Genomic DNA, 225,479 nt, shown 5'->3' with positions numbered 1-225,479 from the left:
CGGCATGCTGCTCCTGGCCCATCATCCCCACGGCGGTGAACACCTGCAGGATCTGCTTGCCGGGCAGATCCTCTGGGTGGGGCCAACGGCGCTTTGGGCGATGGCGCTGGTGAGCATGCTGGTACTGATCCTGTGGTGGCGCCTGCCGCAGCTGCGCGAGGGCTTCGGCTTCTATGCCCTGTTTGCGCTCGCGGTGACCGCATCCGTTCAGCTGGTGGGCGTCTTCCTGGTATTCGCCAGCCTGATCGTGCCCGCGCTGGCCACCGCGGGCATGCAGCGGCGACGGCTCGCCGCTGCCTGGGGCATCGGCCTCGCCGGCTACGTCGTGGGGCTATTCGGCTCCTCGGTGTTCGATCTGCCCGCCGGCCCCGCAGTGGTCTGGGCGATGGCCGCCTGCGCGCTCGCGAAAGCGACCGTGGGCCGCCGCTGACCGACGATCGTTCATGACAAAAAAGTTTTAGTGGAGAACCCAGATATGAATATGACCAACGCTCTGCTGCTGTTTGCAGCCTGCACAAGCTTGGCGCCGACCGCGATGGCGGCCACTGGCCATGCCCATGAGCACGGGGTGGCGAGCCTCAACGTTGCTCGCAGCGGCGGCTCGCTCCTGATCGAGCTTGACGGCCCCCTGGATAATTTCGTCGGATTCGAGCATGCGCCACGCAATGCCGAACAGAAACGGAGGCTTGCCGATGCGCTTGCGATCCTGCGCGAGCCTGCCCGCGTGGTGAACCTGCCGGCTGCTGCCGCGTGCCGGCTTGTCGATGCGGCGGTCGCCGAGCCTTTCGCGGAGAAACCGGGGGCTGCTCACGATGCCGGGGACGAAAACCATGCCGACCTCGAGGCAAACTGGCATTTTGAGTGTGCGAATGCCGCTGCGCTGGACGGCTTCGAGGTGACGCTGTTCAAACACTTCCCGCGGCTTGGCAAGCTGCGTGTCCAGGTGGCAGGCGACGGCGGCCAATCCGCGCAGACCTTGCGGCCCGCATCGGCTCAGGTCGGGTTCTAGATGGAACGGGTTGCCACCACGCCGGGCCGCGCGCTCGAACTTCGCGGGCTGCGCTTCGCCTGGCCTGGTCAGGCCCCCTGCATCGACATTCCCGGCTTCCCGGTCGCCGCGGGCGAGCGATGTTTCCTCCACGGCCCCAGCGGCAGCGGCAAGACCACCCTGCTTTCGATCGTTGGCGGGGTGTTGTCGCCCCGCGAAGGTCGCGTGTGCGTACTCGGCGAGGACCTTGCGCAGCTGAGCGCCCGCGCGCGCGACCGTTTCCGCGCCGACCACATCGGCTTCGTGTTCCAGCTCTTCAATCTGATTCCCTATCTCTCGATGCAGGACAACATTCTGCTGGCGTGCCGGTTTTCCGCTGCGCGGCGAAAGCGGATCGCCGCCGCGGGGAGCACGCCGCTTGCCGAGGCGAGACGCCTGGCGGCGAGGCTGGATCTGCCCGCAAACCTGCTCGCACGCCCGGCCATGACGCTCTCGGTGGGGCAGCAGCAGCGTGTGGCGGCTGCGCGCGCGCTGATCGGCCGGCCGGGACTGATCATTGCCGACGAGCCGACCTCGGCGCTCGATGCCGATCGCCAGACGCGTTTTCTCGACCTGCTTCTGAGTGAGTGCGACGCGGCGGGCGCTACGCTGCTGTTCGTGAGTCATGATCGGCGCCTGAGCGCGCATTTCGACCGGGTGGTGGATCTCTCCGCGCTCAATCAGGCGGCGAAGGAGGTGGCGTCATGATCCGTCTTCTTCCCCTGGCACTGGCGAGCCTGTGGAACCGGCGTCTCACCGCCGGGCTAACGGTGATCGTGGTCGCGCTCTCGGTCTCGCTGCTGCTGGGCGTCGAACGACTGCGCAACGATGCCCGCGAAAGCTTCGCCAGCACCGTATCGCGCACCGATCTGATCGTCGGCGCGCGCAGTGGCCCGGTGCAACTGCTGCTCTACAGCGTGTTTCACATTGGCGATGCGACCAACGAAGTGTCCTGGCCCGCGGTACAACGCATCGCCGCACGGCAAGAGGTGGCATGGGTGGTTCCCCTCTCGCTGGGCGATTCCCATCGCGGCTTCCGCGTGGTCGGGACCACTCCGGATTTCTTCCGGCACTACCGCTACGGCGACGGTCGTCGGATCGGTTTCGCGGCGGGCCGCCCGTTCGCGGACGTCTTCGAGGCGGTCGTCGGGGCCGAGGTGGCGGCGCGGCTGGGCTATCGGGAGGGTGCGCGGATCACGCTCGCGCACGGCAGCGGCGAACATGTCGCCGAGCATGGTGACAAGCCCTTTTCCGTGGTCGGTGTGCTGGCGCCAACCGGCACTCCGGTGGACCGCAGCGTTCTCGTGAGCCTCGAGAGCATCGAGGCCATTCATCTGGACTGGCAGGGCGGGGCGCCGATCCCCGGGCTGAAGATCGCTCCCGAAATGGTGAGGAAATTCGATCTCGCGCCCAAGCGGGTGACCGCGGCGCTGGTGGGGCTTGAAAACCGTGCGATGGTTTTTCGCCTCCAGCGGGCGATCAACGAGGACACCCGCGAGCCGCTGCTGGCGATCCTTCCCGGTGTTACCCTCGATCAGCTGTGGGATGTGGTCGGCATTGGCGCGCGGGTCTTGCTGGCCGTGTCGGCGCTGGTGGTGGCGGTCGGGCTGGCAGGCCTTGTCGCGGTGATGGTGGCAAGCCTCGGCGAGCGCCGCCGCGAACTTGCCATCCTGCGCGCGCTTGGCGCCGGGCCGCGCGATGTGTTTTTTCTGGTGGCGGCGGAGAGTGTGCTGCTCACCCTGGCCGGATGCGTGCTCGGTGTGGCGCTGGTGCAGGTGCTGGTGTTCTCGATGGCCGCGTGGCTGCAGGCGAACTACGGGCTGGCGGTGTCGCCGGGCTGGCCGGTGGGGCGGGAGTGGATGTTGCTGGGGGCGGTGATGCTGGCCGGCCTGCTGGCAAGCCTGGTACCAGCGCTGCGAGCCTATCGGCAGTCGCTGGCGGACGGGATGATGGTGAGGATGTGAGCGATATGAATATCAAGGGATTCGCCGCTGCGGCGCTGTGTGCCGCCGCGCTGGTGGCTTGTGGTGCGGAGGTGCCGCAGGCCAGCGCGGCGGGGAGCGGGTACAAGGTCGGCGATCGACTCGCCAGGCCGGCCGTGCCCGCGCCGCCCGCCAGCGACGACTACCGCGAGATCTCCTGGGACGACCTGATGCCCGCGGACTGGGATCCGATGGCCCTGCTCGACAAGCTCGACAAGCTCGACATGAACAGCATGGAGGACGCCGACCCGCGTGCCATGGAGGCCCTGGCTGCGATCCGCAAGGCCTGGGACGAGGCCCCGGTGGTGCCCGCCCTGATGAGTCAGCGCATCCGTATCCCGGGTTTCCTGGTGCGCCTCGAGGGGGACCAGGAGGGCATTACCGAATTCCTGTTGGTGCCGTATTTTGGCGCCTGCGTGCATGTGCCACCGCCACCCTCCAACCAGGTGATCCATGTCGTTGCCGCCAAGCCGGTGCCGGCCGATCAGAACATGCAGGCGGTGTGGGTTTCCGGCGTGATGAGCGTGGCGGCCGCGGCCACCGACATGGGCAACGCGGGCTACCGCATCGAGGCGCAGAAGGTGGCGCCCTACGCGGAGGAGTTACCGGCGCGCTGAAGGGCGATACGGCGCGGCCAGCGACGGTTGGGCATCAAACCGGCACAAGGTGCCTCCTCGATTGTCTGCGATGACGACCGGCGGTCAAGGTGCGGACCGACCGCCTCTGGCTGTCGATGGTGTGGTGTTTCATCGATTGACCGGTCGCGCTGACGACAGGTATCCACGATTCGACGCACGACGCTTGCCGATTACGCCAAATGCAACTATTTCATGCCGAATCCCACGTCGGGGATTGCCGCGGCTGGTCGGTGCTGCTAATTTCTATACAAGTCAAGTAGCTTTCACCGGACTAGGAACGTCGCCATGAAGTCAGCCGCTCTGTCCTTGCTGGTACTCTCATTGACAGCGTGCATGAGTGGACCGCCGGAACGCAGTCAGGTCTCGCTGCAAGAAGCACGATCTTATGGTCCGCTGTTCGACCCGGTTTCGGGGCTCAGCTATCAATTGGCGGTTCCGTGCCCGCTGTGCGGCCGGCAGGTGTCCGCGCCGCAACTTGCCGCGACCGCACCTCCAAGCGCAGTCGCTTCGATCGATCCGGCCGCCACCGTCGTGGCCCTGCTTGAAGCGTCGGTGCCGGCCGCAGCCGTTGCCTCCGCCGAACTGGAGCTGCCACCGAAGCTTGCCGACCCGATTTCCAAGGTCGCGGTGTCGCCGTCCGAGGAAGGGCGTTCGACACCTGTGGCGCTCAAGCTTGACGTGGAGCTTGCCTCGATAGCACGCATGGTTCCCTTTGCGCTCGGCAAGAGCACGCTAGGGCCGATGGGACGCAGGGCGGTTGCCGAACTGGTGCCGATTGCCAACATGTCCCATGCGGTGGTCGTTCGCGGTCGCGTTGACAGTACCGGCAGTGACGAGCTCAATGCCCGCCTCGCCAAGGCCCGGGCTGATACCGTGGCCAGCGCTTTTGCCGACGCCGGGATCGGACAGGAAAAGATCAGCACCAGCTATTGCCTCAATTGCTTCATCGCTGGCAACGAAAGTGCGGCTGGGCGCCAGCTGAACCGTCGTGTCGACGTGGACCTGCGCTTGCCGAAGGCACAATTGGCTTTGGTGCCGCCCGCCGTCTATGCGGGCGACCTTCCACCGTTGATTCTTGCCAGAACGCTCGAAATTCCAAGCAGACGCTGAGCGCCGAAGTTGCTTCGAGGTGACGCTCCCGCGCCTGCGGGCCGCGTACGGAAGGTCGTGAGCGGCAGGGCCGGAGGAAGCCGTCGCGTGGGCGTGTATCACCCGTAGCCGTGACGTGAGTCACGCGAGAGCCCCGGATTGAATGGGTTCCCGGCGTATTGTTGGCTATACATAAGACATAAAAGGGTTTTTAGAGAAGAATTGAGGAGGAGGCCGAATGTCCAGACGCGACGTCGTTCTGGTCGACCCGTCGGGAGAGCTTGCGGGCCGGCTGGAGGGCGGTGGCTTCGATGGCTGGCTCTTTCATCGGGTGGATTCGGCCCTTGCTACCCACGAGGTGCTGGAAACGCATCGATGCTTGGTCGGAATCGTTGTCTTCGACAACCCTGAGGGTTCCTTGGCTACCGAGCTGGCAAAGCTGATTGACAGCAGCGCCTGTGAGTGGGTGGCCCTCGTTGCACAGGGCCTACTCGAGCACCCCCGGATCGCGCCACAAGTACTCGAGCATTTCCACGACTTCCACACCCTGCCGCTCGACCCTGCACGCCTCAGGATGACGCTTGGTCATGCCCATGGCAAGGCCCAGATGCGCCAGCAACTGCTCGATGCGGCGCCCGGAGAGTCGGCAACCTTCGGCATGACCGGCACCAGCGCCGCCATGCAGACACTGTATCGCCAGCTTGCCAAGATCGTCAGGGCCGACGTGCCGGTACTGTTGCGGGGCGAGTCGGGCGTTGGCAAGGAACTTGTGGCGCGGGCCATTCATCGCTACTCGAAGCGTGCCGCCGGGCCGTTTCTGGCGATGAATTGTGCGGCCGTCCCGGCAACCCTGATCCAGTCTGAGCTGTTTGGACACGAAAAAGGCGCGTTCACCGGTGCTCACCAGCGACGAATCGGCAATATCGAAGCCTCGAGCTCGGGGGTGCTTTTCCTAGACGAGATCGGGGATCTTTCAACCAATCTGCAGGCCAACTTGTTGCGCTTCCTGCAGGAGATGACGATAGTGCGCGTCGGGGCGAGCACTCATGTTCCCGTCGATACCAGGGTTGTTGCAGCAACCCATGTGGATCTGGAAGCAGCCGTGGCGGCGGGGCACTTCAGGGCGGATCTCTTCTATCGCCTCAATGTAGTGAATATTCGCGTACCCGCCCTTCGCGAGCGGATCGAGGATGTGCGCGCTCTGGCGCGGAGCGCCTTCCGTGCAAACCTGCAGAAAAAAGGCAGGCAGCTTCGCGACTTCGGCGAAGAGGCCTTGCTGGCAATGGAGGCCTACCAATGGCCCGGCAATGTCCGCGAGCTCATCAACAGGGTGCGCCGGGCAATGATCATGGCCGAGGGCGAACTGATTACACCGCAGGACTTGGGATTGCAAGGTGGCAGCGTCAGCCCGGTGATCGACACGCTCGAGACCGAGCGTTCTCGGTTCGACCGCGAGATCATCCTGCGCAGCTTGCATATGAGCGGCTCGAACGTGTCCGAGGCCGCGCGCCGCCTCGGCGTTTCAAGAGGAACCCTTTATCGTCTGATGGCACGCCTCGACATCCATGCCTCGTAGGGAGCCTTGGCCGTGCCGAATGCAAAGTGGTCTTTTCAGGGAGAAAGATTCATGAGTAATCCGATGCCACGCACGCCACGTACGGCGATCTGTCTGGCGGTGTGCGCAGGCCTTGCCGGATCGGTATGGGCTGCCGACGTCGCCGCACCGGAGACGCCGACTCTCGAGCAACTTCAAAAACTCATCGTGGAGCAGACAGCCAGGCTAGAAGCCTTGAGAAAGTCGATGCAGGTCGAAGAGGCCAAGCTCGCCGAAATCCGCCGGGCAGTCGAGGTCGAGCGTCTGGAGGCGACCCGCGGAGCTGGTCCCGCGGAGCCGTCGGCGACCCAGCCGCCGGTGCAGGTGGCCCAGGAGTCCTCGCAGCCCGTGGGGCAGCGTCCGCCCGAGGCAAAGCGCGAGGATGCGGCACCAGTGGCGCAGATCTTCGACCAGCCGGGGGTTCTCACACCACCTGGCAGGGTTATCCTCGAGCCCTCCCTGCAATATTCCTACGCCTCGACGAACCGCGTCGCGCTGGTCGGCTACACAATCATCCCGGCGATCACCATAGGCCTGATCGACGTGCGTGAAGTCAAGCGCAATACGTGGACGGCGGCGCTTACGGCGCGCACCGGATTGACTAACCGCATGGAGTTCGAGGCAAAGATTCCCTATGTCTATCGCAGTGACGATTCGATCGGACGGCCTCTGGCAACTCCCTCGAGCAACGAGGAGGTGTTCAACGCGACCGGGCGCAAGATCGGCGACGTCGAGCTTACTGGTCGCTATCAGCTCAATGACGGCGGGCCCAACGAGCCCTACTACATTGCGTCATTGAGGTTCAAGATGCGGACCGGATCCGATCAGTTCGATTTCCCTTCTGTCTATGTTCCGAATTCCGGCTACCTTCCCAAAGGCCTTCCCACTGGATCGGGATTCTATTCGCTGCAGCCCGGGGTGACCTTCCTTTTCCCGTCGGATCCGGTCGTGTTCTTTGGCGGAATCAACTACCAGTACAGTTTCGGCCGAAGCAACTTGTCGTTGAGAGAGGAAGACCTGAGCACCGGGAGCGTGACTGTCCGGAACGTCGATTCGGTACGGCCTGGTGGTGTGCTGGGATTCAACTTCGGGATGGGTCTCGCACTGAATGACAAGTCTTCCTTTAGCGTAGGTTACGATCATGCGTCTGTGGGACGGACCCAGCTCACCGTCGATGGAGTCAAGCAATCCGGCGGCGTAAGGGTTCAACTCGGAACCTTGATGTTCGGCTATGCCTATCGGCTTTCGCCGACCAGGTCGCTCAATGTGTCGCTGGGCGTGGGCGTAACGCGCGACACGCCCGACGTGAATCTGACCGTGCGCATGCCGTTCACTCTATAATCGCGAACATCCCGGGCTGTTCGCGGGAAAACCCTGCGGCTGGCCCGGGTCGCTGGGAAAGCGACCGGGTTTGATTCGGTCAGCGGCGCAGGGAGTTGATCAGGCCTTCACGAATCGAACTCCCCAGATTCATCGAGCGCATTATCTCCAGGCTGTTTGCGGAGGCGTTGATCTCGGTGAGGACCTGGATGCGCTGGTCGTCGAGGCTGTTTTGCACGACTGTCGCGACCGGAGAATTCGCGCTGTTCCCTGGTGTGCTGCTGCCAACGATGTTGCCGCCACCATTCTGAATGACCAGCACCGGATTGAAGCTGTTGTTATTGAGGAGCGGCGAAACTGTTCCCGCCTGATTGGCTACGACCGTGTTGGGAGCGGCTTGTGATGCGGCAGGCTCTGTGCTGCTGCCGGCCGCGGGTGCTACTGCGGCCGCCGGATTTGCCACGGCAGCGGCCACCGGGGTGGAAGAGGGCGTCGAAGCAGGCGCGCTTGTAGCAACGACCGGAACCGGCTTGACGACTCCTGTGTATGCGGCCGGTAGCGGCGGCGCCGTATCGCCGGCGCCAGCCTGTGTTGCCGGGGTGGTCGATGGCGGGTTTGTCACCGGGATGCCGACACCGATCACCGGGACGGCCGCGCCGAGTCCGGTCGGGGCGGCGGGTTCGCTGCTCAATGCTGGCTGAACGGTCCCCGCAACCGGGCTGGATGGCGTCACCTTGGACGTATCTGGCATTTGGCTGGCAACGACTTGAAGCGGAGCCGGTGGCATGGAGGCGACCTCTGCGGCCGGCGTTTCGGCCGGTATCGCAACGGTGGCGCGAATGCCGGCCGCTGCGAGTTGCTGGGCAATTCGCGACTGGATCTCGGCGGTCATGGCGGCCGGATTCATCGTTGTTCGCATTGCCTCCATCTGTGAGGCGACCGACGAGCGCAACTGGTCGATAGTCAGCACGGTGCGTGCGACGAGTTCGCCGTTTACGAAGACTGCCTGATCGAAGCCGAACGAGAGCTTGAGTTGCAGATCGGGCAAGTCGAATCCGCCTCTGACCTGGTCGAGTTGTGCGGCGCTCATCACCTGCCAACCGGCGGCGCGGTCGAAACCTTCCAGCGTATCGGTCTTGACCAAGCCCTGGGCCAACGAACCGGTGTCGTTCGCAGCCATCGCGGGCACCAGCGCCCATGCAGACGCAATGGCGAAGGCCAGATAGCGTCGTTGTGCTGCCTTGATCATTGACATGACATCCTCCCGGGAAACCCCGGAATGCGGACCGGAGACCGCGTATTGCGAACGCCCGTGCCAGCAGGCCATCGGACTTAAGACTGAGCTACTGCACTGGTGGGCGCTTGGTTCGTTTCCGACCGGCAGTTTCGTGGTGCGACGCAGTATCTCAAACCCCGGCGGAACTCATGCTCGCGCTCCAACTTCTCGCGCCGCGAATCCTCAAGGCCGACATGCTCCTAAAAGTCCCCACCATTGCGCATGAAGCGGACCATGTCGATCGATCCGCGCAGCCCCGCCTCGAGCGGTGCCCGCGGAACCACCTTCCAGTCGACCGGGCGATTGAAGTGGGCGATGTTCTGATGACTTCTTACCACGAACAGGATCTTTTCGGACCAGATGGCCTCGAAGTCGTGGCGCGACATTGCTCGGGTCCCGAACGCCGGATCACCCAGTACTACCCGGCCGTCCTTGACTCCCTTGACCACCACGAAGTGGTTGTAGCCTTTCTCGTTGACCAGCGCGATGGCCGGAATCTTCGCCTTTACCAGCGCATCCAGCGGCGCTTCGAAGCCGTCGGCCTGAAAGCCCCGTGCGGCCAGAAAATTTTTCATGTCAAGTAGCGAGAATCCCTCGCGTCGGATCTTGGCTTGGTCTCCGTGCTGGAACATCGCGGCAAAGACCGCCTGCTCATTGACCGGGAAGTCGTAGTGATGAGTGAGCAGCGTGGCAAGCGCCGCCGAGCCGCAGCTGAAGTCGAACTGCTGCTGCAGGGTGGTCAGGTTCCGCGCCTCCTTCAGACTGGTGACCGGCACCCGGTACGGACCCACCACGTCCGGTGAGAACCTGAGTTCGGCCCCACCGGACACGCCTGTGATCGTTAGTGCGACCGCGGCAAGGGCGACTCTTGTGCTGCGCATCTTCTCCCCCCACTACTGTAGTTGCAGGTTGACGATGGTGGCGTTCTGGATGAGTACGTTGTTGCCGGTGTTCTGTACCACAGTGGTAAAGCCGGCGTTGCCGGTCAGTGATCCGTCGGCAACGAAGTTGCTGCCGGTCACCAGGTCCGATGCATGATTGCCGCCGACCACGCCGTCAAGCTGCATGTCATTCATTTTTTCTCCACCGCGTTTCTCGTCCAGTTTCGCGGCCGAAACCTGCATGCCGTCGAATCCGGCGAGCGCCGGCGCAGGCGATTTCGCTTCTTCCCAGGACAACGGGCTGTCGTCTTCGGCCGAGGCGCTGCCGCCAACCACCGAAAGCGCAATGATTGTGGATGCAACAAGCAGGCGTTTCAGCGAATGAACCTTGTTCATGGCCTTGCCTCCTATTAGGGGTTTCTGGCCGGCTGCGGACGAATCCGCAGCCGGCCCGGGCCGGTCAAACCGGCTTAGTGGCCAACATTGAGGGTGGCCTGCACGTTCACCCCTTGCTGCACCAGCGAGGACATCGCGGAGTTCTGACTCGACACCATGATGCCCGCACCGTTGGTGAAGCTGCCGGTGATGTTGTTGGACATGTTGAAGGTGCCTGCATTGAGGCTCAGCATGCCGCCTGCGCCGCCTGCGCCGCCTGCGCCGCCGACTGCGCCGTTGCCGACTCCGCCAACGCCCTGACCACCGTCACCGCCTTCGCCGGTGCCACCCTGGCCACCCGCTCCGCCGGCCGCGCCGACCGCGCCGACTGCGCCATTGCCCGCCGTGGCGCCGCCGTTGCTGGCCATGGTCGAGCTGCCACCGTTGGTGGCACCACCATTGCTGGCTGCGCCGCCATTGCCGCCGTTGCCTGCGGTGTTGGTTGCAGTCCCGCCGGCACCGCCGTCACCGGTGGTGTTCTGCGCCAAGCCGCCGGCTCCGCCATTGCCCGCTGCTGCGTTGCCGGTGCCACCGTTGCCGGTTGCACCCGCGCCGCCCTGGGCCATCGCGCCGGAACTGGTGGCATTGCCGCCCGCGCCGCCAGCCGCCGCAGCCGCCGCACCGCCGTTGCCGCTGGTGCCGCCCGCGCCGTTGCCGGCCATATTGGTGCCGGTTGCACCGCCAGCGCCAGCAGCGCCCGCTGCACCAAGGCCCGCGGTGTTGGTGGCCGAGCCTCCGCCCGCACCGCCTGCGCCTGCCGCGCCGCTCCCGCCGGTACCGGTGCCCGCGCCCGCAGTCGCGGTCGAGGCGGTGCCGTTGGCACTGCCGCCACTGGCGCTCGCCCCGCCGCTCGTTGCCATGCCGCCGGTTCCATCCGCGCTGCCGCCCGCTCCGGCGGTGCTGGTTCCGGTGGCCATGCCGCTGGAGCCGCCATTGCCCGTAGTGGTGCCGGTGTTGCCGCCGCCGCCATTGCCGCCGGTGGCGCCGTCACCGGTGGCCGCGCCGCCGTTGCCCTGCGAAGCGGTGCTGCCTCCTTCGCCGCTCGCGCCTCCCGAAGTCGGCCCGGCCATGGCAGTGCTGGTGCCGCCCGCTCCGCCATCGTTGCCGCTGTTGCCGCCGTAGGCCTTGTCATAGGCCTTGCCCGAACCGCCGTCGGCCGACGCGCCAGATGCCGCCCAGCCACCGGAGCCATAGCCCTTGCCGCCGTTGCCGCCGTCGCCGCCATTGCCGCCGTTGCCGCCGCTGGCATCCGCGGTCGAGCCGCCATATCCGCCATTTCCGCCGCTGCCGCCATTGCCGCCGGTGGCATTGCCGGTGTTACCTCCAGCCCCGCCGGTGGCGTAGCCGGTGTTGCCACCGTTGCCACCGCCGCCGTAGCCGCCGTTGCCGCCGGAAGCCATACCGCCAGCGCCGCCGTTGGCATTGCCGCCGTTGCCGCCGGAGCCTTCGCCGCCGGAACCGTTACCGCCCTGGCCCATGCCGCCCATGCCGCCCAAGGCGGTTGCTTCGCCGGAGTTCCCGCCGTTGGCGCCGGTGGCGCCCTTGGCAGCGCCGCCGCTGCCGCCGTTGCCGGCAACGGCATCGCCGTTGCTGGCATTGCCGTTGCTCGCGGCGCCCGCATTGGCACTGCCATTGGCGGCACTGCCGCCGTAGCCGCCGTTGCCACCATTGCCACCATTGCCGCCATTACCCGCGTTGCCGCCGCTGCCGCCTGAACCGTCGCCACCCTGGCCGGCGCCACCGTAACCACCGCCACCGGCGCCTCCGTTGCCACCCATGGCGCCATTGCTGTTACCGCTGTTGGTCACCATGTTGCCGATGCCGTGGATCTGGTTGTCGGTGACGGTGCCGGAGAGCTTGCTGATCGCCATTGCCTTCGAGGTGTTGAAAGCATCGGAGAAGCTGCTGGAGGCGCTGCCGCCATTGTTGGCCGCGGCGTTGCCGTAGTCCTGCGCCTTGGCCCAGCCGGCGTTGTCGCGGTTGTTGCCGGCGCTCTTGTTATTGCCGACATCGTTCTTGGTGGTGTTGTTGGAGTCCACCGTGGCGCTCGAGTACTCGTTGGCATTGGGCCCGTCGCCTTGGGTGTTCTCTGCGGTTGCGCTCTGGGTCACCGAATCGTTACCCGCACCGCGTCCGGCATCGGAACCATTGACCACCGGGTTGGCGTAGGCCGATGCCGACATGCCGAAGGCAAGGGCCAGCGCGGATGAGATCAAAGTGAGTTTCATGACTTGTCTCCTTTTCGCCGATCAGTGGCCGACGTTGAGATTGGCTTGCACATTCACGCTCTGCTGCACCAGCGAGGACATGCCCGAGTTCTGGCTTGAGACGATGATCCCGGCGCCATTGGTGAAGCTGTTGGCGATGCTGTTGGACATGTTGAAGTTGCCCGCGTCGAGCGCAATCGCGCCGCCCGCACCGCCGGCCGCGCCTGCACCGCCGATTGCACCATTGCCGACTGCCGCAACACCCTGGCCACCGTTGCCACCCTGACCGGTGCCACCTTGGCCACCTTGACCGCCTTGGGCGCCGGTTGCACCGGCTGCACCTGCACCGCCCGAGGCGCTGCCATTGGTGGCCTGAGTGCTGGCGCTGCCGTTGCTGGCGCTGCCATTCGTGGCCATGCCGCCATCCCCGGCTGCACCGCCGGTGTTGGTTGCAGTGCCACCCGCACCGCCATTGCCTGTGGTGTTGGTCGCCATGCCGCCCGCGCCGCCGTTGCCGACCGCGCCATTGCCGGTGCCGCCGTTGCCGACGGCACCTGCGCCGCCGGTGCCGGTCGCGCCTGCACTCGATGCGACGCCGCCACCCGCGCCGGCTGCCGCCGCTGCGGTACCGCCTGCGCCGCTGCTGCCGGCTGCGCCTGCACCGCCTGCATTGGCGGCTGCGGCACCTGCTGCCCCAACTGCGCCGCCTGCGCCGTTACCTGCGGTATTGCTTGCTGCCGCACCTGCCGCGCCCGCTGCGCCGCTGGCACCGGAGCCGCCGTTGCCACTTCCTGCGCCACCCGAGGCCATCGAACTGGTGGAATCTGCTGCGCCGCCGTTGCCGCTGGCTGCGCCCGAGCTACCCGCGCCCGCGGTGCCTGCCGCCGCACCGCCTGCGCCGCTGCTGCTGTCGGCCGCTACGTTAGCGCCGTTACCACCATTGCCGGTGGTGTTGCCGGTGTTGTTGCCACCGCCATTGCCGCCAGTGCCGCCATCGCTTCCGGTTCCGCCGTTGCCTTGCGGGCCGGTCATGCCGCCTGCGCCGCTGGCGCCACCGGTGGATGCGCCGGCATCGGCCGTCGAGGCACCGCCTGCGCCGCCATCGTTCGAGGACCGTCCGCCCGAAGCGAAGGAGCTGCCGCCGGCATAGCCGCCATCAGCATGCGCGAAGGATTTGCCGTCGCCGCCATAGCCCTTGCCCATGGCGCCGTTGCCACCGTTGCCACCAGCGCCGCCACTGCCGGCCACGGCACTGCCGGTGGTGCCACCGCTGCCGCCACTGCCGCCATTGCCGCCGCTGCCACCGGTCGCGTCGGCGGTGGTGCCGCCCGACCCGCCACTCGCGTTACCCGATGCACCGCCGTTGCCCGAGCCCCCGGCGCCGCCCGCTCCGGCGATCGCCTCGCCGCCATTGCCGCCGCTGCCCGTGCCGCCTGCACCGCCATAACCCACGCCGCCGGTGCCCTGACCGCCGGTACCGCTGCCGCCATTGCCGCCGGTGGCACTGGCATATCCGCTGTTACCACCATTGGCGCCGACGGCGTCTTTGGCCTTGCCACCATCGCCGCCGTTTCCTGCCGCGGCGCTGCCATTGGTGGCGCTGCCGTTTGTTACGGCGCCTGCAGTGGCACTGCCGTTGGAACCGGTGCCGCCGCCGCCGCCGGCGCCGCCCGAACCACCGGCACCGGCATGGCCGCCATCGCCGCCGCTGCCGCCGCTGCCGTTGCCCCCGGCAGCGTTTCCGCCGGTACCGTTGCCGCCTGCGCCGCCCGAACCGCCACTGGCGCCGTCGGCGTTGCCTGTGTTGGATACGGCGTTTCCGATACCCCAGATCTGGTTATTGGTTACCGAGCCCTCGAGCTTGCTTACGGCCACCGCCTTGTTTTCGTTGAAGGCATTGCTGAAGCTGCTGCTTGCCGAACCGCCGTTGTTGGCGGCGGCGTTGCCATAATCGGTCGCCTTGGCCCAGCCTTCGTTGTCACGGTTGTCGCCGCTGCTCTTGTTGTTGCCGACGTCGGTCTTGGCGCGGTTGTCGGAGCCGACCTTGACCGATGAATATTCGTTTGCGTTCGGTCCGTTCCCTTGGCTCGATGTCGCCGTTGCCGTCTGGTCGACGGTGTCGTTGCCGGCGCCTTGTCCGGCATGCTCGCCATTGACCACCGGGTTTGCAAAGGCAGCGCCGGACATGCCGAAGGCCACCGCCAGTGCTGTCGAGATAAGCGTGAGTCTCATCGTTGTCTCCCATTAACGTGAGCTCCGACGAAGGTCGGCTCTCCGCTCACTCTTAGCGCAAGTTGCAGGCCAGCCCCGTGATGAATAGGTAAGTGGTTGAATTAAAAAGTGAAAAAATGTTTCATTATTTGTTGCTGGCCGCCGTTGCGGATCGAAGTGATCCAGAAGTTGAACACTTCGCAGGCGCAGCATTATTTGATTGCAATGCAACATTTGATTAAAAAATTACTAAAAATCATAGAGATAGAGCCTCGATGCGGGTCCGGATGGGAGGTGTTCGAGAAATGACACACTTTTTGGGTGGGCCTGGATTGCGCATCGGCGACGCCTCGCGGTCGCCTGATTTGTCGACCAAGTTATTGAACTTGAACGAATTTTAAGGTTCTTCGAGACGCCGGCGGGGCTGGTGGGGGGCGAGATGTAAATTCGCGTAGTCGACATGCCAACGGCGAGCGCAAGCGATGAAGCCACGCCTTGTTATTGCCAGGCCCCGCGCGTGCCAGCTTCAAGGGGGTATGCAGGCTCGCCGCTGGCGATATCGATTCTTGCACTGACGGTGAGTATCGCGTCATCCGCGCAGCGAGACCAGGCTGCCGCGCGTGGCGCGGCCGGTGGCTCCCGAGTCCCATGCACCGGAATGGTGCGTGGCGGTGTCGGCCATTTGGTTTACGGTACGGCATTCAGTTCGCAAAACCAACGCGGTAGCCGGCTGTTCGAAGCGCAGCCAGTTCGCAGGGCGGCAAGCCCGGCACGGGCCGACGCGGGTCGTGCGGTTGCTTCGGTGTGTTGGTGAAGGTTTCGCAGTAGCGTCGATTGTGCGCTGCCGGGGGCGGGAACGCTAATTGCTTGATCACAGCTCCAATGCGAGCCCAACCTCCAATTCGAGCACCCCGGCAGCTATGAATGCGCCGCGCCCGTTCGAGCAGCCTGCGCCGCCCGCCACCCAGCGGGTGGTCAAGGTGCGCCGCGACTACAACACCTGGGTCGCCCGCGAGACGCTGGAAGACTATGCGCTGCGCTTCACGCCGCGCAGCTTCCGCAAGTGGTCGGAGTTGCGGGTGGCCAACACCGCCTTTGGCGCGGCGTCCTTTTTGGTGCTCGAGGCGGTGGGGGCGACGCTGCTGGTGGACTACGGCTTCATCAATGCCTTCTGGGCGATCCTGGCCACTGGCCTGATCATCTTCCTGGCGGGCCTGCCAGTGAGCCTGTATGCGGCGCGCTACGGGGTGGACATGGACTTGCTGACCCGCGGTGCGGGTTTCGGCTACATCGGCTCGACGCTTACTTCGCTGATCTACGCGAGCTTCACCTTCATCTTTTTCGCGCTCGAGGCCGCCATCATGGCCTACGCGCTCGATCTCGCCTTCGACATCCCGCCGGCCTGGGGCTACCTCATCTGCGCGCTGGTGGTGATTCCGCTGGTGATGCACGGGGTCACCGCGATCAGCCGCCTGCAGACGCTCACCCAGCCGCTGTGGCTGGTGATGCTGGTGGTGCCCTACATCTACGTATTGCGCGAGAACCCCGACGTGCTCGCGGGATTGATGGCCTACGGCGGCCAGGATGGCCGCGGCACGCAGTTCGACCTCAACCTCTTCGGCGCGGCGGTCACCGTTGGCGTGGCGCTGATCACCCAGATGGGCGAGCAGGCCGACTACCTGCGCTTCATGCCGGAGCGCACCCGCGCGCGCCGCGGGCGGTGGCTCGCCGGGGTGCTCATCGGCGGACCTGGCTGGGTGGTGCCCGGGGTGCTCAAGATGCTCGGCGGGGCGCTGCTCGCGTGGCTGGCGATTCGCAACTCGGTGCCGGTGGATCGCGCGGTCGATCCCAACCAGATGTATCTGGTCGCGTGGGAGTACGTGTTTCCGAACCTCGGCTGGGCGATCGCCGCCACGGCGCTGTTCGTGCTTGTCTCGCAGCTCAAGATCAACGTCACCAACGCCTATGCCGGCTCGCTGGCGTGGTCGAACTTTTTCGCGCGGCTCACCCACAGCCATCCGGGGCGGGTGGTGTGGGTGGTGTTCAATACCCTGATCGCGCTGATGCTGATGGAACTCGATGTGTTCCAGGCGCTCGGCAAGGTCTTGGGGCTCTACTCGAACATCGCGATCTCCTGGATGATGGCGGTGGTCGCCGACCTGGTGATCAACAAGCCGCTGGGCCTGTCGCCGCCCGGTATCGAATTCAAGCGCGCCCACCTCTACGACATCAATCCGGTCGGGGTGGGGGCAATGGGCATCGCCTCGGCGCTTTCGGTGGCGGCCTATTTCGGTGCCTTCGGCGTGGCGGCGCAGTCGTTCTCGGCGCTGATCGCGCTGCTCACCGCCTTCGTGGTCTCGCCGTTGATCGCCTGGGCGACCCGCGGGCGCTACTACATCGCGCGTCAGTCCGAGCCCGGGGCGGGGGTGCAGCGCTGCGTGATCTGCGAGCGCAGCTACGAAGCCGACGACATGGCGCGCTGCCCGGCCTACCAGGGCAGCATCTGTTCGCTGTGCTGCTCGCTCGATGCGCGCTGCAATGACCTGTGCAAGCCCGAAGCAAGTCTTTCGGCACAGTGGAGCCGGGCGATGCAGTACCTGCTGCCGCGCCGGGCATGGCCATTCATCGATTCGGGGCTGGGGCACTACCTGTTGCTGATGGCCGTGGTGCTGCCCTTCCTGGCACTGTTGCTGGGTCTTTTCTACTATCACCAGTTCAGGGTCTTCGGCGATGCCGCGGTGGCGCTCACGCCGGCACTCAAGCTCAGCTTCCTGAAGGCCTACGCCGTGCTCACCTTGCTTGCGGGGGTGGTGGTGTGGTGGATGGTGCTGACCCACAAGAGTCGCCAGGTTGCCCAACAGGAATCGAACCGCCAGACCCACCTGCTGATGCGCGAGATCGCCTCGCACAAACGCACCGACGAGCAGTTGCAGAAGGCCAAGCAGACCGCCGAGCTCGCCAACCAGGCGAAGAGTCGCTATATCACCGCGATCAGTCACGAACTGCGCACGCCGCTCAATTCCATCCTCGGCTATGCGCAGATCCTCGATGGCGATGCCTCCATCCCCGTGCATCGGCGGCAGGCGATCAATGTCATCCGGCGCAGCGGCGACCACTTGCTGTCGCTCATCGAGGGCACGCTCGACATCGCGCGCATCGAGGGCGGAAAGCTGACCCTCGAGGTCCGGCCGCTCGACTTCGTGGACTTCCTGCAGCAGGTCGTCGGCATGATCGAGCCGCAGGCGCGGGCGCGGGGCCTGGTGTTCGAATTCCGCCCCGAGGGCGAGCTGCCGGCGGTGGTGCGCGTCGACGAGAAGCGGCTGCGCCAGGTGCTGATCAATGTGTTGGGCAATGCGGTCAAGTTTACCCAGAGCGGGTCGGTGACGATGCGGGTGCGCCATGCTCGCGAGATGGCGACCTTCGAGATCGAGGACACCGGCCCGGGCATCACCGAAGCCGAGATGCAGCGCATCTTCGAGCCCTTCGCGCGCGGCTCCGCCGCCCAGCATGCGGCCGGCGCGGGCCTGGGCCTGACCATCAGCCGGATGTTCGTCGATGTGATGGGCGGACAGCTCGAGGTCGATAGCACGCCAGGCACGGGCTCGATCTTTCGCATTCGCCTGTTCCTGCCGCACCTGCACTCGGCCGAGGCTGCGCGCGTCCTGCCCAGGGTGGAGCGCATCGCTTACCGGGGGCCGCGGCGACGCATCCTGGTGGTGGATAACGAGCGGGTGGATCGCGAGCTGCTGGTCAACGTGCTGGTGCCGCTGGGCTTCGAGGTGGGGGAGGCCGAATCCGGCCAGCAATGCCTCGGGATGGTGGCCGATTTTCGACCGGAGGTGATCTTCATGGACCTCGCCATGCCGGGCATCGACGGATGGGAGACGATACGGCGCATTCGCCGCGACGGCCTTTGCCATGCGCATGTCGCGGTGATCTCGGCCAATGCCTTCGACAAGGGGCTGGACAACGACGTGGCTTTGCCGGCCGAGGATTTCATCCTCAAGCCGGTCAAGGTGAGCGCGCTGCTCGACTGGCTCGGCCAGCGCCTGTCACTCGAGTGGGTGATTCGCGGCGCGGCCTCGGCGAGCCCTGCCGACGTCCCGGCCGCGAGGCAGGCGCCGGCGGCGTTGTGCTACCCGGCGCAGGCCGAGCTCGAGGCGCTTGCCGCGCTGGTCGACACCGGCTATGTGCGCGGCATCCAGAAACGGCTCGACGAGATCGAGGCGCGGGATCCGGACAGTACGGACTTCGTGGCGATGGTTCGCGACCTGGCCAGCGGCTTTCAGCTGGATGCGATCAAGAGCCTCATCGAACGAGGACGCGATGACTGAACGAATGCTTCCGGAGGCCGACGTGGTGCTGATCGTCGACGATGTGCCGGACAACCTCGCGGTGCTGCACGACGCTCTCGATGAATCGGGTTTCACCGTGCTCGTCGCCACCAATGGGGAGAGTGCGCTGGCGCGGGCGAGGCAGAGCCTGCCCGACGTGATCCTGCTAGACGCGGTGATGCCCGGCATGGACGGATTCGAAGTCGCTCGCCGGCTCAAGGCCGACTATACGACACAGCAGATTCCGATCCTCTTCATGACCGGGCTGACCGAGACCGAGCATGTGGTGAACGCCTTCGAGTCGGGTGGTGCCGACTATGTGACCAAGCCCATTCGCCCCCGCGAGGTACTCGCCCGCATCAACGCCCATCTGCACAGCGCACGCCTGACCAAGCAGGCGCGCAGCGCGCTCGACGCCTTTGGCCAGGCCACGCTGGCGATGCGCATTTCCGACGGTCGCCTGATGTGGCAGACGCCGCTGGCGAGGAAACTGCTCGAGGAGTTCGCTGGCACGCAGGACGACATCGCGCCACGTGGCCTGCGCAACTGGATCGAGGGCGCCGCGGCAGCCCGCGCAGACGGTCGCGACAGCTTGCCGCTGTCGCTCACCCGCGGTGCGCGGCGGCTCATCGTCACGCTGCACAACCGCACTCCCGAGGGCGAGTGGCTGATCGGCATGCGCGAGGAATCGGACGAGGCGGCGATCGAGGCGCTGGGACATGCCTTCCAGCTCACCGGGCGCGAGGCGGAGGTGCTCTACTGGGTGATCAAGGGCAAGACCAACAAGGACATCGGCGAAATCCTCGGGACCAGCCCGCGCACGGTGCATAAGCATCTTGAACACGTCTTCGAGAAGCTCGGCGTGGAAACCCGTACCGCCGCGGCGGCGCTGGCGATGAACAAGGTGAGGGTGGGCGGCGCGTCCTCGGGCGGCGCCTGACGCGCGCGGCTAGCGCTCAGGCGGTCTCGAGCTGTGCGGGGCGGTTCATGGCCCCGGTCTCGCGCAGGAGGCCGAACAGGTCGCGCGGGTCCTCGAGTTCCGGGATCAACTCGATGTCGCGGCCGATCCGCGCGCTGCGCGCGCGCTGATAGAGGTAACGTAAGGTCGAGAAATCCTCGAGCGCGAAGCCGACCGAATCGAACACCGTGATCTCGTCGGCCGAGCCGCGGCCCTGCGCCTTGCCCGCTAGCACCTCCCACAACTCGGTCACCGCAAAGCCTGGTTGCATCTGCTGGATCTCGCCCTCGATGCGGCTTTGCGCCTCGTATTCGACCACTACGCGTGCGCGCTCGAGAATCGCCGCCGCGAGTTCGGTCTTGCCGGGGCAGTCTCCGCCAACTGCGTTGAGGTGCATGCCCGGCTCGATCATGTCGGCACGGACGATCGTCGCGCGCGCCTTGTCGGCGGTGATCGTGGTCACGATGTCGGCGCCGCGGACCGCCTCCTCGACGCTGCCGGCCGCGCTGATCCGGAGCCCCTCGACCGACGCGAGGTTGCGCCGCAGCTTGGCGGTGGCCGCCGGGTCGATATCGAAGGCCCGGACTTCCCGGATGCCCAGCAGACCGAGGAAGGCCATGATCTGGAATTCGCTCTGGCAGCCATTGCCGATCACCGCCATGCAGCGCGATCCGGTACGGGCCATGGCCTGCGCCGCGAGCGCCGAAGTGGCGGCGGTGCGCAGCGCGGTGGCAAGCGTCAGATCCGAGAGCAGCAGCGGATAGCCGGTGGCAACCTCGGCGAGTACGCCAAAGGCCATCACCGTGAGTTTGCCGTGACGCTGGTTGCCGGGGTGGCCGTTTACATACTTGAAGCCGTACAACGTCTTGTCCGAAGCCGGCATGAGCTCGATCACGCCGACTTTCGAGTGGCTTGCCAGTCGCGGGCTCTTGTCGAAATCGGACCAGCGCAGAAAGTCGTCACGGATGAATCCGGCCAGCTCCCCCAGGCAGCGTTCGATGCCGCGAGCCTGGATCAACCGGCGGACATCCTGGACGTCGAGGTAGCGGGTCATGGCTGTACTCCTTGTCGGCAGGCTTCCGTCGTTGATCATTGTCGCGAGACGGAGGTTTAGCGAATAGACCGAAACTGGTATAAAAAGTGGTATTCGTTGCGCACTTTGATAGATATGACTGACGATCTGTACAGAATTGACGATACCGATCGGGAATTGATCGCCTTGTTGCGCGATAACGCCCGCCTGCCGCTGTCGGCCATCGCGAAGCGACTGCGGGTGTCGCGCGGGACTGTCCAGAATCGGCTTGCCAAGCTTGAAGACAGCGGCCTGATCGTCGGTTACACGGTGCGGCTCAAGCCAACCGCCGAACCACACCGGATCCGTGCCTGGATGGGGATTGCGGTTGCCGGCAACACCACAGATGGGGTGCTGCGCGCCTTGCGCGGGGAGCCGTGCGTGCAGACGCTGCATTCCACCAACGGGCGCTGGGATTTCGTTGCCGAGATCCGTGCCGACAGTCTGGAAGCCTTTGATCGAGCGCTTGGGCGGATCCGCGCGATCGACGGCATCGCTGCGAGCGAAACCAGCATCCTGTTGTCCACCCACAAACTCTGAGTTTGTTGCGTTGCACAAATAGATCTTGCGATCAAGTGATTTCCGTGTATATTTTAATTGTGCAGCGCACAATTTCGGCGCTGGAAAACCACGAGTCACCGACTCCGGGAGATCGCCATGTACAGCCCTGAAAAACTCACCGCCAGCAGTCTCAAGTCGGTTGAAACCCTGTATCAGCTCGCCGGCTTCTCGTTCGATGCGGCGGAGCGGCTCGCTACGCTTTCTCTCGACACCGTGCGCAATGGCATCGACGACGGCGTGATAGGCCTGAAAGCCTTCGCTGCGGTGAAGGAACCACGTGAGGCGCTCGTGCTGACGGTCGGAATGATCGAACCGACCCTGTTGTCCGGCCTCAGCTACATACGGGGGTGCTACGGCATTCTGACGGGCTGGGGGGCATCGATGAGCGCATTGATGGAAGAGCAGGCGAGCGCGCTCGAGGGTGAAATCAGTACTGCTCTCGAGATCTTCAGCCGGGGTTTGCCGCACGGTGGTGAATTCGTCTCCAGTACGGTCAAGGCGGCCTTGTCGCATGCCAGCACCGCGGTCGGCGAGGCAGGCAGGGCCACGCGCGAAGTACTCAGCGTCGCGGAGGCAAACGCGATCCGCAATGCCGATGCGGCGGTCAAACTGGTCTCCAGCGCCGCGCGCAAGGCGGCATGAAGGTCGTGCCCGAACACGGGGCACGGCGCTTCGACGTCACTGCGTATCGCTGACCGGGCCCGCGAAAGCGGGAACACGTCCCCGAAAGCGCCGGTTCGGCCATCAGGCGGGGCGCTCGTGGGATAATCCGGCGCTTCGCCCGCCGGGCGATTCAGCCGGATGGTTCATCCGCAGTGACTGACGCAAATCCCCGACTCTTTGCCCATCCTTCCTTCGTCGCCTACTGGTTTGCACGGATCAGCAGTGCGAGTGCCTACCAGATGCTTACCGTGGCGGTCGCCTGGCAGGTCTACGATCTGACGCGCAGCGCCTTTGCGCTCGGACTTGTCGGGCTGGTGCAGTTCCTCCCCAAACTGGTGCTGATGCCGGTGGCTGGCGAGCTCGCCGACCGCTTCGAGCGGCGGCGCGTGGTGGCCGCGGCGCAGGCGCTGCAGTTCCTTACCCTGCTGTTGCTCGCGCTTGGCACGGCCTTCGACTTCCTGTCCTTGCCGCTCATTTACGTGCTGCTTGCCGCAAACGGCGTCGGCCGGACCTTCGAGATGCCGGCGATGCAGGCGCTGCTGCCCTCGCTGGTGCCGAACCCGTTGCTGGCGCCCGCAGTGGCGATGAGCGCCTCGGCCTTCCAGGTTGCGACCATCGCCGCACCCGCCGTCGCCGGTTTCATCTATGCGCTTGGGGCCGCAGTGGTCCACGGTATCGCCACGCTGCTCTTCGCCGCGTCGATCGCGCTCATCGTCAGTGCGCGGCCGATGCGTGCCCAGGGCTACGCCACTGCCGGCCAGTCCGGCTGGCAGAACTTTCTCGAGGGGCTGCGTTTCATCCGTGCCCAGCCGGCGGTGCTGGGGGCGATATCGCTGGACATGATGGCGGTCCTGCTCGGCGGCGCAACTGCCTTGCTGCCGATCATCGCCAGCGAAGTCCTGCATACCGGTGCGTGGGGGCTCGGCCTGCTGCGCTCGGCTCCCGCGGTGGGGGCGCTCGGCATGTCGTTGTGGCTCGCGCGGCGACCCCTCGAGCGTCGCGTCGGTCCGCTGATGTTTGGAGCCGTGGCGCTGTTCGGGCTGGCCACCATCGTCTTCGGACTGTCCTCCAACCTGTGGCTGTCGATGGGCTCGCTGGTGGTGCTCGGTGCTGCCGACATGGTCAGCATGGTGTTTCGCGGGGCTTACGTACAACTCGCGACGCCGGACGCGATGCGCGGCCGGGTCGGTGCCGTCAATGGCTTGTTCATCGGCGCCTCCAACCAGCTCGGCGAGTTCGAGTCGGGCGTCACCGCGGCGTGGTTCGGCGCGGTGCCGGCGATCGTCATCGGCGGTGTCGGTACATTGCTGGTGGTCGCGCTGTGGTCGCGCTGGTTTCCGGAACTTGCGCGGCTCGATCGGCTCCCCGACGGCATTTCATGAATCCGCCGCATCGCGGCATCCAGGACTTGAAGACGATGAACATCACCACTCCGGCTCTGTTGTTCCCCGCCATTTCCCTGCTCCTGCTGGCGTACTCGAATCGCTTCCTGTCGCTCGCCCAGGTCATCCGGCAACTGCACGCCTCGCCGGAGCGCGGGCTGACACTGGTCGATCGGCAGATACCGGGACTCAAGCAGCGCATCGTCATGATCAAGTACATGCAGGGTTTCGGCGTGCTGAGCTTTCTGCTGTGCGCGCTGTCGATGCTCTCGCTGTTTCTTGGCTACGAGGTGGCAGGCAAGCTGCTGTTCGGCGCCAGCATCGTGATTCTCGCCATTTCTCTGGTGCTCTCGCTGATCGAGGTGCTGCTGTCCACCAATGCGCTGGAGATCGTCGTCGAGGACCTGCAACGCCCGAGCGACCGGCGTATCGTCAGCGACGAGGACGACGAGCCTGCCGACGGGCGCATCTGAGAACGCCGGCCGACAGGCGGCGCATCTTACTTGCCGGGGTTCTCGTCCGGATTGTTGCCGATGTTCGCCAAAGCGTCGTCGACTGCCTCGTCGAGCAGTTCGCCGCCAACATAACCCGCGGCGCCGCCGGCAATCGCCGCGACCGGATGCATGGTGAGTGCGCCGGCGAGTACGAAGCCGCCGACGGCGCCGATCGCGCCCAGCGCGCTGAGGCCGCCCGCAACAATGGTCGCATCGTGTTCCGAGATGGTTTTCATTTTCGTGCTCCTTGTTGGTGTGGCGATCAGTTGACGGCCGGGATCTTTCCCGGACCGATGAAGGGTTCGGTGCCGGTCGGCACCCAGTGTCCGCCGATGGCCACGTAAAGGCCGCCGTAGTGCTTGTTGAGGTCGGTGAAGGTGCCGCCGTTCAGGTCGGTATAGGTGTCGCCAACGGTCAGGGCGCCGCCGCCGATGCGGCTGATCTCACTGGATTCGAGGGTGTGCATGATGTGCCTCCTGTGCTCGCGTGCTGGATTCGCTGCGTCGCGATGTGCGATGCAGTGCCGGTTGGAATGGCGCTGGGCCATGCGCTTGCCGTGGTTCCGAATTTGACGCAACAGGCTGCGGGAGGCAGTGAAACGGATCACCCGGGTCGAGTGGAGGATGCCCGCCGATCGATCCCGCTAAGTGGATGCGGTGAGACAGGTGCTGAAGTATTGCCACGCCAGGCGCAGCGCATCCGGTCCGCGGGGGTCGGAGAACGCCTGGCTGGCGATGCCGCCGCTCCAGGCATGGCCCAGGCCGCGAATCCGCAGCAGCCGCGCAAGCGGCTTGCCGTCGAGCTTCCAATCGACCCGGACGCATGGATAGCGGCTGCCGCGGGCCAGCTCGGTGGTGGATGAGCTGATCGTGCCATGCCCGGTGGCGAGGGTGAGCCACAGTCCGACGCTCGCATCCCCATTGGGTGGGGCGACCACCAGGTCGGCGTCGCCGTGAAGGACCAGCAGCGGAGGGAGGTGCTGGTTGCCGAGGCGCTCCGCCAGCTCCTCGACGTCCGGCAGACGTCGCCCGCGCAAGGTCTGGCCGGCCTGCAGCAGGGTGCCGGCACTGTTGGGGGCTGCCCCCGAGTGGCTGGCGACTGCAACGAAGGCCTGTGGGTAGCGCAGCGCGAGCGTGAGCGACATGGCCCCGCCGGCGGAGATTCCCATCGCGAAACATTGCCCGGCGCGCACCGGCTGGGTCGTGCACACGTGGTCGAGAATCGACTTGAGGATGGCGGTTTCGAGATTGACCAGGGCGTCGGCGCCGAACCAGTTCCAGCAGCGCTGCGGGTTTGCCTCCTGGGCCTGTTCGGGCAGCAGCAGGGCGACCTGCTTGGACCGTCCGAAGGATGCCGCGCGGGTCGATGCGGCAAAGCCCGCCGCGTCCTGGCTGCACCCGTGGAGCAGCATGATGAGCGGGACCGGGCGCCGCGCCGACGCGCCGGGCGGCAGATACAGCCAGTAGCGTCGCATCGCCATCGGCCCCAGGCCCCAGCGACCCTCCAGCCATTTGCCGCCGCGCGGGCCAGCCTGCGGTTTCGGGCCCGGAGTGATGACGCCGGAGAGCGCATGCCGTGCCGCCTTGCCGCTGCTTTTCGCCTGCTTGGCGGCGATCTTGCCGACCGTCTTGCCGAGCCGGGTGCCCGCGCGGGTGGTGCTGCGCGAGAGTGCGAAGAGGGCGCCCAGCCAGTCCTGTTTGCGGCGCTTCATGGCGGTGTCCCCGCCGACGCTTCGGCGGCGCGATGGGCCAGGGTGTCGACGCTGTGCATTTCAGGCTTCCTTGAGGGCGGCGCCGCTATCGTCTGCCGCAACCGCCGTGGCGAGTTCCTGCTCGAGCAGGGCGGCCAGCTCCTCGTGGGCCTCGCGGGCGGACTGGATCAGCTGGCTTTCGTCGTGGTAAAGCGCCTGTTCGCGCTTTAGGAGCGCTTCGTCATGGGCAGCGAAGCGATCGACGATCTGGCGCGCCACGGCCGGCGGTTTGCCGAGCGCCTCGAAAGTCATGCGGGCCATCACCAGGCTCGATTTGAAGGCCTCGCGCATCTGCAACTGGATACCGAGATCCATGAGGCGATAGGCATGGAAGCGGTCCCGTGCGCGTGCCACGATCTGCACCTGCGGAAAGTGTTTGCGGACCATCTCGGCACAGCGCAGCGAGGCTTCGATGTCGTCGATCGCGAGCACCAGGATCTTTGCTTCGCCGACCCGGGCAGCATCGAGTACCTCGAGGTGGGCCGCGTTGCCGTAGTAGGCTTCGATGCCGAAGCGCCGCACCATGTCGACCTCCTCGCGGTTCTTGTCGAGGGCGGTGAAGCTCACGCCGCGCAGCCGCAGTACCCGGCCGATGATCTGGCCGATCCGGCCGAAGCCGGCGATGACCACCGGATTGGCTTCGTGGGGCATTTCGTCGGCTTGCGGCTCGGGCTCCTCGGCCGCCTGTTTGGCATCGTAGCGGTCGCTGAGGATGAACAGCACCGGGGCGATCGCCATCGACAGGGCTACGGCAAGTGTCAGCTGTTCGACCAGCTCGGCCGGCATGATGGCGGATTCACGCGCCGCGCCGAACAGCACGAAGGCGAACTCCCCGCACTGCGCCAGTGCCAGGGCCTGCATGCGCGACACCTTCGCTGCTCCGCCGACGAGCCGGCGCAGTCCATAAAGGCCGAAGCCCTTGATTGCCAGCAGCCCGATCGTGAAGCCGATGACGTTGATCGGGTGCTGCACGATCATGCCGAGGTTGATGCCCATGCCGACGGCGATGAAGAAGAAACCCATCAGCAGCCCCTGGAAAGGCGCGATGGAGGCTTCGAGTTCGTGCCGGAAATCGGAATCCGAGAGCAGCACACCGGCGACGAAGGCGCCGAGCGACATCGACAGGCCGCTCGCCTGCAGCAGCAGGGCCAGACCGAGCGCGGTGGCCAGTGCGGCGGCGGTGAACATCTCGCGGCTGTCGATACGGCTCACGTGGCGGAAGACCCGGTCGAGGATCGGCCGCCCGACCGCGATCACCACGCCCAGTACCACCAGTCCGACGATCGGCGAAACCGCACCTTTGGCCTTTTCTGCGCCGAGCAGCGGCAGCAGCGCCAGCAGCGGGATCACCATGAGGTCCTGGAAGAGCAGGATTGCGAAGGTCTCGCGGCCGTAGCGGCTGTGAAGTTCGCGCCGCTCGGCGAGGGTCGGCAGCACGAACGCGGTCGACGACAGCGCCAGCGCAAGGCCGGCGAGAATCGCTTCGGGCCATGCGAGGCCGAGCAGACGGGCGATGCCGATGAGCAGCGCGCCGACACCGAAGAACTGCAGCCCGCCAAGGCCGAAGACCGGCTTGCGCAGTGCCCACAGACGCGATGGCTGCAGCTCGAGGCCGATGATGAAGAGCAGTAGCACCACGCCGAGCTCGGCAGTGTGCAGCAGGTTTTCGGGATCATGCACGACACCGGCGCCCCATGGGCCGATCAGTACGCCGGCGGCGAGATAGCCGAGCACCGTACCGAGACCGGCCCGTTTGAAAAAGGGCACTAGGAGCACGGCAACGGCGAGGAGGGCGGCAAAGGTTGCGACTGATTGCATGACGTTCGTGGTGTATGGACGTACGGGTGGATGGCCCGGCAGGATTACCGCATTCAGGCGGTTTTCCGGTGCCGGCCGGTTTGGCGGGTGTGTCTTTCGAGCGTTTCGCGCAGGATCTGGAGGGTGATCGGTTTCTCGATGAAATCGTCCATGCCGGCCTCGATGCAGCAAGCCCGGTTCCTCTCGAAAACCTCGGCGGTCACTGCGATCACGGGAATCCGGGGGCGGCCTTCGGCCTGTTCCCGCTGGCGGACCCGTCGGGTCGCCTGGAGCCCATCCATCACCGGCATGTGGCAATCCATGAGGACGAGCGAGGGGGGCGGTTCCGCTGTTTCGAGCTGCTCCAGTGCCTCGGCACCGTTTGCCGCGGAAATCACGGGGTAACCGATCTTCTTCAGCATCTGTTCAAGAAGCGAGCGGTTCACCGCATCGTCCTCGACGACGAGGATCGGATATTCGCTGCCGGCCGGTAATCCGGTCGGTGCATCACTCGCGCCCGATTCGGCCGTATCTTTGAGCGCGACCGCACCGATCGTGAACCAGAAGCGTGATCCTTCCGCCTCACGGCTATCGACACCGGCTTCTCCACCCATGAGTTCGGCGAGCTTGCGCACGATGGACAGTCCCAGTCCGGTGCCACCGAAACGACGCGTGGCGGACGCGTCCACCTGCGAGAAGGGTTTGAAAAGGGCGGCCTGGTGGGCGTGCGAGATGCCGATGCCGGTGTCGATGACTTCGAAGTACAGACCCGGTTCTCCGCTCGGCAGGCTGCGCTCGCCCCCGCTGATGCTGATCGATCCTTCGTCGGTAAACTTGATGGCGTTGCTGATGAGGTTGGAGAGGATCTGGCGCAGCCGGATCGCGTCGCCACGATAGCGGCGCTGCGAGGGTCCCGCCCAGTGCTGCCGGAAAGCGACGCCCTTCTCATGCGCGCTGTGGGAGAAGAGGTTGCCGACTTCGCTCAGGATGCGCTCGGGATCGATGACTCCGTCGACCAGTTCAAGGCCGCCGGCCTCGACCTTGGCGAGATCCAGAATGTCGTTCAGCAGGGTGAGCAGGGTGGTCCCGGCATCCAGGATCGTGCGCGCATATGCCTGGTTCTCGGCCTCGCTGTTGCCTTCCATCAGTTGCAACTGCGCCATCCCCAGGATCGCGTTCATCGGCGTGCGCAGCTCGTGCGACATGGTTGCGAGGAACTGGCTCTTGGCGAGGTTCGCGGCCTCGGCGACTTCCTTGGCTTCGCGCAGCGCGGCTTCGTGCTCCTTGGTCTCGGAAACGTCGATGAAGGTGCCGATATAGTTGCTCACCATACCCCTGCGATCGCGCACGGTACCGATCGCAAAGCGGCTGCAGTAGCGGGATCCGTCCTTTCGTCTGGCGGTGAGTTCGCCGCGCCACTCACCATTTGTTGCGATCTCTTCCCGTACCGCATCGCAGAACATTTCCTGGTCCGCTTCGGTAACGAGCATGCACGGTGATTTCCCGAGAACCTCCGCTTCGGTGTAGCCCGTGATCGAGGAGAAGGCATTGTTGATCCGTATGATGTCCTGTGCCGGATCGGTGATGAAAATGCCGTCGTACGACGACTCGAAAACCCGCGCGGCCAGCTCGTTCGCCTGACGGGCACGCTCCTGTTCCACATGGCGGCGCTGGTTGTAGCGACGCAGCAATACCGCTATCAGTCCGATCAGCAGCAGCGAAAGCCCCGCCGCGATCACGAGGTTGTGGACTTCGGAGCGCCAGCCCGCGAGCGCCTCGCGGTGGGGCACCTCGACTTCGATCACCAGCGGATAGCGCCGCGACGCCCGGTAGGCGAGGATCCGCGGATCCTCGCCGTCCTGATCCTCGATCACCCCGATCTCCTTGTCCGGAAGGAGGCGGCGGAAGACCTTCTGCGTTGCAGCACTGGAGCCCGGCATGTGCTCGTGTGGCCGGGTGGACAGGAGCAGGGTGCCGTCATAGCGATAGAGTTCGACGACATACTCGGGGCTGCCGACAATGCTGCTCAGGAAGCCGGAGAAAAAGTCGGGATTGATCGTTGCCACGCCGATCGCATGGCCATCATGCAGTTGCCCCTCGAGCCCCATGGTGAAGAAATAGGCGCTTCGACCGACATCGAGGCCGTTCGCCACGGGCTCGCCACTGCTCAGATCGCGGCCGCGCCACGGGCGGGAAAAAGCAATCGCCGACCCAGTGGCGGGAGGCGAGATCTCGTCGATCGCAGTCGGTGCGAGCCTGGTGCCGATGGCATCGGCGGAAGAGTCGGCCTCGATGTGACCGGCCGCCGAGACGATCGACAGCGATCGCACCGCGGGAAGGCCCGCCAGATCCTTGGACAGCAGGGCGCTGAACGCGGCGCCATCGGCGCCATCGGCGGCGCGCCAGTCGTCCAGTCGGGCGTCCAGAAGGTGTTCGACCGCCTGGAGAGTCCGGGTGATCTCGTGTTCGCCGATGCGGGCCAGCCCTTCGGCCACGATGCGGTGGTTGGCGAGATTCTCCGTGCGCAGCCGGTTGGCATGGTAGACGGTGGCGAGGACGATGATCGTGGCGCAGGCCAGCAACACCAGGCTCAGGGCCCGGGCCAGCGGCGCGGCACCGGACTCGGCGGGGTCCGGGTGCGCGTCGTCGGTTTGCGCGTTGGTGCTCGTCATGTGCCTTACCTGGGGCCGTTGATCACGATCGGATCGAGGCCATAGCGTGCCGCGATGGAACGCAGCGTGCCGTCGGACAGGGTCTGCTCGAGGAAGCGGTCGAGCCGCGCCCGCCAGGCGGGGTCGCCCTTGGCCAGCGCATATCCGTAATCGACCGGGAAATAGGCCGTGGGCGGCGCGATGATCCGCACCCAGTCGTGGTTGTCGACCATTTTGCGGGTGAACGGAAAATCGGACATGAAGACGTCGATGCGGCCGGCTTCGAGTTCGCCTTCGCGGCTCGCCGGCGCGCGCACCACCACGAGTTCGGCTCGCTGCAGACGCTGGCGCATCAATGCTTCATGAAAGGTGCCGGCACTGACCCCGACGCGCACGCCCTGCTGGTCGATATCCTCCCAGCGCCTGATCCTCGGGCTATGGCGGGTGGTGACCGCGAATACGTCGGAGCGCAGGTATGGCATCGAGAACGCCAGCCGCTCGGCGCGCTCTGCGGTGATGCCGACGGCCATCATCGCGACGTCGCAGCGGTAGTTCTCGAGGTCGTCGATGACGCGCGCAAAATTGCTGTCCACCAGCCTGAGCTGTACCCCGAGTTCGCGGGCCAGCACGCCGGCCATGTCGGCATCGAGCCCGGTGACGGTGCCGGAGCGCGGGTTCCGGAAGCTGATGCCGAAGTACTCCGGCCAGATGCAGACATCGAGACGGCCGGAGTCGACAATCTTTTCGAGTCGAGGTGCGGCCGCGGCCGAAGGCCATGCAGCGCCTGCCAGAGCCAGGGCAAGCGTGACGGAAAACAGTAACTGTCGCATGAGCACCGGAAGCGCCCTCGTGGTGGACGATGCCCCGATCCTAGGGGCTTCTCCCGACATTTACAAACCGTTGTCGGGTGCGCGTTCCGGATTCGCCGGCCGGCGGCGCCCGATCCTGATCCTGGCCTACGCAATCTTGCGTATTCCGACCCTACCCAAGACTCCCTACTCTGTGGTCGTGCACTGCAACACGATGGCCCGGCGGGTGCCGGCGTGCATCCAACAGCCAATTGATCACCAAAGGGGAGTTACTCATGCAATCTCGTCGCAGCTTCATCAAGGCCCTGACGCTGTCCGCTTCCATCGCCGCCATCGGCCTGCCGATGGGCGCCAGCGCCGCCGACACCATCAAGGTCGGCATCCTGCATTCGCTGTCCGGCACCATGGCGATCTCCGAGACCGCGCTCAAGAACGTCGCGCTGATGACCATCGAGGAAATCAATGCCAAGGGCGGCGTGATGGGCAAGATGCTCGAGCCGGTGGTGGTCGACCCGGCCTCCAACTGGCCGCTGTTCGCCGAGAAGGCCCGCCAGCTGATCAGCCAGGACAAGGTCGCGGTGACCTTCGGCTGCTGGACCTCGGTGTCGCGCAAGTCGGTGAACCCGGTCTTCAAAGAACTCAACGGCCTGCTCTTCTACCCGGTGCAGTACGAGGGTGAGGAACTCGAGAAGAACGTCTTCTACACCGGCGCGGCGCCCAACCAGCAGGCGATCCCGGCCGTCGAGTACCTGATGAGCGCCGAGGGCGGCAGCGCCAAGCGCTTCGTGCTGCTCGGTACCGACTACGTCTATCCGCGCACCACCAACAAGATCCTGCGCGCCTTCCTGCACTCCAAAGGAGTCAAGGACGAGGACATCATGGAGGAATACACCCCCTTCGGGCACTCCGACTACCAGACCATCATCGCCAACATCAAGAAATTCGCTTCCGCCGGCAAGAAGACCGCGGTGGTGTCCACCATCAACGGCGACTCCAACGTGCCCTTCTACAAGGAGCTCGGCAATGCCGGCCTGAAGGCGACCGATGTGCCGGTGGTGGCCTTCTCGGTGGGTGAGGAAGAACTGCGCGGCGTCGATACCAAGCCGCTGCTCGGCCACCTCGCGGCGTGGAACTACTTCATGACGATCAAGAACCCGGTGAACGCCGCCTTCATCAAGAAGTACCAGGACTGGGCTAAGAAGAACAACGTGCCCAACGCCGATACCGTGGTCACCAACGACCCGATGGAAGCGACCTACGTCGGCATCCACATGTGGGCGCAGGCGGTCGAGAAGGCCAAGTCCACCGACACCGACAAGGTCATCGCGGCGATGGGCGGGCAGACCTTCAAGGCGCCGTCGGGCTTCACCCTGACCATGGACAAGACCAACCACCACCTGCACAAGCCGGTCTATATCGGCGAAGTGAAGGCCGACGGTCAGTTCAACGTGGTGTGGAAGACCAAGGAGCCGATTCGTGCCCAGCCGTGGAGTCCGTTCATCGCGGGCAACGAATCCAAGCAGGGTCTGTAAGTGCGATCAGGACGCCGCCACGCCTCCGCTGCGGCGTCTCTTTCGGGGCCGGCCCGGCCGGCCCCGGTTATTTTATGGAAACGAACATGCGCAGCCTGATCTCCGGTGCCTTGCTGAGTCTCTGCTTCCTGTTCGGATCGGCCCATGCGGCGCTCGATCCGGCAGTGCTGCAGGGATTCGCCTCCGATGACTTCGGTGAGCGGCTTGCCGTCATCGGCAAGCTTGGACAGATCGGCGACGACGATGCGCGCCGTGTGCTCGAGGCGCTCGAGAACGACAGCCTCGCCATCGGTGGTGGCAAGGTGCTCATCTACGATGGTGAAAAAGCCATCGACGCGGCGAGCGGTGTCGCCCTCGATGCGGTGCCCGACGATATTGAAACGCTGACGGTCAACAACCGCATGCGCACCGCCATCGAGGCGGCCAAGGCCGGCATGGCCCTGTTCTCGGCCGATACCGCGGTGCGGCTTGCTGCCGCGACCCGGCTGCGCGACAGCGTGAATCCGGTGACCCTGCCGCTCCTCGAAAAAGCGCTCTCGGGTGAACGGGACGGTGCCGTGCGCAAGGTGCTCGCCCTCGCCGTGGCGCGCGGCAACCTCGGCTCCGACGATGTCGCCAAGCGGCTCGCCGCTGCGACGACACTGGCAGATTCCGGCGATCCCGCGGTGCTCGCCCTGCTCGAACCGCGCCTCGATGGCACCTCCGAGCCCGACGCCACAGTGCGAGCCGCGGTCTCCGACGCGATCAAGTCGATCGAGAGGCGCCTGGCCATTGCCGATGCGATCGGCACGGTGTTCACCGGCCTCTCGCTGGGCTCGATCCTGCTGCTCGCCGCGCTCGGCCTGGCCATTACCTACGGGGTCATGGGCGTCATCAACATGGCCCACGGCGAGTTGCTGATGGTCGGCGCCTATGCCACCTACGTGATCCAGGGCCTGTTCCAGAAATACCTGCCGGGCATGGTCGATGGCTACCTGCTGGCGGCGATCCCGGTGTCCTTCATCGTTGCGGCTCTGGTCGGCGTGCTCATGGAGCGCACCGTCATCCGCTTCCTCTACGGTCGCCCGCTGGAGAGCCTGCTCGCTACCTGGGGCCTCTCGCTGGTGCTGATCCAGGCCGCCCGCACCATCTTCGGCCCGCAGAACGTGCAGGTGGATAACCCGAGCTGGATGAGCGGCGGTATCGCGCTGCTGGGTGACACCGTGCTGCCCTGGAACCGCATCGTCATCATCGGCTTCGCCGCCTTCGTGCTGGTACTGATCTGGCTGCTGATGCAGAAGACCCGCCTCGGCATGTTCGTGCGCGCCGTCACACAGAACCGCTCGATGGCGGGCTGCGTGGGTGTGCCGACCGCACGCGTCGACACCATGGCCTTCGCGCTCGGCGCCGGTGTGGCGGGGCTGGGCGGTTGTGCCCTCAGCCAGATCGCCAACGTCGGTCCGGCGATGGGGCAGGGCTACATCGTCGATGCCTTCATGGTGGTTGTGGTCGGCGGGGTCGGCCAGCTTGCCGGCGCGGTATGGGCGGCCATGGGGCTGGGCCTGATCGCCAAGTTCCTCGAGGGCTGGACCGGTGCCGTGGTGGCCAAGATCGCGGTGCTGGTGTTCATCATCATCTTCATCCAGAAGCGCCCGCAGGGTCTGTTCGCCCTCAAGGGACGTTTCGTCGAATCATGACCCCGGATCGATCGCCGGCCTGCTGCGCGCCGCGGGGCCGGCGCTGCGATGCTCGCCGTACGACTCGTACGGCGGCACTTCCCACCCCGACCGCGCGGCGCTCGCGACGGCCGGCGCTCGATTCGACGCACGATTGAATACGGAAAACGACATGAGAACCCCACTTACAATCCGCTTCCTCACCTCGATGCCGCGATCCGGCTGGCTGGCGCTGGCGATCTTTGCCCTGGTGGCCTGGGTTGCGGTACCGATGGCGCACCTGATGCTGCCCGAGTCGAGCCCGTTCTTCGTCTCGGCCTACACCGTCACGCTGATGGGCAAGATCCTCTGCTACGCGGTGGTGGCGGTGGCGATGGATCTGATCTGGGGCTACGCGGGCATCCTCTCGCTCGGTCACGGGCTGTTCTTCGCGCTCGGCGGCTACGCCTTCGGCATGTACCTGATGCGCCAGATCGGCACCGACGGCAGCTACGGGGTGAATCTGCCCGATTTCATGGTGTTCCTCGACTGGAAGGAGCTGCCCTGGTTCTGGGTGGGCTCGGACAGCTTCATCTGGGCGCTGGTGCTGGTGGTGGCGGTGCCGGGCTTGCTGGCCTTCATCTTCGGCTACTTCGCCTTCCGCTCGCGCATCAAGGGGGTGTATTTCTCGATCATCACCCAGGCGCTCACCTATGCCGCGATGCTGCTGTTCTTCCGCAACGAGACCGGCTTTGGCGGCAACAACGGCTTTACCGACTTCAAGCGCATCCTCGGCTACGACATCACCTCCGCTGAGATGCGCCTGATCCTGTTCGGCCTGTCGGCAGCGCTGCTGATGTTCGTGCTGCTGCTGGGGCGCTATCTGGTTACCTCGAAGTTCGGCCGGGTGCTGGCGGCGATCCGCGATGCCGAGAGCCGGGTCATGTTTATCGGCTACCAGCCGCTCTGGTACAAGCTCTTCATCTGGACGCTGTCGGCGGTGCTGTGCGCGCTGGCGGGGGCGCTCTACGTGCCGCAGGTGGGCATCATCAATCCCTCGGAGATGAGCGCCGCCAACTCGATCGAGATCGCGATCTGGGTCGCAGTCGGTGGCCGGGGCACCTTGATCGGGCCGGTGATCGGGGCCTTCATCGTCAACCTCGCCAAGAGCTACTTTACCGTCGAGTTTCCCGAGTACTGGTTGTTCTTCCTCGGCTTCCTGTTCATCGGCGTGACCCTGTTCCTGCCCGACGGCGTGGTCGGCCTGTGGCGCAAGCTGTTCCACAAGGAGATCGGCCGGGCGGAGGATGTCAGCGCGCCGACACCGCCACCAAAGAGCAGCCCGCCGCCAGAACCAGCCGTTCAGTCCGCCTCGATCGATGCCAAGGGAGCCGCAGCATGAGTACCGTACTCGACCCCCAGGCCGTTCGCCCCGAAGGCCTCAATGCGCCCGAGAACTGGGAAGGGCCGGCCTCCGATGGTCACGTCGTCAAGGCCGGCGAGCTGGATCTCTCGCACAAGGTCATTCTCTATCTGGACGACATCTCGGTCAGCTTCGACGGCTTCAAGGCGCTCAACAAGCTCAACCTCGCGATCGACGTCGGCGAGCTGCGTTGCATCATCGGCCCCAACGGCGCCGGCAAGACCACCATGATGGACGTCATTACCGGCAAGACGCGGCCGGACTCGGGCAAGGCCTTCTTCGGCCAGACCATCGACCTGACCCGCATGACCGAGCCGGAGATCGCCCACGCAGGTATCGGGCGCAAGTTCCAGAAGCCGACCATCTTCGAGCACCACACCGCCTTCGAGAATCTCGAGCTGGCGATGAAGATGGACAAGCGGGTGTGGAAGAGCCTCTTTGCGGCGCTGTCGGACGACGAGTACGACCGCGTCTCCAGCGTGCTCAAGCAGATCCGCCTCGACCACGAGGCCGAGCGCCCGGCGGGCCTGCTCTCGCACGGACAGAAACAGTGGCTGGAGATCGGCATGTTGCTGATGCAGGAGCCGCGCCTGCTGCTGCTCGACGAGCCGGTAGCCGGCATGACCGACGACGAAACCGAACGCACCGCGGAGCTCTTCGTCAGCCTCGCCGGCAAGCACTCGCTGGTGGTGGTGGAGCACGACATGAGCTTCGTCGAGGCGCTGGGCGGCATGGTGACGGTGCTGCACGAAGGCTCGGTGCTGGCCGAGGGCGACCTCGCCACGGTGCAGAACGACCAACGTGTGATCGAAGTGTATCTGGGCCGCTGAGCGGAGTAATGGAGCGACACGCAATGCTAGAAGTCAAGGACCTCAACCAGTACTACGGCGGCAGCCACATCCTGCGCAACCTCAGCTTCGAGGTGCCGATGGGCAAGGTCACCACCCTGCTCGGACGCAACGGGGTCGGCAAGACAACGCTGCTCAAGACCCTCATGGGCCTGGTGCCCGCCGCCCGGGGTAGCATCCGTTTCGGCGAAGGCGGCGAGGCGCAGGACATCACCCGCGCCAAGTCCTTCGAGCGGGTGCGTGCAGGCATCGGCTATGTGCCGCAGGGCCGCGAGATCTTTCCGCGGCTGACGGTCGAGGAGAACCTGCAGATGGGCCTCGCCAGCAAGCCGGCCTCGACGCCGATGCCGCAGCGCATCTTCGAGATGTTTCCGGTGCTCAGGCAGATGCTCGGCCGCCGTGGCGGCGACCTGTCCGGCGGCCAGCAGCAGCAGCTCGCGATCGGCCGGGCGCTCGCCATGGGCCCAAAGCTGCTGATCCTCGACGAGCCCACCGAGGGTATCCAGCCGTCCATCATTAAGGACATCGAGCGTGCCATCCGCGCCCTTGCCGCGACCGGCGAGATGGCCATTCTGCTGGTCGAGCAGTACTACGACTTTGCGGAGTCGCTGGCCGATCACTATCTGCTCATGGAGCGGGGCGAGATCATCATGCGCGGCGAAGGCAAGGACATGCCGGCGCACGGCGTGAGGGAAGCGCTGGCAGTGTGATGCCCGGGCAGCGACCCGCCGGGTCGAAGCGGCGGCGGTCAGCCGTGGAGGTAGGCAAGCAGGTCGTGCCAGTCTCGCTCGCTCATCGACCAGCGCGGCATTGCCTCGTCAAGCGGTTTTCCCGCCGGGTCGACGCCCTCGAACACGGCCCTGCGCAGCGTGTCGTCGGAGTAGACGTCGTGATCCCCGTGATCGTCACCGTCGCTGTCATGACTGGCCGTGTGCCCGTCGAACAAGGCGTCACGGGTGAGCGGCGGGGCGGTCTCCCAGAACCGGGGCATCATCCGCCCGCCCTGACGGTCTGGCCCGTGGCAGTTCGCGCAGCTGGCCCCCATCATGGTCGTGTGCAGGTCCCCGCCCTGGAATGTGATGGGGTCGCCGGAGGCGCTGGTGCCGGTGAAGTAGATACGCTCGCCGTTGCTTGCAAAGCTGGCCGGGAGCCTCGCCTGACCCATCATGTGCCCCGGTCCGAAATCGCACCCGCCGGCAAGCGTGGCAAGGAGCAGGACTGTGCCCACGGGCAGGATTCCGGATAGTCCGTTCTTTGTCATGGAAACCTCGATTCAAGCCCGGATCCGCCACGGTGATGATGACTGCCCTGATGTCCGGATAGGATTGGACAGGTCATGTCATGGCGCGGACCGGTGTACCCGCTTGCGCGAGAGTGTGGTCGGGCCCCTTGTCGGGGCGAGGAAATTCGATCCGGAAGCTGGTCCAGCCGTCGACTGACCGAACCGAGAGCTTTCCACCATGGAGTTCGGCAATCGAGCGCGTGATGGAAAGCCCCAGTCCGGAACCTTCGCCGTGGCGATTTCGCTCGCCGCTGCCTCGGTGGAAGCGCTCGAAAATGCGTGTCAGCTGGTCCGCCGGAATCTCGCTCCCCGGATTACCGACCGACAGGCTGACCGCGCCCGACTCGGAGCGATCGATCGATAGTTCGATCACCCCGCCGGCCTGCGTGTGGCGCAGTGCATTCGACAGCAGGTTCGACACCGCACGGCGCAGCATCAAGCGATCGCCCGTCACCGTGGCCGCGCCCGACAGCGAGATCCGCACGCCGTTCTCGTCCGCCAGGGCATCGTAGAAATCCATCAGGGCGCGGACCTCATCCTCGAGTGCCACCACCTCGACCGGCCGCGGAAGCCGCCCGTTCTCGGCATGCGCAAGGAAAAGCATGTCGCTGACCATGCGCGCAATGCGTTCGTACTCTTCGAGGTTGGAGGCGAGAATTTCGCGGTAGTCTTCGGCGCTGCGGCTGCGCGAGAGCGCGACCTGGGTCTGGGTCATGAGGTTCGAGACCGGTGTGCGAAGTTCATGCGCGATGTCCGCCGAGAACGCCGCGAGTCGCTGAAATGCCAGTTCCAGTCGATGGAGCATGCCGTTGAAGGCTCGTACCAGTTCGAGCACCTCCGCGGGCGCGTCGCCTTCGGCCAGGCGCTGGCCGAGCTGTTCTGCGGACAGGTTTTGCGCGGTTGCGGTCATGGCGCGTAGTGGTGCCAGCCCCTTGTGCGCTGCAAACCAGCCGATCAGCGCGGCAACAATCACGGCAAACCCGATGCCTATCCACAAGCGGTGCTTCAGTTGCTGGAGAAAGACCATGTGGTGGGAAGTGTCCAGCCCGATCAGAATCCGCAGCTCGGCCGGGGGGGCTTGCGACAGGGGCAGCTTGAGCACCGCCTCGCGGCCGATGTACTGATGGCCGTCCTTGTGCCAGATGGTATCTCCGTCGGGAAGCCGCTGGCCGGCAAGCTGCGCGGCCGGAAAATACCCGGGGCGACCCGAGTAGATTTCGCGTCCCGCGCTGTCGCGCACCAGCACGCCCATGCCGTCGTGCCCGACGAAGGCATCGGCCAATCGACCTGGCAGTGTTTCAAGCCCGTCGACGGAAGTCGTGCGCCTGACGAGGTTATGAATCAGGTTCAGCTTGCCGGAAAGCTCATGGTGGTCGAGCTGAAGGAAATGGTGCTCGATGGCCCGACTCATGACGGCCCCGGCAAGGACCAGGAATACCGCGGTCAAAAGGGCGAACAGCGTGGCCAGGCGCACGGTGAGCGAGACATTGCCGCGCAATTCAGTGCTCCTCGCGAATCTCGAGCACGTAGCCCATGCCGCGCACCGTGTGGATGAGCTTCGGTTCGAACGGGTCGTCGACCTTTGCACGCAGGCGCCGCACCGCGACCTCGATGACGTTGGTATCGCTGTCGAAATTCATGTCCCATACCTGCGAGGCAATCAGGGAGCGTGGCAGTACCTCTCCCTGGCGTCGCAACAGCAGCTCCAGCAGGCCGAACTCCTTCGCCGTCAGGTCGATGCGCCGACCCGCGCGGCTCACTCTGCGACGCAGAAGGTCTAGCTCGAGATCGGCGATGCCAAGCACGGTCGGTTCGGTGCCACTACGGCCGCGTCTGAGCAGCGTCCGCACGCGGGCAAGCAATTCGGCGAATGCAAAGGGCTTGACCAGATAGTCGTCGGCACCGAGCTCAAGGCCCTTGACCCGATCCTCGACCTGGTCGCGGGCGGTCAGGAACAGCACCGGTATGTCCGTGCCGCCGCGCCGCACGGTCTCGAGGATCTGCCAGCCATCGAGGCCCGGCAGCATCACGTCCAGTATCAAGAGGTCGTAGCCTCCGGTCAGTGCCAGATGCAGGCCGTCGATTCCGGTGCGGGCGAGGTCGGTGTTGTAGCCCGCTTCGCCGAGCCCCTGGCGGAGGTAATCGCCGGTCTTGGCCTCATCCTCGACAATCAGGACCTTCATCGCGGTATGTCCTTTTCCATGGTCGGAGAGTGTGCCAGCACCGGACCGGCCGCGGTCAGGATTACAAACATGTAATGCCTGCGTCACCTTCAGGTACACGGCTCTTGCGCAGACTGCCGGCTCATCGGGCGCGGTCGACCATCTCGACCGGATGCCCGTCTGGACACCCGAGGAGATGCAATGAATCGACTTTCAGGTCTTGCCGGCTCGACGGCAGGCGTCTCGCGACGACGTTTCGTACAAGGTCTTGCCGCGGGCGGCGTGCTCGCCGGGCTGCCCGGCCTGGTCCGGGCCGCCGCGCGTGAAGTGGCGATGGCGGGATCGGGCGCAGCGCCGGTTCTTTCCGGATCGAGCATCGACCTGGTCGTCGCCGAATCGCCGGTCAACTTTACCGGCTCGCCACGCATGGCAACCACCATAAACGGTTCGATTCCCGGTCCCACGCTGCGCTTGCGCGAGGGTGATACGGTGACCATCCGGGTCACCAATAAGCTGCCCGAAGCGACCTCGATACACTGGCACGGGATGATCCTGCCCTACCAGATGGATGGCGTGCCCGGCATCAGCTTTCGAGGGATCGCACCGGGTGAGACCTTCACCTATCGCTTTCGCATCGAACAGAGCGGCACCTACTGGTATCACTCTCACTCGGGCATGCAGGAGCTCACCGGCATGTATGGTGCGATCATCGTCGAGCCGCGCGACGGGGAGCGGATTCGCGCCGACAGGGAACATGTGGTGCTGCTTTCGGACTGGACCGATGAAGATCCGATGCGGGTCTTCGCCAAGCTCAAGAGCCAGAGCGACTATTACAACTATCACCAGCCCACCGCGATGGATTTTTTCCGCGACGCTTCCAGCGGAGGTCTCGAGGCCGCGCTCGACAAGCGCAGGATGTGGAACGAGATGCGCATGAGTCCGACGGATCTCGCGGATCTGTCGGCGGCGACCCTGACCTTCCTGATGAACGGAACCACGCCGGCCGGCAACTGGACCGCGCAGTTCCGCCCGGGCGAGCGGCTCCGGCTACGCTTCATCAATGGCGCCGGCAACAGCTTCTACGACGTACGGATCCCGGGTTTGAAGATGACCGTGGTGCAGTCGGATGGCGTCGATGTCGAGCCGGTGACGGTGGACGAGTTCCGCTTCGGCCCCGGTGAAACATACGACGTCCTCGTTGAACCGAAGGATGAGGCCCATACCGTCTTCGCGCAGTCGATGGATCGCAGTGGCTATGCACGTGGCACGCTGGCGGCTCGCCCCGGACTGGAAGCGCCGGTTCCGCAACTCGACAAGGCGGAATGGCTGACCATGGCCGACATGATGGGTGCGATGGGGCCGGCGGGCGGCATGCGCCACGCGACGGGCCAGGTCGTGGCACCGATGGATCACGCCGGCATGGCGATGCAGCGCGACATGGCGGGCATGGGTCATGGCGGCATGGCAATGGATCACGGCCAGCACGCGATGCCTGCCAACGCGCTCGCCCGCCCGGGCAGGACGGTGCGGCACGCGCGCTCGGAGTACGGTCCGAGCACCGACATGCGGGTGGACATGGCGCGCACCAATCTCGATGACCCGGGTATCGGCCTGCGTGGCAATGGTCGCAAGGTGCTTACCCTGGCGGACCTGTCCACGATCGGCGGGCCGATGGATCCGCGCGGCGCCGAGCGCGAGATCGAGCTGCACCTGACCGGAAACATGGAACGCTACACGTGGTCTTTCGACGGCCTCGAGTTCGGGCAGTCCACCCCGGTGCATCTGCGTTACGGCGAGCGGGTGCGGGTGATCCTGCATAACGACACGATGATGACGCATCCCATGCATCTGCACGGCATGTGGAGCGAGCTCGAAACCGCCGAGGGCCAGTTCCAGACCCGCCGCCACACCATCCCGGTCCAGCCTGCGCAGCGCATCAGCTTTCTGGTCACCGCGGATGCGCTCGGTCGCTGGGCCTGGCACTGTCATCTGATGTTCCACATGGACGCGGGCATGTTCCGTGAAGTGGTGGTGGCATGAAACGCCGACTCGAAAGGACTCCCGCGATGCGTCGCCCTGGTTCGCCTGCGTTCATGCTCGCTCTCGCCCTGTCGGGCGCCTCTGCCGCCTGGGCCGCGGGCATGCCCATGGCCGACCTGGACCACGATGATCATGCCGGGCAGCACGGTTCTGCCGCTGCTATTCCGGCTGCGCCGATGCCGGGAATGAACCACGCAGCCATGCAGCACGACGCGGCGATGCACGCGCCCGGCGGTGACGACATGATGGCCGGCATGGACCATGGTGAGATGGACATGCAGGGCGGCGTGGCACCTGCCGACGCGCGCGACCCCCATGCCTATGCTGCAGGGTTCACGTTGGACCAGGGCAAGTTCGCGCTGCCAGGGCAGCGGCAGCTGCGTCTCGCCGATGAACATGCTTTCGGCGGCCTGCTGCTCGAGCGGCTGGAGCGTGTGCATACCCGTGACGGCAATGCCACCGCCTACGATGCCCAAGCCTGGTTCGGCCGCGACTACAACCGCCTGGTGATCAAGGCAGAGGGCGACTATGCCCGGGACACCCTCCGGGAAGCCCGCACCGAACTGCTGTGGGGTCACGCGATCGCCAGCTACTGGGACACCCAGCTCGGGGTGCGGGTGGATTCCGGTGAAGGGCCTGACCGCAGTTGGCTGGCCTTCGGGGTGCAGGGCCTGTCGCCCTACTGGTTCGAGGTCGATGCGACCGCTTACCTGGGTGACGGCGGGCGCAGCGCCCTGCGCCTCGGTGCGGAGTACGAATTGTTGTTGACCCAGCGCCTGGTGCTCCAGCCGCGAGCGGAAATCAACCTTTACGGCAGACGTGACGAGCCCCGCGGCCTCGGCAGCGGCCTCACCGACGCTGTTGCCGGTGTGCGCCTGCGTTATGAGATCAGCCGCCAGTTTGCCCCTTATGTCGGCATCGAACGGACCGGAAGGTTTGGCGAAACGGCTGACCTGGCCCGTACCGGGGGCGAGCAGTCCAGCGAAACGCGTTGGGTCGCGGGCCTGCGCTTCTGGTTCTGAGTTCGCCCTGATGGGCCTGTTGCTTCAAACATCGAGAATGGAACATGAAAAAGAGAATTGCAGTTCTTCTGGTGGGCGCGGTTTCCGGATTGGCGCTCGCGGGCGGCGATCATGACGGCGCGCACGCCATGCCGGCCCATGAAATAGGAGGCATGCAGTCCGATTCGCACGCCAGCGCTGTCGGCAGGGCCGGAAATCCGGCCGAGGTCTCCCGCACCATCGAGGTCATCATGGACGACTCGATGCATTTCGTGCCCAATGACATCACCGTGAAGGCTGGCGAAACCATCCGCTTCTTCACCAGGAACAACGGAACCGGGCCTCACGAGATGGTCATCGGATCGATGGGCCAACTCAAGGAGCACGCCGAGATGATGCGCAGCATGCCCGGGATGCAGCACACCGAGCCGAACATGGTCACGCTCAAGGCGGGGCAGCGCGGAGGAATTGTCTGGAAATTCGAACAGCCGGGTACGGTCGACTTTGCCTGCCTGGTTCCCGGGCACATGGAGGCTGGCATGATCGGCAAGGTGACGGTGACCGAGTGATCGGGCCTGCGCCACAGCGTGCCTGCAAGGTTGATCGTGGCCACCTTCGCGACCCGCGCCCCACGGACGGGATTTTGAATGGAGGCGCCATGAACTGGCTCAGAAAACTGCTCCGCAACCTAAGCGGCTGGATGCAGGCGAATGAAAGAGCACATGCCCGCAAGAGGCCGTCCGCATGTTGTTCGGCGCCGCCGCCTGGCGCCGGGCGACCCCGCAAATAAGTTCGCACGGAGACTCGAATGATCAAGACCACCGGCCTACTGTTCTTGCTCGCGGTGCTGTTTGCGAGCGGTGCAATGGCCCAGGGGATGCAGGTACCCAAACCCTCGGCCGGCCTGATGCCGAATCCGGTTGTCGGCCAGGCATTGTTTGCGAAAAACTGCGCCTCTTGCCACGGCGCCGATCTGGCAGGCAGTGACGAGGGGCCGCCGCTGCTGCACAGGATCTATGAGCCCTCTCACCATTCGGACATGGCCTTTCAGATGGCGGTCAGGAATGGTTCGCGCGCCCACCACTGGAACTTCGGCGACATGAAGCCGGTTGCCGGCCTGACGCCGGACGACGTTGCGCACATCACCGCATACGTGCGGATGCAGCAGCGCAAGGCAGGAATAAGGTAGCGGTGTTCGTGCGCCGCCGAGTCCGGCATCTCGAATCCGGGGTGGCCCGCGCACCGCGAATCGGCGCCAACAGGCCGGAGCCGCGTGTCAATGCGTATGTCGATGATGGATGTCCGGAAAGTGCGGATGCTTGTGCACGACGGCGAGGTGTTCGTGCCAATGATCGTGAGGTTCCGTCCCGTCCCACTCGAACGGATGCGGATGCTGGTGGTGATCGTCGTGCACGTGCGGGTGACGATGTTGGAGCGGTGCATGCACATGCCGGTGTTCGTGCCGCTCGGTCAGATGCAGCCAGACGCCCAGGGCCATCAGGCTGGCTGCCAGCCAGAACGCCGGATCAGTCGACTCATCTAGCAGGACCAACGCGACTACTGTCCCAATGAACGGCGCAGTCGAGAAGTAGGCGCCGGTTCGGGCAGTGCCCAGGCCGCGCAAGGCCAGGACGAACATGACGAGGCTGATGCCATAGCCGAGCAATCCGACCGTCATCGTGGCCACTACGATCGCGGTGCCCGGCATCGTCGCGCCGAGCGCCAGTGCGAACGCGCTATTCACCGCCCCGGCGACCATTCCCTTGCTGCCGGCAACAAACAGGGCGTCCGAGCCCGAGACCTTGCGGGTGAGGTTGTTGTCGATCGCCCAGCACAGACAGGCGAGCGCGATGGCAAGCGGGCCGACCCACCCGGTCGCGCTTTCTCCGCCCTCCGGCCACGCGAGCACAACGCCTCCCGCGACGATGGCGAGCATCCCGGCGACCACACGACGTCCCGCGTTTTCCCTGAACACGAGCCAGGCAACAAGCGCGGTCAGCACAGCCTCCAGATTCAACAACAGCGAAGCAGTCGATCCGCTCGTGGTGGTCAGGCCGAACAGCAGCGCAATCGGACCCAGCACCCCGCCAAACAGGATGGCACCCAATAACCAGGGCCATTCCGCGCGCACGAGGCCGCTCGGGGTCCAGCCCCGGTCCCGAATGGCACGAACAAGCATGAGCCCGACGCCACTGCCCAGATACAACAGGCCGGCAAGCAGAACCGGAGAAACCTCACCGGCAAGCAGTTTTGCAAATGGTGTACTGGCGCCAAACAGCGCCGCGGCCAACAAGGCGCTCAAGACACTTCGATTCATCGTTCGGGCGTTCCGGTCCGGCCTGAAACCATATTGCTGCCGTCCTGCATGGTGTCTATTCCGAGTTGAGGTGCCGGTGTTGCACCGTTACGTTGAATCAGATCCCCACGCGCCGCAGACCTAGCGAATTGCTGATTACCGACTCCGACGAACGGCTCATTGCGGCGGCAGCGACCATGGGCGCGATATGCATGCCGAGCGCCGGATACAGTACGCCGGCCGCGATCGGAGCGCCAGCGGCTGGTAGCCCAACGCCAAAACGGGTTCTGGCCGAGGCTGCGCATGGTGGTGACGAAGAGCGTGCCTGCGCAAAAATGCCCGAAAGATCGCCCATGACCAAGAGGAAGCCGGCACTCGCGATCGCCGCGTCGGCGCGGATCGTGTCGATACCGAGGCGCGCGGCACCAACGCGTGCGGTGGGTTCGTTGCCGTTGGTGCCCATGACGACGCGCAGGCCTTGCCGGTAATGGTCTCGAACGAGGGCGCCAGACTTAAGGCCGCGCTCCGGGGCGTCAGGTTCCGAGGACGTTGATCCCCAGCAGCACGATCACCAGCACGCCGAGCAGCAGCGACATGCCCTTCCAGAACAGGACCGGATTGCGTTCGATCAGCGCCGGGCCGCGTTGTCCGGTCAAGGCGAGATTGGGATGCCGGAGGTCGTGGGAGAACTCGGATAGCTCGGCGTAGCGCTTGAACGGATCGGGATGCACTGCCTTGGCCAGCGCCGCATCCACCCAGGCCGGAATCTCGCGATGTTCGTCGAGCACCGAAGCGTAGTGCAGCTTCTTCTGGGCCGCCCGGGTGCGCGACTTGGCCACTTGGGCGCCGTACGGCAGGCGGCCCGAGAGCATCTGGTAAGCGATGACGCCGAGAGAGAAGAGATCCGAGTTGGGGGAGCCGGCTTCGCCGAGGAAATATTCCGGCGCGGTGTACTGGGCGGTGCCGAGGATCTCGGGCGCGCGCTCGGCGGGATCCGCTTCGGCCAGTCCGGCCACGCGGGTCGAGCCGAAGTCGATGATCTTCGCGGTGCCCGAGCCGTCGATCATGACATTGTTCGGTCGCAGGTCCTGGTGCAGCATCTCCATGCGGTGGAAGGCAAGCAGGCCGCGGGCGATCTGCTCGACGATGCCGCGCACCGTTTCGAGCCCGGGGGCGGGGTTGTCGCGCATCCACTGCGCCAGGGTCTGGCCTTCGATGTACTCGGTGACCACGTAAAGGTAATTGCGTGTCCGCGTCGGTGGGCGGGGCTTGAGCACATGGGCGCTGTTGATGCGCCGCGCGATCCATTCCTCGAGCATGAAGCGCTCGAGATAGGCGGGGTCGCCGCGCAGGTCGATCGAAGGTACCTTGATCGCCACCAGATCGCCGCCGTCGCCATCTTCGGCGAGATAGATGTGACTGCGGCTGCTGCCATGCAGTGCGCGAATGATGCGGTAACCGTCGAAGAGCATGCGTGGCTCGAGGATCGGAGCCGGTGGCAGTGCGGCCAGCTGCTGTTGCAGCTCGCTGCTCGCCTGCTGTGGCAGTGTGTCGATCCGCGCGATCTGGATCGTCAGGTTATCCTTGCTGCCCCGGGCGAAGGCTTCTTCCGCGATCAGCTGCGCGGCGGTATCGAGCTGGTCGGCGTGACGCGCAATGGTTTCGATGATGAATGCGGGCGTGGCAGATTCGTAGACGCCGTCGGTGGCGAGGACGAAGGCGTCGCCTTCCCTGAGCGGGACCGACTGGTAGTCGATGTCGACCTGCTCGCTCATACCGAGTGCCCGCGATAGGTAGCTCTGCCCTTCGGAGACGATCATGCGGTGATCGTTGGTGAGCTGTTCGAGGGCGCCGTCGCGCAGGCGGTAGATGCGGCTATCGCCGACGTGGACGATGTGCGCGGTGGTGGCCTTCAGGATCAGCGCACTGAAGGTGCACACGTAGCCGCGATCGCGGTCGTGACGGTGGGGGCCGCGTCGCGTCTGGGCATCGAGCCACGAATTGATGGCGCCGAGCACGCGCTCGGCCGACGTCCTGACCGACCACGCGTCGGAGGTGCACAAGTAATCGTCGAGAAAACTCTTGACCGCCGATTCGCTGGCGATGTGCGAGACCTCGCTGCTGCTGATCCCGTCGGCCAGCGCGATCGCGATGCCCTTTGTGCTCAGCAGCGGTTCGTCCGGGATGCACAGGCCGTGGAAATCCTGGTTGATTTCCTTGCGGCCGCGGTCGGAATACTGGCCTGTGGAAAGCGAGAGTCTGCTTGACATCCGGAAGATGCGAAGGCCCTTTCGGGCCTTCGCGCAGCCTTGTCAGGCGGGCTTGCGCTTCGGTGCGGTGCGCACGTGGGTGGAGTAGAGGGTCAGACCGACGAAGGTCAGACCGCCGACGAGGTTGCCGAGCACGGTCGGGATCTCGTTCCACACCATGTAGTCGTAGATGGAGAAGTTGCCGCCGAGCATCAGGCCCGAGGGGAACAGGAACATGTTCACGATGGAGTGCTCGAAGCCCATGTAGAAGAACAGCATGATGGGCATCCACATCCCGATGACCTTGCCCGAGACGCTGGTGGACATCATTGCGGCGACGACGCCGGTGGAGACCATCCAGTTGCACAGCACGCCGCGGATGAACAGGGTCAGCATGCCGGCTGCGCCGTGCTCCGCATAGCCCACGGTGCGCCCCTCGCCGATGTGGCCGATGGCCTTGCCGACGGCGTTTGGCTCGGTGCTGAAGCCAAAGGTGAAGATGATCGCCATGAACACGGCTACCGTGAAGGCGCCGGCGAAGTTGCCGACGAACACCAGGCTCCAGTTGCGCATCACGCCACCCGGGGTGACGCCCGGGCGCTTGTCGAGGAGTGCCAGCGGGGCGAGCGTGAACACGCCGGTGAGCAGGTCGAAGCCCAGCAGGTAGAGGAGGCAGAAGCCGACCGGGAAGAGGATCGCGCCGGCCAGGGGCTGCCCGGTCTGGACGTTGATGGTGACCGCGAAGGCGGCCGCGAGGGCGAGGATCGCTCCGGCCATGTAGGCACGGATGACGGTGTCGCGGGTGGACATGAATATCTTGGATTCACCGGCGTCCACCATCTTGGTGACGAACTCGGTAGGTGCGAGGTAGGCCATGGTCGGTTCTCTCGAAAAGTAAGGGCCGAAAAACAAAAACGGCGCACATCCCGCGACCCGCGTTTGCGGAGCTCAGAGATGGACGCCGTTGTCCAGGTGATACTTTCGGGGAGCGGTTTCGTTCCGCTCCGAAATTCAGGCCGCCGTTAGCCTTGCCTGATCCTAAGCAAATTTGATGCCAGATCAAACGATTGCACTTTGGCACGAATTCCGGATGGTGGGAGGTGGTTTGTGCGCCGACGTGGTGCGCTGCAGCAGAGAAATGATCATTCTTGGTGCGAACCGCTGCGCGGATCCATGAAATCGGGTAGCGCGAGGGTCGCCTCCGCGACATCCGCCATGCGTCGATTCTGGGTCATCGAGGCATTGCGCAAGGCTTTGTAGGCTTTTTCCTCGGAGACCCCGAGCCGATTCATCAGCACACCCTTGGCGCGTTCGATGAGTTTGCGCTCGTCGAGTGCCCGGCGCGCCGCCTGCAGTTCGGACTCGACGCGCGCGAGCCGTACCGACTGGGCCTGCAGTACGTCGATGATGGATTGCTCCATGCTTTCCGGCATGCGGTGCTGGGGACCGTGAGAAAGGCTCATTGCCATGTCGATCGGACGTCCGGGGTCGAAGAAGCGGTCCACCCTGTCGGCGCTGGCCGGGGGGTGGCGGACGAGCCGTTCGAGCAGTCCTTCTGCGTCCGCCAGATCCCGTTCCGCCTCGGCGATGAGCCGGCGGCAACTTTGCTGCAGGGCCGCCACCATGGTGCATTGCAGGGACCACAGCCCGCCGAGGCGCTCGCTGCACACTTCGAACCACTGGTCGCTGAACTCCGTATTCAGCGAGTCGTCGGGACGGGTGCTGCAGAGGATGCGCCGAAACCGTTCCAGGCGGGCGATACACGGACTCGCCTCCAGTTCGCGCCAACTCTCGAGGACGCGCCTTTCGGCGAAATCGGTGAATAGCTGGAAGTTCCGCTCCTGGGCGTCGATCAGATGCATGAGCCGTTGTTGATGGCCCGCATCGCTGCGGCCGGAAGCGAAGGACAGCGCGCCGACGGCCCGCTCCTGGCCGGCCAGCTCCTTGCCATTGAGGAGGTTGAAGAGCGCCACCAGCGAGCGTGAGACCTCGGGTGTGATGGCGGTGTCGGCGATCTCGAAGATCACCGACAACAACCCCGCGATCAGTCGGCTGATCGAACGGACCGCCTCGTCCCCCGACAGGCGACGGGTTGCGATGCGTTCGCGCAGGGCGGGCAGGTCATCAATGCCGAGCAGCACCCAGGCGACCAGAGAGTAGATGCGGGCGCTGGCGGATGTGTCGGCAACCACCCGCTCATCGAATTCCTTGCGCAGCAGTTGTTCCAGCCGTCCGGATTCCTCGGCAAGATCACGGCGGATGTCCGCGAAGCGTTCTCCTCTCGAGGCGAGGAAGATGCTGCTCGCGCCACGTTCGTTCTGCAGCGCATGCACCACGCTGCCGATTGTGGCAACCAGCGATGAGCGGGATTCGAGCGTGCGGAGGGCCTCTATTTCACGCTGTCTGGAGAGCAGCAGGAGCTTGGCTGCGGATACGTGCATCGGTTTACTTTGAAAAGAGGTGCATTTGATCATGCATGAACCGTGCCGCCGGGCACGCTGACCCACGGCGAGCCGCGCAATGGCGCTGTCGGCCCGAGCCGGTTACCCGATCCGGCGGCCGGATACCTCGGACGTGTTCCGCGGCCGTGCTTCATGGTGGCGGGCCTCGTCGTGCCGGTTCCGGGTAAGGTTGCTCCTCCATCGGCGAGCGGAGCGATCGTCGCGGCAACGAGCCCGCAAGTCGATGGTCTGTCCGAAGCCCCGTGAATGCCCGCCCGATCGCGGTACGTTCTGACCGGGCAATCGCATTCGAGGCGCCACCGGCACATCGCGGAGGATTCCCGCCCCGACGAAGGCGCGGTGGCGATCCGTCAGCAGGTCACGGGACCGAAATCCAGCCCTCGAGCGCCTGGTGAGCGGCCTCGTCGAGCGTTTTCGGGCCGAAGGGGTCCCCGTAGTGGCGATCCTGCATGTCTTCGAGCATCTGCCCGAGGAGCCCGAGACGATTGGAGTAGTCCCAGATTCCGCCGCCCACCTGCCGGGCGGCGTGGAGATCAAGTTCACGTGGCTTCAAAGCGGTGTTGCAGTTCATTCCGTTGCGCATGTTCGTGCTCCTCGTGGTGTTGCGGAGCCGGAATCGGCCTCGCAGAAGAAGCCTAGGTGGTTGGCAGACGAAAAGGGATGAACCGTTGCCAGGCGCGAGGTGATTCAAGTCACCGGGATACTTCGGTGTATGCAGGTGTGGCGGGTCGGGTCATCGGCACGGTGCCGATGGCGGCGACTCATCTCGGGCTTGCTCCGGCCCCGTGACAGGCATCGGAGGGGGCAACGCAGTCGATGGTTGGCGGTGCGCTCGAAGTCCCTGCCCGGGGCGGATGCGGGATCGCCGATCGACCCATGGCACATCCGCCTCGTCGCTTCCGCAAAACCGGTGCGGATATTGCTTCTGGAGGTGGGGCTCGGTCGCGTCAGGCCGTTCATCTCGATTCGAGGCAGCTTTCGGGGGGCAGACTTTGGCTGTAGGACGTGATGCAATCGATGGGCACTTGCTGCGGGTACTCCATCATCTACTCGTGGAAGGCAGCGTGTCGCGAGCGGCACGACGACTTAACCAGTCGCAACCGGCCGTCAGTTCGGCCCTGCGCAGGCTGCGAGAGATCACCGGAGATCAGCTGCTGGTGCGCGGACGGGGCGGGATGACACCGACCGAGCGGGGGGCGGCGCTACTGGAGCCGGTGAAACTGGCACTCGAACAGCTCGAGGTGATCGTCACACCGCCCGCGCAGTTCGAGGCAAACGTCTGCAAGCGCGAATTCAACATTGGCTCGCCCGACTATCTGGATGCCCGCTCGGTCGGGGAAGTGCTGGCGAGGATGCAGGCCGGGGCGCCGTCGGCACAGGTCAATCTGCACTCTATGGGGGCATCCGCATCCTATGCCGGTGCGCTCGAATCGGGTGAAATGGACGTCGTGATCGGCAATTGGCCGAATCCGCCGGACTCGTTGCGGACGACGGCGCTGTTTCAGGACCACATGGTGTTGTTGATGCGCAAGACACATCCACTTGCGGAACAGGTGCTCGATGCGGATGCGTACCTCAATGCAGCACACCTGGCGCCGACCCCCTATTCCGTCGGACAGCGAGGGGTGGTGGACATGTACCTGGCGCGCGAGCGCATGCGGCGCAACGTTGTGGCCCACGTGCCGTATTTCAACATGGCGCCCTACCTGTTGCTGGGCACCGACATGGTCTTTACCGCACCGGCGCGTTTCGCCGAGCACTACGCGAGTTTCCTGCCGCTGGTGATTCGTCCGGTTCCGCTCGACATCCCGCCAATTCCGTACTACCTGCTGTGGCACGACCGCACCCATCATTCGGCCGAATGCCGATGGTTCCGCGAGCAGATCGTCGCCGTGCTGCGCCGCTCCGGGCCTATGCACTGAGCCCCGACCCGCGCTGCCACCGGCGGCGTGCGGTGCGTTCGTGGATGCGATAGGAGACGATGAGGCCCAGCTGCCGCAGATTCTCTGCAAACTCGATCTCGGCCGGGTTGCGAACGCGCCGCGCGAGCATGCGTATAACCTGACCGCGCCCAAGCGGCTGCAAGGCGATCAGGCACGGAAAGCCGAAGCGGCGGCGGTAGCGGGTGCTGAGCAGCAGTAATCGTTCGCGTTCGGCCCGCGGACCGCTCAACAGACCGGCGGCGCGCTGCTCGTGCAGACAGGCGAGGGACAAATGGCCCTCGACGCCAAGGGCATCGCCAAGGTCGCCATGCGCCGCCATGAGCTGCCGCTTTTCCACCTCGGTGGCGAATTGAAGCTCCTCCATGAGTTGTCCGTAAAGATCGGCCAAGTCATCGAAAGGGCGTTTCTCCCAGGCTCGCTCGACAAGCTGCGGCGCGTATTCCAGCACGCCTGCCAGGGCTTCGACGAAGGCACGGCAAGGCAGGGCCGAGAGACCCGCCGGGTCGAGCGGGACGTCGACCAGCCCCGGAGTGGGCATGGATCCCGTGCCGGGCATCGTGCGGCCCGTCTGCTCTGCGGTAGCGGCAAGCTCGGGCGGGGGCTTGAAGGTCTGGGGCATCGGATCATCCGCTAGGTCGACGCTTGACTACTGGCAAGTGGCGTGCCATGCGAAAACGGCCTTATGGGGCCGGGGCGGGCCGTCTTTCCGGGTCGTCGCGCACCGTTACGGTGCTCCGTGCAGGAAGATGACGCAACTGCATGAATTGAAAGGATGTTGCGGTGCGCAATTTGTGTGCGCCCAACTCTGTGTTGCCCCATGGCCGTGCTTCCCGGGCGGGCCTGTAGGTTGCGATATTTTCTTTAAAAAACAGGTGATTGAAAGAGACCTCATATATCAAAAGGGTGATGAGCACTATTCGTCAAAATTGTCGCGACTCCTGATAGCTTGAAAAAAGAGCGCGGCGTTGTGCCGCGTCGAACAGAACCTCTCTCGCAAAGGAGTCTTGCCCGATGAAACCCTCCGCTTCGCGTCTTGCCTCCGCGGCCGTCTTAGGTTGCATTCTTGCCGCGCCGCCGGCCGTCCACGCCGCCAACTGGAGCGATACGTCGGTCTTCTACCGCACCGGAAACAATTTCCGGGAACCGGCGAACTCGAAGAACGTCTCCAAGGACATCTTTGGTTTCACCCATGTGAGCGGCTACGACTACGGGCAGAACTTCCTCAACGTCGACATCCTCACGTCGGACCGTAGCGATCCGGCCAGAGGCGGCTCGCAGGGTGCGCAGGAAATCTACGTGGTCTATGCCCACCAGCTGTATCTGGGCAAGGTCTTCAAGAAGGACATGTCCTTCGGTCCGGTCAAGGAGGTGGCGCTGACGACCGGTTTCGACTGGAACACGAAGGACACCGCGTTCGCGCCGAAGGTGCGCAAGGTGCTCATTGGTCCGACGCTCAAGTTCAATGTCCCCAAGGGGTTTCTCGATGTGAGCCTGCTGTACTACAAGGAGAAAAACAACAACGGTATCGTCGGCAAGTCGGTTGATTTCGATTCGACCTACCGGATTGCCCTGGCATGGGGTGTGCCGTTCCAGCTCGGCCCGCTGCCGCTGTCCTTCGAGGGTTTTCTGAATCATACCGGCGAGAAGGGCAAGGACGGCTTCGGCGACAAGACCGGTCCTGAGACGTGGACCGACATCTTTGTCATGGCGGATGTCGGCCAGATGGTCATGGGCAAACCGAATACCCTGCGCGCGGGTGTCGGTTACGAGTACATCAAGAACAAGTTTGGCGCGACCAGCGACATCGCCGGCTCGAAGACTTCCACGCCCATGCTCAAGGTGCAGTGGCATTTCTAGGCACGGCCAGCGGAGCCTCTTCGCGCTTGGGCCGAACGACGGTCGCAGTAATGGCGCGATGGCCCTGCCGGGACTGAATGAGGGGCGGCCGGGCCGCCCCTCGCGCACTGGGGCGGCGCGCTACGTGCGGCGGCGCGCCGCCAATCCGATGAGGCCGAGACCCGCGAGCATCAGCGCATAGGTTTCGGGTTCGGGTACCGGATTGGCGAGGCTGATCTTCAGGAACTCGGTATTGTCGGAGGCGAACGAACGCCCGCCTCCGCCAGGGAAGTTGTTGTCGTTCACGATGACGATCGTGTTCGAGTCGAGAATCAGCACGTCCTCGATGGTCACGTACGGAAAGGTGAAGACCGTGCTGCCGTCACCGTTGAGGTCGTCCGGGTCAGCGATGTTCATGAGGTCGACCACCTCGGTCTTGCTCGCGAAGCCGCGGGCGTCCACATCGGCGATGTCGACCAGAAACACCTTCTTGAATGGTGTGCCGGCGGTGGCGGTGGCGCCGTTACGCTCGATGACCAGAAAACGCTGATCATCGATCGCGGTCATGTCGCCGATGGCGGTGCCGTCGGCCTCGAGCTGATACATGAAGCTCGCCCCTGTGTACGATTCGGTATCGATGTCGAACTCGTTGATGCGCAGGGATTTTTCCGGGTCACCGGCAACCGTCTTTTCCAGCAGGGTGTAGAGCCTGTCGCCGCGCGCGTTGATGGCGAGGCCTTCGAAGCCGCCCGAACCGCCAAGGTTGGCGGTGGCGCTGCCGGTCACGACCTCCTTGTGCTGTGGCGCAAATACGTCCGGCAGCGAGATTTCCGGACGCAGTACGGTGCCTTGACTATCGGTCTTGACGAGGTAGGGGCCGAACTCGTCGCCGAACCAGTAGTGGCCGTTTTTGTCGCGGCGCACGCCTTCGACGTCGAAGTCGGCCCCGGTCAGCAGGCGCCCGCTCTTGAGGCCCGCGTCAACCGCCGGATTGCCGACCTTATCGTAATAGGTGTCGTAATCGGCCTGAATGCTGATTCCCAACTGCCGGTTGGCGTCGTTGAGGCCGAGGCGGGTACTGGCGTCGAAGGCAGCGGTAGCCGCGCCGGTGTTCCAGTTGGCTGCAGAGACCGTGCCGCTGCCTCCGCCTGCGGTGCGGTAGTCAACCTGGACCGCGTACATGCGAAGCACGTTGTCTGCCGAATTTCCCTGCGAGCCGAAGCCGTTATCGACCAGCATCCGATAGCTGCCGCTCGCGCCAGCGAGGATTCCGGAGAATCCCTGTACCGACTGCAGATCGATGTAGGGCGGGGTGTTCTCCGGGCTGGCCGGGTTGGTGAAGGCAAATTGGCCCGAGGTCGGGCCATCGGAGAAGGTCGCGGCGGGCAGCATGGCCCAGCCGACGAGGGTGTTGGTGGGTGGGACTGCGGCTGCGAAGGCTGGTGTGCCGAGGGCGCAGCCGATCGCGAGGGCCAGGGCGCTGTGGCGGGGCATGGTGAGGCTCCGGGGTTGGTGGCAGGGGAAATCTCAGGTGCGCTTTCGGGTGGCGAACAGCCCGGTGAGGCCAAGGCCGGCGAGCAGCATCGCCCAACTGGCAGGTTCAGGCACCGGCGTGACCTCGAAAGCCATGAACAAGGTGCTCTGGGCAGTGCTGAAATTATTATCGGCGGCGAGTACCAGGGTGCGATTGCCGTTGGCGAGTGTGTGCCCCCAGGTGAGCGCCTCCATGTTGTCAATGGTCACGCCCTGATAGCTGATCGGGAGTTCGAGCAGGAGTTCGCGGCTCATCGGCGTGAAGCTGGCGCCAGCAAGGCTTGCGAAGCTGGATATGTCGGTGGTGTCGGGCGCGATGCTGGTCAGAACCAGCCGGATGGTGTTGCCCACGCCAAAGGCGAAGGCCCGTTCGACTGCAATGAACTGGGTATCGGAGACCGCGAGCAACTCGGGCAGGCCGTTGTCGGGGCCGAACGGGGCGCCCGCCGCGGCGTCGACCGGAATCGGTGGCAGTTGGTAGGCGTACTGGGCGGTGGCGGTGCCGCTCACCGGATCGATGCTGGTGACGCGCACGGTGCTGCCGGCTCCGAGGGTGGTGATGTCGCCGTCCTGAATCAGCGCGTCTTCATTGGCTGCGTAAAGCGTTCCATTCGGGGTAACCGCAAGTGCCTCGAAGAGCTTGTTGCTGCGTCCTCCGGTGGTGCTGTTGTCGACGTAGTCGTACATCGAGGGTGTCGCGAATTCGCGAACGAAGCGGCCGTCAACGGTCATTTCGCGCACGAAGGGTTGGTAGCGGCTGGCAGCCGAGGTGCTCCAGTTGCCCTCGGACGACCAGTAAAGATTGCCGTTCGGCGCGACGCGGATGCTTTCCGGGTCGACGGTGCGGCTGGACGCCGGGAAGGCGCTGCCGTCGGGACGCTGCATGTTGATCTGACGGTTGATCGCGACACCGTGAAAGCCCGTCGCGTCGTAGTCCAGCGACAGATCGTAGAACCGCGGCGTGCCGCGCTCGCCACCACGGTCATCGGAAATGGCCCAGAAATTACCATCGGCCGCGCGGTCGAGGCCCGAGATGCCGCCGAACTCGACGCCGTCGAAGAGCGTGCCGGTGGCGATGCTGTGCTCACCGATCAGGCGCAGCGAAAAGTCGGCAGCCTGGGCTGCGCTCGTACAGGCGGCAATTGCCGTGGCAAGAATCAGTCGGTTCATGTTTTCCCTTTGCGTTGCTGGTCTGCCCTGCGTCATACGGCATCGCAGGCCGTTTGCCGGCGCGCCGAGAGCCTTACTGTGCGCGGTCGATGTTATGTTTTCGTGATCACCCGATGCGGTAGCCTGGCAGGCGACTTTGCCGGGCCGGCTTCGTGATCCGGGTCTTCGGGCGCCGTGCCCGGGGGACCGTGACGGCGCACCGGCAAAACGGAGATTCGTATGCTTCACGATGGGGCGCAATTACCTCTCCGGACCTTTTTTGCACCAATGCGGTGCGCCGAAATTGCACCGCCCCGTTGTGGTGCGTGGCGCGGACTCAATCTTCGTTTCCCGTGAGCGTCTGGGTCGGAATCGCCTTTGCTGGCGCGGTGATTTCCGAGATCGTCAGGCTGGCCCGGTTGTTGCAGAGCCCGGGGCATGAATGCTCCTTTCGATTCTTGCGTCATCACGCCGGCAGGCAGTGCCGCCGGGCCATGGCGGGCACGCCTCCAGCTCGGATTCGAGCGGCGTGGCGAACGCACGGTGTTGGCGGAACGCAGCCACATTGGACCGCTTCGCCTTCAGAAAGCGCTTTACCCGGAGGGCGAACGGATTTGCCACGGCATCGTGCTGCACCCGCCTGCGGGTATTGCCGGGGGCGATGAGCTCTCGATCGACGTAACCGTCGGCGCCGGCGCGCATGCCTTGCTGACGACGCCGGGGGCGGGCAAGTGGTACCGCAGTGCTGGGGCGGAAGGGCGTTTGCGGCAATGCATCGAGATCGCGCCGGGTGCGCTGTGCGAGTGGGTGCCGCAGGAATCCATCGTCTTCGATTGTGCACTTGGGCGGTTGGAGACCCGAGTCGAGCTGCAGGGTGATGCGGCCTTCGTTGGCATGGAGATGGTGCGCTTCGGGCGCTCCGCCTCGGGCGAACGCTTCACCGCAGGGGACTTTCGTTCGGCCATCCGGATTTCGCGCGACGGCCGGCCGGTATGGCTGGAGCGCAGCCGGATCGATGGCGGGGGGCGGCTCCTCGAGGCCGGCGTCGGGTTGGCGGGCTGGCCGGTGAGCGGGACCCTGATCGTAGCGACGCCCGTGGTGGAAGACGAAGTCCTCGAAGCCTGGCGTGGTGTCGCTCCGATCGAGGGAGATGGCGCGGTCACCCGGCTGCCTGGCGTGCTGCTGGCGCGTTTTCGCGGCAGCTCCTGCGAGGCGGGGCGCGAATGGTTCGTGAAGTTGTGGTCCGCGATCAGACCCCGCGTGGCGGGTGTCCCGGTAACGGTGCCACGGATCTGGAATACCTGAGAGGTGTGTGAATGGAACTGACTCCGCGGGAGAAGGACAAGCTGCTGATCTTTACCGCCGGCCTGGTGGCCGAGCGGCGCAAGGCGCGAGGCCTGAAGTTGAATTACCCGGAAGCGGTGGCGTATATCTCGGCCGCGATCCTCGAGGGCGCCCGCGATGGCCGGACGGTCGCCGAATTGATGAGTTATGGCACCACGCTGCTGGGTCGGGAGGAGGTCATGGAGGGCGTGCCCGAGATGATTCCCGAGATCCAGGTCGAGGCCACCTTCCCGGATGGCACCAAGCTGGTCACGGTCCATCAGCCGATTGTCTGAAACAGGGGAAGGTGATGAATCTGGAGGAGCTGGAGGCCGCGCGGGTTGCCGCGAGGCTCAAGACATGCCTGCGGGCGACCTTGAACCAGACAATAGATCTGGTGCTGCTGTTCAACGATCCCGAGTACGCGATTCGCCGCCTCAACGAGATCGAACAGGCGACGACCGACGAGAAGCTGCTCGATCTGGTCGCGGACGTGCGTGCCCGGCTGCTGCCGCAGACCGTCGAGCCCGACGAACCCAAATATGACTACCGTCCGCACGGCAGGCGCGGTTGATGAAACACGAAACGTGGGAGTAATGACGATGATTCCCGGAGAAATGCAGGTACGGCAGGGCGAGATCGAACTGAACCCGGGGCGTGCCACCCTGACAGTGGCGGTGACCAATACCGGCGACCGCCCTGTACAGGTCGGTTCGCACTACCATTTTGCGGAGACCAATCCGGCGCTCGATTTCGACCGCGTGGCGACAAGAGGCTTCCGGCTGAACATCGCTGCCGGTACCGCGGTGCGTTTCGAGCCCGGCCAGACCAGGACCGTGGAGCTGGTGGCCCTGGCCGGCGAGCGAAAGGTGTTCGGTTTCAACGCTCAGGTCATGGGGGCGCTGTGATGGTCGCAAAGATTTCCCGGCAGGCCTATGCGGAAATGTTCGGACCGACGGTGGGTGACCGCCTGCGGCTGGCTGACACCGAGTTGTGGATCGAGGTCGAGAAGGACTTCACCCTCTATGGCGAGGAGGTGAAGTTCGGTGGCGGCAAGGTGATCCGCGACGGCATGGGCCAGAGCCAGCGCCTCGCCGCCGAGGTGGCCGATACGGTAATCACCAACGCCCTGATCATTGACCACTGGGGCATCGTCAAGGCCGACATCGGCATCAAGCACGGGCGCATCGCCGGCATCGGCAAGGCCGGCAATCCGGACATCCAGCCCGGCGTGCAGATCGTCATCGGGCCGGGCACCGAGGTGATCGCCGGCGAGGGCATGATCGTCACCGCGGGCGGCATCGACAGCCACATCCACTTCATCTGCCCGCAGCAGATCGAAGAGGCCTTGATGAGCGGCGTGACCACCATGCTCGGTGGCGGCACCGGTCCGGCCACCGGCACCTACGCCACCACCTGCACGCCCGGCCCATGGCATATCCGCAAGATGCTGCAGGCCTCCGAAGCGTTTCCGATGAATCTCGGCTATCTCGGCAAGGGCAACGCAAGTCTGCCGGGCGCGCTCGCCGAACAGATCGAGGCGGGCGCCATCGGCCTCAAGCTGCACGAGGACTGGGGCACGACGCCAGCGGCCATCGACAATTGCCTGACGGTTGCTGAACAAATGGACGTCCAGGTGGCGATCCACACCGACACGCTCAACGAGTCGGGTTTTGTCGAACACACTGCGGCGGCCTTCAAGGACCGCGCAATCCATACCTTCCACACCGAGGGTGCGGGGGGCGGGCACGCGCCCGACATCATCAAGCTTGCCGGGCTGGCCAACGTGCTGCCGAGTTCCACCAATCCGACCCGGCCCTACACGGTCAACACCATCGACGAGCACCTCGACATGCTGATGGTGTGCCACCACCTCGATCCTTCGATCGCCGAGGATGTGGCCTTTGCCGAGTCGCGCATCCGCCGCGAAACCATTGCCGCGGAGGACATCCTGCACGACCTCGGCGCCTTCTCGATGATGAGCTCCGATTCGCAGGCGATGGGGCGCGTCGGCGAAGTCGTCATCCGCACCTGGCAGACTGCCCACAAGATGAAGGTGCAGCGTGGCAGCCTCACCGAAGACCCGGCAGGCAACGACAATTTCCGCATCAAGCGCTATGTCGCCAAATACACCATCAATCCCGCGATCACGCACGGCATCGCGCACGAGGTGGGCTCGATCGAGGTCGGCAAGCTGGCAGACCTGGTGCTGTGGAAGCCGGCCTTCTTCGGGGTCAAGCCGAGCCTCATCGTCAAGGGCGGCATGATCGCCGCCGCGGCAATGGGCGACCCCAATGCCTCGATCCCGACGCCGCAACCGGTGCATTACCGGCCGATGTTCGGCAGTTTCGGTGGAGGCCTGCGCACCGCGGTCACCTTCGTGTCGCAGGCCGCGCTTGCCAATGGGTCGCTCGGCAGTCTCGGCCTCGCCAAGCCGCTGGTCGCGGTCAAGAACGTGCGAGGCGTGCGCAAGACCGACATGGTGCATAACGGCTGGCTGCCGACCCTCGAGGTCGACCCGGAAACCTACGAGGTCAGGGCCGACGGAGAGCTGCTTACCTGCCAGCCGGCCAGCGAGTTGCCGATGGCGCAGCGCTATTTTCTGTTCTGAGGCGCGTCATGCTGTTGATCGAATCCATTCACACTGGTTCTGAACCGGCCACCGAGCGGCTTTCGCTACCCTTCGAGTACCGCTGCAAGAGCCGTCTGCGCGCAAAGCTGACCAGCGGCGAGGAGGTCGGGCTGTTTCTCGAGCGGGGCACGATCCTGCGCGGCGGAGACCGGCTCGCTGCACGTGACGGCCGCATCGTCGCCGTCGAGGCCGCGCCCGAGGACCTCGCCGAGGTGCGCTGCGCGGACGCAAATCATCTTGCTCGCGCGGCCTATCACCTCGGCAACCGTCATGTCGCGGTGGAAGTCGGCGAGGGCTGGCTGCGCCTGCAGCGCGACCACGTCCTTGAAGGCATGCTGCTTGGCCTGGGCTGCGAGGTGGTGCCGGTGGAGGCGCCTTTCGAGCCGGAGGCCGGTGCCTATGCGCCGGGCCATCAACACCCCGGCGACGGCAGCGGCGCGCGAATCCACATGATGGCGGGGGCCTGATGCTCGCGCTGGTGCGACTGCTGCAGCTCGCCAGCCCGGCCTTGCCGGTGGGCGCCTATACCTATTCGCAGGGGCTCGAGTGGTTGGTCGAATCCGGCGAGATCAAGACCGAAGCGGATGTGGCGGAGTGGATCGGCGATCTGCTCGAGTTCGGTGTCGGCAGTTTCGAGGCGCCCTTGCTCGCGGCGCTGATCGGTGCCTGGCAACGTGACGACACCATAGAACTCGCGCGGCTCAACGACGATTTTCTGGCCAGCCGCGAAACCGCCGAGTTGCGTGCAGAGACTGTGCAGATGGGTTATTCACTGGTGCGCCTGCTGTCCGATCTGCCGGGTTTCGCTGAATTGGCTGCCGGGCGGGAGCGGCTGCTCGCAATCGACGAACCGGCCTTTCCCACGGCCTGGGCCGCCGCCGCGGCCGCCTGGCGGATTCCAGGGGAGATGGCCGTGCCGGCCTACCTCTGGGCCTGGCTCGAGAACCAGGTGATGGCCGCAGTCAAGACCGTGCCGCTGGGCCAGTCCGCCGGGCAGCGGCTGCTCGCGGCGCTCGGCAGCCGGGTGCCCGCGGTCACCGAACGCGCGCTTGCCTTGCCCGAAGCGGACTGGCACAACTTCACGCCGGGGCTTGCGCTGGCCTGCAGCCGGCACGAGACCCAATACACCCGGCTGTTCCGCTCGTGAGCGGCGAACAGCCCTGACAAGGAGTTTCTCATGACCCAATCCCAGGCCTTGCGCGTCGGTATCGGCGGACCGGTCGGTTCGGGCAAGACCGCGCTCACGCTGGCGCTGTGTCTCGCCTTGCGCGAGAGATACAACATCGCGGTGGTGACCAACGACATCTACACTGCCGAAGACGCCCAGTTTCTGGTGCGCAACGAGGCCCTCGCACCGGACCGCATCATCGGCGTGGAAACCGGCGGCTGTCCGCACACCGCGATCCGCGAGGATGCCTCGATCAACCTCGAGGCGGTCGATCGGCTGAACCGCCGCTTCCCCGGGCTGGAGATCATCTTCGTCGAGTCCGGTGGCGACAACCTGGCGGCGACCTTTTCGCCCGAGCTTTCGGATCTGACGATCTACGTGATCGACGTTTCGGCCGGCGACAAGATTCCTCGCAAGGGCGGCCCGGGAATCACCAAGAGTGACTTGCTGGTCATCAACAAGATCGACCTGGCGCCGCTGGTCGGTGCGAGTCTCGAGGTGATGGATCGCGATGCCAGGAAGATGCGTGGAGAGCGGCCGTTCATCTTCAGCAATCAGAAGACCGGTCAGGGACTCGCCGAAATCATCGAGTTCATAGAGCGGCAGGGCTTGCTTGGGCCAGCTTCGAAACAGGGCGACGCGCGGGCCCTGGCGGGTTGAGCCGCTTCGCGCCGGAAAGTTGCCCGACCGCCGGGTGCAGTACACCGAAACATCGTTAAAGGAGATTTCCATGTCCATTGCTCGTACCTTCACTGCATTGACGCTGTTCCTCGCGGCGGGCTCCGCCATGGCCCACGGCGGCCATGGTGGTGGTTTTGCCGCAGGGGTGGTGCACCCGTTCAGCGGGCTCGATCACATGCTTGCCATGCTTGCCGTCGGCCTCTACGCGGGGCGCCAGGAGGGGGCGCTGCGTTGGGCCCTGCCCGCGGGCTTTGTCGGAGCGATGCTGCTTGGCGCGATGCTCGGCGCGCATGGTCACTCGTTACCCGCGATAGAGGGCGGGGTGGCTGCATCGCTGTTGATCCTCGGCGTGATGATCGCCTTCGTGGTGCGGTTGCCACTTGCCGCGGCGCTTGCGCTCATCGGGACCATGGCGGTGTTTCACGGGCTGGCGCATCAGGCGGAAATGGGAGCGGGCTCGCTGGCGAGCTATGCCGCCGGCTTCGCGATCGCGACTGCGGCACTCCACCTCGCCGGCATCGTGTTGGCGCGCTGGATGCCGCAGAGCCCCACTGCCCAGATTCTCAAACGTGCGCTGGGGGGCGGCATTGCAGCCACGGGTCTGGTTCTGCTCGGGAACTGAGCAGGGATCACGAAGGAAGCGGCCGCCGCGAGGGCGGCCTTTTTCTTGGCGCTTGTCGCCTGCCTCGTTCGGTACGGGTGGTCGCTGCTAGACTGCGGCCGACGCCACTCCCGAGGAGGCTCCCGTGCCAAACCGTCTCGCCACCGAAACGTCGCCTTACCTGTTGCAGCATGCCGCCAATCCGGTCGATTGGTGGCCTTGGTGTGACGAGGCGAGACAGCTGGCGCGCGAGACGAACAGACCGATCCTGCTTTCCATCGGCTATTCGGCCTGTCATTGGTGCCATGTCATGGCCCATGAGTCGTTCGAGGATCCGGATACGGCGGCCGTCATGAACCGGCTGTTCGTCAATATCAAGGTCGATCGCGAGGAGCGTCCCGACCTCGACCAGATATACCAGAGTGCTCATCAGATGCTGGCGCGGCGTGGTGGAGGTTGGCCGCTCACCATGTTTCTGACGCCGGATGGCACGCCTTTCTTCGGGGGGACCTATTTCCCGCGCGAGGCACGTTACGGATTGCCTTCCTTCGTCAGCCTGCTGGAGCGGGTCGCCGGTGCATTTGCCGAGCAACGTGGTGCGATAGAAGAACAGAATGCCGCGATGCGCGCGGCGCTCGAGCGCAGTGCCCGCGTCAGCATGGCGGACTCGACCAGTTTGGGCGCCGCGCCGGTGGACGCCTTGCGCGATTTGCTCGAAAGCAGCTTCGATCGACGATTCGGCGGCTTCGGTGGCGCGCCCAAGTTCCCGCATCCTGCCGATATCGAGTTCCTGCTGCGGCGTTTCGCGGCGAGTGGCGACGTCGCCGCTCGGGACATGGCGCTGCTGACGCTGAGTCGCATGTGCAATGGCGGCATCTACGATCATCTCGGAGGGGGCTTCAGTCGCTACAGCGTGGATGAGCGCTGGAACATTCCCCATTTCGAGAAGATGCTTTATGACAACGGTCCGCTGCTGGCGCTCTATGCGGATGCATGGGTGCTGACGGGCGAGGCCGATTTCCATCGCGTGGCCGTCGAAACCGCAGCCTGGGCAATGCGCGAGATGCAGTCGCCCGAGGGGGGCTATTACGCCTCTTTCGATGCTGACTCTGAAGGCGAGGAGGGGCGCTTCTACGTGTGGCAGCGGGACCAGATCGAAGCGCTTCTGGACGACCGTACATGGCGACTCGTGGCGGCATACTACGGCCTCGAGCAGGCGCCGAATTTCGAGGATCGGCACTGGCACCTCCACGTTGCCCGGCCGCTCGCAGAAGTGAGTGCCGAACAAGGTTTGGCGCGGGACGAGGCATGTGCAATGCTCGACGAGGCGCGACGACGCTTGTTCGAGTCACGCGGAACCCGTATTCCTCCCGGCCGCGACGACAAGGTGCTGACCAGCTGGAACGCTCTCATGATACGAGGCATGGCCCGCGCGGCAAGGCTGCTCGGGCAGCCGGAGCTGATCGCATCAGCGGCCAGGGCAGTGGATTTCATCCGTGCCAGTCTGTGGCGGAATCGAAGCTTGCTCGCCAGCTGGAAGGATGGTCGCGCCCGGTTCAACGCCTATCTCGATGACTATGCCTTCCTGCTCGACGCCTTGCTCGAGATGATGCAGACCCGATTCCGCCCGGAGGATCTGAGGTTTGCCGAGGATCTGGCCGAGGCGCTGCTCGATCGATTCGAGGACACGCGGGACGGCGGTTTTTTCTTTACCAGCCACGACCACGAGGCGCTGTTGCAGCGGCCCAAGCCGGTTCATGACAGTGCCATGCCGTCGGGCAACGGTATCGCGGCCTTCGCGCTGCAGCGGCTGGGGCATATGACCGGTGAATCCCGCCATCGTGAGGCTGCCGAACGTGGCTTGCGGGCCTTCTTTGCCGGGATGCAGTCGCAACCCGGAGGGCAGGCCTCGATGGTCACCGCGCTTGAGGAGTGGCTGACCCCGCCGACAATCGTCATCATTCGCGGTCCTGCAGAAGGCGTGCACCATTGGCATCGACGCTTGGCTGGTGACTATCGGCCCGCCACCATGGTCCTTGCCATTCCAAACGGGATCGAAGGCCTGCCGTCCTTGCTTGCGAAAGCGGATTCAACCGAGGTCAACGCATGGGTCTGTTCAGGCGTTACATGCCTGCCGCCGATCGATTCGCTCGAAGCGCTGGACCAGGCGCTCGGCCCGATAGGCAAACCCCCCGGGTTGAGTTAGTATCAGCCCGGTTTCGTGACCATGTGGAGAGGTGAATAATATGAAATTGCTCGTTGCCGCTGTTGCCGCCGCTGGAATCCTGGGCGCCGCGCCCGCTTTTGCAGATGCCGGCATGGATCTGGCGAAAGCCAAGAACTGCCTGGCCTGCCATGCAGTGGACAAGAAGCTGGTTGGCCCGTCCTACAAGGACGTGGCTGCCAAATACAAGGGTGACAAGACTGCAGCAGCAATGCTCGCAGCCAAGATCCAGAAAGGGGGCGTAGGTACCTGGGGCCAGATCCCGATGCCGCCCAACCCGCAGGTCAGCGCTGCCGAGGCGACCACGCTGGTGGAGTGGATCCTGGCTCACTGAGCGCAAGACTCGTTTCAGTAGCGCCCGAAAAAGCCAGCCGCAAGGCTGGCTTTTTGACGTCTGCCGCAGCCGTTTCCTTGCTCTGTCGTTCGATCGTGAGGCAGGCATCGCTATCGATGTCCAGTGCGAAGCGGGTGCGCATGGATGCACATGCACCGGTGCGTTGCCAGAGCGCGCCGTGGTTGCCGAGGCTGCGGGCGATCTCGTAGCCACGCTGCTTCAGCCAGCTCGGATCGACGTGTCGAGCGACGAGGTATTTCGCCTCGTTTGCCCGCGAGCGGTACATGAGTAGCAGATGTGTCATGACTGTCGGAGTCTCGATTGCGCGAGCAAGATCGTCGCATCGATAGATGACAGGCATGTGGCCGGACGCCGGAACTCAGGCAGGCAGGCCGGAAGGAATTTCCAGAAAGAGTGACTCCGCTTCCTCGGCGGGAACGGGCTTGCTGAACAGGTAACCCTGCAGGGTGTCGCAGCCGAGCGAACGGAGGTGTTCGATCTGGCCTTGATGCTCGACCCCTTCCGCCACCACCTGCAGGCCAAAGCCGCGTGCGATGCCGGTTATCGCGGCGATGATGGGGCTGCTCTTGCCATTCAGGTCACGGACGAAACCACGGTCGATCTTCAGGCTGCTGACCGGAAACTTCTGCAAGTATGCAAGCGCCGAATAACCGGTACCGAAATCGTCGATCGCGACCCCGACGCCCGCCTCACGCAACGCCTGCACCTTGCCTCGCACACTGCCTGCATCCTGCATCATCAGGCTTTCGGTAATCTCGAGATCGAGACTGGCCGCATCGAGCCGGTGGTGCGCGATGCTCCGTCTCACTGTTTCCACGATTTCGCCATGCTCGAAATCCCGAGGAGACAGGTTGACCGACATTCGCAACTCGCTGAAGCCGATGTCCCGCCAGTCACGCAATTGTGCACAGGCAGCGTCGATCACCCAGTTGCTGATACCGCTGATGAGACCCGCTTCTTCGGCAAGCGGGATGAATGTGTCTGGGCCGAGCAGTCCGTGTGCCGGATGGCGCCAGCGCAGCAGGGCCTCGGTGCCGACCACGCGACGTTTCGCGATGCTGACCTGGGCTTGATAGAACAGTTCGAGCTCTCCGCGGTCGATGGCCTTGCGCAGATCGTTCTCGAGCGAGATCCGTTCGCGATAGTTGTGGTTGAGAGACGAATCGAAAAAACAGAAGCCATTCTTTCCTGAACGCTTTGCCTGATACATGGCAATGTCGGCGTGCTGGGTCAGCATGTCGGCGCTCTCGCCATCCTTCTGGAACATTGCGATGCCGATGCTCACCGTGGCGCTGAACTCCCCGTGCTGCAGTCGAAACGGTGCCCGCAGCGCGTCCAGGATTTTCTGGCATATGGCCTGTACGTCTTCCGGATGGGTGATATCGGGCAGCAATGCGAGGAATTCGTCGCCGCCGACACGGGCCAGCGTGTCGCCACGCCTGAGAGTCTGTCGCAGCCGATTTGCGATCGATCTGAGTAGCTGATCGCCCTGGCTGTGTCCGTAGGTGTCGTTGACCAGTTTGAAACGGTCCACGTCGATGAACAGGACCGCGAGCGAGCCTTTGCGGCGATCGGTCTGGGCAATCGCGAGATCCAGCCGGTCGCGAAACAGGGCGCGATTCGGAAGCCGGGTCAACTGATCATGATAGGCCTGGAAGGCGATGATTTCCTCGGCCCGCTTGCGATCGGAAATGTCGCGCGCGACGCCGTAGGTACCCATGAAGCGGGCTCCGTTACGTTCATCGCCGCGACCGTACATCGGTTCGGTGTTGAGCGAAACGGTCGGTGGGCCCGAGCCGACCTTGCGGCTGGCAAGCCGCAGTTCCAGGCTGTGGGCGGTGCGCGCCGGCTGCAGCGGATTTTCGAAGAGCTGAACGATTCTCGCGGTGTCCTCGGCGGACACGATCGACGAGAAGGCTTCGCCTTCCAGATCGGCCCGGGCAAAGCCCAGCAGCCCTTCTATCCGCGGGTTCACGTAGGTGAAACGGCCTGCGGGATCAAGCGTGAAGATGAGATCGGGCGAGCTTTCGACAAGGTAACGGTGAAGTCGCTCGGACTCCTGCAGGCGCTGGCCCATTTCACGATTGCTGCGTTGAAGCCGGGTCTTGAGCAGGGCGTTGTCGACGGCGCGGTTCAGCTGACTCAAGCGGTAGGGTTTGCGGACGAAATCGTCCGCTCCACGGCGGAGCGCTCCAATCGCTGCGTCGATCGCGTCTTCGCCACTCAGCATGACGACCAGTTCGCCGCGCTCGTGTTCCGATAACCAGTCGAGTACCGCGAGGCCATCGCCATCGGGAAGACGGTAGTCGAGCAGGATCAGGTCATAGGATTGAGCGGCGAGCATGCGCAGTGTGCCCTCGACGCTGTCCGTCTCCTCGACGGCTCTGTCCGGTGCCGCAAGCAGGCGCAGCAAGGTTCTGCGCATCGGCTCATCGTCGTCGACGACGAGGATGCGCTGTGTCCTGCTCCCCACTTCCAGTGGAAGCGCCATGTTGGCCAGAAATGGCGCATCGCCGGGAGTCACCATATAACGTTTGGCTGAAACAGAATGTTTCGAAGGCCTTGATCATGCATTAATTATGCACAGGAATAAAGAGTTGTATCGCTGTGCCGGCACCGGGGTTGCTACGACAAAGGATATATCCGCCGATCTGCTTCAGGATATCCCTCACGATGGACAGGCCGATGCCTTCGTGGCTGCCACCCTTGTCCGTTCCCGCGTCGGAAAACAGCGCCTTCAATCTGTCGGCCGGCATGCCCGGGCCGTTGTCGATGATGCGCATCTCGACGCAGCTCTTGCCTTCGACGTTGAGCGGTCCCGCAGTACTGACGAACACCTTGTTGCCCGGACTCAGGGCTTCCGAGGCGTTTTTCAACAGGTTCAGAACGACCTGATTGAGTGCGGATGGCAGGATCGCTACCCGGGGTAGCCTGCTGGCGGTGCGCAGTTCGAAGTGCACGCCCTTGGCCCTGAAGAGTGCGTCCTCGCAAATGCTTCCAAGCGTTCTGAGCGTTTCATTTGCATCGCAGAATCCCGGCTCCGTCGAGGTCTCATCCATCTTGTTGAGCCCTTTGAGCATCTGGCCGATCCGTTCGATCTCGCTGCCAACGACATTCAGGTCGTTGTCGAGCTGTTGGTCAGATGGGTAACGCAGACGAAGCAGATCGAGGTGGCTGCGGATGATCGTCAGTGGATTATTGACCTCGTGCCGGACTCGACGCAGGTGCGTGTTCAGGCGTTGAAGGGCTGTTTCCTGCAGGGCCAACCGCTCCGCCGCAAGCCGTCTGTTACGCAGAATTTCGCCCACTGCGGCGGCAACCAATTCGATCAAGAGTTGGTCGCGCCGGGGATCGTCGTCATGGTGGTCGGGTTCGAACAGTGCCACGCCGCGACGCCCTTCGCTTTGCCACGGCAAGCCCACGAAACCCGTGCCGCCGAGCCAGCGATCGAGCTCCCAGTCGATTGTGCTCAGGCCCGGCCCGTTGCGCGTGGCGTGGTAACGGCTAGGCATGTGAGTGCGAAGTGCAAGCGCGAGACAGCTCGTTTCGTCATCAAGGCGCAGCTCGATACCCTCCAGCCACTGCGCGTCGAGCTCGCCCGTGAGTAGCGGGACCAGTCTGTTCCGCTCCTGCTCGAGAATCAGTTTCGGCCCGCTCCTGGCGCAGATCAGGCGGCTGGCGGCGGCAAGCCGCGTGGCGGCCTGGCTGTCCCCCAGGCTGCCGAACGCCGCTCTGATGCAGGCCCGGGTAGCGGCGTCGACCCATGGGTCGTCTATGGATGTGCCTTGCAAGTCAGTCGTGTCGAGAACTGGAGGTGTTTCGCCCTCGGCGTCGGAAGCTTGCATTGCGTCTTCGGCCAGATACGCGACATCGGCGCGAAGAGCGAGAAGCGTGCTTTCGGGCAGGCGCGCAATTCTGCTGAGCGTCTCAAGACGCTGCTGAGGATCGTCCCTGGTGAGCTGAAGCGCAACCCAAAGGAGGCGCACGAGCGTATGGGAATGTTCCACATGTTCCTCGAGTGCTCCCTGAAGCTGGATCGCGTCAAGCACGGGTGGGGACGGGTGGGCCCTGGCCGCCAGTCGCGCACTGAGCATCGCCTGTTGGGCAAGTTCTTGCGCCTCCGGGCCTGGAGATCTTCCCTGCAGGGTCGCCAGTTTGTGCCAGAGGCCGGCAAGGTAGGCGTCCTGCGGTGAGCGATAACGGGCTTCGATCGCCATGTGCATGGCCAACTCCGCCACCAGCAGGCTGTGACCGATGTGATGGGTCGATCGCTTCTCGGTTTTCCCGCCGCGATCGAGCAGCAGCCATGCACGCAACACTTCTGCGCCAAGGTGAGCGAGCCGTTCTTCGAGAAGACTCCGGAGGTCGCGATTCAGCTGCTTGCGATCAAGTGGCAGGCTGCTGAGAAGCCGCCAGCTGATCAGCGGTTCGCGTGCACACAGTTCGGCGATCTCCGACCAGGCGACGGGCTCCACCGCAAGCTGTCGGAGCAGTGAGGTGGATGTGTCGTTTCGTAGAGAGGGGAAGGCAGGCGCCGGGCTGGCGCCCCCGGCGATTGCCATAGGAAAACCGAATCAAGGGACGGCCCGATTGTGCCAGCGTGGCCGGCGGATGGCCGTGACGCAACTGACAATTCCTCCATTACCGAGGGCTGATGAGGCGCCCGTGGGTTCAGGAAAGATCCAGGCTGTCAGCAAAACTGAGCGCGGTGAGCATTGCTTCATTGACTTCGCCGAGCGGAATCTTCAGTTCCTCCGCTTGGCGGGCCAGCGCGCTCGCATCGAAGGATTCAACGCTGCGGGCCAGATTGAGAAAGGGGGCATACACGCCCTCGCCCCGTAGCAGCGCGTCCGAAACGGCCGCTGGCAGGTGCATTTCCTCGAGGATCGTCGGCATATCGCTTCCGAGAAGCGTATCGAGAAGCGAGAACGCGCCGGTAATGAACAGGTTGTCACTGTCGGCCTTGCTGAAGAACTGCTTGCCGGCAAGGTCCATGAAGTGGCCGCGCGCTATTGCAGTCTGCATCAGCGCAGCTGCCGAGGGGTCGCGGCTCGATGTGACGAGGAGCAGGGACAGCCATTTGTGCAGTTTGTTGAAGCCTAGAATGCTCACCGCGTGGCGGAAGGACTGGATCTCGCACATCAACCCGAAACCGACCGAGTTGATGTGCCTTAGAAGTTTGTAGGACAGGGCTACGTCTTGTTTGAGCACCGCTTCGATGTCCCGGATCTCGGCGTTCTGGCGCACCAGGTTCATCAGCCGGACGATCTGCCCATGCGATGGTGCCAGCTCCTTGCGTGTGGAATTGGCGCGTAGAAAGAACCAGCCCGAAGCCCCGTCGTAGCCACGGCCGATGGCGGTTTCGAACGCGTCTGGATCGGGAAGCCCCCAGGCTAACGACAGGCTCGCGTCCGAATCCGGAGCAGGGTGTTTGCGCGCGTCGGTCAGGACGAAGCGCCAGTCGATACCTTCTCCGAGCGTTGTCCCCGGCGAATGCCAGGCCAGGCACATGCTTACCTCAGCCTCGCGCAGGCCCTTCATCAACGCCTGGGTCATCGGGTGAGCAAGCGTTTGCGCGGGAATCTCGATCATCGCGTTTTCCGGTATCTGCCATTCAAGCAGGTCCGGTGTCGGCACGAGCCGACCGAGGCTCAGAAAAACCGTGTAACGGCGAGGCCAATGGTCGGTACAGCCAGCGAGCGTTTCAACCGCGGCCTTGATGCTTGGCGCGTGGACCACGAGACGATTGGCTGTAATCGCCCTGTTCTTGTTGAGAACCGGCTCTCGGGTAAGTTGTACGGCTGAACTGGGCTGGCTCATGGGCGTTCGTCAAATTGTGGCGTCGGCTGCGTAGGTGAACGCGTCGGCAAAGAACTCTTCCCGAGGCAGAGCACATTTCTCAAAGAAATCAGCTTGTGCCGCCTCGATCATCGCCGGTGCGCCACAGGCATAAACCTGATGTGCCGACAGATCGGGAAGGTCGGCCATGACTGCTTCGTGCACCAATCCGGTCCGTCCCTTCCAACCAAGGTCTGCAGGCATATCGGACAATACCGGCACATACTTGAATCCGGGCAGCATCTGTTCCCACTTGGCGGCGAGGTCGTCAAGATAGAGCCCTTCCAGGTTACGTGCTCCCCAGTAGAGAATCATCGACCGCTTGAGGCCGGCTTTCAGCACATGCTCGACGATACTCTTGATTGGCGCGAATCCGGTACCGCCCGCGAGCAGTACGATCGGTTTCGTCGACTCCTCACGGAGGAAGAAGCTGCCCAGCGGCCCTTCGAAACGCAGGATGTCCTTTTCTTTCATCTGTTCGAAGACCTGCCCGGTGAACGTGCCGCCCTCTATCCTGCGCACATGCAGTTCAAGATGCGTGGCGGCTTCCGGCGCGTTGGCAATCGAGAAACTGCGGCGGCGATTGCCAGGCAACAGAAAGTCGATGTATTGCCCGGCGCGAAAGCGGAACTGTTCGCTGGCCGGCAGCTTGAGTTCGAGGATCATGACATCGCTGGCCACCTTTTCGAGTCTCTGCACCCTGCAGGGAAGCTTCTTGACCGGGATGTCGCTGCTGTGCGTGATCTGCTTGCTTTCCAGCACGAGGTCCGAGCGCGGTTTGGCGCAGCAGAACAATGCCAGGCCGGCCTTTTTGTCGGTATCCGTAAGCGTCGTCGGAGATACCTTGCCGTAATCCACAGAGCCTTCCAGAATGCGCCCCTTGCAAGAGCCACAGGCGCCGTCGCGGCAGCCGTAGGGAAGCAGAAAGCCGGCGTCGAGGGCTGCTTGCAGAATGGTGGTATCTTCGGCCGCGTCAAACTGCTGGCCACCGGGTTGGATCGAGACTCGAAAAGGCATGACGCTCCTGCGTGAGAAAATTTGCCAATGAAACGTATTCTGATTGTCGGCAGCGGAGATGTCGCGCGTCGCGCACTGCCATGGCTCACTGCACGGTTTCGTGTGTTCGCCGTCGTTCGCCGAGAGGACGAGCGCGCATCGCTCAGGCGTCTGGGTGCCGTTCCTTTGCTGGCTGATCTCGACCAGCCGGCGACCCTGCGCCGCCTGGCCGGGATAGCGGACTTCGTGCTGCACTTTGCGCCGCCGCCCGCAAAAGGAGACGATGATCCCCGAACTCGCCGTATTCTGGCCGTGCTGCAGCGCGGCCAGAGTGTAGCACAAGGGCTGGTTTACATAAGCACGACAGGGGTTTACGGTGATTGCGAGGGCGCTATGGTGAGCGAAACGCGTCCGCTGTCGGCACGCACAGGGAGGGCCGTCCGACGGGTTGCCGCCGAGGCGCGGCTGCGCCGTTTCGGGCGGCACAATGGTTGCAGGGTCGTGCTCCTGAGGGCACCCGGCATCTACGCGCCCGAGCGGCTATCACTCGGGCGTCTGCTACGCGGTGATCCGGTGCTGCAGGAAGACGATGATGTTTTCACCAATCACATCCATGCCGATGATCTCGCCCGTGTCGCATGTTTCGCGATTTTCCGTGGCAGGCACAATCGCGCCTACAACGTCTGCGACAATAGCCATCTGAAGATGGGTGATTATTTCGATCTGATGGCGCGGATCTTCGGTCTGGCACCTCCGCCTCGTGTCAGCCGTGCCGAGGCGCAGTCCGCGCTTTCTTCGGCGACGCTGTCCTTCATGTCGGAGTCGCGTCGCCTGGTGAATCGCCGGATGCATGACGAATTGCGTGTCAACCTGCGCTATCCGGATGTGCGCGAGGGCCTGATGGCTGCCCGCGCAACTATCAAGCTTGTCGAAGAGGAATAGAAAATGCTGGTGCTCAAGGCCCTGCACATTGGATTCGTGGTGGCCTGGTTTGCGGGTCTGTTCTATCTGCCGCGGATCTACGTCAATCTTGCGATGGTGCCGGAAGGCAGCATCGCCGAACGAGAACGGCTGCTGTTGATGGCGGGCAAGCTGTACCGTTTCATGACGCCGCTAGGGATTCTCGCCGTCGCGCTCGGGCTCTGGCTCTGGTTTGCGTACGGTTTTGCGGGAGGTTGGTTGCACGCAAAGACTACCCTCGTGATCCTGTTGATCGCCTACCATCTCTATTGTGGCCGCCTCCTTCGCTGTTTCGAGGCAGGGGAGATGGTGCGCGGTCACGTCTGGTTCCGCTTCTTCAACGAGATCCCGGTGCTCGTCATGTTCGCGGTGATCTTCCTCGTCGTCCTGAAACCCTTCTAAGCACCGTTAAACCCGCCTGGCGTCAAAATGACTGAAACCTTCTTCTCCCCGTGTCCCCGTGGCCTCGAAGCCCTGCTGGTTGACGAGCTCGCCGGATTGGGGGCCAGCCATGCCAGGCAACTTCCGGGGGGCGTGCTGTTCGAGGGGGATTGGGCGCTGTGTATGCGTGTTAACCTCGAGAGCCGCCTTGCCACGCGGGTGCTTTGGCAGATCGCCCGGGGGCGCTATCGTGTGGAAGAGGATATCTACCGTCTGGCCTATGGCGTGACCTGGGCAAAGTGGTTTACGTCGGATGAGACGATGCGGGTATTCGTGAATGCCCAGAAGTCGCCGCTCAGAAGTCTCGAGTTCATTACCTTGCGGATCAAGGATGCTGTATGTGATCACTTTCGCACCGTTACTGGACGTCGGCCGAGCGTCGACACCGCCGACCCCGACGTGCGGGTCCACGCGTTTCTGACCTTCGATACGGTTACGCTTTATCTCGATACCTCCGGGGAGCCCCTGTACAAACGCGGCTTCAAGCGTGCCCGGGTGGAGGCGCCGCTCAAGGAGAACCTGGCCGCGGGCATCCTGCGGTTGACCGGCTGGCAACCTGACGAAGCACTGGTCGATCCAATGTGCGGCAGTGGCACCTTCCTCTTGGAGGCGGCGCAGATTGCGCTCGACATCGCGCCCGGACTGGGGCGCGAGTTTGCGTTCGAAAGGCTGAAGCATGTCGACCTGGACCTCTGGCGCCAGCTGCGTGCGGACGCGCAGGCGCGCCAGAAGCCATTGCGGCCTCTGGCGATAAGCGGTTCGGATGTGCTCGAAGACCAGGTCGTGCGTGCCCGCCAGAATCTTGCGGCAGCCGGGTTTTCCGGCTGCGTCCAGGTATCTCGCAGTGACGTGCTCGAACTTTCTCCACCTGCGGATTCGGGTGTGATGGTGACCAATCCGCCCTACGGCGTGCGGATTGGCGAGGCGGAGGCACTTGCCAGCTTCTATCCATTGCTGGGAGACGCGCTCAAGAAGAACTGGGCCGGATGGCGTTGTTACTTCTTCAGTGGCGATACCATGCTGCCGCGCCTGATCAAGCTGAAGGCCTCGCGTCGCACACCGCTGTTCAATGGCGCCCTGGAATGCCGCCTTTACGAGTACCGCATGATTGCCGGCAGCGCGCGTCGCTCGTCGGTTTCTCAAGCTTGAGCATGCATGCTCTCTTGCCTCAAACGATATCGAGGTGCTGAATCCCCGACAGCAGGTCGGTTTCGCCTTTCTTGCTGTTGAGTTTGATCTGCAGGCGCAGGTCGTTCACGGAGTCGGCATTGCGCAACGCGTCTTCGTAGCTGATCAGATCAGCCTCGTAGAGGTCGAAAAGCGCCTGGTCAAAAGTCTGCATGCCGAGCTCGCGCGATCGCTTCATGGTTTCCTTGATCTCGGAAATCTCGCCCTTGAATATCAGATCTGCAATGAGCGGCGAATTGAGCATGACTTCGACCGCTGGGACCCGGCCCTTGCGGCCGACCATTGGCAGCAGACGCTGCGAAATCATTGCCCGCAGGTTGAGGGAGAGGTCCATCAGCAATTGCTGTCGGCGCTCTTCCGGGAAAAAGTTGATGATCCGGTCAATCGCCTGGTTGGCACTGTTGGCGTGCAGCGTAGCGAGGCAGAGGTGGCCTGTTTCGGCAAAAGCGACCGCATAGTCCATTGTCTCGCGGTCGCGGATTTCTCCCATGAGGATCACATCGGGAGCCTGACGCAGGGTATTCTTGAGCGCAGCTTCCCAGTCATCGGTGTCGATGCCGATCTCCCGCTGGGTGACGATGCAGTTCTTGTGCGAGTGGACGTATTCGATCGGGTCTTCGACCGTGATGATGTGGCCGTAGCTGTGTTCGTTGCGGAAGTCCACCAGGGCGGCGAGCGATGTGGTCTTGCCGGTGCCCGTTCCACCGACGAAAATCACCAGACCGCGCTTGGACATCCCGATGTCGCGCAGCACGGCCGGCATTCCTAGTTCGTCCAGGGTCGGGATCTTGGTTGCAATGGTGCGCAGCACCAGCCCGACGCGACTTTGCTGCACGAACGCGTTGGCGCGAAAGCGACCGATGCCTGCCGGCGAGATCGCAAAGTTGCATTCCTTGGTGGACTCGAACTCCGCAGCCTGGCGGTCATTCATGATGGCCCGAGCAAGTTCCGTCGTGTGCTGCGCGCTGAGGATCTGGTTCGACTGCGGAACGATCTTGCCGTCGATCTTGATTGCAGGCGGGAAACCTGACGTGATGAAGAGGTCGGAACCGTTCTTCTGGATCATCAGCCGCAGCAGATCCTGCATGAATTTTAGAGCCTGATCGCGTTCCATTCCTTACTCCGTTTGCCCGGGCACCGCCCTGGCGGCTATGTGTCTGGCGTGGCGGCTTTCAGCCAATGAAGTTGTCCTTGTTCTGCGCCCGGATCTTCGCCTCCGCCGGTGCGACCATGTTGCGACGGACCAGATCCGCGAGACACTGATCGAGCGTCTGCATGCCGACGGACTGACCGGTCTGGATTGCGGAATACATCTGCGCAATCTTGTTCTCGCGTATCAGGTTGCGGATCGCAGGCGTGCCGATCATGATTTCGTGCGCAGCGACGCGACCCTGACCATCCTTTGTTTTCAGCAGGGTTTGCGAGATGACCGCACGCAACGACTCTGAAAGCATCGAGCGCACCATGTCTTTTTCTGCTGCCGGGAAGACGTCGACGATACGATCGATCGTCTTTGCGGCCGACGAGGTGTGCAGTGTGCCGAACACGAGGTGCCCGGTTTCAGCAGCGGTCAGGGCCAATCGGATGGTTTCCAGATCGCGCATTTCCCCGACCAGAATCACGTCCGGATCCTCGCGCAACGCCGAGCGGAGCGCATTGCTGAATGAAAGTGTCTGCGGGCCGACCTCGCGCTGGTTGATCAGGCAGCGTTTCGCTTCATGGACAAATTCGATCGGATCCTCGACGGTAAGGATGTGACCATAGTGATTCTCGTTCACGTAGTCGACAATCGCGGCCAGCGTGGTCGACTTGCCCGAGCCCGTCGGGCCGGTCACGAGGACGATGCCACGAGGTTGTTCGGCGATCTCCTTGAAGATCTTTGGCGCATTGAGGTCTTCAAGAGAAAGGACCTTTGACGGAATCGTCCGGAAGACCGCACCTGCGCCGCGGTTTTGATTGAATGCATTGACACGGAAGCGCGCCAGATTGGGAACCGCGAACGAAAAATCGCATTCGAGGTGCTCTTCGTAATGCTTGCGCTGACCGTCGTTCATGATGTCGTACACCATGGCGTGTACGTCCTTGTGCTCCATCGGTGGCAAATTGATCCGCCGGACGTCGCCATGTACCCGGATCATCGGAGGCAGACCCGCTGACAGGTGCAGATCGGAGGCCTTGTTCTTGACGGAAAACGCGAGCAGTTCTGTGATATCCATGGTCGGCTGGTCTTGTACACGGGCGGGAAAGATCATTATCGACCGGGTGATATACTTTTTAAGGCCCGACCGGTTTTATTCTTCACAATATGACAAGAATCGCTGAAAACTTGCAAGCCGTGAGGGCGCGTATCGCTGCAGCTGCCCTAGCTGCGGGACGAAACCCGGAAGAAGTCGCATTGCTCGCGGTGAGCAAGACCTGGCCGGCAGAGGATGTTGCCGATGCGGCACGTTGCGGGCAACGCGCGTTTGGTGAGAACTACGTGCAGGAGGGCGTCGACAAGATTGTGCAGCTCTCCGGGTTGGGGCTCGAGTGGCATTTCATCGGTCCATTGCAGAGCAACAAGACGAGGCTGGTTGCTGAGCATTTCGATTGGGTTCATTCGATCGATCGCGCGAAGATCGCCGAACGGTTGTCAGCGCAACGACCCGGGAGCATGGAGCCGCTGAACGTCTGCCTGCAGGTCAATGTGAGCGGGGAAGGCAGCAAGAGTGGCGTGCGGCCCGAGGCGCTTCCGGCATTGGCCGACATGGTGAGCGCTCTGCCGGGCCTGCGGTTACGTGGATTGATGTGCATTCCGGAGGCGACCCATGATCAACGGTTGTTGCGAAGCCGTTTTGCAACGTTGCGTGAACTCCGTGGAGATTTGCGGGCTCGCGGGCTCGTCGCCGAGACGTTGTCGATGGGGATGTCTCACGATGTGGAGGAGGCGATTGCCGAGGGCGCCACAATCGTGCGGGTTGGCTCAGCGATTTTCGGGGAGCGCAGCGCGCCGACGTGAAGCGGGTGATGGGAAATGCGCGTCTCTCCAGCGGCGCGTATCTCCCATTCCCTGTGCTGGACGATGAAATGAAGATCAGTTTTCTGGGGGGCGGCAACATGGCCGCCGCGCTTGTCAGCGGCATGATCGCGAAAGGGTTTGCCGCCGACCAGATATCCGTAATCGAGTTGTCGAACGAGAACCGGGAACGCCTTTCGCTGTGCCATGGCGTGCGCGCGGTCGCAGCCCCCGACAAGCCCGCTCTTGAATGCGACATTTTCGTGCTAGCCGTCAAGCCGCAGCAGATGAGGGCGGCGCTGGCACCGCTGGCAGGGCAACTCGGCAATGCGCTGGTGGTGAGTATCGCGGCGGGTCTGCGGGTAGCCGACTTGTCGCGATGGCTCGGTGGACACCGACGCATCGTGCGCTGCATGCCAAACACACCCGCGCTGATAGGTGCGGGCATCACTGGCCTGTTTGCGGATCCCTCCGTCGACGCGGCCGGTCGTCAAGCGGCCGAAGCGGTGCTTGGTGCCGTTGGGTCGACCTTCTGGGTCGACGATGAGTCCAGGATCGACTGCGTCACGGCGCTGTCGGGGAGTGGTCCGGCGTACGTGTTCCATTTCATCGAAGCGATCGAGGCCGCTGGTGTCGCCCAGGGTTTCGATACCGTCGAGGCCCGGCGTATCGCGATCGACACCGTGCTCGGCGCTGCCAAACTGGCGGCCGCCAGTGACGAGACCCCTGCAACGCTTCGGGAGCGCGTGACTTCAAAGGGGGGCACGACCGAAGCTGCGCTCAAGGTGTTCTTCGCGCACGATCTGGTCGGTACGGTCGGCGAGGCCGTGGATGCCGCGGCCCGCCGTGGGCGGGAACTTGGCGATATGCTGAGCCAGGACTGACCGGAGCCCATTCGATGCTGACCAGCCTGCTACTCCTGATCCTGAATGCCGCAGCGAGCTTCCTTACCCTGATGTTGCTCGCACGATTCTTCATGCAATGGCAGCGCGTTTCGTTCAGGAATCAATTGGGCCAATTCATTCTGGCCACTACCGATTGGTTGGTCCTGCCGCTTCGTCGGGTCGTTCCAGGCCTGTTCGGCCTCGATATCGCCAGCCTGCTGCCGGCATGGGCGGTACAAACGCTGATGGTTTTCATCGAGTTCGCGCTGCGCGGGATCGATCTGGGCGGCAATCCGCTTGGTGCATTGCTCGGCGTGTGGGGAATAGGGTTGGTCGAGCTGATGAGAATGATGGTCTACCTGCTGATGGGGGTGGTCCTTGCGTCGGCGATTCTTTCGTGGGTGAATCCCTATGCTCCGATGGCCCCGATCATCAATGCGCTGGCCGAACCTTTCCTGAGACCGATCCGGCAGGTGGTTCCAATGATCGCGAACGTTGATTTGTCCCCTCTGGTGCTGCTGTTGGTGCTGCAGGTCGTATTGGTATTGCTCGGCAGTCTTCAAGGGGCTTTCTTGCCGCTGCTGGTGCGTTGAGCGCGGTCATGGGCGACTGGCTCGTGCAACGAACCGATACGGAGTGGGTTCTGAGCCTATACATACAGCCGAATGCCAAAAAGACGGAATTTTGTGGCCTTCATGGCGGCGCCATGAAGGTCCGGTTGGCCGCGCCGCCGGTCGATGGAAAGGCAAACTCGGCGCTGCTCTTCTTCATCGCACGCTTTTGCGGCGTAGGCAGGAACCGGGTCGAGTTGATCTCCGGGGAAACGAGTCGTTCAAAGCGAGTGGCTCTTCGCGAACCTGGTGCCGAAGCCTTGAGGCGCCTGCAAGTCCTCCCGGGATAGGCCTGTCGGGTTTCTGCTTCGCGATCAGCGGCCTCTGGGCAAAAAAAGACCCGAGCCCTGGGGCCCGGGTGCAATCCACACCAAAGGAGGAGGGTGGAGGAGACGATTTGGAAGATACGCTTGTGTCGAATGCGCCGCAATAGCCTTCTCAAGCTATTTTCTGAGAAACAAACGGTTGTTTTAACATAAGTGTTTGAAAAAAAATAAAATAATTATGTTTTTTTCAGTTCAATGGAATTTGTGCATAGCACAATACAAATAATTTATGGATTTTGGCCGATCTTGCACGGCCCGGAGCCAGGTCCGTCCGAGTAGGGCGGCGCGCGAACGAGGGATGGCTGTACTCAGGATGGATTGAGCCCAAGGAAATGGGCAAAAAAAGACCCGAGCCCTAGGGCTCGGGTTCAATCCACACCAAAGGAGGAGGGTGGAGGAGACAGGTCCAACTATACAGAGCGCTCTGCTGCGTTGCAACATATATGTGTGTTACTTTCCGTTAAACGAACGATTGAAATCATTTAAATTATTGATTTTTATCAATAAAAAAGCGCTTTTCTGGGTTAATTTAATTTGTGCATGGCAGCATTTGTGGGGTTTATGCAGTTGCCGATGCAACAATCTTCCTCTTGCGAGCTGGCCACGGCGGGGCGTCGTCGCCCAACGCCCGGGCGATGGTCGAGACGCGACGGGAAGGGGTAGCTGGCCGCTGCTGCTGTCGTCGGCAAGGGATGCCTGAAAGCAGGGTGGCCGAGCGGGTTGGAAAGCCTGTCAGCGGCTGAAGAAGTAGGCGCCAACACCCACGAGTGCGACCATCGCCCAGCCGAGACGGTCGACATAGCGGTACAGCACGGCCTCCATTTTTGCGCCGCCACGCTTCATGAGTGCCGCAACAAGAAAGAATCGTGCGCCACGGCCGACGAACGATGCAAGGGTGAATGGCATCACCGGCATGGCCAGTGTTCCGGCTGCGATGGTGAATACCTTGTAGGGGATGGGGGAGAAGCCAGCCACGAAGATGGCCCATACGCCCCATCTGTGAAACCACTCGGTTGCGGCCTGGTAGCTCGCCCAGTAGCTGGAATCGCGCAGCATTGGTTCGATGGCCTCGAAAGCGAAGCTGCCGATTGCGTAACCGAACAGGCCGCCAACGACCGAGGCAATGGTCGTCATCGTTGCCAGACGATAGGCGCGTGCCGGTGAAGCCAGGCTCATTGGCGCAAGCATCACGTCCGGCGGGATCGGGAAGAACGATGACTCGGCAAAGCTCAGCGCGCACAGATACCGTGACGCTTTCGGATGCCGTGACCAGCGCAGAACGCGCTGGTAGAGCGGGGAAAAGATCTTCATGGAATGCTTTTATATGCCCGGGATGGCCGGCCCGGATCCGACTGTGTTTCCGGCCGGCCGTTCGGGTGTCAACTCGCTTCGAACATCACTTGCCCTTCGACCAGCGTGTAGCGGACCTCGCCCGGCAGCTCGAGTCCAAGGAAGGGTGTGTTCTTGCCCTGGCTACGCAATCTGGAGCGCGAAACAGGGGTGTAAGTGTCGGCGTCGAAGATGCAGACATCGGCCCGTGCGTTGACTGACAGATGACCACCCTTCTGGCTGCCGATGATTCGTGCCGCGTCCGAGGTAACCCTTGCGAGTGCGGTGACCAGCGGCGTACGTGTTTCCTGGGCCCATTTGATCGTGAGCGGCAACAGCAATTCCAGGCCCGTGGCACCTGGTTCGGCCTCGGCGAACGGGCACTGCTTGGCGTCGTCGTCAACCGGCGTGTGATTTGAGCACAGCGCGTTGATCTCTCCGTCGGCAAGGCCCTGTCGCAAGGCTTCCCTGTCCCGCTGCGTGCGCAGCGGCGGTGTGAGGTTGCAGTTCGGGTTGAAATAGCCGATATCCATTTCCGACAGGTGCAGGTGATTCACCGAAACGTCGCAGGTGATGTCCACTCCCTCCTTTCTGGCCCACTTGATCATCTTGAGGCCCTCGGCACTGGATAGACGCGTCACATGAAGCCTGGCGCCGGTAATGCGAGCCAGCTCGATATGAGTGTACAACCCGATGGTTTCAGCCGCCGTTGGTATGCCCGCCAGCCCGAGGCGCGCGGCGATTTCGCCGTCGTGGGCTACGCCGCCACGCGCAAGAAATGGTGCCACCGGTTGCATCCAGACCCGGAATCCGAAGGTCGCTGCGTACTGCATCGCACGCATCAGCACGATGTTGTCGATGATCGGCGTGTTTGCCTGGCTGAACGCCACGCAGCCGGCTTCGACGAGCTCTGCCATCTCGGAGAGTCGCTCGCCCTTGAGGCCGACCGTCAGCGCTCCGACCGGATAGACGTGGGCGCGATTCAGCTTCTTGGCGCGGTAACAGAGCATCTCCACCAGGCCGGGTTCGTCCAGAACAGGGTCGGTGTCGGGTGGGATCGCAAGGCTCGTCACCCCACCAGCCATGGCCGCTTCCATCTCCGATTCGAGCGTCGCGCGATATTCGAAGCCCGGCTCTCTGAGCCGTGCGGCGAGGTCCACCAGACCTGGGCAGACGATGAGGTTGGTGGCGTCGATCGTGCGGTCCGCGGAAAACCCGCTGGGGGCCGTTCCGACACCCACGATGAGGCCGTCGGCAATATATAGATCCCTTGTCGCGTCGAGCTGGTTCGCCGGATCGATGAGCCGGCCATTGGCAATGCGAATTCTCATTTCAGCTTCCTGCGAGCATGCTCATCACGGCCATGCGGACCGCGATACCAAAGGTCACCTGGGGCAGGATCACGGCCTGGCCACCATCCGCAACCGCCGAGTCGATTTCGACGCCACGATTCATCGGGCCCGGATGCATCACGATCGCGTCCGGTCTGGCTCGCGCCAGCTTCTCCATGGTCAGCCCCCAGACCTTGAAGAATTCCTGCGGGCTCGGAAGCAATGCGCCGTTCATGCGTTCGTTCTGGAGACGCAGCATCATCACCACGTCTACATCCTTCAGCCCTTCGTGCATGTCGTTGAAGACACGCACGCCCATGCGTTCGACGTCGGTGGGCAGCAGCGTACGCGGTGCGATGACCCTGACTTCCGGCACACCCAGCGTCGTCAGCGCCGCGATCTGCGAGCGAGCCACGCGCGAGTGAAGAACGTCGCCAACAATCGCGACCGTCAGATTGTGAAAATCCTTTTTGTAGTGCCTGATGGTGAACATATCCAGCAGGCCCTGGGTGGGGTGGGCATGGCGACCATCCCCCGCATTCACCACGCGGATATGGTGGCGGCCGGTATTGTGCAGGTGCTCGGCAATCAGGTACGGGGCGCCACTGGATTCATGGCGTACCACGAACATGTCGGCCTGCATTGCGCAGAGGTTGTCCACCGTATCGAGGAGGGTCTCGCCCTTCTTGGTCGATGAGGTTGCAACGTTGAGGTTGATGACGTCTGCGGACAGGCGCTTCGCAGCGATCTCGAAGGTCGTGCGGGTGCGCGTGGAGTTTTCGAAGAAGACGTTGAACACGCTCTTGCCGCGTAGCAGCGGAAGCTTCTTGACCTCACGTTCAGCGACTTCCGTAAAGGGTTCGGCGGTATCGAGTATCGCGGTGAGCACGCTCTTCGGAAGACCGTCGAGCGATAACAGATGCTGCAGTTCGCCGTGTTCGTTGAGTTGAGGATTACGCATTGATCAGCCCCAGCTCGAGTTTGCCGGATGGGTTGCGCTCGAGCTGAAGGCTCTGGTCGGCAGCAAGCGGTTCGGCAAGTGTATGGGCGCAGTAGCGGGCAGCGATCGGTAACTCGCGGCCGCCGCGGTCGACCAGCACGGCGAGATCCACGCGTGACGGTCGTCCATAGTCGAACAGCTCGTTCAGCGCGGCGCGAGTGGTACGTCCGGTATAGAGGACGTCGTCCACGATTACGATAGGCGTGCCGTCGACGTCGAAGGGAATGCCGGAACGCTGTGGTTGGGGGTGGAGTCCCTTGGAGCCATAATCGTCGCGATAGAAGGACACGTCGATGCACCCCAGCGGTTGGGTGAGGCCCAGTGCCTTGTGAAGGCGTTCGGCCAGCCACACGCCACCGGTGTGTATGCCGACCAGTGCCGTATCGGCGGTCATGTTGGGGCGCATCTGCTCCACTAGAGCATGGAGCATGGACTCTGCGTCAGGAAGTTGCATTGTGCGTGACGTCCAGAAAGTGTTGCAGGATGACTTGCGCGGCAACCGCGTCGAGTACGGGTTTGCGATTCTGCCAGCTTTTCCGGCCAGCGCTTCGAAGTTCGGTTTCGGCCTGGGCGGAGCTGAATCCTTCGTCGATGAGCGCGACCGGGATATTGAAACGGCCATGCAACTGATTGGCAAAGCGTCGACAGCGGCGCGCGGTCGCGTGCTCGACCCCGTCAACGCTTGCCGGTAGCCCGACCACCAGTCCGACCGCCTGCCATTCGGCAATCAGTCGGCCAATATGCTCGAAGCGGGCCGCGTTTGCCTCCGTCGAGATCGTTTCGAGCGGGTGCGCCTTGCGGGTTTCGAGTTCTCCGGTTGCGACACCTATGCGGGCCAGTCCGAAATCGAAGCCAAGCAGGGTACCGCGCCCGTCGGGAAAGAAAAGCGCGGTGCCGACGATCTCCGGCTCAGGCATGACCGGCAACGTCCGAGAGCCGTGCATAGTCGATGCCGAGCAGCTGCATGGTGGCGGCAAAACGCTCCTCGGGCGGTGTTTCGAAAATGATTGCCATGTCTGCCGGAACCGTCAGCCAGGCATTCTCGGCGAGCTCCTGCTCGAGCTGCCCCGCTGACCATCCCGCGTAGCCGAGGGCGACGAGCACTTCGTGTGGCTCACCGGCGCTGCCAAGTGCCTGGAGGATGTCTTTGGAGCTGGTCATTGCCACTTCATCGGCTACCTTGAGGCTGGAATGCCAGTCTCCCGCGGGGCGATGCAGTACGAAACCGCGGTCGGTCTGTACCGGGCCGCCGAAGAATACCGGCAGACCTGCAATGTCAGCCGCGTCGAGCGGAAGATCGATGCGCTCGAAGAGTGTTGCCAGTGTCATGTCGATCGGCCGGTTGATGATGATGCCGAGTGCGCCCTGTTCGTTGTGTTCCGCGATGTAGGTGACGGTGCGGGCGAAGTTTGGGTCGGCCATGGCAGGCATGGCGAGCAGGAAGTGATGGGTGAGATTGCTGGTCGGGCTGATCATGGCACTCATTTTACGCCAAGGTCCGCCAAAAGATGCGGGCCGGAGCCGACTCGCGGGCGCTGCGTATCGGAAGGTCCGGCACGGCACGAAAATTCGGATCGCTATCGCGCATTCAGGGTAGGTTGGGGCGATGGGCGTGGCATGAGGTGTGGCTTGCAGTGTCGTCTCCCTTGGGGTGCCCTGGAGCGGAACGCGCTGCCGCTGGCGTATGCTTTGCCTGCTCCGATGCGCCCCGCAGTCGTATCGGGATGACTTTTGCCGGGAGGTAATGAACTTGATCCGTAGCGAATCCGCGCTGGTGTGGTTCCGGCGCGACTTGCGCGTCGATGACCACGCCGCACTCAGCCATGCCCTTCGCGACTATCGCAAGGTTTACTGTCTGTTCGTCTTCGATACCGAAATACTCGAGGCTCTGCCGCGACGCGACGATCGGCGTGTCGAGTTCATCCGCGAGAGCCTTGTCGAGCTCGATCGTGGCCTGGATGAACTCTCTCGCGGCGCCGGGGGAGCCGGCAGCGGATTGACGGTGCTTCACGGCGCGGCCCGTGATCTGGTTGCCGCGACTGCATTCGAGCTGGAGGTGGATGCGGTGCTGTGCAACCGGGACTATGAGCCGTCGGCAATCGAGCGCGACGCAGACGTCGCGGAGAGGTTGCGGACACGAGGCGTCCGCTTTATTCAGTTCAAGGATCAGGTGATCTTCGAGAAGAGCGAGGTGCTTACCCAGAGCGGCACGCCCTTCACCGTGTTCACGCCCTACAAGCGAGCATGGCTCAAGGCGCTCGAAACGCAGCCTCCAACGCCATTTCCGGTGGCACCACGTGCCGCCGCGCTGGCACCAGGGGCAGGCGGTGGCGTGCCTGCGCTGCAGGCGCTCGGCTTCGAACCGACCAATCTGAGCGAACTCGCACTGCCCTGCGGCATGTCGGGGGGGCGGCGCCTGCTCGAGGATTTTCGCGGGCGTATCGATCATTACAAGGTTGCACGGGATTTTCCTGCTCGCAAGGGCGTGTCCTACCTGTCGACACATCTGCGCTTCGGCACGATTTCGATCCGCAGGCTGGTCAGTGAGGCGCTCGGTGCGGGTAGTGAGGGCGGGGATACGTGGCTGTCGGAGCTGATCTGGCGGGATTTCTACGAACAGATCCTGTGGCACCATCCACACGTGGTCGAGCGCAGCTTCCGGTCGGCATTCGACCGCGTCGAGTGGGTGACCGACCCGGCCGGATTCGCCGCCTGGTGCGAGGCGCGGACCGGTTATCCGATCGTCGATGCGGCGATGCGCCAGATCAACCAGACGGGCTACATGCACAACCGCCTGCGCATGATCGTCGCCTCGTTCCTTACCAAGGACCTTGGCATCCACTGGCGGTCCGGAGAGCGCTACTTCGCGGAGCATCTGAACGATTTCGACCTCGCGGCCAATAACGGCGGCTGGCAGTGGGCCGCATCGACCGGTTGCGACGCCCAGCCGTGGTTCCGCATCTTCAATCCGGTGACCCAGTCCGAGCGATTCGACCCGCGGGGGGGATTCATCCGGCGCTACCTGCCCGAACTTGCCAACGTACCCGACCGCTTCATTCACGCGCCATGGACCATGTCGCCGGTGGACCAGAGCGCCGCCCGATGTCGCATCGGCAGTGATTATCCCCTGCCGATCGTCGATCATGCGGAGGCGAGGAAGCGAACGCTGGAGCGCTTCGAGGTGGTTCGCGCGGATGGGCAGGACGCGGTCTGAGTCTTCGATGGGCGCCGGGCCTATACTGGGCGCTTCAAGTTGCCGGACCTTCGCCATGCCAGTCGATTTCCCCCTTCACTCCGAGACGCTTGCAATTCATGGTGATGCCGGTGTCGAGGATCTTGCCGATATTGCGCCCGCGATCCACCCAAGCTCCACTTTCCGGGCGAGATCTGCGAGCGAGTTTGCGGAAATCGCGACCGGTGACCGGCCGATGCGCTTTTACACGCGCTATGGCAACCCGACCGTTGCGCGGGCCGAGCGCGTGATTGCCGGGCTCGAGGGAAAGGCCGCGGCGCTGTTGCTCGCCTCGGGCATGGGTGCGATTTCGACCACGGTACTGGCCAACGTGTCGGCGGGCGATCACATCGTGGCCCAGAGCGCCCATTACATGGGCACCACGCGTCTGCTGGCGGATCTGTTGCCACGTTTCGGTGTGTCGGTCACGCAGGTCGATCAGACCGATCCTGCAGCCTTCGAAGCGGCATTGCGACCGGAAACCCGTCTCATGATCGTCGAGAGCCCGTCGAATCCGACACTTGCGATTACCGATCTGGCTGCCGTCGCCGCAACCGCCCGGGCGCGCGGCATCACGACCGTGGCCGACAACACCTTCGCCTCGCCGATCAACCAGCGACCGGGCGACCACGGCATCGATCTGGTGGTGCATTCCGCAACCAAATACCTCGGCGGCCACAGTGATCTCGTCGCCGGTGTGGTCTGCGGGGACGAGGCGGCGGTGCAGAAGGTGTGGGAGCACGCCATCGTGCTCGGCGCAAGCAGCAATGCGTTTGATGCCTGGCTGCTGTTGCGTGGGCTGCGCACCCTGCCGTTGCGGGTGGCGCGCCAGTGCGAGAGCGCATTGACGCTTGCCCGCGCGCTCCAGGCGCATCCGGCGGTGGCACGGGTTCACTACCCGGGCCTCGAGTGCCATCCGCAACATGCCCTTGCCCGTCGACAGATGAAGGGTTTCGGCGGGGTGCTGAGCATCGAGCTGGCCGGTGGCTACGATGCCGCGAAATCCCTGGTCGGGCGCTTGCAGCTGGTGGCGAACGCGGTGAGTCTCGGTGGTGTCGAGACGCTTGCCGTTCATGCCGCCTCGGTCTGGGAAGGCTCTCTCAGCATCGCCCAGATCGAGGCTGCCGGCGTGTCGACGGCGCTTGTAAGGATTGCCGTAGGGCTAGAACATCCGGAGGATCTGGTGCGTGATTTCGAACAGGCCCTGGCTGTTTGAATCGGATCGGGCCGTTACGCTCAGCCGTGTGACGGTAGCGGCGCGTAGCCGCGGATCAGCGCCAGCAGTTCCTCTTCCTGGTAGGGTTTGCCGAGATAGTGGTCGACGCCGATCTCGCTCGCATATTGCCGATGCTTGTCGGCCAGACGCGAGGTGATCATGATGATCGGCAGCCTCGCGAGCCGCTCGTCGGCACGGATGTTGCGCGCCAAGTCGAAGCCGTCCATGCGCGGCATCTCGATATCCGAGAGGACCACATCGGGCACCGCTTCGAGCAGGCGCTCCAGTGCATCGACGCCATCCTTGGCGGTCACCACCCGGTAGCCTTCCCGTTCGAGCAGGCGGCCGGTGATCTTGCGTACCGTGAGTGAGTCGTCCACCACCATGACCGTCGGTTGATGTTCCGGAGCGACCGCGACCGCGGGAAGCTCGGGGCCGTCGTCTGCGGCTTCGATGTCGCTGCGACTGGCCAGCGCGACCGGGTTGAGGATGAGGACGATCTCGCCATCGCCCAAAACCGTGGCGCCCGAAATCCCGACGATGCGGGCAATGTGCGGCCCCGCGTTCTTGATCACGACCTCCTGGTTGCCCCGCAGTGCGTCGACGTGCAGCGCAAGCGTCTGGGCGCCGGCACGCAGCAGCAGAACCCAGTTGAACTTGTGTATTTCGGGGCGGGTTTCCCGGTCGCCCAGCAGGCGGGGCAGATAGCGATAGCTGTAGCGTTCGCCGAGCCAGTCGGTGTGACCGGTGCTGCGCAGCGCCTCGAGCCCTTCTGGGCGAAGCTCCTGTACCTGGGCCACCATGCTTGACGGAATCGCGTAGCTGCGGCCAGCCGCTCGTACGAGCAAGGCCTGGGTGACGGCCAGGTTTACCGGCAGGTAGATGCGGAAGCGGGTGCCGCTGCCGGGCGTCGTGATGACGTCGATGCGGCCGCCCACGGCTGCGGTTTCGCTCTTCACGACATCCATGCCGACGCCTCGCCCGGAAACTGCAGACAGCGTGTGGGCAGTCGAGAACCCCGGCAGGAAGATCAGGCCGGTGAGACGTTTTTCGTCCACCATGTCGTCGGCCGAAATCAGGCCGCTTTCGAGCGCCCGTTCGCGGATCCGCTCGAGATTCAGCCCCGCGCCATCGTCGGCCAACTCGACCACGATCTCGTTGCCTTCCTGGGCAAGATTCATTGCGATCTGGCCGATCTCGGCCTTGCCGGCGCGGCGGCGCTGCTCTCCGGTCTCGATGCCGTGGGCGATGGCATTGCGCAAGAGGTGTTCGAGTGGTGCGGTCATGCGTTCGAGCACGCTGCGGTCGACCTCGATATTCCCGCTGCGGATGTCGAGCGTTGCCCGTTTGCCAAGATCCTTTGCGCTCTGGCGGACCACGCGGTGCAGGCGTTCGGCAATGCTGTCGAATGGCACCATACGGATTCGCATGAGGCCTTGTTGCAGATCGCGATTAAGGCGCGACTGGGCGTTCATCGCCGCTTCCGAGCCTTCAAGGTTGCGCAGCAGATTGTGCTGTACCGTGGTGACGTCGTTCACGCTCTCCGCCATCATCCGGGTCAGCTCCTGCAGCCGGGTGTAGCGGTCCATCTCGAGCGGATCGAAATCGCCATCACGCCCGCCGGACAGCGAGATGCGCGATTGCATCTGGCTTTCTGCCTGTATCTCGACTTCGCGCAACTGGTTGCGTAGCCGGATGACGTTTTCGGTGAGGTCCAGCAGCGATCGGCGCACCGTGCGCATTTCGCCTTCGATGCGGGTCCGGGCGATACCGATTTCTCCCGCCTGGTTGACGAACTGGTCGAGCAGTTCGGCGCGCACGCGCAGCGTGCCGCCCGTGCTCGCGATCGTCTCGTTGTCAGCGGCCTCGCCCATCGGCGCGGCCGCTGTGGCGGTTTCGTCACTTGCTTCGGCCGCCTCCGCGGTACCGCCGCCGGAAAGCAGATCCAGGCTGCGGGAAACCGCGTCGATTGTTTCTTCGAGCTCGTCGATGAAGGTTCCGTCGACCTGCGTCCGGTTCGTTTCCAGCCTGGTTTCGATGGCATGTACCGCCTCACCGAGGGTCATCGCGCCAGCCATGCGTGCGCTGCCCTTGAGCGTATGCAGCAGGCGCGCCAGATCGGTGTGGTGGGTGTCGTCGGCCGGCTCGCTGCGCCACTCGCGCAGACAACCGTACAGCTGGGTCAGCAGTTCGCTGCCTTCCTCAAGGAAAATCGGCAGCAGCTGGTCGTCGAGTTCGTCGTGAAGCACGGGGCTTGCCGGTGCGGGCTTGTCGATGGCCGTCTGGGTCGAACTGTCGGTAGCCATCGACGGTGGCACGAGCGCTTCGTGGTCTTCGTCGGGCAGGGTGGGCTCGCCGTACACCGGCAGGCGCTGCAGGGTGTCGAGCTGCTCTGCCAGCTCCGGGACCGGCAACGGCATGACCAGCTCGGCCACTTCGGCAAGCATCGCGTCGAGCGTGGTCGTGGCGCGGTACATGAGCTCGGCCTGTTCGCCGGTCGGCGGGCACTCGGCGTCTCGAAGCCTGAGCTGGGCCTGCTCGAGCGACTTGGCGAGCGTCTGCAAGGCATTGATCCGGGCAGTACCGGAAATTCCCGACAGGGTATGCGCTGCGCGGATGGACGGCTCGGCCGGGAGCAGCACCGGATTGGTCCGGAGTCTGTCGATCTCGACGCGCAGGGTACCCAGGTGCTGACGTGCTTCGGCAAGATAGAGATCCAGCAGGGGCCTCGACAGCGTCTGGTCGCCAAGCTGAACGGTATCGGGATCGGGGCGTGGTTCGGGTTCGGCTGGCGGTGCTTCGCCGGGCAGCTCCATTTCGACCGCCGTCGCCGCGGCGGCGCCATCCGAGGGCATGTCCTGATCGCCGTTGTCCGGCGGGCTGACGGGGGCTTCGTCGAGATCGAAAATCTCCAGTATCTCAACTTCGGCATCCATCGGCGCTTGCGTTTCGGCGGGAGGGGCGAAGTCGAGGTCGAGATCGAAGCGTTCGTCCTCGTTTCCGAAGGCGTCCAGGTCGAAACTGTCGACAGGAGGGGGCGGCGCGAACGCGTCACCCGCGTCGGTCGGGGCCGGCTCGGTCGCCTGCGCCTCCGGCGCAACGTCGACTTCCTCCAGGTCGGCGATGTCCTCCGTCCATTGGCTCCGCTCGAGGTCGACGAAATCGATATCGGTCTCGATCGAGGCGGCGTCGGAAGTTCCTTCTTCTGCGCGATCCTCGTCGGCAGCCGAGAGCGCGCGAGCGGAAAACTCGAGATCGGTCTCGACCAGGGCATCGTCAAGCTCACCGCCGTCGCCCACCTCGGCCTCTTGCTGCGGGCTGGATTCGTGCGGGGTCTGGAGCGGACTCTCGCTGTCCCGCAGGCGGCTTGCTTCCTCAAGCAGCGCGGCTGCGTTCATTTCCAGCGGTCCGCCGGATTCGAGCTGCGAAACCCAGGCCGTGAACAGTCCGTGGGCATCCCCGATGAGCTTGTGGAGCGCTTCGGTAGGTTCCCATTCCATCTGCAGCCAGCGGTTCAGGGTCTGCTCGAGACCCCATGCGGCATCGCCCAGCGCGAGGAGACCGACCATCCGGCCGCTGCCCTTGAGGGTATGAAAGCCGCGGCGGATGGTGGTGAGCGTCTCGCTGTTGGCTGGATTTCCCCGGGAAAGTTCGAGATGTCGAGCGATGCTGTCGAGAACCTCGTGGCTCTCTTCGATGAAGATATCGAGCAATTCCGAGTCGATCTCGGAATCGCTCGCGGTGAGCAAGTCTTCGGATGGCGGAGCCTGAAGCGGCGCAGCGGTGGGTGGCGGCGAGACGGCTTCCGCCGCCACCGATTCCATCGGTTCCGGTTCGGCGTGATCGTCGGTGAAGTCGTCGGGGGGGATCGTGATCCCGGGCGGTTCGGGTTGGGGGAGGGAGGCCGGCGCTTCGGCGATTTCGACAGCCTCTCCAGCGACAGGCAGGGCCTCGCGGGGGGCGGCCGTATCGTCGATGTCTGCCGCCGGCTGATCGGGATTCAGCAGTCGGTCGAGGTCAGCTTGGCCGCGTTGCAGTTCGCCAATGAAGAAACCCAGCGCCGACAGATGGTGGGCGAGGTATTCGTAGTCGTCCGTCTCGCTTTCGGTTGCGCCCTCGGCGAGGACCGCAATGCGTCCCGCGCAGTCTTTCACGACTTCGACGGCACGGCTCTCGCCGAGCAGGTTGAGCGCACCCTCGATCTGCTTGAGTGGGGTCTGCAGTGCCGGTAGCGCCCCACGCCGCTCGGGACGGCGGAAGAAGTCGTCGAGGGTCTGCTCGACCTGGGCCAGATTGACCTGCATCTCGCGCGAGAGCTGGCTGAGCGCCATGCGCTCCTGGGCCTGCAGCACCGCATCGGGAAGATCGCCTGTTGCCAGGTCCTGTACGTCGGTCTGGCCGGTGAGCGCTTCGAGCCGGGCTTCGCACTGTGCGACCTGCGATGCAAAGGCAGTATCGGGCACGCGCCCGGTATCGAGAGCCGTTTCGGCGAGCATGATCGCCGACGCCACCTCGAGCGCGAGCGCTTCGTCGAAGCGCAGCGGGTCCTGCCGCAACCACGACACCACCTCCGACAGCTTTCCCAAGAGTCGCCGGAATGCGGGGCGTCCCAGTGCTCCGCCGGCTTCGATGGTTCGCGCGAGCTCTTCCTCGAACTGCGGCAGGGCTACTGCGAGTCCGCCTGCAAAGCGGTCCCAGGTGTCGCGGGCCTCGGCGAACCGGGTACGCAACTGGGCCAGCAGCGGGCCGAGCGGTTGTTCGCAGAGGGCGGAGCCGGCCTCGGGGATCAGCTGGTCGAGTCGATAGAGCGTGCGGACCTGCGCGCCCGCGGCGCTGACCACGGGCGAAACCGCAAGCCTGTAGAGGACTTCGCGGTGGAACTGCAAGGGGGCGCTGACAGGCCCCGTGGCCATCTTGCGCAAATGTGCGTCGACCCGGCTGCAAATCTGCCGCGCTGCAGGGTCTCCGCGCAGCGCGCCTTCGGCCATGCTGTCGAACAGAGCGTGGACGCTCCACCAGAATGCACGGTTCGAAGGCAGTGCCTCGAGATTCTCGATCGCACTGGCGACGTCCGCCATCGCATGCGGGCCGTCAGCGGAATCGGCGTGCTTGATCAGTGAGAGCAGGCCCGCCTGGTAACGCGCCCGCAGGTGTTTGAGCTGCTGGCGCAGCTGGTCCGCCGCGTCGGCGGGTAGCGGCGCATCACGGCGCGGCAGGCGGGCGCCGAGATCGGGAAAGAAAAGCTCTGCCGCTGCAGGTTCGGTCACTCCTCGGGCAGTCGCAATCTCGCGCAGCAGCGGTAGCAGGCGCAGGGCCCGGTCGGGCACGCCGTGACTGAGTTCATCAAGGTAGTTGCCAAGTGCGGCGACACAGCGCAGGCACAGCGCGCTGATTTCTGGCGAATAGGGTCTTTCTTCGCGGGCGAGCTCTGCCAGCAGGCGGTCGAGGCCGTCGCTGAAGACAGTGAGGCCTTCAAGGCCGACGATGGCCAGTGCACCACGCACCTGGTGCAGATGGGTCTGCGCAAACTGCAGGCGCGCGCCGCGGTCCGGCGCGTCGACTGCTGCCTTGAGGGCCTCTTCGGCGCGTTCGAGGGCGAGGTCGATCTCGCCCTTCACCCATGCCAGCGGGCCGCTGTCCAGGTCGCTCGGAGAAGTCATCGTGCTGCCTCGTCGATTGGGTTACACCTTGAAGCCGGAAACCGAGCCCTTGAGCTCGATCGCGAGGTCTGCGAGCTGACCGATCGAAACCGCGGTCTGCTGGGTACCGATGGTGGTCTGCTCGGTGACGGCGAGAATTTCCTGCATCGTGCCGGCGACCTTGCCGGCGCTGCTTGCCTGGATCTGAGTGTCGGAAGAGATCTGTTCGATCAGGCGTGCCGCTTCGGTGGACACGTTGCCGATCTCGGTCAGCGCCTGACCCGCCGCGTCGGAAAGCTTTGCGCCTTCGACCACGTCACGGGTTGCGACTTCCATGGCCGCAACTGCATCGTGGGTGTCCGTCTGGATGGTCTTGACGATCGCTGCGATCTGCTTGGTCGCCTCGCCAGAGCGCTCGGCCAGTCGTTGCACTTCTTCGGCAACCACTGTGAAACCGCGTCCGGCCTCACCTGCAGATGCGGCCTGAATGGCGGCATTCAGTGCCAGCACGTTGGTCTGTTCGGTAATGTCGGAAATCAGTTCGACGATTTCGCCGATTTCCTGTGATGATTCGCCCAGGCGCTTGATGCGCTTCGAGGTTTCCTGGATCTTCTCGCGGATGTCGTTCATGCCGTGGATCGTGTTTTCGACCGCCGAGGCCCCCTTTCGCGCTGCGTCGAGCGAACGGCGGGCCACCTGGGCGGACTCGCGCGCGCGCTTCGAGGCTTCCGACATCGAAGACGCCATCTGCTTGACCGTGTCTCCGACGCTACGGATCTCGCCGGACTGTCGTTCGGCTGCCTCGAGCAGTTGCCGCGAGGTGCGCTGGGCCGATTCGGTGGCGCTGGTCACGCGGGTGGCGGCATCGTTGATCCGCCGCACCAGCACCGACAGCTCCTCGATCGTGTAATTGACCGAATCCGCAATCGCGCCGGTGATGTCTTCGGTCACGGTGGCACGGATGGTGAGATCGCCGTCGGCCAGATCGCCCATCTCGTTCATGAGCCTGAGAATGGCCTGCTGGGTGTGGTTCCGTTCGTGCTCGGCGCTGGCGCGCTGCTGCTCTGCCTCGCGGCGGCGCAGGGCAATGTCGTCGCGATAGATCTTGGCGATCAGCGTGAGCAGCACCAGCCCGGCCGCGCCACAAGCGATCAACAGCAGGGAGTAGAGATTGAAGCCGGTGGTCTTGGCACTGTAGCCATCGGCCAGTTGCTCCGTCTGGGCAAGCAGTTTGCCGGAGTCCTGGAATATCCGGCTCCCGGCGAGTTTCGCCTGGACCACCAGCTGGATGTTGCCGAGGATGCCGCCGATGGCGCCGAGGCTGTCCTGGCCGGCCTTGTCGAGTTCGGCAAGTTTGTCGCGGCTTTCCGTGTCGAGGCCCGACTGCTTGAGCTGGCCGAGCAGCTCTCGAAGGGTGTTGGTGTCCTTGCCGAGGACGAAGGCGACTTCCGGATCGACCGCACTGGCTATCTGCAGGGCACTGGCGTTCTTGGCGATGCGTTGGGTAAGGGTGACGACACGGTTGGCGGTGGCGACCTCGCGCGCACTCGCGCCGGCCTGCAGGCGAAGCGCGGCGAACTGTTCGGCAAGGGCCAGCAGCTGCGGATTGGCGTCGTTGATGAGCTTGACCGAGTCAGTCAGCGCAACGAGGTTCTTCTGCTGCGCGATCAGTTGCTGGGCGTTCTTGTCGGTGTTGTTCCATTCGGCAGCCAGAGCTTCGAGCTGTGGCGCCATCGCGGCAGGGCTTGCCGGGACGTTGCGTCCGTCAACCGTGCCGCCGGTATTCAGAGCCGAATAGAACCGTGCGAATGCGTCGCGGCTGCGGGAGAGTTCGCCGAACGCCTCGCTGTTGCCCTGCAGCGATTGTTGTGCCGCTTTGGCGATTTGCTGTGAAAGGGTGCGCATCTGCCCCGCCGCGTACACGTAGGTGGTGCCGTTCTGGGCGCCACGGATCTGCAGGACGAGCAGAACGAGAAAGGCAAGCAGGACCAGACCGAAGGCAGTGCCGAGCGTGCGCAGCTGATCGGAAACCGACTTGCCCGGAAGTGAGGGCGCCTTTGGCGGTGCGGCGCCGGAACCGGTGGCAAGCGAGGGTGCATCGTCCATGATCGTCGTGTCCCCGGAGGACAGCAGGGTGTTGTCGGGTTTCTGGAAGGGAAGCTTGAGGGCCATGTCAGCGGCTCCGTGCGGACGGCATCGTCGAGTGAGCCGTGTGGAGGGTAATCATGCGAGGCTTGCCTCCAGGAAACGCGGGCTGGCAAGCAGGGCGGGAATCCGAAGGCGGACCCAGGCGCGCCCCTGGGTATCGCGGACGCGTTCGCCGGACCATGGCCGCTCTGCGTCAATGCCCTGTTCAGGATCCGTTTCGAAATCTTCCTGGGCGCGCAACCCCGCTGCGCGGGAGACGAGAATTGCGCAGTTCAGGTTGTGGCGTGCGCCGATCAGCACCAGTCTGGCATTGCCGGCGGGCAGAATCGGGTCGCCGCCGTTGAACAGCGAAAAATCCACCACGCTGTAGAGCGTGCCCCGCACGTTGGCAAGGCCGCGCATCCAGGGGTGGCAGAGCGGGACTGGCGACAGGGGCGGCGGCGGCAGGATTTCGCCCGCTTCGTTCAGTGCAATCAGCCAGTTCTCACCGCCGGCCTGCAGGCCGAGCAGATCCTTGCGGGTGGTGCTGGCGGATTCGGCCAGGCGCCTGGCCAGCGATTCCTGGAATTCCCTGAGGCTCGTGCGTCTGGACATTGGCGGTCTATCCGATGGCGCGGATGCGCTCGAGCAGTGCCTGATGGTCGACCGGCTTGGTCAGGTAGTCGAGTGCGCCCTGGCGCATGCCCCAGATCTTGTCGGTTTCCTGAGACTTGCTGGTGCACATGATGATCGGGATGCTGCAGGTCGTGGCATCACGGGCAATCGTGCGGGTCGCCTGGTAGCCGTTCATGCCGGGCATCACGACGTCCATCAGGATCAGGTCGGGCCGCTCGCTCTTGCTCTTGGCAATGGCATCCTCACCGCTTTCCGCGGTGACGACCTGATAGCCGTTCCTGGTCAGGACTTCCTGCATGGAATAGCGCTCGGTGGGCGAGTCGTCCACCACGAGGATCTTGTTGATCGTCATCTCTTCTACCCGGCTTGCTACTGGTTCGATTTGTTGCTGTGTTGCGGCGCGTGGGCAGCAACGGCCTTGAGGAGGCTATCCTTGGTAAAGGGCTTGGTGAGGTATTCGTCGGACCCGACCATGCGGCCTCGGGCGCGGTCGAACAGCCCGTCCTTGGATGACAGCATGATCACCGGCGTACTGCGCAGCTGCTGGTTCTTCTTGATCAGCGCGCAGGTCTGGTAGCCGTCGAGACGCGGCATCATGATGTCGACGAAAATGACATCCGGCTTGTGGTCGGTGATTTTCGCCAGTGCGTCGAAACCATCTTCGGCCAGCAATACCTGACAACCGACCTGGGCGAGAAATATCTCCGCACTGCGTCGAATGGTGTTGCTGTCGTCGATCACCATTATCTTGAGGCCGTTCAGATTCACCCTTTGCTCCTCGGATTCACGCAGCCGTCCGGCACACCGGGCCAGTAATCCTGCATGCGAAACAGAAATTACGGTACGGATCGTGCGGACTTTAATCGCATCGTGGCGGTGCCGCAGCCGCCAGGGCGTCGCGCGTCAGATTTCGACCATTTCGAAGTCGTCCTTGCGGGCGCCGCATTCGGGGCAGGTCCAGTTTGGCGGTATATCCACCCAGAGCGTACCTGCGGCGATACCTTCCTCGGGAATGCCTGCGGCCTCATCGTAGATGAAACCGCAGATGAGGCACATGTAGGTCTTGTAGTCGGGGGCTGACATTGGAATTGTCTGAATTATTTGAATTACAGATAAAATCCGGCGCATCTTACCCCATTTCTTCACCCGTTCCGGCCTGCCAGGCCGCGCCGTTGCGCGATATCCGCCCTATTCGATGCCAATCAAAAATCCAGCAGTACCCGCCGTAATCGTTTTCGACGCATCCGACCCGACCGGCGCCGGCGGGGTGCAGGGCGCGCTGCTCACGCTTTCGGCGCTGGGTTGCCTGCCGCTCACGGTGATTACCGCGATCGGCTCCGGCGATACCCGCAGCGCCGAACCTGCGCATCCTCTCGAAACGGAATGGGTCGTCGAACAGGCGCAGGCAATCCTCGAGGACATCCCCGTGTCGGCGATCCTCATCGGTAACCCGGGCTGTCTCGATACGCTCGCGGCGATTGCCGAGATCGTGGCTGACTATGATCTGCCGCTCATCTTCGTGCCGATGATGGCGCAGGACGGGGTGGATGCCGACGATGCCGAGGACCTGTTGGCGGTCAGCCTCGAACTGCTCCTGCCGCAGACTACCGTGACCGTGGTCGATGGCCCTGGCGCGGTGCGACTCGCCACGGTCGGCAGCGACGACGAGGATGCATTGCCGTCCGAAATCGACGCCGGACGCCACCTGCTCGAGTGCGGCTCGGCCCATGTGTTGATCGCCGACGGGCGCGACAGCGCCTTGCAGACGGTCGATACCCTGGTGAGCGCCACCGGAATCGTCCGTACCGAAGCGCGCCCTTCGCCCTCGCGCCACCTCGGCAGCCTTGCGACCCTGGGCTCGGCGGTGCTTGCCGGGCTGGCTCGCGGCCTGGAGGTGGTCGACGCGGTGCGGGTGGCGCGTAGCTACCTTGCCGCCGCGCTCGAGGCGGGCGTGACGCCGGGCATGGGCGCGGGCATTCCGGATCGTCTCGCCCTGCTGCGCGCCGAGCGTGGTCATGAATAGGCTGCGCGGGCTTTACCTGGTAACGCCGGACTGGACGGACACCCGCGCCCTGGCTGACGCTGTCGAGCCGCTGCTCGATGCTGGCGTGACGATGCTGCAGTATCGCAACAAGCTTGCCGATGCCGGCCTGCGTCGCGAGCAGGCGGCCATGTTGGCGCGACTTTGCGAGCGGGCGGACGTGCCGCTGATCATCAATGACGACCCGCGGCTCGCCGCCGACGTGGCCGCGGCGGGTGTCCATGTCGGCCGCGACGACGGCGATCTCGCTGCCGCACGCGAGATCGTCGGCGCCAGTGCCATCGTCGGTGTCACTTGTTATGACGACTTCGGGCGTGCCGCGGCCCTGAGCGCGGCGGGGGCCGATTATGTGGCCTTCGGTGCGATGTTCGCGTCGCCGACCAAACCGCAGGCGGTGAGCGCGCCGATCGAACTGCTGAGTCGGGCCCGCGACGAACTGGCCGTGCCGGTGGCGGCCATCGGCGGGATTACCGCCGAGAATGCGCCGTTGCTCATCGACGCCGGCGCCGACCTGCTGGCGGTCATCAGTGACGTGTTCGCCGCTGTCGATCCATGCGCTCGCGTGGCGCAGTACCGCTCTGCATTTGCGCAGGCTAACTGAAACCGGAACCTGTTCCGCGGGCCCGGGATCGGGGCTGCAGGTAGGCTATTCCGCGATACGAGGAATTCAACATGAGTCGCAATCAGGAACTGTTCGAGCGTGCCCAGCGCGCCATCCCGGGTGGGGTCAATTCACCGGTCCGGGCCTTTCGCTCGGTCGGCGGCACGCCCCGCTTCATCGAGCGCGCCGAAGGCTGCAGGGTGTGGGATGCCGATGGGCAGGCCTACATTGATTACGTCGGATCGTGGGGGCCGGCGATCGCCGGCCATGCGCACCCGGCAGTGATCAAGGCGGTGCAGAACGCTGCGGTCAAGGGACTGTCTTTCGGTGCACCGACAGCGGCTGAAGTCGAGATGGCCGAACTCCTCTGCGAGATGTTGCCCAGCCTCGACATGGTGCGGCTGGTGAGCTCAGGCACCGAGGCGACCATGAGTGCGATCCGGCTGGCCCGAGGATTCACCGGGCGCGACGCGATCATCAAGTTCGAGGGCTGTTATCACGGCCATGCCGACAGCCTGCTGGTCAAGGCGGGCTCGGGGCTGCTGACCTTCGGCAACCCGTCGTCCGGCGGTGTGCCGGCCGATTTTGCCAAGCACACGCTGGTGCTCGATTACAACAATGTGGCCGGGCTGGAGGAGGTCTTCGCCGCGCGCGGTAGCGAGATCGCCGCGGTGATCGTCGAGCCGGTCGCCGGCAACATGAACCTGATCAAGCCCACGGCCGAATTCCTGCACGCGCTGCGCAGGTTGTGCACCGCGCATGGCACGGTGCTGATTTTCGACGAGGTGATGACCGGTTTCCGCGTCGGTCCGCAGGGGGTTCAGGGCCTGTTCGGGATCACCCCTGACCTCACCACCCTGGGCAAGGTGATCGGTGGCGGCATGCCGGTCGGGGCTTTCGGTGGGCGGCGTGACATCATGGAAAAGATCGCGCCGCTCGGCTCGGTCTATCAGGCCGGCACCCTGTCGGGCAGCCCGGTGGCGGTCGCGGCGGGCTTGGCATCGCTGCGCCTCACCCGCGAGCCCGGCTTCTACGAAACCCTGAGCGCCCGTACCACCGAGCTGGTGGACGGCCTGCTGGCCGCGGCAAGACGTCATGGCGTGACGTTCTCGGCCCAATCGGTCGGCGGCATGTTCGGGATCTATTTTTCCGAACAGTGTCCGGACAGCTTTGCCAGCGTCACCGCAGGCAACACCGACGCCTTCAACCGCTTCTTCCATGCGATGCTCGAAGCAGGTCACTATTTCGCGCCCTCGGCCTTCGAGGCCGGCTTCGTGTCGGTGGCTCATACCGCTTCGGACATCGCCGAGACGGTTGCCGAGGCGGACGCCGTGTTCGCAGCGATGAAGGCTTAAGCGGCGCTGCGGCCGCTGGCTGAGTGGTACAAGGAAGCGCGATGAAAGCACCTGGCAAGGTATCGGCAGAGCGGATCGAACTGCTCAGTCGTAACCAGCGTCGCCTGGTGATGCTCGGCTCGCGCCTCTTTCCGGACTGGATGGCGAAGCAGGCCGAAGCGGTACTGACCCGACCGCGACGCCGGCGTGGTCGGGCCGGCGAAGTGCTCGACGCGCTGGCGCGGCGCCGCGACCTCGCACTCGGCGACGCGCGTCTGGCGACGTGGTCGCTGGGCGATGCGAATGCGCCACGGGTGGTGCTCACGCATGGCTGGGGCGGATACGGCGCACAGCTGCTGCCGTTTGCGCGCGCTTTGCTGGCGCAGGGGTATGGGGTGGATGTATTTGATCACCTTGGCCATGGTGAGAGCGATGGCCGCGGTGGCGCCTTGCCCGACTTCATTGCCGGCCTCGGCGCCGTGATCGCCGCCGGGCCGCAGCCGTTTGCGATCGTTGCCCATTCAATGGGCGGCGCTGCGGCGTTGCAGGCGGTGCGCAACGGCAGCCCGTGTTCGGCACTGGTGGTGATTGGTGCGCCGGCGTCCTTCGATATCCATCTCAAGACCCTGTCGCGGCGTGTCGGTCTGGGGCGCAGCGCGCAGCGCAGCCTGCGCAAACGGCTCGAGCGCCGCTACGTGCCGGTGGCCGAGCTGGATCGCCTCGATCTATTCCCGGTCGAGCGGACACGGGCGATGTTCGTCCACGACCGCGATGACCGGGAGGTGGCCTTCGCGCATGTCGAAACCCTGCATCGCGCATGGCGGGGCAGTCGCATGCTCGCCACCGAGGGGCTTGGGCATCACCGCATCCTGCGCGATCCCGGGGTTGTCGAAGCGGTCGCCGCATTCATTGCCGGAACCTGAACCGGTTCAGAGCAGGAACAGCGTCGCCAGGCCGAGGAAGATGAAGAAGCCGCCGGAGTCGGTGCAGGCGGTGATCAGTACGCTCGAGCCAAGCGCCGGGTCGCGGCCGAAGCGCTGCATCGCCATCGGGATGGTCACGCCCATGGCCGCAGCCAGCAGCAGGTTGAGGGTGGTGGCGGCCGTCATCACCAGGCCCAGCGTCCACGCGCCGTAGAGCCACCACGCCAGCAGCCCCAGCAGACTGCCCCAGACCACGCCGTTGAACAGCGCCACGCCGAGTTCCTTCTTGAGCAGGCGCCGTGCGCTGTCGGAGCTGACCTGTCCCATCGCCATCGCGCGCACGATCATGGTGATCGTCTGGTTGCCCGAATTGCCGCCGATGCCGGCGACGATCGGCATCAGCGCGGCCAGCGCCACGAGTTTTTCGATCGAGCCCTCGAACAGGCCGATGACACGAGAGGCGACGAAGGCGGTGACCAGATTGATGGCCAGCCATGCCCAGCGGTTCTTCACCGAATCGAACACCGGCGCAAAGATGTCTTCCTCTTCCTTCAGGCCCGCCTGGCTCAACAGCTCGGCCTCGGATTCCTCGCGGATGTAGTCCACCACGTCGGCCACGGTGACCCGGCCCATCAGCCGGTTGTCGGAGGTGACGACCGGGGCCGAGATGAGGTCGTAGCGCTCGAAGGCGCCGGCCGCGTCCTCGGCCTTGTCCTCGGGATGAAGTCGCACCGCGTCGGTCACCATCACCGCCGACACTTCGACCTCGGGGTCGCTGACCAGCAAGCGGTTGACTGGCAGCACGCCGCGCAGGCGCTCTTCGCGGTCGACCACGAAGAGCTTGTCGGTGTGATCCGGCAGGGCTTCGAAGCGTCGCAGATAGCGCAGCACCACCTCGAGCGTCACGTCCTCGCGCACCGAAACCAGCTCGAAATCCATGAGCGCGCCGACCGAGTCCTCTGGATAGGACATCGCCGCGCGAAGTTGCGCCCGCTCTTCGAGGTCGAGGGAGAGATAGACATCCTCCATCACCTCTTCGGGCAGATCCGGCGCGAGGTCGGCTAGTTCGTCGGCGTCGAGCTGTTCGGCGGCGGCTTTGAGCTCTTCCGGCGCCATTGTCTCGATCAGGGTTTCCCTGACCGCGTCCGAAACCTCGAGCAGGATGTCGCCGTCGCGCTCGGCCTTGACCAGATCCCAGACGAAGAGCCGCTCGTCGAGCGGCAAGGCCTCGAGCAGGTAGGCGATGTCGGCCGGGTGGAGCTTGTCGAGGTGGCGCGTCAGCTCGGAGATGTGCTGTTTGTGGACCAGGTTCTCGACCAGGTCATGGCGCGGCATGTCCTGACGGTGCACCACTTCCTCAACCAGTTTGTGACGCGCGAGCAGTTGCTGCACTTCCTGAACGTAGTGCTGGATCTTCTCGCGGGAGGAGGGCTGATCCGTACTCGGCATGGGCTCACTGGGCGGGGATGGCGCGCGGCCGGCCGGCTACGCGAAGCTCGCAATTCTAAGCTCTTTTGGTTTCATTCGTGCCATTCCATCGGGTTTGCGGCGGGTGGTGCCCGCGCGATCGCACGGTCGGCACGGAATGGGGATCAAGCCAGGCTTCAGGGTACCTCGGAGTAGATCATGCGGCGCTGCACGCTGGCGGCGTGCGCGGCCAGCCGCGGGCCGAACTGCTTCTCGTAGCGTCGTGGATTCGGCAGCATCACGGCCATGCGCGCGGCCTGTGCGGGGCCGAGGCTTGCTGCGGAGATTCCGTAGTAGCGTCGCGCGGCGGCTTCCGCACCGAAGATTCCGTTGCCCCATTCGACGACATTGAGATAGACCTCGAGAATCCGCCGCTTGCTCCAGGTCTTCTCGATCATCAATGTGATGATCGCCTCCTGCGCCTTGCGCAGATAGCTGCGCGAGGGCGACAGGAAAAGGTTTTTCGCGAGTTGTTGACTGATCGTCGAGCCGCCGGCCACCGCATGGCCTTTCTTCTGGTTTTTTTCGATGGCTTTCTGGATACCTTCCCAGTCGAAGCCCTCGTGGTCGAGAAAGCGGTCGTCCTCGGCGGCCACCACGGCACGCTTCAGATGGATCGAGATCCGTTCGTAGGGGACCCACTGGTGGCGCAGGCTGGCATCCGGATTCTTTTCCTCGAGCTCCTCGAGGCGGATCGACATGAAGCTGGTCGAAGACGGGTCGTAACGGCTCCACCACAGCACCTGCGCGAAGATCAGCAACTGCAGAGTGAGGGCCGCCAGCGCCGCGATCGCCAGTCCCTGGAGCAGCCAGCCGGACAGCCGCTTCATCCGGCCGTCAGTTCCGCACGCAGCAGCGTCAGCACCGGCGCCGTATCCGGTCGTATCCGGCGCCACAGCGCAAAGCTCTCCGCCGCCTGTTCGACCAGCATGCCGAGACCGTCGGCAAACCGTCCCGCGCCGTCCTTGCGGGCGGCTGCGAGAAAAGGTGTGTCACCGCGGCCGTACATCATGTCGTAGGCAAGCGCGCCCGGCGCATGGAGCCCTGCGGGGATGGCGGGTGCTTCGTCGGCCAGACTGGCTGCGGTGGCATTGATCACCACGTCGAATTGCCGCCCGGCCAGCGCGGCGAAGCTGCCCGCGTCAAGGCGGGTGTTGCCCGCCGCAGGCGAAAACTGCACGAGCAGATCGTTGGCACGACTCTCGGTACGATTGGCGACGAACAGGCCAGCCGGTTTCCTGCCGAGCAGCGGCAGGATCACCCCGCGTGCAGCGCCACCGGCTCCGAGCAGCAGGATCCGGCGCCCCTCCAGCGGTACGCCGAGATTGACGGTGATGTCCTGCACCAGACCCGCGCCGTCGGTGTTGTCCCCGAAGCAGCGGCCATCGGGGCCGAAGACCAGTGTATTCACCGCCCCTGCGGCACGTGCGCGTACCGAAAGATCATCCGTGAATGCATGGGCGTCGAGCTTGAACGGCACCGTCACGTTCATGCCGAGGCCGCCCGCTTCGCGAAACGCCGCTGCGGCAGCCGCAAAACCGTCGACCGGGGCAAGGATTGCCTCGTAGCTCATCCGCTGGCCGGTCTGGTGCGCGAATTCGGCATGAATCCGCGGCGACTTGCTGTGGGCGATGGGGTTTCCGATGACGGCGTAGCGGTCCATGGCGATGGTCCTTTCGATCGGCCTTATTGTGCTTCCACCCGGTCGGCGCTGGTGAAGTTCCAGGTACGGGTGATCTCGATGATGTCGGTGTCCTTGCGGATGTCGGGCGGAAAGGCGGCAAACGGGGCCGCGAGGCGAACGATGCGCTGCGCCGCTTCGTCCAGCACCTTGTGGCCGCTCGATCGATGCACTTCGATCGAGTCCACACTGCCATCGGCCTTGATCACCACCGACAGCAGCAGGCTCCCGTAGACCCGTCCGCGCGCGGCGTCGGGGTAGTTGAGGGTGCCGACCCGCTCGATCTTCTGGCGCCAGTCCTCCACGTACTGCGCAAAGCGGTACTCGCGGGTGCGGGCGCCGATGAACTTGCGTCGCGGCCGTTTCGCGTATTCGACCATGTCCTTGTCGATCTGTGCCTCGAGCCGCGCGATGGCCGCCGCGCTGTCGAGCATGTCGAGTCCCGACACCGGTTTGGGGGTCTCGGGCTGTTCCTGTTTCTGTTCGTCCACCGCGACCGGCATCTTGCTCTTGATACGGGTGAGCATCTCGCGCTGGGCGGCCTCGAGTTGTTGTACCCGGCGTTGTGCCTCCAGCAGCGCATCACCCTCCCGCCGCCGGTCCTGCGCAGGCAGCGGCGTCTTGGCACGGATATCCTTGTCGGTGTTGCCGCCGCCGTCGAGGTTGGCCTGGGCCAGCGCCTCGGCCTTTTCCGGCGCACGGGCGTGACGTGCATTGACGAGGATGACCTCGAGACCGCGGTCCTTCTGTCTGGCCAGTTTTTCGGGCAGCCGGAAATGGATCGACAGGAGCACGCCGTGGATCACCAGCGAGGCGAGCATCGCCCACAGGATCAGGTGCTCGCGCGGGCCACGTGAGGGCGCCGCGAGCGGCGGGTTGCTCATGGCCGCGGCGGCCTTGCGGAGCTTGGCGCGGGAGACCATCGGATCAGCTTTCCATCTCCTGGGCGAGTTCTTCGGGCGTGGGCTCCGAGAGCGTCGCCACGAAACGGGCGCTGACCTCGATGTCCATCAGGTCGGAGTCCTCGACCACGAGCTTGACCCTGCTGCCGGGCAGTTGCATCGGCATCGACGGCACCTTGAAGACGAAAGGCGCGTCCTCGAGACGAACCACGTTGTCGCGCAGCACCCGCCCCGCGATCGATTCGAAGTTGTTCTGCCGCAACCAGCGCACGCACCAGTAGCGCTCCATCTGGCGCTGGAATTCGGCGTAGGCCGCATAGGTGATGTCGAAGTCGCGGATGGTGGACATGAGGTCGGTCGAGCGCGGCGCAAACGGCGCTTCCTCGTCGCGCAGTGCCGCGATCAGTTGCCACTGGTTGACCAGGTCGACATAGCGGCGCAGCGGCGAGCTCGACCAGGCATAGCAATCGACTCCGAGGCCGTCGTGCGGGGAGGCGACGGTGGTCATGCGCACCTTGCCGCCGCTCTGCGCGCGGTAGATGCCGGGAATTTCGTGGTCGCCGAGCAGCTTGCCCCAGGTGCTGTTGGCGAGAATCATGAATTCGGCCACCAGCTTGTCGAGTGGCGAGCCACGCTTGCGCTGGGTGATCGTGACCATTCCCGGCCCGTCGCTGCTGTCGCTGCTCCAGTCCACGTAGAAGCTGAAATCGATCTGCTGGGGCTGGGTCGAGGCCTTGCCGCGCCCGGCCTCGAGCACGCTGGCGAGGTCCCACAGCAGGGTGAGTTCGCGCTTCCACTCGAAGTCCGGCCCGCCGTTCATGAGGGTGTCCTCGTTGAACACCGGCTCGATGTCGTGATGGCGCAGGTTGGCGACGATCGGCACGATCTCGAGCCGGCTTTCGTGGCCGAGGATCGCCAGCGCGGGGCTCACATCCAGATAGAGCGAGATCGCCGGGCATTCGCGGCCGGCGGCGAGGGTGAACTGCTGAACCACCTCTTCCGGCAGCATGGTGATCTTGCGGCCCGGCATATAGACCGTGGACAGCCGGCTGCGGGCGATCTCGTCGAGACTCGAGCCGCGGGCAAAGCCCAGGCCGGGGGCCGCGATATGGATGCCGATCCGCCATCCGCCGCCTTCGCGCGGGGTCACCGAGAAGGCGTCGTCGATCTCGGTGGTGGTGGCGTCGTCAATCGAGAAGGCGGCGACATCGGCGCGGGGCAGGCCGGTTGGCATGAGCGCCGGCTCGAAAGCCGGAAAGTCGGTGCCGTCGGGGAAATGCTCGAACAGGAAGCGACCGTAGTAGAAGTCGTGGCTGGAAGCCAGTGCGCCGCAGCGCAGCAGCAGGCGCGCGGCGGACAGGCCGGCGTCCACCGAGGCCGCTTCGAGCGCCTTGACCTCCAGGCGGTTGCGATCGGGGCGATAGAGGATCTGGCTGAGCATCGGCCGGAACTCTTCCGGCAGGCGGTCGGCGAGCAGCTCTTCGCGCATGCGCTCGACCGATTCCGCCTGCTGGCGTTTCTTCTCCAGCCCGGCCAGCGCGGCCTGCAGGATGTCCGGCGGGGCCTTGCGGAAGCGGCCGCGGCCCTTGCGGTGAAAGTAGATCGGCGCGGCATGCAGGCGCAGCAGGATGGCGCTGGATTCAACCGCGTTGGGCGGATGGCCGTAGTACTCCTGTGCGAGCTCACCGAAGCCGAACTCGTCCTCGCTGCTTACTTCCCACAGGAATTCGACGTCCAGCCCCTCGCTTTCGGCCTCGGCACGGTCCAGCAGGGTCGACGCCGCAGGCTCCGTGAAGCGCATCAGCACGTGGTTGCCCTTGAGCTTTACACGCTTGCCGTGGGTGGTTTCCACCTGCAGGGAGCTATCGTTGTCGACGAGGATGGTGCCCGCCTTGAAGGCGCCGTCCTCTTCAAAAAGTACGAACATCTGGACCGCCGGGAAATTTCCAACCGCGCATTTTACTGGATCGCGGGCGCTTCAGTCCGATTGACTTGCCCGCCGCGCCGGACGGCGCTCAGCGCCTTGCCGACGCCACCAGCACCAGGCTGTCGGTGTGAAAGCCGTCGGCGCTGCGACAGGCTTCGAGTTCGCCTGCCACCTCGCTGGCCAGTCGCTGCCGCAATGCGTCGTCGAGCCGCCCGATCGCCTCGGCCGCACCGCCTGCCAGCGCGAGGAAGGCCTGCCAATACGCCTCGTGGCTGGGGAAATGGCAGTGCAGCCGGTGCTCTGCGATGCTCACCCCGCCGAAGCCGGCCTGGCGCAGCAGCAACTCGAGCGGTCCGGCGTGACCGAAGCGGAATACCGACGGACGCTCGACCTTCGGCTTCGGCAGGATGCGGGCGATGCAATCCTGGGCGTGGCTGATCAACGGCACCGCCTCGCGCGGACCCCACACCGACAGGACCAGCCGGCCGCCTGGTCGCAGCACCCGCCGGATCTCGGCGAGGGCGCGCTCCGGATGCGGGAACATGAACAGCCCGAGGCCGAGCAGCACGGCGTCGAAGTGGTCGTCGGCAAAGGGCAGGTGTTCCGCGTCGGCCGCGGCGAAGAGCAGGTTGGCGAGGCCGTCGGCCGTGGCGCGGCGCTGCCCGACTGCCAGCATTGCTTCGGCGATGTCGCTCGCTACCAGGCGCCCGTCATCGCCCACCTGCACGGCGGCATCGCGCGCCAGCAGACCCGGACCGCTGGCGAGATCGAGGACCCGTTCGCCGCACTGCAAGGCGGCATCGTCCAGCAGCGCACGCTGCAGGTCGACGCGCAGCGTAGCGCCTTCGTCGTAGTGCTCGGCGATGCGGTTGAAGCCGGCGCGCTCCTGCGCCTTGAAGCGACGGGCGTCGAAACCGGCTGTGCTCATGAGCGGACCCCGGCGAATTCGATGACCTGTTCGAGGTAGTCGTCCCAGCGGGTAAAGCTGTGGTCGCCGCCTTCAAGTACGGTCTGCCGGGCGCCCGCGTATTTTTCCACCGCGTGGCGGTAATCCAGCACCTCGTCGCCGGTCTCGACCATCAGCCAGTAGCGCTCCGGACGGGAGATCCGCTTGACCTCGATGGCCCGGAATTCGTCGAGGTGCGCCGGTGTGAGCACGAATGATTCGCCGTTGTACATGTTGGTCTGCTCGCCGAGATAGGGCTCGAGCGACACATAGGACAGCACGCTGGGGTTCACCAGCACGGCCTTGAGGTCGTATTTTTCGGCCAGCCAGGTGGCGTAGTAGCCGCCGAGCGAGCTGCCGATGAGCGTCGGTGGCGTGTCGCAGCGGGCGATCCGCTCTTCGATGATGGTCATCGACCCGAATGCCGAGACCGGCAGCTGCTCGCACCAGAACTGGCTGCCCAGCCCCCGCTCTTCCATGAACTGGCGCAGGCGGCTGGCCTTGTGGGAGGCGGGGGCTGAGCGGAAGCCGTGGAGGTAGAGGATCATGGAATGGGGTCGATGCAGGAAAACCCCGATTCTAGTCAGGCTTTGCCGGTGGCGGGGAAATCACTCGCCGTTCCAGCTCACCCAGCCCATCTGCCAGGACAGCAGCACGAAAAGCCCGAAGGCGATGCGATACCAGGCGAACGGTGCAAAACTGTGGCCCGAGACGAAGCGGATGAAGGCCTTGACTGCGACCATCGCGGCGATGAACGAGAACACGAATCCCACCGCGAACACTGGCAGATCATCCATCTTCAGCAGCGCCCAGTTCTTATAGACGTCATAGGCGGTCGCCGCGAGCATCGTCGGGATTGCGAGGAAGAAGGAAAATTCGGTGGCGGCCTTGCGCGAAAGCCCGAAGAGCAGCCCCCCCATGATGGTCGCACCGGAGCGGGATACGCCCGGGAACATGGCCAGCGATTGTGCGAATCCGACCTTGAGCGCTTCCTTCCAGCCCATCTCGTCCACCGTTTCCAGGCGCGGGTGATAGGCCCGCCTTTCGATGTAGAGGATAAGGAACCCCCCGACCACCAGCGCTCCCGCGACGGTGAGCGGGTTGAACAGGTAGCCCTTGATGATCTTGTAGAACATCAGCCCCAGCACTGCCGCCGGCAGGAAGGCAACGATCAGGTTGAAGCTGAAGCGCTGCGCATTGCGATCACTGCCGAGCCCGCCCACCACCTCGGCGATCTTCGCCCGGTAATCCCAGCAAACGGCAAGGATGGCCGCCAGCTGGATGACGATCTTGAAGACCTTGCTGTGGTCGTCCGTGTAGTTGAGCAGATCGCCGAAGATGATGAGGTGGCCAGTCGAAGAGACGGGCAGGAATTCCGTCAGGCCTTCGATGATGCCGAGCACTGCAGCCTTGACGAGGAGGGTGGCGTCCATGGGGGAGGGGGTTCCAGACGATCGAGTCGCCGATTATAGCGAGCACGAATGTTGCGCCGCATTAAATGTCGCACGGGATACTCAAGAACCCGATCGATCAGTCGATAAGCATACAGGCCATTCGCGGGGTGGTAGCAGACAGGAATGCTCAAGAAGATTTCCATAGACCGGTTGCGCCCGGGTATGTACGTGCACGAGCTCTGCGCCGACTGGATGTCCCATCCGTTCTGGCGCAATCAGTTCTTGGTCAAGACCCGGGAGGATGTGCAGCGTGTCCGTGAGGCGGGCATCCGGGAACTCTACATCGACACCGGCAGGGGGCTGGATGACGCCGTGGCGCGCACCGCCGAGGAGGTGCGGGTAGAGGTCGAGCACGAGATGCTGGCCGCGGTGACGGCGGAGCCTGTGCCGCTGCAGAAGGCCAGTCTGGAGGAAGAGCTCGGGCGGGCCCGTTCGGTTCACGCCCAGGCGCACAAGGTGGTGCGCGGCATGATGCAGGACGTTCGGCTGGGGCGCGCCATCACGCTCGACAACGTCGAACCGGTGATCGAGGCCGTGACCGGCTCGATCCTGCGCAACGGCAGTGCCTTGCTGGGCCTGATCGGCATCAAGAACAAGGATGACTACACTTTTCTGCATTCGGTCAGCGTCTGCACCCTCATGATTGCCTTCGGGCGCACGCTCGGGCTGGAGGGGGAGGCGCTGCGTCAGGCGGGAATCGGCGGGCTCCTTCACGACGTCGGCAAGATGAAGGTACCCGATGCGGTGCTCAACAAACCGGGCCGTCTGACCGAAGCGGAGTTCGAGCTGATCAAGCGCCATCCGGCCGACGGACATGCAATCCTGCTTGAAAGCTCGGGCGTCGGGGCAGTACCGCTCGATATCACGCTGCATCACCACGAGCGTATCGATGGCAGCGGCTACCCGGACAAACTCTTGGGCGATGAGATCAGCACGATGGCGCGAATGGCCGCGATCGTGGACGTCTACGATGCGATCACCGCAGATCGCTGTTACCACAAGGGCATGGCCCCGACCGAGGCCCTGCGCAAGATGTGGGAATGGAGCAGTGCGCATTTCGATCAGCGCTTGCTGCAGGCCTTCATGCGTTGCATCGGCATCTATCCGATCGGCAGTCTCGTGTTGCTCGAGTCCGGACGCCTCGGGGTGGTGATCGAGCAGAACGAGAAAAGCGTGCTCACGCCGGTCGTTCGGGTCTTCTTCAATACCCGCAGCAACGGTTACATCGCCCCGGAAAACATCGATCTGTCCCGGCCGCCCGGTGCGGGCGACCGGATCATGTCCGGTGAATCGCCCGAGAAGTGGCGGGTCGACCCCTTGAAATTCATGCCGGTGGCAGCGTGAACGTGTCCGTCGAGAAGGGCCTTGCCGTTCAGGGACCGGTGTCGCGCTCCAGCCGGGCGAGGTAGCGCATCGCCTGGTGGCGCGAATCGCCGCACATCTCGGCGCTCGGCGCGAGGCTCGCACACACCGCGGGGCGCTCGGGGCGACCGAACAGGCGGCAGCGATCGCCCTGGTCGAGCTGAATGCAGCGCACGCCAGCCGGCTTGCCCTCGGGCATGCCGGGGATCGGGCTGGATATTGATGGGGCAATGCAGCAGGCAGCGCAGCCGGGTCGGCAGTTCATGGCGCCAATGTTACCCCGCCGCAGGTGGTATGGCGGGTTTCGGCGCCTCGCTCGACGCGCGTCGTTTGCTACGACCGCCATACATGGAAAGATCGGCATGGTGGAGCAGCGCGTCGGCGGTGTCGGCATCGTCGGGGTAGATCGCCAGTCCGATACTGAATTGCTGCCCGAGGGTGCAAACCCCGAGATCGAAGGGTTCCGTCAGGCCGGAGTGCAGACGCTCCAGCGCGGTGCGGATCTCGGTCGCATCGCGCGCGGGGCCGATCAGTGCAACGAATTCGTCGCCGCCGATCCGCGCAAAGGTGTCGCCGGTACGCAGGCTCGTTCCCGCTCGCCGGGCGACCGCCTGCAGCAGCGCATCCCCTGCCGCATGGCCGTAGGTGTCGTTGACCGCCTTGAAATGGTCCAGATCGACCAAGGCCACACCGAGCGGATCGCCAGAGCGCTTGGCGCGCGCAAGCGCCCGCTGGAGCCGTTCCTCGAGCGCCCGACGATTCGGCAGCCCGGTAAGGGCGTCGAGCTTGGCCATCTTCTCGAGTCTTTCCTGCTGCTGGTGCCGGGTGGTCACGTCGAGCAGTGTGAGCAGGTCGAGCGGACCGCAGGCGCCATCTATTCTGCCGGGCACGAGTTCGGCATGGAATTCGCTCCCGTCGCTGCGTATGCCGTGCCAGCAGTCGTCCTGCGGGCTGAGCAACTCGTTGATGCGTCTCCCGGTGAGTGCATCCGCGCTTTGTCCCAGCAACCGGGCCGCGGCGGTGTTGGCGCGCTGGATGCGCTTTTCCGCGTCGAGCAGTACCACCCCGGCGCCGATCTCCTCGAGCATGCTGTTGAGTTCGCGCTGATGGTCGAGCAGAGCGCAGTAGCGATTGTGGAGCATGCGCAGGATTGCGAGGAAATTGAAGAAGGCGAGGGCGAACGCCACCCCCTGGATCTGTCGGAGGCGTGCCGTGCGAGCCATCGAGTCGGCTTCCATCTGCGAGGTGAGGCGATTCATCAGATCGAGCATTTCGTCGCGCTGCCCGATGGCTGCACGTATCGCGTCTTCACCGCCGTTGCTGCCGGGGTTTGCCGCCGGCGCGAGGGTCAGGGAGAGCGGATGCCAGCGAGCCAGCGCAGCGGTGATCGTCTTGCGGGCCTCGCCCTTCACGGCCTTCAACAGAACATCGCGCCCGTCGCCGCCGGTGGCCTTCCCGCCCCGATCGAAAGCCTCGAGCGTCGAACCGAACAAGGTGAAGCTGTTGATGAAGGCGCTACGGGCCTGCTCGCGGTCGATTGTCGTTTCCGCAGCGCGCATCAGCAGCAAGCTTTTGGTGATTCGCTGAGACAACATGCGCTGACGGCCTGCCAGGTTGATGGCGACGGCGTCGCGATCGACGTCCCACGAAATCCGGTAATTGAGCGCGAGGATGCTGAAATCGAGCAGCAGGAACAGTGCGACCGCGCCAACGAGTGTGCGTGGCCGGTATCGCGTGTCGCGCTTGTGCAATGCCGTCATCGGGGCTCCCGCGCCGAAACCGCCTCGCGTTCGGCGGGTCCGGATTTACCTGAAGCTTCCTGCGGAGCGTTGTTCCACGATCCCTTGTGCCCGGAAGCGGGGGCATCGGAATCGGAAAAGTGCGTCGGGTGGTACGAGCGGATCAAGCCCTTGCCGGGCATGGGGGACTACGGAGTACGTATCGGTGCGCAACTGTAAAACTTTAATTCACGGCCGAGCTGCATGACTGCACCATTCGATGAGGTGGTTCGCCGTCGGCGTGAGCGCCCAGGTCGCATAGGCGTGAGGCCCGTCCCGTCCCAGCGCCAGCGTGCCATGATCGATCAAGGGTAGTTCGCCACCTGGCCAGAAGCGGCCGAGGATGGATTCGAGGGATTGCGTCGCCGCCATCTCGACCGGGTCCGTTCGCATCGGTTGACGGTTTGTCGAAATCACATCGTGCCAGCTCGCCCAGTGGCATCCGGACAGCCGCGTCGCGAGGCACTCCGACCAGCCATCGGGATCGGGGCAGCCAACTTGGCCGAGGACATTGCAGAAAAGCAAGGCCCGGTCGCCAAAACGCCCGGCCAGTTCGCCCATGCCAGCTGCGTTAGACAGGCAGTCGAACGATTCGAAACGCAGTTTGCAGTCCGCCTGTCGGCGGCGCAGGATGACGCGCGCCACCGGGTCCGGTTCGAGTGCCGTAACGTCGTCGAAGCGTGCGAACAGGCCGGCGGGCAGGGTATGTCCACCGCTCGGCCCGATCACCACCAGGCGTCGGCAGGCTGGCCGCCAGCAATCGAGCCAGCTAGCCAGCGCGGCGCGAAACGGTGTCCAAAGCGTCTGCCGGTAGCGTATCGCCCGCAAGTGGTAACGGATTCCGCCCGAGGCGTGCATGAAACGGCTGGCGGCAAACTTCATTTCGTACTTCGTGGCTGCATTGACGATCACAAGGGAGGTTGTCGACGAGGCAGGGTTCGCGTGCGGCACCTGTGATCATGCGCTTCGTCTGGCCGATCATGGTTACCGAGGCGCGATATCCATATCGTCAGCCACCAATTCGAAAGCAAGTACGAGGTCTGCCATAACATCTCCGGTAAGCCGAGGCGATGACGCCGAGGTCAGCAAACCGGCCTCACGGTAGTGCGGCGTGCCATCCCAAACATTGGGTGCTTCCGTTAAGCGGGGCGCCAGATGAACAGTGGCCGGCTGTTGTGTAAGGGGGCGAAGCGCGCAGGGCGGCCAAAACGAAAACGGCGGCTTTCGCCGCCGAATCCAGGTCACGGATGGTTCAGGCGCGGCGTCGACGAACAGTGGCCAGTCCGACAAGACCTAGGCTCATGAGTATGAGCGTGGCAGGCTCGGGAACTCTGCTCGGCGGAAAGACTTCCGTGGCCGTGCCCTGAACACCGACCGTGAAGCCGTTCCAGTATTCATTGGTAGCGCTGGTCCAGGTCAGCGTGTCGAACGCGCCGGTGAACTGGATCACGCCGTGCGGCTCGCTGCCGCCCACATTGGAACTGTTCAATTTATAGAGGAAGTTGCCTCCACCGAGGTCGACGACCACCTTTGTGACGCCGCCGCAGCCCCAGTAGCCGCAGGCATTGCCGTCCACGCCGCCGACGCTGAGGATGTTGAAATCCTGATTGAGGAATGCGTAGCCGTTGCCGTTCAGGCTGACGAACGCGAAGACCGGATTAGCGATGGACTGCGAGAACGTCAGCGTTTGGTCACCCGCGCGGCTCAGTGCGATGATGTCCGTGCCGGTCGGGCTGTTGTCAACGACGCTGCTGGTATAGGGGGAGATGGTGTCGTCGCGACCACTGTGACCGTTCTGGTAGTAGTCGACCCCGCCACTGGACTGGTAGAAGCCGATACCGTTGCCATTTGTGTAGGTGACCGTGACGGTCGATGTCGTAGTGGTAATCGTGCCCTGTCCCTGGAAGCCCGCGCCGGGATCAAGATCGCCGCCAGTCCAGTCCGTCCAGTAGATTGGCGCAGCTGAAACGATTCCGCTGAAAACCAAGCCGATCACGCCGGCCAGTACAGCTTTGTTGAATATTTTCATGGTGGTTCCTACCTTCGCTGGTTGCAACATGGGCAAACGTGGGAACGTTGCCCCGCCCCTCGTCGCGTCATTGATGCAAGTAGCATTCCAAAGAGGTGGTTGTTAAAAATTCATCTTCTTTTCAACGTGTTGCGATCATGTGGGTTTTTTCGCCGGGTGGCGATGTAAAAATTCTCGACAAACAACATGCGCCGTGAGCAAAGGAAATATGTCAATGAGGGTAAGGTGAGGCGCGGCCGTTAAAACAACACGACCGGACGGCGCGCACTGCTTGTGGTGGACGGCCAAATAAGACGGGCCACTTGCGTGGCCCGTTCTTCAAGTGGAGATCCGATACGTGCTCACACCTTCCGATAGATCTCGGCGCCGGACTTGACGAACTCGACCGCCTTGGTCTGCATGCCCCGGGTCAGCGCCTCGTCTTCATCGAGCCCCTGCTTGGCGGCGTAGTCGCGCACGTCCTGGGTGATCTTCATCGAGCAGAAGTGCGGGCCGCACATCGAGCAGAAGTGGGCGACCTTGGCGCTTTCCTTGGGCAGGGTCTCGTCGTGGAAGGATTTCGCCTTGTCCGGGTCGAGGCCGAGGTTGAACTGGTCGTCCCAGCGGAACTCGTAGCGCGCCTTCGATAGCGCGTTGTCGCGGATCTGCGCGCCCGGATGACCCTTGGCGAGGTCAGCCGCGTGGGCGGCGAGCTTGTAGGTGATGATGCCTTCCTTCACATCGTCCTTGTCGGGCAGGCCGAGGTGCTCCTTGGGCGTCACGTAGCACAGCATCGCGGTGCCGTACCAGCCGATGGTGGCCGCGCCGATGCCGCTGGTGATGTGGTCGTAGCCCGGGGCGATGTCGGTGGTGAGCGGGCCCAGGGTGTAGAAGGGCGCCTCATGGCACTGCTCGAGCTGCAGGTCCATGTTCTCCTTGATGAGGTGCAGCGGCACATGACCCGGCCCCTCGATCATTACCTGCACGTCGTGCTTCCAGGCGATGTCGGTGAGTTCGCCGAGGGTCCGGAGTTCGCCCAGCTGGGCCTCGTCGTTGGCATCGTAGATGCTGCCCGGACGCAGGCCGTCGCCGAGGCTGAAGGCCACGTCGTAGGCCTTCATGATCTCGCAGATGTCCTCGAAGTGGGTGTAGAGGAAGCTCTCCTTGTGATGGGCGAGGCACCACTTGGCCATGATCGAGCCGCCGCGGCTGACGATGCCGGTCATGCGGTTGGCGGTGAGCGGCACGTAGCGCAGCAGCACCCCGGCGTGGATGGTGAAGTAATCCACCCCTTGCTCGGCCTGCTCGATGAGGGTGTCGCGGAAGATCTCCCAGGTCAGGTCCTCGGCCTTGCCGTCGACTTTTTCGAGCGCCTGGTAGATCGGCACCGTGCCGATCGGCACCGGGCTGTTGCGCACGATCCACTCGCGGGTCTCGTGGATGTTCTTGCCGGTGGACAGATCCATCACCGTGTCGCCGCCCCAGCGGATCGACCAGGTCATCTTGTCGACTTCCTCGGAAATCGAGGAGCCGAGCGCCGAGTTGCCGATGTTGGCGTTGATCTTCACCAGGAAGTTGCGGCCGATGATCATCGGCTCGGACTCGGGGTGGTTGATGTTGTTGGGGATGATCGCGCGTCCGCGGGCCACCTCGTCACGCACGAACTCGGGCGTGATGGTCTCGGGGATGGCGGCGCCGAAGCTCTGCCCCGGGTGCTGGCGGGTGAGCAGGCCGGCCATCTTCTCGCCCATCGGGCCGGTGGCGCGCAGCGACTCGACATAGGCGGCGCGGTTCATGTTCTCGCGGATGGCGATGTATTCCATCTCGGGGGTGATGATGCCGCGGCGTGCGTAGTGCATCTGGGTGACGTTGGCACCGGCCCTGGCGCGACGCGGCTTGCGGTGCAGGCCGGGGAAGCGCAGCTCGTCGAGCTTCGAGTCCGCGGCGCGCTGGCGGCCGAACTCGGAGGACAGGTCGGCGAGCACCTCGGTGTCGCCGCGCGCTTCGATCCACGCCTGGCGCAGTGCCGGCAGGCCCGAGCGGATGTCGATCGAGGCGGCCGGGTCGGAGTAGGGGCCGGAGCAGTCGTAGACGAAGATCGGCGGGTTCTTCTCGCCGCCAAAGCCGGTGGGCGTGTCGGCCTGCGAGATCTCGCGCATCGGCACCCGGATGTCCGGGCGCGAGCCTTCGATGTAGACCTTGCGCGAATTGGGCAGCGGCGCAATGGCCGCTTCGTCCACATGGGCGCTCGAGGCGATGAATTTTTCGTTGGCGTTCACTTGTTCTCCTTGTCGGCATGGATACGGGCAACAAGGAGCGGCTGGAAGCGCTTCCCTGCGTTGGCATTACCCGTACAGGTTCAAAGGGTTTTTCTCAGCCGGTCGATGAAGTGGCCCCATCTTTCAGCACCCCTAGCAGGCCGAACCTTACGCTCTGGCCGGGTGGCTGTAAATAGACGCTTCGCCAGCCACGCGGACGCGCATCGATCGGTGTGCCGGATCGGCCGTCGAACCCGGTTTTCGTCACGCTCGGGGGGCGGCCGCGGGTGGCTTCGTGACGCACATTGCCGCACACTGTTCGCTGACAGGCTGGCGATCGGCCGATTTCGGCGAGGTGGGAATGGGTTTGAGAAATGCCGTGCAATTGATTGTGTACCCGGACCGGATCGGTCGCGATCTCGGTGATCTGGAGCGCTTCCTGTCCGGGCCGGTCGGCGAGACGATTGGCGGGCTTCATCTCCTGCCGCCGTTTCCGTCGAATGCCGATGGCGGATTTTCGCCGCTTACCCATCAGGAGATCGATCCGCGATTCGGGGGCTGGGAGCACCTCGAACGACTCGCCGGGCGCTTTGACCTGTGCCTTGATCTGGTGCTCAATCACCTCTCCGACGAATCGCCCGAATTCCGGGATTACCTGCGCCAGGGGGCGGCCTCTCCCTTCGCGCCGCTTTTCATCGACGTGGATGCGCTCGGCGACATCTCGTCCGACGACCTCGCCAAGATCCACATCCGAAAGGAAAAGGAGCCTTTCCGGCTGGTGCGCTTTGCCGACGGCAGCCAGCGGAGGGTGTGGTGCACCTTCACCGAGCAGCAGGTCGACCTCGACTATCGTTCGGCCGAAACCTTCGCGCTAATGGCGGACAACCTGCGTTTCATGTCGGCGCGCGGGGTCAAGCTCTTCCGGCTCGACGCCTTCGGCTACACCACCAAGGAAATCGGCAGCAGCTGCTTTCTGGTCGAACCGCAGGTGTGGAAGATCCTCGAATGGTTTCGCGACAAAGCGGCCGAGTTCGGCAGCGAGGTGCTGCCAGAGGTGCACGACCACCCGAGCTGGCAGCATGCGATCGCCGACCGCAGGATGTGGTGCTACGCCTTTGCATTGCCGCCGCTGGTGCTGTATTCGCTGCTCGACGCGGACAGCAAGTACCTCAAGGCGTGGCTGCGGATGTGTCCGCACCAGCAGATCACGGTGCTCGATACCCACGACGGGATCTGCATCCCCGACGTCGAGGACATCCTGCCGAAGGAGCGTATCGAGGTCCTGATCCAGAACGTTTCCGAGCGCAGCGCCGACCCCATCCTGCGCGGCTCGGCAGCCAATGTGCACAGCGTCGGTGCCATCTACCAGCTGACCTGCACCTTCTACGATGCGTTGATGCGCAACGACGATGCCTACATTGCCGCCCGGGCGATACAGCTGTTCGCCCCGGGCGTTCCGCAGGTCTACTACGTGGGCCTGCTGGCTGGCACCAACGACGCCGAGCTGATGGCGCGCAGCGGCGAGTCGCGCGACATCAATCGTCACTACTACAGCCTTGAAGAAGCGGCCGCCGCAACGCGGCTCCCGGTAGTGCAGCGGCTCCTGCGCTTGATGAGACTGCGCAGTCACCACCCGGCCTTCGACGGCGATTTCGAACTCCATTACTCCAACGACAGCAGCGTCTCGATGGGCTGGCGCTGCAGCGAGCACTACTGCCTGGTGCTGATCGATCTGCGCTTCAAGACATCCACCGTGAGCTGCAGCGATGTCGACGGGGGCGAGGAGCAGGTCTTCCGCTTGTGATCAGCCGCGCCACAGGCGGTAGAAGTGATGCACCGGCCCGTGCCCCTCGCCGACCTTGAGCGCGCCTGCGGCGGCGATCGCGCCCTGCAGGTAGTTCTGGGCATCGCGCACGGCGGCGGCGACCGGTTGGAACTCGCGGGTGCGCTGGGGCAACAGCGCGGCGATGGCGGACGACAGCGTGCAGCCGGTGCCGTGGGTGTTCGGGGTGTCGATGCGCATGGCGCGCATCTCGATCATGCGGTCGCCGTCGAAAAGCAGGTCGACCAGTTCGTTGCCCGGCAGGTGGCCGCCCTTTAGAAGGACCCAGCGCTCGCTCGAGATCGGCAGCATCTCGCGCAGGCGCTCGGCGGCCCGGTACATCTCCTTGACCGATTCCGGGGGGCGCTGCTCGAGTAGCACACCGGCTTCGGGCAGGTTTGGGGTGATCATGCCGGCCTGCGGCATGAGCGCTTCCTTGAGCATCGCCACGGCGCTCTTCGCGAGCAGGTGATCGCCGCTCTTCGCGACCATCACCGGATCGAGCACGACATGGGCCGGCTTGAAATGGGCCAGCCGGTCGGCCACCGTGCGGACGATGTCGGCGGTGCCGAGCATGCCGAGCTTGACCGCATCGATGCGCACATCCTCGAAGAGCGTGTCGATCTGCAGCTTGAGAAATTCCACCGGTGGGGTATGCACCCCGGTCACCGCACGGGTGTTCTGGGCCGTCAGCGCGGCGATCACCGCGCAGCCGAACGCGCCGAGCGCCGAGAAGGCCTTGAGGTCGGCGAGGACCCCGGCACCGCCGGAGGGGTCGGTTCCGGCGATGGTGAGGACGTTGGGAATGGCGCTTGCAGACATGAGAACTCCGTTGAAACCGGTGGTGCGTGACAGAGGACGCAACTTACTGTGCGGCGGCGCAGCCTGCAAGCCGGGAGGCGGGACCCATGCACGGGCGACCCGCGAGGCTCAAGTCTGCCCCGGTCTGGCCGAATACCTAGGGTGAATGCGGCAGTCGCGCCGCCCGAACCTTGTGGAGCCGGATCATGCGTTTGCGTCCCGTGTTGTTCATTTTGGCGATTGCGTCCGGTGGCTCGTTGCAGGCTGCCGATTGGGTTTCCGTGTCCGGCTCGCAGGCGCGAAAGGCCGAGATCGACCGTGCCAGCATCCTGCAATCGGACCCAGGAACGAAGGTCGCCTGGGGACGCATCGTGTTGCCCGACGAGGAAGCGGACAAGGCAGGCTACAAGGTGATCAAGGCGCTCAACCGTTATGACTGCCGTACTGGCACCTTCACCACGATCAAGCGGGCCTATCTCGACAGGGACGCGCACCTGATTCGCGAGGAGCGCGTCGCCGAGCCCAAGGTCATGAATGCCGCTCCGCGCAGCGTAGACGAGCGCCTGTGGTACGAAGTATGCAAGCCGCCTTCGGTCGATGATCTGCAGAAAGTCGCGGTCGAGGCGGGTCGTGCCGCGAGCGCGGAAAAGGAGACCGGCTCGGCCCGCCATGCCGACTACCGTCCGGCCGAGACAGATACGCCGCCCGAAAAGCGCACCGTGGCCGACGGCCATGCTGCGCCCGCCGAGGCCCACGGTGCCGAGGCACCTGCCGAAGCAGCTGCGCCGAGAGCACCGCTGATCAAGCTTCCGCCTCCACCCGCTCCGGAACCGGCACCCGCCGTGGCGCACGAGACAGTGCATGCCGCACCGCCTCCGGTCGAGCACCGGGCGCCCCGGCGAGTACCGTCACGACCGGCTCGCAAGGTGTTGGTCGCGCATGCCGCGCCGAAGGTCGACATGCCACCGGTGGTAGAACACCACGAGATCCACTGGGACTACTCCGGCCCAGGCGGCCCGGAGAGCTGGGGTACGCTGAGGCCGGAATACGCACAGTGCGCGAAAGGCGGCCGGCAGTCCCCGATCGACGTGCGCGACGGCATCCGGGTCGATCTGCAGCCGATCGAATTCGACTACAAACCCACGTATTTCAGGATCATCGACAACGGTCACACCGTCCAGGTGAATGTCGGCGAGGGCAGTACCATCCGCGTCATGGGTCGCCAGTACGATCTGGTCCAGTTCCATTTCCACCGCCCGTCCGAAGAGCGCATCAACGGCAGGGGGTTCGACATGGTTGCTCACCTGGTGCACAAGGATCTCGACGGTCGCCTCGCGGTTGTTGCAGTGCTGCTGCAGCGCGGTTCGGATCATCCGCTGGTGCAGACGCTGTGGAACAATCTGCCGCTCGAAAAGAACGTCGGCTATGCGCCTGACGTGTCAATCGATCTCAACCAGTTGTTGCCGGAAGATCGGCGTTACTACACCTACATGGGCTCACTGACGACCCCACCCTGCACGGAAGGGGTGTTGTGGATGGTGATGAAGCAGCCGGTTTCGCTGTCGGCGGAGCAGATCGGCATCTTTTCGCGGCTTTATCCGATGAATGCCCGCCCGGTACAGCCTGCGGGCGACCGCCTGATCAAGGAGTCGCGCTGAATGGCCCGGGAGGAGAATCTCGCCATTGCCGGGGCGCGGACACCGCGTCGCCTTCCTCCCAGAGCGTGAAGTAGAAGCGGGCGCCTTCGTTCGGTTTCGAGTCGGCCCAGATGCGGCCCTTGAAACGATGCACGATGCGCTCGACGATCGCCAGCCCGATGCCGCTGCCCTGGTAGTCCGCACCGTGCAGCCGCTCGAAGGGCTTGAACAGCTTGCCGGCGTAGCGCATGTCGAACCCCGCGCCGTTGTCGGAAACGCAGTAAATCGAGACCTTCTCGTGAATGGTACGAGACAGGCGGATCTCGGTGACCGGCTTGCCGGCACTGTATTTCCAGGCGTTGCCCAGCAGGTTCTCCATCATCACCGTCAGCAGACCCCGGTCGCCGACGACGTGCAGTCGCGGTTGGATCAGCCCGTGCAGCATCCGGTCCGGTTCGGATTCGGCGTAGCGGGCGAGAATGCTCTCGCACAGGGCGCTGAGATCGACGTCCTCGTTATGTGCGATCGAACGGTTGATGTCGGCCAGGCGCAGCAGGTCCACCGTGAGCTGATCGATGCGCACCGTGGCGGACAGGATGCGGTCGAGGTGCTGGCGCCCTGTGGCGTCCAGCTTGTCGGCATAATCCTCGATCAACACGTGGGCGAATCCGTTCAGTGAGCGCAGCGGCGCGCGCAGGTCGTGCGACACGGAATAGGAAAAGGATGCGAGTTCGCGGTTGGCTTGCTCGAGCTCGCTGGTCCGCGCGCGCACACGCGATTCGAGTTCATTGTTGAGCTGCTTGAGCTCCCGTTCGGCACGCTGCCGCTCGATGGCGAGCGCGACGTGGCCGGCGACGGTCATTGCGAGTTGTACTTCTTCGTCGCCAAAGCTGTGCTTGCGCCGGTAGTACATCGCAAACTTGCCAATCAGTTTGCCCCGATGCTTTATCGGAATGAAGCCGAGCGCGGCGATACCTTCCTGTTCGAACAGCGCCCGGAAGGGGGCGAGATCGGCATCGTCGGCAGCGTCGGAAACCAGCAACGGCCGGGCGTCTTCGTCGACCAGCCATGGAGAATGAGCGTGAACCCGCTGCCGGTAGGCGTCGGAAAGATCGTCCCATGCCACGAACTGCATTTCTCCCTGCGCGTCCTTCAGCAGGATCGCGCTGCGGTCGCAGTCGGCGCCGACGCGTAGCGCCTGCAGCGCGCTGTGGAAGACCTCGTCGGGCGCGCTGGCGTGCGAGACCGCCGAGGTGAGTTGGGCGAGCGCGGCCAGCCTGCGAGCGTCCCTGACCTGTTCGGTGAGGTCGTGTGCCGCGACGATGAGCGCGGGCTTGCCGAGAAAGAGCAGCCTGCCGCAGGCAATCTCGAGTTCGAGTGGGCCGCAGGCGCAATTGACGCGACAGCGCCGCAGCAGTCGTTCGTTCTGGGGCAACCGGTCGACCAACTCGCACATTCGTTGCGCCTCGAACGGGTCGAGAAACGACACGGCCGGAAGGCCGATGAGTTGCGCGGGATCGTCGAAGCCGAGCAGTTCGAGGGCGTGTGCATTGGCGCGTACGATGAAGCCGTCGAGCACGATCAGGATTGCCCCGGGCGAAACATCGAGGAGCGTGTCGAGCGCTTCGAAAGAGGGCTGCTGGAGAATTTCGGGTTCGGTCGGATTCATCGCCATCGGCGCACGTGGTCTGTCACGGGAGTTTGAACAGGGCATTGGAAACCCTCTTTAACATTCTGCGTCGCGATTTGCGAAGGAACAATTTTGCATCCGTAACGATGCCGGTGTGTTCGTGTGCCTATTCCGTTCGCAAGGCTTCGACCGGATCAAGCCGCGCCGCGCGCCGTGCCGGCAGAACGCCGGCGGCGAGGCCGATCAGCACCGCACACGCTTCGGCGGTCAGGACGAAGCGCCAGGGCGTCTGCACCGGCAGGGCCGGCACTGCGAGGCCGATGAGCCCGGCCAGCGTGCCACCAAGCAACAGCCCGACAATGCCCCCGATCGCGGCGAGAACGATCGCTTCGGTCAGAAACAGCAGCAGGATGTTGCGGCGCGGGGCGCCGAGCGCCACGAGCAGGCCGATCTCGGCCGTGCGTTCGGAGACCGCGATGGTCATGATGGTGACGATGCCGACACCGCCGACGAGCAGCGAGATGCCGCCCAGCGCGCCGACCGCGGCAGTGAGGATGTCGAGAATCTTCGACAGCGTACGCAGCATGTCTTCCTGGGTCGTGAGGGTGAAGTCCTCACGACCGTGGCGAGCGCTCAGACGCGCCTTGATGCTCGCCGCGACCTGGCTGGCGGTCAGTCCCTCGCGATAGGAAACATCGATCTCGAGCAGGCCGCTGCGGTTGTAGAGCGCCATCGCTCGACCAGTGGGAATGTAGGCGGTGTCATCGAGGTCGGTGCCGAGGAACTGGCCCTTCTGTTCCATTACGCCAATCACGCGGTAACGCTCTCCGCCGATGCGGATGCGCTGGCCGAGCGGGTTGGCGGCACCGAACAGTTCGCGCTTGAGCTTTGCGCCGAGCACCGCGAAGGCGCGCGCGTTTGCTGGATCGTCGGGCGGGAGGAAGCGCCCGCTCCTGACCTGCATCGCGAACACCTGCTGCATCGCGCTGCCGACGCCGTAGATGGTGGTCCGGCGAACACGGCCCTGAGCCTCGACTTCGGAGTTGCCCCACACCACCGGCGTGACCGCGGTCACGCCGGGAAGGTGCACCAGCGATGCAGCGTCCTCGAGGATGAGTTCCCGACTGGTGCTGGGCAAGCCAGGCGGACCACCGCGTGCACCCTGACGGCCGGCAGTGATGCCAATCACGTTGGTGCCGAACTGGCTGAATTCGGCGAGCACGAAACGGTGAATGCCTTCGCCGATCGAGGTCAGCAGAACGATGGCGGCGATGCCGATCGAAATGCCGAGCAGGGTGAGAAAGCTGCGCAGGCGGTGCGCGGTGATGGAGCCGAGCGAGAGTCCGAGGATGTCACGGGTAATCATCGTTGCTCAGCGCCGAGTCAGCGCCTGTACCGGATCGAGCGAGGCCGCTCGGCGCGCCGGCAGAACGCCGAAGAGCAATCCGGTGGCGAGCGCGGTGCCGATACCGGCCGCGACCGCCCAGTCCGGTGGCCAGGCCGGAAGTACCGGGTAGAGTAGCCGCAGCCCCCAGGCGCCGGCATGACCGAGCGCGATGCCCGCCGCCGCGCCACCCAGCGAGAGCAGCGCCGCCTCGGCAAGAAAGCTCATGCGGATGTCGTGGTCGGTGGCGCCGAGCGCCTTGAGCAGGCCGATCTCCGCGGTGCGCTGGGTGATGGCTACCAGCATCACGTTCATTACCAGGATGCCGGCCACGCACAGACTGATCGCGGCGATGCCCGCCACACTCAGGGTCAGCGCGCCGAGAATCCGGTCGAAGGTGCCGAGAACCGCGTCCTGGGTGATCAGCGTGACGTCTTCCTCGCCGTCGTGACGGGTCTTGAGAATCTCCAGGATCTGCGTCTTGGCGGCCGGAATGCGATCGCGGCTGCGTGCTTCGGCGAGGATGCGGAACAGGGTGTTGCTATTGAACATGGCCTGTGCCGCTGCGACCGGCACGAATACCTGCTCGTCCGAGTTCATGCCCAGACCTTGGCCCGCTGGCGCGAGTACGCCGATGACCCTGAATCGTCGGTCGCCAATCCTCACCATGCGACCCACCGGTGAATCGGCGCCGAACAGTTCCGCGCGCAGCGTGGCGCCGATGACGGCCACCGACGAGGCACGGCGCAGATCCTCGGCCGGCAGGAAGCGGCCCTGTGCCATGCCCATCTTGCGCACCGCGATGAAGTCAGCAGTGGTACCGACCACCATCGCCTCGCGCAGCCGACCGCCGTGCGCAATTTCGGAATTACCCACGGCCAGTGGCGCGATCAGCGAGATCTGGGGCGCGCGCAGCAAGGCGGCTGCATCTTCAAGGGTGAGGTCGCGCGGGGTCGAGGTGATGAAGCTGCCGGCGTTGACGCCGCCCGTCTGGGTGCGGCCGGGCAGCACGATCACGAGATTGCTGCCGAGCGCCGAGAACTCGCCGACCACGTAGCGGCGAGCGCCGTCGCCAAGCGCGGTAAGTACGACCACCGCCGCTACCCCGATGGCCATTGCCAGCACCATCAACCCGGTGCGCAGGCGATAGGCGGTTGCCGCCCGCCAGGCGAAGCGTAGCGTGTCCGAGGATGTCATCCGGGGGCTCCTCCGCTACCGACGACATCCCGCTCGATCGCGCCGTCGGCCATCAGTAGCCGGCGCCTTGCCCGCGCGCCCATGACGGGGTCGTGCGTGACCACGATGAGCGTTACGCCGCCGGCGTTGAGTGCCTCGAGCAGGCGGGTGACATCCCGTCCGGTAGCCCGGTCGAGGTTGCCGGTGGGTTCGTCGGCGAGCAGCAGCGCCGGCGCCATGATCGTGGCCCGTGCAATCGCGACGCGCTGGCGCTGGCCGCCGGAGAGCTGATCGGGGCGGTGGTCAGCGCGGCTGTCGAGGCCGAAATCGCTGAGTGCACGCCTGACCTTGTCATCGCGTTCGCGGGGCGGCACGCCGGCCAGCAGCAAGGGCAGGGCGATGTTTTCGGCGGCGCTCAGCCGCGGAACCAGATGAAAGCTCTGGAACACGAAGCCGATCCGCTCGCGGCGGATCTGCGCCTGTTCGTCGGGGGAAAGTGTGGTGACGTCGCGACCTTCCAGGCGGTAGTGCCCCGAGTCGGGTCGATCCAGCAGGCCCAGCAGATTGAGGAGGGTCGACTTCCCCGACCCGGACGGGCCCATGACGGCGACGTATTCGCCCGCTTCTATGCCAAGGCTTACGTGGCTCAGCGCATGGACGTCGGTGTCACCGAGATGGAAGACGCGTTCGATGCCCTCTAGCTCGATCTGCGCCATATCGACTCAGTGCCCGTCGGCTTCGTCGGCTCGCGCCCTGGCGCCCGGCAAGACGCCTTCGCGCTCGAGCGAGGTAACGATCCGGTCTCCTTCTTCGAGTCCGCCGGTGATCTCAGTGAATTCCCAGTTGGCGAGCCCGGTGTCGACCTTGCGTTCCTCCAGGACGCCCTTGTTGCCGAAGCGCAGCACGGTATTGCCCGCACGCAGCGCGGCGGTCGGTATTCTCAGTACATCGGTATGTACCTTGAGGATGATCTCCGCATCGGCGCTGTATCCGACCAGCAGGCCCCTGGCTGCATCCTGAGGCTCGAAGTCGATGTCGACATCGACGGTACGGGCCTGCTTCTCGACTGCCGCCACATAAGGCGCAACGCGCTTCACGCGGGCCGCGAAGACCCTGTCGGGCAGCGCGTCGATGGTGACCCGCACGCTCTGGCCGGGCTGGATCTTTGGTGCATCCACTTCGTCCATCGGCGCCTTTACGTAGAGGCAGGATTCATCGATGAGATCGATCGCGGGCGGTGTGGCGACACCCGGTGGCGACGGCGTGGCGTATTCGCCGAGCTTTCCGGTGATCTTCGCGACCGTGCCATCGAAGGGGGCCACAAGTACCGTGCGACGTTGTTCGGTACGGCTTGCCGCGACCCGTGCGCTGGCGGCGGTTACGTCGGCGCGCGCCGTTTCGCAGGCGGCCTTGCGCGATACGGCGTCGGCGCGCGCGCGCTCGGCGGCCGAGTCGGAGACAAAACCGCGTGCCTGCAGGTCCTGCTGACGGTCTGCCTCGCGCGCCGCATTGGCGGCCAGCGTACAGATCTCCGCCACCCGCTTGCGGGCGCTCCCGAACTGGGCCTCGGAGATCGCCTCCTGTGCCTGTTGGTCGTCGTTCCAGAGCCTCATCAGGACCTGACCCTGACGCACATGGGCGCCTTCCTCGATCGCAATGGAATCGATGCGTCCGCCCTGCAGCGGGGCGAGGCGGGCGCGTCGGCAGGATTCGATCTCGCCGGCGCGCGTGTTCGCAACCGTTGCCTCGACGATGCCCCGGGCCACGCGGGACACGTCGACTGCGACCGGTGAAGGTCGCGTGTACCACCAGATTGCCGCTCCACAGGCCACGACGACCACCACTGCCAGGCCACGGCGCAGGATTGGAGACATCTCCGACTCGGATTTGATCGTTATGGATCAATCATCGACCGAACGCGCGCCGGTCGCAAGGTCGGCCCGGCGGTCATCGGCTCAGGGCCCGGCCTGTTCCGAGACGATCAGCCATTCGCCGTCCCGTTTGTCGAACACGAGACTGCGACGCTGGATCTTGTGCTCGCCGGCACGTTCGAGGTCCTGGGTAAAGCCCACCCGTGCCCGGGCTCCGTCGATGTTGATCTCCATCTTCGATAGCCGCAGCACGACAGGTTCCGATTGCCGCAGTTCGTCACGGCGGGTTTCACGCCATTGATCGGGACTGATTCCATCGGGTGGCGCGAAATCCTCCGCGTAATGTGCGAGATAGGCGGCCGTGTCGCGCTTGCTCCAGGCTTCGGCCCATCCGGCCAGTGCCAGTCGCAGCGCGGTGCGCGTGGTCTCGATGCTCTCGGTCGAGGATTCCTGGCCCGGTCCGGGCGTGCGCTCGCCGGTCGTTGCATCGCCATAGGCACTGGCGGCAGTGGCGAAACTCTCGGGAGCGCTGTCGTCGTCCACCGGCGGGTAGCCGGATGGGGACTGGTCGCGGATCCGTCCGATCAGGACGTGGGCAAACCCCTGCCGATATACGAGCTGGCTGTGGTCCAGTTCGAGTTCCTCGAGTGGCGTCAGGTGACGGTCGTTGCGCTGCTGGACGTCAGCTCCGGCCCGGAGGAGCTGGCGGGCGATGGCGTCGTCGTTGCGGTGATGGCGGGCCAGCACGATCAGATGCAATGGCGTGTTTCCGGCTGCGTCGGCGGCATTGGTGGCTGCACCGGCGGCGAGCAGCTTTTCGACCATGCCGGGAATTCTGCGCTGGACCGCGTGGTGCAGGGCCGTCCGTCCGGCGAAACGCAATCGTGAATCTGTTTCGCCCGGCGAGGCGCCGGCGTCGAGGGCGGCCTGGACGTCATTCTGGTCGCCACATGCTGCGGCACGGACAAGCGGTGGAACGTTTTCCTGAGGCCCGGGGCAACTCACCATCGGTGTGCTGACTGCGGGAGGGCGGGTGTCGATGATCGGGGCCGGCGGGGCGCGATTGAGTTCGGCAAGCCCGACGCCAATGGTGACGGCGATAACAGGGATTGCTGCACCGAACCACAACCACTTGCGGTCCGCGCGGCCGATGGGCGTGCGAGTGCGCCGGCCGTGGCTGTGGTGTCGGCGCCTCTTGCGGCTTTTCGGCCTGTTGGCACCATCGTCGATTTTGGCTTCAGCCACGGCTTTCCAGTCGATTCGCAATCCTTGTGCAATTTTGAGTCAGGCTGGCGTCACGCGTCCACAAGAGAAAATGCGGCAGTGCAAAATAAACTACACAAGTCGTTGAAATCTGAGACAATAACCGGCTGTTTTTCGCCTTCGCCGGCTCGTGTGTGCGATTTCCGCTGTACGCTGGCTTGAAGCGCCACCCTGGAAATCCGCTCATGGAAAACCCAAGCCCCGATACCGAAACGCCGATCACCTTCAGTGACCTCGGCCTGCCCGAACCCCTGCTGCGCGCCCTCGGGGCGATTGGCTACGAGAATCCTTCACCCATTCAGGCGGCGTGCATTCCGTTGCTCCTCGAGGGCAAGGACATGCTCGGCCAGGCCCAGACCGGAACCGGCAAGACAGCCGCCTTTGCCCTTCCGCTGCTTGCCAGGATCGATCCCCGGCTCAACAAGCCACAGGTTCTGGTTCTCACCCCGACACGCGAACTCGCAATCCAGGTCGCCGAGGCCTTCCAGAAGTACGCGCACCACATGCCGGGCTTCCAGATCCTGCCGATCTACGGCGGTCAGAGTCTCGGCATGCAGCTCAAGCAGCTGTCACGCGGGCCGCAGGTGATTGTCGGTACGCCGGGCCGGGTGATCGATCACCTCGAGCGCGAGAGCCTCAATACCGATGCGCTGTCGATGGTGGTGCTCGACGAAGCCGACGAGATGCTGCGCATGGGCTTCATCGACGCGGTCGACCAGATTCTCGAGGCGCTGCCGCGAGAGCGCCAGGTGGCGTTGTTCTCGGCCACCATGCCCGAGCCGATCCGTCGCGTTGCGCATCGCCATCTGCGTGATCCGCAGGAAGTGAAAATCGCCTCGTCCACCGCGACCGTGCCGCAGATCTCACAGCGCTACTGGCAGGTGAGCGGCACTCACAAGCTCGACGCGCTGACGCGCATCCTCGAGGCCGAGGAGGATCTCGACGCGGCGATCATCTTCGTTCGCACCAAGACGTCCACCGTCGAGCTGGCCGACAAGCTGGCTGCGCGCGGTTATTCGGCCGCCGCACTGAACGGCGACCTGCAGCAGTCGCTGCGCGAGCGCACCGTCGAACAACTGCGCGCTGGCAACATCGATCTCATCATCGCGACCGACGTCGCCGCCCGGGGCATCGACGTGGCACGTGTCAGCCACGTCATCAACTACGACATTCCCTACGACACCGAGGCCTATGTTCATCGCATCGGCCGCACCGGCCGGGCCGGCCGCAAGGGCTGCGCGATCCTCTTCGTCGCGCCGCGCGAGCGCCGCATGCTCAAGCTCATCGAGCGCGCTACGCGCCAGCCGATCGCGCCGATGGCCTTGCCCACCAAGGCCGATCTGGCCAACCGTCGGGTTGCCCGCTTCAAGCAGCAGGTGCTGGATGTGGTCGAGGCCGAGGAGCTGGGCTTCTTCGAGTCGCTGATCGGCCAGATGGAATCCGAGCTCGAGCTCGATGCAGGGCGTATTGCCGCAGCGCTGGCGTGGATGGCGACAAAGGAACGTCCCCTGAGGGTCGAAGGCTCGGACAGCGAGGAGTCCGCCCGCCCTGCACGCGAGGCGCGGATCGATCGCGAGTTCAGCGCCCCGCCGCGTGCTGGCTTCGAAGCCCGGCCGCGCGGTGATTTCGAGAGCGCCCCGCGCGCGCCGGCGCCGCGGCCCGGCAGCAGTGCCGGCCTCGTCCGCTACAAGGTTAACGTCGGCCGCGAGCAGGGCATCACGCCGCGTGACCTCGTCGGCGCGATCGCCAACGAAGGCAATATCGAGAGCCGCTTTATCGGCCGCATCGATCTGTTCGACGATTTCAGTACGGTCGAGCTGCCGGCGGACCTCTCCGCCGACAAGCTCGACGCGCTGCGCCGTGTGCGGGTTCGCCAGATCCCGCTCGGCCTGAGTCCCGACGACGGTACGCTGCCGACCCGCGACAAGCCGGTGTTCCGCGAGGGCGGCAACAAGTTCGGCGGACCGCGTCGCGAGGGTGGCGGCTTCCGCAAGGAAGGCGGCTTCAGGCGCGAAGGCGATTTCAAGCCACGCCGTGAAGGTGCGGGTAGCGATGCGCCGCGCGGGCCGCGCCCGTCCTCGTGGAGCGACCGCAAGCCGGCCGGCAACAGCTGGTCCGATCGTAAACCGGCCGGTGGCGGTGACAGCCGCCCGGCGCGACGCGAGGGTCCGTCATCCGACCGCCCCCAGCGCCGCAGCGAAGGCGGCTGGAGCCCGGCGCCGGGGCCGCGCAATGACGGCAGTGCGCCGTTCAAGGGCAAGAAGTTCCGCAAGGACTGATCTTTGCCGGGTTGTGGGTTTAAACGGGGGAGGCTGATCGCCTCCCCTTTGTCGTCCACGCCACCGGGCTTATTCAGCGCGGTGTGAATCGGGCAATGAACTGCCGGTCGATGCGATCCTTCCAGCGCCAGACCCAGTCGCCCCACCAGGCGAGCGGTCCCCACGCCGCGAGGGCGTGTCGCTCGCCGGTACTGACAAGATAGAGCGCGCGTCGCTGCGCCTTCCATGGCTGCAGTGGCTCGCCGGACAAGGCCCGCAGCAGATTTTCGGCGAGGGGCGGGCCTGCACGCACCGCGAACACGCCCGACTTTGGCCGCGGATGGGCATGCGCGGCGATGTCGCCGGCGGCAAACACGAACGGGTGGCTGGTCGATTGCAGCGTCGGGCCGACGCGGATGAAGCCCGACGTGTCGGTGTCGAGTCCCGAAGCCTTCGGCCACACTGGTGCGGCGGCGCCGGGCACTAGCAGGCACTGCCTGGCAGGGAGCCGGGTTCCGCCGGTAAGGCACAGCGTGTGGCCGTCGTAATGTATTGCACGACGGCCGCCGTGAAAGCCGACGCCACGCTCGGCAAGCAGGCGCATCGCGCGTTTGCGCAGGATCAGCGGCATGCCTGCCAGCGGCTCCTCTCGCGAGGACACCAGGTGGATCTCGATGTTGCGAGTGGGGGCGTCGCGTTCGAGCCGATGGCGCATCGCGAACGCCAGCTCAACACCAGCCGCGCCGCCGCCGACGATGGCGATCGATCCTCCGTTGCCGTCGCTCAGGTCGGCCAGCCACGTTTCCCAGCCGCGGATGAAGCGCTCGATCGGCCTGATCGGCAGGGCATGCTCCGCCGCGCCTGGAATGATCCTGCCGTCGGTGACCGGGCCGGTATCGATCGACAGAATGTCGAAATCGATCTTCTCCCCGTTGCAGCACTCAACTCGTTTTGCGTCGAGGTCGATGTGGTGCGCAGCCTGCTGGATGAATCGCACGCCCGCACGTGCCGCCAGGCGGTCCAGTGGCAGCACGCAGGCCTCGAGCGGATAGTGGCCGGCGATCCAGCCGGGCAGCATGCCCGAATACACCTGCCGGACATGGGGAGACACCAGCGTGATGTCGACATCGGTCGGGTGAGCCTTGCGCAGGGCATCGAGCACGTACACATGGGCGTGCCCGCCGCCGAGCAGGAGCAGGCGCTTCATCTCGCGGCCTCGAACCGAATGTCACCAAAGCGGGCTTCGACCCGCTCGCCGGTGTTGTCGGTGTCCGCGCTTACGGCAATGCCGGTAATGTTCGGTGCGGCTTCGCCGAATGCCGTCTGGAAATCCGCCCGCAAGTCGCGTGATTCGTCCTTCCAGCGGCCGGCTTCTGCATTGCCGCTTTGCAGCACGATCATGCGCACGCGGTCCGTGTAGGGATTGGGTGCAATGGTGCCGACGGACTGTGCGGTCCCCCATACGTAGCACAGGGCCGCGGTGGGGATCTGTGCGCCGTGCAGCAGACGCGCGGTGGCAATCGCCATGCGTTCGGACATCGACAGCCGGTCGGCGGGGTAATCGAAAAACACGTATAGCCGCGCAGCGTAATCGTCGCCGTGTTTGTGGCGCAGGTCGGATCCCTTCACCGCGCCAGAGACCTCCCAGCGCCACTGCAGTACCGGCGTTGCGGCGGTGTCGATCGACACCGCGCGGGTGAGGCTGGAGGCGGCTGCGTCGGAGCGGACGCGCAGTACGGTGGTGCCGCTGTCGTCCACCAGATCGAACTGCGAGGCCCTGGTGACCTTGGGCAGGGTGGTATGCACCCAGCCGCTGGGTGGCGCACCGGGCGGGGAAGCGGAAAAATCTCCGGGCCCGGGGGCCGCAATTGCGCGTGTCGCCATGAAGGCCAATGCAGAGAGGGCAAGCACGGCGAGGATTCGATGCATCGGGCGGTCAGATCCGGGAACGCGCCGGGCTGAGCAATGCGGCTGCCCGGTCGAGGTCTGACGGGTGATCGACATCCCAGAGCACGGCCGGTTCGGACCAGCGCAGCCGATGCGCGGCAAGGCGCTGCCGGGTGACCTGCATCACGGTTTCCCTGCCCCATGCAATACCGTCGAAAAAGCCCTCCGGCAGGGGCCGGCGTGCGCCGACGAGCACGTAGCCGCCGTCCTCGGCGGGCAGGAACACGGCATCGTCGCCGCCGTTGAGTGCAGCGGCACATGCACGCAGTTCGTCCGCGCCGAGGGCCGGGCAGTCGCTGCCCGTCAGCAATACCGGCCCGTGGGGCAGGAGGCTGTCGAGGCAATGCGCCATGCGTGCGCCAAGGTCATCGCCTTGCTGGATGCGCAGGTCCGTGATCCGTCCGCCACGACACAGGGCACGGAAGAAACGGTGATCGATATCGCCGGCGGCCCACAGGGACATCGGACCGAGCGCCGCACGATGGGCATTGTCGAGCGTGGCCAGCACCATGCGGCGATGTGCCCGTGCGGCGCCGGCCGCGCCGAGCCGGGGTATCAGGCGGGTCTTGGCGGCGCCCGGGACCGGTGCGCGGGCGAAGATCGCGATCTGCATGCTTCAATGTTCCCCGCGCGGGCGATAGCCGTAGCGCCGCGCCAGCCGCTCCGGATCTGCCCCCAGGCAATAGGCCGCGCGCAGCCGCCACATCAGCAGAATCGTGCGCGCCACGCCGTGCTTCTCCCAACGTCGGCCGGACGTAGTCACCCGCTCGTGGAGGCAGGCGGGCCGGCCAAGCCTGCGCAGCGCCTTCGACAGCGCGAGATCTTCCATCAGGGCGATGTCCGGGAAGCCGCCCGCGGCTTCATAGGCCGAGCGCCGCACGAACATGGCCTGATCGCCGGTGGCGATGCCGCTCAGGCGGGAGCGCAGATTCATCATCGCAGCGATCACGCCGAGCATCCGGTGCGAGCCTTCGATGTCTACATCGAAACGGCCCCATGGGTGTGCGCTCAAGGCGCCGAGAACCCGACGGTCGGCGTTGTCCGGCAGCCGTGTGTCGGCGTGCAGGAACATGAGATTTTCGCCGCGCGCCGTTTGCGCACCCGCGTGCGACTGCGCCCCGCGGCCGCGCGGCGCAATGATGACCTGGTCCGCCAGCGGGCGGGCCAGCGACACTGTGTCGTCGCGGCTGCCGCCGTCGGCGACGACCACCTCGACAGCTCGCCGGCGCAGCGGCACGAGAGCCTCGAGGCAGTCGCGAATACGCGGCGCCTCATCGAGGACCGGTATCACGATCGAAAGGCGTGGGTGGCGCGTGTTCATGGACACCAGGGCAGGGTGAGGCTCTGCAGCAGCTTACCATCGGCATCATGGGCCAGTGCCACCACGGCGCTGTCGGTGAGCCGCAACTCGTTGGCGGGAGCGAAATGGTGACGCATGGTGAACTGCAGGTCGCCCGCCGCCTGTTCGGCCATGCTCCGCACGACAAAGTCGTGCTCGAGCCGAACGCCGCGGTTCTCGCCGGCGGCGACGCTGGAAGAAAGGCCGTTCTGGGTCAGTAGCAGGGTGAGTCGCGTCGCGACTTCGCTGCGACCTTCGAGAACGACGTCCCAGCCGCCGTCGGCGGCCGGACTACCTGTCAGGGTCAGCCGTGCCTGGGCCGGTTGCGACGGTGGTGGTAACGCTGCCGAGCGCCAGTTGCGCAAGTCCGCGCCGTCGAGCATGACCTGCGGTGTGTAGACGGTGCGTCCGCCAGCGCGACGCACCGCAGCCTGCTGGCGCACGCCGTAGGCCGGCGAGGCGAAGCGATCCTTCCAGCCGATGTAGTCCCAGTAATCGACGTGAAACGCGAGCGCGCTCACCTTTTGCGGTGCGATGCCATCGGCCCTCAGGCCTTGCAGCCATCGGTCCGCCGGCGGGCAGGAGTTGCAGCCTTCCGAGGTGTAGAGCTCGATCAGTGGCGTGAGCGCGGCGGCCGATTCGGCCCGGCATTGACCCGCCGCGAGCGCGGTCGAGGTCATGGCAGCAAGGCTGGCGCCAAGCGCCAGGGCTGTGCGGATGTTCATCGGATCAGCCTCCCGCGTCGTTGAGACGCCAGTCGTAGTCGAGGAATTCCAGGGTGTAGTCTCCCTTGCGGATGCGTGCCTGATCGCCGGCCGGGTCGGCGAGCTGCGGGGCATGGCGCGCGAAAGTGGCTTGCAGCGAGTCGAAGCCTCGCCGGCCTTGCTCGAAATCTTCGCGATACCAGTCGAAGATCTTCGAGACCCCGAGCGTGCCGCTGGCGCCGTCGAAGCGGTTGCGGCTGCGATCGGACAGGAAGCGGCGCATGCCGTCCTCGAGTTGCGCATCGAGACGCGTGGCCACGAAGGCCTCGTTGCGCAGCATCGGGCAGCCGATCGAGGCGCACACCACCGCGAAGTGGATGCGCGGATCGTCGAACACACCCGGCGCGCGGATCATGCCGTGCTCGATGTCGTCGAGACTGCGCACCTCGCCGAGCAGCCTGACGAATTTCTTCTTCCACGGTGATTGCAGGAAGCTGCCCAGGTCGCGGATCGATTTCAGTGCGGGATACTTGCTGAGAATGAGCGCCACGGTGAAGGCGTTGTACGCATTGATCAGGAAGGCCAACTTCTCGTCGCGTTGCCAGCCGCGGTATTCGGCGGCCGGTACCGCGGACAGGCTGGCCAGGTAGGCATCCAGCGCGGGGCGCTGTGCGGCAACGCCGGGGTAGTTGAGCCGCGATGCATTGCCGCCCGAGATCAGCTTTACGTGCTTTTGCAGCAAAGCGTTCCAGGCTCCATGGCCGTGATCGAACGCCGCCCGCGCGGGCAACACGGCAAGGAGCGGCAGGGCGAGACCGAGCTTGATCAGCGTGCGCCGTTGCATGGTTCAGCCCCTGCGCCAGGCATGGAAGCGTTCGACCCATCGGAGCAGGCGCTGCGGCGCGTGGGCCCGCTTCCAGTTTCCCGCAACGTACTTGTTGGCTTCCGCCATCGTCGGATAGATGTGGATGGTGCCGAGTATCTTGTTGAGCCCGATGCCGTGCTTCATCGCCAGCACGTATTCTGCGATCAGGTCGCCGGCATGCTCGCCGACGATGGTGACACCGAGAATGCGATCCTTGCCGGGAACCGTCAGCACCTTGACGAAACCATGCGCTTCACCGTCCGCGATGGCACGGTCGAGGTCGTCGATACCGTATGTCGTGACCTCGCAGGCAATGCCTTTTTCCTTTGCCTCCAGCTCGTTCAGGCCGACGCGCGCGATTTCCGGTTCGGTAAAGGTCGCCCAGGGGATCACCGAATAGTCGGCACGGAACTTCTTGAACGGGGCGAATAGCGCGTTGACTGCCGCATACCAGGCCTGATGGGCGGCGGTGTGGGTGAACTGGTAAGGGCCGGCGACATCGCCGGCTGCGTAGATGTTGGGATGCAGGGTCTGCAGGAACGCGTTGGTCTCGACGACCTTTCCGGTCGGGATGCCCATCTCGTCAAGACCGAAGCCCTTGAGGTTTGCCGCGCGACCGACCGCGATCAGGACCGCGTCGAATGGAACGCGTACATCCTTGCCCTGGTGTTCGGCGATCAATATCTTTTCGCCGTTCTCGACCACGAACTGCTTTGCCGTGTGATCCGTCAGCACGGTTACCCCCTCTGCCTGGAAGCGTTGTGCGACGAGTCGCGAAACTTCAGGGTCTTCACGCAGCATCAGCCTGGGCATCATTTCGACCTGGGTGACGTTGGCGCCGAGACGGGCAAAGGTCTGGGTCAACTCGCAGCCGATCGGCCCGCCGCCCAGTACCACCAGGCGGCGCGGCATTTCGCGCAAATCCCAGACATTGTCGGAGGTGAGATAGTCGATCGCGTCGATCCCGGGGATCGGCGGCACGAAGGGTCTCGCACCTGTCGCGATGATGATGCTTCGCGTGGTGAGCGTGTGCTTGCCGTCGGGCGTCTCGATGTCGACGCTCCAAGGCGAGGTGATCCGGGCGCTCCCCTGGACGACCTCTACGCCGAGGCCGGTGTATCGCTCGATGGAGTCGTGCGGTTCGATCTCGCGGATAACCTGGCGGACACGCTCCATGACCTCGGCGAAGTCGAATTCGGCGCTGGCCGAACGAATGCCGAACTCCCGCGAGCGGCGCATGTGGGAAAGCAGTCTGGCCGAACGGATCAAGGCCTTGGAGGGCACGCAACCGGTATTGAGACAGTCTCCGCCCATGCGATGGCGCTCGATGAGCGTCACCTTCGCCTTCACGGCCGTAGCAATGTATGCACTGACCAGGCCGGCACTCCCGGCGCCGATCACGACCAGGTTACGGTCGAAACGCGCGGGCTTCTTCCAAGGGGTGTCGTTGTTCATGTGTCGGACTCTTGTCGATATCGGTCTTAGCCGTGTGCGCGACGGGCGCGCAGGTGGCCGAGGGTTTTTTTCGCGGCCAGCGGGAAGATGCCAAGCAACACGAAGGAGCCGATCAGCCCCGGGGAGAGGATTCCCGACAGCGATTCGATATTTGCGAGCTGGGTGCCGGCATTAACGTAAACCACGGTACCGGCAAGCATGCCGAGCTGGCTTACCCAATAGAAGGTGGGCGTGCGCAGAGGCGTGAGACCCATGACGAGGTTGATCACGAAGAAGGGGAATGCGGGAACGAGGCGAAGGCTGAAGAGGTAGAACCCCCCTTCGCGTTCGATCCCCTGGTTGATTGCCTTGAGCTTGTCGCCAAATCGGCCCTGTACCCAGTCGCGCAGCAGATAGCGGGAGACCAGGAACGCGAGGGTTGCGCCGATGCTGGACGCAAATGAGACGAGCAGCGTTCCCCACCAAAGCCCGAATACGGCCCCCACCGCGAGGGTCATGATGGCTGCGCCGGGCAGGGACAGGGCGGTGACCGCGACGTAGATGAGAAAGAACAGTCCCGCCAGCAAGAGTGGTTGGTTTGTGCGATAGGCTTCGATCGCCGCCTGCTGGCTCTTGAGGTAGTCAAGATTGGCAAAGCGCCCTGCATCGAAGGCAAAGTAGGCTGCGATCAGTACCGCCATCGCCAAGGCAATGACCAGTTTCCCATTTTTCATTCGATTTGGTCCCGATCCGGGGCGGCACAGGCCGCATTGTCGTGTTGGTTGACTAGACAGCGCCTCGGCCGAAATCCTGACATCCGCAGGTGAAAGATTTTTCCGCGGGGTGTGTGGTTGTCGGGATCGGTGGGCGGCGGCGTTGTGCTGCGCACAAAAACCCTGTAAAATCCGAAGCCTATTTCATCTGCCCGGCAAACTTCTTGCGCCTGGGTTGAATGTCCGAGTGCATGGTGCGCCGGACATGCTGCCATCACCCTCACGGTGCCGGCGAATCGAACGGCAGGTGCTAATGCCTGCAACTGTCGGCTCCGGCCATGCTCCGGGCCGCAATGATGGGTCTGTCTTCAATCGCAGACCGCACTGTTTTTTGCAAGGTTGTGGATCCTTCCCGTGTCTTGCCGTCCCGGACGGACAGGCATCGGGGTTCGCTCTGCCATACACGTCAGTGGCAGACAATCGACAGGAATTGGCAACCTCCCGTATACGCGACGGATAGGAGATTCATATGGCCAAGGAAGACCTGGTTCAGTTCGAAGGTGTTGTTCAGGAAGTGCTGCGGGATGCGCGCTTCATGGTGAAGCTTGAAAATGGAATGGATGTGGCCGCCTATGCTTCGGGCAAGATGCGCAAGTTCCGCATTCGTATCCTCGCGGGCGACCGGGTGACGCTCGAGATGTCGCCCTACGATTTGTCCAAGGCGCGTATCTGCTTCCGCCACAAGGACGAGCGCGCGCCGCGCGCAGGGAGCTTTGCACGTACTTGAAATCGAGCAGTCTTGATTTCGAAGACCCGGCTGATGCCGGGTCTTTTGCTTTTGGGCCTGTCCGGCAGGTGTCGGCGCCATGTGTCCGATTTTGACAATCCGACGGGCACGATCGCGGGGCGCTGCGGTCCCAGACTCTGTGGCCGGATACCGACCTGGATTGAACTGGAGGATGGACCGAATGTTCAGGAAGCTCGCTGCACTTTACGCCCTGATCCGCAATGACATCAGGACGCTCCGTCTGGCGGTGAGCCATCCGGCGCGGCCAGTCTGGTTGATTCCTGCACTGATGGCCGTCCTGATCTACGTGCTGTCGCCACTCGATCTGCTCCCCGATTTTCTCCCGATCGGGCTCGTCGATGACCTGGTGCTCGTACCGCTTGTGGTGTCGTGGATCGTCCGCCATCTGCCGCCCGAGATTCGCCGGACCGCCGGGACGAGCGAGGAGCGGGCGCGTGCCTGAGCCGGTCATGCCCGCCTCCTTGGGCGGCCGACGGTTACCCGCAGATCGCGGTGAGCATTTCGCGTCGTTCGTCTTCGGCTTCGGATAGCAGTCGATCGAGATCCGCTCGTTCGTCGATGGGTACCGCGGCGTCAAGCAATCGGGCGCGATCCTCCTCGCTGTCGTTATCGAACGGATTCGGGCTGATCACGGAAAGGGAGGCGATCATCAGCAGATCGGTGAGGTTCGCTGGGGGCCAGATGCCGCCATAAAGTGCGGTGTCGTCGATACCTTCACTGAGTTCGCCCGGCAGATCCATGGCCTCCAGCAGCAGGGCACTTACCGCACCGCGCCAGGTCGAGATGAATTCGGCAAGCTGGCTGGTGTCGGCCGAGAGATCCGGGTATTCGGCAATCCGGGCAAGGAGATAGAAGTCGCCGATGTTTCGCAGCATTCCGGCGATCAGCGCGGTGTCCGGTGAGCAAACCTTGCACTTGCGGGCCAGAGCCCACGCGCGTGCCGCAACGTCGATCGAGTGCATCCACAGTGCGGAGGCGATGATCTGCAGCGGCTCGGAGCGCAGATCGTCCGACAGCTGACGCGAGGCCACCACGAAGGCCAGCGTCCGCACGGGCAAGAGGCCGATGCGCATGACGGCTGGCGGGACCGCGGTGATCGGCTGGCCTGAAGGATTGAGCAGTGCGGAATTCGCCATTTTCAGTATCCGTGCGGACAGCACCGGCTCGGTCTGGACGAGGTGCGCCACGTCCGCCAGGGAGCTGTCCGGGTCATCGGCCAGCTCCTTGATCTTCATTGAAATCTCGAAGACGGTCGGAAAGGCGATCTCCCCATGCGAGAGTTCGTGCTCGATATCTGCAGCCAGGCAGGCAAGTTGCTCTTCAAGCTGAGTCATGTTCGATCGGATGCAAACAAGGGAAAGCCAGTGTAGCCCAGCTGGCCGCGGGTGTCCGCCACCCGATGCGGTGGGCGGAATCGCGCTACGGAGTCTCGCCCCGACTGGCGAATTTGCGTCTGTACATCTCGCGATCTGCGTGTTTGAGCAACTCGTCGGTATCGTTGCCGTCCCGCGGAAACATTGCCAGACCTACGGCGCCACCGAAGCGCACGGCGGCAATCGATTCCGAGTCGACCGACGTGAGTGGCTCACGTAACAGCGATTCGATCTTGTGGCGAACATTTTCAGCCGCCGTGCTGTTATCCACGTCATTCAGCAGGATCACGAATTCATCGCCGGCGTAGCGCGCAACCGTGTCGGCGGTCCGCAGCGCTCCGTGGAGTCGTTCAGCGATCTCGACCAACACCAGATCGCCTGCGTGATGTCCGAGCGCGTCATTCACCTGCTTGAAGCGGTCCAGATCGATGAAAAGCAAGGCGAACGGTTTGGTATTGGCACGGGTATGGTAATCCGCGATCCGTTTGCCGAGGGCGCGGGTGATTGCTTCCCGGTTGGCCAGGCCGGTGAGCCGGTCGGTGCGCAGGCGGTACTGCATCGACTCGAAACTACGCGCCAGCTCGCCGATCTCGTCGCGCCGCACCACCCCGACCGGTGTCTCCAGGTCGCCTTCGCCAACGCTGCGGGCTGCATCGGTCAGGCGCTTGAGGTCGGCCACGACCCAGTTCAGGATCCTTATTCCGATCAGGGTTGCGAGGATTGCGGCAATCAGTGCCGCCAGCGCAGTGCGCATGACGTTCTCGGTGACGCCATGCATGAAGTCCTTGCGCGGCACGGCAACGACGGTAATCCACTCGAGTCCCGCATCATCCTTGATCCGATCGAATGCAGCGTAGACCGGTTCATTGTCCGGACCGTTGAATACGCGGGTGAGCGCGGGATCATCCTTGCCGCGGTCCTGCTGAGGCAGAAGGTCGCGGACCTCCGCATAGGTGCGTTCGAGCAGCGGGTTGCCGCTCTCGGCCGCACTCAGGCGGACGTTGGTGCCGTCGGGGAGCTTGTGCACGTTCGGACTGGCGGACGAAGCGATGAGTTTGCCATCGGGTTCGATGATGAAAGCCAGACCGTTCTCGGAGATGTTCAGCCGGCCCACGAAATCGTTGAGCCGCTGAAGCGATACGTCCGTTGCGACGACACCCTCGAGTTCACCTGTCGCCGACGCAACCCGCCTGGCCCGCGTTGCCACCAGCTCGGCGGTACGGAAGTCGATGTAGACCGAGGTCCAGGTATGCTGTTTAGATGATTCGCCGGCCTTGTACCAGGGGCGCTCGCGTGGATCGAAAAGCTTCTCTTCGCGAGAGGCAAACGTGAGCGCGCCGTTGATTCCAAGGAAGCGGTAGAGCGTGCGGTGCTCCTGCGCGTCGAGCTTGATGCGCAGCTCGCCTTCCTGCATCGACGGGCGATACAGGCCGATCGCCTGTCCCAGGCGGTTGCCGTAATAGACGTAGTTGTTGGGATCGTGGTGCAGAGAGGTGGCAATCCAGAAACGGGTGCGGAGATTGGCCAGATCGTCCGCGATCGACGTCGGGGCAGGCATGCCGTTCGGAAAAGCGGCTTCCAGAACCGCACCCGAGCCGACGATATGACGATCCACCGCCTGGCCGATGCGCGCGACGATTTCCTGCAGATGATGTTCGGATACGGTTTCTACCGCGCGACTGCCCGCGACATAGGAGAGCGTGCCGATGGTAAGCGCAAGCGTGAGCACCAGGGCAACGTAGGGTACGGTGAGTACTTGCCGTAGCGAGAGATAGGAGCGGCTGGAGCGTACCGTCATATTTTCATTATCCACCCGGCAATAAGGGCACCGTGCTTTCGTAGCCACGTTCGGGCCGAGAATTGTCGCACGCTCGCCAGAATGAAATAGTGAATTTGTACAAATAGCGAATGTGCATTACCTCATCAAACGTCGCTTACCGGATATCGCTCGCTAGCGTGGCAACGTGATGCGATTGAGAAAGCCTGCATCGTCGCCAATCCAGGCGGATCCGTCGCGCACGATCAGATTGCTGCTGGTCTTCCCGCTCAGCGGGTAGCTTGCCAGCGTCCGGCAGCGGCCATTGCAGTCCAGGGCGACAAGCTGCGACTGCGATTGGGAAGGCAGCAACAACAGCGCCCGCCCGCCTGGTCTTGTCACGACCGCTGCGCCGTCGAGCTGGCGGCTGCCGATGCGGTGGGTCGATACGCCGGTAGCAAGCGGCATCGGTGACAACTCGCGGCCGTGGCGCGTGTAACCATAGAGCATCCCGCCGATGTGTGGCGTCAGCACTGCGTAAAGGCTGGTCGGACCGACAAGCGGATTGAGCCAGCGCGACGGTTCGCCGAAATCGGGGCCGGAGGCGACGATTTCGAGTCTCCCCTGTTCGATCCCCACCAGTGCAAGGGCGGCCCCGCCTTGCGGACTTGCACTGACCAGCGCCAGGCCGGGACGGGCGGCAAGGCTGAGCGGGCGAGGCAGAAGATCTTCGAACACCATCGGGGCGGGAAGCGACAGTCGAGCCTCGACCGCAAGGCTGTGTGGGTCGATCATCAGCAGCGCGGTCGGTTCGATGGCGTCGCCGAGAACGCCATGGCGGTATCGGGTGCTGCTGCCTTCGGCAAGCACGAACAGCTTCGCGTCGCCGTTGCCAGCGAGATCGAAGCGCACGATGCGTGCGTCGGGCAGCGCTTGCGCTGAAACGCGCTTGACCTCCACCCAGCGCCGCGCCCGGTGTTCGAAGCGCAGGACATCACCGTCGGCCGAGATTCCCCAGATTGCCGCCTGGCCGCAGGCGATGCCTCCCTGCAGCGAGAGCAGGCCCGGAGCTGAAGGGCTCACCTGATCGAGTGCATCGATAGTGATCAGCGCACCGTCCTTTCCGATGCCGACGAGCGCGTCGAAACAGGCATGCAATGGCGCCTCGGGTGAGAATTGCGTGGCCCGTGTAGCCGGTGCCCCCCCGCGCAGGCTCACGATGCGACCATCCGCAAGCAAGGCGGACACCGAGCGGCCGTCGTCGACAAGCCAGCGTGGCGCGCTGTGCACATCGATCGCTCCGGGCTGGGCGCCATGTGCGCCGGATGCAGCGAGCGCGCAGAGTGCAAGGGTCAGTGCCAGGGCCGACAGACGGGTATGAAAAAGGATGAACAATGCCTTCACACTGGGGCGAGGTTGCATGGTTGATCCTCGCTTCTTATCCCCTTCAGCGAGGCGCCGTGGTCGGCGCCCCTGGTGATCCGTCCGGGCTGCCGCCGCGAGCGTTGCGAGTACGCGGTACAGGCCATCGAGTCTGCTGGTCGTTTTGCGGTGGCCTTGCGTTGCGATGATCGTCGTGGTCACGCCGCGCCTCCGGCGCTTGCGGCCTTCCCGCGCGCAAACGGGAGCGGAAGCAGGAAGGCCACGGTACACAGGATCAGGCCGTAGAGATTGGCGCCGAGCAGCATGGCGTACTTGCCGCTGCCGATCGCCCAGCTGGCGGGTAGCATCTGCAGCGCTAGCAGAACGCCGAGCAGCATGCCGGTCCAGAACGAAAAATGAAAGGAGGCCGGCGAGTGGTCGACATGGCGTGACAGCAGGAAGGCAGGCGCCAGACCGATCACCATCGTACCGCTGATGGTGGTGGCCTTGAGGATGTCGGTGCCGGCGATCATCGGCAGGTTGCCGAGCACCGCGAACACCACCATCGACAGCGCGCCGATGGTCATTGCCCGCGGTGACGGCCGGCGTCCGGCGAGCAGCGGTAGCTCGTGCGCGACCGCCTTCGAGAGTGACGAGAAGGTGGAGTCGAGGGTCGACGCGGCAGACGAAATCATCACCACCGCCATCGCGAAGAAGCCCGCATAACCGAGGCCGCGCGCCACTTCGGCGGGCACGTTGCTCGACACCGGAATACCGTCGAGGCGCGCATGCACGCCGATCAGGCTGAAGGCGAAGATCGCCGCGAAGCCCAGCACGCCGGCGACGATGAAGGCGCGCAGCATGGTCTTTTCGCGAGTGATGAAACCGCGGTCGGTGAGCACCGGGTCGTGGAAGGGGTAGGACACGACCTGCAGCAGCGCGACCAGCAGCAGGTCGCCGCCGGTGTCGAGGGCGAAGCTGCCTTCGGCGAGCAGGCGCGCCGGTTCGTTGGCAGGAATCACCCAGGCCAGCACGATACCCAGCGCCAGCACGAAGACGACGGCCTGGATCACGTCGGTGAAGATCGAGCTGCGCAGTCCGCCCTTGAGGCTGTAGAACAGCACCGCGGCGGTGAATAGCAGGGCCGAGGCGATGAAACCGTAGCTGCCGGAATCGCCGTAGTAGCCACCGACCACCGCGGTGTTGCTCCAGACTTCATTGAAGAGCCGCACCAGGATGGCCGCCGAGAATGCCAGCGCTGCGCCGCGGCCGTATTTGCCGATGAGGAAGGGCACCAGGCCAGTGGCGCCCTCGCGGGTGCGCAGCCGGTAGATGACCACGCCGGCGACCGGGATCGACAACCAGTAGGTGGCGTAGGCAAGGCCGCCGACGATGCCGTAGGCCGCGCCAAGGTTGGCCGCGTTGGTCACCGATTTGGCGAAGATCCAGCTGATGAAGATGCTCATCATCAGCGCCCATTCGGAGGCCGGCCGGCCCTGTTCGTCATGGCCCTGGAAAAAGCCGGCATCGCTCCGGACCCGCGGCGAGACGAGGTACATGACGGCACCGAAAACGATGAGGAAACCCCAGAAGAAGAGGCCTTGCAGGTCAGAGAGTCGAGTCATGGCGGTGTTTGCTCCAGATCGTTCGGGTTGGTCGCACGCTCAGGCTTCCAGCGCGCCGCCGCAGCTCGAGCCCTGGCCGGCGGTGCAGCCGAAGCAGTGATCGGCGACGCGGATTGGCCGTCCCTCGACACCGGCGGCGCTCAGGTCTGACAGATGCACCCGCGGGCGATCGGCGATGAGCCCGAGGCCGAGTTGCTGGTTGAAATCGCAGTCGTAGGCGTAGCCCTGCCAGTCGATCGAAAGCAGCGTGCGGCACATCACGCCTTCGAGGTTGTGCGCCTGATGGGCGCTCTTGAGCAGCGACATGTAGGTGTCGAACTGTCCCTTGGAGATCAGCGTCGAGCCGAAACGCTGAATCGGCATGTTGGTGATCGTGAAGAGCCGGTTGAAAACCACGCCGAAGGTATCGGCGAGATGCGTCTTGTAGGCCTGCTCCAGTGAATCCTGGGGGGGCGGCAGGGCGGCGCCCTGGGGGTTGTAGACCAGGTTCAACAGCAGCGGGCCGTCCTGGCCGCCATAGCCCAGCGCGTTGAGCCGGCGCAGCGCACGAATGCTGGCCTCGAAGGTGCCCTTGCCGCGCTGCCTGTCGACGTTGTCTTCCTGGTAGCACGGTAGTGAGGCAACAATCTCGACCCGGTTCGCGGCAAGGAAGGCCGCCATGTCTTCGAAGCCGGGTTCTTCGAGAATCGTGAGATTGCAGCGGTCCATTACGCGCACCCCGAGCGCGCGCACCGCGAGCACGAGACGTTTGAAGTGCGGGTTCATCTCGGGCGCGCCACCGGTAAGATCGAGGGTGTTGACCTGGCGATTGGCCTTCAGGAAGGCGATCACCGCGTCCACGTTGGCGGTACTCATCTCTTCGGTGCGCTTGGGGCCGGCGTTGACGTGGCAATGGACGCAGCTCTGATTGCAGCGGTAGCCGAGGTTGACCTGCAAAGTGTCGAGCTGGCTGCGGTGCAGTTGCGGGAAGGCCGTTTTGGCCAGCAGGGGGAGGGTTGCGTGCATGTGGATCTCCGGTTTTTTCTCTAGACCGTCGGGGGTCGCAGATCCTTACAGAGTGGTGCGTCGGGACCGGGCAGGGTACCGAATGGTGGCACGGCTCCTGCTTCAACAGGGGTCAAACTGGAGGTTCTTATTCGATGCTCAGGGTCTTGGTGGTTGATGAGTCGGCCGAACGGGCCGGAGAGATCTGCGCAGCGCTGGCGCTGGCTGGGCATCAGGTTGCTGCGACGCTTGCCAATCCGCTTGAGCTGGGCCGGAAGGTCGATGAGGTCAGGCCCGATCTGATCCTGATTCATACGGAATCGCCGACGCGGGATACGCTCGAGCACCTTGCCGAGATGAACCGGGCCTTTCCGCGGCCCGTCATCCTGTTTTCGAAGGACGAGGCGGGCGAGACGATCCGCGATGCCTTGCGTGCCGGGGTTTCCGCCTACGTGGTCGATGGACTCACGCCGAGCCGGATCGAACCGGTCATGCGTGTGGCGATGGCGCGCTTCGAGGAATACCAGGCGCTGCGCAAGGAGCGGGACGACGCCTCGCGCAAGCTCGCCGAGCGGGTGACGGTGGAGCGCGCCAAGGGCATCCTGATGAAGGTCCGCGGTTTTGACGAAGAGGCGGCCTATCATGCGCTGCGCAAGGCAGCGATGGAGCGCGGACGCAAGATTGCCGAGGTCGCGCAGGAACTGATCGATTCGGCCAGCCTGTTGCTCTAGTGCGCCACTTCCGATCGTGGGGTGGCGGATATGCTGCCCCGAGCTTGTGCATGTCGCACCCGGGTGGTGCGCCGCAGCAACCAGAAGGAGCCGACCGCACGATGCGTTTCGCGAACAAGCCCAGCAATCCCGCGTTTTTTCCGATTTTCGAGAATCTGGCACGTATCTGGCTATACGCTGATCAACACGGGTCAACGGCGATCTGTGGCGATCAGCAACTTGGACAAGGGCGTCCATCTTCGTGCAAAGCAGCGCACGTGGATGAACGCCCGTTTTTTTCGTCTCGTCGATTTGGGCCAGTAAATTTTCGGATCAGGAGTTATTCATGTCGGATCAGCGCAAGGAAGTCGGGGTGCGGCGGCGCATGTTTCTCAAACAGGGAGCAGCCATGAGTGCAGCAGCAGGGATCGGGCTCGTACTGCCACAGTCGAAGGTGTGGGCAGCGGGTAGCGAGGGTCTTGAGAAGACCACCCTCAAGTTCGGCATCATTCCGCTCACCGATTGCGCGGCGATCGTGGTGGCGAAGGAAAAGGGCTTCTTCAAGAAGCACGGACTCGACGTCGAGGTGTCGAAGGAAGCGTCCTGGGCCAATATTCGCGACAAGGTCTCGCTTGGCGAACTCGATGGCGCACACATGCTGGCAGGCATGCCGCTAGCCGCCACCCTCGGGGTCGGCGCGACCCCCAAGGAGACCATCACTGCATTTTCGATGGACCTCAACGGCAACGGCATCACCGTCTCGAACGAGCTCTACGAGCGCATGGTCGAGGCCGATCCCGAGGCGATGAAGCACCGCCCGACCACCGCGATTGCGCTCAAGAAGGTCATCGAGGCCGACAAGAAGGCCGGCAAGGAGCCGATGACCTTCGCCATGGTGTTTCCGGTGTCCACCCACAACTACGAGATCCGCTACTGGATGGCCTCGGGCGGCATCGACCCCGACAAGGATGTGCGCCTGATCGTGATCCCGCCGCCGCAGATGGTGGCCAACCTGTCGGCGCGCAACATCGTCGGCTACTGCGTCGGCGAGCCCTGGAACCAGCGCGCGGTGGAGATGGGCATCGGCCGCTCGATCATCACCAACTACGAGATCTGGAACAACAACCCGGAAAAGGTCTTCGGCGTCACCCGCGAATGGGCCGACAAGAACCCCAACAGTCACAAGGCTGCGGTACGGGCGCTGATCGAGGCGGCGCAGTGGATGGACAAGCCGGAGAACCGCAAGGAGGTCGTGAAGATCATCTCGGCCAAGTCCTACGTCAATGCACCGGTGGACGTGGTCGAGAACTCGATGACAGGCACCTGGCTGTATACCAAGCAGGAAGGCCCGGTGCAGATGCCGGACTTCAACGTCTTCTACCGTTACGCGGCGACCTTCCCGTGGCGCTCTCACGCGGTTTGGTTCCTGACCCAGATGGTGCGCTGGGGCCAGATCGAGCAGGCCATCAACTTCAAGAAAGTCGCCGAGCAGGTCTACCGTCCCGACATCTATCGCGAAGCGGCCAAGGGACTTGGCATTCCGGTGCCCACCATCGATTACAAGACCGAAGGTACGCACGCCGCCGGCTGGACCCTGGACAAGGCCTCCTCGCCGATCGCCATGGGGCCGGACAAGTTCTTCGACGGCATGACTTTCGATCCGGCAAAGACGGTCGAGTACCTCAAGGGCTTCAAGGTGCACAACATGAAGGTTGCGCTTGACGCCCTGGCCAAGGCCAACGCGTGAGCCGGATATCGGCAAAGGAGTCCACGATGACAAGCATGAGCATGAGCATGACGGCCGACGGCCATGTGGCGCCGCACGCAGTGGCCGAGGCGGCTCCTGCCGCACCAGCGGTAGCGCAGACGCCCGAGCCCGCGCCGGCGGAGCCGGCCGGACGACGGGGCGAGGTGATGCGCGGCTTCATGTTGCGCGTGGTGGCCGCCGCAGCCGGGATCGGCGGCCTGCTGGCGGTGTGGCTGGCGGTGTCCACCCATGTGCCGGAGCTGCCGGGGCCCGGGGTAACGTGGCAGGCAGCGCTCGAGCTCTTTGCCGATCCGTTCTACAACAACGGTCCCAACGACATGGGCATCGGCTGGAACGTGCTCTACTCGCTCAAGCGGGTCGGCATCGACTTCGGCCTTGCCGCCGCGGTGGGGATTCCGCTCGGTTTCATCATCGGGCGGTTCCGTTTCTTCAATATCGCAGCCGAACCGGTGGTGAGCCTGCTGCGCCCAGTTTCGCCACTGGCCTGGCTGCCGATCGGACTGCTGGTGTTCAAGGATGCCGACATGGCCGCGATGTGGGTGATCTTCATCTGCTCGATCTGGCCGATGATCATCAACACCGCGGCGGGCGTGCGGGCCGTGCCGCAGGACTACATGAACGTGGCCCGGGTGCTGGCGTTGTCGGAGTGGAAGGTGGTCACGAAGATCCTCTTTCCGGCGGTGCTGCCGCACATCCTCACCGGTGTGCGCCTCGCGGTCGGTACCGCCTGGCTGGTGATCGTCGCGGCGGAGATGCTGACCGGTGGCATCGGTATCGGCTTCTGGGTGTGGGACGAGTGGAACAACCTCAAGGTCGAGCACATCATCATCGCCATCTTCCTGATTGGCGTGGTGGGTCTGGCGCTCGAATACGCATTGCTGTGGATTGCCCGCCGAGCCAGCCACGGGGCCACGATCAACTGATTGCCTGAACGGGGCGTGGCACTCGGCCATGCCCCTGCGGAGAGATCCAATGAATGCACCCATCGTCAAGATCGAACAGGCCGGCATGGCCTTCGATACCAACAAGGGTCGTTTCGTCGCGCTGCGCGACATCGACCTCAACATCCACAAGGGCGAGTTCGTCTCACTGATCGGTCACTCCGGCTGTGGCAAGTCGACGCTGCTCAATCTCATCGCCGGGCTCAATCTGCCTACCGCAGGCGTATGCCTGTGCAACGGGCGGGAGATTGCAGGGCCGGGACCGGAGCGGGCGGTGGTGTTCCAGAACCATTCCCTGCTGCCGTGGATGACCTGCTTCGAGAACGTCTACCTCGCGGTGGAGCGGGTCTTCGCCGCCAAGGAAAGCAGGTCCGAGCTCAGGGCGCGTACCCGCGCGGCGCTCGAGATGGTGCATATGGACCACGCCATGAACAAGTACCCGCATGAGATCTCGGGCGGTATGAAGCAGCGGGTCGGCATTGCCCGCGCGTTCTCGATGGAGCCCCAGGTGCTGCTCATGGACGAGCCCTTCGGTGCGCTCGACGCGCTTACCCGGGCGAGCCTGCAGGACGAGCTCATGGGCGTCATGGCAAAGACCGGCGCCACGGTGGTGATGGTGACCCACGATGTCGACGAGGCGGTGCTGCTGTCGGATCGCGTGGTGATGATGACCAACGGGCCGGCCGCCACCATCGGCGAGATTCTCGAGGTCAGGCTCGACAAGCCGAGGGACCGTCTCAAGCTGGCCCACGACAGCCGCTTCGCGGCCTATCGTGCCGCGATCCTCGAGTTCCTCTACCAGAAGCAGATGAAGAAAGCCGCCTGAGCGGCTGCGCCAGCCGGCGCGATTGCCGGCTGGCGGGCGTGGCTGTCAGCTGCGGCGCCTGCGGCCGGCCGCGATCAGGCCCAGCCCGGCAAGCATCATCGCCCATGTGTCGGCTTCAGGCACCGGGCTGATGGTGAGGCGGGCGAGCACCGGATCGTGATCGCTGAACTGTTCGGCCGCAGTGAATTCGCTGTTGATGTGCACCACCTGGTACTGCGCGCCGGCGGCCAGTGCGCCGCTGACCAGGATGTGGTCGAGTGCCTGGGCGTTGCCTTCGTAGATGTAGGTGTATCGCTCCGCCTCGGCGAGCGTGTCGGTGAGGTTGCTCAGCCCCGCTGCCTCGAGGCGGGCCAGCGGCGCAGAGAACTGGAAGTCGTTGAGATCGCCGAGTACCACCACCCGCGCCTGTGGATCGGCCGCGAGCAGGCCCGCGACATGCTCGCCGACCACGTCGGCCTGGGCGATGCGTTGCAGTTCGCTGTCGAGCTGTGGCGCCTGGATGCGACCGAACAGCGGATCGTCTCCACCCTTCGAATTGAAATGATTGTCGATGATGGTGATCTGTTCGCCATTCACGCTGAATACCGCGGCCAGCGGCTTGCGCGAGTCGTTCCAGGCTGGATTGCCGGCGTCGACGCGGCTCATCGATTCGAAGCTCACCACCGCCGGGTTGTAGAGGAAGCCCACGCGGATGTTTGCGCCGGGCTGGCCGCCGTCCATGTTGTTTACCGGGTCGATCTGGGCATAGGCGTAGGTCGGCCCGCCGCTGCCGGCGATGGCGTCGATGAGGCGTCCCCAGGTCTGGCTGGCGTCGGTACTGCCGCTGTTGGTGGCGCCGTCGTTATCCTGGACCTCCTGCAAGGCGAGGATGTCCGGCGCCTTCAGGTTGGTGACGATCTGGCCGGCGAGGCCATTGAATTTTGCGGCATCGGCGTTGCCCGCCAGGTTCTCGACGTTGAAGCTCGCCACCGAGAGCTGTCCGGCACGCGCCGGTGAAGCCTGCTCGCGGACCAGCCCGCCATTGGCGAGCACCGGTGCTTCGGTGAGTTGCAGCTTGTAGTTCGCAAAACTGTAGTCCATTACGCCGGTCACGTTGGCGAGCGTGTCGCCGACCCTGGCCTGCGGCATGGCGGCGGTGCCGATCAGGTTGCTCGAAAGGAGCACTCGCTGACCGTTGAAGTTGTCGGGTCCTATCGTCGCGCCACCGCGCGCGTTGGCCAGTTGTGCGCCCGTACGGTAATCGGCCATCACCGCCAGTTCGTGGTTCTCGGCGCTGCTGCCGACCGAATACTGCCGGGTCGCCCCGACCGCACTCGCGCCGCTTACGCTTACCCGCATGCCTTCGAGGCTCTCGTAGAAATCGATGGCGTGGGTGAGCGGGTCGAAGTGATAGGACGGGTTGTTCTCGATGCTGCCGCCAAGCGAGGCGCTGATCGCAGAGGGCGCGGCGAAGCCGTTGCCGATGGTCACCGCGGTGGGCAGCGCATTGCCGCTCGAGACGCGGCTCCAGCTCAACCGGGCGATGTTGTCATCGTTCTTGATCTCGGTGGTGCTGAGGTTGTTCCATGCGCTGTTGCTGCTCGAGCATGAGAGGTTGTTGCCGCCGCTGCTGCAGCCCGGGCGGTACTCGAAGACCGTTCCGGCGACCCGTACGCCGTCGCCGACCGCAGGCTTGGGGGATGAGGCGCCGGTGAACACGAAGATCGCATCGGAGGTAGCCGCGTCAGCGTCGCCGAGCGCGTCCTGGATGTAGAAACCGGTCGCGCTCAGAGCGGTCACGATGCCTTCCACGCCGGTCACCGCCTGATTGTGAAATGCAGAGAAGTGGCCTGCGCCCTGGATCTCCATGATCGACAGGGCATGGGCGCCGGGCGTGGAGAACAGGGCAACGGCGGCAAGGCTGAATTGGCGTAGCGTATGGGTCGGACGCATTGGGGGCTCCAGCGGGCAGGATTATGTCTTAGGCATTATTGCATCGCCGGAGGCAGCATAGCCCCGAAGGATTGCAACGGCGTTTCGATGCGATGTCAGCACCTTGGCAGGTGCGCAGCGTCAGGCGATCTGTTTCCCGTGGCCCGCAACCGCCGACGCCCCCGCGTCATGGTGATCCAAGTTCGTTTCGAAGGAGTTGAGTCGATCGACGAAAATGCGGAATCCTTTTCGCAGTCGGCTCGCCATCAGATCCGCATCGGCGATCTCGCCCCCATGCTCCGGGCGGAGCGCCTCGTCGAGCATGCTGCGCAGCGCCGTATGGGCCACGCCGATCGCCCTGAACTCATCAAGCCTGCCGTAACGTGCCGCGCCGTCGCCTTTGTACCAATTGGTGAACTCGCATGTTTCCGCTCCGAGATGCCGGACATCGTCAACCCGCCCCGATTCAAGCGCCGAAATGACCTTGTCGACGAGACCGCCGTGGCAGAACCTGGCCATATGAAACGGGAGGTCTTCACGGTGGCGGTGCTGGCTTCCGATCGCCCGCCATGCCGCCGGTTGTCGATATGCCCGCACCCATTCCGGCAGCTTGGCCGCAGGCATCGGACGGGCAATGCCGTAGCCCTGGCCGAGATCGCAGCCCATGTGGAGCAACAGTTTGCCGTGCTCTTCGCTCTCGACACCTTCGGCGATGACCTGGCGCTGAAAGGCTTCGCTGAGGCCGATGATGGCCTCCACGATGGCGAGATCCTCAGGGTCGGCCAGCATGTCGCGAACAAACGAGCAATCGATCTTCAGCGTGTCCACGGGGAGTCGTCTAAGGTAGGTGAGCGACGAATAGCCGGTGCCGAAATCATCGAGCGAGACCTTTACCCCGAGCGCGCGACACTGCCCGATGATCTCCGAAACCCGGCCGATGTCATCGAGCGCGGTCGTTTCCAATACCTCGAGCTCGATCAGCCTGGCCGGAACGTCGGGGCGAGATTCGAGCAGCCGTTCGAGTTCCGCGGCGAAACCGGTCTGCTGCAAGTGGCGACCGCTGATGTTGATGCTGACCCTGATCTCGAGGCCGTCGGCGAGCCAGTATGATTGCTGGCGCAGTACCTCGCCGATCACCCATGTGCCGATTTCGATGGCCAGATCGTTGTCTTCGACCAGAGGAAGAAATTCCAGTGGGGGCACGAGCCCACGCTGCGGATGGTTCCAGCGCAGCAAGGCTTCCGCACCGAGCACCCGGCCGGTGCGCATGTTGACCTTGGGCTGGAAATGCAGGATCAGTTCGTCGTCGCGCAGCGCGGAGGCAACGCGCGTCAGGGTCTGGCGGCGAGCCTGCATCTGGCGGTTCTCTTCGGAGTCGAAAATGCGGTATCGGCCCCGGCCATCCTCCTTGGCGAGGTACATCGCATGGTCGGCGTGGCGCAGCAGCGTATCTGCATCGACATCGTCGTGCGGAAACAGCGTGACCCCGATGCTGGCCGAAATCCTCGCCACTGCGTCTTCGGCCACCGCGTAGCTGTCGGTCAAACCGTCTACCAGTCGTGCCAGTGCGGTTTCGCAGGCCGACAGATTCTCGATGTCGCCGAGCAACATGACGAACTCGTCGCCGCCCAGTCGTGCCACGCTGTCGCTTCCGCGCAGCATGTTCCTGAGCCGGTCGGCGATCTCGATGAGAAGCCTGTCGCCGGCCGAATGGCCAAAGCGGTCATTGACCGGTTTGAAGCCGTCGAGGTCGAGGTAGCAAACGGCCAGCCATTTTCCGCTGCGGCGCGCCGCCAGCATGGCGTGCTTGATGCGGTCCGCCAGCAGCACCCGGTTGGGCAGCCCGGTGAGGGCGTCGAAGTGCGCCATGCGCTCAAGCTTTTCCTGTTGCTGGAGCAGTCGGGTGATGTCGGTGAACACTGCGATGTAGCGCGAGACCCTGCCATGGGAATCGCATATCGCGGAAATCGTTTCCATCTGGGCGAAGAGCTCGCCCGATTTGCGTCTGTTCCAGATCTCGCCGCGCCAAGACCCGGTTTCGCGTAGCTGGGTCCACATCCCGCGATAGAACGTTTCGTCGTGCTTGCCGGATTTCAGCAGTGCGGGCGTCTTGCCGAGGACCTCGTCGCGCGAATAGCCGGTGACGGTCGTGAACGCAGGGTTGACATCGACGATCCTTCGCTCGGCATCGCTGATGATGATGCCGTCGCGCGCATGATCGAAAACACTCGCCGCAAGCGAGAGCTTCTGTTCCAGTTCGTAGCGCTCGGTGATGTCCCGGTTGATGCCGACCAGGCGATGGGCCTTTCCCGATTCGTCGGCATGGACGGTGGTTCGAGCCTCGACGAATCTGACATGTCCCTGCCGATCGACCACGCGGAATACCGTGTCGAAGCGTCCGAGGGTGTCAATGGCGTTCTGCAGCTGGATCGAGGCGCGGCTGCGATCTTCCGGGTGTACGCGGTCTCGCCACGCTGAAATGTCGCCGCTGAACGCTCCGGGCTCGACGTCATACAGCGTGTGCATGTGTGCATCCCAGAAGAGTCTCCCGGTACGCAGATCCAGATCCCAGGTGCCGATCTGTGCGGCTTCCTGGGCCAGACCAAGACGTTCGCTGGTCTCGCGGATGTCGGCGGTCATTGCCGCCGCCCGGCGTTCCACCCGTCGCCGTTCCGTGCTGAGAGACCAGATGATGGCGAACAGCAGCAGGTCCACGAGCAGCCCGCCGCCGGCGATCAGTTCGGGCAGACTGCTCGCCGTGAGGTGTTCGAATGATTGCGAGCTGTGGAAGGTGGCGGTCCACGTCCTCCCGGAAAGTGGAATCCGGGTGGTGCGCATGAAATGCCCGCTTTCGATGGTCTTGTGGGGACGGCTATCGTAGAGGAGGGTGTCTGCCGAGCGGGTTTCGGTCTCGTCGTAGAGTTCGAAACCCACTTCGGGGGTGTCGCTGCCAAGGATGCCCCGCATCAGATCGTTCATGCGGAACGGGCTGTACACGTAGCCCATGAGTGCCTTGCGACGCTGTTCGACGGTGTCATGCGGCAGGCCGGGACGATAGACGGGGAGGTACACCAGAAAGCCGGCCTGGACGTCTGTTGCCGTTTCCTGAACCAGCACGACGCGGCCCGAAACCGCCGCGGATCCGGCGTCGCGGGCATGCTCCATGGCGGCGCGGCGCATCGGATTCGAGTACATGTCGTAGCCGAAGGCACGGCGATTGCGCCAATCGAATGGCTCGAGATAGACAATCGCGCTGTACATGTCGCGTGCGCCTTCCGGCTTGACCGAATAGTCGGCAAAGCCTTCCGCACGGACAGAAGCGACGTGCCCCGGAAGTTGCTCCGGTGCGAGCATTTCCGCATAGCCGATACCCTGTATTCCGGGGAAGCTCTTCTCTATCTGCATCCGGTCCACAAAGGTCTGCCACTCGCTGCGGGTCGCGGGGCGGCCGAGCGCATCGAAAAGGGCGACGCCGCTGCGCAGCACCTGCTCGTATTCGAGCATGCGGTTGCGGATCCGTTGTACCGCGTCTTCGACGACAAACGAGAAGCGGTCGTTTGCGCGGCGTTCGACGTACTCTTTCGAGATGTACCAGCCGAGCGTTGTAATGACGAGCGATATCGCGAGGATCAGCCATGCGGTGATCTCGTTGTGCAGCAAGGAGGCGATGCCTTGCCGGTGCTGACCCGTTTCGCTCTGCATGGGGCTCCCTGTATTGGTGTTCTTCTGGCCAGAGATGAAACATGCCGCTCGAGGATCCGCGCGTGCGCGTTCCCGGCGTGCATGAACCGTTTTCATATCGGGCCGGGAGCGGCGAACTTGAGCGCAGCGGTCTCGTTCCGCGGGGCGGCGGGCAGGGGGCCGACGGAGCTTAGAGCGTGACGACCCCGAGCCCGCGGGCCAGCAGCAGGGCGGCTACGGCGAGGCTCAGAATAGCGAAGGCGAGGCGGAGGTGGCGGCTGTCGACTCGTGCTGCGACGAGGCGGCCTGCCAGTAGTGCGACAACCGCCCCGGCCGCAAACGGCCGGGCGATGTGCCAGGTGATCGCGCCGTGCAGGGCCGCCGCCGACACGCCGCCCACGGATACCATGGCGATCACCGCCAGTGAGGTGGCGAGTATGCTCCGTGCGTCAAGATTGGTATGGCTGGTAAGCGAAGGCACGATCACGAACCCTCCGCCAACGCCGAGCAGCCCGCTGAGCGTGCCCGAGAGCGCTCCGGTGAGTGCCATGGCGCGCGCACAGGGCAGGGTCCATGCGAGCCGGCCACCCGCTTCGGCAACCCGGCATTCGGGCGGATTCGAGATCTCCACCGTCGAGCCGGGGCCTGCCGGTCGACGAGCCTGCCGCAGCATTCGCCAGGCGGTCCAGGCGAGCACCCCGGCGAAGGCCACCATCAGCGGGGCATCCGGAATGTGCTGGGCAAGCCATACGCCGAACGGAGCGAGCAGCATGCCGGTAATGCCGATGAGGGTCGCCGCGCGATAGCGCACGATGCCCTCGCGAAGGCCGAGCGCCGCACCCAGTGCCGCGGCGATGCCGACCGCGAGCAGCCCGATCGGTGCGGCTTGCTGCATCGGCAGGTGGAGCCCGAATACCAGCAGGGGGACGGCAAGGATGCCGCCGCCCGCCCCGGTCAAGGCCAGCACGATGCCGACCACGCCGCCAAGGGCCGAAGCGACCAGGCCGGGATCGAGGCTGTCCAGGAACATCTCAGCGCGTAGCCGGGCGCCTTTCGGGGATCACAGCGCGTTGAGCGGAATCTTGATGTAGCGCATGCCGTTGCTTTCCGCCGGCGGCAGTTCCCCTGCGCGCATGTTGACCTGAACCGAGGGCAGCATCAGCGTCGGCATCTCCAGGGTGGCGTCCCGGTCCGCCCGCATGGTTGCGAACTCGTCTTCGCTGACGCCGTCATGGACATGGATGTTGCCCGCACGCTGTTCGGCGACCGTCGTGACATAGGCCATGTCGCGTCCGCCGGGTTGATAGTCGTGGCACAGGTAGAGCCGGGTTTCCGGCGGGAGCGAGAGCACCTTGCGGATCGAGCGGTAAAGCGTGCGAGCATCGCCGCCGGGAAAGTCGCAGCGGGCGGTGCCGTAATCGGGCATGAACAGGGTGTCGCCGACGAAGGCGACGGTGTCGTCGCCATCCGAGACAACGTAGGTCATGCATGCCGGCGTGTGGCCGGGGGTGTGCATCGCGCGGCACTGCAGCGTGCCGATGGCGAAGGTTTCGCCATCGTCGAGCAACTGGTTGAACTGGCTGCCGTCCCGCGCAAAGTCGGTGCCGGCGTTGAAGAGCTTGCCAAATACCTGCTGGACGGTGGTGATGTGGCTGCCGATCGCGAGCCGGCCCCCGAGCTGGGCCTGAATGTAGGGCGCGGCGGAAAGGTGGTCGGCATGGACGTGGGTCTCGAGAATCCAGTCGAGCGTTGCGCCGAGCGTGCCGATCCGTTCGATCAGCCTGTCCGCACCGCGGGTGCCGGTACGCCCGGCCTTGGGGTCATAGTCGAGAACGCTGTCGATCACCGCACAGCGCATGCTTCGAGGGTCGACGACGATGTAGCTGATGGTGCTCGTGGTCTCGTCGAAAAAGGCTTCGATCTGCATGGATTCGTTCATCCTCGGCTCCGGGCCGTTCTCCGCCGACAGCAGGCCGGTGGATATTAATCAGAGGTTGCTAATATACCACTTGAGCAACGGAACATTGCCGGATTTGGCGGGTCGATTGGACTACATGACGAGGATCGTGTCGATGATTTCTGCAACCCGGATTCGCCTGTCTGCCCTGGCCGTGCTCCTTTGCATGGCGAGCATCGGTCAGGCGGCGCATGCGGCCACCCTGTTGATTGCCGCCTCCAAAGCGGGGCCGGTGCGTGTTGAGCGCGTCGCGGAAGGCCTGGATGTGCCATGGTCGCTGGCCTTCCTGCCCGATGGGCGGATGCTGGTCAGCGAGCGGGCCGGACGACTGCGCCTGGTTGGCACCGATGGTGCGGTTTCACCTCCTCTGGCTGGCGTGCCGGCGGTATATGTGAGGGGGCAGGGCGGCTTGCTGGATGTGGTCGTGAGTCCCGATTTTGCGGCCGACGGCCTGATTTTCTTCAGTTTTTCCGAGAGGACGCCCGACGGCGTGCGCACCGCGGTGGCGCGGGCGCGGCTCGAGGTGGATCACCAGCGCCTGGCGCAGGTGAAAGAGATCTTCGCGCAGCGCGACGATCCTGACGGGCGTCACCACTTCGGTTCCCGGCTGGTAGTCGCCCGTGACGGTACGCTTTTCGTGACCTTGGGCGAACGTTACACGCAGCGCGACAAGGCCCAGGATCTCGCCAGCCATCTGGGCAAGGTGGTGCGGATCAGGCCCGACGGCAGCGTACCTGCCGATAATCCTTTCGTCGGGCGAAAAGGTGCGCAACCGGAAATATGGTCCTACGGCCATCGCAACGTGCAGGGTGCGGCGCTCAATCCGCGCACCGGGCAGCTATGGACACACGAGCATGGCCCGCAGGGTGGTGACGAAGTGAATATCGACCGGGCCGGTGCCAACTATGGCTGGCCGGTGATTACCTACGGTCGGGAATACGTGACCGGCTTTGCCATCGGGGAGGGAACGACCAGGCCTGACATCACGCCGCCGGTTCACCGGTGGACACCCTCGATCGCGCCATCCGGCATGGCCTTTTATAGCGGCAAGCTCTTTCCTGTATGGCAGGGCAGCCTGTTCGTCGGCTCGCTCAAGTTCGGGATGCTGTCACGGTTGAGTCTCGACGGCGACCGGGTCGTGGGCGAGGAGCGTTTGCTGGAGGAACTCGGCCATCGCATCCGCGACGTCCGCCAGGGACCCGATGGCGCGCTGTATGTGCTCGACGAAACGGACGGTCAGATCCTTCGACTGTCGCCGGCGCGGTGAGCGCTTCCCGGCTATCCGCGGGCGAGTTGCCACAGGTTGAGCAGGGCCAGTATCAGGCACAGTACCTGCCAGAAGCGCAGCGGATTGGTTTCCAGCAGCGGTTGGCGATGAATCCGCGCCTCGAGTTGCGGGTTGGGGCGCGTGAAATCCTGCAGGAACTCCGAGAAGGCTTCGTAACGGTAGGCTGGATTCGGCTGCAGCGCCTTGCGCAGACAGCCCTCCACCCATAGCGGCAGTTCGCGGCGCACGCGGTTGGCCGGGATATAGTCGAGCTCGCCGTAGTTGTCGATGGAGACCCGTTTCATCGCTGGCTCGTCGAACGGAAGCTTGCCGGTGATCATCTCGTAGGTAATCACGGCAAGGGAAAACAGATCGGAACGGAAACTGCCCGGTTCGCCCATGAGGTATTCCGGTGCCACGTAATTGACGCTGCCCTGCGGCACCGACTTGTCGAGCGGGGAGGCAATCTCGTCGGTGCCCGCGATCAGCACGGTACCGAAGTCGAGCAGCTTCACGCGCCCGTCACGGTTGATCATGATGTTTTCGGGCTTGAGGTCCTGGTGCACCATGTCGGCGCGCTGGAAGGCGCGCAGGCCGTCCACTGCCTGTCGCACGATGTCTCGCACCGCATCGAGCGGCGGGTGCGGGTTGTCCTGCATCCACTCGCGCAGGTTCATGCCCTCGATGTGCTCGCCGAGGTAGTAGAGGAAGCGCTTGTCCCGGGCGGGGCGGAAAGTCTTCATCACGTTGGGATGGTCCAGTCGCTGGCCAACCCATTCCTCGCGGATGAAGCCGTCCAGGTAAACCGCATCTTCCTTGAAGTTTTCCGACGGGGCCTTCAGGACGAAGCGCTCGTTGCTGTCGAGGTCCTTGACCAGGTACATGTGACTGCGGGTGCCGCTGAAGATCACGTCGAGCACCTCGAAGCCGTCGATGCGGTTGCCGCTGGCAAGTACCGGAGGAATCGGTAGCTGGGTGAGGCGGCGGTGCGTCTCGTCGAGGGTCTCGAGCGGGAGCCGGTCTACGCTCACGATCAACGCAGTGAGATTGTCGTCCGAGCCGGCCGCGAGCGCGGCATTCACGATCGTTTTTGCGCAGCCTTCGAGGTCCTCGTCGCAACCGGCAAGCAGTTCGCGCAGATTGGCGCGGGGCAGGACGCCGTGCACGCCATCGGTAGTGAGCAGGATGCGGTCGCCTTCCTGCAATTCCAGCGTATGGTAATCAACCTCCAGATGGCTGTCCGCGCCGAGTGCGCGGGCGAGGTATTCGCGGCCGCCTTCGGTGAGGGTGTGGTCGCGGGTGATCTGCTCGAACAGTTCGCCGCGCATGTGATGGATGCGCGAATCGCCGGCGTGAAAACTGTGAAGCGTGTTCGATTTTGCAATCACCGCCGAGAAGGTGGTGAGCATGCTGTCCTGTCGCGCGTTGCGCGCCGCATTCTGGCGGTGGATCCAGCTGTTGAGACCCTGCAGCACCTTGGAGGCGGCGTTGCGGGTGCTCCAGGTGGGCGGGGTGCTGAAGTAGTCGGTGATGAAGACGGTGGCGGCCATCTGGCTCGCCACCTGTGAATCCTCGCCGCTGCTGACGCCGTCGCAGATCACCGCGGCGGCACCTTTCAGATCGCGCTCGATGCCGTCGGGCATGTGGGCGGTAAAGGCGTCCTGATTGATCGCCTTCACGCCCGCGCTTGAGTAGCCGCCGAAGCGGACCTGCAACTGTTGGCTCATGCCCTGGCCAGGAGTTTCGGGGGGCCTCAGCTTACGCTGATCAGCTCCACGCTGCCGTCCTCGCGCACTTCGGCCATGTGACCCTGGGGTTCTTCCATGAACAGTAGGGTGACGAAGCCGACCACCGCGGTCAGGGCGATCACGCCGAAGAAGATCTCGTAGCTCACGAAGGACAGTACGGTCAGGTACACCACCGCGCCGACGTTGCCGTACGCGCCGGTCATGCCGGCGATCTGGCCAGTGAGCCTGCGCTTGATGAGCGGCACCACTGCGAACACTGCGCCCTCGCCGGCCTGTACGAAGAAGGAGCAGGCCATCGCTACGACCACGGCGACCCACAGCGGCCAGCTGGCGTTGGTCATCGCCATCAGCGCATAGCCCGCAGCGAGTCCGGCGGTAAGGATCAGCAGGGTCTTCTTGCGGCCGAAGCGATCGGAGATCCAGCCGCCACCCGGGCGCGACATGAGGTTCATGAAGGCATAGGCAGAGGCAACCAGGCCGGCCTTGACCGGATCGAGGCCGAAGGTCTCGCTGAAGAACAGCGGCAGCATCGACACCACGGCGAGTTCCGAACCGAAGGTGGCGAAGTAGAGGATGTTGAGCACCGCGACCTGCTTGAACTTGTAGCGGTGCATCTCGGGGACCGGCTTGACGAAGATCTCGTGGTTGACCTTGTAGGCGCCGTAGCAGTCGTAGATGAAGATACCGACGAGCGCGAGGTATATGCCCAGTGCCGTGCCCGAGCTGATCATCTTCACGCCTTCGGGCGAGAGTTTCCAGGTGAGCAGCGCGAGTGCCGCGTACATCGGCAGCTTCATGAGCAGCAGGAATACGAAGTCGCCCTTGCTGGTGACCTCGAGGCCGCCGCTCTTCTTGGGCTTGAAGTAGGTCGAACCTTTGGGGGTGTCGCTGACGTTCTTGTACCACAGTGCGCTGAACACCAGGCTCATCGCGCCGGTGATGCCGATCGCGTAGCGCCAGCCGTCGTCGCCGCCGAACATCAGCGCGAGGCTCGGCAGCACCATCGCTGCGGCAGCCGAACCGAAGTTGCCCCAGCCACCGTAGATGCCTTCCGCGGTGCCGAGCTCATTGGCAGGGAACCATTCGCTGACCATGCGGATGCCGATCACGAAGCCCGCGCCGATGAAACCGAGCAGGAAGCGCGCGATCGCCGCCTGGGTGAAGGAGTCGGCCAGTGCGAACATGAAGCAGGGAATGCTGGAGATGAACAGCAGCGCCGCATAGGTGATGCGCGGCCCGAACTTGTCGGTGATCATGCCGATCAGGATCCGCGCGGGGATGGTCAGCGCGACGTTAAGGATCAGCAGGGTCTTGACCTGCCCCGGCTCGAGTCCCAGCGACTTGGCGATCGCCGCGAGCATCGGTGCGTGGTTGAACCACACGAAAAAGGTAATGAAGAAGGCGATCCAGCTCATGTGCAGGATCTTCATTTTTCCGCTGAAGGACAGCAGGTTGAAACCGGTGTCTTTGCTCATGGCATCAACTCCAAAGTGAGAAATAGAGGGTTCCGGCCGCACGCCGCCCTCGGCGCCCGATTCACGGGGCGCCGACAGGCGCGGCGGAGAAAAAATCAGGGGTGTTGCGGTGCGTTCAGAGCTGCAGGAAAACGGTGCCGTTCTCGACCTTGGCGGCGAAGCTGCGGGTGCACCCGACGTCGGGCGCCTCCACGTTGCCGTCCTCGAGCCGGACCTTCCAGCTATGCAGGGGGCAGGTCACGCTGCGCCCATGCACGATGCCTTGCGACAGCGGACCGCCCTTGTGTGGGCACTTGTCGTGTATCGCAAAGACATCGTTGTCGCTCGTGCGGAACACGGCGATGTCGCCATGGGGGGTGCCGGTGACGACCCGCGAGCCCAGCATCGGGATCTCGTCGAGGGCACACAGGCGTTTCCATTCGGTTTGCACTTCAGTCATTGTGGTTTCCATGTCCGGGCCTCAGGGCAGCAGGGGGCTCGTCGAGCCGCAGATGTCGTAGTCGTTGTCGGGGCATTGGGTCGAACCGACGCCCCAGTCATCCCATTCGCTCATCTTTCTCGCCCTCATACCGACAAGGGTTCGAATGCGCGACGAAGCTCCGGCTTCTGCGCGTGCTCTTTCCACGGATCCTCGTAGTCCTGCAGCGCGAACAGCAGCCGCTCGTAGAGCGCCTTGCGGTTGGCAGCGTCGTCGAGTACCAGCTTCTTGACGTGATCCAGACCGACGCGATCGACGTAATGCACCGTGCGCTCGAGGTAGTAGCCTTCCTCGCGGTAGAGCTGCAGGAAGGCCCCGGAAATTTCCATCACCTCTTCTTCGGTCTTGGCCTTGGTGAAGAACTGGGCGACATCGGTCTTGATGCCGCCATTGCCGGCGACATGGATCTCGTAGCCGGAATCCACGCCGATGATGCCCACGTCCTTGATGCCGGCCTCGGCACAGTTGCGCGGGCAGCCGGAAACGGCCAGCTTGACCTTGTGCGGGCTGTACATGCCGAACAGCATCTTCTCGAGCTTGACGCCGAGGCTCATCGACAGCTGGGTGCCAAAGCGGCAGTGCTCGGCGCCGACGCAGGTCTTCACCGTACGGATCGACTTGCCGTAAGCGTGGCCGGATACCATTCCGGCTTCGCCGAGGTCGTGCCAGATCAGCGGCAGGTCTTCCTTCTTGACGCCGAGCAGGTCGATGCGCTGACCGCCCGTAACCTTCACCGTCGGCACCTTGTATTTCTCGGCCGCGTCGGCGATTGCCCTGAGTTCGTTCGGCGTGGTCAGGCCGCCCCACATGCGCGGCACCACCGAGTAGGTGCCATCCTTCTGGATGTTGGCGTGGGCGCGTTCGTTGATGAAGCGGCTCTGCGCGTCGTCGGTGGCCTCGTGCGGCCAGGTCGAGATGCAGTAGTAATTCAGTGCCGGGCGGCAGGAGGCGCAGCCGTTGGGGGTCTGCCATTCGAGGAAATCGATGGCCTGCTGGACCGACAGGAGCTTGTTGTCGCGGATGGCCTTGCGCACCTCGCCGTGCGAGCGGTCGGTACAGCCGCATACTGGCTTGTTGTGCGAGTCGGCCGGCTGGTAGGCGCCGCCAATGGTGGAGGCGAGGATCTGCTCGACAAGACCGGTGCAGGAGCCGCAGGAGCTGGAAGCCTTGGTGTGCTTGCGCACGTCCTCGAGGGTAAAGAGTCCCTGTTCCTGGATGGTCTTGACGATGGTGCCCTTGCACACGCCGTTGCAGCCGCACACTTCGGCACTGTCGGGCATCGAGGACGCCAGGTTGTTGCCCTTGTGGCCGGTGTCGCCGAGGTGGCTGTTGCCGAACAGCAGGTGATCGCGGATCTCGGAGACATCCTGGCCGTCCTTGAGCATCTGGAAATACCAGGCGCCGTCCTTGGTGTCACCGTACATCACCGCGCCGACGAGCTTGTCGTTTTTGAGCACCACGCGCTTGTAGACGCCCGCACCCGGATCGTTCAGCACGATGTCCTCGGTGCCTTCGCCACCCGAGAAGTCGCCCGCGGAGAACACGTCGATGCCGGTGACCTTTAGCTTGGTCGAGGTTACCGAGCCCTTGTAGCTGCCGATGCCGTACATCGCGAGATGGTTGGCGCAGACCTTGGCCTGTTCGAACAGCGGCGCGACCAGGCCGTAGGCGATGCCGCGATGGTTGGCGCATTCGCCAACCGCGTAGATCCGCGGATCGTAGGTCTGCATCGTGTCATTGACCGAGATGCCGCGGTCGCAGTGGATACCAGCGGATTCAGCCAGCGTGGTGTTGGGGCGGATGCCCGCGGCCATCACCACCAGATCGGCCGGAATCTGCTCGCCGTCCTTGAATTTCACCGCCGCGACACGGCCCGATTCGCCGGCGATCAGTTCTGCGGTGAATTTGGGCAGCAGGAACTTGAGGCCCTTCTTTTCGAGCGATTTCTGCAACATGTCGGCAGCCGGTTTGTCCAGCTGGCGCTCCATGATCCAGTCGCCGATATGCACCACGGTGACGTCCATTCCACGCAGGGCGAGGCCGTTGGCCGCCTCGAGGCCCAGCAGGCCGGCGCCGACGACCACCGCGTGCTTGTGCTTGGCCGCCGCGTCGATCATCTCGTCGGTGTCGGCTACGTCGCGGTAGGCGATCACGCCCGGCAGATCCTTGCCCGGTACCGGCAGGATGAAGGGGTTGGAACCGGTGGCGAGCAGCAGGCGGTCATATTCCCGTTCGCTGCCGTCGGCGGCGAAGACCTTGCGGCCCTTGCGGTCGATCTTGACGATCTTGTTGTTCAGCACCAGCTCGATGTTGTTATCGGCGTACCACTGATGATCGTTGAGGATGATGTCCTGCAGCGTCATCTCGCCGGCCAGGACCGGAGAGAGCAGGATACGGTTGTAGTTGGGGTGGGGTTCTGCACCGAATACGGTGATCTCGTACATATCGGGTGCAATCTTCAGCAGCTCTTCGAGGGTGCGGACCCCCGCCATGCCATTGCCGACCATCACCAGTTTCAGTTTGCGCATGTCAATTCCCTCGCAACAATGCCTGTGCAGATGCACTGGGCAGAAGATGGTTACTTCGCTGCAGGGATCTACCGAGATCCGGTGATGCAGACCCTCGTTGGTCTTCATCTGGCTGCCGATGCGAACACGTATCGTTAGCGAGCCTTCGCTTGTTGCCGCTCACGGCAGGGCGGGGCTACTGGTTATCCTCCAAGCAAACGTTGTGCCAGTGTTTCCGATCGGCTGCATTGCGAACAACGGCAAGGGATTCGCTTCCGCTGGCAGGCTTGATTCAGCCAAGTTCTCGTGAAAACTGCACCATGGCGGTGCGGCACTGCACCATCGTGCAGCCGTATCCGTAACCCGAAGCCCGGTGAAGGGTTGTCCCGCCAGTGGATCAGGCTCGCGTCTGTAGGCCCGGCTCGCTTCCGGCTGAGGCTCCATCGTCTTTCGCGGGCCGCTTCCACCAAGGCCAGTGCGCGCGAATCAATCGATGTGCGCCGTCCGATCCGGTGCGCTAAATTCTGAAGAATCGGCTGTTTCCCCTTTCGCGGCGCGACCAATTTGAATGTCATGCCAAGAAGGGGAATGTCCCAATTTGTTGTCATCCCGGTATTTTTTGCCTTTATAGTGTGGCTCGCGGCCCCAGCCCTTTGCCTGCCGTCGGGCCCCGGAATTGCATTCCGGGAGGGCGCAAGCGCGATCGAGGCCGCTTGTCACCGGGCCCGGTCCCCTCGGGAGGTGGGCTGTATGTCGTGCAACTGATCGAGGAGGTATCGCATGGGAGCGAAATCGTGCCGGTTATGGCTTCTGGGCCTGATGTGTGGTCTGTTCGCGTTGTCGGCGCAGGCCAGGGACGCTGATTGCCGAAGTGGCTTGAGGCCGGAGATATCCTTCATCAGCTTTCTCTCGTTGAATATCGCGGTTCAGCCGCCGGAGCCGCTGGAGATCAAAGGCAAACTGAGCTTGCCCTTGCGCTTCGATTTCAGAAAGCGTTGTTTCGTCGTCGGCAGTGCGTTGCCGGCGGTGCTTGTCCTGCATGGCTCGGCGGGGGTGGATTCGCGCGGGGATTTCTATGCCCGGGCGCTCAATGCGGCCGGCATCGCCACTCTTGAGATCGACATGTGGGAGGCGCGCCATGTGAGCGGTCCCGATAACCGCCCCGCAGCCCCCATTTTCACTTACCCCGATGTCTTCGCTGCGCTGGCGTTCCTGAGTGCCCATCCGAACATCGCGCCCCAACGCATCGGCGTGCTAGGGTTTTCATGGGGCGGTGTCGTGAGTCTCGAGGCCGCGGAAACGCTCTACGCCGGCATGTTCGGTCACGACAGTTCCGGCAACCCGCTTCGGTTTGCAGCACATGTGGCGAACTACCCGGTGTGCTGGGGCGCCAACATGGATTTTTCGCAATACGGCTTCCCGCCACCGGCGCAGTTCGGCTCCCAACTGCTCCACCTCACCGGCGCTCCGATGCTGGTCCAGATCGGCAGCGAGGACGATTACGACAACGGCAGTGCCCACTGCCGCGCACTTGTCGATGAACTCAACGCCACCAACAACGGTGTAGTGCAATTGGCCGAGTATCCCGGTGCATACCACGCCTGGGACCGCCTCATGGTCCCGATCTCGATCAAGGACCCGTTTGGTGACGAGGGCAGCATATTCCGTACCGGCGTTGCGCCGAGCGTCGAGATCGTGCCCGATGTCGATCAGGCGTATGCCTCGCGCCTGCGCGTGGTGGCCTTCTTCCGCCAGAAGCTCTGAAGCCGGACGTGAAAGATTCGGGGCACGCCATGCGGGGTCGGGAGAAGCGTTCGCGTTGACCTGCAACCGCAGGTTTCGTCACCAGTGGTGCGCAGGCGCTCGCTTGCTCGGAGCGCGCCGTCTGCCGCGATCGGGTAGCAGCTTTCCTGAAACGGACTAGGCTGGAGTATGCGTCCTCTTCGCCCTGGCGTGCCGGGCGGGAAGACGTCGTTCGCGCACACCTGAGGGAAGAGGCCCTCGCCCCTTGCGGCGGCGACCAGTACCCGACGGCGCCGCATTTCTTCGCCTGCTACCGCCGGCCGTCTCCGGCTGGCGGCACTGGCGCGCGTGGCCGCGGAGGTTCCATCATGAACCGGAAATTGGTGTCAGACACATGGCAGCGCGGCAATCCCTACGAACTGTATGTCGGACGCTGGAGCCGCGTGGTCGCGCCGGTGTTTCTCGACTGGTTGCAGATTCCCGGCGGCAAGCGATGGCTAGACCTGGGCTGCGGTACGGGGGCGCTGTGCGCGGCGATCGACCGGCATTGCGCACCCGCCGCCCTGTTCGGCGTGGAGCCTTCGGCCGGCTTCCTCGAAACCGCGGCCGCCGATCTTGCTGGCCGCGCGGATCTGCGGCAGGGCAGTGCGGTGGCGATTCCGCTGGACGATGAGGCAGTCGATGTGGTGGTTTCGGGGCTGGTCCTGAATTTCGTCGAGGACCTGCCTGCTGCGCTTTCCGAAATGGCGAGGGTGACGGCCGATGGCGGCCTGGTTGCCGCCTACGTGTGGGATTACGCGGGCAGGATGGAGTTCATGCGCCATTTCTGGGACGCCGCGGTCGACCTCGATCCGCAGGCTGCGCGGCTCGACGAAGGGCTGCGCTTTCCGGGCTGCCGGCCCGAGGCGCTGGTGGCGAGTTTTTCCGGCGGCATGTTCGGGGCGGCCGAATCGACGGCGATCGACATCACGACGCGGTTCGATGGGTTCGATGACTTCTGGCTCCCATTCCTCGGCGGGCAGGGGCCCGCGCCGTCCTACGTGATGTCGCTCGAAGAGCCCGTGAGGCTGCGCCTGCGGGAGCACTTGCGCGCCCGTCTGCCACATCAGGCGGATGGCTCGATTTCCATGATTGCCCGTGCGTGGGCGGTGCGCGCGCGCGTTGCAAGGCATTCGCCGGGCACGGCATGAGCGCTTCGGTCGGGCACGAGGCTCTGCGGAGCCTCACATGCGGGTCAGCAGAAACAGTCCGGCGAGAATCAGTGCCGCGCTCGAAACCCTGGTAACCAGGCGCTCGCCGGGAAAGACCTTCTCGACGAAGACGAAGGCGGCGATGAGCGCCACCCACAGCAGGTTCATCACGCCGGTGACGAACAGCAGCAGCATCAGCACCCAGCAACAGCCTACGCAATATGCGCCGTGCTCGAGACCCATGCGGAAGGCACCGGCGGGGCCCAGGCGCCAGTGGGTGAGAAAGAATTGCAACGGGTTGCGACACTTGCCGAGGCAGGCGTGCTTCAGCGGCGTGAGTTGATAAATGCCGGCCGCGATCAGTGCCAGCACGCCGAGGCCGGCGCTTGCCGTCGCCATCGCTGGTGTAAGCAGGGCCGCGTACTCGAGCGCGGCCTGCAGCAACGTGGCGGCGACGCTGAACAGCGTCCACATCGACAGGTAGCCGGCCGCGAAGGTCCAGGGGCCAGGGAGAATACGGCCGTGCGCCCCGTTCTTGCGAACCAGGCTGCCATAGGCGAGGATCGCCGGCGTCGCGCTCGGGAGCATCATGCCGGCCATCATCACGGTCCACATCACGAAGGTGAGCAGCAGTGCCCCGGGGCTCTGCATACGAGGCATGGCATCCATCGCCATCGTCCCGTGATCCATTGTCGCGGCGCTGGTCCACAGGTACAGCCAACTCACTGCCACGATGGCGGTGATGCCGCCAAGGGCCAGTTTCCTGTCCAGCCGAAGCAGGGCGTCCATGCGGCCGCCCGCTTTGCCCGTGGTGTTCAGCCGGTCCACGCGAATGGTGCGAAGTGGCCGTTGCGCTGGCCGCTGCGGTCGCGCCATTCGATGCCGAACACCTTGAACATGCTGCGCGTGGCTTTTGCCAGGCCGAGACGGCTATTGACCGGGTGCATCGCGTTGTCGAGACAGACGGGCTCGCCCGGCTTCACCGCGCTGGGAATGCCGGCGCAAGCCTGATCGACGAGCTCGCCGGCCTTGACCGCGAAGTCCAGTCCGTTCGCCTCGAAGCTGATCGGCCGACGCTCGATGCCCGCGATGCGCCCTACCAGGGGTGCCAGATTTGCCATCGGACCCCCCGCAGCGCCGGTGGCGATTGCTCCGATTGCTTCGACCTGCGCATCGCTGGCACGTTCGTCAACGATCAGGCCGACGGTCATGTCGCCATCCGCCATTGCCCCGGGCGCGTGCAGCATCACGATGAACGAGAGCCCGTCGAGGCTGACCCCGTCCTTCTGCCCCTTGTCGATCCGCATCGCGACGGCCGCCTTGCAGTCGCCTTCGGTCGGTCGTGCGGCAAGATTGGACGAGATGCAGGGGCACAAGAAGGTGCAGTTGCACGTCTCCATGTACTGGCCTTCGATTTGCCATGTAGCCATGGTTTCCTCCTTTGCGGAGCGTTGATGCCGCAGGGGGGACCGTCGCAGACCAGGTATCTCTGCCGCGGTCATGTCCCGGACAGCGGATCCGCTGAAGCCCCGTCAATGTGCCGGGGCGCTGTTCCCTCGAGTGAGGGGCCGGTCGTGGATGAACGGCGGAAGAACTGCGGGCCGTCCTTTCTTGAAACTAGTCGGCGGCTGGTGTCGGGTCAAGGTGCCATCTATACGCGTCCGTGCCGGACCATGCCGGGGGTCAGGCCGGTGGCTTCTTACGGCGCCACACCTTGAAGAACGCGCCCACCTTCTGGCGCACGTTTTCGCGCTCGTCCGAAAGCAGATCGAGAAAGTCGGACAATCCCTTCGATTTCATCACCGTGTAGAAGGTCAGCCAGGTCACCGCGATCAGCACGAGGCTGAAATAGAGTATCCGTGCAGGCGTGCCGAGCTGGTCGAGGCCCAGGATGTTCATTCCGAAGTAGCCGGTGACGGTGGTGCCGATCAGGCCGAAGGCGGTGACCACGGTGAGTCGCACGACCGTGTTGGCTTGTCGCCGCAGCGAGTCGGATTCGAGGTACTCGGCCATGTCCTCGATGCGCTCTCGCACTTCGTCGTAGAGTTCCTCGGTGCCGAGAAAGCCTTTCGACATGCGGTAAAGATCCTTGGCCTGGATCTGATCCGAGACGTGATGGAACCAGTAACGGTGGGTAAAGCGCAGGAAGATCTCGCGCATCTGGCGGATCTCCCGCTTGAAGCGCTTGACCGAATCCGGTTGGTCGATCTGCATGCGTTTGAGGGCGTAGCCGAGGCGGTCGGCCATCATCAGCAGGGCGGCCTTGTGCAGATGGGGGATCAGGAACAGCAGGAAGTATTGATGCCGGAACTGTTCGAGCAAACCCCCGCCAGGCGTGTAGAAATAGGCTTGGCGGCCGCTGCCAACCAGCATGAAGGCTTCGCCGCAGTTCATGTAGCGGGCGCCCGGCGGCTTGTCGGGCGGGCCGCCCCAGAAGCGGTCGTAGCAGTAGCGCGCCTCGAAGTCGTCTACCGAAAAGGGCATCGTGCCCGCTTCTCCGGGTGGCGTGACCAGCGCGAGCCTGACGAAGTCCGAGCGGTGGAGCTGGCGCGGATCGTCCTCGCAAGCCAGGTAACCCATCACCGGCATGCGGTGGTATTCGAGCTGTCGGTAGCGCAGCAAACCCTTGTCATTGGAGTGGTGTTGCACCATCGGCCGCAGCAGGAAATCCCAGTGGGCCGCGAGGGTCGGTGCCCTGTACTGGCTGACATGGGCAAGGAATCTGGCCTGTCCCTCGTAGTCGGAGGTCGCCAGCACGGTGCCGTCGGCGCGGAGCCACTCGGTGCGCTTGAGGCAGTGACCGCCGTCGCCGTTGGCTTCCCAGTAGATCGGATAGGCGCGGCCGAGCCTGAACATGGTCTCCTGGGCGCAGGCGAGCGGGACGTCGCTGCCGTGAAGTTCGACGGTCAGGACGACAAGGTCGAGATCGTAGAAAAAGTAGAGGTCGACATGGGCAATGTCGAATTCGCGCGCCGCCATCGCGGGGTCGGGATAGGTGCAGCGCACGCGGGCGATGTCGTTGCGGCGGAATACCCGAATCGGCGATTCCGCCGGATTGGCGCCCCGCGCCTTTCCCTCGCCATACAGGAAGCGCTGGACGTGGGGCAGAAAGGTGACGAACTCGCTGTAATGACGGGGTTGAAAACCGGAGGGATCATCGGTGAACTCGTCGTCCACCTCGCGCCACGGGTTGTCCGGCACGTCCTGTTCCAGGATTTCCCAGTGGTTCTGGATCTGGCTGTCCTCGCGCAGGGGCATGAGTTGCAGCGGCCATAGCAGGATCTGCCGGAAATGCCGCAGTGTGCACTGCGTGTCCCCGTCGACTTTCCCCATGCGCATCTCTCCCGCAAACAAGGTCTGCGCGAGAGTATAGGCCGGGTATGGCCCGGAGGGCAGACCGGCGCCGGCCGCCGCCTCAGGAAGGCTGCCGGAGGTCTTCCGCCCTGCGCTGGCGGCCGGTCAGTGCTGTGCCTGCCCGGCCATGCGTTTCAGTTCGGGGACACAGGAGCCGCAGTTGGTGCCGCATTTGGTGCGTGCCTGCAGGGCCTCGAGGCTTTCGCCACCCTTGAGCGCGGCCATGATCTCGTCTTCGGAGACGTCGAAGCAGTTGCAGATGACCTTGCCGCGCGCGCTCTGCCCGACCGGCGGTTTCGCCAGCGGGGCGAACAGCCATGGGCGCAGTTCGGTGGCGGGCTTGCCGAGTGCCATCATGTCGGCGAGCCATTCCGCCGCCATCGTCTCGCCGGCGAGGCGCACCGCGCTGAGCTTTTCGTCCTCGACCAGCGCGCGTTTGGCGATGTCGCGACGGCTGTCCTGGTAGCTGAGGACACGTGTCGGATCGTCGAGGCCGAAGGCCGCGTCGACCGCGGCGATCGTTTCGGCGGCGATCTGTTCTCCGCGTAGCTTGAGCACCACCACCGGAGTCTCGCGGCCGGCCAGTGTCAGGCTTGCATAAGGGTAGCCGCTGAGCAGCGGGCGCAGCCGGGCCATGGTCCGGACCGCGCTGTCGCGACCCTCCCGGCCGGCTTCGCGGCGGCACATCGCCACCAGCGATGGTTTGAGATCGAATTTCGATACCTGAACCGCGGCGTGCTTGAGCTCGGGCTGTTTCGAGTTGGGGTCGACGGCAGCCGGAGTGAGTCCGTTCACGCCAAGACCGCCCATGCTGTTGCCGCCCCAGTGCATCGGCAGAAAACACTGGCCCGGGCGCACCGTCGTGGTGGCCAGCACCTTGAGCGAGACGGCTCCGCGGCGCGACTTCACCGTGACGAGCTCGCCATCCTGCAGACCGCGCCGGGCGAGGTCGTCCGGGTTCATGTGGAGCAGCGGTTCGGCCTCGTGGCTGTACAGGCGCGGAACGTTACCCGTGCGACTCATGCCGTGCCACTGGTCGCGAAGCCGGCCGGTGATCAGATGCAGCGGGTAGCGGCTGCTCGGTGATTCGAAGGTGACCTTGTGCTCGCACACCACGAAACGCGCGCGGCCGTCTTCGGTCGGATAGATGCCGTCTTCGTACAGGCGCACCTTGCCGCGGGTGGCGCCTTCCGGAAAGGGCCATTGCTGCGGTCCCTCGGCTTCGAGGCGCGTGTAGTCGAGCCCGGTGATGTCGAGATCGCGCCCGCGGGTGGACTCGCGGTGCTCGTTCCACACGGCTTCGGGCGAATCGAAGGCGAACATCCTTCTGGCGAGTTCGCCGCGACCGAGCTTTTCGCCCAGCCTGCGCGCAAAGTCGACCCCGATCTCCCAGTCCGCGCGGGCTTCGCCCGGCGCGGCGGTGGCGGCGATCACACGACTGATGCGCCGCTCCGAATTGGTGACCGTCCCCTCCTTTTCGCCCCAGGTGGATGCCGGCAGCAGGACATCGGCGAAGGCACAGGTCTCGGTGCCGCCGAAGGCTTCCTGGACGACAACGAATTCGGCGCTGCGCAGCGCCTCGTGGACCAGTGCCTGGTCGGGCATTGACTGGGCGGGGTTCGTGCAGGCAATCCACACCGCCTTGATTTCACCCGATTTGAGGCCTCGGAACAGTTCGACCGCACTCTTGCCGGGGGTCTCCGGGACGCTGTCAACGCCCCACAGGGCGGCGACTTCGGCGCGATGCACGGGATTTGCAAGGTCGCGGTGTCCCGACAACAGGTTGGCGAGTCCGCCGACTTCGCGTCCGCCCATTGCGTTGGGCTGACCGGTGAGCGAGAAGGGACCGGCACCGGGTCGGCCGATCTGGGCGGTGGCAAGGTGCAGGTTGATCAGGGCCGCGTTGTTGTAGCTGCCGAAGGAATACTGATTGAGTCCCTGGCAGTACAGCGAGAGCGTCGCTGGTGAGGTGGCGAACCATTCGGCCGCGGTTTCGATGTCCTTCTTGGCGAGGCCGCAGATCGACGCGGCCATGGCGGGCGTGTACTCGCGAACCGTGCGCTTGAGCGCATCGAAGCCGGTGGTGTGGGCATCGATGTAGTCGCGGTCGACCCAGCCCTCCCACAACATCATGTGCAGCATCGCGTTGTAGAGCGCGACGTCGGTGCCGGGCAGCAGGGCCAGGTGCAGGTCGGCGGCCTCGGCGGTGTCGGTGCGGCGCGGGTCGATCACCACCAGCTTCATGTCCGGGTTGGCCTTGCGCGCATCCTCGACGCGACGGAAGGTGATCGGATGGGCGAAGGCGGTGTTGCTGCCGGCGATGAACATGCAGGCGGTGGCGGCGATGTCCTCATAGCTCGAGGGAGGCGAGTCGGCGCCGAGCGTCATCTTGTAACCGCTCACCGCGCTGGACATGCACAGCCGCGAATTGGTATCGATGTTGTTGCTGCCGATGAGACCCTTCATCAGCTTGTTGAAAACGTAGTAGTCCTCGGTGAGCCACTGACCCGCACCGTAGAACGCGACCGCGTCCGGACCGTGACGCGTGATCAACGCGGCGAATCTTTCGGCCGCATGATCGAGCGCCGACGACCAATCCGTGTGCTCGCGCGGGTCGTCGCGGTGAAAGCGGATTTCCGGATGGAGCGCTCGAGCCGCGAGGGTTTCGGGGGCGGCGCTGAAGTGCAGGGTGGCGCCCTTGGTGCACAGGCGGCCGAAATTGGCCGGGTGGTCGGGGTCGCCGCGCACGCCGGTAATGCGCCCGTTCTCGGTCTCGATGAGGACGCCGCAGCCGACGCCGCAGTAGCAGCAGGTTGATCGTGTTTCGGACATGGTTTTCCCTTGATTGCACAAGGGAAGAGCAAGGGGTGTGCCATGCGTCCGAAGCGCGCGTGCTTGCCTTTCACGCGCCGGAGGCTTGCATGTGATGCACCCGGTTGGTGCGTCGCCGCATCGCGATGCCCCCGATTGGCGCGGGCTTGCTCAGCTTCCGAATACCGCTGCAAGATCGGTGGTGGAGCCGTCCTCGCGCAGATTGAGCTGTCCTTCGAGAGCTTCGAGATGTTCCTGCATGATCCGCGCCGCTTCTTCGGCATCACCGGTCTCGAGCGCGTCAATGATCGCACCGTGATCGTTGCAGTCGCAGCGCGTCGTGGTGGCGCGGGTGTCACGGTAGGCAAGGATCACCAAGGGCGTGCGGGTCAGCAATTCCTCGAGGAAACCGGAAAGGACACTGTTGCCCGCCATCTGGGCCAGCACACGATGAAAATCGATCGACAGTTTCAGGCCGGCACGCATCTCGCCCTTCGCATACGCGTTCTGCTCGCGCTCGATCATGCGCCGCAGGCCCTTGATCTGCGTGGCATTGATGCGTGTCCCGAGGATGCCGACGATCGCTCCTTCGATGGCGCGCCTTGCTGCAAAGAGATCGCGGCTTTCGGATACGGAAGGGCTTGCGACCATCGCGCCGCGATTCGGCCGCTGTTCCACCAGCCTGGCGTGGGCGAGCCGGGTGAGCACCTTGCGCAGCAGGCCGCGGGTGACGCCGAACAGCTCCGCCAGCGGTACTTCCTTGAGTTTGGTGCCCGGTGGCAGGCGGTGGTCGAGGATCGCCTGCTGGATGCGCTCGAAGATCTCGTCTTCCTGCCGGATCAAGCGGCCGCGCTTGCTCTGCGCGGCCTCGGCGGGCGCTCCTGCGATTACGTCGTGGGTCGGTTTTGCGGCGCTCATGAACGTGCCTCGTTATTGCCGACAGGGTTGTCGGAGTGTTGACAATATGAATCCTCGAGTCAAGGGAAATTGCTGGGAGGGTTCTGCTGCGTGCGCACAATCGTGGGGCATCTCCTTGTCTTTATGCACCAATATTGGGCTATTTCAGGTGTTTTGTTCAATGCAATATTCGAAAAACCGATAGCGAGTATCTGGATAAAATTGTTGACAATATTTTTTGCGAAAGCCAGATTTAAAAGCGAATTCACCGGGAACCGTGCATTGCGGCGGCCGGATGAAATACGGTCTGGCCGGTCGCGTCGGGCCAGACAACGAGCCAACGGGCCGGCCTTCAGGAACCGGATCGGGGCCACCGAACAGAGGACCAGACATGTTGAACGGCAAGCAGGCTGCGGCCGCAGCGGAACAGATCCGCTTCGTTCTGGACGACGAGGTCGTCACGCTCGTCAACCCGGCACCGACCCGTACGATTCTGCAGTTCCTGCGTGAGGATCTGCGTCGCACCGGAAGCAAGGAAGGCTGTGCCGAGGGCGATTGCGGTGCCTGCACCGTGGTGCTGGGCGAACTGGTTGCCCGCGACGGGACCGAGCGAGTGCAGTTGCGGGCAGTCAATGCCTGCATCCAGTTCCTGCCGACCCTGGACGGCAAGGCGATCTATACCGTCGAGACGCTCAAGCGGCAGGATGGCAGCCTGCATCCGGTCCAGCAGGCACTGGTGGACACCCACGGATCGCAATGCGGTTTCTGCACGCCGGGCTTCGTGATGTCGCTGTTCGCGCTGTTCAAGAACGACGCCGCGCCCGATCGTGCCTGCGTGGCCGATGCGCTGTCCGGCAATCTGTGCCGTTGCACCGGCTACCGTCCGATCTTCGAGGCTGCCGACCGCATGTATCAGTGCGGCGACCAGCGCGACTGGCTGAACAGGCCGGGCACGCTTGCCGCGAACACCGTCGATGCGGATGAGCAGGCCCTCATCTCGCAGCTGAAGGCCTTGCGGCGCGAGACCGACCTGCGCGTCGAAACCGGGGATGCGCGCTATTTCGCACCCTCTTCGCTGGCAGAGTTTGCGACGCTGCGCGAGCAGATGCCGGATGCGCGGATCCTGGCCGGCGGCACCGACGTCGGCCTGTGGGTCACCAAGCAGCATCGCGAACTGCCGGTACTGCTTTACATCGGCAATGTCGCCGAGCTGAAAGGCATCGACCGGAGTGACACGCATTTCGAGATTGGCGCCGCGGCCTCGCTGACCGATGCCTTTGCGGCGCTCAATGGCGCGTACCCTGAACTGGCCGAGTTGTGGCGGCGCTTCGCCTCGATGCCGGTGCGCAACGCCGGCACGCTTGGCGGCAATATCGCCAACGGCTCGCCGATCGGCGATTCGATGCCAGTGCTGATCTGCCTTGGTACGAGCGTGGTGCTGCGCAAGGGCGCGCTCACCCGCGAGCTTGCGCTCGAGGATCTCTACCTCGATTACCAGAAGAATGCGATGCAGCCGGGCGAATTCATCGAGCGTATCCGGGTGCCGCGTAGCCGCCCGGGTTGGGTGGTGCGCAGCTACAAGATCGCGAAACGCTTCGATCAGGACATTTCCGCGGTGTGCGCCGCCTTCGCGCTGCACCTCGATGCCGGTGCGGTGGCCGAGGCGCGCATTGCCTACGGCGGCATGGCGGCAACACCGAGGCGTGCTGCTGCGGCCGAGGCGGCACTCGCGGGCCAGCCCTGGCAGGAGCCGGCGGCGCGTGCCGCGATGGCCGCGCTCGACGCCGATTACACGCCGCTCTCCGACATGCGTGCATCGAGCGGCTACCGCATGCAGGTCGCGAAGAATGCGCTCTATCGCCTGTGGCTCGAGACCCGTCCCGATGCGCCGCTCGCCAGCGCGCAGGTCAACGTGTTCCAACTGGTTTGAGGTGGGCGCCATGAACAACGCAGATCCGATCGTTCGCCCCGGCGCCAGCGCCGCGCACGAGTCCGCCCACCTGCACGTGGCCGGCGAGGCGACCTATGTCGACGACATCCCGGAGCTGGCCGGCACCTTGCATGCCGCGCTTGGCCTGTCGGCAAAGCCCCACGCACGCATCCGCAGCATCGATTTCGCTGCCGTGACCGCGATGCCGGGCGTGGTGGCGGTGCTCACCGCGGCGGATATTCCGGGCAGCAACGACTGCGGCCCGATCATCCACGACGATCCCATTCTTGCCGACGGTGAAGTGCATTACGTCGGCCAGCCGATGTTCGCGGTGGTTGCCACCAGCGTCGATGTCGCCCGCCGCGCCGCGCGCCGCGCGGTGGTTGACTACGAAGTGTTGCCGGCCGAGCTCGATCCACGCGCGGCCCGCGCGGCGGAATCCTTCGTGTTGCCGCCGATGCGCCGGGTCTGCGGCGAGCCTGCGCAAAAGCTGGCCGCGGCGCCGCATCGGCTGCAGGGCCAGTGGTCGGTGGGCGGTCAGGAGCAGTTCTACCTCGAGGGCCAGGTGTCCTACTGCGCGCCCCGCGAGGACGGCTGCCTGCAGCTGTGGTGCTCGACCCAGCACCCGACCGAAATGCAGCACGTGGTGGCCCACTGCCTCAACAAGGCATCGAACCAGGTTGTCGTCGAGATGCGTCGCATGGGCGGCGGCTTCGGCGGCAAGGAAAGCCAGTCCGCGCTGTTCGCCTGCGTGGCCTCGCTGGCCGCCTCGAAGCTCAAGCGCCCGGTCAAGCTGCGTCTCGATCGCGACGACGACATGATGATCACCGGCAAGCGCCACGATTTCTATTATGACTACGACGTCGGCTTTGACGACGAGGGCCGCATTCTCGCGGTGCGCGTCGAGATGATTGCCCGCGCCGGCTTCTCGGCGGATCTGTCGGGTCCGGTGGCCACTCGCGCGCTGTGCCATTTCGACAACGCCTACTTCCTCTCGGACGCGGACATCAGCGCCCTGTGCGCGCGCACCAACACCCAGTCGAACACCGCGTTTCGCGGTTTCGGTGGCCCGCAGGGCGCGATCGCCATCGAGTACATCCTCGACAGCATCGCCCGTCGGCTTGGCCTCGATGCGCTGGATGTGCGCAAGGCCAATTTCTACGGCAAGTCCGATCGCAACCTCACGCCCTACGGCCAGACGGTCGCCGACAACGTGATCCATGAGCTGGTGGCGGACCTCGAGCAGAGCAGCGACTACCGCGCCCGGCGCGAGGAGATACTGCGCTGGAACGCCGACAGCCCGATCATCAAGAAAGGGCTCGCGCTGACCCCGGTGAAGTTCGGCATCAGCTTCAACGTGGTGCATTTCAACCAGGCCGGGGCGCTGGTGCACATCTACACCGATGGCTCGATGCTGGTGAACCACGGTGGCGCCGAGATGGGTCAGGGCCTCAATACCAAGGTCGCGCAAGTGGTCGCGATGACGCTGGGCGTACCGCTGTCGCGGGTGCGGGCGACCGCGGCCGATACCTCCAAGGTGGCCAACACCTCGGCCACCGCGGCATCGACTGGCGCCGACCTGAACGGCAAGGCCGCCGAGGACGCGGCGCTGCAGATCCGTGCGCGGTTGGCGGCGCTGGCGGCCGCGCGATTTGGCGGCACAGCCGAGGCGGTGCGCTTTGCCGACGAGCAGGTCAGCGGCGAGGGATGGCAGATCGCCTTCGACGAGCTGGTCAAGCTGGCCTACGAGGCGCGCGTGCAGCTGTGGTCCGACGGTTTCTATGCGACGCCGGGGCTGCACTGGAATCGCGAGACCCTCACCGGCAGCCCGTTCTTCTACTTCGCCTACGGCGCCGCGGTGTCCGAAGTGGCGGTGGACACCCTGACCGGGGAATGGAAGCTGCTGCGCGCCGATCTGCTGCACGACGCGGGCAATTCGATCAATCCTGCGATCGACATCGGCCAGGTCGAAGGTGCCTACATCCAGGGCATGGGCTGGCTGACCACCGAGGAGCTGGTGTGGAACGACGTCGGGCGGCTGACGACCCATGCGCCTTCCACCTACAAGATCCCAGCGGTGGCCGATTGTCCGGCGGTGTTCAACACGCGCCTGTTCCACAACCCGAACCATGTCGACACCATCATGCGTTCCAAGGCGGTGGGTGAGCCGCCACTGCTGCTGCCCTTCTCGGTGTTCTTCGCGATCCGTGACGCGATCGCTGCGGTGGCGGAGGGCAATGTCGCGCCGCCGCTGCTCGCCCCAGCCACCGGCGAGGCCATCCTCAACGCGGTTGAGGCGGTGCGTGCCGCGCGGGCGCAGCCGTGAGCGCCGTCTGGCTTGACGAGCTCGTTGCCTGCCGTGCCCGCGGCGAGGCGGCGGTGATGGTTTCGGTGGCATCGGTACGTGGCTCGGCGCCGCGCGAGCCGGGCACGCGGATGATCGTCACCCCCGGGCGCGTGTTCGGCACGATTGGTGGTGGCCATCTCGAATACAAGGCGATCGCGATTGCCCGCGACCTGCTCGCGGCCGGCGAGCCGGCCGTGCTGAAGCGCTTTCCGCTCGGGGCAAGTCTTGGCCAGTGCTGTGGTGGCGTCGTCAATCTGCTCTTCGAGGCGGTGCCGCCCGATGCCGTATGGGTGAGCGAACTGGCCGGGCGGCTCGCCGGCGGCGAGCCCTGCGTGATGGTCACGGCGGCGCACGGCCCGGCTGGCTGCGGCACCGTTCTGGTCAGCGCGGCATCGGTGTCCGGCACGCTTGGCGATGCGGCACTCGATCGCCAGGTCGTCGAGCGGGCGCGCTCGATGCTGTCGGGGGCGCCGGCCGGGCTGGTCGAGTTTGCTACCGGTGAGACGACACGTTCGCTGCTGTTTCTGGCACCGCTCCAGCCCAGTGATTTTCATGTCGTGATTTTTGGCGCCGGTCATGTCGGCCGGGCGCTGGTCAATACCCTCGCCGCGCTGCCCTGCCGCATCGTCTGGGTGGACCCGCGCGAGGCGGAGTTTCCGGCCGGGCTGCCGGCCAACGTCGAAGCGGTGGTCAGCGAGTTCTGCGAGGACGAGGTGGATACCGCGCCCGCTGGCGCATGGTTCGTGGTGATGACGCACGATCACGCGCTCGACCAGCGGCTCGCCGAGCGGATCCTGCGTCGCGGCGATTTTTCTTGGTTCGGCCTGATCGGATCGCATACCAAGCGGCGCGCCTTCGAGCAGCGGCTGGGCGCGCGAGGCATCGATGCGGCGGCGCTGTCGCGCATGGAATGCCCGATAGGCGTGGCCGGAATCCGCGACAAGCACCCCGCCGCGATCGCGATTTCGGTCGCGGCACGGATATTGCGGCAGCGCGAGGCCGGGGCCAGCACTGCCCGGCCGGCGCTGCACGATGCGAGGGCGTGATCGATGTTTGCCGTCGCGCGTCGAGTGGAAACAGGTACTTGGGCAGCACCCAGCAAAAGGAGAACTAGATGACGAATCCGACTCCGCAGCCGCCTTCCGCCGCGCCACACGGCACGCCGAGGCTCACGCTGCGAGGCATCCGCAAGGTCTATCCGTCGGTGGTGGCCAACGACGGCATCGACCTCACGGTGCAGCCCGGCGAGATCCACGCGGTGCTCGGCGAGAACGGCGCCGGCAAATCCACCCTGATGAAGATCATCTACGGTGTCACCCGGCAGACCGAGGGCGAGATCGAGTGGGAAGGGAAAACGGTCGAGGTCGAGAGCCCGGCGCACGCGCGCAGCCTCGGCATCGGCATGGTGTTCCAGCACTTCTCGCTGTTCGAGACGCTCAACGTCACTCAGAACGTCGCCCTCGCGCTGCCCGGCAAACCCGATCTCAGGGCGCTGGCGAAGCAGATCGAGGAGGTTTCGCAGCGCTACGGCCTGCCGGTGGACCCGCGCAGGATGGTGCATGCGCTGTCGGTCGGCGAGCGCCAGCGCGTCGAGATCATCCGCTGCCTGTTGCAGAACCCGCGGCTGCTGATCATGGACGAACCAACCTCGGTGCTCACCCCGCAGGCGGTACGCAAGCTCTTCGAGACGCTGCGCCAGCTCGCCGCGGAAGGGTGCTCGATCCTCTACATCAGCCACAAGCTCGACGAGATCCAGGAGCTCTGTCACACCGCCACGGTGCTGCGCGCCGGCAAGGTTACCGGCAGCTGCACGCCCTCGCAGGAGACGCCGGCGTCGATGGCCCGGCTGATGATCGGCAAGGACTTGCCGGTGTGCGAGCACGGCGCCGCGTCGGCGGGCGGCGAGGTCCGCCTGCGCCTGGCGGGGCTGTCGCACGCGTCGGAAGATCCCTTCGGCACCGATCTGAAAGATATCCACCTCGATGTGCGCTCGGGCGAGATCGTCGGCATCGCCGGTGTCTCGGGCAACGGTCAGCAGGAGTTGCTGTACGCGATATCGGGTGAGGAGCCGCTCGCCGAGAAGTTTCCGGTGCAGATCTGCGGCATCGAGGCGGGACGCATGCCGCCCGACCAGCGTCGCAGCGCAGGCATGGGATTCGTGCCCGAGGAACGGCTCGGGCGCGGCGCCGTGCCGCGTATGTCGCTCGCCGAGAACGCGCTGCTCACCGCGCATACCGGCGCCGGCCTGCTGCGGAGCGGGCTGATCAATTTCGGTGCGATGGAGAAGTTCTCCACCGAATGCATCGCCGCCTACAACGTCAAATGCGGCGGTCCGGGTGCGGAGGCGAAGAGCCTGTCGGGCGGCAATCTGCAGAAATACATCATGGGACGGGAAATCATGCAGGCTCCGAAGGTGCTGGTCGTGGCGCAACCCACCTGGGGCGTCGACGTGGGCGCGGCGGCTTTCATCCGCCAGTCGCTGATCGAACTGCGCAATCGCGGTACCGCGATCCTGGTGATCTCCGAAGAGCTCGACGAACTGTTCGAGATCAGCGATCGCATCGCGGTGATCGCCAACGGGCGCCTGTCGCCCACCAAGCCGGCTGCCGAGACCAACGTCGAGGAGATCGGCGTGTGGATGAGCGGCATGTGGCCCGGTGCGGCCGGGGTCGAGGAGGTGAGCCATGCTGCTTAAGCTCGAAGCGCGGCCCGAGCCGTCAAAGCTCATGGCCTACCTGTCACCGCTGCTGGCGGTGGCGCTCACCCTTATTGGCGGGCTGATGGTGTTTTCCGCACTCGGAACCGATCCGCTGGAAGGCTTCCGGGTGTTCTTCCTCAATCCGGTCAAGGACACCTACGGCATCTCCGAGCTGCTGCTCAAGGCAACGCCGCTGATGCTCTGCGCGGTGGGGCTGGCGGTGGGCTTCCGCGCCAACGTGTGGAACATCGGCGCCGAGGGGCAGTACGTGATGGGGGCGGTGGCGGCGAGTGGCCTGGCGCTGTATTTCATCGACAGCGAGAGCGCCATGGTGCTGCCAGCGATGGTGCTGGCCGGGGCAATCGGCGGTGCCCTGTGGGCTGCGATCCCGGCCTTTCTGCGGACCCGCTTCAACGCCAACGAGATCCTCACTTCGCTGATGCTGGTCTATATCGCCCAGCTCGCGGTGTCGTGGCTGGCGCACGGGCCGTGGAAGGATCCTGAGGGATTCAACTTTCCGCAGACCAAGATGTTTGCCGATTCGGCGCTGCTGCCGATGCTGATCGAGGGGACCCGTCTGAACTTTGCCTTCGTCATCGCGCTGGGTCTTTTGACGGTGGGCTATGTCTTCATGCAGCGCAGCTTCCTGGGATTCCAGATGCGGGTTGCGGGTCAGGCCGATGCGGCGGCGCGCTACGCCGGGTTTTCCGCCACCCGCACGATCTGGATCGGCATGCTGGCGGGCGGCGCCACCGCGGGTATCGCGGGCATGGCGGAGGTTTCCGGGCCGATGGGCCAGCTTACCGAGCACGTGTCGAACAACTACGGCTTTGCCGCGATCATCGTGGCCTTCATCGGCCGTCTCAATCCGGTCGGCATCTTCTTCGGCAGCCTGCTGATGGCGCTGCTCTACCTCGGCGGGGAGCAGGCCCAGCAATACCTCAACCTGCCTTCGTCGATCTCCAAGGTGTTCCAGGGCATGCTGCTGTTCTTCCTGCTCGGCGCCGATGTTTTCATTCACTACCGCCTGCGCCTGAAGGGCGGCAAATAGGAGGGCGCGGACATGGAAGCGAATCTGATTACGTCGATGCTGTTCGCCACCGTGGTGGCGGGCACGCCGCTGGTGATCGTGGCGCTGGGCTTGCTGGTGAGCGAGAAGTCCGGGGTGCTCAACCTCGGAGCAGAAGGGATGATGGCGATGGGGGCGATCGCGGCTTTCGCGGTGACGCACGAAACGGGTAGTCCCTGGCTCGGGGTGCTGGCGGGCATGGGCGCAGGCATGGTGATGTCCTTTCTGTTCGGCATCCTGGTGCTCTCGCTGATGGCCAACCAGGTGGCCTCGGGGCTGGCGCTGTCGATCTTCGGCGTGGGGCTGTCGGCCTTCGTGGGCAAGCCCTTCGAGTCGGTGGCACTTGCGGCGGTGCCGCCCATCCGCCTGCCTTTCCTGGCGGACATCCCGGTGATCGGGCCGGCACTCTACAACCAGCAGGCGCTGGTGTACTTCTCGTGGGCGCTGATGTGGGCGGTGGTGTGGTTCCTCTATCGCAGCCGCGCCGGACTAGTGCTGCGCGCGGTCGGCGAGGCCCCGGCGTCGGCACATTCGATCGGCTACCCGGTGATCCGCATCCGCTACCTCGCGACGCTCTTCGGCGGTGCGATGGCCGGCATCGGTGGGGCTTTCCTGTCGGTGTTCTACACGCCGCTGTGGGTCGAGGGCATGGTTGCCGGCCGCGGCTGGATTGCGCTTGCACTTGTGGTGTTCGCCACCTGGCGACCGTTGCGGGTGATGGTCGGTGCCTATCTGTTTGGTGGCGTGATGATTGCGCAGCTGTTCGTGCAGGGCTCCGGGCTGGAGATCGACATGCCTTCGCAGGTGCTCTCTTCGCTGCCTTACTGGGCGACAATCGTGGTGCTGGTCATCATCTCGCGCAATGCAGCCACGATCAGGCTCAACGCGCCGGTGTCGCTGGGCCAGCCGTATCGCGCGGATACCTGATGTTTTGCCGGCGGCCGGAGGGTCAGGCCGCCACCCCGGGTTTCAGACATGGGCCGGCAGCACCGGCCAAAGATTGATGAACAGGAGGTAGTACTCATGACGTCCCGCAGAACCGTGATCAAGTCGCTCGCCGCCGCAGTCGGTGCAGCCGCAGTACCGGGTGCAATGCGCAGTGCCTTTGCCGCAGATCCGATGAAGATCGGCTATGTCTATGTAAGCCCGATCGGCGATGCCGGCTGGACCTACCAACACGACCTCGGTCGCAAGCAGATGGAATCGGCGCTGGCTGGCAAGGTCGTCACCAAGTACGTCGAGAACGTGGCCGAGGGCGCCGACGCGGAGCGGGTTATCCGCGAGTTCGCGGCCAGTGGCAACAAGCTCATCTTCGCCACCAGCTTCGGCTACATGAACTACATGGAGCGCGTCGCCCGGCAGTTTCCCAAGACGGTGTTCATGCATGCCACCGGCTACAAGATGGGCAAGAACATGGGCATCTACAACGCGCGCTTCTACGAAGGCCGTTACCTGTGCGGCGTGATCGCCGGCAAGATGACCAAGTCGAACGTACTGGGCTATGTGGCGGCCTTCCCGATTCCGGAAGTCCTGCAGGGCATCAATGCCTTCGTTCGCGGTGCGCGCAGTGTGAACCCCAAGGCGGAGGTGCGGGTTATCTGGGTGAATTCCTGGTACGACCCGGGCAAGGAGCGCGAGGCCAGCACCACGCTGCTGTCGCAGGGCGCTGACATCATCACCCACCACACCGATTCGACCGCGGTGGTGCAGACCGCCGAGGAGAAGGGCAAGTACGCCTTCGGCTATCACTCGGACATGTCGAAGTACGGTCCCAAGGCGCACTTGACAGCCACCACCCACCAGTGGGGCGATTTCTACACCCGCACCGCCCAGTCGGTGCTCGACGGTACCTGGAAGCCGGGCAGCGTGTGGGGCGGCTACAAGGAAGGCATGATCAAGCTCGCGCCGCTCAACCCGGTGATCCCCAAGGATGTGGTGGCGATGGTCACCGATCTCGAAGCCAAGCTCACCGCCGGCAGTTTCCACCCCTTCACAGGCCCGGTCGTGGACCAGGACGGCAAGGAGCGACTCGCTGCCGGCCAGGTGATGGCCGACGATGTGCTCGGCAAGATGGATTATTTCGTCGAAGGCGTCTCGTCGCGCCTGCCCAAGCACTGAGCTGGCGCCCGCCGAAGGCGGGCCGTTTTCCGGTCGCCGGAGCCTTCGTTCCGGCGGCTTCCCGATGACCCTGCCGCGCGCCGGGCGACGTGATGTAGCGCGTCGCATGCGCGGCACCTCCGCGTGGTCGGGCAGGCTGGTTTTCTCATCGGCATGCCCGGCACGGCCCGCGGGAGAATTCAATGACGCTTCAAGACACGCGCGGCGTGCGGGCGATCCGTGCCAGCATCCTGCATTTTCTGGCCGATCCCGCGCAGTGCGGTGAGGCGGCAACCGAGTATTTCGAAGACGGCGTGCTGCTGGTCGCCGATGGCAAGGTAGCCGCGATCGGGCCCGCCGAGGCGCTGTTGTCCGGTCTGCCCGAGGCGGTCGAGCTGATCGACCGGCGCGGCATGCTGTTGATGCCCGGGTTCATCGACACCCATATCCATTACCCGCAGACCGACATTATCGCCAGCCATGGCGCGCAGCTGCTCGACTGGCTCAACACCTACACCTTCCCCGCCGAACGCCGCTTCGAGGATGTGGCGGTGGCGCGCGAGGTCGCGGGCTTCTTCTGCGACGAACTGCTCCGCAACGGCACCACCACGGCGATGTGCTTCGCGACGGTGCATCCGCAGTCGGTCGATGCGATCTTCGAAGCCGCGGCCGAGCGCAACATGTGCATGCTCGCCGGCAAGGTCATGATGGACCGCAATGCGCCGGATTTCCTGACCGACACCGCGGAGTCGGGCTATGCCCAGAGCAAGGCGTTGATCGAGCGCTGGCACGGACAGGGGCGCGCGCTCTACGCCGTGACGCCGCGCTTCGCGCCGACCTCGACCGAACGGCAACTCGAGCTGGCCGGACGCCTGCTCGACGAACATCCCGGCGTGTACCTTCAGTCGCACGTCGCCGAGAACCGCGACGAGGTGGCCTGGGTGGCGGAGCTGTTTCCGTGGGCGCGCAGCTATCTCGATGTGTACGATCGCTTCGGCCTGCTGCGCCCGAACGCCATCTATGCGCACTGCATCCATCTCGACGTGGCCGACCGCGAGCGCATGGCGAAGAGCGGCACGGCGATGTCATTCTGCCCGACCTCGAATCTCTTCCTCGGGAGCGGCCTGTTCGATCTCGAGGCGGCCGCTGCCTTCGGGGTGCGTGTCGGTCTCGCCACCGATGTGGGCGGCGGCACCAGCTTCTCGATGCTGCAGACGCTCAACGAGGCCTACAAGGTGGCGCAGATGGCTGGGCAGAACCTGTCACCCTTCCAGGCCTTCTATCTCGCCACGCTGGGCAGCGCGCGTTCGCTTTACCTGGATCAGCGCCTTGGCAACCTCGAGCCCGGCCGCGACGCGGACTTCGTGCTGTTCGACCTTGCCGCGACGCCGCTGATGGCACGCCGCATGGAAAAGACCTCCACCCTCGCCGAGCGGCTGTTTGCGCTGATGATGCTCGGCGACGATCGGGCGGTGAGCGAGAGCCATGTTGCGGGCGTGTGCAGGTATGCGCGATGCCACGCCTAGGCGGAACAGGCGGCGTTCAGATGAGGTTCGAGCGCGGCGCGAAGGGTGTCCTCGGTGGCGCCCTGCCACCGTGCGTGCGCATCGGCGGCCACCACCAGAAAACATGCAACCAGGTGCGGGTCGAAATGGCGCCCCGCTTCGCGGGTGATGACCTCGAGCGCGTCTTCGAGCGATGCGGCGGACTTGTAGGGGCGTATCGAGGTGAGCGCATCGAATACGTCGGCGATCGCGAAAATCCGGGCGGCAAGCGGTATCTTTTCGCCGGAAACGCCCCGCGGGTATCCGCTGCCGTCGAATTTCTCGTGATGGAACTCGATCACTTCGCGTGCCTGGGCGAGCCAGCGGGATCGCTTCACCAGCTCCACGCCACGTCTGACGTGCTGGCGCATCTCCACCGTCTCCGATTCGGAAAGATGGCCGGGCTTGAGAAGGATCGCGTCGCGGATCGCGATCTTGCCGAGGTCGTGAAGAAAGGCGCCGGCAATCAGACCGGTCCGGGCCGATTGGGGCAGGCCGGCCTCGTCCGCGAGGCGCAGCGCGTAAAGCGTGACCCGATAGTTGTGGGCGTTGGATTCGGCATCGCGGGAGGCGATCATGTTGCCGACCATCTCCAGGACTTCGAGGTTTCCGGAGAGCGCGGTTGCGGACGGGCGGGACTGCCAGCGGCACAGCCCCACGGTCACCGGGTAAAGCAGCACCGCGGTGACGAGCACGGTCAGGACAACGAACATCGCTTCGCGGAGGAGTTCGTCGTGGATCCGCTTTTCGTCGGCCGGACTCATGAGGTAAACGCCTTCGAGCAGCCCCCAGGCCTTGCCGTCCCGAAGCAGCGGGAAGCTGACCCCGAGTGCCGAGAGGGGACCGATCTGCAGACGCTGGAAAGAGGGGTGCTCGAGATCGAAGGGCAGCGGTCGGGCCGGGGCGAAGCTTGCCAGCGACGGATCGGCGTCGCCCGATATCGATTGACCAAGCAGGGTTCGCGCAGGGTCGTATGCGCGGACGAGCAGGAAACGCCCTTGCGTCAGGAGTGCCAGGCCCTTGCCGAGCTGACCATTGGCTGCCGACGCTTCGAGCAGATGAACGCTCTCCACCTGGGCTTGGCGCAGCAGTTGTTCGTCGATGCGCGAGAGCCTGAAGAAGTAGGCCAGCGAACCCGCGACAATGGCAAGGAGCAGGCCCGCCAACAGGACTCCGGGAATGGCGCGGAAGTGAATCGAGCGCATCTGTATCGTGTTTCTTGTGGGGCGATCGATGCTGTTTACGGCCGATCGACACCGGGCTTGAGGGCGGAATGCGAATGGTTTCTATTGTTGGCCGGGGAGGTCTCGGATGAGTAGCGTGTTGGTTCGCAATGCCGAAGTGCTGGTGACCATGGACAGCGGGCGTCGGGAAATTGCCGATGGGGCGGTGCTGGTTCGCGACGGTGTGGTGGAGCAGGTCGGCTCTACGGTGGAGCTCGAGGCTTTGCTCGAGCGCTCGGGTAGGGTGCCGGAAAGGATCATCGACGCACGCGGCACGGTGGTGATGCCGGGCCTGGTCAACTGCCATCATCATCTCTACCAGACCCTTACCCGCAGCATCGGCACGTCGCGGGGACTGTCCTTGTTCGACTGGTTGAAGACGCTGTACATGGTATGGGGCCAGATGGACGCCGAGGCGGTGTACACGAGCGCCAAGGTCGGGCTGGCGGAGTTGCTGCTGTCCGGCGCAACGACCGTTGCGGACCACCTCTACCTCTTTCCCGGGGGCTCGACGCTGGACGACGAGATCGCAGCCGCACGGGAACTCGGCGTGCGCTTTCACCCGACCCGCGGTTCGATGAGCCTCGGCGAGAGCCAGGGCGGTCTGCCGCCCGACGCGGTATGCGACTCCGAGGCCAGCATCCTTGCCGACAGCCAACGGGTGATCGAGCGCTTCCACGATGCCGGGCGTCATTCGATGCTGCGCATCGGTCTCGCGCCATGCTCGCCGTTCAGCGTCACGCCGGAACTGATGAAGCGCTCCGCAGAACTCGCCCGCAGCCATCCACTGGTGAACCTCCATACCCACCTTGCCGAGACCATCGACGAGAACCGTTTCTGTCTGGAGCGCTTCGGCATGCGTCCGATCGAATACATGGAGAGCCTCGGCTGGCTCGGTGACGACGTGTGGTTTGCCCACATGGTGCACCCCGACGAGGCGGAGATTCACAAGCTGTCCTGTTCGCGCACCGGTGTGTGCCACTGTCCGAGCAGCAACATGATCCTCGCCTCCGGCATCGCGCCTGTACGGCGTATGGTGGATGCCGGCGTCAAGGTGGCGCTGGGGGTGGACGGTTCAGCCTCGAACGATGGCAATCACATGCTCGGCGAGGCACGTCAGGCGATGCTGCTGCAGCGCGTCGGCTGGCCGGGCTTCGAATCGCGGGCCGACCGCTTCTCGGCGCGGGAGGCGCTGGAGCTTGCGACCCTGGGCGGCGCGAAGGTCCTGCGCCGCGACGACATCGGCCATCTTGCGCCGGGCATGTCGGCCGATCTGGTGGCGTTCAGGGTCGACGACCTGGCCCATGCCGGGGGACTGGGCGATCCGGTGGCGTCACTGGTGACCTGCTCGCCCGGGCGGGTGTGGCTGTCGATGATCGACGGGCGCGTGGTTGTCGAGGAGGGGCAGCTCGTCGGAATGGAGCTGGGCCCGCTGATCGAGCGGCACAATCGCATCGCGCGGCACATGCTGGAAAAAGCGGGGCGGGCATGAGCCAAGCCTGGAGCGCGGGCAGGGTCCGATACCCGGACGGTGTTGCCGTCGAAGGTGGCGGGCCCGTCAGCGCGGGGATCGGCCTCGGCCGAGGTTCTGCAGGCTCAGCAGCGCGAGTGCGCCGCCGATAAGTCCCATGCCGGCGGCTTCGGTGAGTGACGGGCGCTCACCGAGCTGGATCCATGCGGCCATGACGCCGACGCCCGGCACGATCAGTGTCGACAGACCGGCAAGGCCGGCGGGCAGGTGCTGCAGGATGTAGAGCCACAACAGCCACGCGAGACCGGTGCCGAGCAGGGCGTTGAAGGCGAGCGCACCGAAATAATAGGGTGTGAAACGCGTCGCCTCCGAGGGATGGAGCAGCGCGACGATCGTCAGTGCGATCGCACCGAACAGCATCTGCCAGGCAGTCAGCGGCAGCAACTCGACGTTGTGTCTGGCGCGCAGGCGCTTGACCATGACTGCGCTGGCCGCCCAGGCGATGCCGCCGGCCAGGGCCAGTGCGGTACCGGCCGAGCTGCCGTGAAACGCCCACGGTTCGACGATCAGGATCAATCCGGCGGCGGCCAGCACGATGGCCGGCCACTGCAGGCCACGGATTCGCTCGCCGAGGAGCAGCCAGGCGAGCGGGAGCAGCCAGAAGGGCATTGCGTAGACCAGCACCGCGGTCTTGCCGGCACCGCCGGTGACCAGCGCCGTCTGGATCAGCGCGGTGAACGTGGCGGTCTGGACCAGCCCCAGCAGGATCGTGTCGCGGATCGCAACGGGGCGCATGTCGGTGCCGCGGATGAGCATCACCGCGAACAGGGACGCCGCGCCGAGCAGGGTGCGTACGGCGGTGAAGTCGAAGGGATCGGTGTAATGCAGTACTTCCTTCATCACGACCCAGTTGTATCCCCATATCAGGGAGAGCAGGGCCAGGGCCGCGAAAGCGCGGCGTCGCATTGCAAGGGCGGATGACATGTGTTGCCTTTTGCTGTCCGGCGCGAGCCGCCGGGTCGGTGTTGAGGAAATCGGAACGTGCCCGATTCTGTTGGCCGCTCCGCGGTGAAGCGTCTCGTCGCGGGTACCCGCAGACGATTCACCGGTCGACACGAAAGTGCCGGAAGGCCCGCATTCTAGCCGGCCCCGGGCCTGCCGGTATCAGGCTTTCGATATACCGTGGAGCGGGTCGGCAAGATCATGGCCATCCCGCGTGATCGGCATGGCATCATCCGCAAGGGCGCGCGTGCCGCAGATCCGGCAGGCTCAAGGGGAGACATCGACGATGATGCGAATGGTATCGGAAGCGGTTGGCCAGGGCGTTTTGGCGAGCCTGGCACCCGTTTGCAGATACCGACCTGCCGGGCGGGCGCAGATGGGGGGGTACGCATGAGCGTGCGCATTTCGATCAGTTGGCCAGCGGGACGACTGGAGGCCGAGCTGTTCGACACGCCATCGGTGCAGGCGCTGCTCGATGCGTTGCCAACGACGATCGGCGCCGATCGTTCGGGCGATGAGCTGGTGCTCCCCCTGGCAAGCACGATGCGCCTCGACGAAACCGCTACCCAGGCGGTTGAGCCCGGGACGGTGTGCTACTGGGTCGAAGGGGCTTCCCTCGTTCTCCAGTCCGGCTTCGCCCCACAATCGCGCGGCTACGAATGCTGCCTGCTGACCGCCGTGAACGTTCTCGGCCGGATCGCTGGTGATCACCATCTGTTGTCATCGGTGCGCAACGGTGATCTCGTGACCGTCGAACGTCTGGCTTAGGGCGCGTCCCGCAGCAGGACGGCGCGCGCATGCAGCGGCATTTGCTCGACTTCCGGTGCCGGTTGTTTTGCCTCAAGGATACAAGCAGGCCTTTTCCAGAGAATGGGCTATCCGGCAAGAAGCCGTATTCTCACGAGGTTGTTCAAAATGGTCGAGCATGTACATGTTTTCGATGCCCGTGGCGTAGCCAAACGTCTGCGTCACGCGGCCATCTTCGGTGCGCTGGAGTCGCTGGGCGACGGTGAAGTCATGCGCTTCGTAAACGATCACGATCCGCTGCCGCTGCTGTCGCAACTACGGCAACGTTATGGGGAGCAAGTGTCGATCGCCTATGTCAGTCGCGATTCGGGCGATATCGTCATCGACTTCACGATCTGTCTTGGAGCCGGGGCGGCCGCACCCGCAGATGAGGTGGCACAGGGGGGCTGTGGTGGCGGCGGAGGCGGTTGCGGCTGCTCGAGCGGCCTGTAGCTGCCGGCCGGGAAGCACTGCCGGGGGCCGCTGGCGGCCGCCCGGCGATATCGTTGTCAGCCGAGAATCTCGGTGATGTTTTCGCGCAGTTTCAGATCGGATTCGAATTCGAGCATGTCGGGACCGAGCGCGTCGCGTGCCGATACCATGCCGAGCGGTCGGCCGTTATCGGTGACCGGGACATGGCGATAGCCGTTCTCGTACATCAGGTGGAGCGCATTGCGAAACGGCGCATCCGGAGCGATCGACTGCGGGTCCGCGGTCATGACCTCCGACAGGCGCGTGCTGTCCGGGTCGCGGTTTGCGGCGATGACACGGTTCAGGGCATCGCGTTCGGTGAAGATTCCGACGAGCTTCTCGCCATCGACGACCAGAATCGCGCCGATCCTGCGCTCGCACATCCGTTCGGCGGCCGAGCGGACCGTGTCCGTGGATTTGGCGGTGGTAACGACCTGGTTCTCAATGATCGAGGCTACTTGGCGATTCGGCATGCGGTGTCTCCTGAGGTGAACGAGTTGTTTCCGTGATTCACTGCCTCGCCGGGTGTGCGGTTTTGTTCTCCCCGACAAGAGGCCATTTTCTGACCGCGTCATTCTAGCCCGCTTTCCTTACCGGATGACGACGTGTCCGATGGCCGCGGGAAGGGGGCGGTGGGCCCGTTCAGACGAGATCCGCGGGCAGCACGGCGCGCAGAACTGTCTGCGTTTCGTCGTTGCGCACCCGGTTGGTGAACCACCACAGCGCGCCTTTCTTGATCGTCCAGTTGGCTTCGCTTCCGGCGAGCAGCAGCGATGCCGTCTGTCCCAGCGCGGGTTGATGCCCGACCACGAGAACCGCTCCGCTCGCGTCCGGCCAGCCGGTAGCAGCCAGAAGGTCGGCGACGGTGCCCTCGGGGCCGAGTGCCGAGACGATTTCGAAGTCATCACTGAAAGCGCTCGCAGTCTGACGGGTGCGCATGGTCGGACTGACGAGTACCCGCATGCGCTTGGGGCGTCGGTCTGCCAGCCAGTGCGCGACCTTGCGAGCCTGTTTGATACCGCGTTCGGTCAATTCGCGGGTGTGATCGGGCGTGCCGTCGACCGCCTCGGCGTGACGCCATAACAAGAGATCCATATCTCCCTCCTCGAGAGGGGCGCGACTATAGCTCCGGACCATTTCAGTACCGTGACAGCGCCGAATCGTTCGGGCATTGGCCGTCGGCCATCGGCAAATAACTTGTTACACCAAGTCCGCAGCGGAGGCGTGCCGATTGGATAGAATCCGCGCACCGGCGATCCGGCGGATTGTTTGCCGGTCCGAACCCCCGCTCAGGTGGATGCATCGTCCAATGCGCAGCGCAAACACTCGTCTTCCTCTCGTCGATGCCCTCAAGGCGATCGCCTCGCAACTCATCGTTCTGCATCACCTGGCATTCTACGGGCCGATGTCGGATGTGGCATTCCCGCTGGCACCATCCGCGATCTCCTGGCTCAGCGAATACGGGCGCATGGCGGTGCAGGTATTCCTCGTCATCGGTGGCTTCCTCGGAGCGATGCGGCTTGCGCCTGGCGGCGTGCTGCAAGTACGCCAGCCGGTCAGGGAGGTGGCGCGTCGCTACCTGCGCCTGGTGATGCCCTATGCGGTGGTGTTGGCAATCGGCATGTTGGTCGCCGCCGTGGTGCGGCAATCGCTCATCCATGAATCGGTGCCCGGTACGCCCGCTCTGCCCCAGGTTCTAGCGCACTTGCTGCTGTTGCACGATGTGCTTGGTTATGAGGCGCTGTCCGCCGGCGTCTGGTACGTGGCCATCGATTTCCAGTTGTTCGTGATGATGCTCGGCGTGCTGTGGCTGGTGCGTGGCCTCGTTGCCTCTCCCGGACCCGCGGCGGTGATCGGTCCGGCCCTGGTGCTGGCGCTCGGCGCCGCCGCATTGCTGCATTTCAACCGCGATCCGTCCTGGGACAACCTCGCCATCTATTTCTTCGGCTCCTACGCATTCGGCGCGCTTGCCTGGTGGTGCGGCACCCGCGGCAGGCCCTTGCCGTGGATCGCAGCGCTGTGCGTGCTTGCCGCCGCCGCGCTGTTGCTCGATTTCCGGATGCGAATCCTCGTCGCCGCGATCGTCGCCCTGGCGCTTGCGCTCGTACGCGTCGGCCGGCTCGGGGCAGGATGGTCGGGGTCGCGGCTGACTGGCTGGCTTGGACGTATTTCGTATTCGGTGTTCCTGGTGCACTTCCCGGTTTGCTTGCTCACCAATACGCTGCTGGCGTGGATCGCGCCGGACCAGCCGCTGCTCAACGCTGGCGGAATGTTGTTCGCCTGGCTTTGCAGCATTGGTGCCGGCGAACTCTTCCATCGCTACGTCGAGTCGCGCGCGGCACGGGTCCCGCTGCCGGCGTTCCTCGGCCCGCAGCCAGCCTGATCACCAGAGCCTGCGGCCCCACAGCAGTTTGCGGGTGTCGCGCAGAATCGACTCCCGCACGGACTTGATGCGCGGCGCGTGCCAGCCTGCAACGAAGGCCACTGCTTCGCGCAACAGGGCGTCGTCCCGCGTCCATTCGCCGAGACGCGATCTGCCAACCGCGACGTCGTTGAGGTAACCGAGCGCCTCCTGTGCGGCGGCGAGTTCGCGCCGGTAGGGTTTGAGCAGCTTCGCCGGCAGCAGCGGGGTGAAGAACTCGATGCCATATCGCAGCGCCTTGAGCGTGATGCGCAGCATATGCAGCGCCTCGACGTCGCCGGCATCGGCTTCCCGCCAGCGATTGCGGCAGCGCTTGCGCAGGTGCCCCAGTCGCAGGCTGGCAAAGGTGGCGAGGTCGGCCGATGCGTCCAGCGCGTTGCCCTGCAGTGCCGCCAGTTCGGCTGCGAAGCGCAGCATGCGCTCGCCCTGTCGCTGATGTCTGAGCCAGTCGAGCACATGGGTGCGTGCCGCCTCACGTTTCTGGAGTACCAGCGCGGACAGGGCTTCGATCTCCGGCGTACTGGCAGGATCGTCGAGTATCGGCTGCAGCAGCTCGCCGTGCAGCACATCGATGTCACGTGCCTCGCCGAGCGAGGACGCGGCATCCTGCAGCTCCGCGCGCCAGCGCGCCACGAAGTCTTCGGGCAGCGCATGGGCAAACAGCTTGATCGCCGAGCGCGTGCGGCGCAGCGCGACCCGCATCTGATGCACCCATTCGGGGTCGTCACTCGATTGGGCGCCGACCGCATTGGCCTGCCATTGGCGCAGTCCATCGAGCGCGACCTTGCGGAAGGCCCCGAGGGGAGAGTCGCTGTGACAGACCGGGGAATCCTGGGCCCGCATCGCTTGCGCCGGGCGATCGAGGAAGAGCTGCAAGCCACGCTCGGCCTTGGAGACATCCTCGGGCAGCAGCGGCAGATCCCGGGCGAGCGCGATCGCCAGGTCGTAAAGGTCGGCTGGTGCGCCGTTCTCGAGTTCGAGTTCGACTTCGCACAGCGGCGTCTGCTGCCCGCGGGCGGAGATGCTCCCGTGATCGATCATCATCAGCACGCTGACCCCCGTCGCGGGCGTGAGGCGGCGGGTTTCCCGCTTGAAATCGGTCGTGAACAGCGGGATCAGCTGGTCCCCGACCGCATCGAGCAGGCGCTTGACCGATGGTTCATCAATGGCGGAAAAGTCGAAGCGATCCGCGTAGGGGCTTTCCCATTCGGGCCGCGCAGACAGACCGCCGCTCGATGTTGCCTGCGCCTTGACGGTCTGCAGCCAGCGTTGTCCCTGCTTGCGGGTGCGGAGGGCGATCCGTTTTTCGCTGAGCGACAGATCCGGCGTGTCGAAGTAGGTGTTCAAAAGGGTTGCGGTGCGCGCTGCCCGTTCGGCGCCGACAACCATGGGATGGCGGCGCAATGCGGGCAGGCTCTCGGGCGGGAGCGTGAGTTTCAACTCGATTTCGGCTTTCATCGGGCGGATTGTAGTCGTCGGTCCGTACCGAGTCATGCGCGTTCGGGTGCTCTGTAATATTACAGGCCAGGGTGCCGGCTCGAGGCCGTGCTGAGCGGTGCCGCACCCCGGCAGCGTTCAGTCCGCGATCCAGTGCCCGGACTTGCCGCCCTCTTTCTCGAGCAGCCGGATGCCGTCCATGCGCATGCCGCGGTCGACCGCCTTGCACATGTCGTAGATCGTCAGCAGGCCGACCTGAACCGCGGTGAGCGCCTCCATTTCCACGCCGGTACGCCCCACCGTTTCGGCGACCGCGCGACACGTGATTGTGCTTGCTGTCTCGTCGATGCTGAAATCGACGGTCACGCGGGTGAGCGGAATCGGGTGACACAGGGGAATCAGGTCCGCGGTGCGCTTGGCGCCCTGGATGGCCGCGATGCGCGCGATACCGATCACGTCGCCTTTCTTGCTGTTGCCTGCGAGGACCATCGCGAGTGTGGTGGGCAACATGCCGATGCGACCCTCGGCGCGGGCAACGCGGCGTGTTTCGGCCTTGGCGCCGACATCCACCATGTGGGCCTGTCCGTCGGCATCGAAGTGTGTGAAAGAGTCGCTCATTGAGATTTCCGTCGGTGCCGGTTACAGCTGCTTTCAAGCTCGACCAACGATGCCGGGAACCGCATCGAAAGGCCCGCTATCATAGCACCGTGAAAAAACGACTCGCCTCCCTGCTGCTGTGCGTGTTGGTGCTGCCGCGCGCCTTTGCCGACGGTTTGCCCGATCTCGGGGATGTCGGTTCCGCCGACCTTTCTCCGCAGGCCGAACGGCGCATCGGTGAGCAGGCGATGCGCGAGATCCGCTGGCGGGAGGCAGCCTATCTCGACGATGTCGAAGTCGAGGGTTATCTCAACCGTCTCGGTCAGCGACTGGTTGCCGCAACCGCGCCGAGCGGGGTGGATTTCAGCTTCTTTGCGGTGAGCGACCCGACCCTCAACGCCTTCGCCTTGCCGGGCGGCTTCATCGGTGTGCATACCGGGTTGGTGCTGGCCGCCGGCACAGAGTCGGAATTGGCGTCCGTGCTCGGGCACGAGATTGCCCACGTGACCCAGCGCCACATCGCCCGCATGGTCGGCAACCAGGGGCGTTCCGGCATGGTGATGCTGGCCTCGATGATCGTTGCGATTCTGGCCGCCAGCAGCAACCCGCAGGCCGCCGAGGCTGCGATCGCCACCGGCCAGGCGACGGCCCTGCAGTCACAACTCGCCTATACCCGTGATTTCGAGCGCGAGGCCGACCGCAACGGCTTGATGACCCTGCAGGCGGCCGGTTTCGACGTGCGCGGGATGCCGGCCTTTTTCGAGCGCCTGCAACGCAACAGCAGGCTCTACGAGAACAATGCGCCGGCCTATCTGCGTACCCACCCGCTTACCTCGGACCGCATCACCGACATGGAGAATCGCGTTCAGGGCCTCGGCTACCGGCAGGTGCCGGATTCGCTGGAGTTCCGCCTGGTGCAGGCCAAACTGCTTGCGCTGCAGGGCTCAGCGGCGCAAGCGGCACGTGACCTGGAGACGCGGCTGAAGGGCAAGCCGGACGATGTTTCGCTGAGATACGGACTGACGCGCGCCCTGTTGCGCTCGGGGCAGCTGACGGAGGCGCGCGCAAGCATGGCCGTGCTCAAGCGCAATCCGCCTGCCTCCCCGATGGTCGATGCCCTCGATGCGGAGTTGCTGGCGGCAAGCGGCGATCATGCCGCGGCGGCGGCCCGATATCGTGAAGGGCTCAAGCGTCATCCGCTCAGCCGCAGCCTTGCCTATGGCATGGCCGACGAGCTGATCGCGGCCGGTCAGGCCGCGGCGGCGTCGGATCTGCTACGCAAGGACATCGTCAGTGCGCCGGACGATTACCGCCTGTGGAGCCTGCTCGGCAAGGCTGAACTCGCGAGAGGCAGCCGGGCCGGCCGGCACCGGGCCCAGGCCGAGGTCTATCGGCTGCAAGGCAGTCTGCCTGCCGCCGTCGAGCAGCTCGAACTCGCCCAGCGGGCGGGCGACGCCGATTTCTACACGCTCTCCGCGGTCGATGCGCGACTGCGGGAACTCCGGATGCGCCTGAAGCAGGAGCGTGAGGCGCGTTGAGGCGGGTTTGCGCTCGACTGTTGCAAGGCAATAAAATCAGTGTCCTCCGATGTGTGTACCCACCGCATCCGGCAACTCTCTTCATGCAAGGAAGGCTAGGAATGAATTTCGACAAGGAAGTGGATGCACGGGGGCTGAACTGCCCGCTGCCGATTCTGCGTGCCAAGAAGGCGCTGGCGGAACTCGATGCCGGGAAGGTACTGCGGGTCGTGTCGACCGATCCCGGCTCGGTCAAGGATTTCCAGGCTTTCGCCAAGCAGACCGGCAACGAGCTCGTGTCACAAGGCGAAACGGTCGACAAGGCTTTTGAATTCTTCCTGCGCCGCAAGTAAGCGTCTTGCTACCCGCAGCAGTGGCCGCCTTCGGGCGGCCATTTTTCTTCTGCCGCGTGCGCCTTCGGAAAATCCTCTGCTGCCAGCAGGCTGCTCGTCACCTTTCCGGTCCAGTTCGTCACGTTGTCGTGAAGCATTCGACCGACTTTCTTGCGGGCCGTGACTTACGTCCACCAACCGTTCGCGCAGGCACCCAGAATTCGAGCCTTCTCTAGGTAACGTGCGGACGTGACAAATGAAGTTTTCCGGATTCGTGTGGACAGCGCTGTTCGCGATGGCGGTTCCCTGTATTGCCCAGGCCAACCTGATCGAGAACGGCAGCTTCGAGCTCACCGCCAGTCCGGTCGCAGCGGGTAGCTGGGCCATTCAGGCGACCCTGCCGGGATGGAGCGTCGGATCGAAGCAGGTCGAGATCCGCAACAACGTCGTCGGCAGCGCTTTCGACGGCAGCAATTTCGTGGAACTCGATACCACCACCAATTCCTGGATCGGCCAGATGGTCGAGACCGACCTGGATGCGCATTATCTGCTGTCCTTCGCCTATTCCCCGAGGATGTACCAGTCGGCCGGGACGAACGGTATCGAGGTGCTCTGGAACGGTGTCTCGCTATCGACCCTTACCGGCACCAATACGACCGGCGACAATGACTGGAACATCTACAGTTTCGACGTCGTGGGCGGGGGCATGGATACCCTGCTCTTCAAGGCGGTCGGCCGACCCGACGGTCTCGGCGGTTCTCTGGATGCGGTGTCGCTGGTGAGCGCACCGGTCGCTCGGGCCAGCGCAGTGCCCGAGCCGGGCAGCGCGGCGCTGTTGCTTGCCGGTCTTGGCGCACTCGGTGGCCTGGGCATGCGCCGCAAGCGCTGACCCTCAGCGCATGTCCTGACGGAGAGGCGCCCGCGGGCGCCTTTCTTCATGGGAGTCGGGTCCGGCGACGGCGTGGCCCGGCCGGTGCGGGGCCATGCGCCTAGGCGCGCACCGCCTGTTCGCGTATCCAGTCTTGTTGGGCCTTGCGGCGGCGGCGCTCGTTGAGACGTTCGCCGATCTGTGTGGCGACCTCGGCAAACGGTGCAAGCCCGCGGGGCTGGATCGCGTCGCAGCGCAGGATGTGCAGGCCGATTGGGGATTCGAGCACGTCGCTGATCTCGTCTCGTGCGAGGGCAAAGGCCGCAGGCTCCAGCTCGGGGTAGAGTTGCCCCCGCCGCACCAGGCCGAGGATGCCTTCCTGCATTGCGGTCGGACATTGCGAGTGACGCAGCGCAGCCTTGCCGAAGGCTTCCGCGCCACGCGCGTTGCTGCGCAGGACCTTGAGCTGAACCGTCACGCGCGCCTTTTCCTCGCGGTCGTTGTAGGTGATCAGGATATGGCGGAGGGAACGGGCCTCGGGTATCTCGAAGGCATCGAGGTGGGCGTGGTAATAGAGCTCGGCATCGATTTCGGAGACTGGCGGCACCGCACCGGCGACCTTCTCCAGCACCGCCTCCACGCGCAGCTCACGGGCAAGCGCTTCGCCCAGGCGGGCCTTGTCGAGCCCGAGCACGGCCATCTCCTGCTCGAAGTCTTCGTGTGAAGGATAACGCCCCGCGATTTCCAGGACGCGGCTGGCGACCGCGTTGTCGGGGACGACGACCCCGCTCGCCTCAGGGGCGGCGAGGATGCCGCGCTCGAGTTCGTGCTGTCGCCGCGCAATGGAGTCCAGCCGCTGCCGTTCCGCCGCGAGCAGTGCATCGGGTGCCTTCTTGAAGAGCTCCCATGAAAGCTTGAGGTTCAGGTAGCCATCCTGCATCGTGCGATCCTCCGGTCAGTCGGTCGGGCCCGTGGCTTCCAGCAGCGGCTCCGGGATCTGCAGGACACGGCCGGGCAGGCAGTCGAAATGGATGTGGTAGGCGACGCCGCCGGGGGCATCGCGAACCACCTTGAGCACCTCGCCCTCGGCGCCCTGCGGCACCGTCGCTTCCCCACCGAGGGGGAGCGCTTGTCCGCAGCGGACCTTGTCGCGGAACTCGAAGGCGGACGGCGTCCAGGGATCGTCGGCGCCGATCAGCTCTTCCTCGCGGCAGCCGACGATTCGTCCCTCGTCGAGGAAATTGACTGAGTAGATGACCTGGTCCTGCAGGAAGGTGCCGACGTCCACCACATAGCCGACGCTGCCGCGACGTACCAGCGGCGCACCCGGCGGCAGGCCGGGGTAGGTGCCGTCGTTGCGAACGTTGCGGGTCAGGCGCACCGCCTGGCCGTAGTCCCACTGTGCATTGATCATGAGAGGGCTCCGTGGATGGCGGTTGCCGTGCTTAGATCTGGAAGACCTTGTCGATGGACACGAACGAGGTAGTGCCGCCGGCCTCGTTGGGGGTGTGCTGGAAGACCGCAAAGACCTTCTCGGTGAGCGCATCGGAGTTTACGAAGTCCTGGTAGGCGCGTTCGAGCCAATGCGTGTAGACGGCCCGGGCCGCCTCTTCGTCTTCGGGCATCACCGGCGCGTTCTTGGCAAGGTAGTCATGGAAGCGCTGCAGGATGTGGAGTCGATTGACCTTCACGATGTCGGGCTGGTAGTCAATGCCGAAGTAGTCCAGAAAATCCTCGGCGGACGACATCTCGTCCATTGCGTCTTCGAGGCTCAGGGTATCGTCCATGGTTTACTCCTCAGGCTGCGGCCAGGGCCGGGTTAAATGCGTCGTGGTCCACGGCTGGTGGATTCTGGAACTGGTCGATCACCTCGAGCAGTCTTGCCGCGCCGAGCTGGTCGCGGGTGTCGAATGTGCCGAGCCGCTCGAGGCGTTGCCGGGCCTCGCCAATCCGGCGCAGCCGCAGCAAGACCACGCAGCTCGCCTTCATGGCAATCAGGTAGAAGCGCAGCAGCCCGAACGAGCAGGCCGCCGCGATGGCGAGACTGTGCTCGTCAATCTGGCGCCAGTCGGGCGGCAGGCCAAGGTGGCGGGCGGCGAGGTGCATGGCGCGCTCGGCGATCTGCAGGGCGTCCTCGAGCCGGTGCTGATAGAAGTAGAAGCGGTACAGGCCCACCAGGATGGTGAGGTTTTCCGGCGCCAGCAGATGGGCACGCAGCAGGCACAGTTCCGCTTCGGGTTCGCCGTAGGCATCCGCCGCAGCCGACAGCAGGTTCGCCGCCCGAGGGGGCAGCGGGTCCTCGAAATAGAGCTTGCAGTCGGTGAAATCGAGCAGGTCCATGGCGTCTTCGTTCCTCAGTGCATTGCTTCGTGCATGGCTTCGCTCTCGCAGCAGAGATCGCCGGCGGAGCAGGTCTGGCATTGGCCGTCGTGGGCGGGTGGTGGCGGCTCGTTGCGCAGTTCGCAGAGTTCTTTCTCGAGCGTCTCGATGCGGTCGATCAGGCAGGCGATGGACTTGGCCACCGGGTCGGGCATCTGGTTGTGATCGAGGTTGAAGCTGCCGTCCTTGTCGAGCAGGCTGTTGCGGCGGGTGTCGACGATGCGTCCCGGTACGCCGACCACGGTGCGGTCGGCGGGAACGTTCTTGACCACCACCGAGTTCGCACCCACCCGCACCCGTTCGCCGATCTCGATCGGCCCGAGGATCTTGGCGCCGGCCCCGACCACCACGCCGCTGCCGAGGGTGGGATGGCGCTTGCCCTTGTTCCACGAGGTGCCGCCCAGCGTGACGCCGTGGTAGAGCGTCACGTCGTCGCCGACCTCGGCGGTCTCGCCGATCACCACGCAGGCGCCGTGGTCGATGAAGAATCGCCGGCCGATCTCGGCACCGGGGTGAATGTCGACGTTGGTGAACATGCGTCCGAGGAAGGACAGGAAGCGCGCCGGGTAGCGCCAGCGCGCGAGCCACATGCGATGCGCCAGCCGGTGCAGCAGGATGGCGTGGAGGCCCGGATAGGTACTGATCACTTCGATCGTCGAGCGTGCCGCGGGGTCGCGCTGAAAGACGCAGGCAAGATCTTCCTTGAGCGTTTCCCAAAGACTTTGCGAGGGGCCGGTGGCTTGCGTGATGGTCATGGTCTCAGACATGGATCGGGCTCCGTACGGCGGTCAGCAGATCGTGAAGATCCGAGCTTTCCGGTGGATGCTTGTGAAGGGCCACGAAGTTGCGGACGCGGGTGAGCAGGGCGTCGGCTTCGCTGGGCGCAAGGCTGATGCCGAGCCGCGAATACACCAGCTCGACGGCGCGTGAACCGGAGTGCTTGCCGAGCACGATGCGGTGCGCCTGGCCAACCTCGGCCGGGTCGAAGCCCTGGTAGTTGTCGGGATGCTTGAGCAGCCCGTCGACATGAATGCCGGCTTCGTGGGTGAACACCCCCGCGCCGACGATGCTCTTCTGCCAGGGGACGCTGCGACCGGATGCGATCGCCACCCGCTGCGACAGCTCGGGGAAGGCGCGCAGGTCCACGCCGGTCTCGATGCCGTGCAGCTTGCGCAGGCCCAGCACCACCTCTTCCAGCGGTGCGTTGCCGGCGCGCTCGCCGAGGCCATTGACCGTGGTGTTTACGTGGGTGGCGCCAGCCTTGCACGCGGCCAGGGTGTTGGCGGTGGCCAGGCCCAGGTCGTCGTGGGCATGCATCTCGATCTCGAGGTCGGTCGATGCGCGCAGGCGGCTGATTCGCTCGAAGGTGCCGAAGGGTTCGAGGATGCCGAGCGTGTCGGCGAAGCGCAGGCGGCGTGCTCCGGCCCGTTGCGCCGCCTCAGCGAGGCGGCAGAGGAAATCCATGTCGGCGCGCGAGGCGTCCTCGCAACCCAGGCCGACTTCCAGCCCGAGCGCGCGCGCCACCGTGATCACGCCAGGCAGGCGCTTGAGCAGCCAGTCGCGGTCGCGGCCCAGCTTGAAGGCGAGGTGCTGATCGGAGGCTGGCACCGAGATATCCACCAGATCCACACCGAGACCGGCGCAGGCAGTGATGTCTTCACGGCGCAGCCGGCTCCAGACCATCAGTCGGGCCGGCAGGCCGAGGCCGGCGACGGCGCGGATCGATTCGCGCTCCTCCTCGCCCATGGCGGGAATGCCGACCTCGAGTTCCGGCACGCCGATCGCGGCCAGCTGGGTGGCGATCGCCAGCTTCTCGTCCAGCGAAAACGCCACACCGGCCGACTGCTCGCCGTCGCGCAGGGTGGTGTCGTTGATGATGATGCTGGATCGGGCGGTCATGGTGTTCTCCTTGCGTTAGCCTAAGCAAGGCGGATGCCACCCTTTAAATTATTGAAATAACAAGAAGTTTTCGGGGTTCAGGGAGTGGGTTGTTGCACCGGTGTCGTGAATGCGACACGACACACGTATGTTCCGGCGCGCACCCGCGGCTTATGCGGAGTAGGGGCGGTGCAGCCAGCCGCGAACCACGGCGACGTCGCGCTCCGGAAGGTAGGCAAGTCCGGCGAGGGCATCCTCGACCACCGTCTGGGCTACGGCATAGGGAACCGAGCGGCTGGTCAGCATGTGGAAATACCAGGCCATCGGGTAGCCGCAGTGGCGGTCGAAATGACTCAGGGCGTCGGCCAGCGCAAGTCCGTTTGCGGTGGCATCGCCGCGGAAAGCGGGCGGCTCGCCCGCTTGGGCACAGATCGGCTGGGCGCGCAGTACCGGCTGGCGGAAGCGGTCGAGATGTTCGCTGGTCGCCAGCACCCACTGGTTGCAGAAGCTCGATGCAGCACCCGCGCTGGAACGGTCCCAGTCCTCCACCATTCGGTGGATCGGGGCCGGCTCGGTGCGCTGGCTGCGCATGCGCCGCAGGAAGCTGCCGACATGCTGCAGACGGCTGAAGGCGTAGAAGGGCAGGCCGATCGGCGATGCTGCCGCGCGGCTGTCGGCGTCGAGGCGCGGATCGACAATCTCCTCGATGCTGCCGGGTTCGTTGTCGAACAGCCGGTGGGCACGTACCTCCTGCAACTCCTCGATCTCGAGCTGAAGGAAGTCATCACCAGCCTCGCCCGACGAGGCGACGAGGTAGTGAGTGTTGCCGACCAGTCGGGTGGCGAACAGCGTACGGTCCTGCTCGGCGTCGATCAGCGCGCCGACGTCGCCATCGTGGTGTTCAAGTGCTTGCTCTGCCCAGGCCTCGAGATTGTCCGAAACCCGGTTGCCGGCGCCGTCGACGATCCCGCCGAGGCGATACCAGCCGCCACGGCACAGCGCATGCCTGAAGCGCCAGTCAGGCTGTGCGGTGGACAGGGCCTTGACCAGGCCGGCATCGCCGGCGCTCACCGGGGTTCGCGTGCAGGTCTCGACGAGGGGGGCCGCAAGTGTCTTGCAAAGGTCCGGCCAGGCCAGCGGTGTCTTCATGATTCGCTCTCTCGCGCGCTGCTGCGCGTCAGGTTATCCATGCGTTCGCGCGCCGCATTGCGCACCTCGGCTTCGGGATCGTCGGCGGCGATGGTGGGCAGGCATTCGGGCGGTACCGTTGCGACTGCGGCAAGCCGCACCCACCACTCCTCGTCCCGGATCATCAGCGCGGCAAGTTCGGGAAGCGCCCGTTCGGCGACGATGGCGCGCACTTCGGGCTCGCGGTCGTCGGCCAGCCGCGACAGTGCAAACGAGGGCAGCCGCGCGGCGACGATCTTGCGGACCTCGCGTTCGGGGTCGCGCGCCAGCGCCACGAGCTGACCGTGTGGCAGGCGCCGGGCAACGGTTGCGCGGATCAGGTAGTCCGGGTCGCGGGTCATCCGCGGCAGCAGCTCGGCCGGCAGACGGGTGGCCACCGAGAGCCGGACCTCGCGGTCCGGGTCGGACAGCATGGTCACCAGCAGCGCCTCGGGCAGGCGCGTCACCACCACCCGGCGCACCACCTCGTCGACGTCGTCGCGCAGGCGGTACACCTCTTCGGCCGGCGCGTGGCGGGCGGCGATGGCGCGTCGTTCCCAGAACAGGTCATCGAGGAACTTCGACGCTTCCTGCGGGTTCCTGCGCATGAAGCGATCGATCTGCCGACCGCTGTGCGCCCGGATGCAGATATCGCCCGGCTGGCACTGCCCGTGCGCCAGGAAGTCGGCGGCATAGGCACAGCCGGCGCACAGCCCGGCCGCATCGGCCGGTGCGCCGGAGCGTGGCACGAAGCGGTCAGACTCAGTCGGCATCGACCTTTTCGGCCAGCAGGATCCCGGTGGCGATGTCCGGGTCGTTGGTCAGCTCGAGGCAATGACCCGACGCGCCGGCGATCAGGAACAGGTGGTGACTGCTCGCGTCGCTGGCCGGGCGGTAGCGGGGCGAGACGTCGTCCTCGCTGCAGATCGAGAAGTGCAGTTCGGGAAACTGCTGGCGCAGTGTCGCGATGCCGGCGTCGCGTGTAGCGGCGGTAGTCACCGCGGCGAGTTGTTCCGCGCTGATCATGTCGATTCCTCCGCCTCGATGTCGGCTTCGAAACGTGCCAGCGAGGCAGCCGGAACGCCCATGATGCGGGCCAGCCAGGGCGGCGGGCTGCCGAGGCTCTGCTGCAGTTCGGCGAGCACCGTGCGGGCCTCGCCGCCGTCTGGCTTCTTGACCGGGTGGACACCGGCCCTGACCACCTTGGCCGCCGCAGGGCCGCCGATCGATTGCACGTAGACGATCTGGCAGTCGTTGATCAGCGCCGCGCGCGATGCGTTCTTGTCTTCCTCGGCATCGGCTTCGGCGGTGCTGCGCACCCCGACCAGGCGCATCGCATCGACGCTGACCTGATAGACCAGGAAGCGGTCGCACGAGCCGAAGTGGCCGTCGAGGTTCTCGCCGCGGTTGGCAGCGATGGCGACCCGGATCGAGCCGGCCGGCGTGGTGTCGGCTTCACCCTCGACCGCCGGGAAATCGTTCGACTCGACGCCCTGGCCCCACAGCATGCGTACCGCCTGCTTGAGCTGGTCGTTGGTGACGCCGACATGGCAGCCCTGTTCGGCGAAATCGCCGGCAAGGATCTGCCTCAGGTCTTCGACCGTCAGCGTGCCGAGCTTTGCCTCGGTCAGCGGTACCTCGAGTTTTTCGGTCAATGCGCCGAGCAGTTCGCGTATGTCGAGCCCGTCGAGGGCGCGCGCGGCGAGTGCGATGCGAAGGGCGGCTTCGCGTGAGGCGATGGGGGTATCGGACATCTTTGCGCTCCTGGTCGGAATCTTCAGTGGAGCACCGGGCGGACCCGGCGCTCGGCTCAAGACCCGGAAAAATCAGGCCGGGCTGATGCAGCCAGACGGGCAGACGTCGACACACAGCGGTGCGTCGGCGTGGCCGTCACACTCGGTGCAGGTCGAGGCGTCGATCGTGTAGAAGATCTTGCCCTTCTTGATGGATTTGGTCGGACACACCGGCCGGCAGTCGTCGCAGGCGGTGCACATGTCGGGATCGATAGTCATTGCCATGAGGTTTCTCCTGAATCCGTGTCAGTCCTCGGCGGCGCCGAGGCGCTTGGCTCGCAATGAGATGGGCAGGCGCGGCGGCCTGGCGATGGGGTCGATGTAGTAGGCCCCGCCGTTGTCCAGTTTGAGTTCGCCACCCCATTTTTCGGGGCTGTCGAACTCGATCGACTGGATGCTGGCTTCGAGATCCCGCTTGGGGAGATAGAAGACCAGTCCGCCGTTGTCCGCCTGCCGGATCATGATGTTGGCCATGGGGTACCTTCGCAGTGGGTGATGAGTGAAGGGCGGGCGGAAGAACGGTCTTCCGCCGCGCCGTGCAGACTCGCCTTAGCGAACCAGGTCGAAGTTGTAGTCCGTCGTGCCCATGCCGATGGTTTCCTTGTCGAGCTGCTCAAGGACCGCATTGGTCAGGGTGGTGACGATCTGGATCATGCCCTCGTAGCCCATCGTCGTCTGGCGATGCAGGTGATGACGGTCGAACAGAGGGAAACCGAGCCGGATCAGCGGCACTTCGAAGGCTTCGCCCTTGTGGCGGGTGTCGCGCTGGATGTACTTGCCATACGAGTTGCCGATCAGGAAGTCGGGCTTGTTGGTGAAGCACAGGCTGCGCATGTGCCACAGGTCGTTGCCGACATAGACCTTGCAGTTGGCGCCGAAGGGGCTCTCGTCGAGCATCTTCTGCACCGCCTTGCCCCAGCGCTTGTTGGCGTTGTGGGAGAGCACATGGATCGGCTCGGCGCCGCACTCGAGCAGGATCTTGACCATGCCCATGACGAAGTCCGGATCGCCGTAGAGCGCGAACTTCTTGCCGTGCAGCCAGGCGTGGCTGTCGGCGAGCACGTCCATGGCACGTCCGCGTTCCTTCTCGAGCGACTCGGGAATCGGCTTGCCGGTGATCTCGGAGACCTTCATAAGGAAGGCGTCGGTCCAGTCGATACCCATCGGGATGTTGAGCTTGGGTACTTCGTGGTTCCAGGTGTTCTCGACGAACTTCTTGGTCTTCTCGAGTTGCGCCGGTTGCATCAGCAGCGTGGTGTAGGCGTTCGGCGCGTCCTTGATCTCGGCAATCGTGGTGCCGCCCGCGTACATGCGGAATTCGCCGTCCGAGGGGGTATCGAAGACTTCCGAGGGATCGGACAGCATGGTGTATTCGACGCCCATCTCGGTGAGCATGCGCTTGACCACGCGGTAGTTGCCCAGGTAGGTCTCGAAGCCCGGCACGATGTTGAGCTTGCCGTTGCTGCCGACCTTCTTGCCTTCCATCTCGTTGAGGGTCTGGTTGCGCAGGATGCCTTCTTCCATGTTGTCCCAGCCGGTGGTATGCGAGCCGACGAAGGACGGGGTGTGGGCGAAGGGGATCGGGAAGTCCTGGGCGATGTGACCTTCCTTCTTCGAGTTGTTGATGAAGGCGTTGAGGTCGTCACCGATGACCTCGGCCATGCAGGTGGTCGACACCGCGATCATCTCGGGCTGGTACAGGGCTTTGGCGTTGGGCAGGCCGTCGAACATGTTCTTCTGGCCACCGAACACGGCTGCGTCCTCGGTCATCGAGTCCGACACGCAGGAGCAGGGCTCCTTGAAGTGGCGGTTGAAGTAGGTGCGGAAGTAGGCGACGCAACCCTGCGAGCCATGCACATAGGGCAGGGTCTTGTGGTAGCCCGAGGCGCACAGCACCGCGCCGAGCGGCTGGCAGGCCTTGGCGGGATCGACGGTCAGCGCCTCGCGCTTGAAGTTGAGATCCTGGTATTCCTGGGTGGTGGTCCACATGAAGGTCTCGAAAACCTTGCCGGCGTCGTGACCTTCTTCGAACTGCGCCTTCTTGTTGCCGAGCGACTCCTTGTAGTCGTCGTCACGGAACAGCGGGTAGCAGGGATTGATCTTGTCTGCGGTTTGCATTGCAATCTCCTTGCCCGCACCGCCCATTCGCGGATGCGGGCGCAAGATGATGGGGTAGGGTCAGGCGGCTTTCTGCGCGGCTTCGGGTTCGGCCTTCTTCCACGGCGGCGTCATGTTGTGCCACACCGGGTTGGAGAGGGCGATGTCCATGTCGCGGGCGAAGATCGCGAAGCCGTCGTAGCCGTGGTAAGGGCCGGAGTAGTCCCAGGAGTGCATCTGGCGAAGCGGGATGCCCATCTTCTGGAAGATGTACTTCTCTTTGATGCCGGAGCCGACCATGTCGGGCTTGATGCGCTTGACGAACTCCTCAAACTCGAAGCCGGTGATGTCGTCGTAGAGCAGCGTGGCGTTGCCCATTTCCTTGATGGTGCGGTCGTAGTCGTCGTTGTGGGCGAACTCGTAGCCGGTGCCGACCACTTCCATGCCGAGGTCCTCGTAGGCGCCGATCACGTGACGCGGGCGCAGGCCGCCGACGTAGAGCATCACCTTCTTGCCCTGCAGGCGCGGTTTGTACTTGGCGATGATCTCGTCCATCATCGGCTGGTAGCGGGCGATCACCTGCTCGCACTTCTCGCGGATGGAATCGTCGAAGAAGTCGGCGATCTTGCGCAGCGACTCGATGATCTTGGTCGGGCCGAAGAAGTTGTACTCCATCCAGGGGATGCCGTACTTCTCTTCCATGTGGCGGCTGATGTAGTTCATCGAGCGGTAGCAGTGCAGCAGGTTGAGCTTGACCTTCGGGGTGTTCATCATCTCCGCGATGGTGCCGTCGCCGGACCACTGGGCAACCACCCGCAGGCCCATCTCCTCGAGCAGGATGCGCGATGCCCAGGCGTCGCCGCCGATGTTGTAGTCGCCGATGATGGCCACGTCGTAGGGGGTCGAGTCGTAGGCCTTGCCGTCACGCTTGTCGAGCACCCAGTCACGGATGGTGTCGTTGGCGATGTGGTGGCCGAGCGATTGCGACACGCCGCGGAAACCTTCGCAGCGCACCGGCACGACCGGCTTGTCGATGGCCGCCGAGGCTTTCTTGGAGACGGCCTCGATGTCGTCGCCGATCAGGCCGATCGGGCACTCGGACTGCACCGAGATGCCCTTGTGCAACGGGAACAGCTGCTCGATCTCCTCGATCAGCTTGGCGAGCTTCTTGTCTCCGCCGAAGACGATATCCTTCTCCTGGAAGTCGGAGGTGAAGTTCATCGTGCCGAAGCTGTCGACACCGGTGGTGCCGACATAGTAGTTGCGGCGTCCGGCGCGGGAGTACTGGCCGCAGCCGACCGGGCCGTGGGAGATGTGGATCATGTCCTTGATCGGACCCCACACCACGCCCTTCGAGCCTGCATAGGCGCAGCCGCGGATGGTCATCACGCCCGGCAGCGACTTGCGGTTGGAGGTGATGCACTTCTTGGATTGTTCGACCGACTGGTCGTTGACCGCCAGGTGCTTGGCGCGGTCCTTCTTGGCCTTGTCGGGATAAACTTCGAGTACCTCGGCGATCAGGGCCTCGGTTTCTTCACGGGTCAAAACAGCCATTTCATTTCTCCTTCGGTGGCCGCGCTCATCTGCGCCGGCCACCGGCAAAAGTCGAAAAGCGTGGTCAGGCGGAGGCGGCGAGTTCTTCGGCGGTCTTGCCGATGATGCTTTCGTCTTCCTGCTCCATGATTCCGAATTCCATCAACAGCTCTTCCAGTTCTTCCATCTCGATCGGGGTCGGGATGACGAAGTTGGTGTTGTCGTTGATCTTCTTGGCGAGTTGACGGTACTCGTCGGCCTGCTTGTGCTTGGCGTCATATTCGATGACCGTCATGCGGCGGATCTCGGCGTGCTGAACTGCGTTGTCGCGCGGCACGAAGTGGATCATGGTGGTGCCGAGGCGGGCTGCCAGGGCCATGATCAGTTCGTCCTCGCGGTCGGTGTTGCGGCTGTTGCAGATCAGGCCGGCGAGGCGCACGCCGCCCGAGTTGGCGTACTTCACGATGCCCTTGGAGATGTTGTTGGCCGCATACATGGCCATCATCTCGCCCGAGCACACGATGTAGATTTCCTGGGCCTTGTTCTCGCGGATGGGCATCGCGAAACCGCCGCACACCACGTCGCCGAGCACGTCGTAGAACACGAAGTCGAGGTCCTCGTCGTAGGCGCCTTCCTCTTCGAGGAAGTTGATCGCGGTGATCACGCCGCGGCCGGCACAGCCGACGCCGGGCTCGGGGCCACCGGACTCGACGCACTTGATGCCGCCGAAACCGACGGACAGCACGTCTTCGAGTTCGAGGTCCTCAACCGAGCCGGCCTCGGCAGCCAGGTGCATGACCGTGGTCTGCGCCTTGCTGTGGAGGATGAGTCGGGTGGAGTCGGCCTTGGGATCGCAGCCGACGATCATGACCTTCTTGCCGGACTCGGCCAGTGCCGCAACCAGGTTCTGGGTGGTGGTGGACTTGCCGATGCCGCCTTTGCCGTAGATGGCACATTGACGAAGCTTTGCCATGGTGTAACCTCCTTAGTCTGTCAGTCGATTTGCGTGGGATCGTTGAGAGTCGCGCCCCAACTCCTGCACGTTGCGTGCCAGATCGACTGACAGGCTGCAAGCCTTTGAATGAAAAATGAAAAATCACAATTTTCCGGCTTGTGAGGAAACGCGGAATTGCGACAAAGCCCCTACGAAACGTCGGGGTAATGACAAACCCACACTGCCGCGCAAGGCACGACTGCCGATCAACCGCTGCAACCTCCCGGCGGTCATCATCGGCAGCCTGACCTACCAGCAGCACCCCGCGCCGCTGCTCATCGATGGGGTCGCCGAACTGCATGCCGACCTCTGGCGGCGCCTCGATGCTGCACCGCCCGAGCGCCATCCCGAGGTCTTCCGCGACTACATGACGGTGTATTTCCGCTTCGCGCGGCCAGAGGATTCGGGCTTTTCCGGGCGCGGCAAGGCGCGCGTGCGAGCCAACTATGAGCGCATCATCCGCGGCTGGAGCTTCGATTCGGACAGTCGCGAGGGCGCGGTGCTCAAGGGCTGGGTGGAATCGCGCTTCGGCCTGGTGCCGCGCTATCACGGCCAGCCGCTGCGCGATCCGGCGGGCGAGGCATATCTGCGTTACCAGGAGCAGCGTGCCCGCGGCGTCTATGGCACCAATTCGCTGGAGGCGCAGCTTGACCTCGTCTACGCGTACACCCAGCGCGAGCTCGCCCTGCGCCATCCCGGCGCCCACCATGTCACGCTCTACCGCGGCGTGAATCGCGTCGGCGACTACGAAGTGCTCAAGTGGGGCGAGGGCGGCCTGCGCACCATCCTGCTCAACAACCTGAGTTCCTTCACCAGCAGCCGCGATCGCGCCGGCGAGTTCGGCGACTACATCCTGACCGCCGAGATTCCGCTCACCAAGATTTTCTTCCTGTGCGGCCTCTTCCCCGGGGTGCTGCAGGGTGAAGACGAGTTCCTGGTGATCGGCGGCGTGGCCTCGGTGACGCTCGCGACCCTGTAGGCCGCTTGTCCCGAATGCCTCCAAGCCTTCACCTATCGGTGTAGCAAAACCCACAATCCGACATGCGCATCGGCCGGAAAGCGCCTGTCTGCGTGCTTTCGGCATGGGCCCGGAACTTGCTCAAGAGGGGTAATCCATCGCCCAGGGCAAGTGTCATGAACCAACAACTGCGTGAAGAACTGCTCGCCGGTCTCAAGGACGGCAGCATTGTTCCCTACTTCGGGCCGGGTGTTCTGGCCGACGTCAAGAACCCCGTCAGCGGCGCACCGATCCCTGCCGACAGCGATTCGTTGATCATCGCCATGAACGAGGGGCGGCCGATGGCGCCCAAGCTCATGTACGAGTTTCCGCGTGCGGCGATGAATGTCGAACTCAAGCGTGGCCGCAGCGCGGTGACCCGCTTCCTCAACCGCACCTACGGCGAGGCCGAATGGACCCGCGGCGAGGTGCACGACTGGCTGGGATCCTTCCTGCCACCCTACGTCATCGACATCAATCGCGATACGCAGCTGCAGGATTCATACGCCGGCGTGCCGCACAACCTGATCGTCGGCATCGCGCGCATGGCCGGCACCGCCTTCCGCTACAAGCTTTTCCACTGGGACGGCGGCGTCTACAGCCCGGTCGACGAACTCGACATGCGCTGCCCGATCCTCTTCAAGCCGATGGGTACGCCGCGTCCCGACCCGACCTACATCGCCTCCGATGCCGACTATGTCGATTACATCACCGAGCTGATGGGCGGCTACGCGATCCCGCCCCAGCTCAAGGAACTGCGCAAGGGCAAACGTTACCTGCTGCTGGGCATGCGGCTCAACCGCGACACCGAGCGCATGGTCATGGCCGACATCATCTTCAGTGCTGCAGAGCCGGCCGGCTGGGTGTTCATCGCCGAGCCCACGGCCAAGGAGCAGCGCTATTGCAGGAAGGTCGGCCTCGAGATCATCGATGCCGATGTCTTTGACTTGATCCGGGTCGGCGAACCGGCCTGAACAATTGAACTCGGGAGAAACCCATGCTGGTAGAAAGCACCTTGATGGACCGTTACGAACCACTCTACTTCAACGCCAATTTTCGCGAGAACGCCTCCGAATCGGGCTGGGTCGCCTATCGTGGCGAGCTGGTGCTGAAGGAGGGCGAGGTGGCCGACGCGCAGGGTCGCCGCAAGCCGCCGGTGCACGTGCTCAAGCAGGTCGCGCTGCTCACCTCGGCGGACCAGGTCATGCTGCTGTCGGGCTCGCTCGACACCCTGCAGGAATTCCCCTTCCTGATCGAGAAGTTCGGCGACGGCTTGAAGACCGGTTCGGTGGCGGTACTGTTCACCGTCAACATTCCGGACCCCTTTGTCACCACGACTAATGGTGCCCGGCTGGTTTTCATTCCGTTGGTTCAGGGCATGGCCTGGAACGAGCTGATCGACCTCGTGGCGCTCGAGAAGAGCGACTTCAAGGGTCAGAGCGCCGCTGACAAGGTTGTCACCGTATACCGGGCATTGATCGATCACCGCTTCAAGTTTCCCGAGAAGTCCGTTGAAGAGGCGATGGCCAGCACCACCTCGGCCAAGCGCGAAAACCACGGCGCGATCTGATGCAGTGGCGCGATGACGCTCATGTGCTCGGCGTCGCTGAAATGGACGCCACGCACCGGGAATTCGTCGAACTCGTGACGGCGCTGGCCTCGGCCAGCGATGCCGGGTTCGCGGACCTGTTCGAGCAGCTCGCCGAGCACACCCGGCTACATTTCGAACACGAAGGCAAGCTCATGCGCGAATGCCGCTTTCCGGCCATCGGCGAGCACCACGCCGAGCACCTGCGGGTACTCGGCGAAATCGCCCACATGGGCACGCGGGTGCGTGCCGGCCGACTGGCGACGCCCCGTGTCTGGCTGGAAAGCCTGCCCGGCTGGTTCGAGACGCACCTGCGCACCATGGACGCGGCGCTCGCCGCGCGCCTGAAGGCGATGGCAGCCGAGCCTTCGGGCGCGATGCGCTGAGCGGATGGCCACCGCCATGAACCAGCGAATCCGCGTCTGTGCCAGCGACGAGCTTGTTGACGGCGCCTACCTGCGGCTCGCCGTGGCCTACGACAGCGAGCCGATCATGGCGTTCGTGTTCCGCCACAGGGGCACTTGCCTCGCCTTCCGGAACCTGTGCGTGCACATGCCGCGCGAGCTCGATTGCGAAAAAAGCACCGTGTTCGATGCGAGCGGCCGCTACCTGCGCTGCTCGATGCACGGCATCGTCTATGACCCGCTGTCGGGCGAATCGATGAGCGAGATCTGCAACGGCAAGCGACTGACCGCGATAGAACTGGCGGAGGATGCGGAAGGCGTGTGGATCGTGGATCGGCGGGTCAAGGCGCTGCCGGGCCCGCGCTGAGGGTACCGATTGCGTCGGGGGATGGGCCGGCGCCGCCGCTGCGCGATACCGTTCAAGAACTGCTGCGGCAGGAGATGGAAAACGGGCGCCATGCGGCGCCCGTCGATTCGATTGGCCGCGTGGCGATCAGAACTTGTGGCGAACACCCACGGCGTAGATGGTCTGGGCTTCGCCGGCGCGATCGAGACCGTTGCTACCGGTAAGCCCGTACGAAACCGCATCGTCATTGCTGGTGCGGTTGATGCCCGCGTACGCGGTGGTGCGTTTGGACAGGTTCTGGGTATAGGCGATGGCGAGGGACTTGGCGTCAGACTTGGCTGCGTCGGAGTTCAGCATGCCGTAGCCGACGTGCACGTTGCCGGCGCCAACCTTCACGATGCCGCCGATTTCCCACATCTTCGCGTCGGCAGCAGCAAGACCGCCGCCCATGCCGGTGTCGCCGCCCAGGGTCTGGTAACTGGCCAGCAGCTTGACCATGCCCAGGTCATAAGAGCCGCCCAGGTAGTGCTCGCGCTGCTTGTCGTTGCCGTTGGTGGTCGAGTTCTGCTGGTTGTAGACGTAGGCGATGCCGATCGGCCCATTGGCGTAGTTGGCACCAATCGACAACAAGCGGCCCGCTTTCTCGTCGGTGGCGTCTTCGGTTCCGACACCCCAGATGCCGTTGATCGTAAGGCCACCAAAGTTCGGCGACGCATAGGTGATCGAGTTGTCGATACGCTGGCTCGAGCCCGGCTGGATCTTGAAACCGGCCCCGGCGAGGATCACCTGCGGTGCGATGGCTGCGCCACCGGTGGCTTCGTAGGTCGAGGTCGCTGCATAGCCCGGTGCGTATTGGCGGCCGAGGCCGACCTTGCCCATGCTGCTGCTCAGCGCGACATAGGCCTGGCGGTGGAAGGTGCGACCGCTCGAGCTCGAGCCGTCATCGCTGTTGAAGCCCTGTTCGAGCGCGAACTCGGCCTTGAGGCCATTGCCCAGATCCTCGGAGCCTTTGAAGCCAAGGCGGTAGCCGGACAGCAGGCCGCTGCCGACCACCGCGGCGGTGTCGCTCTTGCCGGTGGTGGTCTGCTTGCCATTGACCAGGCCGAAGTAGGCGCCGGCGGTACCGTAGATGGTGACGTTCGATTGGGCAAAAGCCGGGACGGCGCGCGGGCCGGAGACGGTCAGCGCAATCAGTTTCTTGTTGATGCAGATCTTCCTTGTTGATTGAATCGGGATTTCGTACTACGGGCGTCCGATCTCCGGATGGAGCGCTGCGCCCAACGACGCAGTTTTCAGGCCTCTTCTCCAAGCATACGATCGAAGCGGTGAATTCAGAAGGGCAACCCACCGGATCCACAATGGCGAACCGGATAAGCACCGTCCCGCGCCGGGCAGCGCACTGCCCGGGCCTCCTCTATAACACCCGAGTTTTGCGGTTTCGTGTCGTCGGCGCGAGATCATCGTCCTGCAAAGGCCCACTAGAATTGGGTGTCGTAGACCAGCACCGATGCGGCGGCCAGCCGGCGGGCACGTTTCTCAAGTTCGCTCACCCGTAGCGCGCCGGGCAGATCCGGGGCCGGCGTCGCTTCCCTGGCGTCCTTGAGTGTGACGTCCTTGCAGCCGATGTACTTTTCTCCGCCGAAGTGGAAGCCCATGCCGGAGTACACCACCAGCAGCAGGGTGTCGGGCGGCGCTTCGGGAGCGGTAGACGCCTTCCCCTTGTCGGGCGCGGCCGGAGGGGCGGTGGCGCCGATGCTCAGTCCGTCCAGCGCATGGCGCAGTTCGTCGAGGGTCGGGTCGCGCAGGCCCGCGAACGTGAAACCCCGTGCGGTGAGGAATTTCTCCCATTCGGCGAGATCCTTGTAGACACCGTCGAACTGGACGCCCGGGATCTGCGGATAGCGGCCCACCGCGATGACCAGGGCATGCTGCCGTCGTGTCGGGGAGGGCTGGCTCAGGTACAGGTCGCCGTTCATGTCGGACGAGATGAAGGGGCGCTGATCGCCCTTCGAGCTGCGGTTCACCCGGGTCGAGGTGGCCGACAGGGCGCTCCACAAGGACACCCCGGGTGGAGCCAGCTCTTCGAGCAGGGCCGTCGTGTAGGGCGAGCTCCCGCTCGGGCCGCTATCGATCGCGAACTGCCCGGGTGCTGCTGCGTAGGCGACGATCTGCCCCGCGATGTCGCGGCGTAGCGACTCGCGGCGGATGTAGAACTCAAGCGCCCGCTCGCGCTGCTTCATCGCCCACACCGTGGTGCCTGCCAGTCCGGCGGAGAGCGCGGCCACGCCGATACCCGCGAGGATGGTCCGGCGCCGCAGGGCGCGCATCGCCTGCTCCTGGCGGGCAAGTGCGGCGGCGCGCTCGGTGTTGGCACGTGCCATCTCGTCGTTGCGCTTGCGCTCCTCGTCATGCCGCCTTTCTTGCGCGTCGGCACTCGCAGCGATGTAGCTGCGCTGGGCCTCCGTGGCGGCGGGCAGCTCCGCTCGCCAGTTGGTCAGCCACTCCTGTGCTGCCGCGAGCTCCTCGTCACGCAGCAGCAGGGCTTCCACGCGTTCGCGGATCTCCCAGCGCTGTGCGAGCTCTCCGAGGCGGGTGTGCTCGCGAATCCAGTCCAGGTCGAGTCTCAGGGCGCCGACCAGCTGGCCGAGTCCGCGCGCGAACGAATTGCCCGGTGCAAAGTTTATGAAGTTGAGTCGGCGCAGGTCTACGGGGATGGTTGCCTCAGCGCATGGCAGGCCGAGGACCGGGATGATGCGTTTTGCCAGCGCCCGCGCCAGATCGAGTTCCCAGGTGCAGCGTTCCGACGCCACCGCACTGGGGGTGATGAGAAAGACCACCGTGTCCGCCTGGCGGATCAGCGTGTCCAGGCGCTGTTCCCAGTCCTCGCCGGCGGAGATGTCATGGCGATCGAGATAGCCCTCGAATCCCGCCACCTCGAGTGCCGTCACCAGCTCTTCGGCAAGTGCGCTGCCGTCGCTGCGCGCGTAGGACACGAAGACCTTCAATCGCGCGATGATCTCGGCCGTCATGGACGCGTCTCTCGTGTGGGTTGCTCGTGTGCGGGGAGCGGGCCTGTCGCAGCCCTCCGCAGCGCATTCAGTTGCCCCGACTGCCTTTTCGGGGCGGCTCTTGCTGCGTCAGCCTAGCTGTACGGAATGCGCTGATCAAGCGCGCCGAGCCGGCTCAGGCATGCCGCCGTGCCACCCGCACCAGTAGTGCCACCGCCTGCGTCTCACACTGGCTTCGCACCTGCGGATCGAGGGCCTTCAGCCAGCGTGGCGGGATCGCCTCGAGCCCGGCACGCGCGCCGGCCAGCATGCCGGCGATGGCGCCGGTGGTGTCGGCGTCGCCGCCGCGGTTCACCACGTCGATCAGGCAGCCTTCGAAATCGTTGTGCGCGGCCAGCGCCTGGAAAACTGCGTGCAGGGTGTCGACAACATAGCCGCTGGGGTTCTCGCAGCGTTTGCGGTCGTGGGCGTACTGGGGGCGGTTTTCGACGAGGGTCGCGATATGGCGCTTCGCGGCGGCCGGGTCGTCGGCAAAATAGGCGTGCAGCATCGCGACCAGGGTCTCGCAGGCCGCGTCGGAGAGTTCGTTGTTATGGGTCACGTGGGCCTGGGCGCGGCTGGCGGCGACGATGTCTTCCGGCGGGTGGCCGTAGGTGGCGAGCGCCAGCGGCAGCACGCGCATCGCCGCGCCGTTGCCGGCGTCGTGCTCGGAAGGCGGCGCCTCGGGCTCGCCGCTGCGGCGCCAGCTGATCAGGTTGCGCCGCACGGTGTTGCCGATGTCCACCGGCTTGGCGCGCATCCAGGCATCGAAGGCGCGGGCCGTGGCGAGGGCGTCGACGCGGCCGTTGGCGAGGATGGCCTCGCCCAGCGCGAGCGACATCGAGGTGTCGTCGGTGACTTGGCCAGGCTTGAGTTTGAGCCAGCCGCCGCCGACCATCTCGCGGTGCTCGCCGAATTTGTGACGGATCTCGTTGGGTGTCATGAACTCGACAGTGGCGCCGAGTGCGTCGCCGATGGCGAGCCCGAGGTAGGCGGCGATCGCTCGCCGGCGCAGGGTGTCGTCGGCCCCCTGCGCCGGCGAGCCGGTGGGGTTCAGGTTTCGGGGCCGAAGCATTTGGGGTGGTCGGCACATTCGCCGCACGAGGGCGCGGGGCAGACATAGATGCCTTCCGCCGCGCAGAACTGCTTGTAGAGGAACTTCTTCCACTTCATGTCGCCGACGTTCTGGTCGGCCAGCGGTTTGAAGTTCAGACGCATCAGGCGGCTGAGCTCGTCGCGGTTGGCGAGCCCGAGGTCCTGCCACAGGTGGTCGCGGCCGGCACAGGCGGTGGCGACGATGTCGGCCATCCATTCGGCACTCACGCCCGGGTGGGCGCGGTGGTCGAGCAGCAGCTTGCGCAAGTCGTCGAGTTCGGGGATCTCCTCGATTTCGCGCCGCACCAGGAACACCGGCGTGCCGGGAAAGAGCCGGGCGAGAAGCTCCGAGAAGCGTGCCGGGCCGAGCCCGAGGTGTGCCGGAAGGCAGCCCTGGCCCGCCGCCTGGCCGGCGATCATGCTGGCCAGCAGCGGGCGGTTCGGATCATTGAGGAGCGCCGGTGCGCCGCCCGCGTCGAGCAGGTCGGACAGCATCGCTGCGCGGATTTCCATGCGACCCAAGGCGTTCATCGGCGCGGCCTCCGGGCGCTCACTTGCTCGGGTATTCGACCAGGATGTCCTCGTCGCGGACCACCATCTGGCAGGCCAGCCGCCAGTGGTTGGGCGGGATATCGTCGACGTACATCTTCTCGATCTCGCCCTTGGTGACCTTGCCCATCTCCTTGAGCACCGCGACCTCGCGGATGTTGAGCGGGCCGCCCATGGGGCTGCGTTTGCCGTCGACCGACGAGACCTTGACCAGGCAGGTGCCGCAGTCGCCTTCCTGGCAGCCGAAGTCGATCGGGATGTGGTTTTCCTTGGCCAGCGACAGGATCGTCTGGGTGTGGCTGCCGGCGACGGCGTACACCGTCTTGTCCTTGTGCATTGTGCTGCTGAAAGTTACGAGTGCCATGATGCATTCTCCAGAAAGTGGGTGGGGCGGGTTTTCTCTGTTTGCGGATTGGGGGTGTCTTGTGTAGCGGTTTTGCGCTCAGGCCGGTCTGACGACCACGTCGCCGCCGAGGATCTGCGCCTGGCAGGCCAGCCGGTGCGCGCGCGGGGCGAGGTTGTCCTTGAGCACCTGGTCCTCCAGCACCGAGGGCGCGGCGAGGTTTTCCGCACCGGAAACGATCCTGGTCAGGCAGGTGCAGCATTCGCCTTCACGGCAGCCGTAGGTGATGCCGGCGCCGACCTTTTCCGAGACCTCGATGAGACGGGTGCCGGCAGGGACGGTGACGCTGACGCCGATATCCTGGAAGGTGACTTTTGCTTTGGGCATGGCGGACTCCGGTTCAGGTCGTGGGATGAAGGCGTGGTGCGATGGCGCGGCGATGCGGCTGCTGCGCCCGGGGTGGTGTCTTGGCTTCAGGGCGCTTGGCGCTCATCCGACCAGCTCCGACATGTCGATGACGCGCTCTTCGATGCGGCCGGTGAGGTGGCGGGCGATCTGCTCGCCGAGCGCGCCGCACTCGTCGAGCTCGCCCGGGTCCGGCACCAGCTTCACGCGCAGGCCTTCGACCGGCACGCGCATCTTCAGGCCGCGCAGCCGGTCCTCGATCAGCCGCACCGCTTCGCCGCTCCAGCCGTATGAACCGAAGGCCACGCCGAGCTTGCCCTTGATGTTGACGCTGGTCAGCGAGGAGAGCAGGTCCCAGATCGGCTTGACCGCGTCCGCGTTGATGGTGGGGCTGCCGAAGGCGAGGCCGTCCGCTTCCTCCACCAGATCGGTGAAGATCTCCGCGTCGCCGCCTTCCAGGTCGTAGAGCGAGACGCGCACGCCGCCGATGCGCTCGGCGCCGGCGGCAATCGCCTCGGCCATAGCGCGGGTGTTGCCGTACGCCGAGAGATAGAAGATCACCAGGGTCTTCTCGCTGCGTGCCTCGTTGTAGAGCCGCGGCGTGGCGAGCTCGCGGTAGCGGTGCAGGTATTCGCGCGGCAGGTGGCGCAGGATCGGCCCGTGCGCGGGGGCGATCGTCGCCAGCTCGAGCGGCTCGATCAGGCTCACCGCATCGAGAATGTGCTCGCGGAAGGGCCGCATGATGTGCGCGTAGTAGTACTCGAAGGAGAAGCGGAAGTCGCCCACGCTGTCGTTGAACAGGCGCGCACCGCAGAAGTGGCAGCCGAACACGTCGCCGGAGAACAGCACACCCTCTTCGACCACGTAGGTGCACTGGGTGTCGGGCCAGTGCAGGTAGGGCGTGTGCAGGAAGTGCAGGGTGCGGCCGCCGAGGTCCACCTCGTCGCCGGTGGTCACCGGCGTGTAGTCGGGCGCGCCGCCGCCGCTGGGCTTGAGCAGGGCCTTGAGCATCATCTGCGCGCGGCTCGACAGGTACACCCGCGCCTGCGGCGCGCGGCGCAGCAGCTCGGGCAGCGCCCCGCTATGGTCCGGCTCGAGGTGGTTGAGCACGATGGTGGTGATCTCGTCGTAGCCGGCCACCGATTCGAGCCGGCGGAAGAAGTCGTCCGAGAAGTTCTCCTTGACGGTGTCGATCACCGCCACACCTTCGCTGCCCCTGACCACATAGGCGTTGTAGGTGGTGCCGTTGGCGGTCCTGAGGATGATGTCGAAACTGCGCAGATGCGGATCGAGGGCGCCCACCCAGTGGATACCCGGTGCGATCGCAACGGCTTTTTCAGACAGTCCCGCTGCACGCATGGCTGTCTTCCTGTTGATCTGCGGCCGGTTCGGCACAGTGGCCGTGGCCTTCGGGGCCATGCACGCAGGCCTCGAGGTCGCCGGCGGGCCGCACGGCCGTGCCAAGCCCGATCCAGGCCTCCACCGCGGCGGTGTCGAAGCCGACCATGCGCTCCTCGCCGACTTCCATGAGCGGGCGGCGGATCAGCAGCGGATTGGCCAGTAGCAGCGCCATGGCCTGATCGGCGTCGAGCGTTTCGGGCACGACGCGGCCGGACTTGACCGCCGGCGCGCTGCGATTGAACCAGGTCGCCACCGGCAGGCTGCCGAAAAATCCGCGCAGGCGCTCGGCTGTCCACGGCTCGGCCTTCAGGCTGCGTGCCTGCACGCTGTGCCCGGCGGCCTGCAGCAGCTGCTTCTGGCGGGCGTTGCCCTGGCAGCCGGGCTTCTCGAAGAAGATCACTTCGGCCATCAGGGCAGTTCCGTGGTGACCAGGCCCTGAGCCGCCAGCTCGGCGAGCTTCTCGAGCGGGATGCCGGTGAGCGAGCCCGGCGGGTTCAGGGCTTCGCCGAGCTCGTCGATGATGGCGCATTCGATCGGGCAGATCGCCGCGCACTGTGGGTCGGCGTGATCGCCGAGGCACTCGGTGCACTTGGCGTCGTCGATCAGGAAGTGCGGCTTGTCCTCGTAGATCGCGTCGTTGGGGCAGACGTCGTAGCAGGCCCAGCAATTGACGCATTGGGCGGTTATTTGCAGTGCCATGGCGTGTTCTCCGGCATTCAGTGGGGGCGGGCAGCGCGCCCGCTGCCCTCCGGGTTGCGGTGGCGTGCGTGACTGGCGGTGCAGATGGCGGTGGTGACGGTCAGGGGCCGGGGCCGCAGCGGCCGCGCGATGTTGCTGCCCGCGTGCACCAGCAGCGGCAGCATCATGGCGGCGGCGAAACTGGCGAGCCTGAGCATGTCCGTCACCATCGCGTCCATCAGGCCACCTGGCGCGCCTGGCCGGGTACGGCGAGCTTGCCGGCGTCGTACATTTCCTTGTACACCGCCATCACGGCATCCTCGATGGGCTCCATGGCGTGCTCACCGTTGGGCTGGATGCCCGCCGCCTCGAGCATGCCCCAGGGCTCGAAACCGATCTTCGAGCACAGCACCACCTCGCAGCCCGAGAGGGTGCGGATGTTGCGCTCGAGCACGGATTCGGGCTCGTCTTCCGCTGCCACACCTCCGTCGCCGCAGGTGTCCAGGCCGGCACAGTAGAGCTCGGTCTTGCGGTGGCTGATGAAGCGCACGCCTTCCGGCGAGGCCTCGTAGATCAGGAACTCCCTGGCATGGCCGAAGTGTTCCGCGACCACGCCATTCTTGCCGGCAACGGCCATCAGCACCGGCCGCGTGTCGGCCGCGATGGACAGGTGCACCGGCACCTTGGCGGCCTTGGCTGCGCGCTCGGACTCGAGCTTGTTGATGATGTCGTCGTGCACCGCCTTGCGACGCACCATGGCCGCTTCGTAGTCGACGTCCATGACATCGATCTTGTCCATGGTGAATTCGTCACCGCGGTCCTCGCCCAGCAGGCCCACCGCGTCGGCGCGGCACTGGCGGCAGTGACGCATCATCGACATGTCGCCGGCGCACTCGTCCTGCAGCGCCTGCAGCTCTTCGTCGGTGGGGCCGCGCTGCGCCATCAGGCCGTAGTAGGTGCCGTGCTCGGCTTCGGCGATGAGCGGCATGACGTTGTGCAGGAAGGCGCCCTTGGCCTTGACGATCTTGGAGACCTCCTTGAGGTGCTCGTCATTGACGCCCGGGATCAGCACCGAGTTGACCTTGACCAGGATGCCGCGCGAGGTCAGCGCCTCCAGCCCCTTCTGCTGCTGCTCGATGAGGATCCTCGCGCCTTCCACGCCGCGGATGCGCTTGTTGTTCCAGTAGATCCACGGATAGATCTTCGCGCCGATTTCCGGATCGACGCAGTTGATGGTGATCGTCACATGGTCGATGTTGTGCTTGGCGATCTCGTCCGCGTACTGCGGCAGGTTGAGCCCGTTGGTGGACACGCAGAGCTTGATGTCCGGCGTCTGCTCCGAGAGCATGCGGAAGGTCTCGAAGGTGCGACCGGGGTTGGCCAGGGGATCGCCGGGTCCGGCGATGCCGAGCACCGTCATCTGCGGAATCTCCGCCGCGACGGCCTTGATCTTCTTGAGGGCCTGGTCGGGGGTGAGCAGCTCGGACACCACGCCCGGCCGCGATTCGTTGGAGCAGTCGTACTTGCGGTTGCAGTAGTTGCACTGGATGTTGCAGGCCGGCGCCACCGCCACGTGCATGCGGGCGAAGTAGTGGTGGGCGTCCTCGGAGTAGCACGGGTGATCCTGCACCTTGGCGCGGATCTCGTCCGGGAGGTGGGCGAGCGCATCCGGTGCGCTGCCGCAGCCGCTGGACGCGCAGCCACCACCTTCGGCGGCGACGGGGGCATTGCTGATGACTGGGAGGTCCACGATCCAGCTCCTGTGAAGAGATGTCGGTATTCCCTCAGCAACAGATGTGCCAGTGCACAAAAATCAAATTAAACAGATGCTTGGGTTTTTGTCGGGGTGCCCTTGTCGAGTCTCTGTCGCAAACGTTACAGGCACGCCCGATGCGCCTGCGAGCCCTCAGTCGAGCAGCGCCACCGACTTGATCTGAGCCCGCAGCGCGAGTCCGGGGCGGATCTCCAGGCGCTTCGCCGAGCGTTCGGTGATGCGCGCGAGCAGCGGCTCGCCGGCGCAGTCGAGGCGCACCAGCAGCTGTCCCGGCGTGCTGGTCGCAGCGAGGTCGACCACCGTGGCCGACACGCAGTTGAGGATCGAGGTGTGGTGCTGGGGGATCAGTGCGAGGCTCACGTTGCGGGCGTGGATGCGGCAGCGCAAGGGGGTGCCGACCGGCTCCGGCCGTTGCGATACCCAGATCTGCCCGCCGGGGAAGCGCAGGCGGCTGAGGTGGTCTTCCTCGTGGCCGTCGATCACGGTGTCGAGCACGACCCCGGCATCGTCGGCGAAGGCGGCGGGCAGGTCGATGCGTGACAGCACGCTGTTGAGCGGCCCGCTGGCGATGGCCCGGCCGGCGTCGAGCAGCACCAGGTGGTCGGCAAGGCGCGCGACTTCGTCGGGCGCGTGGCTCACGTAGATCACCGGGATCGACAGCTCTCGATGCAGGCGCTCGAGATAGGGCAGGATCTCGCGCTTGCGCCTGAGGTCGAGCGCGGCCAGCGGCTCGTCCATGAGCAGGATGCGCGGCCCGGCGAGCAGGGCCCGGGCGATCGCGGCGCGCTGGCGCTCGCCGCCCGAGAGGCTTCCCGGACCGCGTTCGAGCAGGTGGCCGATGCCGAGCAGCTCCGCTACCTCGGGCAGCGAGAAGTGCTGCTGCTCGGCCGGCGCGCGGCGCTGGCCGAATTCCAGGTTACGGCGCACCGACAGGTGGGCGAACAGGCTGGCTTCCTGGAACACCACGCCGAGCGCCCGCCGGTGCGGTGGCACGAACAGGCCGCGCGATTCGTCCTGCCAGATCTCGTCGCCGAGCGCCACGTAGCCGTCGGCGGCCCGCTCCAGCCCGGCGATGGCGCGCAGGCAGGTGGTCTTGCCCGAGCCGGAGTGGCCGAACAGCGCGGTAATGCCATGGCCGGGCAGGTCGAGATCGACATCGAGGCTGAAGTCGGCGCGGGCGATCCTGAGCCGCGCGCGGATGCGGCTGTCGGCGGCGCTCATGTGCGTGCTCGCTGGCTCGGGTTGAGGGTGTACAGGGTCAGCAGCACCGCGAAGCTGAACAGTACCATGCCGCCGGCGAGCCAGTGCGCCTGGGTGTATTCGAGCGCTTCGACGTGGTCGTAGATCTGCACTGAGACGACTCGCGTCTTTTCCGGGATGTTGCCGCCGATCATCAGCACCACGCCGAATTCGCCGACGGTGTGTGCGAAGCCGAGGATCGCGCCGGACAGGAAACCGGGCCGCGCCAGCGGCACCGCCACTGACCAGAACGTGTCCCAGGGCCCGGCACGCAGCGTGGAGGCGACCTCCAGCGGGCGCTCGCCGATGGCCTCGAAGGCGTTCTGGATCGGCTGCACCACGAAGGGCAGCGAATAGAACACCGAGGCCACCACCAGGCCGCCGAAGGTGAAGGGCAGCACGCCCAGGCCCAGCGCTTCGGTGAGTCGGCCGACCGGCCCGTGCGGGCCCATGGTGATGAGCAGGTAGAAGCCGATGACGGTGGGCGGCAGCACCAGCGGCAGCGCGACGATGGCGCCGACCACGCCCTTGAGTCGCGAGCGGGTGCGCGCCAGCCACCAGGCGATCGGCGTGCCGATGATCAGCAGCAGCATGGTGACCACGCTGGCCAGCTTGAGCGTCAGCCAGACGGCGGCGAGGTCCTGGGCGGTGGCGGCGTCGGTCATGCGGGTTCCGGGTCAGAAGCGGGAGAACAGATCGCGTACTTTACACAGCACGGTGCTGGCGTCGAAGCGCGGATCGTGCAGGGCTTCGCCGGCCATGATGCGGGTCAGCGCCAGGGTGGGGTCGCTCTCGCCGGTCAGCAGCACTTCAGTGCGGCGTTTCTTCATGTGGCGGATGAAGCCGTCGCCGGCGCTGGCTGCAACGATGATGTCCACCCCGTCGAGCGGATGCGGGCGGTCGTCCTCGAAGACGTGAAAGTGCTGGTCGCGGGTGAGCTCGATGCGCTGCGGCGCCGGCAGCAGCTGGCTGGAATGGTGCTCGCCGAGCTCGTAGAGCAGCCACTGGC

Annotated in this window: 206 protein-coding genes (2 of these 206 cut by a window edge); 82 read left to right on the top strand and 124 right to left on the bottom strand. The window is 64.7% G+C overall.

Annotated elements, in window-relative coordinates; all coding sequences use genetic code 11:
* The 8 genes from GQB03_RS01330 to GQB03_RS01295 form a co-directional block, all read left to right on the top strand.
* A protein-coding gene (locus tag GQB03_RS01330; RefSeq protein ID WP_159683123.1) for a metal ABC transporter permease crosses the window boundary here: on the top strand, nt 1-430 show its 3' portion. Its footprint begins 323 nt before the window's first position; only the last 430 of its 753 coding nucleotides appear in the window; the start codon falls outside the window, past its left edge; it ends in the stop codon at nt 428-430.
* Nucleotides 431-475: 45 nt separating this feature from the next.
* Complete coding sequence (locus tag GQB03_RS01325; RefSeq protein ID WP_159683120.1) at nt 476-1,009, top strand: DUF2796 domain-containing protein; 534 nt, start codon at nt 476-478, stop codon at nt 1,007-1,009.
* Complete coding sequence (locus GQB03_RS01320; protein ID WP_159683117.1) at nt 1,010-1,735, top strand: ABC transporter ATP-binding protein; 726 nt, start codon at nt 1,010-1,012, stop codon at nt 1,733-1,735.
* Entirely contained in the window at nt 1,732-2,991 is a 1,260-nt protein-coding gene (locus tag GQB03_RS01315) for an ABC transporter permease (protein WP_159683115.1), read from the top strand. The genes GQB03_RS01320 and GQB03_RS01315 overlap by 4 nt, the downstream gene beginning before the upstream one ends.
* Nucleotides 2,992-2,996: 5 nt before the next feature.
* On the top strand, nt 2,997-3,626 hold the full coding sequence (locus tag GQB03_RS01310; protein WP_159683112.1) for a DUF3299 domain-containing protein: 630 nt from the start codon (nt 2,997-2,999) through the stop codon (nt 3,624-3,626).
* 306 nt (nt 3,627-3,932) lie between these two features.
* Nucleotides 3,933-4,757, top strand: coding sequence for an OmpA family protein (locus GQB03_RS01305; protein WP_159683110.1), 825 nt, complete (start codon nt 3,933-3,935; stop codon nt 4,755-4,757).
* A 217-nt stretch (nt 4,758-4,974) separates the two neighbouring features.
* On the top strand, nt 4,975-6,312 hold the full coding sequence (locus tag GQB03_RS01300; protein WP_159683107.1) for a sigma-54 dependent transcriptional regulator: 1,338 nt from the start codon (nt 4,975-4,977) through the stop codon (nt 6,310-6,312).
* 51 nt (nt 6,313-6,363) lie between these two features.
* Entirely contained in the window at nt 6,364-7,671 is a 1,308-nt protein-coding gene (locus GQB03_RS01295; protein WP_200832059.1) for a type IV pilus assembly protein FimV, read from the top strand.
* Nucleotides 7,672-7,750: 79 nt separating this feature from the next.
* On the opposite strand, the gene GQB03_RS01290 is transcribed toward GQB03_RS01295, so the two are convergent.
* The 5 genes from GQB03_RS01290 to GQB03_RS01270 all read right to left on the bottom strand — a co-directional run bounded on the left by GQB03_RS01290 (nt 7,751) and on the right by GQB03_RS01270 (nt 14,681).
* A complete protein-coding gene (locus GQB03_RS01290) occupies nt 7,751-8,905 on the bottom strand; it encodes a hypothetical protein (RefSeq protein ID WP_159683104.1) in 1,155 nt (384 codons plus the stop codon).
* Between the two features lie 221 nt (nt 8,906-9,126).
* Nucleotides 9,127-9,807 (bottom strand): C39 family peptidase, encoded by a 681-nt coding sequence (locus GQB03_RS01285; RefSeq protein WP_159683101.1) that lies wholly within the window; start codon nt 9,805-9,807, stop codon nt 9,127-9,129.
* A gap of 12 nt (nt 9,808-9,819) precedes the next feature.
* Entirely contained in the window at nt 9,820-10,203 is a 384-nt protein-coding gene (locus tag GQB03_RS01280; protein WP_159683098.1) for a hypothetical protein, read from the bottom strand.
* Nucleotides 10,204-10,277: 74 nt separating this feature from the next.
* Nucleotides 10,278-12,470 (bottom strand): hypothetical protein, encoded by a 2,193-nt coding sequence (locus GQB03_RS23405; RefSeq protein WP_159683095.1) that lies wholly within the window; start codon nt 12,468-12,470, stop codon nt 10,278-10,280.
* A gap of 21 nt (nt 12,471-12,491) precedes the next feature.
* Entirely contained in the window at nt 12,492-14,681 is a 2,190-nt protein-coding gene (locus GQB03_RS01270) for a hypothetical protein (RefSeq protein WP_159683092.1), read from the bottom strand.
* 899 nt (nt 14,682-15,580) lie between these two features.
* Here GQB03_RS01270 and GQB03_RS01265 point away from each other — a divergent pair.
* Together GQB03_RS01265 and GQB03_RS01260 are read left to right on the top strand one after the other, a co-directional pair.
* Complete coding sequence (locus GQB03_RS01265; protein ID WP_159683089.1) at nt 15,581-18,994, top strand: hybrid sensor histidine kinase/response regulator; 3,414 nt, start codon at nt 15,581-15,583, stop codon at nt 18,992-18,994.
* Nucleotides 18,987-19,934, top strand: a complete 948-nt coding sequence (locus GQB03_RS01260) for a response regulator transcription factor (protein WP_159683085.1) — start codon at nt 18,987-18,989, stop codon at nt 19,932-19,934. Before GQB03_RS01265 ends, GQB03_RS01260 begins: the two co-directional genes overlap by 8 nt.
* Before the next feature lie 16 nt (nt 19,935-19,950).
* On the opposite strand, the gene GQB03_RS01255 is transcribed toward GQB03_RS01260, so the two are convergent.
* Nucleotides 19,951-21,006, bottom strand: coding sequence for an ornithine cyclodeaminase (locus GQB03_RS01255; RefSeq protein ID WP_159683082.1), 1,056 nt, complete (start codon nt 21,004-21,006; stop codon nt 19,951-19,953).
* 114 nt (nt 21,007-21,120) lie between these two features.
* Here GQB03_RS01255 and GQB03_RS01250 point away from each other — a divergent pair, with 114 nt between their 5' ends.
* The 4 genes from GQB03_RS01250 (at nt 21,121) to GQB03_RS01235 (ending at nt 24,103) form a co-directional block, all read left to right on the top strand.
* Nucleotides 21,121-21,564: an Lrp/AsnC family transcriptional regulator gene (locus GQB03_RS01250; protein WP_235026893.1), complete on the top strand. Its 444-nt coding sequence runs from the start codon at nt 21,121-21,123 to the stop codon at nt 21,562-21,564.
* Nucleotides 21,565-21,681: 117 nt separating this feature from the next.
* Nucleotides 21,682-22,227, top strand: coding sequence for a phasin family protein (locus GQB03_RS01245; protein ID WP_159683079.1), 546 nt, complete (start codon nt 21,682-21,684; stop codon nt 22,225-22,227).
* A 173-nt stretch (nt 22,228-22,400) separates the two neighbouring features.
* Nucleotides 22,401-23,630: an MFS transporter gene (locus GQB03_RS01240; RefSeq protein ID WP_159683076.1), complete on the top strand. Its 1,230-nt coding sequence runs from the start codon at nt 22,401-22,403 to the stop codon at nt 23,628-23,630.
* A 35-nt stretch (nt 23,631-23,665) separates the two neighbouring features.
* Nucleotides 23,666-24,103: a DUF2721 domain-containing protein gene (locus tag GQB03_RS01235; protein WP_159683074.1), complete on the top strand. Its 438-nt coding sequence runs from the start codon at nt 23,666-23,668 to the stop codon at nt 24,101-24,103.
* A 26-nt stretch (nt 24,104-24,129) separates the two neighbouring features.
* On the opposite strand, the gene GQB03_RS01230 is transcribed toward GQB03_RS01235, so the two are convergent.
* The 6 genes from GQB03_RS01230 to GQB03_RS01205 all read right to left on the bottom strand — a co-directional run bounded on the left by GQB03_RS01230 (nt 24,130) and on the right by GQB03_RS01205 (nt 31,152).
* Nucleotides 24,130-24,360 (bottom strand): hypothetical protein, encoded by a 231-nt coding sequence (locus GQB03_RS01230; protein ID WP_159683071.1) that lies wholly within the window; start codon nt 24,358-24,360, stop codon nt 24,130-24,132.
* Nucleotides 24,361-24,386: 26 nt separating this feature from the next.
* Nucleotides 24,387-24,590, bottom strand: coding sequence for a hypothetical protein (locus tag GQB03_RS01225; RefSeq protein ID WP_159683069.1), 204 nt, complete (start codon nt 24,588-24,590; stop codon nt 24,387-24,389).
* A 177-nt stretch (nt 24,591-24,767) separates the two neighbouring features.
* Nucleotides 24,768-25,835, bottom strand: coding sequence for an extracellular catalytic domain type 1 short-chain-length polyhydroxyalkanoate depolymerase (locus tag GQB03_RS01220; RefSeq protein WP_159683066.1), 1,068 nt, complete (start codon nt 25,833-25,835; stop codon nt 24,768-24,770).
* A gap of 60 nt (nt 25,836-25,895) precedes the next feature.
* Nucleotides 25,896-27,692 carry a monovalent cation:proton antiporter-2 (CPA2) family protein gene (locus tag GQB03_RS01215; protein WP_159683063.1) on the bottom strand — a complete coding sequence of 599 codons (1,797 nt, stop codon included), beginning with the start codon at nt 27,690-27,692 and terminating at the stop codon, nt 25,896-25,898.
* Between the two features lie 53 nt (nt 27,693-27,745).
* Complete coding sequence (locus GQB03_RS01210) at nt 27,746-30,343, bottom strand: ATP-binding protein (protein ID WP_159683060.1); 2,598 nt, start codon at nt 30,341-30,343, stop codon at nt 27,746-27,748.
* Between the two features lie 5 nt (nt 30,344-30,348).
* Nucleotides 30,349-31,152 (bottom strand): substrate-binding periplasmic protein, encoded by an 804-nt coding sequence (locus GQB03_RS01205; protein ID WP_159683057.1) that lies wholly within the window; start codon nt 31,150-31,152, stop codon nt 30,349-30,351.
* A gap of 254 nt (nt 31,153-31,406) precedes the next feature.
* On the opposite strand from GQB03_RS01205, the gene urtA reads away from it, so the two are divergent.
* The 5 genes from urtA to urtE all read left to right on the top strand — a co-directional run bounded on the left by urtA (nt 31,407) and on the right by urtE (nt 37,278).
* On the top strand, nt 31,407-32,663 hold the full coding sequence (gene urtA / locus GQB03_RS01200) for an urea ABC transporter substrate-binding protein (RefSeq protein ID WP_159683054.1): 1,257 nt from the start codon (nt 31,407-31,409) through the stop codon (nt 32,661-32,663).
* Between the two features lie 86 nt (nt 32,664-32,749).
* Nucleotides 32,750-34,339 (top strand): urea ABC transporter permease subunit UrtB, encoded by a 1,590-nt coding sequence (gene urtB / locus GQB03_RS01195; RefSeq protein WP_159683051.1) that lies wholly within the window; start codon nt 32,750-32,752, stop codon nt 34,337-34,339.
* A gap of 151 nt (nt 34,340-34,490) precedes the next feature.
* Nucleotides 34,491-35,699: an urea ABC transporter permease subunit UrtC gene (urtC, locus tag GQB03_RS01190; RefSeq protein ID WP_159683048.1), complete on the top strand. Its 1,209-nt coding sequence runs from the start codon at nt 34,491-34,493 to the stop codon at nt 35,697-35,699.
* Complete coding sequence (urtD, locus tag GQB03_RS01185) at nt 35,696-36,550, top strand: urea ABC transporter ATP-binding protein UrtD (protein WP_159683045.1); 855 nt, start codon at nt 35,696-35,698, stop codon at nt 36,548-36,550. The genes urtC and urtD overlap by 4 nt, the downstream gene beginning before the upstream one ends.
* 23 nt (nt 36,551-36,573) lie before the next feature.
* Nucleotides 36,574-37,278: an urea ABC transporter ATP-binding subunit UrtE gene (gene urtE / locus GQB03_RS01180; protein ID WP_159683042.1), complete on the top strand. Its 705-nt coding sequence runs from the start codon at nt 36,574-36,576 to the stop codon at nt 37,276-37,278.
* A 38-nt stretch (nt 37,279-37,316) separates the two neighbouring features.
* Here urtE and GQB03_RS01175 read toward each other — a convergent pair whose 3' ends face one another.
* The 3 genes from GQB03_RS01175 to GQB03_RS01165 form a co-directional block, all read right to left on the bottom strand.
* On the bottom strand, nt 37,317-37,829 hold the full coding sequence (locus GQB03_RS01175) for a c-type cytochrome (RefSeq protein ID WP_159683039.1): 513 nt from the start codon (nt 37,827-37,829) through the stop codon (nt 37,317-37,319).
* Between the two features lie 73 nt (nt 37,830-37,902).
* Nucleotides 37,903-39,348 carry a heavy metal sensor histidine kinase gene (locus GQB03_RS01170; protein WP_159683036.1) on the bottom strand — a complete coding sequence of 482 codons (1,446 nt, stop codon included), beginning with the start codon at nt 39,346-39,348 and terminating at the stop codon, nt 37,903-37,905.
* Nucleotide 39,349: 1 nt separating this feature from the next.
* Nucleotides 39,350-40,033, bottom strand: coding sequence for a heavy metal response regulator transcription factor (locus GQB03_RS01165; RefSeq protein ID WP_159683033.1), 684 nt, complete (start codon nt 40,031-40,033; stop codon nt 39,350-39,352).
* Between the two features lie 180 nt (nt 40,034-40,213).
* Here GQB03_RS01165 and GQB03_RS01160 point away from each other — a divergent pair, with 180 nt between their 5' ends.
* From GQB03_RS01160 to GQB03_RS01145, 4 genes are all read left to right on the top strand, one after another.
* Complete coding sequence (locus tag GQB03_RS01160) at nt 40,214-42,052, top strand: copper resistance system multicopper oxidase (RefSeq protein ID WP_159683030.1); 1,839 nt, start codon at nt 40,214-40,216, stop codon at nt 42,050-42,052.
* A gap of 26 nt (nt 42,053-42,078) precedes the next feature.
* Nucleotides 42,079-43,074 (top strand): copper resistance protein B, encoded by a 996-nt coding sequence (locus tag GQB03_RS01155; protein WP_235026892.1) that lies wholly within the window; start codon nt 42,079-42,081, stop codon nt 43,072-43,074.
* Nucleotides 43,075-43,118: 44 nt separating this feature from the next.
* Nucleotides 43,119-43,622 (top strand): cupredoxin domain-containing protein, encoded by a 504-nt coding sequence (locus GQB03_RS01150; RefSeq protein ID WP_159683027.1) that lies wholly within the window; start codon nt 43,119-43,121, stop codon nt 43,620-43,622.
* Between the two features lie 239 nt (nt 43,623-43,861).
* Nucleotides 43,862-44,242 (top strand): c-type cytochrome, encoded by a 381-nt coding sequence (locus GQB03_RS01145; protein WP_159683024.1) that lies wholly within the window; start codon nt 43,862-43,864, stop codon nt 44,240-44,242.
* Between the two features lie 87 nt (nt 44,243-44,329).
* On the opposite strand, the gene GQB03_RS01140 is transcribed toward GQB03_RS01145, so the two are convergent.
* From GQB03_RS01140 to GQB03_RS01115, 6 genes are all read right to left on the bottom strand, one after another.
* On the bottom strand, nt 44,330-45,355 hold the full coding sequence (locus GQB03_RS01140) for a DMT family transporter (RefSeq protein WP_327515777.1): 1,026 nt from the start codon (nt 45,353-45,355) through the stop codon (nt 44,330-44,332).
* Nucleotides 45,356-45,467: 112 nt separating this feature from the next.
* The gene (locus tag GQB03_RS01135; protein ID WP_159683018.1) at nt 45,468-45,812 is read right to left on the bottom strand and encodes a hypothetical protein; all 345 of its coding nucleotides are present in this window, start codon (nt 45,810-45,812) and stop codon (nt 45,468-45,470) included.
* A gap of 70 nt (nt 45,813-45,882) precedes the next feature.
* Nucleotides 45,883-47,619, bottom strand: a complete 1,737-nt coding sequence (locus GQB03_RS01130; protein ID WP_159683015.1) for a bifunctional protein-serine/threonine kinase/phosphatase — start codon at nt 47,617-47,619, stop codon at nt 45,883-45,885.
* A gap of 42 nt (nt 47,620-47,661) precedes the next feature.
* Nucleotides 47,662-48,474, bottom strand: a complete 813-nt coding sequence (locus tag GQB03_RS01125; protein ID WP_159683012.1) for a formate/nitrite transporter family protein — start codon at nt 48,472-48,474, stop codon at nt 47,662-47,664.
* Between the two features lie 266 nt (nt 48,475-48,740).
* A complete protein-coding gene (locus GQB03_RS01120) occupies nt 48,741-50,039 on the bottom strand; it encodes a nitrate- and nitrite sensing domain-containing protein (protein WP_159683009.1) in 1,299 nt (432 codons plus the stop codon).
* 379 nt (nt 50,040-50,418) lie between these two features.
* Nucleotides 50,419-50,643, bottom strand: a complete 225-nt coding sequence (locus GQB03_RS01115; RefSeq protein WP_159683006.1) for a hypothetical protein — start codon at nt 50,641-50,643, stop codon at nt 50,419-50,421.
* Between the two features lie 442 nt (nt 50,644-51,085).
* Between GQB03_RS01115 and GQB03_RS01110 the strand changes: the two genes are divergently transcribed.
* Nucleotides 51,086-51,982, top strand: coding sequence for a LysR family transcriptional regulator (locus GQB03_RS01110; RefSeq protein ID WP_235026891.1), 897 nt, complete (start codon nt 51,086-51,088; stop codon nt 51,980-51,982).
* On the opposite strand, the gene uraD is transcribed toward GQB03_RS01110, so the two are convergent.
* Nucleotides 51,972-52,622, bottom strand: a complete 651-nt coding sequence (gene uraD / locus GQB03_RS01105; RefSeq protein ID WP_159683000.1) for a 2-oxo-4-hydroxy-4-carboxy-5-ureidoimidazoline decarboxylase — start codon at nt 52,620-52,622, stop codon at nt 51,972-51,974. The genes GQB03_RS01110 and uraD overlap by 11 nt on opposite strands.
* 392 nt (nt 52,623-53,014) lie before the next feature.
* Here uraD and GQB03_RS01100 point away from each other — a divergent pair, with 392 nt between their 5' ends.
* The gene (locus tag GQB03_RS01100; protein ID WP_159682997.1) at nt 53,015-53,860 is read left to right on the top strand and encodes a hypothetical protein; all 846 of its coding nucleotides are present in this window, start codon (nt 53,015-53,017) and stop codon (nt 53,858-53,860) included.
* 120 nt (nt 53,861-53,980) lie between these two features.
* Here GQB03_RS01100 and GQB03_RS01095 read toward each other — a convergent pair whose 3' ends face one another.
* Together GQB03_RS01095 and GQB03_RS01090 are read right to left on the bottom strand one after the other, a co-directional pair.
* A complete protein-coding gene (locus tag GQB03_RS01095) occupies nt 53,981-55,333 on the bottom strand; it encodes an esterase-like activity of phytase family protein (RefSeq protein WP_159682993.1) in 1,353 nt (450 codons plus the stop codon).
* Between the two features lie 33 nt (nt 55,334-55,366).
* A complete protein-coding gene (locus GQB03_RS01090; protein ID WP_159682991.1) occupies nt 55,367-56,542 on the bottom strand; it encodes an esterase-like activity of phytase family protein in 1,176 nt (391 codons plus the stop codon).
* Nucleotides 56,543-56,959: 417 nt separating this feature from the next.
* Here GQB03_RS01090 and GQB03_RS01085 point away from each other — a divergent pair, with 417 nt between their 5' ends.
* From GQB03_RS01085 to GQB03_RS01035, 11 genes are all read left to right on the top strand, one after another.
* A complete protein-coding gene (locus GQB03_RS01085) occupies nt 56,960-57,826 on the top strand; it encodes an urease accessory protein UreD (RefSeq protein ID WP_159682988.1) in 867 nt (288 codons plus the stop codon).
* Between the two features lie 11 nt (nt 57,827-57,837).
* Nucleotides 57,838-58,140, top strand: a complete 303-nt coding sequence (gene ureA / locus GQB03_RS01080; protein WP_159682986.1) for an urease subunit gamma — start codon at nt 57,838-57,840, stop codon at nt 58,138-58,140.
* Between the two features lie 14 nt (nt 58,141-58,154).
* Nucleotides 58,155-58,418 carry a hypothetical protein gene (locus GQB03_RS01075; RefSeq protein ID WP_159682984.1) on the top strand — a complete coding sequence of 88 codons (264 nt, stop codon included), beginning with the start codon at nt 58,155-58,157 and terminating at the stop codon, nt 58,416-58,418.
* 28 nt (nt 58,419-58,446) lie between these two features.
* On the top strand, nt 58,447-58,752 hold the full coding sequence (locus tag GQB03_RS01070) for an urease subunit beta (protein WP_159684018.1): 306 nt from the start codon (nt 58,447-58,449) through the stop codon (nt 58,750-58,752).
* On the top strand, nt 58,752-60,455 hold the full coding sequence (gene ureC / locus GQB03_RS01065; protein WP_159682982.1) for an urease subunit alpha: 1,704 nt from the start codon (nt 58,752-58,754) through the stop codon (nt 60,453-60,455). The genes GQB03_RS01070 and ureC overlap by 1 nt, the downstream gene beginning before the upstream one ends.
* A gap of 8 nt (nt 60,456-60,463) precedes the next feature.
* Nucleotides 60,464-60,943 (top strand): urease accessory protein UreE, encoded by a 480-nt coding sequence (gene ureE / locus GQB03_RS01060; RefSeq protein WP_159682980.1) that lies wholly within the window; start codon nt 60,464-60,466, stop codon nt 60,941-60,943.
* Nucleotides 60,943-61,623: an urease accessory protein UreF gene (locus GQB03_RS01055; RefSeq protein ID WP_159682978.1), complete on the top strand. Its 681-nt coding sequence runs from the start codon at nt 60,943-60,945 to the stop codon at nt 61,621-61,623. Before ureE ends, GQB03_RS01055 begins: the two co-directional genes overlap by 1 nt.
* A gap of 30 nt (nt 61,624-61,653) precedes the next feature.
* Complete coding sequence (ureG, locus tag GQB03_RS01050; RefSeq protein WP_159682976.1) at nt 61,654-62,304, top strand: urease accessory protein UreG; 651 nt, start codon at nt 61,654-61,656, stop codon at nt 62,302-62,304.
* A 70-nt stretch (nt 62,305-62,374) separates the two neighbouring features.
* On the top strand, nt 62,375-62,947 hold the full coding sequence (locus GQB03_RS01045; protein WP_159682974.1) for a HupE/UreJ family protein: 573 nt from the start codon (nt 62,375-62,377) through the stop codon (nt 62,945-62,947).
* A 124-nt stretch (nt 62,948-63,071) separates the two neighbouring features.
* Nucleotides 63,072-65,132 (top strand): thioredoxin domain-containing protein, encoded by a 2,061-nt coding sequence (locus GQB03_RS01040; RefSeq protein ID WP_159682972.1) that lies wholly within the window; start codon nt 63,072-63,074, stop codon nt 65,130-65,132.
* 40 nt (nt 65,133-65,172) lie between these two features.
* Entirely contained in the window at nt 65,173-65,484 is a 312-nt protein-coding gene (locus GQB03_RS01035; protein ID WP_159682970.1) for a c-type cytochrome, read from the top strand.
* On the opposite strand, the gene GQB03_RS01030 is transcribed toward GQB03_RS01035, so the two are convergent.
* The 5 genes from GQB03_RS01030 to GQB03_RS01010 all read right to left on the bottom strand — a co-directional run bounded on the left by GQB03_RS01030 (nt 65,435) and on the right by GQB03_RS01010 (nt 72,360).
* Nucleotides 65,435-65,788, bottom strand: coding sequence for a hypothetical protein (locus GQB03_RS01030; protein WP_159682968.1), 354 nt, complete (start codon nt 65,786-65,788; stop codon nt 65,435-65,437). The genes GQB03_RS01035 and GQB03_RS01030 overlap by 50 nt on opposite strands.
* Nucleotides 65,789-65,863: 75 nt before the next feature.
* On the bottom strand, nt 65,864-68,032 hold the full coding sequence (locus GQB03_RS01025; protein ID WP_159682965.1) for a putative bifunctional diguanylate cyclase/phosphodiesterase: 2,169 nt from the start codon (nt 68,030-68,032) through the stop codon (nt 65,864-65,866).
* Nucleotides 68,033-68,078: 46 nt separating this feature from the next.
* On the bottom strand, nt 68,079-70,067 hold the full coding sequence (locus GQB03_RS01020; RefSeq protein WP_159682963.1) for an ATP-binding protein: 1,989 nt from the start codon (nt 70,065-70,067) through the stop codon (nt 68,079-68,081).
* A gap of 109 nt (nt 70,068-70,176) precedes the next feature.
* Nucleotides 70,177-71,325: an EAL and HDOD domain-containing protein gene (locus GQB03_RS01015; protein WP_159682961.1), complete on the bottom strand. Its 1,149-nt coding sequence runs from the start codon at nt 71,323-71,325 to the stop codon at nt 70,177-70,179.
* A gap of 9 nt (nt 71,326-71,334) precedes the next feature.
* A complete protein-coding gene (locus GQB03_RS01010; RefSeq protein WP_159682958.1) occupies nt 71,335-72,360 on the bottom strand; it encodes a CDP-6-deoxy-delta-3,4-glucoseen reductase in 1,026 nt (341 codons plus the stop codon).
* A 27-nt stretch (nt 72,361-72,387) separates the two neighbouring features.
* Here GQB03_RS01010 and GQB03_RS01005 point away from each other — a divergent pair, with 27 nt between their 5' ends.
* Genes GQB03_RS01005 through GQB03_RS00995 form a run of 3 tightly spaced genes read left to right on the top strand, consistent with a single transcriptional unit; the run spans nt 72,388 to nt 74,889 of the window.
* Nucleotides 72,388-73,281, top strand: coding sequence for an NAD-dependent epimerase/dehydratase family protein (locus GQB03_RS01005; protein WP_159682956.1), 894 nt, complete (start codon nt 72,388-72,390; stop codon nt 73,279-73,281).
* Nucleotides 73,282-73,284: 3 nt separating this feature from the next.
* Complete coding sequence (locus GQB03_RS01000; protein WP_159682954.1) at nt 73,285-73,701, top strand: CopD family protein; 417 nt, start codon at nt 73,285-73,287, stop codon at nt 73,699-73,701.
* A gap of 27 nt (nt 73,702-73,728) precedes the next feature.
* Nucleotides 73,729-74,889: a THUMP domain-containing class I SAM-dependent RNA methyltransferase gene (locus GQB03_RS00995; RefSeq protein ID WP_159682951.1), complete on the top strand. Its 1,161-nt coding sequence runs from the start codon at nt 73,729-73,731 to the stop codon at nt 74,887-74,889.
* 19 nt (nt 74,890-74,908) lie between these two features.
* Here the strand turns inward: GQB03_RS00995 and GQB03_RS00990 are convergent, their stop codons facing one another.
* Nucleotides 74,909-76,042 carry a PilT/PilU family type 4a pilus ATPase gene (locus GQB03_RS00990; protein WP_159682949.1) on the bottom strand — a complete coding sequence of 378 codons (1,134 nt, stop codon included), beginning with the start codon at nt 76,040-76,042 and terminating at the stop codon, nt 74,909-74,911.
* 58 nt (nt 76,043-76,100) lie between these two features.
* On the bottom strand, nt 76,101-77,144 hold the full coding sequence (locus GQB03_RS00985) for a type IV pilus twitching motility protein PilT (protein WP_159682946.1): 1,044 nt from the start codon (nt 77,142-77,144) through the stop codon (nt 76,101-76,103).
* An 89-nt stretch (nt 77,145-77,233) separates the two neighbouring features.
* Between GQB03_RS00985 and GQB03_RS00980 the strand changes: the two genes are divergently transcribed.
* The 4 genes from GQB03_RS00980 (at nt 77,234) to GQB03_RS00965 (ending at nt 79,708) form a co-directional block, all read left to right on the top strand.
* Entirely contained in the window at nt 77,234-77,926 is a 693-nt protein-coding gene (locus tag GQB03_RS00980) for a YggS family pyridoxal phosphate-dependent enzyme (protein ID WP_159682944.1), read from the top strand.
* Nucleotides 77,927-77,994: 68 nt separating this feature from the next.
* On the top strand, nt 77,995-78,807 hold the full coding sequence (proC, locus tag GQB03_RS00975; RefSeq protein WP_159682941.1) for a pyrroline-5-carboxylate reductase: 813 nt from the start codon (nt 77,995-77,997) through the stop codon (nt 78,805-78,807).
* 14 nt (nt 78,808-78,821) lie between these two features.
* Entirely contained in the window at nt 78,822-79,400 is a 579-nt protein-coding gene (locus GQB03_RS00970; protein WP_159682939.1) for a YggT family protein, read from the top strand.
* Nucleotides 79,401-79,408: 8 nt separating this feature from the next.
* Nucleotides 79,409-79,708, top strand: a complete 300-nt coding sequence (locus GQB03_RS00965; protein ID WP_159682936.1) for a DUF167 domain-containing protein — start codon at nt 79,409-79,411, stop codon at nt 79,706-79,708.
* Between the two features lie 768 nt (nt 79,709-80,476).
* Here the strand turns inward: GQB03_RS00965 and GQB03_RS00960 are convergent.
* The 6 genes from GQB03_RS00960 to GQB03_RS00935 form a co-directional block, all read right to left on the bottom strand.
* Entirely contained in the window at nt 80,477-81,055 is a 579-nt protein-coding gene (locus tag GQB03_RS00960; RefSeq protein ID WP_159682934.1) for a YqaA family protein, read from the bottom strand.
* A 68-nt stretch (nt 81,056-81,123) separates the two neighbouring features.
* On the bottom strand, nt 81,124-82,404 hold the full coding sequence (locus GQB03_RS00955; protein ID WP_159682932.1) for a dihydroorotase: 1,281 nt from the start codon (nt 82,402-82,404) through the stop codon (nt 81,124-81,126).
* Between the two features lies 1 nt (nt 82,405).
* Nucleotides 82,406-83,365 carry an aspartate carbamoyltransferase catalytic subunit gene (locus GQB03_RS00950; RefSeq protein WP_159682930.1) on the bottom strand — a complete coding sequence of 320 codons (960 nt, stop codon included), beginning with the start codon at nt 83,363-83,365 and terminating at the stop codon, nt 82,406-82,408.
* Nucleotides 83,358-83,858, bottom strand: a complete 501-nt coding sequence (pyrR, locus tag GQB03_RS00945) for a bifunctional pyr operon transcriptional regulator/uracil phosphoribosyltransferase PyrR (RefSeq protein ID WP_159682928.1) — start codon at nt 83,856-83,858, stop codon at nt 83,358-83,360. Before pyrR ends, GQB03_RS00950 begins: the two co-directional genes overlap by 8 nt.
* Nucleotides 83,845-84,321 (bottom strand): Holliday junction resolvase RuvX, encoded by a 477-nt coding sequence (ruvX, locus tag GQB03_RS00940; protein ID WP_159682926.1) that lies wholly within the window; start codon nt 84,319-84,321, stop codon nt 83,845-83,847. Before ruvX ends, pyrR begins: the two co-directional genes overlap by 14 nt.
* Nucleotides 84,314-84,880, bottom strand: a complete 567-nt coding sequence (locus GQB03_RS00935) for a YqgE/AlgH family protein (protein WP_200832084.1) — start codon at nt 84,878-84,880, stop codon at nt 84,314-84,316. The genes ruvX and GQB03_RS00935 overlap by 8 nt, the downstream gene beginning before the upstream one ends.
* A 268-nt stretch (nt 84,881-85,148) precedes the next feature.
* Here GQB03_RS00935 and GQB03_RS00930 point away from each other — a divergent pair, with 268 nt between their 5' ends.
* Together GQB03_RS00930 and GQB03_RS00925 are read left to right on the top strand one after the other, a co-directional pair.
* Nucleotides 85,149-86,618: a cryptochrome/photolyase family protein gene (locus tag GQB03_RS00930; RefSeq protein WP_159682922.1), complete on the top strand. Its 1,470-nt coding sequence runs from the start codon at nt 85,149-85,151 to the stop codon at nt 86,616-86,618.
* Nucleotides 86,619-86,673: 55 nt separating this feature from the next.
* On the top strand, nt 86,674-87,852 hold the full coding sequence (locus GQB03_RS00925; protein WP_159682920.1) for a trans-sulfuration enzyme family protein: 1,179 nt from the start codon (nt 86,674-86,676) through the stop codon (nt 87,850-87,852).
* Between the two features lie 20 nt (nt 87,853-87,872).
* On the opposite strand, the gene GQB03_RS00920 is transcribed toward GQB03_RS00925, so the two are convergent.
* From GQB03_RS00920 to GQB03_RS00895, 6 genes are all read right to left on the bottom strand, one after another.
* Entirely contained in the window at nt 87,873-93,512 is a 5,640-nt protein-coding gene (locus GQB03_RS00920; RefSeq protein ID WP_159682918.1) for a hybrid sensor histidine kinase/response regulator, read from the bottom strand.
* Nucleotides 93,513-93,533: 21 nt separating this feature from the next.
* Complete coding sequence (locus GQB03_RS00915) at nt 93,534-95,663, bottom strand: methyl-accepting chemotaxis protein (protein ID WP_159682916.1); 2,130 nt, start codon at nt 95,661-95,663, stop codon at nt 93,534-93,536.
* A gap of 51 nt (nt 95,664-95,714) precedes the next feature.
* A complete protein-coding gene (locus GQB03_RS00910) occupies nt 95,715-96,233 on the bottom strand; it encodes a chemotaxis protein CheW (protein ID WP_159682914.1) in 519 nt (172 codons plus the stop codon).
* A 7-nt stretch (nt 96,234-96,240) separates the two neighbouring features.
* Entirely contained in the window at nt 96,241-96,606 is a 366-nt protein-coding gene (locus tag GQB03_RS00905; RefSeq protein ID WP_159682912.1) for a response regulator transcription factor, read from the bottom strand.
* 17 nt (nt 96,607-96,623) lie between these two features.
* Nucleotides 96,624-97,022: a response regulator gene (locus GQB03_RS00900; RefSeq protein ID WP_159682910.1), complete on the bottom strand. Its 399-nt coding sequence runs from the start codon at nt 97,020-97,022 to the stop codon at nt 96,624-96,626.
* A gap of 135 nt (nt 97,023-97,157) precedes the next feature.
* The gene (locus GQB03_RS00895; protein ID WP_200832081.1) at nt 97,158-97,310 is read right to left on the bottom strand and encodes a rubredoxin; all 153 of its coding nucleotides are present in this window, start codon (nt 97,308-97,310) and stop codon (nt 97,158-97,160) included.
* A 139-nt stretch (nt 97,311-97,449) separates the two neighbouring features.
* On the opposite strand from GQB03_RS00895, the gene thiD (GQB03_RS00890) reads away from it, so the two are divergent.
* The 4 genes from thiD (GQB03_RS00890) to GQB03_RS00875 all read left to right on the top strand — a co-directional run bounded on the left by thiD (GQB03_RS00890) (nt 97,450) and on the right by GQB03_RS00875 (nt 101,153).
* Complete coding sequence (gene thiD, locus GQB03_RS00890) at nt 97,450-98,277, top strand: bifunctional hydroxymethylpyrimidine kinase/phosphomethylpyrimidine kinase (RefSeq protein ID WP_159682906.1); 828 nt, start codon at nt 97,450-97,452, stop codon at nt 98,275-98,277.
* Nucleotides 98,270-98,896 (top strand): thiamine phosphate synthase, encoded by a 627-nt coding sequence (gene thiE, locus GQB03_RS00885; protein WP_159682903.1) that lies wholly within the window; start codon nt 98,270-98,272, stop codon nt 98,894-98,896. The genes thiD (GQB03_RS00890) and thiE overlap by 8 nt, the downstream gene beginning before the upstream one ends.
* A gap of 71 nt (nt 98,897-98,967) precedes the next feature.
* A complete protein-coding gene (gene hemL / locus GQB03_RS00880; protein ID WP_159682901.1) occupies nt 98,968-100,251 on the top strand; it encodes a glutamate-1-semialdehyde 2,1-aminomutase in 1,284 nt (427 codons plus the stop codon).
* 41 nt (nt 100,252-100,292) lie between these two features.
* Entirely contained in the window at nt 100,293-101,153 is an 861-nt protein-coding gene (locus GQB03_RS00875; RefSeq protein ID WP_159682899.1) for an alpha/beta fold hydrolase, read from the top strand.
* Nucleotides 101,154-101,159: 6 nt separating this feature from the next.
* Here GQB03_RS00875 and mgtE read toward each other — a convergent pair whose 3' ends face one another.
* From mgtE to GQB03_RS00835, 8 genes are all read right to left on the bottom strand, one after another.
* Nucleotides 101,160-102,602, bottom strand: coding sequence for a magnesium transporter (gene mgtE, locus GQB03_RS00870; RefSeq protein WP_159682896.1), 1,443 nt, complete (start codon nt 102,600-102,602; stop codon nt 101,160-101,162).
* A 155-nt stretch (nt 102,603-102,757) separates the two neighbouring features.
* A complete protein-coding gene (gene mtgA, locus GQB03_RS00865) occupies nt 102,758-103,450 on the bottom strand; it encodes a monofunctional biosynthetic peptidoglycan transglycosylase (protein WP_159682894.1) in 693 nt (230 codons plus the stop codon).
* The gene (gene aroE / locus GQB03_RS00860) at nt 103,447-104,283 is read right to left on the bottom strand and encodes a shikimate dehydrogenase (RefSeq protein WP_159682892.1); all 837 of its coding nucleotides are present in this window, start codon (nt 104,281-104,283) and stop codon (nt 103,447-103,449) included. Before aroE ends, mtgA begins: the two co-directional genes overlap by 4 nt.
* Before the next feature lie 23 nt (nt 104,284-104,306).
* The gene (locus GQB03_RS00855; RefSeq protein WP_407644525.1) at nt 104,307-105,224 is read right to left on the bottom strand and encodes an energy transducer TonB; all 918 of its coding nucleotides are present in this window, start codon (nt 105,222-105,224) and stop codon (nt 104,307-104,309) included.
* A 4-nt stretch (nt 105,225-105,228) separates the two neighbouring features.
* Nucleotides 105,229-107,130 carry a ribonuclease catalytic domain-containing protein gene (locus GQB03_RS00850; protein ID WP_159682889.1) on the bottom strand — a complete coding sequence of 634 codons (1,902 nt, stop codon included), beginning with the start codon at nt 107,128-107,130 and terminating at the stop codon, nt 105,229-105,231.
* An 88-nt stretch (nt 107,131-107,218) separates the two neighbouring features.
* A complete protein-coding gene (locus GQB03_RS00845; RefSeq protein WP_159682886.1) occupies nt 107,219-108,058 on the bottom strand; it encodes a class I SAM-dependent methyltransferase in 840 nt (279 codons plus the stop codon).
* On the bottom strand, nt 108,055-108,624 hold the full coding sequence (locus GQB03_RS00840; protein WP_159682883.1) for a YqiA/YcfP family alpha/beta fold hydrolase: 570 nt from the start codon (nt 108,622-108,624) through the stop codon (nt 108,055-108,057). The genes GQB03_RS00845 and GQB03_RS00840 overlap by 4 nt, the downstream gene beginning before the upstream one ends.
* 60 nt (nt 108,625-108,684) lie before the next feature.
* A complete protein-coding gene (locus GQB03_RS00835) occupies nt 108,685-109,509 on the bottom strand; it encodes an undecaprenyl-diphosphate phosphatase (protein ID WP_159682880.1) in 825 nt (274 codons plus the stop codon).
* A gap of 144 nt (nt 109,510-109,653) precedes the next feature.
* On the opposite strand from GQB03_RS00835, the gene GQB03_RS00830 reads away from it, so the two are divergent.
* Entirely contained in the window at nt 109,654-110,874 is a 1,221-nt protein-coding gene (locus GQB03_RS00830; protein WP_159682877.1) for an HD-GYP domain-containing protein, read from the top strand.
* 28 nt (nt 110,875-110,902) lie between these two features.
* Here GQB03_RS00830 and GQB03_RS00825 read toward each other — a convergent pair whose 3' ends face one another.
* The 5 genes from GQB03_RS00825 to thiC form a co-directional block, all read right to left on the bottom strand.
* Nucleotides 110,903-111,157 (bottom strand): YkgJ family cysteine cluster protein, encoded by a 255-nt coding sequence (locus GQB03_RS00825; RefSeq protein WP_159682874.1) that lies wholly within the window; start codon nt 111,155-111,157, stop codon nt 110,903-110,905.
* A gap of 10 nt (nt 111,158-111,167) precedes the next feature.
* Nucleotides 111,168-112,652, bottom strand: coding sequence for a diguanylate cyclase domain-containing protein (locus GQB03_RS00820; RefSeq protein ID WP_159682871.1), 1,485 nt, complete (start codon nt 112,650-112,652; stop codon nt 111,168-111,170).
* A 207-nt stretch (nt 112,653-112,859) separates the two neighbouring features.
* Nucleotides 112,860-113,552: a hypothetical protein gene (locus GQB03_RS00815; protein ID WP_159682868.1), complete on the bottom strand. Its 693-nt coding sequence runs from the start codon at nt 113,550-113,552 to the stop codon at nt 112,860-112,862.
* A gap of 370 nt (nt 113,553-113,922) precedes the next feature.
* A complete protein-coding gene (locus tag GQB03_RS00810) occupies nt 113,923-114,699 on the bottom strand; it encodes a PEP-CTERM sorting domain-containing protein (protein WP_159682866.1) in 777 nt (258 codons plus the stop codon).
* 341 nt (nt 114,700-115,040) lie between these two features.
* A complete protein-coding gene (thiC, locus tag GQB03_RS00805; RefSeq protein ID WP_159682863.1) occupies nt 115,041-116,957 on the bottom strand; it encodes a phosphomethylpyrimidine synthase ThiC in 1,917 nt (638 codons plus the stop codon).
* Nucleotides 116,958-117,315: 358 nt separating this feature from the next.
* On the opposite strand from thiC, the gene gtfA reads away from it, so the two are divergent.
* Entirely contained in the window at nt 117,316-118,740 is a 1,425-nt protein-coding gene (gene gtfA / locus GQB03_RS00800; protein WP_200832058.1) for a sucrose phosphorylase, read from the top strand.
* Here the strand turns inward: gtfA and thiD (GQB03_RS00795) are convergent, their stop codons facing one another.
* On the bottom strand, nt 118,741-119,580 hold the full coding sequence (gene thiD, locus GQB03_RS00795; protein WP_159682859.1) for a bifunctional hydroxymethylpyrimidine kinase/phosphomethylpyrimidine kinase: 840 nt from the start codon (nt 119,578-119,580) through the stop codon (nt 118,741-118,743).
* Between the two features lie 185 nt (nt 119,581-119,765).
* Here thiD (GQB03_RS00795) and GQB03_RS23110 point away from each other — a divergent pair, with 185 nt between their 5' ends.
* Nucleotides 119,766-121,217 (top strand): carbonic anhydrase, encoded by a 1,452-nt coding sequence (locus GQB03_RS23110; protein ID WP_159682856.1) that lies wholly within the window; start codon nt 119,766-119,768, stop codon nt 121,215-121,217.
* Here the strand turns inward: GQB03_RS23110 and GQB03_RS00785 are convergent.
* The 6 genes from GQB03_RS00785 to GQB03_RS00760 all read right to left on the bottom strand — a co-directional run bounded on the left by GQB03_RS00785 (nt 121,201) and on the right by GQB03_RS00760 (nt 128,502).
* Nucleotides 121,201-122,865, bottom strand: coding sequence for a PAS domain-containing sensor histidine kinase (locus tag GQB03_RS00785; RefSeq protein WP_159682853.1), 1,665 nt, complete (start codon nt 122,863-122,865; stop codon nt 121,201-121,203). The genes GQB03_RS23110 and GQB03_RS00785 overlap by 17 nt on opposite strands.
* Nucleotides 122,866-122,992: 127 nt before the next feature.
* Complete coding sequence (locus GQB03_RS00780) at nt 122,993-124,192, bottom strand: ABC transporter permease (RefSeq protein ID WP_159682850.1); 1,200 nt, start codon at nt 124,190-124,192, stop codon at nt 122,993-122,995.
* Between the two features lie 6 nt (nt 124,193-124,198).
* The gene (locus tag GQB03_RS00775) at nt 124,199-125,407 is read right to left on the bottom strand and encodes an ABC transporter permease (protein WP_159682847.1); all 1,209 of its coding nucleotides are present in this window, start codon (nt 125,405-125,407) and stop codon (nt 124,199-124,201) included.
* A complete protein-coding gene (locus GQB03_RS00770) occupies nt 125,404-126,102 on the bottom strand; it encodes an ABC transporter ATP-binding protein (RefSeq protein ID WP_159682844.1) in 699 nt (232 codons plus the stop codon). Before GQB03_RS00770 ends, GQB03_RS00775 begins: the two co-directional genes overlap by 4 nt.
* 6 nt (nt 126,103-126,108) lie before the next feature.
* The gene (locus GQB03_RS00765; protein WP_159682841.1) at nt 126,109-127,260 is read right to left on the bottom strand and encodes an efflux RND transporter periplasmic adaptor subunit; all 1,152 of its coding nucleotides are present in this window, start codon (nt 127,258-127,260) and stop codon (nt 126,109-126,111) included.
* Nucleotides 127,261-127,341: 81 nt separating this feature from the next.
* Nucleotides 127,342-128,502, bottom strand: coding sequence for a L,D-transpeptidase Cds6 family protein (locus GQB03_RS00760; protein WP_159682838.1), 1,161 nt, complete (start codon nt 128,500-128,502; stop codon nt 127,342-127,344).
* A gap of 203 nt (nt 128,503-128,705) precedes the next feature.
* Between GQB03_RS00760 and GQB03_RS00755 the strand changes: the two genes are divergently transcribed.
* The gene (locus tag GQB03_RS00755; RefSeq protein ID WP_159682835.1) at nt 128,706-130,799 is read left to right on the top strand and encodes a DEAD/DEAH box helicase; all 2,094 of its coding nucleotides are present in this window, start codon (nt 128,706-128,708) and stop codon (nt 130,797-130,799) included.
* 73 nt (nt 130,800-130,872) lie between these two features.
* Here GQB03_RS00755 and GQB03_RS00750 read toward each other — a convergent pair whose 3' ends face one another.
* From GQB03_RS00750 to GQB03_RS23105, 8 genes are read right to left on the bottom strand one after another with little or no spacing between them, the layout of a single operon-like run.
* Nucleotides 130,873-131,985, bottom strand: coding sequence for an FAD-dependent oxidoreductase (locus GQB03_RS00750; RefSeq protein ID WP_159682833.1), 1,113 nt, complete (start codon nt 131,983-131,985; stop codon nt 130,873-130,875).
* Nucleotides 131,982-132,707, bottom strand: a complete 726-nt coding sequence (locus GQB03_RS00745) for a DUF3047 domain-containing protein (RefSeq protein WP_200832057.1) — start codon at nt 132,705-132,707, stop codon at nt 131,982-131,984. Before GQB03_RS00745 ends, GQB03_RS00750 begins: the two co-directional genes overlap by 4 nt.
* A gap of 7 nt (nt 132,708-132,714) precedes the next feature.
* A complete protein-coding gene (locus GQB03_RS00740) occupies nt 132,715-133,338 on the bottom strand; it encodes a TIGR04282 family arsenosugar biosynthesis glycosyltransferase (RefSeq protein ID WP_159682827.1) in 624 nt (207 codons plus the stop codon).
* Between the two features lie 3 nt (nt 133,339-133,341).
* Nucleotides 133,342-134,046, bottom strand: a complete 705-nt coding sequence (locus GQB03_RS00735; RefSeq protein WP_159682824.1) for a TIGR04283 family arsenosugar biosynthesis glycosyltransferase — start codon at nt 134,044-134,046, stop codon at nt 133,342-133,344.
* Entirely contained in the window at nt 134,043-134,789 is a 747-nt protein-coding gene (locus GQB03_RS00730; RefSeq protein ID WP_159682822.1) for a DUF1223 domain-containing protein, read from the bottom strand. Before GQB03_RS00730 ends, GQB03_RS00735 begins: the two co-directional genes overlap by 4 nt.
* A gap of 4 nt (nt 134,790-134,793) precedes the next feature.
* Nucleotides 134,794-135,612: a DUF547 domain-containing protein gene (locus tag GQB03_RS00725; protein ID WP_159682819.1), complete on the bottom strand. Its 819-nt coding sequence runs from the start codon at nt 135,610-135,612 to the stop codon at nt 134,794-134,796.
* A 3-nt stretch (nt 135,613-135,615) separates the two neighbouring features.
* Complete coding sequence (locus GQB03_RS00720; RefSeq protein ID WP_235026890.1) at nt 135,616-137,088, bottom strand: dihydrolipoyl dehydrogenase family protein; 1,473 nt, start codon at nt 137,086-137,088, stop codon at nt 135,616-135,618.
* Nucleotides 137,089-137,114: 26 nt separating this feature from the next.
* Entirely contained in the window at nt 137,115-137,801 is a 687-nt protein-coding gene (locus GQB03_RS23105) for a TVP38/TMEM64 family protein (RefSeq protein ID WP_235026889.1), read from the bottom strand.
* Nucleotides 137,802-138,309: 508 nt separating this feature from the next.
* Here GQB03_RS23105 and infA point away from each other — a divergent pair.
* Nucleotides 138,310-138,567, top strand: a complete 258-nt coding sequence (gene infA, locus GQB03_RS00715) for a translation initiation factor IF-1 (protein WP_159682817.1) — start codon at nt 138,310-138,312, stop codon at nt 138,565-138,567.
* A gap of 181 nt (nt 138,568-138,748) precedes the next feature.
* A complete protein-coding gene (locus tag GQB03_RS00710) occupies nt 138,749-139,030 on the top strand; it encodes a YkvA family protein (protein WP_159682814.1) in 282 nt (93 codons plus the stop codon).
* 34 nt (nt 139,031-139,064) lie between these two features.
* Here GQB03_RS00710 and GQB03_RS00705 read toward each other — a convergent pair whose 3' ends face one another.
* The 5 genes from GQB03_RS00705 to arsS form a co-directional block, all read right to left on the bottom strand.
* Complete coding sequence (locus GQB03_RS00705; RefSeq protein ID WP_159682812.1) at nt 139,065-139,922, bottom strand: HDOD domain-containing protein; 858 nt, start codon at nt 139,920-139,922, stop codon at nt 139,065-139,067.
* 85 nt (nt 139,923-140,007) lie between these two features.
* Nucleotides 140,008-141,759, bottom strand: coding sequence for a diguanylate cyclase domain-containing protein (locus GQB03_RS00700; protein ID WP_159682809.1), 1,752 nt, complete (start codon nt 141,757-141,759; stop codon nt 140,008-140,010).
* Nucleotides 141,760-141,912: 153 nt separating this feature from the next.
* Nucleotides 141,913-143,139 carry a hypothetical protein gene (locus tag GQB03_RS00695; protein WP_159682806.1) on the bottom strand — a complete coding sequence of 409 codons (1,227 nt, stop codon included), beginning with the start codon at nt 143,137-143,139 and terminating at the stop codon, nt 141,913-141,915.
* Nucleotides 143,140-143,297: 158 nt separating this feature from the next.
* Complete coding sequence (locus GQB03_RS00690; protein ID WP_159682804.1) at nt 143,298-144,704, bottom strand: sodium:solute symporter family transporter; 1,407 nt, start codon at nt 144,702-144,704, stop codon at nt 143,298-143,300.
* 39 nt (nt 144,705-144,743) lie between these two features.
* Entirely contained in the window at nt 144,744-145,709 is a 966-nt protein-coding gene (gene arsS, locus GQB03_RS00685; RefSeq protein WP_159682801.1) for an arsenosugar biosynthesis radical SAM (seleno)protein ArsS, read from the bottom strand.
* A 134-nt stretch (nt 145,710-145,843) separates the two neighbouring features.
* Here arsS and GQB03_RS00680 point away from each other — a divergent pair, with 134 nt between their 5' ends.
* The 4 genes from GQB03_RS00680 (at nt 145,844) to GQB03_RS00665 (ending at nt 149,933) form a co-directional block, all read left to right on the top strand.
* Complete coding sequence (locus tag GQB03_RS00680) at nt 145,844-146,419, top strand: ANTAR domain-containing response regulator (RefSeq protein WP_159682798.1); 576 nt, start codon at nt 145,844-145,846, stop codon at nt 146,417-146,419.
* A gap of 325 nt (nt 146,420-146,744) precedes the next feature.
* Nucleotides 146,745-148,145, top strand: coding sequence for a CmpA/NrtA family ABC transporter substrate-binding protein (locus GQB03_RS00675; RefSeq protein WP_159682795.1), 1,401 nt, complete (start codon nt 146,745-146,747; stop codon nt 148,143-148,145).
* Nucleotides 148,146-148,171: 26 nt separating this feature from the next.
* Entirely contained in the window at nt 148,172-149,089 is a 918-nt protein-coding gene (gene ntrB, locus GQB03_RS00670; protein WP_235026888.1) for a nitrate ABC transporter permease, read from the top strand.
* Nucleotides 149,090-149,138: 49 nt separating this feature from the next.
* Nucleotides 149,139-149,933 carry an ABC transporter ATP-binding protein gene (locus GQB03_RS00665; protein ID WP_159682793.1) on the top strand — a complete coding sequence of 265 codons (795 nt, stop codon included), beginning with the start codon at nt 149,139-149,141 and terminating at the stop codon, nt 149,931-149,933.
* 45 nt (nt 149,934-149,978) lie between these two features.
* Here GQB03_RS00665 and GQB03_RS00660 read toward each other — a convergent pair whose 3' ends face one another.
* From GQB03_RS00660 to GQB03_RS00645, 4 genes are all read right to left on the bottom strand, one after another.
* Complete coding sequence (locus GQB03_RS00660; protein WP_159684009.1) at nt 149,979-151,865, bottom strand: endonuclease/exonuclease/phosphatase family protein; 1,887 nt, start codon at nt 151,863-151,865, stop codon at nt 149,979-149,981.
* A gap of 120 nt (nt 151,866-151,985) precedes the next feature.
* Nucleotides 151,986-155,546 carry a bifunctional diguanylate cyclase/phosphodiesterase gene (locus GQB03_RS00655; RefSeq protein WP_159682790.1) on the bottom strand — a complete coding sequence of 1,187 codons (3,561 nt, stop codon included), beginning with the start codon at nt 155,544-155,546 and terminating at the stop codon, nt 151,986-151,988.
* A 169-nt stretch (nt 155,547-155,715) separates the two neighbouring features.
* Nucleotides 155,716-156,555 carry a sulfite exporter TauE/SafE family protein gene (locus tag GQB03_RS00650; protein WP_159682787.1) on the bottom strand — a complete coding sequence of 280 codons (840 nt, stop codon included), beginning with the start codon at nt 156,553-156,555 and terminating at the stop codon, nt 155,716-155,718.
* 30 nt (nt 156,556-156,585) lie between these two features.
* Nucleotides 156,586-157,464, bottom strand: a complete 879-nt coding sequence (locus GQB03_RS00645; protein ID WP_159682785.1) for an MBL fold metallo-hydrolase — start codon at nt 157,462-157,464, stop codon at nt 156,586-156,588.
* A 133-nt stretch (nt 157,465-157,597) separates the two neighbouring features.
* Between GQB03_RS00645 and GQB03_RS00640 the strand changes: the two genes are divergently transcribed.
* Entirely contained in the window at nt 157,598-158,749 is a 1,152-nt protein-coding gene (locus GQB03_RS00640; protein ID WP_159682782.1) for a PQQ-dependent sugar dehydrogenase, read from the top strand.
* Nucleotides 158,750-158,760: 11 nt separating this feature from the next.
* Here the strand turns inward: GQB03_RS00640 and GQB03_RS00635 are convergent, their stop codons facing one another.
* The 4 genes from GQB03_RS00635 to nirB all read right to left on the bottom strand — a co-directional run bounded on the left by GQB03_RS00635 (nt 158,761) and on the right by nirB (nt 164,978).
* Complete coding sequence (locus GQB03_RS00635) at nt 158,761-160,476, bottom strand: bifunctional protein-serine/threonine kinase/phosphatase (protein ID WP_159682780.1); 1,716 nt, start codon at nt 160,474-160,476, stop codon at nt 158,761-158,763.
* 26 nt (nt 160,477-160,502) lie between these two features.
* A complete protein-coding gene (locus GQB03_RS00630) occupies nt 160,503-161,972 on the bottom strand; it encodes a NarK family nitrate/nitrite MFS transporter (RefSeq protein WP_159682778.1) in 1,470 nt (489 codons plus the stop codon).
* Nucleotides 161,973-162,087: 115 nt separating this feature from the next.
* Entirely contained in the window at nt 162,088-162,411 is a 324-nt protein-coding gene (gene nirD, locus GQB03_RS00625) for a nitrite reductase small subunit NirD (protein WP_159682775.1), read from the bottom strand.
* A 125-nt stretch (nt 162,412-162,536) separates the two neighbouring features.
* On the bottom strand, nt 162,537-164,978 hold the full coding sequence (nirB, locus tag GQB03_RS00620; protein ID WP_159682772.1) for a nitrite reductase large subunit NirB: 2,442 nt from the start codon (nt 164,976-164,978) through the stop codon (nt 162,537-162,539).
* Nucleotides 164,979-165,737: 759 nt separating this feature from the next.
* On the opposite strand from nirB, the gene GQB03_RS00615 reads away from it, so the two are divergent.
* Together GQB03_RS00615 and GQB03_RS00610 are read left to right on the top strand one after the other, a co-directional pair.
* Nucleotides 165,738-166,721, top strand: coding sequence for a dienelactone hydrolase family protein (locus GQB03_RS00615; protein WP_159682770.1), 984 nt, complete (start codon nt 165,738-165,740; stop codon nt 166,719-166,721).
* 347 nt (nt 166,722-167,068) lie between these two features.
* Nucleotides 167,069-167,890, top strand: a complete 822-nt coding sequence (locus tag GQB03_RS00610) for a class I SAM-dependent methyltransferase (RefSeq protein ID WP_159682768.1) — start codon at nt 167,069-167,071, stop codon at nt 167,888-167,890.
* A 33-nt stretch (nt 167,891-167,923) separates the two neighbouring features.
* Here GQB03_RS00610 and GQB03_RS00605 read toward each other — a convergent pair whose 3' ends face one another.
* The 5 genes from GQB03_RS00605 to GQB03_RS00585 form a co-directional block, all read right to left on the bottom strand.
* On the bottom strand, nt 167,924-168,679 hold the full coding sequence (locus GQB03_RS00605; RefSeq protein ID WP_200832056.1) for a DUF2182 domain-containing protein: 756 nt from the start codon (nt 168,677-168,679) through the stop codon (nt 167,924-167,926).
* A gap of 26 nt (nt 168,680-168,705) precedes the next feature.
* Nucleotides 168,706-169,320, bottom strand: a complete 615-nt coding sequence (locus GQB03_RS00600) for a DUF1326 domain-containing protein (protein ID WP_159682764.1) — start codon at nt 169,318-169,320, stop codon at nt 168,706-168,708.
* Between the two features lie 253 nt (nt 169,321-169,573).
* Complete coding sequence (locus GQB03_RS00595; protein ID WP_159682762.1) at nt 169,574-171,223, bottom strand: CorA family divalent cation transporter; 1,650 nt, start codon at nt 171,221-171,223, stop codon at nt 169,574-169,576.
* 126 nt (nt 171,224-171,349) lie between these two features.
* Nucleotides 171,350-174,076, bottom strand: a complete 2,727-nt coding sequence (locus GQB03_RS00590) for a nitrate reductase (protein ID WP_159682760.1) — start codon at nt 174,074-174,076, stop codon at nt 171,350-171,352.
* Nucleotides 174,077-174,226: 150 nt separating this feature from the next.
* The gene (locus GQB03_RS00585) at nt 174,227-174,973 is read right to left on the bottom strand and encodes a GntR family transcriptional regulator (RefSeq protein ID WP_159682758.1); all 747 of its coding nucleotides are present in this window, start codon (nt 174,971-174,973) and stop codon (nt 174,227-174,229) included.
* Between the two features lie 370 nt (nt 174,974-175,343).
* Here GQB03_RS00585 and xdhA point away from each other — a divergent pair, with 370 nt between their 5' ends.
* The 8 genes from xdhA (at nt 175,344) to guaD (ending at nt 186,619) form a co-directional block, all read left to right on the top strand.
* On the top strand, nt 175,344-176,882 hold the full coding sequence (xdhA, locus tag GQB03_RS00580; protein ID WP_159682756.1) for a xanthine dehydrogenase small subunit: 1,539 nt from the start codon (nt 175,344-175,346) through the stop codon (nt 176,880-176,882).
* Between the two features lie 10 nt (nt 176,883-176,892).
* Nucleotides 176,893-179,208: a xanthine dehydrogenase molybdopterin binding subunit gene (gene xdhB / locus GQB03_RS00575; RefSeq protein WP_159682754.1), complete on the top strand. Its 2,316-nt coding sequence runs from the start codon at nt 176,893-176,895 to the stop codon at nt 179,206-179,208.
* Nucleotides 179,205-180,275: a xanthine dehydrogenase accessory protein XdhC gene (gene xdhC / locus GQB03_RS00570; protein WP_200832055.1), complete on the top strand. Its 1,071-nt coding sequence runs from the start codon at nt 179,205-179,207 to the stop codon at nt 180,273-180,275. Before xdhB ends, xdhC begins: the two co-directional genes overlap by 4 nt.
* 68 nt (nt 180,276-180,343) lie before the next feature.
* Nucleotides 180,344-181,924, top strand: a complete 1,581-nt coding sequence (locus tag GQB03_RS00565) for an ABC transporter ATP-binding protein (protein ID WP_159682751.1) — start codon at nt 180,344-180,346, stop codon at nt 181,922-181,924.
* A complete protein-coding gene (locus GQB03_RS00560) occupies nt 181,917-182,978 on the top strand; it encodes an ABC transporter permease (RefSeq protein WP_159684003.1) in 1,062 nt (353 codons plus the stop codon). Before GQB03_RS00565 ends, GQB03_RS00560 begins: the two co-directional genes overlap by 8 nt.
* Before the next feature lie 12 nt (nt 182,979-182,990).
* Nucleotides 182,991-183,923, top strand: coding sequence for an ABC transporter permease (locus GQB03_RS00555; RefSeq protein WP_159682748.1), 933 nt, complete (start codon nt 182,991-182,993; stop codon nt 183,921-183,923).
* 96 nt (nt 183,924-184,019) lie between these two features.
* Nucleotides 184,020-185,114 (top strand): BMP family ABC transporter substrate-binding protein, encoded by a 1,095-nt coding sequence (locus GQB03_RS00550; RefSeq protein ID WP_159682746.1) that lies wholly within the window; start codon nt 184,020-184,022, stop codon nt 185,112-185,114.
* 182 nt (nt 185,115-185,296) lie between these two features.
* Entirely contained in the window at nt 185,297-186,619 is a 1,323-nt protein-coding gene (guaD, locus tag GQB03_RS00545; protein WP_159682743.1) for a guanine deaminase, read from the top strand.
* On the opposite strand, the gene GQB03_RS00540 is transcribed toward guaD, so the two are convergent.
* Entirely contained in the window at nt 186,616-187,842 is a 1,227-nt protein-coding gene (locus GQB03_RS00540; protein ID WP_159682740.1) for an HD-GYP domain-containing protein, read from the bottom strand. The two genes, guaD and GQB03_RS00540, sit on opposite strands and share 4 nt — an antisense overlap.
* 106 nt (nt 187,843-187,948) lie before the next feature.
* Between GQB03_RS00540 and GQB03_RS00535 the strand changes: the two genes are divergently transcribed.
* Nucleotides 187,949-189,352 (top strand): 8-oxoguanine deaminase, encoded by a 1,404-nt coding sequence (locus GQB03_RS00535; RefSeq protein WP_159682737.1) that lies wholly within the window; start codon nt 187,949-187,951, stop codon nt 189,350-189,352.
* 66 nt (nt 189,353-189,418) lie between these two features.
* On the opposite strand, the gene GQB03_RS00530 is transcribed toward GQB03_RS00535, so the two are convergent.
* Entirely contained in the window at nt 189,419-190,315 is an 897-nt protein-coding gene (locus tag GQB03_RS00530) for a DMT family transporter (protein WP_159682734.1), read from the bottom strand.
* A 219-nt stretch (nt 190,316-190,534) separates the two neighbouring features.
* On the opposite strand from GQB03_RS00530, the gene GQB03_RS00525 reads away from it, so the two are divergent.
* Both GQB03_RS00525 and GQB03_RS00520 read left to right on the top strand, forming a co-directional pair.
* Nucleotides 190,535-191,101 (top strand): cyclophilin-like fold protein, encoded by a 567-nt coding sequence (locus GQB03_RS00525; RefSeq protein ID WP_159682731.1) that lies wholly within the window; start codon nt 190,535-190,537, stop codon nt 191,099-191,101.
* A gap of 147 nt (nt 191,102-191,248) precedes the next feature.
* Nucleotides 191,249-191,572: a DUF2249 domain-containing protein gene (locus GQB03_RS00520; RefSeq protein WP_159682728.1), complete on the top strand. Its 324-nt coding sequence runs from the start codon at nt 191,249-191,251 to the stop codon at nt 191,570-191,572.
* A 56-nt stretch (nt 191,573-191,628) separates the two neighbouring features.
* On the opposite strand, the gene GQB03_RS00515 is transcribed toward GQB03_RS00520, so the two are convergent.
* Both GQB03_RS00515 and GQB03_RS00510 read right to left on the bottom strand, forming a co-directional pair.
* A complete protein-coding gene (locus GQB03_RS00515; protein WP_159682725.1) occupies nt 191,629-192,063 on the bottom strand; it encodes a CBS domain-containing protein in 435 nt (144 codons plus the stop codon).
* Nucleotides 192,064-192,232: 169 nt separating this feature from the next.
* Nucleotides 192,233-192,685 carry a SixA phosphatase family protein gene (locus GQB03_RS00510; RefSeq protein WP_159682722.1) on the bottom strand — a complete coding sequence of 151 codons (453 nt, stop codon included), beginning with the start codon at nt 192,683-192,685 and terminating at the stop codon, nt 192,233-192,235.
* A gap of 214 nt (nt 192,686-192,899) precedes the next feature.
* Between GQB03_RS00510 and GQB03_RS00505 the strand changes: the two genes are divergently transcribed.
* Nucleotides 192,900-193,973 carry an acyltransferase family protein gene (locus tag GQB03_RS00505; RefSeq protein ID WP_159682719.1) on the top strand — a complete coding sequence of 358 codons (1,074 nt, stop codon included), beginning with the start codon at nt 192,900-192,902 and terminating at the stop codon, nt 193,971-193,973.
* Here GQB03_RS00505 and GQB03_RS00500 read toward each other — a convergent pair whose 3' ends face one another.
* Nucleotides 193,974-195,470 carry a CYTH and CHAD domain-containing protein gene (locus GQB03_RS00500; RefSeq protein WP_159682716.1) on the bottom strand — a complete coding sequence of 499 codons (1,497 nt, stop codon included), beginning with the start codon at nt 195,468-195,470 and terminating at the stop codon, nt 193,974-193,976.
* A gap of 117 nt (nt 195,471-195,587) precedes the next feature.
* On the bottom strand, nt 195,588-196,067 hold the full coding sequence (gene moaC / locus GQB03_RS00495; protein WP_159682713.1) for a cyclic pyranopterin monophosphate synthase MoaC: 480 nt from the start codon (nt 196,065-196,067) through the stop codon (nt 195,588-195,590).
* An 89-nt stretch (nt 196,068-196,156) separates the two neighbouring features.
* Between moaC and GQB03_RS00490 the strand changes: the two genes are divergently transcribed.
* The 3 genes from GQB03_RS00490 (at nt 196,157) to GQB03_RS00480 (ending at nt 198,784) form a co-directional block, all read left to right on the top strand.
* The gene (locus GQB03_RS00490) at nt 196,157-197,584 is read left to right on the top strand and encodes a M48 family metalloprotease (protein WP_200832054.1); all 1,428 of its coding nucleotides are present in this window, start codon (nt 196,157-196,159) and stop codon (nt 197,582-197,584) included.
* Nucleotides 197,585-197,685: 101 nt separating this feature from the next.
* Complete coding sequence (locus tag GQB03_RS00485) at nt 197,686-197,916, top strand: sulfurtransferase TusA family protein (RefSeq protein WP_159682710.1); 231 nt, start codon at nt 197,686-197,688, stop codon at nt 197,914-197,916.
* 235 nt (nt 197,917-198,151) lie between these two features.
* Entirely contained in the window at nt 198,152-198,784 is a 633-nt protein-coding gene (locus tag GQB03_RS00480) for a PEP-CTERM sorting domain-containing protein (RefSeq protein ID WP_159682707.1), read from the top strand.
* 100 nt (nt 198,785-198,884) lie between these two features.
* Here the strand turns inward: GQB03_RS00480 and nifM are convergent, their stop codons facing one another.
* From nifM to nifH, 15 genes are all read right to left on the bottom strand, one after another.
* Complete coding sequence (gene nifM / locus GQB03_RS00475) at nt 198,885-199,703, bottom strand: nitrogen fixation protein NifM (protein WP_159682704.1); 819 nt, start codon at nt 199,701-199,703, stop codon at nt 198,885-198,887.
* Nucleotides 199,704-199,718: 15 nt separating this feature from the next.
* Nucleotides 199,719-200,177 (bottom strand): nitrogen fixation protein NifZ, encoded by a 459-nt coding sequence (locus tag GQB03_RS00470; RefSeq protein WP_159682702.1) that lies wholly within the window; start codon nt 200,175-200,177, stop codon nt 199,719-199,721.
* 31 nt (nt 200,178-200,208) lie between these two features.
* On the bottom strand, nt 200,209-200,550 hold the full coding sequence (nifW, locus tag GQB03_RS00465; RefSeq protein WP_159682700.1) for a nitrogenase-stabilizing/protective protein NifW: 342 nt from the start codon (nt 200,548-200,550) through the stop codon (nt 200,209-200,211).
* Between the two features lie 10 nt (nt 200,551-200,560).
* A complete protein-coding gene (locus tag GQB03_RS00460) occupies nt 200,561-201,103 on the bottom strand; it encodes a hypothetical protein (RefSeq protein WP_159682697.1) in 543 nt (180 codons plus the stop codon).
* 14 nt (nt 201,104-201,117) lie between these two features.
* A complete protein-coding gene (gene cysE / locus GQB03_RS00455) occupies nt 201,118-201,909 on the bottom strand; it encodes a serine O-acetyltransferase (protein WP_159682695.1) in 792 nt (263 codons plus the stop codon).
* Nucleotides 201,902-203,041, bottom strand: a complete 1,140-nt coding sequence (nifV, locus tag GQB03_RS00450; RefSeq protein WP_159682692.1) for a homocitrate synthase — start codon at nt 203,039-203,041, stop codon at nt 201,902-201,904. Before nifV ends, cysE begins: the two co-directional genes overlap by 8 nt.
* 150 nt (nt 203,042-203,191) lie before the next feature.
* Nucleotides 203,192-204,169, bottom strand: a complete 978-nt coding sequence (locus GQB03_RS00445; RefSeq protein ID WP_159682690.1) for a hypothetical protein — start codon at nt 204,167-204,169, stop codon at nt 203,192-203,194.
* Nucleotides 204,166-204,960, bottom strand: a complete 795-nt coding sequence (locus GQB03_RS00440; RefSeq protein ID WP_159682688.1) for a 4Fe4S-binding leucine-rich repeat protein — start codon at nt 204,958-204,960, stop codon at nt 204,166-204,168. Before GQB03_RS00440 ends, GQB03_RS00445 begins: the two co-directional genes overlap by 4 nt.
* Entirely contained in the window at nt 204,950-205,213 is a 264-nt protein-coding gene (locus tag GQB03_RS00435) for a DUF6129 family protein (RefSeq protein ID WP_159682686.1), read from the bottom strand. The genes GQB03_RS00440 and GQB03_RS00435 overlap by 11 nt, the downstream gene beginning before the upstream one ends.
* A complete protein-coding gene (locus GQB03_RS00430; protein WP_159682684.1) occupies nt 205,210-205,941 on the bottom strand; it encodes a dinitrogenase iron-molybdenum cofactor N-terminal domain-containing protein in 732 nt (243 codons plus the stop codon). The genes GQB03_RS00435 and GQB03_RS00430 overlap by 4 nt, the downstream gene beginning before the upstream one ends.
* 72 nt (nt 205,942-206,013) lie before the next feature.
* Nucleotides 206,014-206,205, bottom strand: coding sequence for a 4Fe-4S binding protein (locus GQB03_RS00425; protein WP_159682682.1), 192 nt, complete (start codon nt 206,203-206,205; stop codon nt 206,014-206,016).
* A gap of 21 nt (nt 206,206-206,226) precedes the next feature.
* Nucleotides 206,227-206,454 carry a putative nitrogen fixation protein NifT gene (nifT, locus tag GQB03_RS00420; RefSeq protein ID WP_159682680.1) on the bottom strand — a complete coding sequence of 76 codons (228 nt, stop codon included), beginning with the start codon at nt 206,452-206,454 and terminating at the stop codon, nt 206,227-206,229.
* Nucleotides 206,455-206,529: 75 nt separating this feature from the next.
* A complete protein-coding gene (gene nifK / locus GQB03_RS00415; RefSeq protein ID WP_159682678.1) occupies nt 206,530-208,098 on the bottom strand; it encodes a nitrogenase molybdenum-iron protein subunit beta in 1,569 nt (522 codons plus the stop codon).
* A gap of 60 nt (nt 208,099-208,158) precedes the next feature.
* The gene (nifD, locus tag GQB03_RS00410; protein WP_159682676.1) at nt 208,159-209,631 is read right to left on the bottom strand and encodes a nitrogenase molybdenum-iron protein alpha chain; all 1,473 of its coding nucleotides are present in this window, start codon (nt 209,629-209,631) and stop codon (nt 208,159-208,161) included.
* Nucleotides 209,632-209,695: 64 nt separating this feature from the next.
* Complete coding sequence (nifH, locus tag GQB03_RS00405) at nt 209,696-210,583, bottom strand: nitrogenase iron protein (RefSeq protein ID WP_159682674.1); 888 nt, start codon at nt 210,581-210,583, stop codon at nt 209,696-209,698.
* Between the two features lie 115 nt (nt 210,584-210,698).
* Here nifH and GQB03_RS00400 point away from each other — a divergent pair, with 115 nt between their 5' ends.
* The 5 genes from GQB03_RS00400 to GQB03_RS00380 all read left to right on the top strand — a co-directional run bounded on the left by GQB03_RS00400 (nt 210,699) and on the right by GQB03_RS00380 (nt 213,960).
* Nucleotides 210,699-211,583 carry an NAD(+)--dinitrogen-reductase ADP-D-ribosyltransferase gene (locus tag GQB03_RS00400; RefSeq protein ID WP_159682671.1) on the top strand — a complete coding sequence of 295 codons (885 nt, stop codon included), beginning with the start codon at nt 210,699-210,701 and terminating at the stop codon, nt 211,581-211,583.
* Nucleotides 211,584-211,738: 155 nt separating this feature from the next.
* Nucleotides 211,739-212,575: an SIR2 family protein gene (locus GQB03_RS00395; RefSeq protein WP_159682669.1), complete on the top strand. Its 837-nt coding sequence runs from the start codon at nt 211,739-211,741 to the stop codon at nt 212,573-212,575.
* Nucleotides 212,576-212,598: 23 nt separating this feature from the next.
* Entirely contained in the window at nt 212,599-213,171 is a 573-nt protein-coding gene (locus GQB03_RS00390; protein WP_159682665.1) for a hypothetical protein, read from the top strand.
* Nucleotides 213,171-213,575 carry a bacteriohemerythrin gene (locus tag GQB03_RS00385; protein WP_159682663.1) on the top strand — a complete coding sequence of 135 codons (405 nt, stop codon included), beginning with the start codon at nt 213,171-213,173 and terminating at the stop codon, nt 213,573-213,575. Before GQB03_RS00390 ends, GQB03_RS00385 begins: the two co-directional genes overlap by 1 nt.
* Before the next feature lie 16 nt (nt 213,576-213,591).
* Nucleotides 213,592-213,960: a Rieske (2Fe-2S) protein gene (locus GQB03_RS00380; protein ID WP_200832053.1), complete on the top strand. Its 369-nt coding sequence runs from the start codon at nt 213,592-213,594 to the stop codon at nt 213,958-213,960.
* 126 nt (nt 213,961-214,086) lie between these two features.
* Here GQB03_RS00380 and GQB03_RS00375 read toward each other — a convergent pair whose 3' ends face one another.
* The 14 genes from GQB03_RS00375 to GQB03_RS00310 form a co-directional block, all read right to left on the bottom strand.
* A complete protein-coding gene (locus GQB03_RS00375; RefSeq protein ID WP_235026912.1) occupies nt 214,087-215,124 on the bottom strand; it encodes a porin in 1,038 nt (345 codons plus the stop codon).
* A gap of 293 nt (nt 215,125-215,417) precedes the next feature.
* Complete coding sequence (locus tag GQB03_RS00370; protein ID WP_159682656.1) at nt 215,418-216,968, bottom strand: TIR domain-containing protein; 1,551 nt, start codon at nt 216,966-216,968, stop codon at nt 215,418-215,420.
* 154 nt (nt 216,969-217,122) lie between these two features.
* Nucleotides 217,123-218,061, bottom strand: coding sequence for an ADP-ribosyl-[dinitrogen reductase] hydrolase (gene draG, locus GQB03_RS00365; RefSeq protein WP_159682652.1), 939 nt, complete (start codon nt 218,059-218,061; stop codon nt 217,123-217,125).
* Nucleotides 218,040-218,612, bottom strand: a complete 573-nt coding sequence (locus GQB03_RS00360; protein ID WP_159682649.1) for a nitrogen fixation protein NifQ — start codon at nt 218,610-218,612, stop codon at nt 218,040-218,042. The genes draG and GQB03_RS00360 overlap by 22 nt, the downstream gene beginning before the upstream one ends.
* Before the next feature lie 19 nt (nt 218,613-218,631).
* On the bottom strand, nt 218,632-218,994 hold the full coding sequence (locus GQB03_RS00355; protein WP_159682646.1) for a 2Fe-2S iron-sulfur cluster-binding protein: 363 nt from the start codon (nt 218,992-218,994) through the stop codon (nt 218,632-218,634).
* A 78-nt stretch (nt 218,995-219,072) separates the two neighbouring features.
* Nucleotides 219,073-219,360, bottom strand: coding sequence for a 2Fe-2S iron-sulfur cluster-binding protein (locus GQB03_RS00350; RefSeq protein WP_159682643.1), 288 nt, complete (start codon nt 219,358-219,360; stop codon nt 219,073-219,075).
* A gap of 102 nt (nt 219,361-219,462) precedes the next feature.
* Complete coding sequence (locus GQB03_RS00345; protein WP_159682640.1) at nt 219,463-220,737, bottom strand: FprA family A-type flavoprotein; 1,275 nt, start codon at nt 220,735-220,737, stop codon at nt 219,463-219,465.
* Nucleotides 220,715-221,188, bottom strand: coding sequence for an ArsC/Spx/MgsR family protein (locus tag GQB03_RS00340; protein WP_159682637.1), 474 nt, complete (start codon nt 221,186-221,188; stop codon nt 220,715-220,717). Before GQB03_RS00340 ends, GQB03_RS00345 begins: the two co-directional genes overlap by 23 nt.
* The gene (locus GQB03_RS00335; RefSeq protein ID WP_159682634.1) at nt 221,188-221,478 is read right to left on the bottom strand and encodes a 4Fe-4S binding protein; all 291 of its coding nucleotides are present in this window, start codon (nt 221,476-221,478) and stop codon (nt 221,188-221,190) included. The genes GQB03_RS00340 and GQB03_RS00335 overlap by 1 nt, the downstream gene beginning before the upstream one ends.
* Before the next feature lie 17 nt (nt 221,479-221,495).
* The gene (locus GQB03_RS00330; protein ID WP_159682630.1) at nt 221,496-221,696 is read right to left on the bottom strand and encodes a hypothetical protein; all 201 of its coding nucleotides are present in this window, start codon (nt 221,694-221,696) and stop codon (nt 221,496-221,498) included.
* On the bottom strand, nt 221,696-223,207 hold the full coding sequence (nifB, locus tag GQB03_RS00325) for a nitrogenase cofactor biosynthesis protein NifB (RefSeq protein ID WP_159682627.1): 1,512 nt from the start codon (nt 223,205-223,207) through the stop codon (nt 221,696-221,698). The genes GQB03_RS00330 and nifB overlap by 1 nt, the downstream gene beginning before the upstream one ends.
* Before the next feature lie 156 nt (nt 223,208-223,363).
* The gene (gene modC, locus GQB03_RS00320) at nt 223,364-224,452 is read right to left on the bottom strand and encodes a molybdenum ABC transporter ATP-binding protein (RefSeq protein ID WP_159682624.1); all 1,089 of its coding nucleotides are present in this window, start codon (nt 224,450-224,452) and stop codon (nt 223,364-223,366) included.
* Nucleotides 224,449-225,135, bottom strand: coding sequence for a molybdate ABC transporter permease subunit (gene modB / locus GQB03_RS00315; protein ID WP_159682620.1), 687 nt, complete (start codon nt 225,133-225,135; stop codon nt 224,449-224,451). Before modB ends, modC begins: the two co-directional genes overlap by 4 nt.
* 12 nt (nt 225,136-225,147) lie before the next feature.
* On the bottom strand, nt 225,148-225,479 hold the 3' portion of the coding sequence (locus tag GQB03_RS00310; RefSeq protein ID WP_159682616.1) for a NifB/NifX family molybdenum-iron cluster-binding protein. 61 nt of this gene lie beyond the right edge of the window; 332 of the gene's 393 nt are visible here — the last part of the coding sequence; the start codon falls outside the window, past its right edge; it ends in the stop codon at nt 225,148-225,150.

Source organism: Cognatazoarcus halotolerans (assembly GCF_009800965.1).
In the GTDB taxonomy this organism is placed as follows: Bacteria; Pseudomonadota; Gammaproteobacteria; order Burkholderiales; family Rhodocyclaceae; genus Cognatazoarcus; species Cognatazoarcus halotolerans.
Note: the sequence above shows the minus strand (reverse complement) of the source record. Positions and strands in the feature narration are given on the sequence as shown.

What these genes read in the sequence shown, in the direction of transcription:
- GQB03_RS01325 (WP_159683120.1), top strand. Translation starts at nt 476, where the DNA reads ATGAATATGACCAACGCTCTGCTGCTGTTTGCAGCCTGCACAAGCTTG.
- GQB03_RS01320 (WP_159683117.1), top strand. Translation starts at nt 1,010, where the DNA reads ATGGAACGGGTTGCCACCACGCCGGGCCGCGCGCTCGAACTTCGCGGG.
- GQB03_RS01315 (WP_159683115.1), top strand. Translation starts at nt 1,732, where the DNA reads ATGATCCGTCTTCTTCCCCTGGCACTGGCGAGCCTGTGGAACCGGCGT.
- GQB03_RS01310 (WP_159683112.1), top strand. Translation starts at nt 2,997, where the DNA reads ATGAATATCAAGGGATTCGCCGCTGCGGCGCTGTGTGCCGCCGCGCTG.
- GQB03_RS01305 (WP_159683110.1), top strand. Translation starts at nt 3,933, where the DNA reads ATGAAGTCAGCCGCTCTGTCCTTGCTGGTACTCTCATTGACAGCGTGC.
- GQB03_RS01300 (WP_159683107.1), top strand. Translation starts at nt 4,975, where the DNA reads ATGTCCAGACGCGACGTCGTTCTGGTCGACCCGTCGGGAGAGCTTGCG.
- GQB03_RS01295 (WP_200832059.1), top strand. Translation starts at nt 6,364, where the DNA reads ATGAGTAATCCGATGCCACGCACGCCACGTACGGCGATCTGTCTGGCG.
- GQB03_RS01290 (WP_159683104.1), bottom strand. Translation starts at nt 8,905, where the DNA reads ATGTCAATGATCAAGGCAGCACAACGACGCTATCTGGCCTTCGCCATT.
- GQB03_RS01285 (WP_159683101.1), bottom strand. Translation starts at nt 9,807, where the DNA reads ATGCGCAGCACAAGAGTCGCCCTTGCCGCGGTCGCACTAACGATCACA.
- GQB03_RS01280 (WP_159683098.1), bottom strand. Translation starts at nt 10,203, where the DNA reads ATGAACAAGGTTCATTCGCTGAAACGCCTGCTTGTTGCATCCACAATC.
- GQB03_RS23405 (WP_159683095.1), bottom strand. Translation starts at nt 12,470, where the DNA reads ATGAAACTCACTTTGATCTCATCCGCGCTGGCCCTTGCCTTCGGCATG.
- GQB03_RS01270 (WP_159683092.1), bottom strand. Translation starts at nt 14,681, where the DNA reads ATGAGACTCACGCTTATCTCGACAGCACTGGCGGTGGCCTTCGGCATG.
- GQB03_RS01265 (WP_159683089.1), top strand. Translation starts at nt 15,581, where the DNA reads ATGAATGCGCCGCGCCCGTTCGAGCAGCCTGCGCCGCCCGCCACCCAG.
- GQB03_RS01260 (WP_159683085.1), top strand. Translation starts at nt 18,987, where the DNA reads ATGACTGAACGAATGCTTCCGGAGGCCGACGTGGTGCTGATCGTCGAC.
- GQB03_RS01255 (WP_159683082.1), bottom strand. Translation starts at nt 21,006, where the DNA reads ATGACCCGCTACCTCGACGTCCAGGATGTCCGCCGGTTGATCCAGGCT.
- GQB03_RS01250 (WP_235026893.1), top strand. Translation starts at nt 21,121, where the DNA reads ATGACTGACGATCTGTACAGAATTGACGATACCGATCGGGAATTGATC.
- GQB03_RS01245 (WP_159683079.1), top strand. Translation starts at nt 21,682, where the DNA reads ATGTACAGCCCTGAAAAACTCACCGCCAGCAGTCTCAAGTCGGTTGAA.
- GQB03_RS01235 (WP_159683074.1), top strand. Translation starts at nt 23,666, where the DNA reads ATGAACATCACCACTCCGGCTCTGTTGTTCCCCGCCATTTCCCTGCTC.
- GQB03_RS01230 (WP_159683071.1), bottom strand. Translation starts at nt 24,360, where the DNA reads ATGAAAACCATCTCGGAACACGATGCGACCATTGTTGCGGGCGGCCTC.
- GQB03_RS01225 (WP_159683069.1), bottom strand. Translation starts at nt 24,590, where the DNA reads ATGCACACCCTCGAATCCAGTGAGATCAGCCGCATCGGCGGCGGCGCC.
- GQB03_RS01220 (WP_159683066.1), bottom strand. Translation starts at nt 25,835, where the DNA reads ATGAAGCGCCGCAAACAGGACTGGCTGGGCGCCCTCTTCGCACTCTCG.
- GQB03_RS01215 (WP_159683063.1), bottom strand. Translation starts at nt 27,692, where the DNA reads ATGCAATCAGTCGCAACCTTTGCCGCCCTCCTCGCCGTTGCCGTGCTC.
- GQB03_RS01210 (WP_159683060.1), bottom strand. Translation starts at nt 30,343, where the DNA reads ATGACGAGCACCAACGCGCAAACCGACGACGCGCACCCGGACCCCGCC.
- GQB03_RS01205 (WP_159683057.1), bottom strand. Translation starts at nt 31,152, where the DNA reads ATGCGACAGTTACTGTTTTCCGTCACGCTTGCCCTGGCTCTGGCAGGC.
- urtA (WP_159683054.1), top strand. Translation starts at nt 31,407, where the DNA reads ATGCAATCTCGTCGCAGCTTCATCAAGGCCCTGACGCTGTCCGCTTCC.
- urtB (WP_159683051.1), top strand. Translation starts at nt 32,750, where the DNA reads ATGCGCAGCCTGATCTCCGGTGCCTTGCTGAGTCTCTGCTTCCTGTTC.
- urtC (WP_159683048.1), top strand. Translation starts at nt 34,491, where the DNA reads ATGAGAACCCCACTTACAATCCGCTTCCTCACCTCGATGCCGCGATCC.
- urtD (WP_159683045.1), top strand. Translation starts at nt 35,696, where the DNA reads ATGAGTACCGTACTCGACCCCCAGGCCGTTCGCCCCGAAGGCCTCAAT.
- urtE (WP_159683042.1), top strand. Translation starts at nt 36,574, where the DNA reads ATGCTAGAAGTCAAGGACCTCAACCAGTACTACGGCGGCAGCCACATC.
- GQB03_RS01175 (WP_159683039.1), bottom strand. Translation starts at nt 37,829, where the DNA reads ATGACAAAGAACGGACTATCCGGAATCCTGCCCGTGGGCACAGTCCTG.
- GQB03_RS01165 (WP_159683033.1), bottom strand. Translation starts at nt 40,033, where the DNA reads ATGAAGGTCCTGATTGTCGAGGATGAGGCCAAGACCGGCGATTACCTC.
- GQB03_RS01160 (WP_159683030.1), top strand. Translation starts at nt 40,214, where the DNA reads ATGAATCGACTTTCAGGTCTTGCCGGCTCGACGGCAGGCGTCTCGCGA.
- GQB03_RS01155 (WP_235026892.1), top strand. Translation starts at nt 42,079, where the DNA reads ATGCGTCGCCCTGGTTCGCCTGCGTTCATGCTCGCTCTCGCCCTGTCG.
- GQB03_RS01150 (WP_159683027.1), top strand. Translation starts at nt 43,119, where the DNA reads ATGAAAAAGAGAATTGCAGTTCTTCTGGTGGGCGCGGTTTCCGGATTG.
- GQB03_RS01145 (WP_159683024.1), top strand. Translation starts at nt 43,862, where the DNA reads ATGATCAAGACCACCGGCCTACTGTTCTTGCTCGCGGTGCTGTTTGCG.
- GQB03_RS01135 (WP_159683018.1), bottom strand. Translation starts at nt 45,812, where the DNA reads ATGGGCACCAACGGCAACGAACCCACCGCACGCGTTGGTGCCGCGCGC.
- GQB03_RS01130 (WP_159683015.1), bottom strand. Translation starts at nt 47,619, where the DNA reads ATGTCAAGCAGACTCTCGCTTTCCACAGGCCAGTATTCCGACCGCGGC.
- GQB03_RS01125 (WP_159683012.1), bottom strand. Translation starts at nt 48,474, where the DNA reads ATGGCCTACCTCGCACCTACCGAGTTCGTCACCAAGATGGTGGACGCC.
- GQB03_RS01120 (WP_159683009.1), bottom strand. Translation starts at nt 50,039, where the DNA reads ATGCACGTATCCGCAGCCAAGCTCCTGCTGCTCTCCAGACAGCGTGAA.
- GQB03_RS01115 (WP_159683006.1), bottom strand. Translation starts at nt 50,643, where the DNA reads ATGCGCAACGGAATGAACTGCAACACCGCTTTGAAGCCACGTGAACTT.
- uraD (WP_159683000.1), bottom strand. Translation starts at nt 52,622, where the DNA reads ATGCCCCAGACCTTCAAGCCCCCGCCCGAGCTTGCCGCTACCGCAGAG.
- GQB03_RS01100 (WP_159682997.1), top strand. Translation starts at nt 53,015, where the DNA reads ATGAAACCCTCCGCTTCGCGTCTTGCCTCCGCGGCCGTCTTAGGTTGC.
- GQB03_RS01095 (WP_159682993.1), bottom strand. Translation starts at nt 55,333, where the DNA reads ATGCCCCGCCACAGCGCCCTGGCCCTCGCGATCGGCTGCGCCCTCGGC.
- GQB03_RS01090 (WP_159682991.1), bottom strand. Translation starts at nt 56,542, where the DNA reads ATGAACCGACTGATTCTTGCCACGGCAATTGCCGCCTGTACGAGCGCA.
- GQB03_RS01085 (WP_159682988.1), top strand. Translation starts at nt 56,960, where the DNA reads ATGAATGCTCCTTTCGATTCTTGCGTCATCACGCCGGCAGGCAGTGCC.
- ureA (WP_159682986.1), top strand. Translation starts at nt 57,838, where the DNA reads ATGGAACTGACTCCGCGGGAGAAGGACAAGCTGCTGATCTTTACCGCC.
- GQB03_RS01075 (WP_159682984.1), top strand. Translation starts at nt 58,155, where the DNA reads ATGAATCTGGAGGAGCTGGAGGCCGCGCGGGTTGCCGCGAGGCTCAAG.
- GQB03_RS01070 (WP_159684018.1), top strand. Translation starts at nt 58,447, where the DNA reads ATGATTCCCGGAGAAATGCAGGTACGGCAGGGCGAGATCGAACTGAAC.
- ureC (WP_159682982.1), top strand. Translation starts at nt 58,752, where the DNA reads ATGGTCGCAAAGATTTCCCGGCAGGCCTATGCGGAAATGTTCGGACCG.
- ureE (WP_159682980.1), top strand. Translation starts at nt 60,464, where the DNA reads ATGCTGTTGATCGAATCCATTCACACTGGTTCTGAACCGGCCACCGAG.
- GQB03_RS01055 (WP_159682978.1), top strand. Translation starts at nt 60,943, where the DNA reads ATGCTCGCGCTGGTGCGACTGCTGCAGCTCGCCAGCCCGGCCTTGCCG.
- ureG (WP_159682976.1), top strand. Translation starts at nt 61,654, where the DNA reads ATGACCCAATCCCAGGCCTTGCGCGTCGGTATCGGCGGACCGGTCGGT.
- GQB03_RS01045 (WP_159682974.1), top strand. Translation starts at nt 62,375, where the DNA reads ATGTCCATTGCTCGTACCTTCACTGCATTGACGCTGTTCCTCGCGGCG.
- GQB03_RS01035 (WP_159682970.1), top strand. Translation starts at nt 65,173, where the DNA reads ATGAAATTGCTCGTTGCCGCTGTTGCCGCCGCTGGAATCCTGGGCGCC.
- GQB03_RS01030 (WP_159682968.1), bottom strand. Translation starts at nt 65,788, where the DNA reads ATGACACATCTGCTACTCATGTACCGCTCGCGGGCAAACGAGGCGAAA.
- GQB03_RS01025 (WP_159682965.1), bottom strand. Translation starts at nt 68,032, where the DNA reads ATGGTGACTCCCGGCGATGCGCCATTTCTGGCCAACATGGCGCTTCCA.
- GQB03_RS01020 (WP_159682963.1), bottom strand. Translation starts at nt 70,067, where the DNA reads ATGGCAATCGCCGGGGGCGCCAGCCCGGCGCCTGCCTTCCCCTCTCTA.
- GQB03_RS01015 (WP_159682961.1), bottom strand. Translation starts at nt 71,325, where the DNA reads ATGAGCCAGCCCAGTTCAGCCGTACAACTTACCCGAGAGCCGGTTCTC.
- GQB03_RS01010 (WP_159682958.1), bottom strand. Translation starts at nt 72,360, where the DNA reads ATGCCTTTTCGAGTCTCGATCCAACCCGGTGGCCAGCAGTTTGACGCG.
- GQB03_RS01005 (WP_159682956.1), top strand. Translation starts at nt 72,388, where the DNA reads ATGAAACGTATTCTGATTGTCGGCAGCGGAGATGTCGCGCGTCGCGCA.
- GQB03_RS01000 (WP_159682954.1), top strand. Translation starts at nt 73,285, where the DNA reads ATGCTGGTGCTCAAGGCCCTGCACATTGGATTCGTGGTGGCCTGGTTT.
- GQB03_RS00995 (WP_159682951.1), top strand. Translation starts at nt 73,729, where the DNA reads ATGACTGAAACCTTCTTCTCCCCGTGTCCCCGTGGCCTCGAAGCCCTG.
- GQB03_RS00990 (WP_159682949.1), bottom strand. Translation starts at nt 76,042, where the DNA reads ATGGAACGCGATCAGGCTCTAAAATTCATGCAGGATCTGCTGCGGCTG.
- GQB03_RS00985 (WP_159682946.1), bottom strand. Translation starts at nt 77,144, where the DNA reads ATGGATATCACAGAACTGCTCGCGTTTTCCGTCAAGAACAAGGCCTCC.
- GQB03_RS00980 (WP_159682944.1), top strand. Translation starts at nt 77,234, where the DNA reads ATGACAAGAATCGCTGAAAACTTGCAAGCCGTGAGGGCGCGTATCGCT.
- proC (WP_159682941.1), top strand. Translation starts at nt 77,995, where the DNA reads ATGAAGATCAGTTTTCTGGGGGGCGGCAACATGGCCGCCGCGCTTGTC.
- GQB03_RS00970 (WP_159682939.1), top strand. Translation starts at nt 78,822, where the DNA reads ATGCTGACCAGCCTGCTACTCCTGATCCTGAATGCCGCAGCGAGCTTC.
- GQB03_RS00965 (WP_159682936.1), top strand. Translation starts at nt 79,409, where the DNA reads ATGGGCGACTGGCTCGTGCAACGAACCGATACGGAGTGGGTTCTGAGC.
- GQB03_RS00960 (WP_159682934.1), bottom strand. Translation starts at nt 81,055, where the DNA reads ATGAAGATCTTTTCCCCGCTCTACCAGCGCGTTCTGCGCTGGTCACGG.
- GQB03_RS00955 (WP_159682932.1), bottom strand. Translation starts at nt 82,404, where the DNA reads ATGAGAATTCGCATTGCCAATGGCCGGCTCATCGATCCGGCGAACCAG.
- GQB03_RS00950 (WP_159682930.1), bottom strand. Translation starts at nt 83,365, where the DNA reads ATGCGTAATCCTCAACTCAACGAACACGGCGAACTGCAGCATCTGTTA.
- pyrR (WP_159682928.1), bottom strand. Translation starts at nt 83,858, where the DNA reads ATGCAACTTCCTGACGCAGAGTCCATGCTCCATGCTCTAGTGGAGCAG.
- ruvX (WP_159682926.1), bottom strand. Translation starts at nt 84,321, where the DNA reads ATGCCTGAGCCGGAGATCGTCGGCACCGCGCTTTTCTTTCCCGACGGG.
- GQB03_RS00935 (WP_200832084.1), bottom strand. Translation starts at nt 84,880, where the DNA reads ATGATCAGCCCGACCAGCAATCTCACCCATCACTTCCTGCTCGCCATG.
- GQB03_RS00930 (WP_159682922.1), top strand. Translation starts at nt 85,149, where the DNA reads ATGAACTTGATCCGTAGCGAATCCGCGCTGGTGTGGTTCCGGCGCGAC.
- GQB03_RS00925 (WP_159682920.1), top strand. Translation starts at nt 86,674, where the DNA reads ATGCCAGTCGATTTCCCCCTTCACTCCGAGACGCTTGCAATTCATGGT.
- GQB03_RS00920 (WP_159682918.1), bottom strand. Translation starts at nt 93,512, where the DNA reads ATGACTTCTCCGAGCGACCTGGACAGCGGCCCGCTGGCATGGGTGAAG.
- GQB03_RS00915 (WP_159682916.1), bottom strand. Translation starts at nt 95,663, where the DNA reads ATGGCCCTCAAGCTTCCCTTCCAGAAACCCGACAACACCCTGCTGTCC.
- GQB03_RS00910 (WP_159682914.1), bottom strand. Translation starts at nt 96,233, where the DNA reads ATGTCCAGACGCACGAGCCTCAGGGAATTCCAGGAATCGCTGGCCAGG.
- GQB03_RS00905 (WP_159682912.1), bottom strand. Translation starts at nt 96,606, where the DNA reads ATGACGATCAACAAGATCCTCGTGGTGGACGACTCGCCCACCGAGCGC.
- GQB03_RS00895 (WP_200832081.1), bottom strand. Translation starts at nt 97,310, where the DNA reads ATGTGCCTCATCTGCGGTTTCATCTACGATGAGGCCGCAGGCATTCCC.
- thiD (WP_159682906.1), top strand. Translation starts at nt 97,450, where the DNA reads ATGCCAATCAAAAATCCAGCAGTACCCGCCGTAATCGTTTTCGACGCA.
- thiE (WP_159682903.1), top strand. Translation starts at nt 98,270, where the DNA reads ATGAATAGGCTGCGCGGGCTTTACCTGGTAACGCCGGACTGGACGGAC.
- hemL (WP_159682901.1), top strand. Translation starts at nt 98,968, where the DNA reads ATGAGTCGCAATCAGGAACTGTTCGAGCGTGCCCAGCGCGCCATCCCG.
- GQB03_RS00875 (WP_159682899.1), top strand. Translation starts at nt 100,293, where the DNA reads ATGAAAGCACCTGGCAAGGTATCGGCAGAGCGGATCGAACTGCTCAGT.
- mgtE (WP_159682896.1), bottom strand. Translation starts at nt 102,602, where the DNA reads ATGCCGAGTACGGATCAGCCCTCCTCCCGCGAGAAGATCCAGCACTAC.
- mtgA (WP_159682894.1), bottom strand. Translation starts at nt 103,450, where the DNA reads ATGAAGCGGCTGTCCGGCTGGCTGCTCCAGGGACTGGCGATCGCGGCG.
- aroE (WP_159682892.1), bottom strand. Translation starts at nt 104,283, where the DNA reads ATGGACCGCTACGCCGTCATCGGAAACCCCATCGCCCACAGCAAGTCG.
- GQB03_RS00855 (WP_407644525.1), bottom strand. Translation starts at nt 105,224, where the DNA reads ATGGTCTCCCGCGCCAAGCTCCGCAAGGCCGCCGCGGCCATGAGCAAC.
- GQB03_RS00850 (WP_159682889.1), bottom strand. Translation starts at nt 107,130, where the DNA reads ATGTTCGTACTTTTTGAAGAGGACGGCGCCTTCAAGGCGGGCACCATC.
- GQB03_RS00845 (WP_159682886.1), bottom strand. Translation starts at nt 108,058, where the DNA reads ATGAGCACAGCCGGTTTCGACGCCCGTCGCTTCAAGGCGCAGGAGCGC.
- GQB03_RS00840 (WP_159682883.1), bottom strand. Translation starts at nt 108,624, where the DNA reads ATGATCCTCTACCTCCACGGCTTCCGCTCAGCCCCCGCCTCCCACAAG.
- GQB03_RS00835 (WP_159682880.1), bottom strand. Translation starts at nt 109,509, where the DNA reads ATGGACGCCACCCTCCTCGTCAAGGCTGCAGTGCTCGGCATCATCGAA.
- GQB03_RS00830 (WP_159682877.1), top strand. Translation starts at nt 109,654, where the DNA reads ATGCTCAAGAAGATTTCCATAGACCGGTTGCGCCCGGGTATGTACGTG.
- GQB03_RS00825 (WP_159682874.1), bottom strand. Translation starts at nt 111,157, where the DNA reads ATGAACTGCCGACCCGGCTGCGCTGCCTGCTGCATTGCCCCATCAATA.
- GQB03_RS00820 (WP_159682871.1), bottom strand. Translation starts at nt 112,652, where the DNA reads ATGACGGCATTGCACAAGCGCGACACGCGATACCGGCCACGCACACTC.
- GQB03_RS00815 (WP_159682868.1), bottom strand. Translation starts at nt 113,552, where the DNA reads ATGAAGTTTGCCGCCAGCCGTTTCATGCACGCCTCGGGCGGAATCCGT.
- GQB03_RS00810 (WP_159682866.1), bottom strand. Translation starts at nt 114,699, where the DNA reads ATGAAAATATTCAACAAAGCTGTACTGGCCGGCGTGATCGGCTTGGTT.
- thiD (WP_159682859.1), bottom strand. Translation starts at nt 119,580, where the DNA reads ATGTCTGCAAGCGCCATTCCCAACGTCCTCACCATCGCCGGAACCGAC.
- GQB03_RS23110 (WP_159682856.1), top strand. Translation starts at nt 119,766, where the DNA reads ATGCGTTTGCGTCCCGTGTTGTTCATTTTGGCGATTGCGTCCGGTGGC.
- GQB03_RS00785 (WP_159682853.1), bottom strand. Translation starts at nt 122,865, where the DNA reads ATGAATCCGACCGAACCCGAAATTCTCCAGCAGCCCTCTTTCGAAGCG.
- GQB03_RS00780 (WP_159682850.1), bottom strand. Translation starts at nt 124,192, where the DNA reads ATGATTACCCGTGACATCCTCGGACTCTCGCTCGGCTCCATCACCGCG.
- GQB03_RS00775 (WP_159682847.1), bottom strand. Translation starts at nt 125,407, where the DNA reads ATGACATCCTCGGACACGCTACGCTTCGCCTGGCGGGCGGCAACCGCC.
- GQB03_RS00770 (WP_159682844.1), bottom strand. Translation starts at nt 126,102, where the DNA reads ATGGCGCAGATCGAGCTAGAGGGCATCGAACGCGTCTTCCATCTCGGT.
- GQB03_RS00765 (WP_159682841.1), bottom strand. Translation starts at nt 127,260, where the DNA reads ATGTCTCCAATCCTGCGCCGTGGCCTGGCAGTGGTGGTCGTCGTGGCC.
- GQB03_RS00755 (WP_159682835.1), top strand. Translation starts at nt 128,706, where the DNA reads ATGGAAAACCCAAGCCCCGATACCGAAACGCCGATCACCTTCAGTGAC.
- GQB03_RS00750 (WP_159682833.1), bottom strand. Translation starts at nt 131,985, where the DNA reads ATGAAGCGCCTGCTCCTGCTCGGCGGCGGGCACGCCCATGTGTACGTG.
- GQB03_RS00745 (WP_200832057.1), bottom strand. Translation starts at nt 132,707, where the DNA reads ATGCATCGAATCCTCGCCGTGCTTGCCCTCTCTGCATTGGCCTTCATG.
- GQB03_RS00740 (WP_159682827.1), bottom strand. Translation starts at nt 133,338, where the DNA reads ATGCAGATCGCGATCTTCGCCCGCGCACCGGTCCCGGGCGCCGCCAAG.
- GQB03_RS00735 (WP_159682824.1), bottom strand. Translation starts at nt 134,046, where the DNA reads ATGAACACGCGCCACCCACGCCTTTCGATCGTGATACCGGTCCTCGAT.
- GQB03_RS00730 (WP_159682822.1), bottom strand. Translation starts at nt 134,789, where the DNA reads ATGAACATCCGCACAGCCCTGGCGCTTGGCGCCAGCCTTGCTGCCATG.
- GQB03_RS00725 (WP_159682819.1), bottom strand. Translation starts at nt 135,612, where the DNA reads ATGCAACGGCGCACGCTGATCAAGCTCGGTCTCGCCCTGCCGCTCCTT.
- GQB03_RS00720 (WP_235026890.1), bottom strand. Translation starts at nt 137,088, where the DNA reads ATGAACAACGACACCCCTTGGAAGAAGCCCGCGCGTTTCGACCGTAAC.
- GQB03_RS23105 (WP_235026889.1), bottom strand. Translation starts at nt 137,801, where the DNA reads ATGAAAAATGGGAAACTGGTCATTGCCTTGGCGATGGCGGTACTGATC.
- infA (WP_159682817.1), top strand. Translation starts at nt 138,310, where the DNA reads ATGGCCAAGGAAGACCTGGTTCAGTTCGAAGGTGTTGTTCAGGAAGTG.
- GQB03_RS00710 (WP_159682814.1), top strand. Translation starts at nt 138,749, where the DNA reads ATGTTCAGGAAGCTCGCTGCACTTTACGCCCTGATCCGCAATGACATC.
- GQB03_RS00705 (WP_159682812.1), bottom strand. Translation starts at nt 139,922, where the DNA reads ATGACTCAGCTTGAAGAGCAACTTGCCTGCCTGGCTGCAGATATCGAG.
- GQB03_RS00700 (WP_159682809.1), bottom strand. Translation starts at nt 141,759, where the DNA reads ATGACGGTACGCTCCAGCCGCTCCTATCTCTCGCTACGGCAAGTACTC.
- GQB03_RS00695 (WP_159682806.1), bottom strand. Translation starts at nt 143,139, where the DNA reads ATGCAACCTCGCCCCAGTGTGAAGGCATTGTTCATCCTTTTTCATACC.
- GQB03_RS00690 (WP_159682804.1), bottom strand. Translation starts at nt 144,704, where the DNA reads ATGACTCGACTCTCTGACCTGCAAGGCCTCTTCTTCTGGGGTTTCCTC.
- arsS (WP_159682801.1), bottom strand. Translation starts at nt 145,709, where the DNA reads ATGCACGCAACCCTCCCCCTGCTGGCCAAAACGGCCTTCCCGCAACTG.
- GQB03_RS00680 (WP_159682798.1), top strand. Translation starts at nt 145,844, where the DNA reads ATGCTCAGGGTCTTGGTGGTTGATGAGTCGGCCGAACGGGCCGGAGAG.
- GQB03_RS00675 (WP_159682795.1), top strand. Translation starts at nt 146,745, where the DNA reads ATGTCGGATCAGCGCAAGGAAGTCGGGGTGCGGCGGCGCATGTTTCTC.
- ntrB (WP_235026888.1), top strand. Translation starts at nt 148,172, where the DNA reads ATGACAAGCATGAGCATGAGCATGACGGCCGACGGCCATGTGGCGCCG.
- GQB03_RS00665 (WP_159682793.1), top strand. Translation starts at nt 149,139, where the DNA reads ATGAATGCACCCATCGTCAAGATCGAACAGGCCGGCATGGCCTTCGAT.
- GQB03_RS00660 (WP_159684009.1), bottom strand. Translation starts at nt 151,865, where the DNA reads ATGCGTCCGACCCATACGCTACGCCAATTCAGCCTTGCCGCCGTTGCC.
- GQB03_RS00655 (WP_159682790.1), bottom strand. Translation starts at nt 155,546, where the DNA reads ATGCAGAGCGAAACGGGTCAGCACCGGCAAGGCATCGCCTCCTTGCTG.
- GQB03_RS00650 (WP_159682787.1), bottom strand. Translation starts at nt 156,555, where the DNA reads ATGTTCCTGGACAGCCTCGATCCCGGCCTGGTCGCTTCGGCCCTTGGC.
- GQB03_RS00645 (WP_159682785.1), bottom strand. Translation starts at nt 157,464, where the DNA reads ATGAACGAATCCATGCAGATCGAAGCCTTTTTCGACGAGACCACGAGC.
- GQB03_RS00640 (WP_159682782.1), top strand. Translation starts at nt 157,598, where the DNA reads ATGATTTCTGCAACCCGGATTCGCCTGTCTGCCCTGGCCGTGCTCCTT.
- GQB03_RS00635 (WP_159682780.1), bottom strand. Translation starts at nt 160,476, where the DNA reads ATGAGCCAACAGTTGCAGGTCCGCTTCGGCGGCTACTCAAGCGCGGGC.
- GQB03_RS00630 (WP_159682778.1), bottom strand. Translation starts at nt 161,972, where the DNA reads ATGAGCAAAGACACCGGTTTCAACCTGCTGTCCTTCAGCGGAAAAATG.
- nirD (WP_159682775.1), bottom strand. Translation starts at nt 162,411, where the DNA reads ATGACTGAAGTGCAAACCGAATGGAAACGCCTGTGTGCCCTCGACGAG.
- nirB (WP_159682772.1), bottom strand. Translation starts at nt 164,978, where the DNA reads ATGCGCAAACTGAAACTGGTGATGGTCGGCAATGGCATGGCGGGGGTC.
- GQB03_RS00615 (WP_159682770.1), top strand. Translation starts at nt 165,738, where the DNA reads ATGGGAGCGAAATCGTGCCGGTTATGGCTTCTGGGCCTGATGTGTGGT.
- GQB03_RS00610 (WP_159682768.1), top strand. Translation starts at nt 167,069, where the DNA reads ATGAACCGGAAATTGGTGTCAGACACATGGCAGCGCGGCAATCCCTAC.
- GQB03_RS00605 (WP_200832056.1), bottom strand. Translation starts at nt 168,679, where the DNA reads ATGGACGCCCTGCTTCGGCTGGACAGGAAACTGGCCCTTGGCGGCATC.
- GQB03_RS00600 (WP_159682764.1), bottom strand. Translation starts at nt 169,320, where the DNA reads ATGGCTACATGGCAAATCGAAGGCCAGTACATGGAGACGTGCAACTGC.
- GQB03_RS00595 (WP_159682762.1), bottom strand. Translation starts at nt 171,223, where the DNA reads ATGGGGAAAGTCGACGGGGACACGCAGTGCACACTGCGGCATTTCCGG.
- GQB03_RS00590 (WP_159682760.1), bottom strand. Translation starts at nt 174,076, where the DNA reads ATGTCCGAAACACGATCAACCTGCTGCTACTGCGGCGTCGGCTGCGGC.
- GQB03_RS00585 (WP_159682758.1), bottom strand. Translation starts at nt 174,973, where the DNA reads ATGAGCGCCGCAAAACCGACCCACGACGTAATCGCAGGAGCGCCCGCC.
- xdhA (WP_159682756.1), top strand. Translation starts at nt 175,344, where the DNA reads ATGTTGAACGGCAAGCAGGCTGCGGCCGCAGCGGAACAGATCCGCTTC.
- xdhB (WP_159682754.1), top strand. Translation starts at nt 176,893, where the DNA reads ATGAACAACGCAGATCCGATCGTTCGCCCCGGCGCCAGCGCCGCGCAC.
- GQB03_RS00565 (WP_159682751.1), top strand. Translation starts at nt 180,344, where the DNA reads ATGACGAATCCGACTCCGCAGCCGCCTTCCGCCGCGCCACACGGCACG.
- GQB03_RS00555 (WP_159682748.1), top strand. Translation starts at nt 182,991, where the DNA reads ATGGAAGCGAATCTGATTACGTCGATGCTGTTCGCCACCGTGGTGGCG.
- GQB03_RS00550 (WP_159682746.1), top strand. Translation starts at nt 184,020, where the DNA reads ATGACGTCCCGCAGAACCGTGATCAAGTCGCTCGCCGCCGCAGTCGGT.
- guaD (WP_159682743.1), top strand. Translation starts at nt 185,297, where the DNA reads ATGACGCTTCAAGACACGCGCGGCGTGCGGGCGATCCGTGCCAGCATC.
- GQB03_RS00540 (WP_159682740.1), bottom strand. Translation starts at nt 187,842, where the DNA reads ATGCGCTCGATTCACTTCCGCGCCATTCCCGGAGTCCTGTTGGCGGGC.
- GQB03_RS00535 (WP_159682737.1), top strand. Translation starts at nt 187,949, where the DNA reads ATGAGTAGCGTGTTGGTTCGCAATGCCGAAGTGCTGGTGACCATGGAC.
- GQB03_RS00530 (WP_159682734.1), bottom strand. Translation starts at nt 190,315, where the DNA reads ATGTCATCCGCCCTTGCAATGCGACGCCGCGCTTTCGCGGCCCTGGCC.
- GQB03_RS00525 (WP_159682731.1), top strand. Translation starts at nt 190,535, where the DNA reads ATGGCCATCCCGCGTGATCGGCATGGCATCATCCGCAAGGGCGCGCGT.
- GQB03_RS00520 (WP_159682728.1), top strand. Translation starts at nt 191,249, where the DNA reads ATGGTCGAGCATGTACATGTTTTCGATGCCCGTGGCGTAGCCAAACGT.
- GQB03_RS00515 (WP_159682725.1), bottom strand. Translation starts at nt 192,063, where the DNA reads ATGCCGAATCGCCAAGTAGCCTCGATCATTGAGAACCAGGTCGTTACC.
- GQB03_RS00510 (WP_159682722.1), bottom strand. Translation starts at nt 192,685, where the DNA reads ATGGATCTCTTGTTATGGCGTCACGCCGAGGCGGTCGACGGCACGCCC.
- GQB03_RS00505 (WP_159682719.1), top strand. Translation starts at nt 192,900, where the DNA reads ATGCGCAGCGCAAACACTCGTCTTCCTCTCGTCGATGCCCTCAAGGCG.
- GQB03_RS00500 (WP_159682716.1), bottom strand. Translation starts at nt 195,470, where the DNA reads ATGAAAGCCGAAATCGAGTTGAAACTCACGCTCCCGCCCGAGAGCCTG.
- moaC (WP_159682713.1), bottom strand. Translation starts at nt 196,067, where the DNA reads ATGAGCGACTCTTTCACACACTTCGATGCCGACGGACAGGCCCACATG.
- GQB03_RS00485 (WP_159682710.1), top strand. Translation starts at nt 197,686, where the DNA reads ATGAATTTCGACAAGGAAGTGGATGCACGGGGGCTGAACTGCCCGCTG.
- GQB03_RS00480 (WP_159682707.1), top strand. Translation starts at nt 198,152, where the DNA reads ATGAAGTTTTCCGGATTCGTGTGGACAGCGCTGTTCGCGATGGCGGTT.
- nifM (WP_159682704.1), bottom strand. Translation starts at nt 199,703, where the DNA reads ATGCAGGATGGCTACCTGAACCTCAAGCTTTCATGGGAGCTCTTCAAG.
- GQB03_RS00470 (WP_159682702.1), bottom strand. Translation starts at nt 200,177, where the DNA reads ATGATCAATGCACAGTGGGACTACGGCCAGGCGGTGCGCCTGACCCGC.
- nifW (WP_159682700.1), bottom strand. Translation starts at nt 200,550, where the DNA reads ATGGACGATACCCTGAGCCTCGAAGACGCAATGGACGAGATGTCGTCC.
- GQB03_RS00460 (WP_159682697.1), bottom strand. Translation starts at nt 201,103, where the DNA reads ATGGACCTGCTCGATTTCACCGACTGCAAGCTCTATTTCGAGGACCCG.
- cysE (WP_159682695.1), bottom strand. Translation starts at nt 201,909, where the DNA reads ATGTCTGAGACCATGACCATCACGCAAGCCACCGGCCCCTCGCAAAGT.
- nifV (WP_159682692.1), bottom strand. Translation starts at nt 203,041, where the DNA reads ATGACCGCCCGATCCAGCATCATCATCAACGACACCACCCTGCGCGAC.
- GQB03_RS00445 (WP_159682690.1), bottom strand. Translation starts at nt 204,169, where the DNA reads ATGAAGACACCGCTGGCCTGGCCGGACCTTTGCAAGACACTTGCGGCC.
- GQB03_RS00440 (WP_159682688.1), bottom strand. Translation starts at nt 204,960, where the DNA reads ATGCCGACTGAGTCTGACCGCTTCGTGCCACGCTCCGGCGCACCGGCC.
- GQB03_RS00435 (WP_159682686.1), bottom strand. Translation starts at nt 205,213, where the DNA reads ATGATCAGCGCGGAACAACTCGCCGCGGTGACTACCGCCGCTACACGC.
- GQB03_RS00430 (WP_159682684.1), bottom strand. Translation starts at nt 205,941, where the DNA reads ATGTCCGATACCCCCATCGCCTCACGCGAAGCCGCCCTTCGCATCGCA.
- GQB03_RS00425 (WP_159682682.1), bottom strand. Translation starts at nt 206,205, where the DNA reads ATGGCAATGACTATCGATCCCGACATGTGCACCGCCTGCGACGACTGC.
- nifT (WP_159682680.1), bottom strand. Translation starts at nt 206,454, where the DNA reads ATGGCCAACATCATGATCCGGCAGGCGGACAACGGCGGACTGGTCTTC.
- nifK (WP_159682678.1), bottom strand. Translation starts at nt 208,098, where the DNA reads ATGCAAACCGCAGACAAGATCAATCCCTGCTACCCGCTGTTCCGTGAC.
- nifD (WP_159682676.1), bottom strand. Translation starts at nt 209,631, where the DNA reads ATGGCTGTTTTGACCCGTGAAGAAACCGAGGCCCTGATCGCCGAGGTA.
- nifH (WP_159682674.1), bottom strand. Translation starts at nt 210,583, where the DNA reads ATGGCAAAGCTTCGTCAATGTGCCATCTACGGCAAAGGCGGCATCGGC.
- GQB03_RS00400 (WP_159682671.1), top strand. Translation starts at nt 210,699, where the DNA reads ATGAAAAATCACAATTTTCCGGCTTGTGAGGAAACGCGGAATTGCGAC.
- GQB03_RS00395 (WP_159682669.1), top strand. Translation starts at nt 211,739, where the DNA reads ATGAACCAACAACTGCGTGAAGAACTGCTCGCCGGTCTCAAGGACGGC.
- GQB03_RS00390 (WP_159682665.1), top strand. Translation starts at nt 212,599, where the DNA reads ATGCTGGTAGAAAGCACCTTGATGGACCGTTACGAACCACTCTACTTC.
- GQB03_RS00385 (WP_159682663.1), top strand. Translation starts at nt 213,171, where the DNA reads ATGCAGTGGCGCGATGACGCTCATGTGCTCGGCGTCGCTGAAATGGAC.
- GQB03_RS00380 (WP_200832053.1), top strand. Translation starts at nt 213,592, where the DNA reads ATGAACCAGCGAATCCGCGTCTGTGCCAGCGACGAGCTTGTTGACGGC.
- GQB03_RS00370 (WP_159682656.1), bottom strand. Translation starts at nt 216,968, where the DNA reads ATGACGGCCGAGATCATCGCGCGATTGAAGGTCTTCGTGTCCTACGCG.
- draG (WP_159682652.1), bottom strand. Translation starts at nt 218,061, where the DNA reads ATGCTTCGGCCCCGAAACCTGAACCCCACCGGCTCGCCGGCGCAGGGG.
- GQB03_RS00360 (WP_159682649.1), bottom strand. Translation starts at nt 218,612, where the DNA reads ATGAACGCCTTGGGTCGCATGGAAATCCGCGCAGCGATGCTGTCCGAC.
- GQB03_RS00355 (WP_159682646.1), bottom strand. Translation starts at nt 218,994, where the DNA reads ATGGCACTCGTAACTTTCAGCAGCACAATGCACAAGGACAAGACGGTG.
- GQB03_RS00350 (WP_159682643.1), bottom strand. Translation starts at nt 219,360, where the DNA reads ATGCCCAAAGCAAAAGTCACCTTCCAGGATATCGGCGTCAGCGTCACC.
- GQB03_RS00345 (WP_159682640.1), bottom strand. Translation starts at nt 220,737, where the DNA reads ATGCGTGCAGCGGGACTGTCTGAAAAAGCCGTTGCGATCGCACCGGGT.
- GQB03_RS00340 (WP_159682637.1), bottom strand. Translation starts at nt 221,188, where the DNA reads ATGGCCGAAGTGATCTTCTTCGAGAAGCCCGGCTGCCAGGGCAACGCC.
- GQB03_RS00335 (WP_159682634.1), bottom strand. Translation starts at nt 221,478, where the DNA reads ATGGCACTGCAAATAACCGCCCAATGCGTCAATTGCTGGGCCTGCTAC.
- GQB03_RS00330 (WP_159682630.1), bottom strand. Translation starts at nt 221,696, where the DNA reads ATGGACGCGATGGTGACGGACATGCTCAGGCTCGCCAGTTTCGCCGCC.
- modC (WP_159682624.1), bottom strand. Translation starts at nt 224,452, where the DNA reads ATGAGCGCCGCCGACAGCCGCATCCGCGCGCGGCTCAGGATCGCCCGC.
- modB (WP_159682620.1), bottom strand. Translation starts at nt 225,135, where the DNA reads ATGACCGACGCCGCCACCGCCCAGGACCTCGCCGCCGTCTGGCTGACG.